This is a genomic window from Aeribacillus sp. FSL K6-8394 (genome assembly GCF_038008865.1).
GTDB lineage: Bacteria > Bacillota > Bacilli > Bacillales > Aeribacillaceae > Aeribacillus > Aeribacillus composti.
The window spans coordinates 346,028-576,713 of record NZ_JBBPAA010000001.1 but is presented as its reverse complement, the minus strand read 5'-3'; the positions used below and the strand labels follow the sequence as shown (position 1 = coordinate 576,713).

The window sequence follows — 230,686 nt, the reverse complement described above, 5'->3', positions numbered from 1 at the left end:
GTTTCATCTTCTTTCAAGCTCCATGGCGACGGGGAATGGTCGGATGCGACAAAGTCAATCTGATCTTTTAAAAACAAATCAACCAATTTTTTTTGGTCGCTTAATTCGCGCAATGGGGGAGCGCATTTTGCAACCGCTCCAAGCTTTTTCGTATGTTCATGGTCAAACAAAAGATAATGCGGGCACGTTTCCAATGTGACATCAAGTCCTCTTTTCTTCGCTTGCTGGATTTCTTCAACGGCTTCTGCACTGCTGATATGAACGAAATGCAAAGAACAGCCGGTCTGTTCCGCAAATGTAATGGCTTTTCTGACAGCTAGCCATTCCGCAGCAATCGGTCTTGATTGTAAATAATCGTCCGGACCGAATTTTTCTTGCCGCTCTTTTTCTCTCTGCAAAAATTGCACCATTGCACCGTCTTCTGCATGAAGAGCCAAAATTTTACGCAAGCCGGCGATCGTTTTCATTCCATTCAAGAGCGTATTATCATCAACCGCTGCGAATTCTTTATTGCCGCTCGGAGACATGAAAGCTTTAAATCCGACAACTCCTTTTTCCGCAAGAGGCGCTAAATCATTTTTATTGCCCGGAACAAGCCCGCCCCACAATCCAAAGTCAACGAATGACTTTTCCTCGCCTATTTTTCCTTTTTGTTGAAGAGCTTCAAGATCAGTTGTAGAAGGGACACCGTTCAGCGGCATATCAAAAAACGTTGTACAGCCGCCCGCTGCAAGCATAGATGAACCTGTTGAAAAGCCTTCCCAATCCTCTCTGCCCGGTTCATTGAAATGAACATGGACATCAATCAATCCGGGAAAAACGTATTGGCCTTCCGCATCCCAAACGACATCGGCTTCCCCGTCAATGTCATCGCCAATTTCAACAACAATGCCGTCTTTAACAGCTAAATTTGTTTTTTTCACTTCGTCAAGAAACACAACGCTGCCGTTTTTGATAAGAGAATCATATTTCACTCGAACCATCTCCATTTCTTATCATTAAAAAAATGGCATCAGCTGAATTTTATATAGATCAATGGACTGAACGCTTTCTCTTCCGTCTGAATGAATTTATCAATTTCTCAACCGATCGCAAAAATGAATGATGATCAAAATTTTGCGCCATTGACACAATTTATCGATGAACTACACTAGAAAAAGCTGACTCCTTTCTTTGTTTTCCATACATACTCAGCGCTGCTTGTGCTCCTTCACCTCTGTTTATGCGAACACCGTGATAGATGAGAACTGCCTCCAATGCTGTCAGCAGCTTGAGAATATTTTCTTTGCGGCAGCTGTAGCCCATTGTACCGATCCTCCAGATTTTTCCGTGGAGCGGGCCAAACGAGCTGGCAATTTCAATCCCGAATTCATCCAGCAGCATGCGGCGCACGGATTCTCCATCGACGCCCTGCGGTATGTTGACGCATGTAACGGTCGGCAGTTTAAAGCGTTTATCGCCGAACAATGTGAGTCCCATTGCTTTCAGCCCGGCCATTAATGCCCGTTCATGGAGACGGTGGCGTGCAAATCGATTATCCAATCCTTCCTCCATAATAAGCCTCAAGCCTTCACGCAATGCGTAAAGCATTGATGTAGCTTCCGTATGATGATTTAATCGCCGCGGGCTCCAATAATCTTGAAGCTGGCTTAAATCAAAATAGTTGCTAATAATTGTTTGACCTGAGGCCATTTGCTGATCCAATTCCGTCCTAATTCCTCTTTCTACCTTTTTACGCGACAAAACGATTTTTTCAATTCTGTCATTATATGTGATGGGAGCCATCCCTGATGGAACCGATAAGCACTTTTGCGTCCCGCCGATCACGCCGTCAAGCTGCCATTCGTCGACATTCACGTCCGTTCCTCCAATTGTCGCAACCGCATCGACTACAAGAATTACATCCATCTCCCGGCAAGCTTTCCCGATCTCCTCAAGCGGCTGCATGCACCCCGTTGAGGTTTCCCCATGGACGATCGCGACTATTTTCGGCTGAACCTTCTTTATTTCTCTAATTACATCCTCCGGGTCAAACACCGTTCCCCATTCACGCTCAATTGTAGTGACATCAGCCCCGTAACGTTCGCATATTTCGGTTAATAAATAGCCGAACCGGCCATATATTGGGATCAGCACTTTGTCGCCCTGTTCGATAATGCTCGCCAGCATCGCTTCAATGCCCGATCTGGAGGTTCCATCGATAGGGAACGCCCATTTGTTGTCCGTACGAAATAAATAGCGAAGCATTTCCATTACTTCATTCATGATCGAAGTAAATGCAGGATCAAATTGGCCTAAAATCGGCGTACTCATCGCCTGCAAAACTCTCGGATCGACTTCAACAGGCCCCGGTGTCATGATCGTTCTATTAGGTGTCTGTAGAGGCAGAAATTTCATTTCGTCCACAATCCTTTCTTTTAATATGCCAATCTATATAAATAATGGATTAAAAACTTAACGCCGCTTTCTAAATGAGCAGCTGCGGTATATTCCTTCGGCGAGTGGCTGATTCCGTTATGACTCGGGACAAAAAAAAGCGCAGTCGGACAATAGGTTCCGAACATTTGCGAATCATGTCCCGCTCCGCTAACCAAGATTTCATGAGACAGATTTTGCTCTTCTGCAATTTCTTTTGACAGCCTCAGCAATTGTTGATCCATTTTGACCGGCTTGACGTTCAGCCATTCATTTATCAAAATATCGACATTGTATTGTGCGCTCACATTTTTAAAATGACGTGAAAATGTTGCACAAAATTTCTCCAGCAGTTCTTCCTCGTGATGACGGATATCGATCGTAAAAACGACTTCACCTGCAATCACATTCGGAACGTTAGGTTCAACCTTTATTTTGCCGACGGTCACTCTTAGTTGGTCGCACACCTGTTTGGCTTGTTTCATTAAATAGGTAATCAGTTCAGAGGCAATGGCCACCGCATCTTTCCGGCAGGGCATCGGGGTTGTTCCTGCATGGTTGCTTTCACCGACAACCTTTACTTGATAGCGGCGCTGTCCAACAATGTCGCTGACAATGCCCAACGATTTTTTCTTTTTTTCTAACACAGAGCCCTGTTCGATGTGCAGCTCAATAAAGCATTGAATATCGTTTCGAAATGGCTGGCGAAATCTTTCCTGTCCAAAACCGCATTCATTCATTGCTTGCACAAACGAAATCCCTTTAGAATCAACAATTTTTTGTATATGTTTAAAAGAGCGCCTCCCCGTTACAGAGCCTGACCCCCAAAATGTAAGCGGAAACCGGCTGCCTTCCTCTTCACATAAGGATACGACCTCAATCGTTTTTTTTGGTGTTCCAAAACGCTTTAATAAATAATGAGTCGCCAACAAGCCGGCAATAATGCCGTATGCGCCGTCATATTTTCCTCCTTCAATAACCGTATCGATATGCGAACCAGTTAAGATTGTTTTGGAGGATGGAGATGATCCTTCTGCTCGGCCGAACAAGTTGCCGACGTCATCAAAATATGGAGCTAATCCGCATTCCTCCATTTTCTCCTTCAACGCTTCCTGCGCTGACAGCCATTGTTCGCTATATAACAGCCGGGTAACTCCGCCTTTTTCCGTTTTACCGAATGTTGCAAGCCATTCGATCAGCCTTTCAACTTCCTCTTCAAGCTGAATGGGCCCAAGTAAATGAACTGTCATGTCTCTTCCCTCTTTTCTATTCAAAATAAGCAAATATCTTTGTTACATTTTGTTCCATAAAATGTGAATTTACTTTATTTTATCGTTATTCTTTTTCATATACATTGGCAATTTTGATATAAATTTCACCATCTTTTGTGCATGTTCACTAAAATTTGAAGACAAAGGGGCTGAAAAAATGAAAATTTCCGAAATATTAAAAATTCCCGTTATGAAAAATGCCAAGCTCATCGCCGGCCATAACGGAAAAGATCGAGAAGTTTTCAGCGTCAATATGATGGATGCACCGGATATCATCGATTTCCTGAAACCGAATGAACTGCTTGTAACAACTGCCTTTCATTTAAAAGACAATCCGAATGATCTGCTCGCACTCATCAAAAATATGGCGGATCAGCAATGTGCAGGGTTGGCAATTAAAATGAAGCGATTTTTGGAAGAAATTCCGGAGGCTTGCCTGAAGTATGCAAATGAAAAAAATTTCCCAATTATTGAATTGCCGATTGAGGTTACGTTAGGAGAGGTTGTGAACCAGACATTAAGCTATATATTGGACAAACGGACAAACGAATTGCTCAATGCGATTGAAATCCATCAGCAATTTACAAACCATATTTTAAGAGGAAAAGGGCTCGTCTCATTACTGGAAAATTTGGCAAACTTGATCGGCTGTCCAATTTTACTGTTGGATCAGCACTTTCAAATGATTGCTTCTTCATCTTCCGTTTCATCGAGTCTGCCGGAAATCGAGGAAATGTACACAGACGGATTTCGCTTTTTCTTACAGCCAAGCTCTTACACTTGTTTTTCCATTATTTCTAGTAAACGAACTGTTTCCGTTTTTCCCATTTACACTCATGAAAGCAACAGCGGATGTTTAATTGTTTTTGATGCCATTCCTTTTCACAGTCCTTCGCTTGTGTTGACGATCGAACAAGCGACAAATGTCATTTCATTTGAATTGATGAAAAAAAATGCTCTTAAACAACATAAACGAAAAGTTCAAAATGAATTTTTTATCAATTTTACAGATGGCGCCTTTCAATCAAAAGAAGAGATTGTCATTAAAGCAAAAGAATTTAAAATTCGCAATGATCAATCGTATTTTTGTGCAGCAGGAAAATTGGATGAAAGAAAAAAATCATTAACGTTTACACAATTCCATAAAGAAAATGAACGGATTTTTGAATTTATGGAAAAAGAAGCTGATGCGTTCCCAAATCCTGTTCATTTTTTTGTGAAGGGGAACGTAGGCATTTTGCTCTTCCCGATTCAAAAATCATGGCTGGAGCTTCATTCTTCCATCATGCCGTTTTTAAAGGAATTGCAAGCGAAAATTAGAAGCAGGTTCCAACGGACTGTCTCATTCGGCATCGGCAGTCTTTGCCAACAATTTTTAGATGTAAAAAAAGGCTATAAAGAAGCGTTGGAAGTGCTGGAAGAAGAACAGTATTCCGGAAATCAAGAATTCATTCAAATTCATAAGAAAAAAGATATTTATACGTTATTGAAAATGATTCCAAAAGAAGAGTTGATTGATTTTTACGAACAGATTTTGACAAACCTTTCAGACCCGGCAGACACTGAAAAACAGGCTCTGCTGCAAACGTTGTTTTTATTTTTGGAAAATCATTGTCAAATTTCTGAAACAGCCAAAAAGCTTTTCGTTCATCGCAATACGGTGATCTATCGATTAGAAAAATGCGAGGAGCTCATCGGAAAAAGCTTAAAGGATCCAGAAGCCACTATTAGCCTCCGCTTGGCATTCCGCATAAAAAATTTGCTTCAATTATAAAAAAATTGAGGCAAGAGCTTTAGTAAATGAAAATGTAATTTGTCTATAAAGCTTTAGATACATTAACTAAATTTTGCAAAAACGATTATGTAATTCAACCAATGACTTCACTACATCGTTCTTTTATTATGAAAAACAAATAACATCTAATGTTAGATTTTTTTACATAAGAGGAGGAGAGGTCACTTGACAAATAAAAATGGAGGAATTTATCTTTTTTCACTTGGTTTGCAGCATGTACTGGCGATGTATGCAGGCGCCATTGTTGTTCCTCTTGTTGTCGGAGGAGCGTTAAACCTTTCGACGCAGGAGCTGTCATATCTAGTTGCGATTGATTTATTGACATGCGGAATCGCCACCCTGCTGCAGGCGTTCAAAACAAAATATTTCGGCATTGGTTTACCTGCCATATTAGGTGCTTCATTTGTTGCTGTTACACCGATGATCGGGATCGGAAAAGAGTACGGCATCAATGCAATCTATGGATCGATCATTGCCGCAGGAATATTCATTATTCTTTTTGCTCCGCTCTTTGGCAAAATAACAAGATTATTGTTCCCGCCGGTCGTGACAGGTACAGTTGTCACCCTTATAGGACTGTCCTTAATACCGGTCGGGATTAAAAACATGGCGGGCGGTGCAGGAAGTCCGAAATTTGGCGATCCGGAAAATTTGCTCCTTTCATTTGGGGTTTTTCTTTTGATTTTGTTTATGAATCGATTTTTCACAGGCTTTTTTCGGGCAATCTCTGTGCTTATCGGGATTATCGCGGGTACGATCGCCGCGGCTTTTATGGGAGAGGTTGATGTGAAAGAAGTAATGCAAGCTTCATGGATTCATTCTCCGAAATTTTTGTATTTCGGTCCACCTACTTTTGAGCTTGTGCCGATCTTAACAATGACATTAGTGGGCATTGTCATCATGATTGAATCGACTGGCGCTTTTTTAGCCCTAAGCAAAATTTGCGGAAAAGATCTTAGCGACCAAGATCTTGCGCGCGGATATCGTGCCGAAGGATTGGCTTTCATCATCGGCGGTTTTTTGAACGCTTTCCCGTACAACACGTTCGCTCAAAACGTCGGACTTGTGCAGCTGACAAATATAAAAACGAGAAGCGTTGCGATCGTTGCCGGCTTTATACTTGTCACCCTTGGATTTATTCCGAAAATTGCTGCTTTTGCTACGATGATCCCAACATCTGTATTAGGGGGAGCAATGGTGATCATGTTTGGCATGGTCGTTTCTTCAGGCATTAAAATGTTAAGCACTGTTGATTTTCAACAGCAAAGCAATTTGTTAGTAATTGCCTGCTCCATTTCCCTCGGATTGGGTTCCACAGTTGTTCCTGATTTGTTTGCACAGCTGCCGCCTATGCTGCGAATTCTTTTTAGTGATGGGATTATAACAGGCAGTCTTACAGCCATCTTTTTAAACTTATTTTTTCACCATTTCTCACTGAAAAAATCTTCTGCTGCCGAACAGTTAAAACCGACAACGATCAAATTTTAAAAACGAAAGGAGAAAGGCGAATGGACATAGAACAAGTTAACCAACTCAGTGCGGCTGAATTTATTGAGAAGCTAGGCGGGATATTTGAAGATTCAACATGGGTGGCAGAAAAAGCAGAAAAATTCCGCCCGTTTTCTTCCGTGCAATCGCTTTTTTCCAAAATGGCTGAGATCGTGGATCAAGCTGACGAACACGAAAAATTGGCGCTTATTCGCAATCACCCTGCTTTAGGCGCAAGAACAAAAATGACCCGATTTTCGCAAACAGAACAACAAAAAGCGGGACTGCAAAAACTGACAGATGAAGAATACGATCGATTGTTAAAATTGAACGAAACGTATATGGAAAAATTTCAATTCCCGTTTATTTTGGCTGTGCGCGGCAAAACAAAGCAGGAAATATTTGCATCGATTAAACAGCGAATCAAAAACAATGCGGAAGCAGAGATAGAGCAAGCAATAGCAGAAATTAAAAAAATTGCCTATTATCGACTGAAGGATATAGTGAAAGAAGAGAGAAATCTATGCTGACACGTACATTCCATTTTGATAGAACAAATTGACTTTCGTAATTTTTGATCTTTTGCACAGTACGAAGCCATATCTTTTTAAGCGCCATAAATGGCGGTACAACTGAATCTGCTGAGAAATAATAACCAAAGAAACTACACGCTGGTTATATAGTGAAAGAAAGCCGTGATTCAAATGCCATGCCCCGTCAGACAAGCGCTTCCAAAGTAACAAAACGGGCTTCCAAAATGAAAAACGAGGCAAATAAAAAGGTCAATAAGGAGATGGAATATGAAAGGATTAACAACACATATTTTAGATTTAACTCACGGTACGCCTGCACAAAACGTCAAAATCGAGCTGTTTTCTGTTACAGATCAAAACGAAACGGAAAAACAGCTGCTCAAAACCGCATTCACAAACGAAAACGGTCGGGTTGACGAACCGCTCATCACTGTGCAGCAATTAACACCGGGAACTTATGAACTTCTGTTTTACATTGGAGATTATTTTAAAAACAAAGGTTTATCCTTGAAGGAACCGCTGTTTCTTAATCACGTCGTCGTCCGCTTCGGCATTTCTGATGCAAATGCCCATTACCATGTTCCATTGCTTATTTCACCGTGGGGGTATCAAGTGTATCGGGGAAGTTAATCGGATACAAATACTTTCTTCAACAACGTCATGAAAAAACGAGGCCTCCCAAAAGTCAGTTACGCTGACTTTTTGGAGGCTCCCTTTATTTAAAAAAACAAAAAAAATCGTCTAGTTGGTAGAATGGAATCCGTCAAGGAAAGCACTTGACCGCTTCCATCTACCAACTTAGTGGTCTGCAAGCTGACGAAGGAGCTACTCTAGATTGAGTATCAATCTCGCTAACTTATTTCCGGAATTGTGTGAACATCACAGAATATGGTGATGAGACAAAGAAAATAACTTTCTTAAAGGGATTGTCCAAAAGTTGAACTGTCCCCTGTCAAGCAGACAGTGGAAATCATAAATTGCTTTAAACGGCTTGAGCTCTAAATTCTAATGGGCTTAAGCCGTTTAATTTTTCTTGATCGCGTTTGTTATTATAAAACTCTTAATCGCTTGTTGTAACGCTTTAAACGTTTCATATCGCTTCAGATCATACCTTTCACACGTTCAGGTTGCCCAAAAAGATTCCATTGGGGCGTTTTCCATGCAGCGTCCCACTCTTGACATACTATGTGTTCGCTTTACTTCGATTATTCGCTTCTCAAGCCCATGAGATGTACTATAAATCAAAAGTTGTTTATGTTCTTTTAAACTTGTGATAGATTAAGTCCTGAATGTTGTGTAAAAAAAGCAGCGGTGATTTGCCAGGAATCTAGGGCAGGGTTGGACTTGACCCTTGCGATAGCGTGATCAACTGTTTGAAACACAAGTTGATGATTGTTCGAATGCCCTAATACATATCTATACAGATCTAGAATTGCACTCAAATACGCATTTTTACCGTTTCCTATCTTGAATTCCGTGACATCCGTCAGCCATTTTTCATTTTGCTTACTTGCTAAAAAATTTGCGATTTAATACATTCTCAGCCACATGCACCGCTGATGATGAAACGTAACGGTTCTTTTTACAACGAATCACAGATTGAATACCGGTTGTTTTCATCAGGCATATATTCGTTTATGGGTCACTTATTTTCGATGTATGACGAATTTCATTCGGCGATAGCCATAAATTTTTAACGCTGCAGACAAGGAAACAAGCCGAAAAACGCTAAAATCTATAATTTCTTTCAACTGATCATGTTAAAAAAAATCGCCGAACTGCTCCGCCTTCTTAACATTTGCTGTCTAAGCGAGAAGTTTCTTTTTCAGCAAGCTTTTGAACTGCTCTAATAATACCGGAGTAGCCTGTGCATCGGCAAAGATTTCCTGATAAACCGTCAACTATTTGCTGACTAGTTGGATTCGGATATTGATCCAAAATCGCTTTGACAGCCATAATCATTCCTGGGGTGCAATATCCGCATTGGAAACCTCCCTCTTCCAAAAACGCCTGCTGAATCGGATGAAGCCCTTTTTCCGCAAGTCCTTCAATTGTAACAATTTCTTTTTCATTTGCTTGATAAGCTCTAACTAAGCAGGCATTCACTAGCCTGCCGTTCATGATGACAGAGCAGGCGCCGCAGCGGCCAATTCCGCAGGAAATCTTTGTGCCAGTCAGATGCAGCTGCTCTCTTAAAATGTCAACTAGCCGAGCGGCCGGATGAATCTCAAGCTCTTTCTTTTTGCCATTCACAAAAATCGACATGCGCATTCGTTCTTCAGACGGTAATTTTATGCTTGCGCTCATTTGCTTGTCAGCCATTTGCTCATCTCCGTTTCCATCATCTTATTGACGATTTCTTCCCTTGATACCGGCAGCCTATTCACCCAGATGCCAGTCGCATCATAAATGGCCATTGCGATGGCAGGGGCAACAGCAACCGTGCCAATTTCCCCGACGCCTCTTGGCCCATATTCATCCTCTTCGCACAACTCCTCGATTGCGGTGATGTCAATCGAAAGGGGGACATCTTTTATCGTCGGAATTAAATACGTATCAAAATTTTCCGTTACATATGTTCCGTTTTCTATCAGCGCTTCTTCCGTTAATGTATAGCCTAACGCCATCACGGATCCGCCTTCAATTTGTCCCAAATATCCTTGCGGGAAAATAACAGGACCAGCGGCAACGGCTTGCTCTAATTGTTTTACACGAACAAATCCAGTTGCCAGATCCACTTCCACCTTAACGGCACAAGCTGCAAACGAATATAAAAAATGTCCGCCTGGTATGGAGCAAGGGGTTGCAGGAAAGTCAAATCGAGTTTCAATGATCAGCGGCTTGTCTATCGTTTGTTTTGCCAGTTCTTTGTATGAAATCAGCAGCTCATCTTGGTGCCAAACACCTTTTTCGCCTATTTTTAATTGACTGACGGGCACATCCGTACATTGTGAGGCTCTTTCCAACAGGTTGTTTTGAAACGGAGCTTTCATCCGTTGAATGGCTTGCCAAACCATGCTCGTACCCCTTGAAGCAGTTGATGAGCCTGAACGCGGGACTTTGTCCGTATCGCCGATGACAATGTGTAAATCCTCTCGGGAGCAGCCTATTGCTTGAATGGCAATTTGTTCAATCACTGCGAGCAAGCCTTGGCCAAATTCTTCAAACCCAAAAGCAATTTCGATTTTTCCTTCCTCGTTCAATGAAATTCTCCCGCCAGCCGGATCTAAACGTCCATAGCCCAGCCCTCCGCCGTGCATGGTGATTGCCACCCCCACGCCTGTCTTAATCAAGCCGTTATGATCTTGTTTTCGGCAGCTGTTTAATAGTTTCGATTGGCTGATCTGTTTTAAAACTTGTTGAGCGCCGTCAGTTGGGGCGATTTTTTGCCCGACAGGACCGGGATCATGTGCCTGGCGCAGATTTTTTTGCCTGAGTTCAAGCGGACTCATTCCAAGCTTGACCGCCAAGCGATCGATTTGCCCTTCCAATGCGAAGGTTACTTGGTTTCCACCAAAGCCTCTAAATTCACCGGCAACGCCGTTATTCGTAAAAACCGAATAGCCTTCAACTTGAATATTCGGGATCATGTATGGGCCTGTCGCATGTTCAACCGCAAAATCCAATACTGCAGGACCTAACGTTGCATATGCGCCGGTATCCGCTATAATTCGCACTTGATGGGCGATGATTTTGCCGTTTTTTTTCGCACCTGTTTTCATTTTAATTTTCATCGGATGCCTTTTGATTCCTGACCGCACCGATTCCCTTCTCGTTTGATGAATTTTTACAGGAAATCCCGTTTTCAGCGCCAATAAGGCTCCGTACGGCTGGATGTTTAATTCGTCTTTTCCTCCAAAAGAGCCGCCAAGCGGGCTTGAGACGACGCGGATGTCTTCTTCCGGCATATTTAAAATGCGGGCTAATTGATATCGGTCTTTATATCCATGCTGAGTGCCGGCATACACCGTCAAAGTGCCGTCTTTTTCCGGAACAAACAACCCGCCCTCTGTTTCCATGTACGCATGCATTTGCCTTGGAAGTTGATACGTTTCCTCTACAATACAGTCGCATGATTGAAATGATTCTTCCACATTGCCGCTTTGATAAGATGCTTGGTGTAGGATATTCCCGTTCGGATGGAGCTGCGGAGAAGAAGGGAGCATAGCCTGTTCCGGATCATCAACAACCGGCAGCGGCTCATATTCCACTTCGATCAGCTGAAGCGCCGCTTCGGCGATTTCCTCTGTTTCCGCAGCAACAGCCGCGACAGCATCGCCGACAAAACGAACTTTATCTTTGCATAAAACAGGCTGATCAGGAAAGATTAAGCCAAACCCGTTTAAACCTAAAACATCCTTGCTTGTAATGACAGCCCGAACTCCCGGCAATTCCTCCGCTTTTTCCGTTGAGATCGAAACGATATTGGCATGCGGATATTCGCTTCGCAAAATTTTTGCAAACAGCATATTCGGAAACGAAAGATCTGTTAAAAACTTTAAATGTCCAGTTACTTTTTCTACTCCGTCCGGTCTGATGCACACTTGTTTCAATCTCAATCCCTTCCCTTCTTCATAATCCAAATTGAAAAGCTCGTATTTGAATATATTAATCTTTCTCCTCTAATTTTTTTAGCTCTGCTATGACTATGTTGGCGGCGACCCGCCTGCGGTAATCCGCTGAAAAAAATGCATCGCCTGCAGGTTGAAATTCAGAAAAGACCGCCTCATGTACCTTTTTTAGCAAAGCGGACTCAACCTTGCGTCCGGCCAGCAATTGCTCCGTTATTCTTAATCGCCTTGGACGATTCTCGCCTCCGCCTGCTGCCAACCGCGCAAAGTCAATTGTTCCGTTGTCATTTTGGCCGATTATCCCTGCAATGGTGACGACAGAGCCTGAAAACGCCTCTCTCCTCCCAATTTTTTGATAAAAATGGACAGGTGATGGCGGACCTGAAATTTCCGGCACCACTATTTCCGTTATAAGATCATCCTTGAATTCTTCATTCAACCAATGATCTAAATCGATTTTTTTTATGTCGTCCCCATCAAAACAACCGATTTTCGCTTCCATCACTAACAGGGCGGGGATGGCATCACCAATTGTTGAAGCGACGTTTCCGCCGATCGTTCCAAGATTGCGCACGGCTGGTGCAGCAATGGTCTTGACAGCTTTGGTCAATAAAGGCCATTTCGCTTTTATAATGGGATAGCGGAGGCAGTCAGCCAATCGGATAAGCGCCCCCAAGTGAAGAAAGTTTTGGCCGCCATCTTCTTTTTCATATATCGCTTCTAAAATTTTTATGTTCTCAAGGCTGATTAAATGAGATGGCTGCGGTGCTCCTTTTTCCCATTTTGTTTGCCATAATGTTCCGCCGGCTATAAAGTGTGATTCTAATTGCAATAGCTGCCGCAATCGCCATGCTTCTCTTAAATCTGTTGGCATCCATATTTTTGAGGACAATGTTTTCAACTTCATCCCCCTTCCTTTGATAGTAAAATAACGTGCTTTTGCAACCATATTGCGATAAGAAACGGAAATGCCTTGTGGACGTCCGCATTTGACCGATTGTGCACCATTATCGCCTGTCCGCTTCCTTAAATGGGGATAACAAAATCGGCGGACTCGGCAAGCGATCCAGCTTGGCAGCATCCTCATCAAACAACTTATTGCTGCGTATCAAGTTTCGTATTGAAAAATGAGATCGTTGATGATTTCCAGTTGAATAAACGGCTGTTTGGTGCAATTGCACCGCTTGCTCTGCTATCGACTTTTCCAAACCGCCTTTAAAAGAACTCTAAAAAGGGGCTTGACAAGTTTAGATACAGCGTCGGTACATAACCATCGGTTCGTCTATTGGTCAAGTGACTTTGGCATTCCGATTAGCGCCTGGCTTTTTGTGAAATGTGATTGCGGCTTCATTATGCACGCACCTTCTGAGGAGATCGAAGCTTTGTCAATTGAATTAATTCTGCTAAAATGCTGATCGCGATTTCTTCAGGGCCTTCTGCCCCAATAGACAAGCCGACAGGTGAATGAACGTTTCGGGGAATTTCCTGATCTCCCAGCAAGCGTTTTGTCCGTTCTTTTGAACCGATGACCCCGATATATCGCAGGTTTTGCTGCAACAACAGCTTTAAAAGCTCTTGATCCTGTTGAAATTGGTGTGTCAGCAGCACAACAAAATCGCGGGGGGAAAAAGATATTTTCGTTGCCGCTTCCCGCGGGAAAGCGATGATAAGCTGATCGGCATCAGGAAAACGCCATCTATTGCACAACGCTTCTCTCCAATCACTAACGATAACCGAAAAACCGGTCCGCGAAGCGAAATGCGACAGTGGTACAGCATCCGAACCGGCACCGAAAATAATCAATCTCGGTTTAGGCTCAAATCGCTGAACATATACATATGAGGACAGTTCATTGACCCAAACTAATCCGCTTTTCTCTTGCGCAGCTATGGCATCGATTTGTTTCGGTACCGCACCAGCCCATTCCCCGAACGTTTCCGTGTCTTCTGTAAAAAATAAATAATTGCTTACGGAAAAATTTTTGCCGAGTTGTTTTAGGATGAAAACGTCCTTGCCGTTTTGAAGCAAATCATGCAGCCGGGATAAATGCTTTCGCAAACGGTCATCGATGCACTCCAACAGGATGCGTATGACGCCGTTGCAGCCGGCGCCTTTTCCCCACGACAAGTCATCTTCGCTTTTCAAGTCATATACGATACATTGCGACTCGCCCTCAAGCAAAAGCTTCGCCCTTTCTTGCAGGTCATTTTCAAGGCAACCGCCGCTTATTACGCCGATTGTTTCCCCATCCTCCTGAATCAGCATTGCTGCTCCTTCTTTTCGGTAAGCGGAGCCTTCCACATCAATAATAGTGGCAAGCACAGCCTTTTTTGGCTCAGTTGTTGCAATCTTTAAAATTTCATGGATATCGTCCATAACAATTCCCCTCTTATGAAAGAAAAGTAATGAGAATGATTGTTTTGTTCAAACGCAATCATCAACTGTTTCTTTCTCTTTGCATACACAATGCGTTGGCAATATACGCCACGTTTCTCCCCAGGCGACCGGCCATTTTTAATTCTTCATCAGACGGCTTTCGCGAACCATCAGGGCCGGCTAAAACTGTTGGTCCATACGGAGTTCCGCCAATGGGGGCGTCCGTTAAATATTCCGGATTTTGAGTATAAGGTAATCCGATAATGATCATTCCGAAATGGAGAAGCGGTACGATGGATGTTAAGATGGCCGCTTCATGCCCGGAATGAATGGAACCAGCGCTTGTAAAGATGCCCGCGGGCTTTCCCTCCAGTACGCCTTCCACACAAAGGTCGCCGATAGTTTCTAAAAAATATTTAACTTGGGACGGCATCGATCCAAAATACGTCGGAAATCCCCATATCACTCCATCTGCCCAGTGGAAATCTTCTATTTCCGCTGTTTTAAATATTTTCTGCTTTTCGCTTTCACGCTCATAATTTTCTTTTCTTTTTCCAATTTGAAATGTTGCGGAAATTCCTTTTTTATCAATCATCAACGGATTTTCTCTAATAGCCGGAATTAAATGATCAGTAAATTCGGGAATTTTTACACATCGTACATCTGTTTTCTCAATCGCCTTTGCTCCTTCGCAAACTGATTGCGCCATTTGTCTTATATGTCCGAAAGCACTATAAAAAACAACTAAAATATTTGCCATAAAGCTTTCTGCTCCTAACCTTTTAAAATTACAAATAAAAACCGATTTGAATATTTCTATATCAGTATTGGGACAGAATCAAAGCCTTTTAAATTACATATAAAAAACGGTTTCCATCGGATTGGTGTGAAGCAAAACTCTGCCCTTCTTTATCACATAGCGGCAATGGGGCTGAAGGCGAATCAAATCTATAGCATGATCAACCGGGAACGTAATGATATTTGCTTCATTTCCTACCTTTATTCCGTAATCGTTGATTTGCAGAGCTTTAGCTCCGTTTATCGATATCATGTTAATCAATTCCTCCAATTCCTTCATTCCCGTTAAATGACCTGCATGAGCAGCCATATGTGCAGCCTGCAATATATTCCCGTTACCTAACGGATAAAACGGGGTCATGATATCGTCATGGGCGATGCAAACATTGATATTTTTTTGCAGCATCTCTTTTATTCTCGTAATCCCTCGCCCTTTAGGATAGGAATCATATCTTCCTTGCATTGCCGTGTTGATCAGAGGACAAGCTACAATATGAATTTTGGAACTCGCAATCAAATCTAATAATTTGGCAGCATAATTATCCGGATAATAGGCCATTGCACACGCATGACTTGCAGTCACTTTGTCCTCCAGTCCTGATGAAATCGCCAATGATGCAACTGTTTCAATAAACCTCGATTGCGGATCATCGATTTCGTCACAAAAGAAATGAAGAAATAGGCCGTATTTTTCAGCCAAAGAAAAGCAGAATCGAATGGATTCGATCCCTTCCTCCCTCGTTCGCTCCAAGTGAGGAACAGCACTGACCCCGTCAGCGCCCAGCTTGATTGCTTCAAGCATCCGTTCCTGATTTTCCGGACATGAGAATAAACCATTTTGAGGAAAAGCAATGATTTGCAAATGGATGATATCCTGCAAGTCTGATTTCAGCTTCAGCAATGTTTTTAAAGCAACGAGACGTTCATCGGAAATATCTGCGATCGCTCTTACATATAAAACACCGAATTTCATCAATTGATTCAGCGCCTTCCTGGCTCGCTCGTAGACATCTTCCATCGTCAAAGTTTGCTTCCGTTCGTTCCATAATAAAATTCCTTCTAATATCGAGCCGCTTTGATTCCAGCTCGGCTCTCCGGCAGTAAATGCCGTATCAAGATGAATATGTGTTTCGACAAATGGCGGCATGGCTAAATCTCCACAGCCGTCTATCACTGCTTTTCCTTGCAGGGGATAAGGGGAAATTTCAGCAATGATCCCGTTTTGAATCCCGATAAAATGATGCCTTTCTTGATTGGGCAGTCTGATATTTTCTAATACAAGGTCATACATATTGTAAATTCCTTTCAAATTTTGCATATTGGCTTTCCGTCTCATGCTGATACATCAACAACTGGCGATCGTTCCAATGTTCAGCTTTTTTAGATTGATAGAGCAGTTTTCCGTTTCGGAACACACATCTTTCAACAGGCAGATTCGTAAAGATTTCTTCTACTGATCTAGCTTTTAATAGAACGAAGCTTGCCTTCGCTCCGCATCTTACACCGTAATTATTTAAATTTAATAATTTGGCCGGATATTCGGTAATCATCCGAATAATTTGTTTCAGTCCTTCACCGCTTCCTAAATGGGCAACATATGCAGTTAGCAAACCGATTTGCAGCAAATCCGCCTTCCCGAATGGATGAAATGGATCATGAACATTATCGGAAGCAGCCGCAAGCGTCGCCCCGCTTTGCAAAATTTCATGAATTCTTGTGACGCCACGGCGGACAATCCCTTGATCAAATCGACCTTGCAAGTACATATTGGCACCCGGCAGCGTCACCGCTCCAATTTGTGCCGCCGCCATCCGTTCAATTAAAGAAAGAGCTTTTTCTTGTTCCATTGGCGCCAAAGAGCAAAGGTGGCCGGCTACAACTCGATTGTGAAATTGCCGCTCCATTGTTTTTTGGATAATATATTCCAGTGTGCATACGTTCGGATCATCACTTTCATCTACATGCAAATCAATCGGTTTGTCGTACTTTTCCGCCAACGAAAACAAACCGTCAATTTGCTTCTCATGGTTTTCAGCTAAATGAGGAGCTCCGCCAATTCCATCAGCCCCCATTTTGATCGCTTGTTCTATCCATTCCATTTCTCGTTTCGAATCGTCGTCAGGCAGTAAAAACATTGGAATGACTTGAATCGTAATGTATTGTTTTAATTTTTCTTTTACGTTTAAAACAGCTGTCAACGCCCGGAACACGACGTCTTCCCCTAAAGGCAATTCAAAATTGACATGTGTGCGAATGGCTGTTGTACCATGGCTTAGTGCATTCAGTGCAGTTTTCATCGCCCGATACTCAATTTCTTCCACCGTGAAATGGGGAGATTGCTTCCGGTAATTTATTACTGCTTCTTGAAGCGTCCCGCTTGCGTTCGGAACTTTACTGAGAGAATAGGCTTTATCTAAATGCATATGAGCATCAACAAAGCCGGGCAGCAACACATATCCTTGACAATCAATGAATGAATCGGAAGATGAGTTAAGGGCCTCTAAAGTTTTAAAGTCTTCACGCTGAAGATAAGAAGGCTGCTTTGTGATTTTTTCATATCGATCATCGTTAATGATGATTTCAAAGAGAGAACCAGGATCTTCAAGCGGCAGACAAACATTCAGCAAATGCAGTTGACTCATAGCTTTCTCCCCTTTTTGTCCAACTTGCTCCGAGGTGCATTTTTAATTTTTCGCCAAAAATTTGTTCGTGTAGGCATTGGCGATATCTTCTTTCTTTTTAATTAAACCTAGTTCATAGAGTTGATTTTGCAAGGTGTTCCACCGTTCTTGAGACATATAACCGAAGCCGTGGTCTTTCGCATCGTGCCCGAAAATTAAGTTCAGCTGCTGTTCGGCCCCATATTCGAGCGCCTCCATTGATAAATCAGGATTATATTCATGTATAAAAGGATTTACTTCATCCGAATGATCTTTATAATACTCCCACCCTTTCGTTGTCGCTTCCATAAACCGTTTGACGAGTTCAGGTTTTTCTTTGACCATTTTTTCGGTTGTAAATATTACATTGCCATAAGGCTGGTAGCCGGAATCGTGAATCAGTAAATATTTCGTTTCGATTCCTTGCTGCTTTAAGGCGAAAGGCTCCGCCGTAATGTAGCATTGGGTAACTGACTCTTTATTCTCTATAAATGGTGTCAACTGTCCGCTATATGCCATTTCTTTCGCATTGTCGAGCTGATAGGCCTTTTTTATATATGCCCAGTACCCTGTTCCAGGTGCCGTGTACACCGTTCGCCCATTCAAATCGGAAAAATCTTTAATATTTTGATCAGCATGGTACAACAACGCCTGCGGATTCACTTGAAAAATGGCTCCGATCGCCACAATGGGTATTCCTTTATCGCGAGCTAATAAAATATCGTCAGCTTGAGTGATTCCAAAATCGGCTTCCCCAGATGCCACTATTTGAATGGGGGAAACTTGCGGCCCGCCTGGCTCTATTGTCATATCAATGCCTGCTTCTTTATAAAAGCCTTTCATCAAAGCTGCATAGTTGCCTCCATGTTCCGGTTCGGCAAACCAGTTCGTGACTTGCTTCACTTTTTCCAATTTTTCTGAGTCCTCTTTGACTTCTTCGTTATTAGTTGAAGCTGATTGGCTGCCGCATCCAGCTAAAAGAACGAGTAGAAATAAAATGAAGATTTTTGTATATCCCTTCCCTTTTGCCTGCATACGAATCCTCCTACTATTTTTGATATTTTTCTAGTTACATTTCTGCTTCATGCCAAGAACCTAGTGCCGATAATAAGAACTTTTTTCGGTATATTTCAGCCGTTTCAATTCATTTTCCCATCGTTACACTTGTGCATAAGAGGTGACGTCCGCTATTTTTCCTGGATTCAGCAAATGAAACGGATCATTTTTTTGCTTGATTTTTATGATTTCATCCATTCGTAAACTCCAACCGCCGAATCCCAACAAATAAGTATGCGGATCATGCACTTTAGCTCCTATATTCAGGAAAAATTGTATGATTTCATACAGCCGTTTCTCGCTTGTAAAGCGAACGACCGGCAAGGCCGTTGGAATAATTGCTCCGTTTCTTTTTATAAATTCAAAATGAAGAAGGACTTCTCCGCCAAATTCCTTTTTTAACAAATGGACTTGATGATAAAGGTGTTGAATATCAAACTCAACTTGCAAGTAAGTAATATTGTCTTCATTTTTGCAGGCCCACAGCGTGGAGTGGTTCCAAGTAAAATCCGAAAGGCGGACCCCTTTTCGATACTGCTTGGCAGGAATGGTATGTGCCAATATTCCTTTATGTTCGGCAACGAGTTCGACAAATTCACTTTTTGCTTTTTCATCGACCTCAATCATCGTTAACGTTTTTTCAGGCAAAATATATTGTTTTAAAGGAGCGAAATGCTTTGTCAAAGCTCCTTCACATACTGATAAGAGCCTTTTTTTCATAGTTTCTATGCCCGAAAATTGATGGGCGAAATTTATCGCTTCATCTAAATGGTCATGAAAAACCATTGCTTGCATCCAATCTGTTTTCTCCTCGATCGGCAATTGCAGCTCTGTCATGACACCTAAAGTTCCGTAATTGTGAATATATTGCTCGAGTTTATCGCCTGAAACAACAATTTTTCTCGGCTTTTCCTCAATTGTGTAAACCGAAGCGCTGTGCACATTGCCATCCCACAAATTGCCCCATGTAATGGAGCCGATTCCTCCCGATCCTCCCGCCACAAAACCGCCAATCGTTGCTTGAATATATGTGCTCGGCATAATTCGCAGCTCTTTTCCGCTTCGCTCTAATATCCGTTCAAGCTTGCCGATTCTTATTCCCGCTTGTACCGTTACAGCGTTTTCGCCGATTTCAAGTACTTGATGAAACCTCGTCATGTCGATCACAATACCGCCTTGAAGAGGTACGGCCTGACCATAATTTCCTGTTCCAGCACCTCTGACCGTAATCGGAATTTTTCTTTTTACGGCGAATGATATTAACGAAACTAATTCCTCTTCTGACTCCGGAAAGGCGATGCAATCGGCCAGTTTATCCTTTAGCTTTTGTGTGAGAATGGGTGAATACCAATAATAATCTTTAGAAAATTTTCCTCTTGAAGCTGCATCGAACAGAACTTTTTCCTTCCCTAAAAGCTGCTGTATTTCTTTTTTCCAAGCCATACTTCCACACCTCCAAAGTTTTCTTTATGTTTGAAACAATTGATCATCCTTTCTATGTCAAAGGACTGTACTGCTTTTCGGTAGAAATGTTGATGAGATCATCCATTTCGAATTCCGCCATTTCCCGCAAAACAACCGCCAGCTTTTCACCCAAACGGTTGGCGATGATTTCTCCCGTTTCTTTTGAAGCTTTTTTTGCATTTCCTAAAACCCCGGATTTCGAAATATCTTCCATCCTCCAGGCAACATAATGGCTGCCTTTTAATTGAAGATGCTTTGCGCTTTCCGGAAACTGGATGAACTCATCGGGACAAAGCTCTTTTTTCACCCAATCGGTTTTGAAGGAAAGAATGAAGGATGTTTCGATTTCTCCCCCGTGGATTCCGTATGCAGCCTCTTTTTCCTCAATGAGATCCTCTGAGACATTGAAGTCATAGCTGTTCAACCGGAAAGTCATCAAACCTGTTTCAATGCGGATATCGCGGGCAACGGAATTGAGTAAATCATGGTTTCCTCCATGTGAATTAAATAAGACGAATTTTCTAAATCCGCTTTTTTTCAGACTTGCGGCAATATCCTTGATCATTGCCTCTAAAGTGCTCCCAGATAATGAGATGGTTCCTGCATATCCGAGATGTTCGATGCTTTTGCTGTACGCAATTGGAGGCAAAATCCAAATATTATCTTCTTTTTTTAAATGTTTGCAAGCTGAATGCAAAATCCCCTCCGCTATTAAAGAATCAGTAAATACCGGTAAATGAGGCCCATGTTGTTCAACTGCGCCAACCGGCAAAATGATTAAAGCATTTTGCTTTGGCAATTCAGCAATTTCCTTACTCGTTAGTCTTGCAAAAAATTTCTGTTCAAATGCTTCTCCCTGGTAGCGAAATTCCATGCCGTTTCCCCTCCGAACAAATGATTACTTTTGTGAAAAAAGAAAAGCCGCAGGAAAAGAAAAACAATAAGTTTTTTCTTTCCTACGGCTTGTTTCTATCCCGTAAACAGGATCAAAACAATACCGAATGATCTATGGATAGCCTAAAGGACGGAAAACGTCCTTCAAGCTAACTCATTTTTTTTAAGAATAATTGTCATGCATGCTGAGCCAGTGGAAGGATCATAATCTTTTAAAACCGAAAAAACGTTTAGTCCGACAATTGTTTCCATTTTATATTTAAATCGCTTTTTAAATTCATCAATTAATAACGAATCTGCCCACATTGTCAAAGCTTCATCTACTTTTTCAAGAATTTGCAAAGCAGGATCCCGTTTATGCAACCCGAAAATTAAAATTTTTTCATCCGTTACTTCAACTCGCAGTTGAATCACACCTGTTTGAAAAATTTCTTTATTTACTTCGTTGTAAATTCTCGCAATATCTTTTTTTAATGATTGCCTCTGTTCTGTCAAAAGGCTTTTGTCTTTCAAAAAACCACCTCTTTTCTTAAAAATGATTTTACAATTTTTCAAAATGTTTGATTATTTCTTTGTTAAGTTTTTTTCCACGTTTTTTTATTTTTGTCATAAATTCTTACACTTTTATTGAATTTACCTGCATACATTCTTAGAATGAATTTCAATACTTATAGCAAGGAGAAAGGAATATGAAGAGCCTGTTGATCAAAAACGCACAAATTATTACGATGAATCATGCGGATGAAATTTTCACGGGAGATATTTTCATCGAAAATGGCATCATAAGCAACATAGGGAAAAATCTTGCATGTGACGCCGATCAAATCATCAATGCAGAAAATCGGACCGTCATTCCGGGCTTCATTCAAACCCATGTTCACCTATGTCAGACACTTTTCCGCTCACGGGCGGATGACTTAGAATTGTTAGATTGGCTGAAAAAACGAATTTGGCCATTGGAAGCAGCACATGATGAGGAATCGATCTATTACTCTGCATTGCTCGGCATTGGAGAATTGATTGAAAGCGGGACCACAACGATTGTCGATATGGAAACCGTTCACCATACAGAAGCAGCGTTTCAAGCGATTGCAGGAAGCGGAATCAGAGCTTTATCAGGCAAGGTGATGATGGATCGTGGCGACGATGTGCCAATGGAGCTTCGCGAAAAAACAGCTGATTCTCTCCAAGAAAGCGTCGATTTGCTTGAAAAATGGCATATGTTTGCAAACGGAAGAATTCAATATGCCTTTTCTCCCCGATTTGTCCTTTCATGTACAGAAGAACTGTTAAAAGAAGTTCAACGGCTTTCTGAAATATATCAAGTAAAAGTTCATACTCATGCAGCGGAAAATCAGGAAGAAATCATGCTGGTTGAACAGCAGACAGGGATGCGAAATATCGAATATCTTGACTATCTTGGACTTGCCAATAAACGATTGATTTTGGCGCACTGCATCTGGCTGGATGAAAAAGAAAAGAAAATCATTAAAGACAGAGGAGTAAATGTTAGCCATTGCCCCGGGTCTAATTTAAAATTAGCTTCAGGAATTGCGGATATTCCCGGGCTGATGGAAATGGGAGTTTCGTTAAGCTTAGGCGCAGACGGAGCGCCTTGCAACAATAATTTAAATATGTTTCAGGAAATGAAGCTTGCTGCCCTCATCCAAAAGCCGAAACACGGCCCTTCCGCAATGAAAGCAAAAGAGGTATTTAAAATGGCGACCATCGGCGGGGCAAAAGCGGTCGGATTGGAAAAAGAGATTGGCAGTATTGAAATCGGCAAAAAGGCAGATTTAGTGATTCTAAATTTACATCATTTTCATACTTTCCCTTCCTTTGAGGCTGATCCGATTTCGCGGATCGTTTATTCTGCTTCAAGGGATAATGTAGAAACAACCATTATAAATGGGGAGATTATAATGGAAAACAAAAAAATAAAAACACTCGACAAAGAAATTGTTTTAAGAGAAGCAGACCGCTCGATCAAAAGAATGCTCAAAAAAGAAAAAGCAGTTTTCCACTGAAATCCGAAAAAGGGGGTGTCTTAGAAAGTCAATATCCATTGAAAACGAAACATCATAAACATTGATATATCAACATTTCTAAAACATTAACGGGGCGTCTATAAGCCGGAAAATCGACTTATTAGACAGCCCCACTCTCCCTATGACAATCTATTATGATTGTTTTGCAAAAGCTTCGCATAATATCGGCCATGAAAATTTTCCACCTCGATGCCTGCTTCAAAAAAGTCTGACAATCGTTCACTTGAAAGCAGCTCTTCTGTTCTTCCCTCAGCAAAAACCTTTCCTTCTTTTAATAACAGGGAATTGGTGAAGCAAGGCAAAATTTCTTCAACATGATGCGTCACGTACAGGATCGTTGGCGCATTGGGCCTTTTGGCAATTGTTTCAATCAGCCCTAAAAGCTCTTCTCTCGCCAATAGATCAAGACCATTGCACGGCTCATCTAAAATAAGGAGCTTCGGCTGAGGCATAAGCGCCCGCAAAATCAGCACTTTTTGCTTTTCCCCTTGAGAAAGGCTGTCATATGTACGCCCGCTTAGTTTTTCCACCCCGAATAGCGTCATCAAAGACCGCATCTCTTCTAAATCGTGTTCATCCGGTGTTTCATATAAGCCGATTGACGCGAATTTTCCGCTCAAAATAACTTCTTCAACAAGATCATGTCCGTAAATTTTTTCTTGGAGCGATGAGCTGACAAGACCGATTTTTTTCCGAACCTCGCGAAAATCTGCCTTGCCAAAAGTAAATCCAATGACGGAAACCGTTCCTTTTGAAGGAAACAAATAGCCGTTTAACAAATTGAGCAATGCTGTTTTCCCCGCTCCATTTCTTCCTAAAATACACCAATGCTCGCCTTCATCAACATTCCAATTTATATTCTCCAAAATATATTTTTTGTTGCGAATGAGCGAAACATTTTCAAGTGCAATCACCATACGCTTGCTCCTCTCCATACGTTACATTATAATTATTATTCCAAAAATTTCTGTTGAAGGAAAGAGAGGATCATTGAAAAATCTGATTTTTCCATCAAAAGTGTTTCCTTCTTTCTTCAGATTGGTTTAGTTCCATTAGGTATTTATGCGAGTGAAACATTTGTAAGATAAAACCGTAGAAATAATCAAAATGTTTTGTAAAGCGTAAGGGGGAAGCATTGTGTCAACAGATACGATCGTTTTTTTAATCACTATGGGGTTCACACTTATCATACACGGGGGCCTGACGTATTTAGTCGTAAAGAAGCAGGATTACAGCTTAATATCGGGCTTCTACAACAGACCGGAAGAAGAACAGCAGCGATTAATTGAAAACGGTTATCCGCAGGCAATTGGTAGATTGCTGCTTTATACGTTCATCATTTTGTTCATTTCGGTCATTTTAGCACTTTTTCAAATCCCATATGGATTTGAAATAGGCATGCTGCTGTTTCTCATCGTACTGCTCGGCGGTTCGATCTATGTACAAAAATATGAACTAAAGCATAAACGGAAAAAATATTATTGGATTACCGGAATTATTGCGGCTATTGTGATCACATTCGTTATCGTTTTAGGCTATTTGGGACTTGAGGAGCATGATGTGATCATAAATGACCGTCAGTTAAAGGTAACGGGTTTATATGGGGTGGAATGGCCGATTGATGAGATTGACCGTGTGAAGCTGTTGGATGAACTTCCCGATGTCGTTGCCAAAAGTAATGGCTTTGCGGCTTTTGATCGTTTGAAAGGATCTTTTCGGCTAAAAGAGCCGTACGGTGGAGGAGGAAAATTGTTTGTTTACAAAGGGCGTGCACCGTATGTATATATCGAAAAAGATGATGATTATATCATTTTGAATCAAAAAGACGGGAGCGAAACGCAAAAGTTGTATGACCAATTACTGGAAAAGATAAACGAATGATAATTGTGCACATGGAATCCTGATCTACAAATATATAACTGGAAACTTTACAGCAATTCTCTTTTTCATGCCCGATATCCGAATATTCATTAACATTGCATTGGAAAATCGAGTAGGAGGGAGCGATTAACTCCCGTCCTCTCACACCACCGTACGTACGGTTCCGTATACGGCGGTTCAATTAAGTATGACGTAGTGCTTGATATCTTTCGAATAGACTTCTTAACCCTCGACGCTTCCAATAGGAGTTGTCGAGGGTTTTGTGTAGAATGGGACTGCAGGCAATCCGCCAATATTTCTTGCGTGTATTGCCCCATTCGAATGCTTTATGGCTTGGAACCCCTAATCCTCTGAGTTTCCGAATTCTTGTTTTCGGGGTTTTCCATTCTTTCCACAAACACATCCGAAGCCTTCGTCTAATCCATTCATCAAATTCTTTGAACTTACTTGGTGTTTCTGCCAAGGCAAAATATCCGCACCATCCCATTAAATACTTGTTCAGTTTCTCAATCCTTTTCTCCATTGGATACGGTTTCGACCTTGATGTAATTTCACGGATCTTGTTCTTCAAACGTTTCACACTTTCGTTCGCAATCCGTACCTTTGGAGTCTTATTGAGTGTGAAGCTGAAACCGAGAAACTTCCGTTTCCAAGGACGGTCTACCGCCGATTTCTCTTTATTTACCTTGAGCTTTAACTCCTTCTCTATAAAGTTCGTAATGGAGTTCATGACACGAATTCCTGCTTTCTTTGTTTTCACATAGATGTTACAGTCATCCGCATACCGAACAAACTTATGTCCACGTTTCTCAAGCTCCTTATCCAATTCATGAAGCATGATGTTTGATAAAAGTGGACTGAGCGGGCCACCTTGAGGCGTTCCCATGTCCGTTTCCATTACTACTCCATTGATCATCACGCCTGATTGAAGATACCGACGGATTACCTTCAGTAGAATTCGATCTTTGATCGTTTTCGCCAAGATCCCCATCAGTTTGTCGTGATTCACCTTGTCAAAGAATTTCTCTAGGTCTATATCGACTACCCAACGATATCCTTCTTTGATATAACCCTTTGCTTCCCTAACCGCATCATGTCCCCTTCTACCTGGGCGGAAACCATAGCTATGGTTCGAGAAGGTCGGATCAAAGATTTTCGTCAACACTTGGGCAATCGCTTGTTGGATGAAACGATCCGTCACGGTAGGGATCCCTAGAAGCCTTACTCCACCGTTCGGTTTCGGGATTTCGACTCGACGGACGGGTAAGGGCTTGTAGGTTCCTTCTCTCAACGACTGTCGAATGGAGTCCCAATTTTCGTAGAGGTGTCTTCGTAGGTCTTTTACGGACATGCCATCTACTCCGTGACTTCCTTTGTTCTGTAAAACTCTTTTAAATGCCGCTATGAGATTTTCCCGTGACAAAATCAGTTCCATCAACATTAGATATCCTCTCCACGTGAACGAATCCTTCTATTTGTGCCATCTTCTGCTCCACCCTCTTGAAGTCCCCCGTGGGATTCACCACTTCCTCCTTCAAGTAAGTCCTATCGGATTGTCTGCTTCAACACAGAAGATGAACGCCTAGCGATTCGTTCTCCTTAATTGTTCAGTCCTTCCTCTTCCATCTCGAGCTTGAAAGAGTACTATGACCTCTGCTGACTTCTGACTGTTCAGCTATCTATCACTAGATAGGTTACCAAGGTTACTTGGCGTGCCAGCCAGACCTCCCCGGGTAAGAGTGTAATCTTTCCTTCCATCCATCTGCTTCATTTACTCTGTATCACCTTCGGCAGAAAGGGCTTTGTTTTGTCATGCAAACTCACCCAGTGATACCTAGCCTCATATGAAGTTCGTGTTCCTCAGACCGGAAGTTTGCCGCTCGCTTCCTTCAGATTCCGCGTCACCACGGACACCCTTGCGTTAAGCTAACTGCTACTTCTGCCTTCGCAGCTCGGGACTTTCACCCTATAGATTACACCCATGCCGGGCGCACATGTATTTAGAGGCTCCCCATTCAGGCAGCCTCTTAAATTTTCAATCATTGCTCAATCCGATCGGAAAACCTATTAATCTACTACTTTCAAAACAATTTGACCATCTTCTACTACCGCGACTTTTCTTTTCACTTCCAATCTTCCGTCATCACCGATTGATGGAATCTCGTATACGCGTTTGTCTTTTGGCAGATTATCCAGTCCATCTTGCATATGTTTGCGAATAGCTTCCGCATCGTCAACAGTTTTTGCCGCTTTCATCGCTTCAACGAAAATATACGTAGCGATATAGTTGAGCCCTGATTCAGAGCTAGGTTCATCTTTAAACTTTGCTCGATAGTTTTCGGCAAATGCCGGCGCTCCCGGATCATTAGATTTTACGAGCGGCAGCACTCCAACAGAACCTTCTAATACGTCATAGGAACCTGTTATTTTTTCCATAAAATCCAGTTTTGCCTGATCCATGATAATGAATCCGCCTTTAAATCCTAGCTCTCTAGCTTGCTTTGCCACTTTTGCGGTAGGTTCTGAAGCTCCGCCTATAAATAGAACATCCGGTTTTTCTTTAAGAGCATTTGTGACAATGGTGAAAAAGTCGGTTTCCTTTGAAAAATCAATGGATGAATGATATACAACCTTTCCGCCCTTCTTTTCCCATTGTGGAAGCAAAGTTTTTGCCCAGTCTTTCCCATATTGTGTAGACGGCGGAAGAGCGGCTAATTTTTTGCCAAACCGTTTCATAGCATAATCTGTAAAAGGTTCCACGTAGCCGTCATAACGCGGCGGTATGCCGATCGTAAGGGAGTTCCCGGCATCAGTTACATCCGGTTCACTCGTATAGGCACCAATCAAAAACTTTTCAGTCTCATTAAATACTTGAAGCGCCATCACTCCACCGCTGTGCGGCGTAAAAATAATAGGTGTTTTCACTAGCATTGCAGTAATTAAATCTGATGATTCAAAATACTAAGAATGTTCAATTTTTTATTGATTTCGAAACAAAAAAATCCTTTACAATGGAAGTACAGGTGGTTCCTGTCCAAATCCAATCGTAAAGGATAACTATTATGGACAAGAATACACTAATTTCATCATTTGGTAAATGGGTTTCACCCATAAATATTCAAAAACTTAGCGAACAAGTCAAAGAATTGAAACAGGACTATTACACAAAAAAGCTGACAACAGAAGCCTATATTAAACTTTTATTGGTAGCCCAACTGCTCGAATTTAAGAGCTTAGAGGAAATGAGTGATGCACTTGTAGACGAAGATCTTCAAAAAGCACTCGGATTTGAATCGATAAGTGCCTCTCAGCTATCCCGAAAAAACCATCAGATCAACCCACTAATTCTTGCAAATTTGTTCTTGGATCTTGTTTGGAAAATTCAACGGCACCATTATCAAAACGGAAAGAATATGCCACTGAAAATCATTGATTCAAGTACACTCCCGTTGAATTTGACCCATTATAAATGGGCAAAATTCCGTAAAACAAAAGCTGGTGTAAAGCTACACTTACGGCTCGTTTTCATGGATAAAGACACCGTCTATCCTGAAAAAGCAGTGATTACGACAGCAAAAGAACATGACCGAAATCAACTCGAAGTCCTAGTGGATGATCAAGAAGCCATGTATGTGTTTGACCGCGGTTATGTGGACTATGAACGTTTTGATCGGATGACAGATGATGGCTATTTCTTCGTTTCAAGACTGAAGAAAAACGCAGTCATTCGTGAAGTCTATACATTTTCACTTCCTGATGATTGTCACGTTCTATCCGATCAAATGGTCTACATTGGTACCACACAAAATCGCACTGAAAATGTCTTTCGTCTACTAGAAGTTACGGACACAAAAGGGAACTTACTTCGTTTCATCACCAACCGATTTGATTTAAAACCAGAAGAGATAAGTGATATTTACCGATCTCGCTGGGCTATTGAGCTCTTTTTCAAATGGCTCAAGCAACACGTGGAAATTAAGCACTTTTATGGAATGAGTGAAACAGCTATTCAAAATCAAATTTTCTTAGCCCTTATCACGTATTGCTTACATGTTCTCATTCAATTGGAGATGAAAAGTAAGAAATCCCTACTTCGAATTACTCGTTGGTTAAAGAGAGCTCTGTGGAAACCAGCTTATGTTTGGTTGCGAAAATTTGATGGGCGAGCCAGTCCATAATCTCCCTTTTGTCGTTGTCGCTCTGGTTTAACTGTATATATTTACCAAATGGGCAGTGCCACCTTTCTTTAGGTTTTGTCTTTTTGGCACAAATTCACAAAAAATAATTAACAGAAAATTCTAACTATATTTATGCAATGCTAATGATAATACTTTAATAATTTTGTAAATAATCCCAATATACATGAAAAAACCCCATTTGGATGGAGTGATCCAAACGAGGTTTTAAGCAATTAATCGATTTATATAAACAATCCGTCTTTAAAGCCGATTTCATAAATATAAAAGGTGCCGTATAATATACTAATTGCTCCGGCAAGCGAGCAAATGAACGGAACATATTTTTTCACTTTGCTTCCGAGAATAAACGGCAGGCCGAGAATGGTTGTAAAACAAAACATGCCGACGATCGTCCCGACTCCGAAAATGCAGATGTATAAAAACGCTTGAAAATAGCTTTCAACAGTTGTCATCGTTAACAGCACCATTGCCGCGCTTCCTGCCAAACCGTGAATAAAACCGATGATCAATGATTTAATATTTGTATATTCCGTTTCATCGTTTCGCGCCAGTTTGTGCCTGCCATCGCGAAGACTTAAAATTCCTAAAATCACTAACATAATCCCGACGAATAATTCCAATGTCAATGAAACCTTCTCCGGAATAGCTGTTTTTAATCCGATCACGATCATCCCGATCAACAAAAGGGTAGCGGTGTGTCCAATTCCCCAATATACTCCTGTTAAACTGGATTTCTTTAAAGTTTTTGTCCTGCTGGCAATTGTGGACACAGCAATCACATGATCCGGTTCAGTTGCATGTTTCATCCCGAGAATCAATCCGAAAAAAAGCACGGATAAAAAATTGACTGACACATTTTTCACCTCTTCTATTTATCTCTTTAATATTTTCGTAATAGGATTGGAGGTTCTTTTAATAGATAAGCTCTCGCCAATCGGTGAACTTCCAAAAACAGCCCCTCAATGTGATCGGTATGGTTTCCTAAAATTCTAATCATAAAGGCAGATGGCAAAAATCTTGAAATGCCGATCCGTCCATCAAACGGTCCTCCCTGCAACTGGCATGAAATCTTTTCCATTAATTTATCATCCACTTCGTCAGAAATAACGAGGAACGAACCGTAATGTGTATAGCCTTCCATATTCAATAATTGATCAATTCCCCGATCCCCTTGTTGATAAAAATGATCGAACAAAATCAATCGATTTTCCTTATAAACTTTTAATTTTAGCCGAATTGCATCGAAACAGAACGGCTGCCCGGTTTCAGACCAGCCCGGCGTAATAATTTCTTTGTACAAAAAGGCTGCACCCTTTTCCATATGGACGATGGTTTCCTGCTCAAAGCGGGCCTGTTCATAAACGATCAACGGATCTGACAAACATTCCAGCACGCTGTCTTTTTGCAATGTAAACAAGGATTTCTGCTTGACAGGTTTTTTCGGTGTTTTATAAATTTTCGTTGAAGATTGTGACGTCACCGCAAGCCTTGCCTTTTCACCTAAGGAAATTTCTTGTGCGTATTCATCCCCGTCTACACATCCGCCGCCGACATGAATCACATAAACGATCGGTATCGACGATTCCGTATAGACCGGCTTTGTCATTTTCAAAGCTCCCTGAAAAAAGTGATCCGTAATTACGGTCCGCTCCCCTTTTTGCTCCGCGCGAATCTGCAAAATTCCTTCCATTTCTACAACCCTGCCAGCAGCGCATTTCGTTTAATCCAATTGATCACATTATCTAAACCAATTTCTTCCTTTAAATTAGTAAAAAAGAACGGTCGCTCCCCCCGCATCATTTTCGTATCTTGTTCCATGATTTCAAGACTTGCACCGACATAAGGAGCGAGGTCGATTTTATTGATGATAAACAAATCAGACTTAATCATCCCTTGTCCCCCTTTTCTTGGGATTTTTTCCCCTTGGGCAACATCAATAATATAAATGGAGAAATCGACTAATTCCGGGCTGAAGGTTGCCGCTAAGTTATCTCCGCCGCTTTCAACAAAAATCATATCTAAATCCTCGTGTCTTTCTTTTAACTCATCAATTGCCGCAAAATTCATCGATGCATCCTCACGAATGGCCGTATGGGGACAGCCGCCTGTTTCGACGCCGATAATCCGATCCTCCGGAAGAACGCTGTTTTTTATTAAAAATAAGGCATCCTCTTTTGTATAAATATCATTAGTGACAACAGCAACACTGAATTCCTTTGACAAATAGCGAGTCAATTTTTCCACTAGCAGCGTTTTGCCGGCTCCTACTGGCCCTCCAATTCCGATTCGTATAGGTTCCATTTTGACTGATTCGGGATTAGCCCCAAATCTTTCCCCCCTTATCTTTTGATCAAGCTTTGCAGTTTTTTTTGAAAAGAAGCAAGATCGCTTCTTTCGCTTCAGCCAAGCATGCAGAGAGTTTGTAAAAATAATGAAACTCTGAAAACAGTCTGTTAAGACATAAAAAGTCTTACATGCAATTGCTCATGCCTCATTTGTGCAATTTCAAGGCCAGGTGATTGCGCACCTAAATCGTCGATCGATAGTTTGCCAATTTTTAAAACAGCTCTCCTCACATCCTCCTGCAAATCTTTTAATAGCAGCTGCCCTTCTTTTTGACCGATCGGAATGCCGCGGACTCCGTTTTGTACAAGCGTTTGAATAGTGGAATACAAATACGTTACAAGCGTTGTTTTTTCATCCGCTCCTATTTTTATCCCGACAATGGCAAAAACGAGAGCCGCATGTCCGTAAAGCTCCTTCGCTTTTATTTTTTGAGCATATTGTTGCAGTGTTGGATGAGGGTAAATATTTAAACAAAGCTTCAGCATTTGCTCACCAATTCTTCGGTTCCCTTCTTTCGTTTCTTTAGCCATTGAGCTGGCGTAAAGAATCTCATCCAGCTTCCAAAGCTCCTCTTGTTTCCCTTCTTTTTCAAATTGATATGCAAGCCGGCAAGCCAGTCCGTCCGTATAGACGAGCTGCTTGTCAATGTACGTTTTTAAAAAACTTTTAAATGTACTTGCATCTTTTATTTTCTGCTCAACAATATATGTTTCGAATCCGAACGAGTGGGAGAAGGCTCCGGAAGGAAAGTTTGAATCGCTTATCTGCAATAAAGGCAGCCAATCAATCATGGTGATGATGTCCGACATATCGAAAAGGTTGTTTTATTTTTCGTTTCTCCCGTTTGCAAGGAATGTTCAGCTCGTTTGCAAGTTGTTCTACAAGATGATCGTATTGCACGATCATTTCATTTCCTTCAAACTGAGCCGGCAAATGTCTGTTGCCGATTTGATGTGCAATTTCTCCCATCTCTTTCAGCGTAGCCGGACAAATGACAAGGACATCTTCAGGCAAGACAGAAATAATGATCATATTGTTTTCATCTTCATATAAAATGTCACCATCTGCCAGCTTCTTTTCCTCCTTTAAACGAATCCCTATTTCGTTCCCGTGGTCTGTTTTCACTCGTTGAATTCTTTTGAGCAGATCATCGCTTCTTAAATAGACGCGCTCCACATGTTTTTCCTTTACTGCTTTTGCATAAATATTTCCAAGTGTTTCTTTAATAATCATCCGTCTTCACCTCAAAACAGAAAATATCTTTGCGCCATCGGAACAACTTCAACCGGCTCACAATTGATCAATTCACCGTCCACCTTTACCTCATACGTTTGTGGATCGACTTCGATAGAAGGAGTTTCACCATTAAAAACCATGTCCTTTTTCGTCAATGTACGAACTCCTTTGACGGGTTTCACGATTTTTTGCAACTTTAACTTTTCGGGAATGCCGGCTTTTATTGCTGCTTTTGACAAAAATGTGATCGATGTTTGTGAGACAGCTTTGCCAAATGATCCGAACATCGGACGGTAATAAACAGGCTGCGGAGTTGGAATGGATGCATTTGGGTCTCCCATCAAACTATAGGCAATCATTCCGCCCTTGATGATCATTTCCGGCTTCACCCCAAAAAAGGCCGGATTCCAAACAACTAAATCCGCCAATTTGCCGACTTCTACAGAGCCGACATATTCAGATATTCCGTGGGCGATCGCAGGATTGATCGTATATTTTGCCACATATCTTTTCACTCTGAAATTGTCATGATCTTGGCCGTCTCCCTTTAAGGAGCCCCGCTGCTTTTTCATTTTATCTGCGGTTTGCCATGTCCGCGTAATCACTTCGCCGACCCTTCCCATCGCTTGCGAGTCGGAACTAATGATGCTGAAAACGCCAAGGTCATGAAGAATATCTTCCGCCGCAATCGTTTCTTTGCGAATGCGGGAATCGGCGAAGGCGATATCTTCAGGAATAGCCGGATCCAAATGATGGCAAACCATCAGCATATCTAAATGTTCCTCGAGCGTGTTGACTGTAAACGGTCTTGTCGGATTTGTCGAAGAAGGCAAAACGTTTGGCAGACTGGCCATTTTCATAATGTCCGGGGCGTGTCCCCCGCCTGCGCCTTCCGTATGGTATGTATGAATGACCCGTTCTTTAATCGCTGCAATGGTGTCTTCTACAAAACCGGCTTCATTTAACGTATCTGTATGGATGGCAACTTGCACATCATACTCGTCAGCTACGGATAAACACTGATCGATCGCCGCCGGTGTTGAACCCCAGTCCTCATGCAGTTTTAAACCAACTGCACCTGCTTTGATTTGCTCCTCTAACGCTTTTTTTCCGGATGAATTTCCTTTCCCTAAAAAGCCGAAATTCATAGGAAAATGTTCAACTGACTCCAGCATTCTATAAATATTCCATTCACCCGGTGTACAAGTCGTTGCATTTGTCCCTGTTGCAGGCCCCGTTCCTCCTCCTATCATTGTTGTAATTCCAGATGTCAAAGCTGTTTCAATTTGCTGAGGGCATATAAAATGAATATGGGTATCGATTCCGCCTGCCGTAACAATCATTCCTTCTGCCGCAACGATTTCGGTTGAAGCTCCGATTACCATTGTGACGCCATCCATCAATAATGGATTTCCCGCCTTTCCGATCGCGGCAATTTTCCCATCCTTTATGCCGATATCCGCTTTATAAATACCTGTATAATCAATAATAATGGCGTTTGTGAGAACAAGATCCATCACGTCTTTCCTTTCGGCAAATGGATGCTGTCCCATTCCGTCGCGAATCACTTTCCCACCGCCGAATTTTACTTCATCTCCGTATACGGTAAAATCTTTTTCGATTTGAATGAAGAGTTCCGTATCAGCCAATCTAATGCTGTCTCCAGTTGTCGGGCCGAACATATCGGCATATTGTTTGCGCGGCATTTGAAAACTCATTTGTCCGCCTCCTTTGTCAACGGTCCGTTCGTCAAATTATTTAGACCGTACACTTCTTTTTTTCCCGAAAATTCAACGAGCTCTACGATTTTCGCATCGCCCGGCTCAAACCTTACCGCCGTTCCGGACGGAATGTTTAAATGCCTGCCGAACGCCAGCTGCCGGTCAAATTCGAGCGCCCTGTTTACTTCAAAAAAATGAAAATGCGAACCGACTTGTACTGGACGGTCCCCTCTATTGACAACATTGAGCTTGATCGCCTCTTTCCCTTTATTGCAAACAATCGGAGCTGATTTTAATCGATATTCCCCTGGAATCATTTTTTCACCTCTTTTACCGGATCGGATCATGGACGGTTACAAGCTTCGTTCCGTCTGGAAATGTTGCCTCCACCTGGATATTTTCGATCATTTCCGGAACGCCTTCCATCACATCATCTCTAGTTAAAATTTTTGTGCCATATTGCATCAACTCCGAAACCGTCCGTCCTTCCCTTGCGCCCTCCATAATCTCATATGTGATGATGGCCACTGCTTCCGCATAGTTCAGCTTCAAGCCTTTTCTCTGCCTTCTGCGCGCTAAATCTGCAGCAACAACGACCATCAATTTTTCCTGCTCTCGGGCTGTCAGCTTCATAACACCCTTCCTTTCTAACAGACAATCAAAAATAACACGATTTTCTTACATTCCATTTCCCTCAATGGGTTGAAGATAAAAGGCGTTTTTATGTTATTTTTTATTACAAATATAATTCACACTATGTGAAACACCAAGTGTTATGTTATATTTTTTAACATGGAAAATTTAAAAAAATTTTTCTAGGGGAGGAGGAAGTTTTAAATTAAACTACTAAATATTGTTGAATGTCTTCAATATTTGTGTTTTTTACTACACCCTTTGATACAACAGTTCTTTTGTCCAAAATATAGTATTCATCAGAACAGGCAAATGCTGAATCTATGCTGTGCTCAACTAAAACGACGCCAATTCCTTTTTTGGACGCAATGTTTACAATGACCTCCTGTATTTGCTCTACTATAGATGGTTGAATCCCTTCCATCGGTTCGTCCAGCAATAATAGCTCGGGCTTCCCGGCAAGAGCCCTCGCAATGGCCAATTGCTGCTGCTGCCCGCCGCTTAAATCTCCTCCTTTTCTCTTCAACATTTCCTTTAAAACAGGAAAAAGCTCGAAAATTTCCTCTAAAACACGCGCTTTTTCTATCTTTTTCGAAACAGCTTCAAAGCCTAAAATGAGATTTTCTTCCACAGTCAGTGAAGAGAAAATCTCCCTGCCTTGGGGAACATATCCGATTCCTTTTTTTGCCCTCCTTTCCGGAAGCTCATGTGTAATTTCCTGATCATTCCAGTAAATAGTCCCGTCCATCGGCTTTAACAATCCAATAATCGTTTTGATCAATGTTGTTTTTCCCGCCCCGTTTCTTCCCAGAATGGAAACGACCTTTCCTTTTTCAACTTCAAGATGGACATTATTCAACACCATCGTTTCATCATATCCTGCTTTCAAACTAGATATTTTTAGCACACCTTTGCCTCCCTTCCTAAATAAACCTCTGCTACAAGCTCATTTTGCTGCACTTCCTCCATGGAACCTTCACACAAAATTTTCCCTTCATGCATAACTGTTACTTGTTCAGCAAAATTCCGAACAAAATCCATATCATGTTCAACAATCAGCACTGCGCATTTCTCAGCTATTTCTTGAATAAACAAGCCGGTTTTTTCCCTTTCCGCCCCAGTCATGCCGGCAATCGGTTCATCAAGAAGTAAAACTGCCGGTTTTTGCAGCAGCTGCATGCCGATTTCAAGCCATTGTTTCTGGCCGTGGGACAGCAAGCCTGCTGGGTCATAAGCTCGATCTAAAAGATCGGTTCTCTCAAGCATTGCCGTAATTTCGTCTTTTTCTTCCGCGGTTAATTTCGCCTTCATAACGGAAACAAGATTTCTATTTTGTTTGATCGATAATTCCATGTTTTCAAATACGGTTAATTCAGTAAAAACGGACGGATTTTGAAATTTTCTAGCGATTCCATGCCGAACGATTTCGTGCTCTCTCCGCTTTGTCAAATCTACTCCTTGAAACATCACTTTTCCATCTGCTGCTTTTGTTTTGCCGCAGATGACATCAAGAAGAGTCGTTTTGCCCGCACCATTCGGACCAATTAAAAAACGAATTTCTCCGTGATGAACATCTAAATTGACACCTTGAAGCGCTTTAAAGCCGTCAAAATCAACAATAATATCATGACACGACAGAATCGGATTCACCTTTTTTCACACCTTTTTCAAAAAATTTCGCAATACGCTTTGGAAAAGCTTCGAACAACCCGGCAATTCCTTTCGGGAAAAAAACAACGATCAAAATGAATAGAATGCCTAAGCAGAAAAGCCAAACATCCGGATATGTTTCACTGAAAAAGCTTTTGGCTCCGTTTGTTAAAATCGCTCCGATTATGGCGCCGAATAACGAATGACGGCCGCCGATGGCTACCCATAAAACCATTTCAATTGAAGGGATAATATCCATCATCGAAGGAGAAATGAGACCGACCTGCAAAACAAACAACGCGCCAGCTATTCCGGCAAACGAAGCCGATAAACTGTAAATAAACACTTTAAAAACAGCCGGATCAAATCCTAAAAACCGAAGGCGGTTTTCGCCGTCCCGAATGGCAATTAATACATGGCCAAGTCTGCTTTTGGTAATCCAAACAGATAACATAAAAATGGCAAACAAAGCGAAAACGGTAATAGCATATAAAACAATTTGTACCATTGGTGAGGATAAAGAAAACCCAAAAACGGTGCTAAAATTGGTTAATCCGTTTGTACCGCCTGTCAAATCCTGTTTGGCAATTAAAAGTGTGACGACGACAACAACGACTGCCTGTGACAAAAGAGAAAAATAGACGCCTTTGATCCGGTTTTTAAACGTAAGCATGCCCAAAACCGCTGCCAGCATAGCTGGTATGAAAATTGCTGCCATTATGGAAAAGAAAGGATTAAAGAAGGGCTTCCAAAACCACGGGAGCTCCTGCACTCCGTTCCATTCCATAAAATCCGGCAACGCTCCTTTTGAAGCCTCCAATTTTAAATACATCGCCATGCAATAAGCTCCAATCCCAAAATACACGCCGTGACCTAAGCTTAATATCCCGGTGTACCCCCAAATAAGACAGATTCCTACTGCAATGATCGCATAGCAAAGAAATTTTCCGAGCAACGCTAAGCGGAATTCGGTTAAATAAAACGGGGCCAGAAGTAAAATCAGGAAAAATAACAGATAAATCATTTGTTTTCTGCGCATAATCCGTCCTCCTAATCCAATGCCCTTGTGCGATAAGAGAAAATACCTAACGGTTTCCACTGCAAAAATAAAATGATCACTGCAAATACAATGACTTTTGCCATCGTGGCGCCGAAGGAATATTCAACAACAGTGCTAAGCATTCCAATGCCAAATGCGCCGATAATCGTCCCTTTCAATCCGCCAATTCCTCCTAAAATGACAACCATAAACGCATCGACAATATAGTACGTTCCAATTGTAGGGCCGATCGGTCCTAATAAAGTTAAGCTACAGCCAGCGATTCCGGCTAATCCAGCTCCGAGAGCAAAGCCTAGAGAATCTATTTTTCTTGTAAAAATCCCTAAACAGGAGGCCATATTTCTATTCATCGTGACCGCTCTTATTCTCAAACCGGTAGACGTTTTGTTTAAATAATAATAAAGTAAAGCAACACAAACGATTGACAGAGATAAAATCAACAACCTTTTATAAGGCAATGTAATGCCAAATATTTGCCAGCCTCCATCCATCCAAGCAGGTGCAACAACCGCAACATTCGGAGCGCCAAATATGGATCTGGCAATCTGCTGCAAAATCAAACTAATTCCCCAAGTGGCCAAAAGACTGTCTGTTGGTCGATTATATAGAAAACGAATGATTCCTTTTTCAAGCAGATAACCGATAAACGAAGCAACGAGAAATGAAATCGGTATAGCAATAAAGTAGTAATAATTAAACAAGCTTTCCGGCAAATATTTAGAAAAAATGAGCTGCATTACATAGGTTGCATACGCACCGACCATAATTAATTCACCGTGGGCCATGTTGATGACATTCATTAAGCCAAACGTTATAGCTAAGCCAAGGGCGATCAATAACATGATCGACCCAAGGCTCAACCCGTTAAACAGTTGACTGATGAAAATTGACAAGCTGTTCACTCCTATCAATTTAGATTATTCATTATTTTTAGATAATTTTTCAGCCCAAGAATAGCTTTTTAAATACGGATCCGGCTTCACCGGCTCACCAGAATTCCAAATTTCTTTAAATTGGCCGTCCGGTTGAATTTCGCCGATTCTTACTGTTTTCCACAGATGCTGATTCTCGCCTTCTATTTTTACCGTGCCGCCCGGAGCTTTGTACTCGATTCCCTTCGCAGCTTCCTTGACCTTTTCAACCTCAAAAGATCCCGCTTTTTTTACTGCTTCTGCCCATAAATGAACAGCTATGTAAGCCGCCTCAATCGGATCATCCGTTACACGCTCTTCACCATAAGCTTCTTTATATTTTTCAACAAACGCTTTGTTTTCTGGTGTATCCGTTGTCTGGAAATAATTCCATACCGCTAAGTGGCCTGCTAATACTTCCCCGCCGATTCCTCGAATTTCTTCTTCAGCAATGCTGACCGACATCACAGTAACATCCTTCGTTGTGATTCCGGCATCCTTCAATTGTTTGAAAAAGGCGACATTGCTGTCTCCATTTAATGTATTAAAGACTACGTCAGGTTTCACTTTTTTCATTTTATTGATGACCGTGCTGTAATCAGTATGTCCTAAAGGTGTATATTCTTCGACAACTACCTCTCCGCCTTCAGCTTTTAATTGTGCTTTAATAATACTGTTTGCCGTGCGCGGAAACACATAATCCGAGCCAATTAAAAAAAACTTCTTCCCTTTATTGTTTAACAGCCAGCTGACAGCAGGCACAATTTGTTGATTGGTGGTCGCCCCCGTATAAAAAATGTTCGGAGAAGATTCCATTCCTTCATATTGAACGGGGTACCAAAGCAAGCCTTTATTTTGTTCGACTACCGGCAGCATGGCCTTTCTGCTTGCGGAAGTCCAGCCGCCAAAAATCGTCGCTACCTTATCCTGTTGCAGTAATTTCTTTGCTTTCTCAGAAAAAGTCGGCCAGTCAGATGCGCCGTCTTCAATAACCGGTTCAATTTTCTTCCCTAAAAGCCCGCCTGAGTTGTTAATTTCTTCAATCGCCATTAATTCCGCGTCCTTTAAAGAAACTTCACTGATCGCCATCGTGCCGCTTAATGAATGGAGAATACCGACTTTCACAACATCCTTTTCATTTTGTTCGCTATTCTGTCCATCGCTTGATTCCTTTTCCTCTAAAGCAGAAGACATGGCACATCCACTTGCGAAAATTACAGAGAAAATCGTTAGAAATAAAAAAATTTTTTTCATCATTGTCCCCCTTTTTAACAATTTATGTAATTTTATATAACAAAAATACCGATTCCCTTTCCTGTATACAACAAATATGGAAAAAATGTTAACATGATTTTTCAAAAAAAATACCTCTAGGTGTTTCCCCTAGAGGCTCTTTTTAATCAAACAAACTCATTCACTTTTTGCTTCAAAATGGTTTACTTCTTGTTCCTTTTCAGAAAAAAATTGTTTGACACTGTCCATCGTTTCGTAAGTTGGGACAATCACTTTACTTGGATGCTTTCGGGACTATTCAATCATTTAAATCTACCATGCAGCGATTATGAAAAAGCATTTTGCAGCCGGCTGCCATTTATTCAATATATCTTACATCTGTAACCGGGAAAAACGGAAGCATCTTAGCTGCATAGTAGCTTAACAAAATAGCGATTATAAAATAAAGGACAAAGCAAAGATCGTATTTGGAAAACCCGATTTCGTAGTAAAACGTTCTTTTTGTGTCATTCGAAAATCTTTTCGCCTCCATCGCTACAGCAATTCTGTGCGCTCTGCGAATGCTTTGTGATAGCAGCGGAATCGAGTATGCTTTCAATTTATGAAAAAAATTCGCTAAGCCTTTTCTTTGTTCAACACCTCTTACAATCATCGCTTGCCGTATTGTTTGAAACTCTTCGATCATAATAGGGATTAAACGAATGCCTGCCATAAAGCTGTAAGCATATTTAGGCTTCAACTTTAATTGCTGCATTAACGAATAAAATAAAAAAACCGGTCTTGTCGTTAACGAAAACATTAACCCAAGCAGAGCGAAGATAAGGGCACGAAATCCTAAATGAAGACCGCGATAAAAGCTTTCTTCTGTAATATGGATCAGCCCCCATTTCCACCATGTTGTCTCACCTTTTCCAAAAAAGATCATGGAGGTAGCAGTCGACACAAAAATAAGCACGAATGGAATCAGCAATAAAAGTATGCGCTTCATCGGATGACCGGTAAAAAAAGCAAATAAAAGAAAGGCGGAAACTGTGTAGTTGATTAAAAAATTAATGTTGTGAATAAACAGAACACTAATAAATAAAACGATCAGAAACAATAGCTTTAAGCTCGGGTTGATTTTATGCAGCCATGTTTCTTTTATGTCAAAATCCATTGTAGATCCTCCTATATCTGAACATACATCTGCTCATCCTCACAAGAATGAATTTCATCCTCTACGAGCTTCCCGCCTTCGATCCGCCAAACTCTTGTCGCCATATGCTTTGCTATTTGTTCATCATGTGTCACCATCAAAATGGTAGACCCTTGTTTGCGATAATGTTCTAAAAGCTCCAAGAGCTGAAACGTATTGGATGAGTCTTGCCCAAAAGTCGGTTCATCTAAAAGCATGATCGGCTGTTTTTTAATGATTGAAGCGGCAACACTCAATCTTCTTTTTTGTCCCATTGAAAGCTGATAAGGGTGTTGATGGCGGTGCTTCTGTAAATGAAATAATTCGAGCATTTCTTCTACTTTTGTTCGAATTTCTTCTTCTTTCATCCGTTCAATCCTCAACGAATAAGCAATTTCATCGTAAACTGAATTGGTGACAAATTGAAATTCCGGATTTTGAAAAACGAACGACAGCATGTTGGAAAGCTTTTTTATTTTCTTTGCTTCTTTTTCTAACAGCAAATAAGTGCCGGTCGTTTGTATAAACTGCATCAATGAATGTAACAAAGTGCTCTTTCCGGCGCCGTTTTTCCCCACTATCGCAATCCATTCACCTGCATGAACCTTTCCATATGGTACATCGATTTTGACTTCCTTCTTTCGATATCCTTTAAATTGCTCAAGCTCAATCACGACCTGTTCTTTTAATGGGGTCTTTTTGTAATACCCCTGCTTATCACGAAGATAATCCTCCCATACACCGGGATACCAAATGCCGTCTTCGCGAATTTCTTTCCGATACCGAGAAAAAATTTGTTCTTTCGGACCGTCTGCGACGATTTGTCCTTTTTGATTAAATAAAAGTATGCGGTCGACAAAGTCAAGAACATGATCAATTTTATGTTCAACGATGATAACTGTTTTATCTTGAGCTGCTTGTTTCATCGTGTCCCATACCGCTTTTGTCCCTTCCGGATCCAGCATTGCAGTCGGCTCGTCCAAAAATAACACGTCTGGATGCAATGCTAAAACAGTGGCGATCGCCAGCCGTTGCTTCATGCCGCCTGATAATGATTGAATACTGATATGAAGATCATCAAAATGAAGGCCGACCATTTCCAGGTAAACTCGCATTTTTTCATGCATTTGTTCTCTTTTCACTTGCAAATTTTCCAAAACAAAAGCCATTTCTTCATCTACATACGGCATGCAAAATTGCGTGTCAGGATCTTGAAACACATATCCCCAAGATGACGGAGTCAAGATTTTTTCTGCTTTCATCGGCACTTCAATAGATTTTGGAATTAAACCGCTTAGCACCTGCAAAAACGTCGATTTCCCACAGCCGGAAGGACCAAGAAGCAAGACTTTTTCTCCCTTATAGAAAGAAGAGGATACATCCTTAAAAAGCAAGGATTCCTCTCCAGGATATTTTAATCGTAAATTTTTCACTTCGCATACTAGATCCATGTTTGCCACCTCTAGTTCAGTGCGTCATAATCTTCATGCGACGCAGGTCTTACTAAATTAGTCACTCCTGTTGCTTCCAAAGATTTCACTAGATAATAGGCAAACGCGCCGGCAATAATGATTGAGCCAATCAATCGAGCTCCAATGAATAATAGCAAGTTCCAAAATACTAAGTCATCTATATAGCCTTTATAAAGATCCATAATTAGCGAACCAGCTGCTGAAGCGGCTGCAGCCAGCATGACAACACCGATATTAAACTTTTTATATCGAAAAATCGCAAAAATGATCTCTGCAAATAGTCCTTGGACGATTCCGTAAAGAAGAACCTCTATGCCGAATTCAGAGCCGGTTATAAATTCTGCAGATGCCGCAGCTGTTTCCGCTATCAGCGCTACTCCAGGCTTGCGAATAATAAGAAAAGCGACCGTCGCAGCAATAAACCACATACCGTATATGAGCTGGTCGACATGCAGCCCGATCGGCTTGACCGCATAGTAAAGCGGTCCCCATAGTTTATAAACAATTCCAAAAACGATCGAAATAACAATTGTTACTAGAATGTCTGTCAGTTTTAATCCTTTCATTATGATCAAACTCCTTTATTGACTGATTTTTGGTTCCACTTCCCATTTTTCTAAACGGTAAGCCATTTCCCAAAACGCTAATTCATATTGACTGCTGATGATAAAATGCTCTTCCATTCTTTTTAGATCGGCTTCTATCGTTTGTTGTGCGATTTCATCCAGCCTGTCAATTTGTTCTTCGACAAGCTGCTTAAACCAATCGCCCCCATAAGCCGCAATCCATTGTTGATAAATCGGTTCTTTCGGCTTCGCATCTTTTAATTTTTCGCCAATTTCGTAATATAGCCAATAGCACGGAAGTATTGCAGCAATAATATCGCCTAAGTGACCGTTGATCGCCGCGCGATATAAATGGGAAGTATAGGCGTACGCCGTTGGGGCCGGCTTAAAATTCGCCTTCTCCTCCTCTGTGATTCCCAGCTGTTTGGCAAATGTTTCATGAAGAGATAATTCCGCTTCAAATGTTCCTTGTGCATGCTGAGCCATTCGCGATGTCGTATATAAATCGTTTGCTTTTGCCGCTCCATACGATTGCACTTTTGCAAAATGGCTTAAATAATACGAATCTTGCAAAACGTAATAACGAAAACATTCAAGCGGCAAACTCCCATCAGCAATACCTTTTACAAATGGATGATCGAAGCTGGCCTGCCATATCGGATCTGCTTTTGTTCGAATTTTTTCAGTAAATTTCATGTTCATTCTCTCCTCGTATACTAAGTTTCAGAAAGTTTTTTTATCGAATTTCCAGTCCGATACGCTCCTTGACAATCGCATATCTTGGGTGGTTACCTTTGTGGGAGGGGCGCGCCCCTCCCACAAAGGGTTCAGCGTACCGGGGTTGGACTTTTCGCAATGTTCCTGGATAATGGTCTTAGGATCATCGGGGATACTCTTCTCACTCCTGTAGCTTCGACTACTTGTAAAGTCTGTCTCCCCGGCCCCTGTTTGGACGTCTAACCCGCAGGCTGTTCCCGTTGGTTTTCCCCATGCTGGAAGGAGCAGCTTCCAGGGCAGCCCATGGTCCAACGTGAGTTCTCATATGCGAGGGTGACTGGTCAACAGGCGCGATCCGGGGGCATCCCGAAGAGTCCAACCCCTCGATCCTACAACAATAGGAGGTGATCTCATGAAACTCTACGTCGGGATCGACGTGAGCTCACGCGACTTAGCCACCTGCATTATGGATCATGAAGGAAATACGTGCGCACGCTTCAAAGTGGATAATCATCTTCTGGGCGCCACCTTCCTTCGGGATCAAATCCTCCTGTGGGCTAACAAGCGAAAGCCAACCGAAATTCTGATCGGGATGGAAGCCACCTCGGTCTACAGTTGGCATCCAGCTATGTTTTTCCACCAGCAGGAGACCTTGCAGGCTTGGAACGTCAAGGTGTTTACGATCAATCCAAAGCTCATTCGCAAGTTTAAAGAAGCCTATGTCGACTTGGAGAAAACGGATGACATCGATGCTTGGATCATTGCGGATCGGCTTCGCTTCGGCCGTCTGAAGATGACGGCTGTCCTCAAGGAGCAGTTTCTCGCGCTTCAGCGACTGACACGCATGCGATATCATCTCGTCCACCAGTTAACCCGTGAGAAACAGTATTTTCTCCAGCACTTGTTTTACAAATGCAGTTCCTTTACCCAAGAGGTGGACAGTTCGATCTTCGGACATGCCATTCTCGAACTGCTGCTTGAGTCGTGGAGCCTCGATGACATCTGCCAAATGGATGTCAAGCAGTTGGCCGACTTCCTGCGCCAAAAAGGGCGCAATCGCTTTGCCGATCCGGAATGCATCGCCAAGTCGATTCAAAAGGCGGCCCGTTCGTCGTATCGGTTGTCCAAGTGTGTCGAGGATTCCATCGACTTGCTGTTAGGGCTGTCGATTCAATCAATCCGCAGCCTGCAATCGCAGCTCAAAGAGCTCGATAAAGCCATTACCCGCCATCTTGAAGGCATTCCGAACACACTGCAAACCATCCCAGGCATCGGACCGGTTTATACCGCAGGCATCCTGGCCGAAATCGGGCAAATCGAGCGGTTTCACAATCAGGCCGCCTTGGCAAAATATGCCGGCTTGACATGGTCCAAGCACCAATCGGGCCGTTTTCAAGCCGAGGACACCTCCCTCATTCGTTCCGGCAATCGCTATCTCCGTTACTACCTAGTGGAGGCTGCCAACTCGGTACAACGGCATGATGCGACGTTTCGTGCGTACTACCGGAAGAAGTATGAGGAAGTGCCCAAACACCAACATAAACGAGCCCTCGTCCTCACCGCTAGAAAACTCGTGCGTGTGATCGATGCGCTGCTACGCAACGGTCAAATCTACACGCCAAGAAAGGGGGAAGATCGATAAGAGGATCGATCTGGTATACCAATATCAACCTTTAGACCCAGTTTATTACATGTACTAATACTGGGTTTCTTCAGTATTGCCTTTTTTCGGATCATCGGACAAGGGAATTTCCAATTTCTATGATTTTTCACCTTGACATATTACCGCAGGACTATATTAAGAATTGATTTCGATTGGCCACATTTCTTTTCGTTCAGACATTTCCCAAAACATATATTCGTATTTGCTCGTTGTGACAAAAATATCTTCCAGCCATTTCAATTCTTCTTCCCGTTTTCCTTCTGCAAGCTCATTCATTAAATCTTTCAGCCATTTTGCCAATTCACCGAATTCTGTTGATGCGTACATTTTTACCCACTCGCCGTAAAACTCATGTTCACTAGCACCAGGAATCTCATGTAAGCGAGTGCCGATTTCATAATAGCTCCATGTACATGGAAGGACTGCGGCAACCAGTTCTGCCAATGATCCTCGCTGCGACACATTTAACATATAGCTCGTATATGCAACGGTTGTAGCAGCAGGCTGAACTTGTTCTAATTTTTCCTTCTCTATTCCTATTCTTTTTGCGTATTGACGATGCAAATCCATTTCCACTTTTAACGTCGAATGTAGAAGATCAGCAAAAACTGTCATTGTTTGAAGATTGTGAGCTTTTAAGCTTCCAAGGGCAAACAGGCGGCAGTAATCGATTAAATAAAGATAATCCTGCTCCATAAAAAAGCGAAATTTGTCGATATCCAGCGTCCCATTGCCGATTCCTTGAACAAACGGATGATGGTAACTCGCTTCCCAAATCGGTTTTGCAGTTTTGTACAATCGGTCTGTAAACATTTGAATTACCCCTTTCGCAGCTTTTGTAATTGTCATCGTTTTTTCTGATACCAATCAAATAAAAACGCGATCAGCGATTTTGTAAATGTTTTTAATTGGGGGATGGACAGCTTTTCATTCACCGAGTGTGCATCTTCAAGCGTGCCCGGTCCATATAAAACGACGGGAATTCCCGCTTCACTCAGCCAGCCGCCGTCTGTCACAGTAGGGGACATCGTCAGCTTTGCTTCCTCATTAAATGCCAGTTTATGTGCTTTTTGTAATGTTTTCACTCCGAGTGAATGTTCGTCATATGAAAAAGCTGGGAAAATTTCTCCTCGATCTTCAATCATCGATGTGCCGCCCCATTTAAATTTCGGAGGATATTTCCGAAGCCATGGATCAGCCATTGCAACATGATGGATATGTTCTTCAATTTCCCGGATCACCTCTACATAATGCTCTTCCGGGTAATAGTGAACGGTAATCCAAAGGGAACATTTATCGGCCACAAAAGCGGCGTGCCTTCCACCTTCAATCACTGCAGGATTAATTGTGGCAGAACCAGGCGGAAAGCCTTTGCTCGTTTTCATCACTGCCCAATGCTGTTCAAGCTCTCGCAGTCCTTCAATAATTTTCATCATTTTTTCAATCGCGCTTGCCCCAAAAAGCTTCCCGCCGGCATGAATCATTTGTCTTCTCGTGCCATCGTGAAATGTCTCGGGGCTTTCAATCGTAATCCAGCCCGTGATCACCCCGCCTTGCCCTTGTATTTCACAGTTGCTTGAATCGACAACGATGGCAAAATCAGCTCGATATCCCCGGTCGCAGCACGATTTTGTTCCTGCTTCGCCTACTTCTTCTCCGACGACGGACTGAAAAATGATATCCCCTCCCGGCTCAATGCCGTTTTCTTGCAGCAGCTTTAATGCAAACAGACTGGTAGCCATTCCCCCTTTCATATCCGCTACACCGCGTCCGTATATGTAATCCCCTTTAACCGTTGCCTCAAAAGGAGGCGTTAGCCATTCTTCTCCCTCTTCGATTGAAGCGACATCAATATGCCCGTTAATAATTAAACTGTGGTAATATTCTGGATCTTTTCCTTTTTTCGTTCCTACTACGACTGGATCTTGTTCATATAAATCCCATTGATCAATGGAAAAGCCGATGTCTTCCAAATATGAGGCGACATACTTTTGAGCCTCTTTTGCATTTCTTGCCGGAGGGCTCGGCGTTTCAAACGATACGAGTGTTTTTAGAAGATTCAGAAGTTCTTCTTCCCTTTCATCAATTTGCTGAAATAGCGTTTGTAACACGTTGTCTCCCCTTTCTTAACATTTTGTTTTGAAAAATGGTTTGCCAACCAGTCTTGTAATCGAGTAGGAGGGAGCGATTAACTCCCGTCCTCTCACACCACCGTACGTACGGTTCCGTATACGGCGGTTCAATTAAGTATGACGTAGTGCTTGATATCTTTCGAATAGACTTCTTAACCCTCGACGCTTCCAATAGGAGTTGTCGAGGGTTTTGTGTAGAATGGGACTGCAGGCAATCCGCCAATATTTCTTGCGTGTATTGCCCCATTCGAATGCTTTATGGCTTGGAACTTCTAATCCTCTGAGTTTCCGAATTCTTGTTTTCGGGGTTTTCCATTCTTTCCACAAACACATCCGAAGCCTTCGTCTAATCCATTCATCAAATTCTTTGAACTTACTTGGTGTTTCTGCCAAGGCAAAATATCCGCACCATCCCATTAAATACTTATTCAGTTTCTCAATCCTTTTCTCCATTGGATACGGTTTCGACCTTGATGTAATTTCACGGATCTTGTTCTTCAAACGTTTCACACTTTCGTTCGCAATCCGTACCTTTGGAGTCTTATTGAGTGTGAAGCTGAAACCGAGAAACTTCCGTTTCCAAGGACGGTCTACCGCCGATTTCTCTTTATTTACCTTGAGCTTTAACTCCTTCTCTATAAAGTTCGTAATGGAGTTCATGACACGAATTCCTGCTTTCTTTGTTTTCACATAGATGTTACAGTCATCCGCATACCGAACAAACTTATGTCCACGTTTCTCAAGCTCTTTATCCAATTCATGAAGCATGATGTTTGATAAAAGTGGACTAAGCGGGCCGCCTTGAGGCGTTCCCATGTCCGTTTCCATTACCACTCCATTGATCATCACGCCTGATTGAAGATACCGGCGAATTACCTTCAGTAGAATTCGATCTTTGATCGTTTTCGCCAAGATCCCCATCAGTTTGTCGTGATTCACCTTGTCAAAGAATTTCTCTAGGTCTATATCGACTACCCAACGATATCCTTCTTTGATATAACCCTTTGCTTCCCTAACCGCATCATGTCCCCTTCTACCTGGGCGGAAACCATAGCTATGGTTCGAGAAGGTCGGATCAAAGATTTTCGTCAACACTTGGGCAATCGCTTGTTGGATGAAACGATCCGTCACGGTAGGGATCCCTAGAAGCCTTACTCCACCGTTCGGTTTCGGGATTTCGACTCGACGGACGGGTAAGGGCTTGTAGGTTCCTTCTCTCAACGACTGTCGAATGGAGTCCCAATTTTCGTAGAGGTGTCTTCGTAGGTCTTTTACGGACATGCCATCTACTCCGTGACTTCCTTTGTTCTGTAAAACTCTTTTAAATGCCGCTATGAGATTTTCCCGTGACAAAATCAGTTCCATCAACATTAGATATCCTCTCCACGTGAACGAATCCTTCTATTTGTGCCATCTTCTGCTCCACCCTCTTGAAGTCCCCCGTGGGATTCACCACTTCCTCCTTCAAGTAAGTCCTATCGGATTGTCTGCTTCAACACAGAAGATGAACGCCTAGCGATTCGTTCTCCTTAATTGTTCAGTCCTTCCTCTTCCATCTCGAGCTTGAAAGAGTACTATGACCTCTGCTGACTTCTGACTGTTCAGCTATCTATCACTAGATAGGTTACCAAGGTTACTTGGCGTGCCAGCCAGACCTCCCCGGGTAAGAGTGTAATCTTTCCTTCCATCCATCTGCTTCATTTACTCTGTATCACCTTCGGCAGAAAGGGCTTTGTTTTGTCATGCAAACTCACCCAGTGATACCTAGCCTCATATGAAGTTCGTGTTCCTCAGACCGGAAGTTTGCCGCTCGCTTCCTTCAGATTCCGCGTCACCACGGACACCCTTGCGTTAAGCTAACTGCTACTTCTGCCTTCGCAGCTCGGGACTTTCACCCTATAGATTACACCCATGCCGGGCGCACATGCAAAAAGCCCGTTCCCAATATAAGGGAACGGGCAAGTATATACAAAACCCATAGACAGGTTTCGATATTACTGCACCACTTCCCTACGCTAGTATGATCTAGATCAGGTTCAAAGGGTCAAGGCACACGCCTTTCTCAGCCTTTCGGCTCCCCTAGTGGTATGTTAATATTATGAAATTTTCATTTAATTTCATTAAATCATAAAATATAGAAAAATACAAGCTAACGGTTAATTGATCCTTTTTGCTGTCTTTAATAATTCACGATAACCAATTCGAGTAAATTGCAAATGTTGATCAATATAATTAGCCTTTTTCAAATGCTCGATGGATTGTCCAGAAAAACTGCCGCTAATTTCCTGAAACCTTTGATTAATTTCCACTAACGAATGATTTAATATAAAATCTGCATCAAGCAGCAGGACAATCCGCTCGATCTCAGGATCTCTTTTTAAAATCAAGTTGGCAATCCGGCCTTTCATGAATGCCAGCTCTTGTTGAAGCTTTGAAGCTTCATCCTCTTTTTCTCTAATTTTGGCTCGGTACTTTTGTTTTTCTTCCTCTTCGATACCGGCTTTTGTTAATAGCTCCTCCAACAATTGCGTTTTATCAAGCTCCAGTTTATTTAATTGCTGTTCTTTTCGCGCCATTTCTGTTTCATCAGGCAGCTTTTCGGTTTGAATAGGCTCTTTTCGTTCTTCTTTCATCTTTATCATATAGTCTATTTTCCGATAGACAAGGAAGGCGAGAACAACTAAACATCCATTTAATAGCAGAGATATAAAACGCACGACGACGTCGTTAAACGCAAGCAAATAAAATAGGAAAAGGATAACGATGACAGCCAAAAGCACCTTTAATAGATTCATAATGGAAAAAGTTTGTGATTGTTTTGCCATCCACCTATGCTCCTTTTTGTTCAAACTAGCATCATTTATTATAGCATGTTGTGATTTGGAATGTGAATCATTTCTTTAGGATTGAGAGCTGGAAAAAGGATGTCAGATGAATGGAAAATGGAGATGCTTATCTTTTGAAAGCTTCGAAGCAATAAAAACAAGTCCTTTCAAAGCCGGAAAGGTATTTCTAAAATCGAGTAGGAGGGAGCGATTAACTCCCGTCCTCTCACACCACCGTACGTACGGTTCCGTATACGGCGGTTCAATTAAGTATGACGTAGTGCTTGATATCTTTCGAATAGACTTCTTAACCCTCGACGCTTCCAATAGGAGTTGTCGAGGGTTTTGTGTAGAATGGGACTGCAGGCAATCCGCCAATATTTCTTGCGTGTATTGCCCCATTCGAATGCTTTATGGCTTGGAACTTCTAATCCTCTGAGTTTCCGAATTCTTGTTTTCGGGGTTTTCCATTCTTTCCACAAACACATCCGAAGCCTTCGTCTAATCCATTCATCAAATTCTTTGAACTTACTTGGTGTTTCTGCCAAGGCAAAATATCCGCACCATCCCATTAAATACTTATTCAGTTTCTCAATCCTTTTCTCCATTGGATACGGTTTCGACCTTGATGTAATTTCACGGATCTTGTTCTTCAAACGTTTCACACTTTCGTTCGCAATCCGTACCTTTGGAGTCTTATTGAGTGTGAAGCTGAAACCGAGAAACTTCCGTTTCCAAGGACGGTCTACCGCCGATTTCTCTTTATTTACCTTGAGCTTTAACTCCTTCTCTATAAAGTTCGTAATGGAGTTCATGACACGAATTCCTGCTTTCTTTGTTTTCACATAGATGTTACAGTCATCCGCATACCGAACAAACTTATGTCCACGTTTCTCAAGCTCTTTATCCAATTCATGAAGCATGATGTTTGATAAAAGTGGACTAAGCGGGCCGCCTTGAGGCGTTCCCATGTCCGTTTCCATTACCACTCCATTGATCATCACGCCTGATTGAAGATACCGGCGAATTACCTTCAGTAGAATTCGATCTTTGATCGTTTTCGCCAAGATCCCCATCAGTTTGTCGTGATTCACCTTGTCAAAGAATTTCTCTAGGTCTATATCGACTACCCAACGATATCCTTCTTTGATATAACCCTTTGCTTCCCTAACCGCATCATGTCCCCTTCTACCTGGGCGGAAACCATAGCTATGGTTCGAGAAGGTCGGATCAAAGATTTTCGTCAACACTTGGGCAATCGCTTGTTGGATGAAACGATCCGTCACGGTAGGGATCCCTAGAAGCCTTACTCCACCGTTCGGTTTCGGGATTTCGACTCGACGGACGGGTAAGGGCTTGTAGGTTCCTTCTCTCAACGACTGTCGAATGGAGTCCCAATTTTCGTAGAGGTGTCTTCGTAGGTCTTTTACGGACATGCCATCTACTCCGTGACTTCCTTTGTTCTGTAAAACTCTTTTAAATGCCGCTATGAGATTTTCCCGTGACAAAATCAGTTCCATCAACATTAGATATCCTCTCCACGTGAACGAATCCTTCTATTTGTGCCATCTTCTGCTCCACCCTCTTGAAGTCCCCCGTGGGATTCACCACTTCCTCCTTCAAGTAAGTCCTATCGGATTGTCTGCTTCAACACAGAAGATGAACGCCTAGCGATTCGTTCTCCTTAATTGTTCAGTCCTTCCTCTTCCATCTCGAGCTTGAAAGAGTACTATGACCTCTGCTGACTTCTGACTGTTCAGCTATCTATCACTAGATAGGTTACCAAGGTTACTTGGCGTGCCAGCCAGACCTCCCCGGGTAAGAGTGTAATCTTTCCTTCCATCCATCTGCTTCATTTACTCTGTATCACCTTCGGCAGAAAGGGCTTTGTTTTGTCATGCAAACTCACCCAGTGATACCTAGCCTCATATGAAGTTCGTGTTCCTCAGACCGGAAGTTTGCCGCTCGCTTCCTTCAGATTCCGCGTCACCACGGACACCCTTGCGTTAAGCTAACTGCTACTTCTGCCTTCGCAGCTCGGGACTTTCACCCTATAGATTACACCCATGCCGGGCGCACATGAAAAACCACCTGCAATGTTTTGCAGATGGTTGAATCATTCAGCGTTTTCTGTTTCCGCTAACACCCGATTAACACGTTTTTCCAGCATTTTCATTCCGCTTCCTCCTGCTTGGAAGTGGCGAAGAATGCCGTTTTTATCAAAAACATAATATGCAGGTACATATTGATTTTCAAAAGCATCGGTTAATTTATGTTCGTTGTCAACAAAGATCGGTTGCGTAATCCCGTGTTCTTCCGCTACTTTTTTAATATCATCAATATCTAAATCCTTTTCGGAGCGAGGCATATGAACAGCTACTACGTTCAGTTTATCTTTATATTGATCGCGGAACTCATTTACTTTCGGCATTGCTTCTTTACACAAATGGCAGCTGATTGACCAAAAATGGATTAATGTTGGTTTTTCACCGATTAATTGCTCTTTCGTTACTTCGCCATTCAGCCAAGTTGTTGCTCCGACTAATTCAGGCATTGGCTCACGTAATTTCATTTCCGTTTCCTCCTTGAAGAATGAATATCAAAAAAATAATCGTTTGAAAAAAGGCCTAACGTACTGCTAGGCCCTTTGAATGAAAAGCTTCATTATGCTTTAAGCGTTTCTTGACCAGGCTTCCAGTTTGCTGGGCAAAGTCCGCCAGTTTGAAGCGCTTGAAGTACACGCAATGTTTCATCAACATCGCGGCCAATGTTGTTATGGAATACTGTTTGATATTGAAGTTCGCCTTCTGGATTGATGATGAACAATCCGCGAAGAGCAACTCCTTCTTCTTCGATTAAAACGCCGTAGTCTCTTGATACTTGATGATTTGTATCTGCTGCAAGCGGATATTTAATATCGCCTAAACCGTTCTCTTCGCGAGGAGTTTTAATCCAAGCTAAGTGTGTGTGAATTGTGTCAGTTGATACACCAATTACTTCTGCATCAAGATCTTCAAATTCTTCATAACGGTCAGAAATAGCTGTGATTTCAGTTGGACAAACGAAAGTGAAGTCCATTGGATAAAAGAAAAGAACTGTCCATTTTCCTTGTTTCATGATTTCTTCCAAGCTTACTTTACCAAACTCTTTGTTTGGCAAAACGGCATCCATTTCAAAACGTGGAGCTTGTTTACCAACCAAACGCTCTGCCATTATGTAACCCTCCATTTTAAAATTTTATTTTAAAGGAAACTTTTTGATCGTTTCCTTCAAAAACAAATGAGAATGAATTGAGTATTTTCTCAATATCCTTCCTCCGATTACTATTATATATAACAACAAAATTTTAGTCAATTTTAAGTAATAATTAATTTAAATAATCTGTTTTACATTTTCATTGCGGTGAAGAGAACAATAATACTATTTCCAATTTTCGCCGCTATCATTAAAAAAATGTAACAATCATTGAAAATTCCTTTTTCTATGTTAAACTTTCAACTGTACATTCAGTTTAACATGATCCCGTCAAATAACCAAATGATTGGCTTGAAAAGAAAGGGGAAATGGTTTTGAACTTTTTTGAATCTATTGATTGGGCTGATCTGGCTTTAAAAACAGGAGAAGTTTTGGCCAAGCTTATTGGAATTTACATTGCATATATTATCGTCAAATCAATCGGCAATAAAATTATTTACAAAATGTTTGAGGGGCTTGAGAATCGGAAGGAAATTTCCATCACGCGGGCTAAAACGCTGCAAACATTAGTTTTGAATTTCTTTCATTATGCCCTGTTTTTCATTTTTATTGTTACTGTTTTTCAAGTGTTTGGCTACAATGTCACAGCGCTTTTAGCCGGGGCTGGGGTTGTTGGTCTTGCGATCGGCTTTGGAGCTCAAGGGCTCGTCAGCGATGTTGTGACAGGATTTTTCCTTCTCCTAGAAAAACAACTTGATGTTGGAGATTATGTCACTACAGGCAATTATTCAGGCATTGTGGAAGCTGTTGGTTTACGAACGACGCAAATCCGAGGCTTTGACGGCACATTGCATTATGTTCCAAACAGGCAGATTGTCGGCCTTTCCAATCATTCTAGAGGAAATATGCAAGCCCTTGTTGATATCAGCATATCGTATAATGAAGACTTAAATCGGGTCATGTCCATTCTTCAAGAAGCTTGCGACCAATTTGCAAAAGAAACTGAAGAGGTTGTGGAAGGTCCGGACGTTTTAGGCGTGCAAAATTTCGGCACGTCTGATGTGATTATCCGCATCATCGCCAAAACGAAAAACATGGAGCAGTGGGCTGTTGAAAGAAAGCTCCGGAAACGGCTGAAAGAAGTGCTTGATGAAAACGGCATCGAAATTCCGTTCCCTCATCAAGTGATGATTCATAAGAACGAGCAGCAAAAGGAAAGAGGATGATCTCTCATCCCCTTTCCTTTTTAATTATGACTTCGTGTTTGTATAGAACGTATTTCTAATTTTTTCTCTTGCTTTATGCAGGAGGCTATGAATCTTCTATTTATTGCCTTTCCATTCAAAATATTGACAAATAAGATCGACCGCTTTAAAGATTGCTTGTTCATTTGGTGAAAGCTTCGCATGATGAAGGCCGTAAGGAGAATCAACTCCAAGCCAAAACATAAATCCTGGAATTTTCGCCAGCATATAGCCGAAATCTTCCCCAGTCATCGCTTCTTTGCATACGTGGAGTCGAATTTCTGTTTCATTCTGGACAAACTCCATAAATTCTTTTGATAACGCTTCATCATTCCACACTTGATAATACATCGAACCCCAGTCAATTTCTGCTTTGCATTGGTAGCCGATTTCTATACCTTTGACCATGTCTTCAATCCGCTTTTTCACTTTTTCCATCGATTCGACAGAAAATGTGCGAATCGTTCCTTCCAATCTGGCGTGATCCGCAATTATATTTTGTATCGTGCCGCTTGCAATTTTTCCAATGGTAATTACAGCACTATCCAAAGGATCTATATTGCGGCTAACGATGGATTGCAGCTGGGTGACAAGGGCGCAAGCAGCGACGACCATATCATGTGTCGTGTGCGGAAAAGCGGCATGGCCTCCCTTCCCGGTTAAATCGATAAACAACTCGGACGTATTAGCAAAAAGTAGTCCAGGCTTCATTCCGATAGTTCCAACCGGAAGCTCTGGAGCAATATGAAGCGCAGTGATCATATCCGGCATCCATTGTTGCATAATCTCGCTGTTTAGCATCGGCTCTGCACCGCCGGGCCCTTCTTCTGCCGGCTGAAAGATGAATAGCAGATCATCTTGAATCGGATGATAGGCGAAATGAGTTAAAACCCCCAAAGCGATCGTCATATGAAAGTCGTGACCGCAAGCATGCATCAAGCCTGGATGTTCTGATTGAAATGAAAGCCCCGTTTTTTCTTCAATCGGCAATCCGTCAATATCTGTCCGGTAGGCTATCATTTTTCGAGGATTTGTTCCATGGACCTTCACGAAAATACCTGTTCTCCATGTTTTCACTTCAAGCCTTTCGTTCGGCAGCGAATGAATATAATCTAATAAATATTTTTGTGTTTTATGTTCTTGAAATCCGAGTTCAGGTATTTTATGCAAATCACGGCGAATGGCAATAAGCGCATCCTTATTCATATGAGTCCCCTCCTAAAGGATAAGCGTGGACGCTGTCCACGCTTCGAATTTAGAGCTGCCGCAATTCTTGCTTAATTTCAATTTTCGCTTTCGTTTTTTCGTCAATATCTTTAATTTTTTTCGCAGGAACACCTGCAACAACTGTGTACGGTTCAACATCTTCCACTACAACAGCACCAGCTGCAACAACCGCGCCTTTTCCTACTCTTACACCTTCTAAAATGACGGCGTTTGCTCCGATCAAAACATCATCTTCGATTACGACAGGTTTTGCAGAAGGCGGCTCAATTACACCAGCTAAAACCGCTCCGGCACCAATGTGGCAGTTTTTACCAACCGTTGCACGGCCGCCCAATGTTGCATTCATGTCAATCATCGTTCCTTCACCAATGACAGCGCCGATATTGATCACTGCCCCCATCATGATGACCGCATTATCGCCGATTTCCACTTGATCACGGATGATTGCACCTGGTTCAATTCTTGCTTTTACGCCTTTTAAATCAAGAAGCGGGATCGCTGAGTTCCGGCGGTCATTTTCAACAACATAGTCTTCAATTTTATCTTTGTTTTCTGCTAGTGCTTGTTCAATTTCAGACCATTCTCCAAAGATGATGCCTGTGTTTCCAGTAATAAATGTTTTGGACTGTTCTCCAAAGTTGATTCCTTCTAATTGACCTTTTACATAAACTTTTACAGGAGTCGTTTTTTTACTGTTTTGTATAAATGAAATAATTTCGTTTGCATCCATCATTTTCATCGCAATACTCCTCTCTGTTTTTCTGTACCCCCATTACTGTATCAAAGAAAAGAATCAATTGACAAGCAAATTTATCATTCATTAATAAATTGATGGACGATTTCCATAAACGCCTGCACTTGTTTAAGCTTTAACGATGATTCATGCCCGATCAACCAAGTATCCCTTTTAATCGGCTTTCCTTCATGATCAATGAGCGGCAGTCGAAAGATCGAACCATCCTTTTCATCAATGCTGACAGAAGGCAAAATCGCAAAGCCGATACCATGATACGCCATTTGCTTGCACGTCTCGATCTGATCAACGACAATTGTCCTTTTTGGCGGGTTTTTAAATTGCCTGTGCCACCATTCTTGTATTTCTTGATAGTATGTAGAATCACTTTTAAATTGAATAAAAGGCCGCTCTGTGTGTACTAAATCATCGATGCTTTGAATTTCTGTGTCAACTAAATACAAAGTATCTTCCAGCAAATGCTGTTTAAACCCTTTCCAATCAGGGTTTCCGCGTATGATTCCGATATGAATATCATCTTCATATAAACATTTTAATATTTCGCTTGACCACCCGGTTATAAGTGAAATTTCCGCCTGAGGGTATTTTTGTACATATTTTTTCAAAACTTTTGGAAGCCAGTGCTGGCCGATTATAGATGCCACTGCAAGCTTTAACGTCCCGTACACTTCTCCTTCCAAAACAGAGATTTCCTCTCTTACCTTCTCTTCCTTTTCAATCATTTCTTTTGCAAACTGGACAACTTTTTCTCCTGCCGGTGTAAGAGTCAATCCCTTTTGTGAGCGCAAAAAAATTTTAAATCCCCATGCTTTTTCGATCGACTGAAGACGCTGCGACAAAGCAGGCTGGGAAACAAAAAGTCGGTCAGCCGCTTTTCTCATATTTTTTTCTTCAGACAAAGTCACAAGGATTTGCAATTCCGAAATTTGCATCGCTAAACCCTTTCCTTAGTGGATTCAATAGTTCAAAAACATTATAAAATATTTTTGCTTTTCCGTCATAACAAGTTTAGCAAAAAACATTCATTTTAATTCTCTCTTCGGAAGAAAGAAAATAAAAAGAACGCTCAAAATTGCTAATAAAAAGACGACGAAATAAACATGGTGAAGAGCAATGCTCAAACCAGACTCAAGAACCTCTTTTATAGGATCGGAAAGATCTGATTCTGGATTCAATAGGTTGTTGGCCGAATCAATGTTTAAGTTTTTTCCAGCACTATGCTCCTCCAAATATGTTTGCAGCTTGCTGTTTAAAATCCCGCCGAGCAAAGCGGCGCCGACGGTGTTGCCGAGATTTCGCATAAACATATTGGTGGCGGTGGCAATTCCGCGTTCTTTCCAATCAACTGCCGATTGAATCGATACAATGAACGAGGTCGATGTCAGCCCCATTCCGACGCCGAGTAAAAAAGAGCCGATCATAGCATGAACAGGTCCGTCATCTGCTGAAAGCATAACAAAGACAAGACTGCCGGCCAATAAAAAAATGCCTCCTAAAATTGATGTGGCACGAAAGCCGGCTTTTAAATAAATCCTCCCCGCTACTGTTGAAGCAATCGGCCATCCGATTGACATCGTTGTCAGCGTGAATCCAGCCACCATTGCCGATTTTCCCATAACACCTTGCACAAATGTCGGCAAAAAGGTGGAAATGCCCATAAGCATCATCCCGGTCGTCAAGGACGTTACATTCGCAAGCAAAATGGAGCGATTTTTCCAAAGCGAAAGCGGCATCATCGGATCATCGGCCCGATTTTCCTGAAAAATAAACAATATAAAGAAGCAGCATGCAACAGCTAATAACACCGCAACCTCCCAGGAAGTCCAAGACCAGCGGACTCCTCCTTCGACAAGGACGATCATCAACAAGCTGATCGCAATAAGCATGAACATGGCGCCTGCATAATCAATGCTCGACTTTTTCTTATCAATGCGTTCATTCAAAAACAGACCGATTCCTGCCATTGATAAAATGCCTAAAGGAACATTCACCCAAAATACAAACTTCCAGCTTATGTACTCAACGAACAAGCCACCTAAAACGGGACCGATTATTGCAGAAATTCCCCATACACTGGACAAATATCCTTGTATTTTGGCCCTTTCTTCTACTGTATAAATATCGCCGACAATTGTTGTGGCGACTGGCATCACAGCTCCGGCTCCAATCCCTTGTATAAAACGGTATATAATTAAAGTTTCCATCGAATCGGCGAGACCGCAAAGCACAGAGCCAATTAAAAAAATAATGATGCCAAAAGCAAAAATCGGTTTTCTTCCAAACAAATCCGCCAATTTACCATATATTAAAATCGTTACGGAATTCATTAATAAATAGGAAGAAAAAATCCAGCTATATTTTGAAAAACCGCCAATTTCTGCGACAATGGCAGGCATTGCTGTGGAAACGATCGTTGCCTCAACTGCAGCCATAAACATTGCCAGCATGACGGCAGCTAAAACGAACGGACGCTTTGTTTCTTTATGGTCTAGTTTCCCCCTATCTTTTTCAATAAGCGCCTCTTTCATCACGATCACCTCATTTGAAAATCACTTTCAATCGTTTGTAAGCATGAATTCATTTTGCCATAGCATTCGCATTCGTTCAATTACTTTCCCAAAAAAACAATATCTATATTTTCATTATTTGAAGGTTGGATGGATTCGAAACTATTGAGCCAATATGAAATAAAAACGCCGGCAAGGGCGTTTTTATTTGGGAAACCTGGAATTTAATATCATTAGTTGTTTATGGAGCTTTTTTAAGATGACCCTTCTTGTAAAAATCCCCTCTAAAACACCGTCCTCATTCGTTATACATACAAACGTATGATTAATAACGAGCTTCAGCGCCTTCATCCAATCATCCGATACATTCAATCTGGAAACATCTTTGTTCATTACTTCTTCTACTTTCATATTTTGCAAACGCTCAAATTCGATTCGTTCCAATCCTAAAATTGAATCCATGATCAAATTCGTCGTAATCAGCCCGTGCAAGCGATATTGAGCATCCAAAACCGGAACAGCTGTATAGCCTGTTTTCGTCAACACTAATAATGCATGCTCTAAGTTATTTCCCATTTGGACATGAGCCACTTTGTCTGCAGGTATCATCAAATCTTTAATCGAAATATTTGTAAATTCTTCAGAAAAAACTTTTGTCATTCGTTTCTTCCTCTCACTTTGACATTTCATTTTAATCATAACATATGATCTGGAAAATGTGTTCCATTTACCAAAAAGAAACTTCCTATTTTATGATATCATTATGTAAGCGTTTTATCACGCGATAAACTTACATTTCTGCGAAAAGCGATGCTCTTGCAAAGAGCATCGTTCAGATGCCTCTCACACTCAAAAACTGGTCCTCACAAGGATACAGGTTACGTATGCGAACGGATTTTGTCATAAAGCTCCACTAATTTTTTGTATGTACATAAATCAAACTCTTTTTTTCCGCATTCAATATCATTGATTTCGCTCACAACCAATTCAATCGCAAAATGGTTGCGAAACAAAATTGCGACAAGCAATTGCTTTTCTTCTAGAGACAATACCGGTTGAACAGCTCGCATCGTTATTCATCCTCCAGTGCCTTCATTTTAAAAAACATCCTAACCATAACATATAATGAGCAGCTTTAAAATTATGTCGAAATTTGCTTACATCATGAAAAATAATATTCCTTTTTTCGCAGCTTTCAATTACAAGAAGCTGGAAATCGAATCAGAAGCCCGAAGCTGGAGCATGTGCAGATTGTTTTTTGTTTAATTAACCAAGTCGATTAAATGACATCACCGTTCGAACCGCTGCATTCAGTTCCTCTGGCTCCGGCAATTGTGTTTATTTACACTGATTGTGAACTACTCGTAATTGAAATGACGAGCTTCCTGTTCTACGCAACGAACTGTTGTCCGTTAAACGTATACACAGTCGGCGTGTCCAACACCACTACTGATTGAGATAAAGCCTTAATCTCTTTCAGATACTTTTTGCTGATATTGATAGCACCATTCACATCCGCATTGATGGTTGTATGACAGTCGTTACATACATATAACCCTCGATGAATCCGATTACTCGGCTTTGCGTTTTCTTCACAAGGGAACATTTGGCATACTGAACATGCTTGAGAGGTGTATTCTTCGGTTAATAAACGAACATCTATTCCTTGCTCCTGCGCTTTATACCGTATCATTTGAATGATTTTCGCATACGGAAAACCATGCAATTTTTGATTCGTTTTCTTGTTGAATTTCGCTTGTTCTCGTATACCTGTAATGTCACCAATCACAATCGTTTCGACTCCTTGTTGCAGAGCAATATCAATCACTTTTCTTGTCATACAATGCAACATGTGATGCACTTGTTTTCTTTTCTTTTGATAAAGTTGTAACACACGTCTGGAAGGTTTCGGGTATTGTATTCCTTTAGCACATTGTTGAGCGAAACCAATCGCTTGAAAATGGGCGATTTGTTTATGAAAGTAGCGTTCAACGGATAGCCATTGCCTTCCTGAAATGATGTGTGCTTTTCCTTGATAATCATAACAAGTCATCGCATTGGCAATCCCTAAGTCAATCGATAAAAATTTCGTGCTATTCTTTTGTTTCAATGGTACATCTTTGTATTCTTGAATCAGATAAATCGTATATTCTTTTCGACTGATGGGTTTCACTTCAATCAGTTTTATCTTTTCGATTTCGATATGTTTCGGAATCGGGATATAAAGATAACTTTCTTCCAATCCATACGTTTCTTTTAAAAAGGCTTTTTGAGCCTTTGGAATGGGTAAACGAATTTTGGTATTGTTCTCCACCAATTTGAAACTGTTATTTAGAAAACGGACATTAAAGTTTTGATGTTTGAATCGTGGTGGTTGTGGATTATCTATTCCATTGCTTTCCTTTAGTTTGAAAAAAGACACCCACGCTTCTTGCAAGACTTTTAAGACCTCTTGTGCTGATTGAGCAGGTAATTGTTTATACCAAAAATGTGTTTTTAATCGTTTTTTCTGTTCATACCAATTCGGGAACGGTACACCTTGTTCTTTCGACCAATTCCGTTTTTCATAGTTCCCCACATTCCATAACTTACGACTGGCATAACACAAGTGATATAAGATGATTTGATTGGTTCGATTCGCTTTATAGGTGAAATACGATACCTTTTTCATTTAGTCACCACCTTTCTTTTGGTTAGCAATATAGCGTTTTATGACATCCTCACTAATAGAGCCAACGGTTTCAATATAATAACTAGAGTTCCATAATACTCCTTTCCATAATTTTTGTTTGATTTCAGGAAATTGCAGAAAAATTTTTCTCCCTGAAATCCCTTTTAACATTTTGACAATATAAGAAGGTGCTATTTTTGGATGAGCTGATACAAATACATGAATATGATCTTGTTCACCCACCTCTACCATCTGCAACAGAAAACCTTTTTCTTCTGCAATCTCTTTAAAAATTTTCTTGAGATATAACTCAACCTCTTGTGTCAAAACCTTCTTTCGATATTTCACAGACCATACAATATGATAATTAACATTATAAACACAAGTTCTTGCGTGAATTAAATTTGTTTTCTTCATACATATAGTATATCAAAAATATACAAAAAAACCAATTATTTCAATCTTTAATAAACCACATATAGTCTTTATAAAATATAAAAAAAGCGATTCATCTCCCCTTTAAAAAGGGGAAGATTCTCGCTTGTCTATTCTAAATTACTATCAGTGCCTCGATCATGATGATTTTTTCAATAAAATATCAGTAGCGTTGCATAAAAAAATTTAATGTTTGTCAAGCTCAATAAAAATTCCAGTTATTTCATGTAACTGAATATTCAGACATACAATCTTTCTAAGCAAGCTTAAAAGGACAATGACGTCTTAATCGGCAGTCCATTTCCACAATTTGGTAATATATTACAGAAACATTGGATCATAAACTAAATCGTCTAGGTGTTCCACCTCCCCTTCTTCAAATTGGTACACGATGGTTTCAAAATCTTTTTCCCAATGGTATTTTTTCCGACCGTTGGACGTTCGAATTGGCTTTTTAAAAAGGGAGCGAACAAAACAGTCAAAACCTTTAAAAAGCAGATTCTGTAAAGTTCGCTTGATCTCTAATAAAGGACCATCGTGATTCACTTTTAATTGGAGCATGGCCTGTAAGCAATAGGTGATTAGGGCGATCCAAATTTGATTGTAAACGGCATTTTGACTTTTTCCATAAAATCTTTTTATCTTAAGGTGCTGTTTCATCCATTTAAAGAAGGTCTCTATCTTCCAGCGATATCGGTATAAATCTGCAATCTCTTCCGCAGAAAGATCAAAGCAATTGGTTATGATGATCACGGGATTCCCTTCGCTGTCGACCGTTTCGATCAATCGGAGAGGATGAGTCATTTTGGTATGATTACGGTCATTTCCTAAAATGACAATCTGATCCCTATAAATCAAACGTTCTGGATTGGGAATCCGTTCCGATAAAACTTCAATCTCTGCGTTCTTTTTAAGCCGGGTAATGAATCGCACCCCTTCTCGGCATAAGCGGTCGAACTGTTTGTAATCGACATACCCTCGATCAAACAAGTAAATCGCATTTGGATCGATTTCAATGAGTTCGTCCATCTGTGTGCGATCGGCATGTTTCGCGGGTAAGATAATCCCTTGATCCGGAACAGTGATATCCTTCGTTACAACAACCTTTAAATGGAGTCGAACACCAGCCTTTGTCTTACGAAAAGTTGCCCATGGATATTGGCTCAAACTCATGCTCATCGTGGTAGAATCAATGACCAGAAGACGACCAATGTTTCGGATGATCGGGGCATTTTTCATTTGCCCTTGGATCTTTAAGACCAGATATTTAAATACTTTTTCAAACAGTTGAGGGGATAATTGGCCTAATTTGCGAGAAAGTTGCGAAGTACTAATTGCATCAAATTCCAGATATGTCTGCAACTCTTCCTTGTCTTTCAAATGTTTGGCCAATTTTGTTAAGCTTTCCAATTCATTTATCTGAGCGATGATACAAAGTTGTAAAAACTTATACACCGTTAATTTTTTAATGTATTTGTCAACGTCAATCACATTAATTAGTTTTGAAAAAGTTATTGGATCGATCTCTTTAAATAGTTCATTTATTGTGGATTCTGTGGTATTCTTATCCATAATGGTTTCTCCTTATTCTTAGGATTTGGATAGGACTGCCAATCCTAATTATAAGGAGTTTTTTTATATCCAAAAAGATGAAATTTAACATAAAATTAGGCTTGACAAATTAAAATTAACTTAATGCAATGCTACTGATAAAATATAGATAAAGTAGGGCGCCCCGATTAAAGCTGTCATAATGCCCGCTGGGACACCATCCGGAAGTGCGATGTTTCGCCCGATTGTATCGGCTAGTAGTAGAAGCCACCCTCCCAACAAAATCGCAATCGGAAGATAAAGTTGATTGCGGGGACCAATCATTGACCGTGCTAAATGGGGTGCCAAAAGACCGATAAACGCTACACCTCCCGTTACAGAAACCGCAGCTGCGGCAAGCCCGACAGCAGCCAATAAAAGCGTAATTCGCTCCCTCTCAATGTTCAAGCCAACCCCGACTGCAGAAGGATCGTTTAAACTTAATAAATTTAATTGTTGAGCTCTGAAAGCAATAAACGAAATCAAAATGACAATCCAAGGTAAAATTGCCAAAATAAACGGCCAATCTGCCCCCCAAACGTTCCCTGCCAGCCATTTGGCGATAAAATCAACTTTTTGCCGTTCTGCAGAAGAAATAATGACGATCATGGTTCCTGATAAAGCCATGGCGAAGCCGACACCGATAAGGACTAATCGAACGGGGTTTAAACCGGCATTTCGATCATAAGAAAAAACGTAAATAGCCCCTGCCGTTAAAAGAGCGCCGATAAAAGCTGCGACTGGCAGTAAATACACAAATGAGCCGACATCAATTGGAAAAAATAAAAAGAACACTGCAATAGCTACTCCTGCTCCGGCATTAATCCCAATGATCCCCGGCTCAGCCAAATCGTTTCTAGTAATATCTTGAAAGATCGCCCCGGAAACCGCCAAAGCCATTCCTGCCAATAAGGTCACAATGATCCGCGGCAAGCGGACGGAAAATAAAACGAACTCCTCTTTAAACGTCCCGTGGCCGAGAATAGTTGGAAGCAAGCGATTCATCGAGACGGAGGAGGTGCCTAATCCCATTCCGATGATGGCCGTTGCAGCAATTAAAAGAATCAGAACAAGTATGATCAGCCGCTGCTTTTTAACAATTGCCGGATGTATGATCATGTGATAGCTTTCCCCCTTTTTTGCACAATGAACAGGAAGAAAGGCAAACCTAAAAAGGAAACAATGGCCGCCACTGGTGTTTCGTAAGGAGCATTAATCGTTCTGGCAAGCGTATCAGCGATTAATAAAAAGCAGGCGCCGAATATCGCAGACATTGGGAGAATATAACGATAATCGGCCCCTACGACCGAACGGACGATATGCGGAACCATTAAACCGATAAATGCCATATTCCCAACAAGGGCTACAGATGCACCAGTAAGCAATATAATGATGATAAACAGCACCATTTTTATTTGTGCCGTTTTTTGTCCTAACCCGATTGCCACTTCTTCATTTAAACTTACAATGGTCAGCTGCCTTGAGAAAAAAAGAGAAATGGTGATCCCAACGAGAGCAATCGGTATGAGGATCTTGAGCTGTTTCCATGTTGCACCGACAAGTCCTCCAGCTGTCCACATCGAAACATTTTTGTAAATATTAAAATATAAGCTGATTCCTTCCGCGACGGCAAAAAGAAAAGCAGACACAGCAGCCCCCGCTAAAACGATTTGAAAAGGAGAAATCCTTCCTTTTTTTACCGCACCGATTCCAAAAACTAAAAAGGCGCCAGCTGCTGCTCCAATAAAGCACGCAATGGTCATACTAAAGTAATTTGCGTTTGGAAAAAGGGCAATTGTCAAAGCGAGTGCAGCATTTGCTCCGGCTGTCAGCCCTAATAATCCTGGATCTGCTAATGGATTGCGAGTCAATCCTTGCATGATTGCTCCGGCTACTGATAAAGAAGCGCCGACAAAAATAGCACCGACTTCGCGCGGAAGACGAATTTCCCGAATCATATCAATCGTCTTACCAGCCGCATCTGTCGTTAGCGCCAGCCAAACATCTTTTACACTAGTGTCTGCCGCTCCAAACACCATCGCTAAAAAAAACGAACCAATCAGCAAAATGACTGCGAATATGAATTTAAAGAAAAATGAAGCGGAATCGTTTTTTAGCATACATCTCATCTCTTCTATTTTTCTATTTTATAGATGGAAAGAAGAGAAATTCATGCCTGCTGAATTTCTCTTCTTCTTATTACTTATTTTTTTCCAAGAAATTTTTCTCGAAAGAATTCAAGCTGATATTCCAATGTCAGTCGATCATTGAAATAAAATTCATTAGCATTTACTTCAAACACGCGATTGTTTTTGACAGCCGGTATGTTTTTATAAGTATCTGTTTCTTGGAAAGAGTTATCAGCATCCGAATACTTACTGACGATTAAATAATCCCCTGCAAATTCTGGAAGCACTTCAGTCGATAAAGCATAATAACCTTGTTTTAAAGCTTTTTCTTCCACTTTTTTAGGCATTTTTAGCTTCATGGCTTGGTATAAAATTTCTGTTCCTCTTCCCCAGTTGTTCCCAAACACATATAATTGCTTATCAAAACTTTCAATGACTGAAACAGTTGCATCTTCTCCAATTTTCGCGCGAATTTCTTCTCCTGTTTCTTCAGCTCTTTTTTTGAAATCCTCGACCCACTCTCTTGCTTCTTTTTCCTTATTTAAAAGCTTGCCAATTTCTATATGCTGTGTTAAATAATCGACTTTTCCATAAGTAAACGTAACAGTAGGCGCTATCTTTTTCAGTTTATCTACATTTTTAATCGTCGATAATCCGATGATTAAATCCGGATTTAGTTCAATGATTTTTTCTAAATCTTCATCAGATACTTCTGCAACATCTTTCAATTTGTCTTTCCAGCGCGGATTCATTTTTGACCAAGAATCAACACCAACGAGATTTACTCCTAAAGACATCACATCTCCGGCAAATGACGAGAGAACAACGACTCTTTTAGGATTAGCCGGGACTTCAACAGGACCGTTTTCCGATTGATATGTAATCGTTTCAGGTTTTTCTTCTTTCTTTTCAGCGCTGTCTTCCTTTTTATTACCACAAGCGCTAACTATGAGAACCAACAAGAACAGAATTGGAATAAGACGTTTTTTCATGATTTTCTTCTCCTTTTATTAGATTGTACGTGATGCATATTGGTTTATCTGTTCGGGGATCCCGTCCTATTACAGCATCAATTTGAAATACTTCTTTCAGCACGTTGCAGTCGATTACTTCGTCACTCGTCCCGGCTTTGATAATTTGTCCGTCTTTCAATGCTATAATATAATCGGCAAAACGAGCTGCTTGATTGATATCATGAAGCACCATGACGATTGTCCGCCCCTGCTCTTTGTTTAACTGCTGTAGAAGCTCTAGTACTTCAAGCTGATGCGCCATATCTAAATAAGTGGTCGGTTCATCCAAAAAGATGATGTCCGTTTCTTGAGCAAGCGCCATCGCTATCCAGACACGCTGTCTTTGACCGCCTGACAGCGCATTGACTGGCTGGTGTTTAAAATCGGCCGTTTTCGTAACTTCTAAAGCCCAGTTTATGACCTCAAGATCTTTTTTTGTTAATCTGCCGAAGCCTTTTTGATATGGGTAGCGGCCGTAAGATACAAGCTCTCCAACGGTAAGGCCGGCTGGACTTTCTGGTGATTGAGGAAGTATGGCCATTTTTTTCGCCAGTTCTTTCGTATCCTGCTTTAAAATACTCTCGCCATCAAGAATAATTCGACCGGATTGGTGCGGAATAATCCGAGTTATCGCTTTCAACAAAGTGGATTTTCCACAGCCGTTGGAACCGATTATCGTTGTAATTTTTTTATCTGGAATTTCAATTTTCATATCTTTCACAATCAGTCGATTGCCATAGGAAATTTGTAAACGATCTGTGTATAGGCGGATCATGGAAAACCTCCAATTTATTCTAAATTGATAATGATTATCATTTTCTTATACAAATATAATATAATACCATCCTTTCTCCTTGTCAATTATCATTTTTTTTAAGAGAATCGAGTAGGAGGGAGCGATTAACTCCCGTCCTCTCACACCACCGTACGTACGGTTCCGTATACGGCGGTTCAATTAAGATAATTGACGCAAGTCTTTATAACTTCCGTGAATAGCTGTTCTCTTTATGCCAGTGGTCACTCCACCCTCCAAGAGATCTCCCACGGGATTCACCGCTTCCTCCCTCAAGTGAGGTACTACGTTTTCTGTGTTCATCATGACTCACTGAATGCCAAGGGCTATTCTCTCTTAATTGTTCGGTCCTTCTTAGTTGTTCTAGACCAACTAATACTATGACCTCTGCTGACTTCTGACTGTTCAGCTATCTATCACTAGATAGGTTACCAAGGTTACTTGGCGTGCCAGCCAGACCTCCCCGGGTAAGAGTGTAATCTTTCCTTCCATCCATCTGCTTCATTTACTCTGTATCACCTTCGGCAGAAAGGGCTTTGTTTTGTCTTGCAAACTCACCCAGTGATACCTAGCCTCATATGAAGTTCGTGTTCCGAGAGACCTTAAAGTTTGCCGCTCGCTTCCTTCAGATTCCGCGTCACCACGGACACCCTTGCGTTAAGCTAACTGCTACTTCTGCCTTCGCAGCTCGGGACTTTCACCCTATAGATTACACCCATGCCGGGCGCACAAGAAGAAACCCGGCCTCCAAAGCCGGGTTTCTCGTCCGAATGTGTAACAAAGGGGGAGCGGGGGTTTAGCCGCGATGTTTCACTTCAAGACGTCTGTGAACTACTTCGTCTTACATTTATAATGATAATGATTATCAATATCGATGTCAACACTTTTTATAAAAAAATTTTTCAAAACAAAATTTCCTTTAATAGAAAAAACCATAACGCGAAGTTATGGCTACCAAGTAGTTGAAAAGCTAATATAAAAAATATAAAAAAGCGCAAATGCAATCAGCACGATATAAGCAATAAAAATCGGATTTCGAATATACGGGCGCTTTTCAACTTTTTCGCTTACTTCTGTATCATACTCGCTTTGCCTTTTTTCCATCTGGCTGCCCACTTGTAACGTATAAAACAGGCCAACAAGCAAAACTAACAAAAAAACACCGCCGAAGATCAAATTCGTAAATTGCATAAAAACCCCCCTTTTTCTCTATTATTTGAGAAAAAAGGGGGGTTTATTCAAAGGAGACCGTCTTGTTCATATAAATAAGAATATGGAATATCGATAAACAAATAATGATCGTCATCAAGCGGATAGGAAAACGTGCGGATCGTCTCCCCTGTTTCGATATCACTATACAAATCACTTAAAAACCCTTTTTTGTTGACGCGCATGCGAATAATATTTTCTAAAAAGTACGGGCGCCAGCTCCAATTTTTCATATAATATTCTTTTTGAAAAATCCATCGGTCTTCTTTTCGGAAAATATTTCCTGACTTTTGAAACCCGTTTTCATCACAAATATAAATACGAAAGCTCATGTCGCCAAGCTCTTCTGCTAAATGGGTAATTAATTCGTCAAATTGGCTGACAGCTTTTTTATATTTGTTCACTAGTTGTGACACCCGCTGATGAAACTGGTCGGAATATGAATAAAGTGTTTCAAGCTTTTTCTTTTCAAATTGAATGAAATGGTTGAATTCCTGCTGCAGTCTTTCTTTTAGAACACATCGATCAATAAATTCTCTTTCCGGATAATGAAGATAATATCCTTGATAATATCTTCCGCCATTTTTCCACGCATATTGCAATTGAAAGTTTGCCTCGATGTCTTCATATAAAAGCGTCGCACCGATTTTGCGCGCAAGTAGTGAAATCGAAAACAAAACATCGAAATACGATTGGCTGGGTGAAGCTAATTTTAATGGCTGCAAATCGATTTTCAAAATATCAGGAGATAATAACCCAATGCGGTCCAAATTGCTCGATTCTTTCCCAATATTGTCAATCGCAATTTTGATTCCGTAAGTCCGGTAATAAGTGAGCAAATGATGGAGCTGTTCGATATCTCCTAAATAATTGTGTTCCGTAATTTCCAGAACAATCCGGTTTAAATCAAGCCCTTTCTCTTTTTCTTCCAGCAGCAAATTTAAAAAGCTTTCGCCGTGATCGATCATAAGCAGATTTGGATCCCTGTTTATAAAAATGAAAAGATCATCATCCAGTTCTTTCATTTCCTCCAATGCTTTTTTGACGACTGTATCATCTACTTCCATTCGGTATTCTTCAGGGATCGAATCATCATGGAAAAAAAAGCCTAAGCTTTTGTATTCCCCTTCCATATGAATTCTGCCTAAAATTTCGTAGCCAATCACCTTTTGTTCATCTGCGCTAAAAATCGCCTGATAATAAGGCACAATTTTTTCGGTATTAGTTATGACATCTAGTGGGTCCATGGGCATCTCTCCGCTTCTTGTACTCTCATATGATACATGATTATAACATTATTTGGAACATTAGAAAATGTTGAAGAACCTTTTTTGCGCATTTGCTACATTCCCATTTTTACATAATTGGAATGAGGCCCATCCTGGATGCAACGGTTGGCCTCTCAATTGATTTTATGTTTTGCGCCCGCTTCCACAATCAACAAAGTAGTTTGTTTTTTCAATGACCATACAAGCAGAAAACCGAGCAATAAAAGAACAGACCGTTTGCAAATGAAAAATAGCCGAAAATCATCGGACCGAAGGAAAACAAAGAAATTAGAGTGTTCTGGCTAAAATACCGATAGAGATATACAGGAATGAACGAAAAACAATTAACGGCATTAATCTCAACAATTTACAATCTGTTTGAACGAGTTTCATCAAGGCTTCAGCACTGCTGCTTTTGATCTACGACTTTGCAAATGAAGTGATTGCTTCCATAAGTATGACGGGTCCAGATAAAACTATTCATCAAAATGACTTTTTTCTACACGGAGAAAATCGTCTAAGCAGAAAATATATTTAAAAGGATGGAGTTTTTCACTTGCTGATTCGAATAGGGGATTTTGAGGTGTCCTCTAAAATTATTTGAATTAGTTATTCAACATAAACGAATTTACTTTTTCTTTTTATCAATTTCAAAACTAGACTGTTGATTTTTATTGGTTTTAAATGAATCAGTATCATCATTTCATTAATAATCATTGACTCATTATTATTTTTTTCCATATCTTTTCATTCAATAGGTTTTATGAAGATATTTGTCATTACCAATACCTTCTCTTTGCAAATTTTTTATTTTATTTTTTGCTCTATCTTTCAAATGCCTGTTATTAATTTTTGCTTTATTAATAAATCTTCTTGCATCATTTCCTCTTACAATAGGTTTTTCCCTTAAAGTGACACCATTTTAATCCTCCTTCCTTAATAGCATTTTACTAGAAATTTAAATCATTACATAGCTGCCCTTTATGTTTTATGAAAATTACACCATTCATTTCTCAATTCCTAAAGACTTTCTCGCTCCAGCAGAAGAGTTAAACCTTTTTCATCATATTCTCCAAATGATTGTTTTAATGTTGTCCATAGATGATAACAAAATAGTTAATCAGAAAAAACGTGCATGTGAAGATTTGTCAAAAAACATTAAACAAGATGTTGAAAGTTTTATGTTATAATTTTTTCGATTGCTATAAAAACTGAAATGGTTGGTAAGAATGAATAAGTTGACAAGAAGACAATTTTTAAAGCATTTTTTCTGGACGGCTGCGTGCAGTTTATTCGCGAGCAGCGGTTTATACATCTACTCAAGATATATTGAACCGAGAAGACTAGAAATAAAAAAAATAAATGTTTCTCATCCAAAAATACCAAAAGGTTTTGATGGTTTGAAAATTGTTCAATTCAGCGACACACATCTAAATAACGACTTTACAATTGCAAATCTGGAACGGATCGTCAATCAAATCAATCGTCTAAACCCGGATATAATTGTTTTTACTGGTGATTTAATCGATGAGCCGAACAGTTATCCCGCTGTGCATCAGATTGCCCCGATTTTAAAACGCCTCCGTGCCGACTTTGGAAAATATGCAATTTATGGAAATCACGATCACGGCGGATACGGCACTGATATTTATCGCAATATATTACAAAATGCAGAGTTTCATTTACTGCAAAATGAAAAAAAAGAGATACAGCTGATTGACGGAAGCAAATTGATTGTCGCCGGCCTTGATGATGTCATGCTTGGAAGACCTGATTTTCAACAAACAATGGGCAATATTGACAAAAACTCTTTTACTATTCTTTTAGTCCATGAACCTGATACAGTGCTTCAAGCAAAAAATTACAATGTTGATCTCCAATTATCTGGACACAGCCATGGAGGACAAGTAAAAATCCCTTTTATAGGTCCGCTTTACACGCCTCCTTATGCAAAATCCTTTTCGGAGGGCTTTTATACTGTTGATCATACGAAGCTTTATGTCAATCGCGGGTTGGGCACAACTAGACTGCCCTTTCGTTTTTTGGCAGTTCCAGAAATCACCTTGTTTACATTATATTCCAAATAATCCTCTCTTTTAACCGGCTTAAAAGTACTTGGCTTTCATTTCTCTAACCAAAATATGAAAAAAAGATGTTCATATTGAATTAGGTAAATTATAATAGCTACTGTAAGTGTCAGTTAAAGGGGAGTCGCAATGGATATTTTTAAAAACCGCAATTTTGTCAAATTGTTTTTTGCAGCGCTTGCTTCACAAATGGGTTCAACAGTTGGCAATATGGCGTTTGCTTTTTATTTGTTGGAGCATTTTAGCAGCAAACCTTATTACGCAACTATTGCTGAGCTGATGTATTCTTTGCCGACTGTATTTGTTTTTGTCATTGTCGGTGTAGTAGCAGACCGCTTCGATCGAAAAAAGGTGGCAGAGAACTGCGACTGGATTCGTGCAATTATGACTGCATGTTTGTTTTTCGCCTTATTTACAAATTCGATTCCGCTCATTTTTTTCATCTTGTTTTTGCGGAGTGCTGTCACGAAATTTTTTTATCCAGCCGAATCTAGTTTAGTACAAGCTATTTTGCGAAAAGATCAATATGCGCAAGCTTCAGGTTTGAATCAAGTACTTTTCAGCATTTTTTTAGTGTTTGGCGTTGGATTAGGGGCATTGGCTTATCGAACAGTTGGAATTCATGGGGCCGTATTAGTTGATTTAATAAGCTTCGTTCTTTCCGCCTTGCTCATTCGCTCGTGTAAAATCCCTAAATCAGCAAGGCTACCAAACGGTCGAGTGTCATGGAAAGGTTTACATATATCATCCGCTGTTTCCGACTTTTTGGAAGGTATTCGGTACATTTTACATAATCGGCTTTTATCGCTCATTATTTTTGGTTTTTTCATTTTCGGCTTTGTTCAAGGAAGTTTTGCCGTTCTTCCGTTATTTACAATGAAATATGAGTTGGCACCGAATTCTTATGAAATGTATTCATCTTTATTTGCCATTTTTCTCGGTGCGGGCCTTTTAGTCGGCAGTACAGTTTCAACATTTTTTGCTAAAAAAATAAAACCGTTTCCAATGTTTGTTACACCGATATTTTTGACAAGCATTTTTGTTTTTCTCCTTGGTTTTGTGGATGAAGTAGAATTTTACTTGTTGATTATTTTTTTGATCGGCATGTGCATCGGTCCTGTGAACGTAGCAATTGGCGGTTGGATTCCGAATATCGTTCATCCAAAGCTAATGGGACGTGTCAGCGGATGGATCGACCCGTTAATGATGTTTGCGCAGTCTGCTACGCTTTTATGTATTGCACTATTGTTTCCAAACATCATTCGAAACATCGATTTACTTTATTACGGTATGGCTCTTATCATTCTTTTCGTCTTTTTCTTTTATATGATCTTGATGCCGAAATATTTAAACGAAAAACGGCATCGGCTAGGTAAAAACACAATCAAATCGGTTTTATAACAAAAATGTGTTTGACAGTCAGACTTATACTCCCAATCATGTGGATCATAGTGGATGAGAATTCACCCTACAACCGCATTGATTGGGAGTTTTTTGTGATAATTCATTTGAAGGAAAGTGATAATAAACTTTACCGAAAAAATTCATCATTAGTTTTTGCTTCTACCCTCAAGAAAACTTCTACTAAACGTATAACAAGCAAAAAAGGGGGTTCTAATAAGTCGTTTTTACGGCTTATTGACGCCCCCATTAATGTTTTAGAAACGTTGATATATCGGTGTTTATGATTTTTTGTTTTCAATGGCGATTTGACTTTCTGGACACCCCCTCCCTATCATGCTCCGAAAGAAATTCGAATCTTTTACAGAATGTCACTAGCATTGCAGTAATTAAATCTGATGATTCAAAATACTAAGAATGTTCAATTTTTTATTGATTTCGAAACAAAAAAATCCTTTACAATGGAAGTACAGGTGGTTCCTGTCCAAATCCAATCGTAAAGGATAACTGTTATGGACAAGAATACACTAATTTCATCATTTGGTAAATGGGTTTCACCCATAAATATTCAAAAACTTAGCGAACAAGTCAAAGAATTGAAACAGGACTATTACACAAAAAAGCTGACAACAGAAGCCTATATTAAACTTTTATTGGTAGCCCAACTGCTCGAATTTAAGAGCTTAGAGGAAATGAGTGATGCACTTGTAGACGAAGATCTTCAAAAAGCACTCGGATTTGAATCGATAAGTGCCTCTCAGCTATCCCGAAAAAACAATCAGATCAACCCACTAATTCTTGCAAATTTGTTCTTGGATCTTGTTTGGAAAATTCAACGGTACCATTATAAAAACGGAAAGAATATGCCACTGAAAATCATTGATTCGAGTACACTCCCGTTGAATTTGACCAATTATAAATGGGCAAAATTCCGTAAAACAAAAGCTGGTGTAAAGCTACACTTACGGCTCGTTTTCATGGATAAAGACACCGTCTATCCTGAAAAAGCAGTGATTACGACAGCAAAAGAACATGACCGAAATCAACTCGAAGTCCTAGTGGATGATAAAGAAGCCATGTATGTGTTTGACCGCGGTTATGTGGACTATGAACGTTTTGACCGGATGACAGATGATGGCTATTTCTTCGTTTCAAGACTGAAGAAAAACGCAGTCATTCGTGAAGTCTATACATTTTCACTTCCTGATGATTGTCACGTTCTATCCGATAAAATGGTCTACATTGGTACCACACAAAATCGTACTGAAAATGTCTATCGTCTACTAGAAGTTATGGACACAAAAGGGAACTTACTTCGTTTAATTACCAACCGATTTGATTTAAAAGCAGAAGAGATAAGTGATATTTACCGATCTCGCTGGGCTATTGAACTCTTTTTCAAATGGCTTAAGCAACACGTAGAAATTAAGCACTTTTATGGAATGAGTGAAACAGCTATTCAAAATCAAATTTTCTTAGCCCTTATCACGTATTGCTTACATGTTCTCATTCAATTGGAGATGAAAAGTAAGAAATCCCTACTTCGAATTACTCGTTGGTTAAAGAGAGCTCTGTGGAAACCAGCTTATGTTTGGTTGCGAAAATTTGATGGGCGAGCCAGTCCATAATCTCCCTTTTGTCGTTGTCGCTCTGATTTAACTGTATATATTTACCAAATGGGCAGTGCCACCTTTCTTTAGGTTTTGTCTTTTTGGCACAAATTCACAAAAAATAATTAACAGAAAATTCTAACTATATTTATGCAATGCTAATGACAGAATGTGAAATAAATAAATAATAAATGAATGAAATCAGCCCCGCTGCCAATAAATTATAAAAGATGATCCCGGCTCCATACCGAGATCATCTCTTAACCGTTTAGTCCCCTGATCAAACTGCCCACTCGACTCCCATTTTAATTATGCCGAGCATGGTCAATGGTTTGCTCTAGTATTTTTTTTACATGCTCATCATCATGTGAATAGTAAACTGTCGTTCCTTCCCTTCTAAATTTGACTAAACGCAAATTTTTGAGAAACCTCAATTGATGGGACACGGTTGATTGCAAAAGCTCAAGCTCGGCAGCTATTTCATTCACAGAACATTCTTGTTTTTCCGCAAGTAAATGTAAAATCCGAATTCTAGTCGGATCCGATAACGCTTTAAACGTTTGCGACACGATAAAAAGCGTTTCTTCGTCTATATCTAGAAATTCCTCTTTTCCGCTCATGACCCACCCTGCTTTCTAAAATATTTCATAATAACTATTATAGGCATAATTAATAGACTGTAAAAACTGGTTGCATTTTCTATTCATGAAAGTATAATGAAAATAAAGATTACGGAAAATAATGAAAAAGGAGAGACATCATGGACGATATCAGTCATTATAAGCTACGGGATGAGACGCCGGAAAATATAGCACGAGCCATCTATGTTGTCAATCGGCATGCAAAAACAGCACCAAATCCTAAATATTTATATTATTTAAAAAAGAAGGCGCTGCAAAAACTGATCGCTGAAGGAAAAGCAACAAAGAAAGGACTGCATTATTCAAAAAATCCAAAATTAAGCAAACAGCAGTCAGATGTTCTGGTGTCGGCAGGAAATTATTATTTTCATATGCCTCCTACAAAAGAAGACTTCCAAAACCTTCCTCACTTAGGTTCCTTAAATAATTCATACCGAAACCCGAAAACAAATCTATCATTGTCAAAGGCAAAAAATTTATTGGAGTATTATATCGGTATGGATAAAGCGAATCGACCGCTTTCTTCTCCCAAACGGTTCCATCGTCATACATATCAAAAACCGGTGTTTAAACGATTAGGCGAACGGTATGATTGAGTAAAAAGAGAGGCTTATTCAGCCTCGTCTTTTAATTCATCATCTTCTTCATTTTTAAATAACAATTCATCGATTCGCTCAATCAAGTGATGGACCTCAGGTTTGCTAATTTGGGCATTTGCACCTACCTGTTGTCCTTTATGTTTTAAATCATTCGTAATCAATGAGGAAAAAATCACAACCGGAATATGATCCAGCTCTGGATTTTCCTTAATTCGCTTCGTCAAATGCAATCCGTCAAGCTGCGGCATTTCGATGTCCGTAATGACTAAATCAACACGCTCCTTAACCGGTTCGCCTTCATTTACAATATTCTCTAAATAGTCCAGTGCATCCTTGCCGTTTTCAAAAAACTCAATCTGTTGAAATCCCGCCTCCGTCAATGTGTCGTTCAACAATCTGCGCAACAGCGGAGAATCCTCGGCAACGACAATTTTTTTATCAGATCTGTCCCTCTTTTCCAGTTTTTTCGCTTTTTCCTGCTGGATTCCGGACTCAGGATTAATTTCAACAACGATTTTTTCAAAATCAAGCATTAAAATCATTTCGTCTCCCATTTTAACAACGCCGGTAATTTGAGTTTCCAATCCTTGATACATTTCAGAAGGCTTTTCAATTTGCGACCAAGACACACGATGAATTTGGGTTACTTGATGGACGCGAAACACAACTTTTTGTTGGTTAAATTCCGTTACAATCAGCTTATCTTTTTCGCTGGGCTCGCAATTCGGATCGCCGATCGCCTTCGGTACGTTAACTACCGGGAGCACTTCTCCTCTTAATTCAATAATTCCTTCAACGTATGGATGGACGTGAGGCACGCTCGTTACAGGAAGAGGCTGAATGATTTCTTTTACTTTCATCACATTTATACCGAATTTATTCGAGCCGACGAGAAACTCTACAAATTCCAACTCGTTCGTACCGGTTTCAAGCAAAATTCCCTTTTCGTTCATATCTTTCTTCCTTCCGTCTAATATTTGCGAACGTTTCTTCTTCACTTTTTTATATCGGTTTTATTCTTTGTTCATTTAATACTTCTTTCGCTACAAATCGGTGGGAAATAAGTCTGAACAGCGTTACTCACAAAAATGTAAATGATACATTTCATTTCGACAAAGACGACTTGATTTCCTTTTTTTATAAAAAACTTTTATGTAGGTCAAACACCTTAAAAGTGAAGTTGCATATGTTATGGTGAACAACTGAAAAGTGAAAGGAGCATGAACGTGTATCCATTCTATCGACAAATCCTCCCGGGAGTTCAACAGCCAGAATTTTTTCCGGGCTTTCCAGGGATGGGTGGAGGATTTCCTTCGTTTCCTCCTACGGGGACTGGTCCCGGTTTCCCTCCATTCGGCCCTCCTGGAATCGGCGGAAGTCCAAGTGACGGTTTTGGACAGCAGCAAGGACCGCCTTCAGGACCGCCTCCAAGTTTTATTCCTCAAGAATCACCCGGAGTCGGAACATTTGCAGTTGATCCCGGAGGCATTAGAAGATGTTTACATCGTTTTACATTTATCCGATTAACAAACGGCAGAAGCTTCTGGTATTTCCCTGTGTTTGTAGGACAAAGGTCCATTGCCGGGTGGCGCTGGAGACCTCGTCAAAATCGATGGGAATATTTCGGCATTGATTTAAACAGAATCTCTTCCTTCTCTTGTTTTTAAGGAATTGACACTCGGGGCTGTCTAATAAGTCGTTTTTGGCTTATGGACTCCCCTTTACTTTTTTAGAAACGTTGATATATTGTTTTCAACGGATTTGACTTTTTAAACATCCGCATGCTAGTCACCTATTAAACCGGTATTTTTATCGGGATCAACAGGGTTGTAAATGGATTGAAAAGCAAGATCTACAGCTGATTTAGCCGTTTTAGCGAACTGAATTTCGACTGTTCTCCGCTCATCTAAATAACAGCCTTCAAAGGCGATTTGCTTCACGGTGTTCGACCATCCTCCTGAATTTTCAACGATGATGACACGTTTTTTGTTCATATATGCGGTAGACAATTCTCCAAGCGTTCCATTTCCTCCTCCAATCATAATGATGGCATCTGCGGAATGAACAAGCAAAACGCTTCTGTAATCAAAACCTAATCCAGTATTAATCGGAATATCAATAAATTCGTTTGCTGCCTGTTTGTCGTCTCCAGCCAAAATACCTACGACAAGGCCGTTTGCTTGTTTGGCCCCTCGTGAAACTGCCTCCATCACTCCGCTTCCGCCGCCTGTCAAAAGAACAGCTCCTCTTTTAGCAATTTCTGAACCGATTTCTTCAGCCAGGAGGCGGACATGCTCCGGAATCAAGCCGGATTGACCAATTACTGCAATTCTCTCCATCATAAGCCTCCATTTCAAATTTTTTGCTGTTTTATATTATACAACGAAGCTTGTGAACAGCTTGTATTGCTGTCACTGTTTAGCCTTTTATAAAAAGAGTTCTTTTTGATTGTTTACCTTACAAAAGAATTTGAGGGGGCGCATACTGAATTTTTTCTTACTCTCGCCTTTGTTTTCCTTTTTAGCTTCTATGTATGCTTGTCAAGTCTTTCAAAGCCGCTGTATCGATAAATTGAAAGAGCAATTTTCCGCCTTTCATTGTTAAATTTTGCACTCTTCAAGTTTCTTTTTTATAATGTGCAAAAACTTACCCATCCTATTTTTTACGAAGTAGTCCGCATTTTTTGCCCGCTACAATTTTGGACCTTTATGAAACCGGAACCAACCCATTTTATAAAAAATATAAAGCATTCCTGTTCCGATGAAAGCCATGACTCCTAATACAATATAATAGCCATACTTCATTTTCAGCTCGGGCATATATTCAAAATTCATTCCATAAATTCCTGCGATAAACGTAAGAGGCATAAAAATAGACGAAATAACCGTCAATGTCATCATAATCGTATTCATCCGATTTGAGTTGTAAGATAAATAGCTGTCCCTTATATCAGCCGCAAGCTCCCGATTTGCCTCCGTCATCTCGACAAGCTTGAGTAAATGGTCATAAACATCATAAAAATACAAATCTTCCTCCTTCATTTCGTTCAACCTGTTGGACGAGATGATCCGGTACATCAAATCCCGCATCGGAATGATTGTTCTTCTTATTTTTGATAATTGAGACCTGATGGAAAAAAGCTCTTTCATTAACTCATTGATCGATTTATTTTTATTGTTTTCCTCAATTTGATTTAATAAATCTTCCAAATGGTACACGGGCGGAAAAAAATCATCAACGAGCTTATCAGTCAATTTATGCATGATTTTCATAGGCCCTTTTTTTAAAGAATCGTCTTTTTTGATTCTCAGCCAAATGTTGTTTAGATCTCGAATGGCATTTTTGTGAAATGTGACGATTCCTTTTTCGTTTACAAATAAGTCAAGCTCTTCCGGTTCAAGCGTCTGTTGATGAATTCCGTGCAACACAACAAACATATAAGAGTCATAAAAATCTATTTTCGGCCGTTCAACATTTTCGACACAGTCCTCAATGGACAAAGGATGAAAATGAAAAAATTTCCCCAGCAATCTAATTTCATCTTCCGTCGCCTTGTAAAAATCGACCCAGTACCAAAGAACTTCCTTTTTTCGAATCTCTTTTAATGCCACATCATATTTAGCTTCCAAATCAGTTGTAATGACTAATGTTCGTATCATAGACATCACACTTTCTAAATTTTTTTGGACATAAATTTAGTTTACCAATAAAAAGCTTGGGACAAACATGATAAAATATAAGACGACACTTATTAAAGCAGGTGATTTGTATGGAACATTTGATTAACCAAAATGTAAAAAACATTGCGATTTCCGGCATTCGAGCTTTTTTTAACATCGTTTCCAACTATGACGATGTCGTTTCGCTAACGATTGGTCAGCCTGACTTCCCAACGCCTTCACATATAAAAGAAGCGGCAAAACAGGCAATTGATGACAACTATACAACGTATACGCATAATGCAGGATTGATCGATGTAAGAGAAGCAGCATGCCAATTTGTACATAAAAAATATCATCTCTCCTATGATCCTGGTTCGGAAGTGATTGTTACAATCGGGGCCAGCCAGGCAATTGATATAGCGCTTCGAACGATTTTGGAGCCCGGGACGGAGGTAATGCTGCCAGGTCCTGTTTATCCGGGGTATGAGCCAATTATTCAATTGTGCGGAGCAATACCCGTTTATGTTGATACGACAAAAAACAAATTTAAATTAACTGCAGATTTGATTAAACAAAATATAACAGAAAAAACCCGATGCATAATTTTGCCTTACCCGTCCAATCCGACAGGCGTTACATTCACTGCAGAGGAGCTGATAGAGATTGCCGATGCCGTTCGCGGGAAGGATATTTTTATTTTAGCGGATGAAATTTACAGTGAATTAACGTATGATGCACCTCATACCTCGATCGCTTCTTTTTTGCGGGAGCAGACGATCGTCGTCAATGGACTGTCCAAATCGCATAGCATGACTGGATGGCGAATCGGATTTCTTTTTGCGCCGAAAGATATCACAAAACATATGTTAAAAGTGCATCAATATAATGTTTCATGCGCTTCGTCGATCTCTCAAAAAGCTGCTTACAACGCTTTAACGGAAGGGTTTCATGATGGTCAAATAATGAAAAAAGAATATGAAAAACGATTGGAGTACGTATACGGTCGTCTCGTTGAAATGGGATTTGAGGTTGTTAAACCAAGCGGAGCCTTTTATTTGTTTCCTTCGATTCAATCATTTGGACAAAGCTCTTTTGATTTTGCTTTGGAGCTGGTTGAGAAGGCTGGTGTTGCGGTCGTCCCGGGGAGCGCTTTTTCCAAATTTGGAGAAGGGTTTATCCGCATCTCTTACGCTTACTCGACAAAAGAGCTGGAAAAAGCTTTGGACAGGCTTGAGCATTTTGTGCAACTGAAAAGAAAATAGAAAAACAGTGCGCTTTTAAAGCACTGTTTTTTGTTTTGGCAACTTGATTGTGAAAACGGTGCCTTTTTCGCTGCTCGACACATCGATCGTGCCTTTATGATTTTCAACAATTTTATATGTGATCATTAATCCTAGACCTGTTCCTTTTTCTTTTGTCGTTAAAAAAGGCTCCCCTAATCTTTCTAGCAGCTCTTTCGGTATCCCCTCTCCTTCATCTTTAATTTCAATTACAATGGAAAATTTTTCGGATTTAGTAGAAATTGTCACTGTTCCTCCATTTGGCATTGCTTCAATTGCATTCTTAATGAGATTGATAAAAACTTGCTTCAATTGGTTTTTATCGCAAACAACTTCTTGAATCTCATCAGAAAATTTTTTCTCAATCACAATATTTCTTAATATTGCTTCCGTTTCCAGCAGTGTAACAACTTCGCGTAAAATCGTTTTGACATTTGCTTTTTCAAAAACCGTTTCTTGCGGTTTCGCAAGCATCAGCAATTCACTCAAAATCATTTCAATTCGATTCAGCTCTGAAAAAATGATTTCAAAATATTGATTATCTTTTTCGATTTCACCATGCATCAGCTGTAAAAAACCTTTTATTGCTGTTAACGGATTGCGTATTTCGTGGGCGATACCTGCTGCCAGCTGCCCTGAAACAGAAAGCTTTGCAGAGCGAATCATTAATTCCTCCGCTTGTTTATGTTCCGACAAATCCCGTAAAATGATTTGTACCGCAGGTTCGCCAAAATATGTTGTCGGAATGCAAACCATTTCGGTATGGACAATTTTATTCGAATATGTATACCAGCTTTGCTTGGTCACGATTGTTTCCGTTCTTCCGTTCGTTATGTCATCAAATTGATCTTTGACATGCTGATGATATTCCGGGTGTAAAAAATGATAGATGCTTTTGCCCAATACGTCCGGATAATCTTGCGCACCGAAAAGTCTGATCCCCGACTCATTCATAAAAACCCATTTATCATTATGAATCACTGCGATTGTATCGATGGAATTTTGAATCAGCCTTTGATACTTTTCCCTGCTTTGCTGCAAAATGCTTTGGTATATTTTTTTGGATGAAATATCGGTAATGACAAGCAGTTCTGCTTGTTCGCCTTTATATGATATAAGCACGCTCTTCAACTCAACATAGATCTTGTTCCCGTCCAAAGATGTCCAAATTTGTTCTAAAATTCCGCTATCAATTCCTTTGTGAAGATTTTCAATCGTTTCATGGACAGATTCGTGAAACATTTTGTCAATAAATTGGAAAACCATTTTTCCAACAATATCTTCACTGCTAGTCGCCACAAGCAGCTTAACAGCAGCCGTATTAGCATATTGAACTTTCCCTTTTTTTGAAATTATAAGCGGGCACGGAAGCTCGTGCACAAAATCAAGAGCACCGTCAGCACGTATCGGATTTACTTCTTTGGGAACTTCATCTATCTTGTCATCCGCCGAAGTGACAGCAAACTTTAAGACAAATTCTCTTTGATCCTTGTTCAAATGATTGTATATAACATCAACTGACGTTTTCATCCAAATATAGGATCCATTTTTCTGCAAAAAACGGAAGGAACAAGGAAAGATATCATCTCCATGATATAAAAAGCTTTCAAATATATTTATATCTTCTACATGCAAGTATTCTGAAAGATTGGAACCGATTAGTTCTTTTTGTTTATATCCGAGCACTTTCAAACAATTTGAGGAGATGTATTCAAAATAGCCTTCATTAGAAATAACCGAATAAATGATTTCTGTTTGATTGTGCACACCCTTTTGTATTTGTTGACTCATCCCTGGCCCCCCTATTACTACCCTTTCCAGAAAGAAAAAGTCTATCTTGTTCATTGACCTGCTACTTTTTGTCCACCTAAAATTTTAATATAGTTTTACAAAATAAACATCTAAAAATGTGTCAATCTTACTATTTAAAATGTTTTTTCGACTTTTTCCACTGCATTTCCTTCCCTATAAAAAATATGTATGTATCAACATTTTAAAAAATACTGGCCAAAAAAGGGCTAGTTTTTTTTGTCTTATGCGGATTTTTCGGTTATTTTGCGGCTTTTGCGCTTCCCTCAGGTTTCACAACGCACCGGAGGTATGCAAGAGGTGGTATGAGCTTTACCGATTTTGCGGCCATGTGCGGTTTTTGCGCTTTCTTCGGGTTTCACACCATTCGGAGACATGCAGATAGGGCAAAAGTTTGCGGTTTTTGCGGTATGTGCGAATTTCGAACCGTTTATCGAAAAATCTTTATGCGAATGCGGCATCGTTCAATTTATATGAATGGTTTTCGATAACTAATAGAAAAGCCATCGCTCGTTAAAAAGCGACGGCCCTTCTATATAATTTATTTTTTATTGCTCGTCATCATTTGATTTTGCATTGGAATTTCCGGCGTATTCTTTCTGTAAATCGATGTATGCTTTTACAATATCTCTCGCTATACGTTTATTCACATCTTCGCTTCCGGTTCTTTTTGTCCAAGGGACGACAACACTGAAAGCAACCTGCGGATCTTTAGCAGGATAATAGCCGATAAATGTTAAATTATAAACGTCTGTCCCCCAGTATTGGCGCTTCGTACCATAATAAGTCGTTTCCGCTGTTCCGGTTTTGCCCGCAACATTTAATCCATGTAACTGAGCGTAAGCTGTTCCGCGTCGAGTATTCGTCACTAGATAAAAGCCTTGTTGGACGCGTTGAATATCCTCTTCCGTATTGTTTATTCGGTTTAACACTTTTACCGGCATTTCTTGAGCAATCGGTCCGAGCCCGTCGTCAGTCGGTTCAAGAATTTCTGTTACAAGCCGCGGCTTGACACGGTATCCGCCATTTGCAATCGTTGAAACATATTGGGCCATTTGCAGCGGTGTGTACGTATCAAACTGACCAATGGCAAGGTCAAGCAATTTCCCTCTGTCAATTCCAGGATCAGATTGCTGCCCTGCGGACTCCTGCGGGAGATCAATCCCTGTCGGAACCCCTAAACCAAATTGGGCATAGTAATTCCGCATCTTTTGAAAATCTTCGTCTTTAGCTGGAAAACTTCTTCCCGGATAATATTGTATACCAGCAATTTTCATAGCGATATGGAACATATAAACGTTTGAACTTCTTTGCAACGCTGTTAGGTCAGATACAGCCCCCATATTTTGATAAGAAGATTTTTCCGGAGTCCCTTTTAAACGAATTGGTGCGTCATAAAAGACGGTTCCGTGTCTCAGACCAAATTGATATCCTGCTAAAACTGTCGCACCTTTAACGGTAGAACCCATTTCATATTGCGTCCCAAATGCACCGTAATCAAAGTTCAACATCTCTCCTGAATCGTACATTCGTCCGACCATCGCCAAAACGTCTCCTTTATATGGATCCATCATGACAACGAAAGCGCGGTCAACTAAATAATTTCCGCGTCCTCTTGCTGCTTTGATCTGCTGATCAACAATTTTTTCAATTCTTTTTTGCAGTTCGATATCGATGGAAAGTTTTAAATCGAATCCTCTTCTGCCGTCATCAATTTCCTTTTGTGAAATCGTATTTCCATCTTTATCAGATATATATTGAACTTTTGCTTTTCTTGGGTTTAAATAATCCTCATATTGCTGCTCCAAATAGCTTTTTCCAACTCGTTCATTTCGGGCATAGCCTCGAGCTACAAAAAATGATTTATTGTCTTCTGGTATCCCTTCTTTTGGAGATGAGATTTTCCCTAAAATCGTTTTAAATACGTCATCATAAGGGTACACCCTTTCCCAATCTGTGATGACATCGACACCCGGAAGATTTTCCAGCTGTTCCGCAACCCTTGAAACTTCTTCTTGGCTTAAGTTCGTTGCGACAATCTGCGGCTCATACGCATATCCGGATGAAAATTTCGTATATAGAGCGGCAAGCTCCAATTCTTTTGGATCCTTCTCGATTTTTTTAATTTCTTCTTCCGGAACCCGTTCAACCTGAAGTGGATATGTTTCCTTAGGTTCTAATTTTTTCTCTTTTTCCGTCAATAAGTTTTCTGCCTTTTTTGGATTTTTGGCTATCCAATAATCCCGCAAATCTCTTTCTCTTAGAAAAGATGTGTCGAGATCAATCAGCTGTGCTAATTTTTTTGCTGTTTCCAGCTTGTCTTTCGTTTTGGTCGTTTTTTCCACCGTATAGGTCACAGCAGGCACATTTTTGTTGTCTACAACGATTCTTCCGTTTCGGTCAAACATTTTTCCTCTTGGTGCAGGATATTGCGCAACATTCACTTCTGTCCGGCTGACTTCTTTCGCATATTCTTCACCCTGAACAATTTGAACGATGCCAAGGCGGACGACAAGTGCGGCAAATAAAAGAAAAACGATAAAAAAGAAAAAATTGATGCGAAAAATTCTCGCTTTCCTTTGCCGTTTTGTCTCAGAAGGAGTTGTTTCCGCTTCTTTTTTCACGAAGGAATCTTCCTTTCTTTTCTAATATACATCATGTTTCAGTCGACTCATGAACTTGTAAATATATTGTAACATACATTACAAAGTTTTGTTTTCTATACAGATTGTCAACCCCTAATTCTTATCAATTTATAGACATTTTGCTTAATTTTGTCACTTCTTGAAGGAAGTATATCATATATTCGCTCGGTTGGACCCCTATAATTTCAACAATTACATGATAATGTTTATAAACTTAAAATCTATTATTTGTCAATGGAAGGAATAGACAAAAATATGACAAAAAACGCATGTTATGATAGTTTCGTAAATTACATGAACAAATTTCAAGGAGGTAAAAAACGCATGAAGAAATCTATTATTGCTTCTATTGCAGCAGCTGCCGCCATTTTCACTGCAGGCGCCGGCACAAATGCCAATGCAGCTGAAATTCAAAACCAACCAGTTCAAATCAAAAGCTACGTACAAGCTTTCGGACCTTATCATATAAACGAAGATCAATTGAAACAGCTCATTCAATCAGCTGATTCAAAAGAATTGCAAAATCTATTAAACAACTGCTTACAAAATCCAAGCATAGAAGCAAATAATGCTATAAAAGAAGCAATTAAAAGAAACACAAACCAGCCTGCGAACAAGCAAGCTGCGAAAAAACCAGCCCAAACTACTCAAAAAACAACTCAGCCAGCACCATCTGCCAATGACAAAGCAACCAACAACCAAACGCCAATACAATCACAAACTGCTTCATCCGTAAATGCATTTGAGAAAAAAGTAGTTGAACTAACAAATGCTGAGCGGCAAAAACAAGGTTTAAAGCCTCTTGTTTTAGATGAAGCTTTAAGCAAGGTAGCTCGTGAAAAATCTTTAGATATGCAAAGAAACAAATATTTTTCCCACACAAGCCCGACTTACGGATCTCCGTTTGACATGATGAAAAAGTTCGGCATTTCCTTCAGAACAGCAGGGGAAAATATTGCAATGGGGCAACGTACTCCTGAAGAAGTTGTTAATGCTTGGATGAACAGCTCTGGCCACAGACAAAACATTTTAAATCCTAACTTTACTCATATCGGCGTTGGTTACGTAGAAAATGGAAATTACTGGACACAAATGTTTATTGGAAAATAATAGATCGGACAGTTCACTCATTTCAACTGTTCAAAAGGTGTGGGGATATGCCCCATACCCGTCAAGTTAGCGGTATAAAATTTTTTAGGATGATACGCATGTTCGAAAAATCAATCAAAGGATGAAGAGAAAACCAAATGCTGGGCATGCCAAATAACCCTCAAGAAGAGGGTTATTTGGCATTTATATCCATAACCCACACTACCATATCCCCAATTTCTTTAAAAGATCCGATACCGTTTCCTCTCCTTTCCTTCGGTCTTTCCTCGCGTGTTTCCTTAACAGAGACAGGAGAGATGGAAGGGCGGTTTCCATCGCTTGGGGATGCAAAAGAAACCGATGCCAATACGATTGGAGGATATTAAGCGCTTTCCATTCACTGATCTCGATTCCCTCCCGTTGATGCCAATACCTTCGGGCTTGGAACAGAAGAGTCTGCGTGACTAAAATGGCAATCAATGTCCCATATAAGTGGCATTCGAATCGTTCCTTCTTCATCTTTTTGACACGGTCAAGATCAAATAAGGATTTCCAGCCCTTAAATAACAGCTCCACTTGCCAGCGCAGCGAATACAGCTCATAAACTTGTTGCGCATCAAACGATTCTTGTGGTAAATTGGTCAGTAAGATGTGATATTTCTTTTGTTCAAGGGTTTGGCGTGACAGCGCCTTCCCTTTCTTTTTTCCTTTTTCCGCACGTACGCCAGCCGTTTTTCCCATTCTTCCGCCGTGAGACGGCGAAAAATCAGACGCGGAACATACAGGCGTTGGTGTCCGATATACACGTGTTCCACTTCCACGGCTTCCCCCTCGCCCAATCGATTTCCTATCGATTCCCAATCCCATTCGTGCCACTCCCCGTCCTGCTTGATATAGACTTTGATATCGGAACGCAACCGGGTAATATAATAAGCACCTCGAGCATCGATCTCCGCCAGCGTGGCGAGTGAAAAAAACCCCAGATCCCGAATGCAAAGGTCATTCGGTAAAATCGTGTGCTGGGTATGATAAGCAAAACGGGCATCGGAATCATTGGCCTGTTGGACGCACAGCTGAAGACAGGTTCCCGATAACAGCTCATACTCAAATTGGATTTTGGCGCCAGATGAAACCGAACCTTGATAGTCCTCACCATAGTCGGTCGGAAGTAAAAAACTGGTAGAGTCTAAGATCCGCAGACGGGTGAAACAAGCGCGATACGTTTCGGTGATGGAAGAGAGTGCCGGACGTTGATGCATCAGGAGAGTAAAAAAGACCTCTTTTAAAAACGCCACGGCACGAGGCGTAAACCGCTGATTCAGTCCTTCATTCGAGAGAGAGCAATCATGCCAGAGCGCCAAATCGGCACACAACCGCTGAAGCGACTGACAGGCGAGCGATCCGTCTCCCCAAGCACATAGCGTCAGAAAGGCTTCCGCTGTTAATGAACGCTGCCGCTGAATGAATCCGACTTTCCGTGCCAGACGGGTCAGTTCTTCATAGGAGAAGAGTTGACGAATCGTTTTTATCCATGCCTTCATCTTTTTTGCCATCAAAAAAAATCCTTTCCAACGATGATTTTCGTTAGAAAGGATACCATGTTTTTGGCGCTGAAAAAAGATCAAATTCTTAACTTGATGGCTATGGGGATATGCCCCCACACTTTTTTTGAAAATAAATTGGCTGAGAAAAAGAAGAAGCTGACTAAAATTGTGTGACTTAAAAGAATGATGTGCGTTTTTATTTTTTCCACAGCTTATATAATGCATGTATTCCGCTATTTTCTTCTCCCATTTCAGCCAGTTTTTCATACAAGCTTCTCGCAAGCTCAAGCCCTGGTACGTCTAATTCCATTCTTCTTGCTTCCTCTAAAGCAATGTCCATATCTTTTATAAAGTGCTTGACATAAAATCCAGGCTCAAATTGATTCGAAAGCATTCTCGGCGCATAGTTCGACAAAGACCAGCTTCCAGCAGCTCCAGAGGAAATGCTTTTCAACACCTTATCTGGATCCAGCCCCGCCCGAACAGCGTAGGCAAGCGATTCACAAACACTAATGATGCCGGCAGCAATCGCAATTTGGTTGCACATTTTTGTATGCTGCCCCGCACCGGCTTTTCCTTGATAAACAATATTTTTTCCCATTTTCTCAAAAATTTCAAAACATTCATCGAACGTCTCTTGATCTCCTCCGACCATAATCGATAGCGTTCCATTTTTTGCGCCGACATCTCCTCCTGAAACAGGTGCATCTAAAAATGAAATGCCTTTTTCCTTTGATTTTTCGTATATTTTTTCGGCAAGCGATGGTTTTGTCGTTGTCATGTCAATACATATAGCTCCTGGATAGGCATTGGCTAAAATTCCATTTTCACTAAAATAAACTTCTTCAACATCTTTCGGGAAACCAACCATCGTGATAATAACATTCGCATCTTTTGCGAGATCTTTGATCGATTCTTTCCAAGCAGCACCTTGATTGATCAAATCTTCGGCCTTTTCTTTTGTCCGGGTATAAACCGTAAGCGGATAACCCGCTTCAAGCAAATGACGTGCCATGCTTTTTCCCATTACTCCAAGCCCAATAAAACCGATTGTTTTTTTTGACATATTGTTCACCCTTTCCCCATTTCAGTGTATACGGCTTAGTAATGAAACTGTTCTGCTATGAAACGCTTGCATTTCAGCTTTCAGTGCACACCCGATTAAATGGACTTTACTAAACCGCCGTCAATCAAAAAGGTTTGTCCAGTCATATATGTATTCAAGTCAGACAGAAGAAACAGCACATAGTTCGCAAATTCATTCGGTTCTCCGTAGCGATTGAGAGGAATCGCTTCCAAATACTTTTTCTTGATCTCTTCTTTCGGAATACCGAGCTTCGCTGCATTCCATTCTTCCAATTGATCAATCCGTTCTGTTGCAATTCTGCCGGGTGACGCCGTGTTAATTAAAATATCGTACTTTGCAAATTCTGTTGCTAACGTTTTCGTCAGCCCCACAATTCCTAAGCGAAACGTGTTGGATAAAATTAAACCCGGGATCGGCTCCTTCACGGAAGAAGAAGCAATATTTACGATTTTCCCTCCTCTTTGTTTCATATGCGGAAGAATCTCGCGAATGGTACGGATATAGCTGAGCAAGTTTAATTCAAAAGCATTTTGCCAATCTTCATCAGTCATTTGCTCAAATCCTCCTGCAGGGGGACCGCCAGCGTTGTTAACGAGTAAATCAATTTTGCCAAACTCTTTTATTGTCTGATTAACTAGCCTGCTAATTTCCTCTTTTGAAGTAATGTCTGTTTTAATAAAGGCTGCTTTTCCTTTTCCAAGCGCATTTAATTGATTTGCCACGTCTATTAGCTTTTCTTCATTTCGGCTTGTGATCATCACGTCGGCTCCTTCTTCCACAAGCCTTGTTGCAATCGCTTTACCTAATCCTTGACTTGATGCCAAAACAAGTGCTGTTTTACCTTTGAAACCGAAATCCATTGACATTCCATCCTTTCTCCTTTTCTTTCATCTTATCATGATCTTATCAAAATGTGGGAACTTTCGTTTTACTCCCCCTTCTGAATTTATAAACGGCATAGAGCTTCTTTTGTTTGCTCAACACTGTCAAAGGCGGCTTGCGAAGGTGCGTTTAAGCTTGTCTTCTTTCACGCAGTAGTATGTCCAAAATTCAAATCTCAAAGGAGCTTTAAACCCATGCTTTTTCTTGACATCAACTGTTATGGTTTTCTTACCTGCCTGCTCATCTAGGTGAATTGCATTCAAATCAATAATGAAGAAGGAGCTGTCTTAGAAAGTCAAATCCTTATTGAAAAACAAAAAATCATAAACACCGATATATCAACGTTTCTAAAACATTCATGGGGGCGTCCATAAGCCGTAAAAACGACTTATTAGACACCCCCTGCATATTTTTTATAACTTAAAGCGTTCTACTAAGCCTTTTAAGCGGTTGCTTTCTTCGCTTAACGATTCCGCTTTTTCCGCAACCATTGAGAATGCTTTGACCTGCTCGTTCGTTGTTGCACTGACTTCTTCCGCAGAGGCAGCTAGCTGCTGGGTTACTGCAGAAATATTTTCAATCGATTCGACGACTGTTTCTTTTTGCTCATTCATCCGATCGATCGCATTTAATGTTGATTTAATGCCATTAAGCAAATCTTCCATTTTAATTGCAATTTCATGAAACGCATTGCCCGTCACTTGAACAGCTTTGTTTTGTTCTTCATGAATTTTCTTTGAACGACTCATTGCATCGTAAGCATTTTTCGTTTCAATTTGGATTCCTTCAATCATATTTTTAATGTTTTCTGTCGCTTTTGCCGATTGTTCAGCAAGGTTTCTTACTTCCTCAGCGACAACTGCAAATCCTTTACCTGATTCACCTGCTCTTGCTGCTTCAATACTTGCATTTAAAGCGAGCAAGTTCGTCTGATCTGAAATTTTGGAAATGGTCGACACGATATCAGAAATTTTTTCAACTCGATCTACAAGATTTTGTAGTACGGATTGGACCATCTCAGATTCTTTGTCAGCCTCATTTGATTTTATTTGAAGCTCATTTAGCTTTTCTAAACCATTATAGCTGGCATTTTGTGATTCGTAAGATAAATTTTCGACATTTTTTACATCATTGTTTACTTGTTGAATACAATCTTCTAATTGTTTGATTTGTCCGTTTATAATTTCCGTACTGTTTGCCTGCTCACCTGAGCCTTTTGCAATTTCCTCAATTGCAACGGAAATTTCCTCACTTGACGCAGTAGCTTCTTCCGAAACCACGTTTAATGTTTGAGCAGATTGCTGCAGCTCCTTCACGGATCCGTCCAGATCGAGGAGAATTTGTCGGATGTTATCGGTCATCTTCGTAAAGCTATTAGCCAATTTCCCGATTTCATCTTTATTTTTCACTGTTAATGTTCCGGATAAATCCCCTTCAGCCATTTTGTCGGCGTTTTTAGCCAAAAGCAAAATCGGCTTTGAAATGCTTCTCGAAACAAAACTAGTGATGAAAAATGCCACAATCAATGCAGCAATAATAATGAAAATGTTAATGCTCCGGATTGTGCGGGCTGTTTGCTCCAGATTTGCATCAGAATAGACTACACCGATTTTCCAATTTAGTTCCGTGATCGTTTCAAAAATAATGGTTGAATCTTTTCCATTTTCTTTTATAGAAGCTATACCACGTTTTTGGTTTTTAATCGCTGCCATAAGACCGTTGTTTTTATATAAATTTTTTCCGGTCATTTTCGGATGAGCGATGGCAACTCCATTTCTATCAAGCAGGAATGTATACCCTCCAAAGCCAGCTTCCACTTGCTTAACAAATTCATTAAACGTTGTTAAATTAATATCAATTCCAATAACGCCAAGCAACACCCCATCCTTTGTAATGGCCTTTGAGGCGGTAACAACATAATCTCCTTTTTCCACATCATGATAAGGCTCTGACCACGAAACAAAGTTTGGACTTGTTACAGCGCTTTTATACCAAGGTCGTGAATTGATTATCAAATCTTCCTTTAAGTTTAACTCAGGTTCTATAGCAACAAGAGTCTTAGTGTTGGCTACATAGACAGACCGGACCAATTGATTAGCGCTTAAAAACGATTGAAACGTTTCCTTTACGGACTGTAAAGATTGATCGTCATTTTTTTCAAGCAGCTGTACGATTTCCGGTTCATTGCTGAAAAGCAGCAAAATTTTTTCATATTCCTGCATCTGTAAAAGCAGGTTCTTTTTCGCTTGCTTAACAATCGATTGCCCCGTATGAAACGCATCTGATTTAATGTTCTTTTGAACAAAATAATCAGACGTGAAAAAAACAACCAAAAGTGAAAAAATTAACAATATGGTGATGAGCGCTGTCAATTTCCACTGAAGCTTTTTAAACATTTGTTCCATCTCCTACATAAATCTTTATTTAATAAAAATAATTAAGAAAACTTATACGTTTTCTAATGTATATATCGGCAATCTGATTTATCTTTTTACAAAATGAAACTAATTATCTTTTTCTTATTTCCAATTGGCTTTGTTTTTGGGAGCGATCTTGCATAAAAAAAAGCATAGGCTGCATGTGTTTCTTCTTAAAAAAAAAGATACCGCCGTAGCGGTGCCGGCTGTGAAAAAGAAAAAAAGTTTTAGCAAATTGGAGGAAAGTAACAAGAAGAGATTCGGATATCGAGGGCTTCAAATTTTTGCATTTGCAAACTTATCCTAATTTATATCGTGATACCCCGTCGTTTTAGTTGCTCAAACTACAAAAAGCTTTTTATGAACTGCAGCTGCTGTGTTTTGCTTTCTATCGTTTGCATCAAATTAGCTATACGCTCGCTGCAAATCATTTTTATATTTTGATGGACTTTATCGGGATAATAAAGCGGATGTAAAAATAAAAAAATGCTGATCTCAGCGTTTTTCATATTCCATTTTACTTAGAGCCGAAATTCTTTTATATTCACCTTCCGTAAATAAATCGGTTCTTGCATCAAAAAAAGAAGCCGATTCAGATTAAACTGATCGGCTCCTTATCTTTTATATTTGGAACGTTTTTTTAACAAAAGAAACGACTTCTTCCGTTGTTTGCATAGAAAGAACTTTTTCTTTAAAGCTTTCTGCTTCCTGTTTTGAAAGCTTTTTAATTTGTGAACGCGCAGGCAAAATAGATGTTGCGCTCATGGAAAATTCATCTAATCCAAGTCCAAGCAGAAGCGGTATAGCAATCGGGTCTCCTGCCATTTCTCCGCACATTCCAACCCATTTTCCTTCTTTATGAGCTGCATCGATCACAATGGAAATTAATCGGAGGATGGCCGGATTATACGGTTGATACAAATATGAAACCCGTTCATTCATCCGGTCTGCTGCCATTGTATATTGAATTAAATCATTTGTTCCAATGCTGAAGAAATCAACCACTTTGGCAAATTGATCCGCCATAACAGCAGTTGATGGAATTTCAACCATTATTCCAACTTCGATATCATCAGCTACTTCAATACCTGCTTGAACAAGTTTTTCTTTTTCTTCGAGCAGAATAGCTTTCGCTTGATGGAATTCATCGATTGTCGCAATCATTGGAAACATGATTTTTAAGTTTCCATATTTGCTTGCGCGAAGCAGCGCTTTAAGCTGTGTCCGAAAAATATCTTGCTTTTCTAAACAAAGGCGGATGGCGCGGAATCCAAGAAAAGGATTCAGCTCCTTTGGAAGATTCAAGTAAGGAAGCTCTTTGTCCCCGCCGATATCCAATGTACGGACAACAACAGGTTTTCCTTCCATTCTCTCAAGAACTGTCTTATATGCTTCAAATTGTTCTTCTTCTGTAGGCATTTGGTCTCGTCCCATGTATAAAAATTCCGTACGGTAGAGACCTATTCCTTCACCGCCGTTGTCAAGAACACCTTGTACGTCATTAGGCGTGCCAATATTAGCGGCAAGCTCGACACGATGTCCATCCTTCGACAACGTCGGCTCGTCTTTTAATTTAGCCCATTCCGCTTTTTGCTCTTCATATTTTTCTCTTTTCTTTTCATATTCGGCAATACAATCTTCACTTGGATTTATGATTACTTGTCCTTCAATCCCATCAACAATGACTAAAGCACCGTTTTCAATTTTGGCGGTAGCTTCCTTTGTTCCGACAACAGCAGGGATTTCCATAGAACGAGCCATGATCGCAGAATGGGATGTTCTTCCTCCAATATCAGTTGTAAATGCTTTAACAAAATTTTTGTTTAATTGCGCAGTATCAGAGGGTGTTAAATCTTCTGCAACAATAATGACTTCTTCATTAATTAAACTTGGATTTGGGATTTGAACGCCTAATAAATGGGCTATAACCCTTTTCGTGACATCCCGAATATCCGCTGCTCGCTCGCGCATATACTCATTTTCCATCGCTTCGAACATCGCAATAAATTGATCAGCTGTTTCCCTCATCGCAAATTCAGCGTTTACAGCTTCGTTTTCGATTTTCTCTTTGACTGGATTTAACAGCTCAGGATCGTTCAAAACGAGCAAATGCGCTTCAAAAATCGCTGCTTTATCCGCACCAAGCCTTTCTTCTGTGCTGTTTTTAATTACCTCGAGCTCTGCTTTGGCGCTTTCGACAGATTGTTCAAAACGCTCAATTTCTGCTCGAATATTTTGTATTTCTTTTTTTGATACGGTTAAATCCGGCTCTTCTAGACGGTATGCCTTCGCAATAGCGATACCGTTTGATGCTGCAATCCCAGATAGCTGTATCATTATTCGCCTAACCCTTCTTTTTTGATTGTCTCTTCAATCGCTTGAAGTGCATCATTTTCATCAGCACCTGATGCTGTAACTTTAATGGTTGCTCCTTTTGGAATACCTAATGACATAACTCCCATAATAGATTTTAAGTTTACTGTTTTTCCATTGTATTCCAAATTAATGTCAGCTTCAAATTTGCTTGCCGTTTGCACTAATATAGTCGCAGGTCTTGCGTGAATTCCTGTGTCAGCGGTAATGTTGAATGTTTTTTCAGCCATTTGCATCAATTCCTTTCTGCTATTTTCTTTAAAAATTTTATCAGTGCATGTCGAATTGTGCAAGCTTATAATCAATTATTTGTGAAACCAGCCTTGTCCGATTTAAACAAGGCCGGTTTACTAACTGCTACCGAATGGCAATAATGTTTTCTTCGCCCTTGTTTACTTTGCCTACTTTTTTCAATTCAATTGCTTCACCTTCTTTTAAATTAGTGAAGACAATCGGCGTCATAATAGAAGGAGAATGATTTTTAACATATTCAAGATCCACTTCAAGAAGTTTGTCACCCAATTTTACAGTATCGCCTTCTGAAACGAAAATGTCAAATCCTTTTCCTTTCAATTTTACTGTATCAATACCAAAATGGATCAATATTTCATGGCCAGAATCAGACTGCAAGCTAATAGCATGTTTCGTTGGAAATACATTTAACACTTTACCGTTAACAGGAGAGACGACGATACCTTCTTCAGGTACAATAGCAATCCCATCTCCCATCATTTTTCCAGAGAACACTTGATCCGGTACTTCTGTAATCGGATGAAGAGTACCTGTCATAGGCGATGAAAATGTTAAGCTTTCGCTTTGTAATTCTTCCGGCATAACATTTTCCACTTGTTCTTTAACTTCCTGCTCTGGAGAATGAACTTTTTCTGCTCTTGGAGTTCTTCCATTCATGATGTCTTGTATTTGAGTTTTTAAATTGTCCGATTTAGGGCCAAAAATTGCCTGGATGTTGTTGCCCACTTCTAAAACACCTGAAGCGCCGAGCTTTTTCAAGCGTTCTTTATCAACTTTCTTTTGATCATGAACAGATACGCGCAGCCTTGTGATACATGCATCAAGGTGCTGAATATTTTCATTTCCGCCAAGCGCCTCTAAAATGTTATATGGAAGATCTCCGGCTTTTTCGCTCTCCTGCTCATCATCAGACGTTTCAACACTTGCATCTTCCCGTCCAGGAGTTTTCAGGTTGAATTTTCGGATGGCAAATCGGAAACCGAAATAGTAAATGACCGCAAATACAAGCCCAACTGGGATAACGAGCCACCAAGCCGTTCGATTCGGAAGGACGCCAAATAATATAAAGTCGATCACTCCGCCTGAAAAAGTCATTCCAATTTTAACATGTAAAATATGCATGACCATAAAGGATAGTCCTGCAAATATCGCATGAATCGCAAACAAAAGCGGTGCTACAAACAAAAAGCTGAATTCAATCGGTTCTGTAATTCCTGTTAAAAACGATGTTAACGCGGCAGAACCCATAATCCCTGCGACCACTTTTTTATTCTCGGGTTTGGCTTCGTGATAAATAGCGAGTGCTGCGGCAGGGAGACCGAACATCATAAACGGAAATTTACCTGTCATAAACGTTCCAGCTGTCAATTCCACACCGTCTTTGATTTGGGCAAAGAAAATGGCCTGATCGCCGCGAACAACGTGCCCTGCTTCGTTTACATAAGAACCAAATTCATACCAAAAAGGAGCATAGAAAATATGATGTAATCCAAACGGAATCAATGAACGTTCAATCACACCGAAAATAAAAGCGGCGATCGTTTTGTTCGTCTCAAGTATTCCTTGAGAAAACTGGTTTAATGCCCCTTGGATCGGCGGCCAAATAAAGTACATCGCAATCCCTAATAGAACAGCGGACGCAGCTGTCACAATTGGAACAAACCGCTTTCCAGCAAAAAATCCTAAATATTGCGGAAGCTCAATTTTATAATATTTGTTGTACATATAAGCAGCTATGATACCTACTATGATCCCGCCAAACACACCTGTTTGCAAAGTCTCAATTCCGAGAACGTTTGCAAACGCTGGATCAGAACTAATATCTTTAGGCATTTGACCCAAACCTGTTAAAATACCGCTCATTGTAACATTCATAATTAAGTAGCCGATGACTGCTGCAATCCCTGCAACTCCATCGCCGTTTGCAAGACCGATCGCAACGCCGACTGCAAATAACAACGGCAGGTTGGAGAATACAATTTGCCCAGCTTGCTCCATGACGCTTGCGATAAGCACGATCCAGTCGTTCGTTAAAGCAGGAATTCTGTCTGTTAAATCCGGATTTTGCATAGCATTACCAAATGCAAGCAAAATACCTGCTGCAGGAAGAAGTGCTACCGGCAGCATAAGCGCGCGTCCTATTTTTTGTAAAACACCGAAAATTGATTTAAACATAACATGACCTCCTTATAATTATCATTTGACAAATGCAGCAAGAATAATCGATGTATTAGAAAAAACAAAAAAGACATGGTGAAACAAGGCGTCAACTGTACGAAAACAAATCACTATACAGTACACCTTGCTCACTCATGCCTGATCGAATCAGTAACACGTGCGCAAAATTTATTCTTTTTTTGCTATTCGATATAAATGCATCGTTAAATAAACAGCTTCTGCTTCATCAATTTGTTTTTTCAATACTTGCTGCATCATTTTAATCATTTTCCATGCAACATTATAGCATAGAGGATATTTTTTTTCAACAATAAAGCTAATTCTTCTGGTTCTTCCGTTTTTTCCTCTTTGAGAACCCTTTCAATTGTTGCCTGAAGATGCCTTACAAGCCGCAAATAATTAAAGCTTTCTTTATCAAGCTGGATGTTTAAGGAATCTTCTGCAACTTCGATTAACTGAGCAATAAGCTGAGAATGGCGGTTCACTTCAGAAATTGATTTATGCGTTATGGCGCTGTGAATGTGGAGAGCGATGAAACCGATCTCACCTTTGGGCAGCTTGATTTTCAGCTTATCTTCAATAATGGACACCACTTCACTAGCAATATTATATTCTTTCGGATAAAGCACTTCAGTCTCTGACAAAAAGGGTTTTTGATGTCCATCCCCTGCTCGATCCTCTTAATTGCGAACGTAATATGGTCTGTTAAAGCTATATGAATATGTTCATTCAGAGGAAGTCCGACTTTCTTTGAAATGTGGGCAATACAGTCTGATACAACTTCTATCATCTTCTCGTTTGTATAAGGAAGAAGTTTTTTATATTGTTCCTGTTCTTGTTCGTTTTTCAGCACAAATATCTTTTCAACTGTTTCGTTGGAAATCAGCTCCCCCCTTTTTTTTCCGAAACCGATTCCTTTTCCAATCAAGACGACTTCCTGAAAGGTGTCGTGGCCAGCTATTAATACATTATTATTCAACACCTTTTTTACTTTAAAGGACCCCATGTTTAAAAAGACGCTCCTTTACCAGAAATCTATATAATCGTACAAAAAAAGAACGGGGAGGTCAATGCATTTTGCACTCAGCAAAAGCAAGAAAAAATTTACAATCGAACACCTAAGACTGGGGGTGAGGCATCTTAAATGGAAATAGAAAATTTAGTTTTTTCATCATTCTCGGCAGTTCATACTTTCCTTTCCAAAAAGGAAGAGTCCGTTTTTTTCAACTGTCGCCTTTTAAAGGTTCTATATGCACATGTACGTTCGTAATATTAAATTCTTCCGTCAGCCTTCTTTCCACTTCATCACAAATCGCATGGCTTTCAACGACATTTAAATTAGAATGAACTTTAATGACAACATCAACATATACGGTGCTTCCGACATATCTGGCTTTAATATCTTCAAGCGATTGAACTCCGGGTATATTGTTAATCGTTTCTTTATATTTGTCTAACTCCTTCTCGGAAAATCCGTCCGTTAAGGAATGAACCGCTTCTTTGAAGATATCCCAAGCAGTTTTGCAAATAAGCACTCCGATGATCATCGCAACAACTGTGTCCATCCATGCGATATGAAATTGCGCCGCCAAAATCCCAAGGAATGTTCCGACACTGACATATGCATCGGATCGATTGTCCATAGCTGCTGCCATGAGCGCTTGACTTTTTATTTTTTTCGCAAGTCTTACATTAAATAAATAAACGGAAAACATGACGATTGCAGAGCCGATAGCCGTCCATGCCGCGATCAAATCAGGTGATTCTGTTTTCGGGTTTATGATTGATTTTGCTCCTTCAGTAAGAACTTCAAAACCAACCATGACCATAATCAATGAGGCAATTAAAGACGCAATGGTTTCTGCCCGAAAATGTCCATAGTGATGATCTTGGTCAGGAGGACGCTGCGATATTTTTAATCCGACTAAAACCGCGATCGAAGCAATTACATCAGTCCCGTTGTTCAGTCCGTCAGCCATTAAAGCTTCCGAATGAAAAAAATATCCGACCGCTATCTTTACAACGGTCAACAAAATATAGGCTGCAATGCTAATCCATGCTCCCCGTTCACCCTTTTTTAAATTTTGATAAACTTCCACCTTCCACTAACTCCATTCGTTTAGTCTGCCATTTATACTATCAAAAAAACATGTAAAGGTCTATACATACAGATTATTTCCTTGTTACAAAAGGTTTAATATCAAAAGGTTTTTCTGAAATCAAAGCGATCATTCCAATATGGAGATTAGTAAAATAAGGAAAAATATAAAATTATTTCATTTTTTACATTACATTAAAAAAATATAGCAACCAAACTTTTTACAGTTTGATTGCTATCAATCGAGAGAGATTAATTTTCTTTTTGTGTCAAATAAACCGGGATCATTTGAATCGAATGGTTTAGGTCATCAAGCTTGCCTTCAATCCGGTGAAGCAAATAGAGCGTCACAACAATAGGAAAACCAACATCGCTGATAAACGACAGCCAATCGTGCAAACCAATCCCTCCCTTTATGGCATCTGAAATCCGGCCTGTTCCCGAACCGGAAACAGGCCGCTTCCGTCAGCTCATCGTATATTCTGTCACCGTTTGCTCAATAATTCTGGCTCCTTTTTTTGAAACGAGCGAACCCCCAGAAGAAGTAAAAACATTTGATTGAATGATTGTTTCCATAGCTTGACCAATTTGCTCTGCTGTTAATGAATCCTTAGGTTCATCAACATTGATTCTGACTGTCTTTCCTTCCGTATTGGCAAAAAGAAGATCGAGCGATTTAGACATTTTTTCACCCCCAGATTACTTATGCATTAATTTGATGCGTATCGTTTCGTTCCACTTTGGCAAGCGGCATTTTTTGAAGACTGGCAATTGCTTGGGCTGCTCTAAGCAAATCATCTGCACTAGCTGACGTTTTAATATTGCTGTAATTTTTATAGCGATACAGCGGCTTGCCGGAATGATCAAAACCTTCTTCAAAAACAAGACGCAATTGTGATTTGACCGGTTGAACCTCAGCCATTTGCTCGCACCTCCTTTCACCTTCTTTATATAAAGAAATGAAAAAAAAGGGGCAGCAAATATGTAAAAAAGTGAAAAAAGAAATGAAAACGGAGCCCTGTCGTTGCAGACAACGGCTGTTGATGCCGTTTTGATCATTTCCAATAAACGGAATCTCTTTGGTTTCGTCAATATTTTATTTGGATAAAACTAAATGTTAGGGCAATGAATTTCATCAAAATTAAAAAAGCATTTACGAAGTGCTCTCTTTTATTATGAAAGTGGTCAAACCCCATTAAAAAAGGAGACTTCGTAAATGCACTATTGTGTATCACAAAACGGAACGGATGAAAAAATAAAAGAGCGGTGTCCGCTCTTTTTAAATAGAAAGCTGTTTTGACAACGTATATAATTCTCCGATTGGTTCGCTCTTTTCTTTCAATATCTCTTCAATATCATGATCAACGATTTGGTTTTTCTGTATTCCGACTGCTCTTCCGCCTTTTCCTTCTAACAGAAGCTCAACTGCTCTCGCTCCCATTCTGGAAGCAAGAACTCTATCAAATCCAGTTGGAGAGCCGCCGCGCTGAATATGCCCTAATACCGATACTCGCGTCTCAATGCCGTATTTTTCCTTTAAAATATCGGCAAGTTTTGATGCGCTCATAACTCCTTCAGCTAACGCAATAATGGAATGTTTTTTCCCGCGTTCAACACCATGCTCCAACCGCTTCACAATATCATCTAAGTCAAACGATCTTTCAGGGATTAAGATCGTTTCAGCGCCTCCAGCTACTCCTGCCCAAAGCGCTATATCACCAGCATGCCGCCCCATCACTTCGATTATAAAAATCCGCTCATGGGATTGCGCTGTATCCCTAATTTGATCCATTGCCCTTACAACCGTATTCAGAGCTGTATCAAATCCGATCGTGAAATCTGTTCCTGGAATATCGTTATCGATCGTTCCAGGCAATCCAATGCAAGGGAAGCCTTTTTCCGTCAGCTTCAAAGCCCCTCGGTATGATCCGTCTCCGCCAATTACAACAAGACCTTCAATTTCAAATGATTTTAATTGTTGAATCGCAAGAAGCTGTCCTTCTTCTGTTTTAAATTGTTCAGAGCGCGACGATTGGAGAATCGTGCCGCCGCGGTGAATAATGTCCCCTACAGAGCCAAGCTCTAATTTTTTTATGTCACCGTTAATTAATCCTTGATACCCATGGTATACTCCATAAACTTCCAGCCCATGAAATATCCCTTTTCTTACAACTGCACGTATTGCAGCATTCATCCCCGGAGAATCTCCGCCAGACGTTAATACAGCTATTCGTTTCATTCCATCACCTCATTATGCAGTTCAATAATTGCTGCCATCTCATGTTTTATAAAATGTATTATATCAAAAAATTTTCCCGCTTAAATGATTTTCTCGTTATTCAGCTTTTCGAAATCCGGCTTCTTTTGCTTCCTCCTCTGTACAAAACATCATTTCTGGTTTTGTTATATAATAGTGCCTGCTGCCAGGCATATGGTATATTTTTTCACCTTTTGAATTAATGTTTCCTTTTATGTCGCAGCCCTCTTTTTTGTCGTCTTGTCCAATCTTATCATTAAATCCATCGTTTGTAACATAGTTTTCTATACTCCAGATTCCGATTTCTTTGTGCTGGGCTTTTTTTTGAACATCTAAAAAACGGTCTACATATTTTGTATTTGGCTGATGAACGTATGCGACGCGGGCTAGCCCGTTTTCAAGCAGCATTTCATTAAACATTTGTCCGTTTATATATAAATAAACAAGTAATCTTCCATACTTGTCACGTTCTCTAACGCCAAGCTCTAATTCAACTTTTTTGTCTGACAGCATTTCTTTTGCAAAATTGCTTGCTTCGATTGCAAATGGCTGCACAGGCTTCGTTGGGTGTACAGATTCAGGAGTATCGACAAGAAGAAGTCGGATTGTTTCTTTTTTATTGTTGACGATGACTTTCATCGTATCACCATCGACGACATCAATTACTTTGGCTTCCAACCTATTGTTTACGGCTGAATCATCTTTTTGCCAAAGCTCCCATCCGAAAAATAATGCAAGCAAACCAAAAAATAAAACAATCCATTTTCTCCACATGATGTTCTTCCTCTCTATTGTGTCCATTCAATGAAATATCATTTTAAGCGAAAAGAACATTCATATCAATAAGAAATGTGGAGGATTTTTCACCTTCAAAGTTATTTTAAATGTTGTTTACATTTTTCTCGGAATATTTTATAAATAAAACCATTCTAGTATAATAATAATGGTAAAGCAATCGGGGGAGTTAAGGAGTGTATTTTTTGTGACATTTATCAAAAGAAATATCGTCCCGATCCTCTGCTTGGCGGCATTTTCGTCACCCATAATCGGCATGATGTTAATTGATGTGTATTATTACAGTTCGGTAATCGGGTGGGTGGTTGGATTCATTTTTATTGTAGCTGCATACATAATTGTAACGAAACGACCCGATGACTCTGAACCAAATGACTTTTTAAAAGAAAATAAAAGGCGGATCATATAGCTTAATCCGCCTTGTTATTCTTCTTATTTATGATCTTAATAGCCGCAATCCATTTAAAATGACAAGTATGGTGCTTCCTTCGTGGCCAATGACTCCGAACGGCAAGTCAATGACTTGAAGGAAATTAGCACATATGAGAAGGGCGATGACCGATAGAGAAAAGGCAATATTTTGTTTCACAATTTTGTTCATTTTTTGCGACAATTCGATCGCTTTGATCAATTTCGTTAAATCGTTTTTCATTAATACAACATCTGCTGTTTCCAAAGCAACATCCGTTCCCTCCCCCATTGCTATACCGACAGATGCTGTTTTTAAAGCTGGTGCGTCATTGATACCGTCGCCGATCATCGCCGTTACGCCGAATTGTTTATTCAACTGCTTTATTCGGTCAACTTTGCTTTCAGGCAGACATTCACCGTGAAATTCATCAACGGATGCCTCTTTAGCAATGGCTTCAGCTGACGCTTTCGTATCGCCCGTCAGCATCACCGTATAGATGCCTTTGCTTTTCAATTCATCCATCAAATTTTTCATATCAGGTCTAAGTACATCTTTTAAAGCGATGCTTGCGGCAATTCCTTTTTCGTCTTTAACATAAACAACCGTTTTCCCTTGTTTGTATAATTTCTTGGAAACAGAGTTTTGAAATTGTTCAGCCTCTTCTTTTCCGACAAACGCAGCTTTCCCAACGAATATTTTCTGCCCGTTCCAAGAAGCAGAAACTCCAAACCCTGAATGTTCATCCACTGATACCCATTCATCTTTCAGTCCTTTTACATTTTCCTGAATATAAGCTGTAATAGCTTTGGCAAGAGGATGGGAGGATTGCCGCTCAATATTATAAACTGCTTGTAGCAGCTCTGTTTTTTCGATGTCTGGGCGTACGATTACGTCCGTGACGATCGGCTCACCTTTTGTCAAAGTTCCCGTTTTATCAAACGCGACCGCCCGGATTTTATTAAGACGCTCTAAATGTACGCCGCCTTTAAACAAAATGCCGTTTCTTGCCCCGTTAGAAATAGCGGATAACGTCGCCGGCATGATCGAGGCGACGAGCGCGCACGGGGAAGCCACTACCATAAACACCATCGATCTGTAAAAAGCTTCCTGAAAGCTCCAGCCTAATAAAAATGGAGGAGCAAACATCAAAACAGCCACTGCCATAAGCACACCTTTTACATACGTTCCTTCAAATTTTTCAATAAATTGCTGGGACGGAGATTTTTCAGATTGAGCGTTTTGCACCAGTTCAATAATTTTTTGAAAAAGCGTTTCCGATGCTTTTTTCGTTACGCGAACGGTGATCGATCCATTTACGTTTACAGTCCCTGCATACACTTCACTTCCCGGGTCTTTCTCAACCGGGATGGATTCGCCCGTTATAGCTGATTCATCCACTGTCGTATGACCATTTATGAGCTGGCCATCCACCGGAATGCGGTCCCCGGGCTTCACAATGATCAAATCTCCAATCGATAAAGTGGAAACATGCACTTTTTCTTCCCGTCCATCTACTAAAAGCAGCGCTTCTTCAGGCTGCAATTCCATCAATGAAGAGATCTCCTTGTTTGTTTTGTTCATTGTATACGTTTCTAATGCGCCGCTTAAGGCAAAAATAAAAATTAAAATCGCTCCTTCAAGCCAATGGCCGATGATTGCCGAACCGATAGCAGCAAAAACCATCAGCAGCTCTACATTCAACTTGCCTTCGCGGATCGTTTCTTCAATTCCCTCTTTAGCTTTGGCAAATCCCCCAATAACGAATGCGAAAATAAATAAAATCGTTGATATGATGTTGAAATCATCTATGCTAAGCAGCCAAGCGAAAAAAATGAGAACACCTGACACAATGGCCGCAATCATTTCAACATGCTGTTTCAACCCTTGAAATAATTCCGTATTATGAAACATCTTTGCTTCCATTCTCATTTACAACCTCCTAACTGAGAATAAAATTCAGCTTCACTTCTATTGAATTCCATATGCTATTCTTGGCGACTAGTAAAAAAAACTATTAAAATATCAACATCTATATGTATATTATATATCAACAATTATTTTTTTCAAGTAATAATTATATTAATTTTAAATTAATAATTAATATTAATAATTATTATCATTCTCAATCACGGTTTTTTACAGATCAAAAACGCAGGTTGGAAAATCGGTCGATTCATATGTTAAGCATTAAAATTCTATTTTTTAAAAAAGAAAAAGCACAGAAGCTTCGCTGTGCTTTACAAATCGGTTAAACGTTTTAATTGTTCGGTTGTTACGGGACCAATGATTTTTTTTAACACCTGTCCTTGTTCATCGATTATAAAAGTAGTGGGAATGACCATAACCTTGTATAATTTCATGACTTCGCCTTTTTCATCAAAAAGCACAGGAAAATTAAATCCGCTCTTTGATAAAAAAGACTTTACTTCTTCTTTTCCCCCTTCTTCTGAAGTAATGTTAATTCCTAAAAACGCGACGTGCTCAGAATCCGCTTGTTCATAAAAACGTTGAAGCTCAGGCAATTCTTCCTTACATGGAGGGCACCACGTCGTCCAAAAATTGATCACGACCTTTTTCCCTTTAAAATCCGAAAGTTTTACCATCTTGCCGTCAGTTGTTGGCAAAACAAAATTGTTAGCGGGCACTTTCGATTTTTCCTTCGTTATTATTTCTTTCATGGTTGTTTTGCTCGGTGCATTTTCTTGTTTCAAATCGCTCTCTTGACATCCAAAAAACACACATGATATAAGCAGAAAATGAAAAAGCAAGGCAGCTGTTTTTTTCAAAACGCTTCCCCCTTCATGAGAGCACTATTTTTTTCCATTCAATGATGGAAAAATGATGACTTTCGCTATTTCATACTTTATTGCTGCGATAGATCACAGTAGAGACAACCCGGAAAATCTTAATGAACACGTTTTTCCTTCAGCGACCAATAGCCAATGCCGATTTTTTGGCATATTGTCATATAATGCATTAACAATTGCAGCAATCCTCCTGCATTGAGCCCGATAATAACTCCTGACATTTGCCATTCTGGCTGCGATCCAAGCAAAAAGATGACGACAAACGAGATAAAATGCGCCCAAACCGTATGAAACAAAGCATCCTTTATTAAATTCAGACCGATCAAATACGCTTGCAGCGGAATGATCAAAAAGTGGGTAAAAAAGTACGGCCATAAAAGCTTTAAAAAAAGTGTTGCAGTAGTTCCGTTGACAAACAAACTTGTAAGCGGCTCAGCAAAAGCAAACATAATCACAATCGCAGGTATTCCGTAAAGCATTGTCATTCCGAGCGATTGCTGCAAAAGCTTCTTTAAAAGTTCCTGGTTTCCTTTAGCAAACGCTTCTGATACAGTTGGGATCAAAATCGTTAACAGTGCATGGGCGATAAACGCGGGAAAAAAGCCGATCGTCATCGCAACTCCAGAAAGCAGACCGAACTGTTCTGTCGCTCCAACCTCCGAAACACCTGCTGCCATTAATGCATATTTGATTAAAAACGGCTGAATCGCATGTGTCATAGAATGAAAAATGCGCAAAATTGTCGTCGGAACAGAGACACGAAATAAACTCCGCCGGATCAAAGCTGTTTTGGATGAAGCGAGCGTGCTTTTTTTTAGTTCTTGCGCCTGATAGACATAAACGGTAAGCAAATAAAGAACAATAACGGCTTCGCTTGCAATAAATGAGCTTAACCCTGCAATGACAGACATTTCAGGAGAAAATTCAAACAGGTTGAACAGCAAAATGAGCAGAATAAGCTGAACAAGCTTGCGAAACCCATTTGCAAATGCAATTTTCCCCATTTGCTGCGTGCCCATTAAATAGCCTCTAGCAATAGAGGAAAAAGAAATCATCGGAACAAGCAGTACAAATAAAACCGTAACGGAAGGATGATAGCTTTTTAGCGGCGGAAGAGCAGGAAACAGCAAAAAAACAATTAAGCTGAAGCAAATGCTGATCCACAAAGTTAGGCGAAAAGCATATTTCAACATTGGCCAATGGTACGGCTTTTCAGTTTCCGCCACATATTTTGAAATAGATATCGGCAATTCAAAGCTTGCTAACACGATAATGAAAAACATAATAGGCATGATCGACATATAGTGGCCGATGCCTTCTTCACCAAGTTCCCGCGTCAATACCATGTTAATCATAAAATCAAAGCATTCCCCTAGAAACGAAGCAACGATTAAAAGCAGAGCTCCCTTAAAAAAAGTTTTCATTTTTCCTCCCTCTTTTCTTATTTCATGCATATGAGACAAGTTCAAAAACATGACAGAGGATCGGAAGAGGGAGGAAAATTTTTAGTCAGCCTTTGTTATTTCGGTTTCTCGTTTCATTGGTAAACGAAGCAATCAAATATTTAGAATTATTGCACCACACCAGTTTCAGTAATTTTTACATCCGCATGCACATCGACTTCCATCTTTGAATAAATATCCCTCCAATTTTTCACTTTTCTTAAACCTCTCGAATGGCTTAAAATTTCTTCTCCTAATCCAACCGGATCAATGTTTTTCTCTTTAAACATATCGATCATCTCCATACTGTTCTTCACAATTTCCTTTTCAAACGCTTTTTCAGCTTTTTTTAAGATTTCCGGACGAACAGTCCCTTCCGAATATTCGCGTAGATACCCTTCAATTTCCAGCTCAATCGTTAAATGGAACGGATTTTTTTCATCGATGTTCGCTCTTCTTTTCGAACGGATGCTTTCTATAGATGCTTTATTTCCATCATCCATTGTGATCGTATGAATTCCTTTAACATATCGATCGGAAAGAAGCTTAAAATAAAAAAGCTGATCATTTTCGATTTCGCCAACCATTTTGTCCTTTTGAAACAAGGCAAGTCCAGTTATTTTGACATGGTCGTTTTTCTTTTCTAATAAAGGTAAAGAAGGGTCTTTTCCTTTCATGCGAAAGTTGCGCAAATATGTGTGTAAATTGATAATCGGCAAATTTTCCCGATGCATATTATGCTCCACTAAATTACGAAAGTACGTGGCAGTCCCCTGTTGCCCATATTTTCCTTCCAGCAAATTTTTCGCTTCACCTTTACAGACCGCTAAAATGACCTTTGAACCGACGCTTGCATCTCGTTCAAGCGAGTCGACATATTTTTCAATTCCCTGTTTTGCTACGTCTTCACTGTAAAGAGCAAATTGCAATTTTCCATAAACTAGAGGGGCTGGCGACTCCTTTTGCAAATCGGAAATCAGATCCCTGCTTAAATCTGATTCGACCGTCATCACCTTGCTGTCGACCGGCTGCTCCTTTTTATATTCAGGAGCAACAATCGTTCCTTTAATTTTATTGCCTTCGCCGACATCGTATCCAATAACCATCACTAAATTGACATCATCAATAATTTCTTTATCCAGACATCCATAAAGCATCAGCATGAACAACATAATGAAGGAGAGAATTTTCCACATGTTTATGTTCTCCTTTTCCATAAATCCCGTACAAACGTAATGAGGTATAAAACCGGAATATAGCAAAATACAATACCAAGAGCATACATATTGATGATCTTATTTAATAATTGAATATCTTCTTTATCAACAATGACATTGACTATAAAAAACATGACGACCAGAACAGAAATGATTGCCTTCTTTTCTGTTATTCCAAAAATTTCTGTTATACCTCTTTTGGCGCTCCACAACATGACGCAAATATTCGGCAAGATGACGAGAGACCAAGAAGCAATGCCGATATATTCGAATCTTTCAACAAAAGGAAGTTCAACAATTTTCCACATCGCTAGCGTCGCCCATTTATTGCGCAATATTTCTTCTTCCGCAGAATAATAAACGATCGAAACAATCATGATGATGATATATGAACAGGTTGTAAATAAATTTCCAATATGAGCCCATTTTTGGGATTTGTCAATATTTTTGACAAAGGGGTAATACAAAAAAAGAGTTTCAAAACCAATAACAGTTATGACCATCTGCATCGTTCCCATGAAAATTTCCTGAGGTGAATGATCCATGATTGGCAAGAGGTGCTGAAGATCTGCAAAACGAGTCGGGAAAATTAAAAATGTAAGAAAAATCCAAAGCGGCAGAACCACTCCAAAAAAAGCAAATCCGGTTACTACCCGAAATCCACCGTTAAAAATGTAATAAAGCAATCCCATAAAAATCGCAGTATAAATCCAAATATTTAAATCTTCAAACATCCACACCTTCAAAATTTCAATATATCCTATTAATATGGCGCAGCTTACAAGAAAAAAATAGATGATCCAAACAATGTTCAATCCATTGCCGACCCATTTTCCAAACAAATCGTGCTGCAGTGTCATTAAGCTTCCGCTTGAACGTTTTAAAATTTGATAGATCATCCAAATGTACAGATGAACAATAAGACCGATCAAAATGACTGAAATCCATGAATCATGTCCCGCATACTTGACGACATTTTTTTGAAAACCTAATACACCGATGCCGAATTGAGTGCTGTGCACTAAATAAAAAACGAGCGGTGCGGAAACTTTATGACGTTCTGCTATTTGCGCCAAGTTGGATTCCTCCTCTTCCGCTGTTATTCATCAATATCTTTATTTTCCCTCGATTTCTCTTCATCCATTCGCTTCGGCTGCTCCGTCCGCAGCTGTTTCGGACGTTCATTCATCATTGAAAACGGCATACGCAGGAATGCATCCTTTAAATCGGAAATTCTCGGAGGATAGATTGGCTCCAAAAAAGGACGTCCGAGAGAAGTTAACCGCAAAAGATGGGTCGCTAAAAAACAAAAGCATAAAACGATTCCTAAAAGACCGTACATTTCGGCAAACATGAGAAAAGGAAAACGCAAAAGCCTGATCGTATTGCCCATTTTATAGACAGGTGTTGTAAATGATGCTAATGCAGCAAGCGCTACAATGATGAGCAAAATATTGCTTGTTAAACCTGCTTCCACACTGGCTGTTCCGATTACAATCCCCCCGACGATGCCGATCGTTTGTCCAACCTTTGTCGGCAGCCGGGCGCCCGCCTCACGCAGCAATTCGATCGTTCCTTCCAAAAACAGCGCCTCTAAAAAAGGCGGAACTGGGACCTCCCTTCTGGATGTGACAAAATTGTTTAGTAAATCAGTTGGAATTAACTCATAATGATAATTTAATACAGCTACATAAATCGGTGTTGCCAATATGGAAAAGGAGACAGCAAACAGGCGGATAATACGGAAAAAGGAAGACAAAATCCAATTTAAAAAATAATCTTCAAACGATGCGAAAAATTCGACAAGAGTTGTCGGACCGATTAATACATGGGGAGAGCCGTCCACAATGACCGCTATTTTCCCTTCCGCCAAAATGGAAGCTACACGGTCCGGTCTTTCCGTATCCAACAGCTGAGGAAAGGGAGAATTATGATTGTCAGAGATCATTTCCGTAATGTACGAACTATCATTCACTTGATCAATTTGGATATTAGAAATTCTTTGCCAAACGGTAAATACATTTTCCTCATCCGCTATGCCTTCTATATAGATGATCGCTATTCTCGTTTGCGTCAGCCTGCCAATTTTTAAAGTCCGAATGCGCAGCTCTTCAATCGGCAATCGTTTTCGAATTAAATTAATATTGGATTCAATGGACTCAACAAACGCCTCTTTCGGACCGATGACCGTAAATTCCACTTCCGGGAGTGTAACTTCTCTAGCTTTGTTTAATTTTGCATTAACGAGCAAGCATGGAGATCCATATTCGCTTAGCGAAATCATAACAAAGCCTTCCAACAGCTTTTCCTTCATTAAATCCGTATCAATGGTTAAAAAAATATCTTTAACCGGTAAAATGTTTTTTAGTTCTTCTAATGACTGCCAATATTTTGAGTGAATCGGCTTTAAAATGTTTTCATTTAATATATTTACATCCACTAACGTTTCAAAATATGAAATCCAATATTTGATATGGCTTGTATTGACGTCATATTGAATAAAATCAGTAGAACTGCGGAAGACAGCAAACAATTTTTCAATTGAATCTTTTCTTTTCCAATTTTGCTTATACATTCGGCTCATTCATCCCACCTCTTTCCATTATTTTTTCAAGCCATCTTTTTATTTATTCAATTAAATTTCTTCTATAGAAATAATGAGAAAAATGGTGAAAACGGAGGAGGCTGAAACGAAATAATTGCATTTTCCTATCCCGAAAATTTAAGTCCATGAAAAAAGCACAAAAAATCCAGGGGGTGTTAACACCAGCAGATTGGTATTTGCTGGAATAAGTCATGTTTATGCACCTGATGGTTACTGTTTCGGTTAACTACGCTGTTTGATTTGACGGCTCTACCATGACCTTAAACCCTAGTGTTTCCAACTTCCGAATCGCTTGTCTGGCGACTTGATGGCGCTTGCGTTCTTCGTAGTAATGTGGACCAAGTTCGATGTAAGTCTGCTTCTTTTTGAGGAGATGGTAGACAATAGTCAGGATGCTATGAGCGACCGCAACCGCTGCACGATTGGCCCCCCGGCGTGCAGCAATACGGTGGTACTGGCTGGATAGATAGGTGTGTTTGGACCTAGCAGCGGCACGGGCGGCTTCCACCAGGGTGCTACGAAGCTTCTGGTTTCCCTTGCGGGTTTTCCCTGACTTTCGTTTTCCGGCACTTTCGTTATTCCCTGGGGCGACTCCTGCCCATGAACACAAGTGAGCTGCCGAAGGAAACTGTGTCATGTCAGGGCCAATCTCAGCCAAAATATGCTCCGCTGTGCGCCGACCAACGCCGGGGATCGTATCTAACCGCTCCAGGTCATCTTCAAAAGGGCGCATCCGCTCCTTGATTTCAGCATCCAGTTCTTCAATCAAGGCATCTAAGTGATCAATATGCTCAAGCTGGGTTTTAAGCATCAGGCGTTGATGAGGGCCGATGAGGCCCTTCAGGGCCTTTTTCAACTCCTCTTTCTTCCGTTTGAGACGGCGCTGAGCCAGTTCGGATAGCACATCGGGGTCAGTTTCACCATTAATTAAAGCCTCGATCATGGCTCGACCCGATTTGCCCAGCACATTGGTCGCCACCGAGGAGAGTTTGATGTTAGCCCCTTCCAGTACCTTCTGGATGCGGTTGATTTCGCGAGCCCGCTCTTCAATCAGGCTGCGACGATAACGGATGAGTTCCCTCAACTCCCGTTGCTGGCGGTCAGGGATGTAACTACCTTGTAGCAATCCATGGCGTAAGAGTCCAGCGATCCACTCGGCATCCTTTACATCTGTTTTGCGACCAGGCACATTTTTGATATGTTTGGCATTGACCACTAAAATCTTGATGTCTTCCATCTCCAACAGGTTATAAATTGGCTTCCAGTAGGAACCTGTACTTTCCATGGCCACGTGAGTGACGCCATGCGCCTTGATCCAGTCTACAAGCATAAGCAAGTCTTCAGTCATGGTAGAAAACGTGCGGATCTCTTGATGATCCGGAGTAATAATACAAGCGACGACGTTCTTCTTATGAACGTCTAATCCACAAACATGAGTATGGATAATGTCCATGTTCGTTCCCCCATGCCTAACATGTAATAAACACAGGCTGGCGGTGCAACGACCATACACGTCATTCTATCCCGCGTGCTTCCCCAGGGAGCAACAGTCTGTGGTGCACCAGGTCGTCGGGGTCTGTCTAATTAACGGGCTCATGGCACCAAGGTAAGACGACCTCGCTGGCCAGCCTAAGATTAAGTATACATGGACGAACTATTTTCATCATCTGCTGGTGCCGCTTTTGCGGCATGGGGGTCTATATAGAAAATTGAATTTCCCAGACAATTGGACGCGTATCATCTTAATCATGATGATTCGCTCAAATGATTTACACCGTTTACGATTGTATTACCGCGGAAAAAAAAGAGCGCGCTCTTTGAAAGGATGCGCACACGTGGAAAAGAATCAATCATTTGAGGAGATGCTAACTGCTTTTCGCCCTTTAATTTTTCACATTATGAAAACTTTAAATATTTATACAGACCAAGACGAGTTTTTTCAAATAGCAGCGATCGCCCTCTGGAAAGCAAGCATCAATTATGACGAACAGAAAGGACGGTTTGCCACTTATGCTTATGCAACGATAAAAGGCTCGCTCATGACAGAATTAAGGAAAAAACAAACATATAAAGAAAGGCATGTTCTTCATGCGAATGACATAATAGCTGCAAAATTGGAATTTTTTCCATATACAGACATTGAAGCAAGAGATTTATATGAACGGATTGCCCCCGCTTTATCAGATGCTCAACGAATTTGGTTTACCATGTACTTTTTTGAAGGAAAAACTCAGAAGGAAATTGCAGAGGAGCTAAATGTCACAGTCAACAAAGTAAAAAATTGGAGAAAAGGAGCATTAAAAAAATTGAAGAAATATGCCGTAAAGGTACGGGAAGAACAGTGAACAGTCTTTAATAGCAGTTTTTATGAGGAAGATGTGCCAAAAATTAAGAAGCTGACATCGGTCAGCTTCTTGGATCTTTTGTATATCGGTAAACAATGCTGCCACCGCGTTTTGCTGTTCCATGAAAATGTTTAAAATCTTCCCTTTCGATCAGTACTTTGCGAAACGCCATAAAATCTTCCTTTGATACACAATATTCTTCCAGTTCTCCATCACGAAGCTTGTTTAAAATGTCTTGTATCTCTTGATTTGTCAACTCGACCATCTCCTTTTCTATGAAAAACAGTCTACCGAGCAATGGAAACTTTTTACCTATTTTTTTGCGATTGTCCAAAAAAACTTTACAATTCTAAAGAAATCATGCAAAATATTTGAAAATCCATAAAAAAGGAGAGAACAAATGAAAATTGCTGAAGTTGGAGATGTTATTGAATTTAAAGACGGTCTCAAAGGAATTGTCGAAAAAGTAAATGAAAATTCCGTCATCGTCGATCTTACGTACATGGAAAACTTTCGGGAAATGGATCTGGAACAAAAAACAGTAGTTAATCATAAAAACTATAAAATTGTCGAAAAGTAAAACGGAGAATTGAATGCTCCGTTTTACTTTTTCTTATATCAAAGAGTTTAGTGCCATTTCAAGAATTTTTTACAATTAACGCAAGTTTCGGCAGGTTCTTTTATCAAAAAAACGCCTCAAGCGACTTGCTTTATCGGTTGTCCACTTTTTCCGGGTACAAATCATGGTTCATCATACGATACTCCGCCATTTTCTCGTATTTTGTTCCAGGACGTCCCCAATTGACATAAGGATCAATAGAAATACCGCCGCGCGGCGTAAATTTTCCCCATACTTCGATGTAGCGGGGCTCCATGATCTTGATTAAATCATTCATGATAATATTAACACAATCTTCATGGAAATCGCCGTGGTTGCGGAAGCTGAACAAATAAAGCTTCAGCGACTTGCTTTCCACACATTTTTTGTCTGGAATATAGCTGATATAAATGGTCGCGAAGTCCGGTTGTCCGGTGATTGGCCTCTGTTTTTCACAAACAGGTGGACTATATCATATTCTTATTCAACTGCGATATTGAATAAGAACCCTTGCGCTTCCACCAAGATAATATATGCTGTCATCTTGGTGTACTCTACTCTCTTCCTCCAACACTACTCTTACTCGCTTCATGCTGGAGTGATTTCGATAGTCTCTGCACCTTCCTCAAATTTAAGAAGAAGATTCCCTTAAATTTGAGGCTTGGCTCAGGGTTGGAAAGATAATGGGAATAAGAGACAAGAACATGTTTTTCTTTTATTCGATCACAATTGCCATTTTCGCTTTTTACTCCATTATCCTCTTCCCCTGAATTCACAAGGTTTATCCGACAGTGTCACCACTGAAGTGTGCCCTTATTGACACAAGCTGGTAAACTCCGGACAATTGAACTTCACGAAATAATCGCGGTCTGGATGTTTATTATCGAATACTTCCAACACTTCTGGGCTGTATTCAAATAAATATTTTGTATTTTTGTTGCCTAACAGCGTCAGATCTTTCAATTCATCATCTTTTCTTCCAGCCATCTTTTTTCATCCTTTCCTATTCATTTACACTCCGCGCTTGTTTCCCCAAACAAGTGCATGAAGCTGCGGCAAAACTCGAGCATCGTTCATTTCTTTTGATTGAACAGTCAATTCGATCAGCCATTCTAATTTTTCTAAAAGTTGATTTCTCAGGAGGTGATCATTTTGTTCGTTTACTTGATCATTTCCAGGCTGCAAATAAAATGAAATATTTGGATAGCGAAGGTGGACGTTTTTCGCGTAATCAAAATCTTCCTCATTAAAAACAACAACTTTTAGACTAACATTGTCTTTCCGTCCGCCATCGATCAGCCGCTTCATAATGTCATCAAGCACAGTAAAGTTCGTTTTCATCCCTGAACTAGGAGGCTTGGGAGAAAGAGTTAAATCATCGATTAGTAAAAACCAATCTTGATAACGGCTTCCCTGTGTCTCCAGTGCAGTGCGAAATCCTTGCTCCCTTAAAAGGATAATCAATTCATCCAATCCTCTAATCAATGCCGGATTTCCGCCCGAAATGGTGACGTGATTGAAGCGATCGCCGCCAAGCTCAATAAGATCGTCCAAAATTTCCGCTGCTGTCATTTGTTTAATTTCATCTTTTGCTGAACCGTTCCACGTAAAAGCTGAATCACACCAGCTGCATGAATAGTCGCAACCGGCCGTTCGGACAAACATTGTTTTTTGTCCGATCACCATTCCTTCCCCTTGAATGGTCGGTCCAAAAATCTCGATGACCGGTATTTTTTTCATTATTTCATCTCCCTTTTCGGACGGTACACAACATAGCTTGTCGGCGTTTCTCTGACAAACACCTGCAAGCATTTCGGTTTATTCGGGAGTACATTTAAATGATCCTGGACAATTTCCCAAATTTTCCGCGCAACCACTTCTGTCGTTGGAAAGTCTTCGCTGTTTTGACCATTGAATACATCCGTATGGTCATTGAGTAGCGTATGGTCAAATCGATCATGAACCCATTTTTTTAAATGCTGAAAATTCACAAGGAATCCTGAATCATCAAGCTGATCACCGCAAATAGTGAGATTGACGAAATACGTGTGGCCATGTACACGGGCGCATTTCCCCGCTTTTTCATGCGGGATGTAGTGTGCAGCAGATATTTGCATATCTTTATTCAGCTCATAACTATAATTATGAAAAACTTGCGGATAAAATTGATGAAGCATCACGTATTAGCTCCTTTTTCAGCCAAATATTGTTCCAATCCCCTTTTTCTCAATAAGCAAGCAGGGCATTCGCCGCATCCGTCGCCAATAATGCCGTTATAGCACGTCAACGTTTTTTCGCGAATGATATCGAACACCCCTAACTCATCGGCAAACTTCCACGTTTCCGCTTTATTGATCCACATAAGCGGCGTGTGAATCACAAAATCCTCTTCCATCGCTAAATTAATCGTTACATTGCAGGATTTTACGAACACGTCCCGGCAGTCAGGATAGCCGCTGAAATCCGTTTCACATACACCTGTCACAATATGTTTCGCTCCCAGTTGTTTCGCCAAAATGGCGGCAAATGTCAAAAAAACTAAATTCCTCCCCGGAACAAAAGTGTTGGGAAGCTCTCCTTCCTTTTGTTCAATTTCCATATTTGAACGCGTTAATGCATTCGGCGCCATTTGATTTAATAAGGACATGTCCAGCACATAATGAGGTATGCCGGCTTCGTTCGCAATGTTTTTCGCTGCTTCAATTTCCTGTGCATGCCGCTGATTATAATGAAACGTGACAGCGGTCACCTCATCAAATTGTTTCTTCGCCCAAAACAAACAAGTTGTACTGTCTTGTCCTCCGCTAAACACAACGACCGCTTTCTTATTATCCATTTGAAAACGCTCCTTTCTGAAAAAAGAAAGCCATTCACACTGCCTAGCTTAAACAGAAACTGATGCTTCTTTTTCTGCTACAGTGGCGGAAGCAAGCTGTTCAGAAGCCTTTCGAAATCATCATAAATCTATTCAACTTCTAAACCTTTCGCAAACATTGAAAAAACTATATCCCAAGGATATAGTTTTCCTTAGTTTTTTATAGAGGGTGTGCTAGAACCTCTCCCGTTTTTTCGAAACGGATTTTTATTCAAGTTGTATCTTATTATATCATACAGAATTGTTTATGCAAACGGCATGCTCCGACTGGAGTCACTCAAGACTTTGTGGGCAACTTTTTTAATCGCTATTTTTTGATAGCGAAATCACTTTTTTCAGGGTACCCTCTTGGTAAAAAAATCTCCTTTTTCAAAAAACAGAATTGAGCCGAGCGTTTGTGGGCAATTTTTTATCCTCTAAATGTAGTCCATGATCATTCTACCAGGAGCAGCCGCACTTTCTTATATTACTGCCACACTTTCCCTTTCATTTAATGAGCAATCAGAGTTCTCATTAAATGAAGGCGCTAATTTTTACCTACAATAATTTTACTTTTACCTCCGCATCATGCCTTTTCCAAGCCTCTGTAGCGTGAGGTCGTTAATTCCTGAATATACTCTTTTAGTTCCGGCATTTCTTTTTTTCTAGCTAATTGAATGGCAAGGTCAATATCATATGGAACACGTATGTGCTGAATCGAAAAAGGAGCCCTTTTCTCCGAGTTGAACGTGCCTTCCAAAATGCAGTAGGATGCTTCGGGCAGGTCCAGCGGATTACCGACACTGCCTGCATTAAAAAGCGTTTTACCGGATAAATGCTGTATAAAGGCATTATGAACATCACCGTATCCGACAACATCCGGCTCCTTCGTTCCCAAACCGGTTTCAACGCTGTTTTCAAACATGGACAATCTTTTTTCAATCGAATCCCAAGGCTGTACTCTTATCCAGACGCTGAAAGGGGATGCATGAAAAAGCCGCAGCCGGCGGCCGCTCATATAAAAATCAATGGAAAACGGGAGGCTACGCAAATATTCTATGTCTTCTTGCGACAACTGATTTTGATGCCAGCGAACGACATCGTTTACATCTTCCCTTGTAATCAGCTCGTCCCAGTTTCCTTTTAAAACAAAATCGCAGGAGCTGCGGACGATATCGATCGCTTCTTTTGATTCAGGTCCTTTTCCGACAAGATCTCCTAAACAAAAAATTCGATCTACATTTCGCAAGCTTATATCTTTCAATACAGACGACAACGCTAGAATATTCCCATGTATATCAGAAATGACCGCGATTTTATCCAAATAAACTCCTCCTTCATTTCCCTACTATTTTATCATGATTTGTTATCGTCTGGAATTTTTTTGAACATTAATAATATGAAAAAGGCAATGCTCATATACCCGAACAGCGGATAAAGCGTGGAAATGAGCTTTCCGTATCCTATCAGGCTGACTAAATAACATAATAATAGGATGAAAATGACACCAGCGATTTTTGCCAAAGGCTTTTCCGATGATAATTGCCGTTCCAAACCATACAGATTGCCGATCAACGATGAAAATATTTCTCCAAAAATAACAAGGATGTATATGTAATAAAAGCCTGAAAACAGCTGCTTGACAATTTCAGCCATTGGGATTTCAAAAAGCCCGGCGTCCGGCAAATGCAGAAGAGAGAAATAGCTGGAAAATAAAATGAAGCTTAATCCGAGACCGCCTACAACTCCGCCCAATTTAATGGCGCTTTCATCCTTTATTGCGTTTGCGAGCGGAACAAGTACAGCCTGAGCAAGAGAGAGATTAAAAGAAACATATAAAAAGCTTGATTTGACTGGTTGAAACACTCCATCCAACGATAAATCGATAAAATCACCCCTAATGATGGCTTCAATGGAGATGATCAGGCTAAACAAAATAAAAAGCGGAACAACCAATAGATTGACGGAAGACAGCCCTTTGACTCCAAACGAAATCACAGCAATGGAAAGCACAATCGTAAAAAAAATTCCAAATTGCTTTGAAAGCGACAGTTGCTCTTCAAAAATCGCCCCCGCCCCCGACAGCATGACCGATGTGATGCCAATCAGCATCATAAACATCAAGCCGTTGACTACATAAGCTGACAACGTCCCAAACAAAAATTGGTTCAACTGCAAATACGAAGATGCATTAATGCGTCTTCCGATCAACATCATTTTCGTTCCCAGCCAAACAAATAAAACGGCAGAACAAATAATTCCAACAATTCCTCCAGCGCCGTATTTTGAAAAAAACTCAACGATCTCTTTTCCCGTTGCAAACCCTGCACCGATGACAGTGCCGATATAGACAGAAGCTATTTGAAGTGCCAATACCCATTTATTGCTCATGTTTCACCCACCTTACTTTATCAACAATATATGGACAAGAAGGGAAAAAAAGACGAAAAAAATTTATAAAAAAGACTTGAAAGTCAAAAAAGGTCAAAGTATAATAAAGTCAGAAAAGGTCAAACAGTGAATCTAACTATTGAATGATTGAGATTGTCTCTTTGATTCCAAAAGGTCAAAGAAAGTCAAAGAAGTTTCTTCTTTTAGTCAAAGTTAATCAAAGTCAAAAAGGAGGAATGCTATATGTTGTGTGAAAATTGCCAAACAAGAAAAGCCAATGTTTTATTAAATGTACAAATCAATCACAACAAACAAGAAATGCGTCTCTGTCAAGAATGCTATCAACAATATAAACAAAAAATCCCAAGTGGTTTTTACGGATTCAGCGGTTTCGATGAATTATTTCAATCATTTATGCCAAACTCTTTTGAGAGCTTTGACCAAGCTGTTCAAGCACAACCGAAATCAGGGGGCGGAAAACAGAACGGCTTCCTCGATCAATTCGGCCGAAATTTAACGGATGCTGCAAAAGCTGGGTTGATTGATCCTGTCATCGGCCGCGATGATGAGGTAAGACGAGTGATTGAAATTTTAAATCGACGCAACAAAAATAACCCGGTTTTAATCGGAGAACCAGGCGTAGGGAAAACAGCTATTGTGGAAGGACTAGCCTTAAAAATTTCTCAAGGAGACGTTCCGCAAAAATTAAAAAATAAAGAAGTTTATTTGCTGGATGTTTCATCACTTGTCGCCAACACGGGAATTCGCGGACAATTTGAACAGCGGATGAAGCAGCTAATTCAAGAATTGCAAGCCCGGAAAAACATCATCCTGTTTATCGATGAAATTCATCTTTTAGTCGGCGCTGGTTCTGCGGAAGGTTCTATGGATGCCGGCAACATATTAAAGCCAGCTCTCGCCCGCGGTGAGCTTCAAGTTGTCGGAGCAACAACTCTAAAAGAATACCGGCAAATCGAAAAAGATGCAGCCCTTGAACGACGCTTCCAGCCGGTTATTGTGAAAGAACCTTCCATTGAAGAAGCGATCAACATTTTAAAAGGAATTCAAGAAAAATATGAACAATACCATCAAGTCAAATATTCAGAAGATGCGATTAAAGCTTGCGTCACACTATCTCATCGATATATTCAAGACCGCTTTTTGCCTGACAAAGCCATCGATTTAATGGATGAAGCTGGTTCAAGATTAAACTTAAAAGCCGAGCCGGCTAATGAAGCAGACATCCACGAGCGGCTTAAACAAATTGCCCATGAAAAAGAAAAAGCGCTAAAAGAAGAACGATACGAACTTGCAGCTAAGCTTCGCGACGAAGAAGCTGCCCTTGAAAAGCAGCTTGAACAAGGAAAGGACAAACAGCAAGCAATCGTTCAAGTAGAAGACATTCAAAAAATCATCGAAGAAAAAACCGGCATACCAGTCGGCAAGCTGCAAGAGGATGAGCAAGCAAAAATGAAACATTTAGAAGAAAACTTGGCGAAAAAAATTATCGGCCAAGAGGATGCTGTCCGGAAAGTGGCAAAAGCCATTCGCCGCAGCCGCGCTGGATTGAAAGCAAAAAACCGACCGATCGGATCCTTCCTGTTCGTCGGCCCGACTGGCGTTGGAAAAACGGAATTGTCGAAAACATTAGCTTTGGAGCTGTTCGGTTCAAAAGATGCCATGATTCGCTTGGATATGAGTGAATATATGGAAAAACATTCCGTTTCAAAATTAATCGGCTCGCCTCCAGGCTATGTCGGACATGAAGAAGCAGGACAATTAACGGAAAAGGTTCGTCGCAACCCTTACTGCATTATCCTGCTGGATGAAATTGAAAAAGCTCATCCAGATGTACAGCACATTTTCTTGCAAATATTAGAAGACGGACGCTTGACAGACAGCCAAGGCCGCACCGTCAGCTTCAAAGATACGGTCATTATTATGACCTCTAACGCTGGAGCAGGTGCAAAACAAGTTCACGTCGGTTTTAACAGCACGGTGGAAAAAGAATCAAGCATCCTTGAATCTCTCGGTTCATTCTTTAAGCCTGAATTTTTAAACCGTTTCGATGCCATTATCGAATTTAAACCGCTTGATAAAGAAGATTATTTGAAAATAGTTGATTTGATGCTTGAAGAAGTTCGGAACACGTTGAAAGAACAAAACATTTCATTGGACGTAACAGAAAAAGCAAAAGAAAAATTGGTAGAAATCGGCTATCATCCATCGTTCGGCGCTCGTCCGCTTCGCCGCGTCATTCAAGAACATATTGAAGACAAAATTGCAGACATCCTGTTAGACGGTGAAGTGCACAATCATTTAATCGCCGACGTGGAAAATGAAGAAATCGTTATTCGTTCATAACAGCTGCCCTAACAGTCCATTAGGGCAGTTTTTTTATTTGGGAACAGCATCGCCAAAATCGATTCGATGAATGTGTCGCTTATTTTTTTATCAAATATAAAATTTTCGTCTTTCTTTGTCGATATAATAATTGAATATAGAAAGAAGAAGGATTTGATGAACATGGACAAAACATCAATTATCGGCATTTTTTTAGGAATTATGGCAATTATTGTCGGCATGGTTTTAAAAGGTGTCAGTATTTCCGTTTTAATCAATCCGGCAGCTATCGTCATTATTATCATCGGAACGATTGCTGCGGTCGTTATTGCCTTTCCGACAAATGAAATTAAAAGAGTACCGAAATTATTCCGCGTCTTATTTAAAGACACACAAACTTATACGATTCAAGAGTTGATTGTCCTTTTCTCTGAATGGGCGCAAATCGCAAGGAAAGAAGGATTGTTGGCGCTGGAAGCTAAGCTTCAGGAAATAGATGACCCATTTTTAAAGACCGGTTTAAGCATGGCTGTGGACGGTCAGTCTGCCGAGTTCATCCGAGATGTTATGACAGAAGAAATCAATGCAATGGAAGAGCGGCATGAAGCAGGCGCAGCCATTTTTTCTCAGGCCGGCACGTATGCTCCGACTCTTGGCGTATTAGGAGCTGTATTAGGTTTGATTGCCGCACTAGCCAATTTGGAAAATATTGAGGAGCTCGGACATTCGATCAGCGCCGCGTTCGTTGCTACTTTGCTCGGAATTTTTACAGGATATGTTTTATGGCACCCGTTTGCGAACAAGCTGAAAAGGAAATCCCAGCAGGAGGTGCTCGTCCGACAGGTGATGATCGAAGGCATTCTTTCAATTTTAGAAGGACAGGCACCGCGGACGATTCAGCAAAAATTGGCATTTTATCTTCCTGAAAAAGAGCGGGCAAAGATTTCTGATGAAGGAAGTGTTACGTCCGATGCGTAGTAGAAAAAAAAACCGCAATGACCATCATACAGATGAAAGCTGGCTTATTCCCTATGCTGATATTTTAACCCTTTTGCTTGCGCTCTTTATCGTCCTATTTGCTCTCAGTTCGATAGATGCCCAAAAATTTGAACGTTTGGCAAGAGCTTTCAATTCCAATTTTGACGGAGGCATAAGCGTTTTAGAATATCCGAGCCCTCTACCACAACAAGAAATGGAAAACATCGAAGAAAACAAACAAAATGGAAAAGTGCAAAATGAGCCTCATGACAATGATGAATCGGGAAACAGCGATCAAGAGGAATTAGCGGAAGTTCAAAATCGGTTTAATCAATACATTGAAGAAAACAACTTGAAAAACAATATTAAAACATCACTAAACGAAGAGGGTTTGTTAATCACGATTCGGGACGATATATTGTTTGATTCGGGCAGCGCCAAAGTGAGAAAAAAAGATGAAATTTTGGCTACTGACATTGCCAAAATGCTCGCCATGGGCAGTGCCCGCAACGTGGTTATCAGCGGACATACAGACAATGTACCGATTCATAATTCAAACTTTGATTCAAACTGGCATTTAAGTGTTATGAGAGCCGTAAATGTGATGAAAATTATTTTAGAAAACAAAAATCTCGACCCAAGCAAGTTCAGTGCGAAAGGATACGGCGAATACAAACCCGTCGCTTCCAATGATACAGCAGAAGGAAGACAAAAAAACAGACGGGTGGAAATTCTAATTCTTCCAAACAATAAAAAAGCGGAGCCGAATTAAGCCGGTTCCGCTTTCATTTTTCTTTCGCATGGTACCCTACTTTTTTTAATAGATTAATCGCTGTTTCCTTCTCATCTTCTGTCAAAATATTCACGATCGAATCAATCATCTCTTGATGAGAAGGAAAGATTTCTTCAATCCATTTTCTCCCCTTTTCCGTTATTGCCGCATATGTGACACGGCGGTCTTTAGGGCATGCTTTTCGAACTAACAGCCCTTTTTGCTCTAATTTATCAATAACATACGTAATGCTGCCGCTAGCTAAAAGAATTTTTCCGCCGATTTGTTGAAGTGGCTGATCTCCTTTGTGATACAAAAGCTCTAAAACGGCAAATTCCGTTAAGTTTAATCCATATGATTGAATGTGCTTGTTAACTTGATCATTCATTGCGCGATAAGCACGTGAAAGAACGATAAAAAATTTTAGAGATTTTTCAATACTGCTGTTATCCTTAGCCAACTTTCATCATTCCTTTAGTATTTCAATGTCTTGAATTATAATAGTGAAACTTCTCATTATTGTCAATCACTGCATAGAAAATTTCAGAATAAAAAAACTTTTTTTAACCCGATCTTCTTTCAAAAGATCATGCTATAATAAAAAGGTTGATGAAAAAGAAGGAGTTTAAAGAAATGCTGGACTTAACACATCGCCATAAGGTTTTGCTTTACATTTTGATCGTAATCCTGCCCACTTTTCTGATTTCGTTTATCATATGGGAAAAACAAAAAAATATTCTCTTTTCGAAACATGAAAAAGAAGCCGTATATATGCTAGACATTCATCAAAGTCAAATTGACCGCTTAATCTCGGAAACAAAAACGAGAATGGAAACAATGGCGTTATTCATAGATCAAGAAAATAATCCAAACCAAATTCAAAGAGCTCTAAAAGAAACCCTACAACAAGAACCCCGCTTTACCGGCCTTTATATCGCAAATGCAGACGGAACAATAAAAATCGGCACTCAACCCGTTCCATTACATCATGACATCTCTTCGGAAAAATGTTTTCAATCTGCGCTCGCAACAAAAAAGACTGCTATTTCAGAAGTTCACGATAAAAAGCTTATCACGATCTGCACCCCGATTGTAAATCAGCAAAAAGATGTAAATGGCGTTTTATACGCCACATTAAGCATAAACTATATACAAAATATTATGAATGTACTGAGCCCAGATTTATATATCGTGGTGAGCGACACGAAGAACAACTTTCTTTTCAGTGCAGGCGAAAAAGAAAAGGACGCTTCCGAAAAATCTGTTCAAACTGATATTACCCAGCTTCCATGGGTGCTGAAAGCGTCGGTCGCTCCGGTCAAGCCGTTGGAAATCTCTCAAGTTGTTTTAACTTATGCCGCCATTGTATACATTTTTTTTAATATTATTTTTTTGTTGATCCAATATTATTTGCTGAAACGTAAAGCAAGATTGGAAGAAGAAAAAATTAAAGCGCAAAAGCTTGAACTGGTCGGTACTCTCGCTGCCAGCACAGCGCATGAAATCCGAAATCCTTTAACTGGAATTAGCGGGTTTATTCAACTGTTAAAGAAAAAATATCAATCAGAAGAAGATCAGCATTATTTTTCCGTCATAGAAAAAGAGATCGACCGAATCAATGAAATTGTGAGCGAATTTCTCGTTCTCGGGAAACCAACTGCTCATAAACACAAGCCTTATGACTTAAATCAAATTATCGACGAAGTCATGCCGATCATTAAATCGGAAATCAATCTCCATCGAACAAATTTTCAAGTTCATATGGATCGGCATAATCCTATTCGGATTTATTGTACAAAAAATCATATTAAACAAGTTTTGTTAAATTTAACGAAAAATGCTTTAGAAGCAATGGACATGAACGGATCATTAGAATTGATTGTCAAAAAAGAAGCAAATCTTGCAGTTATCAAAGTGATCGATACAGGGAAAGGGATTCCTGAAAAAATGATGGAAAAAATTTTTGACCCATTTTTTACGATGAAAGACAGCGGCACCGGACTTGGACTGGCAATATGCAAACGCATTGTCGATATGTATGACGGCACCATTGAGATTGAAAGCAAATTGAATGTCGGCACAACCGTGACGATAAAGCTGCCGCTATCAAATAGAAGCTGAAGCTCGATGTGATTCTGAACTAGGCGAAAAATAGCCTTCTTGTTCTAATGTAAGCCGCATCTAAAAATGCTTGATGATGCATTTGATGCAGGATTGGTAGAAACCGATGAAAGCGACGGTTTCTACCTTCTTTTATCTATTTTTGAATCAAAAACCGATTAGAGGACCTGGGCTAAAAAATGCTGAGTCGTAGCCAATCATTTTCTTATGATGAATGATATCTTGACATGCGGCTTCCGCTTTTTCCTTTTCTTCCTTTTTGAGAACGTGTTTTTCCCATTATTTTTACTGCACCTTTATAAACGATATAAATGCTCAAAAAAGCGAAGAACAGAGCGAGAAATCCCCATAGTCCTTGCACAATATCTTCAAATTCCATATTTCCTCTATTCGTTATTTTTTGTTGAATCTCAATGGCAAACACTATGACAACTAGTACGGTCATTGTATAAATAAACGATATACATAAAATGCCGAATTTTGCTATATATTTAAATACCACATGTGTAATGAAAAAGATAACCATGCCGAAAATGCCGATGATCCAAAAATGCAGCTGTTTATCTGTTAATTGAAAACCAGCCATTTCTACTAAATGGATAATATTGTCATGAAAATCATTAATCAGTTCTACAATAAACAAGAGCGCTTCTTTCATATAAAATCTCCTTCTATTGATAAAATAACAAATCTATTATAAAACATTATTATCAAAATTTATTTTTTCTGAAAAGGGGTACGATTTTATGTACGACGTATATATTGGGAGTTTTTTATCAGCAATGTCTACAGGTTTAGGGGCTGTCCCGATTCTTTTTTTGCAAAAAACGATTAAACATAGAGGAAGAGATTTATTATTAGCATTCAGCGCTGGGATTATGATGGCTGCTTCCATGAGGGGGTTGATACCTGAAGCATTAGCAAACGGAAATATAATGAAAATGTGCATCGGATTAATACTTGGAGTGCTTATATTAACAATTTTAGAGAAAAATATTCCTCACATTGAACTGGAGCATACGAAAGAAGGAATACAATTTGACGAAAAAGCATTGCTCATTATCTCGGCGATCACCTTACATAATCTCCCGGAGGGTCTATCTGTCGGAGTAAGTTATGCCTCAGAGAAACAAGATTTAGGTCATCTAATTGCTCTTGCAATCGGGCTGCAAAATGCACCAGAAGGCTTATTAGTTGCGCTTTTTTTAATCAATCAGAACATTTCCCGCATCAAAGCCTTTTTCATTGCAACGTTGACAGGAGCGATCGAGATTGTCACATCTCTAATAGGGTTTTATTTAACAACATTTGTTGAATCTTTAGTTTCTTACGGTCTTGCTTTTGCTGCAGGAGCAATGCTTTTTATCATTTATAAAGAATTGATTCCGGAAAGCCACGGCGATGGTCATGAATTGACTTCGACATATTCTTTTATTTTCGGAATTTTATTTATGATTGTGCTGACTGAACTTTTTTAAGCTTGTCAAATATGTGTTTTCTTTATTTTTCAACCGTTGCAACAAAAGGATTTGTTAATGTCCATTTCATAGGGTGGAAAATCGATTGATTTTTCTCATCGCTGCTTACCATTTGCTGGTATTTGTTTAAAAGCTTGTCCAGTTCTTGGCTCAGCTCAATCGTCTCTTTGCTGTTCATCCCGTTTACTTGAGCCATCTCAATCATTTTTTGCCTTTTTATTATGATTTCTATGAACAGCTTTTCTTTGCGCAGCTCTTCTTCCGTTGCCATTTCTCATATCCTCCTTCCAAATCTCGCGGTCTAAAGACACGCACTCGGTTATTATTACAGATTCTACTATTTTTGTAAATAGATTCGCAAATTTAGACAATATTTTTACACAAGTATTTGACAATCCTCTTTAATATTTACGTAAGGAGGATTGTCAAAACATTCATACAGTCGTAAAAAGCTTATCCAAAAGCCTTTTTAAAAGAAAAAATTCGACTTCTTTTTTACTCGCTGACAACAGACCAAAGCTTATTGCCTCAATAACCGCTGCCGTTTTATAGGTCGAAGGACAATATTTGAGCAATGATAAGATGCTTGTTTTCTATTTAAAATATTGTCGGAAATTTCTTTCCTTTCATTAAGAAAAGCTGCGCTTATTTCTATCATCACAATGACAAGCCTAAAAAACAGCGCAATTTTATCGGATTTTTACAGCTGTTCCAGTTGCTACAACCATCATCATCCCATCTCGTAATGTTTCAAAGTCAAGATCCACTCCAATCACAGCATTGGCTCCCAGATTTTTAGCTTTCGCTGTCATTTCTTCAATAGCTACTTCCCTACCTTCTGAAAGCTTGCTTTCATATGCGCCGCTCCTGCCGCCGACAATATCCGTAATGCCTGCCAAAAAATCGCGGACAATGTTTGCCCCAAGAATGGTTGTACCGCTGACAATCCCCAAGTATTCTTCAATTTCCTTTCCTTGCAAAGAATTGGTTGTTGTAATAATCATGGATTTCCCTCCATTATTTATTTTTGTACTTTATTACGTTTGAAAAAACGTTTCGTTCCATTCCGATTCACAAATCATTCTACTTTTTCTCTAAATTGTAGTAAAATTGTAGTAAAAAGCGAAACCTTGCTTTCCGTTTGTTCGTAAATTTATTAAACAATGCTGACAGGGGTAGGATCATGAAATCGATATTCTTGTTTTTCATAAGAAGTTTTATTGCTGTTTGTTCGATGTCTGTTCTTTGGTTTGCCTTGTTTTTAGGATTTGACCAAGCTTTCATTCAATCGTCTTTGTATGCTGTTGCAGGCGGTATTATCGTCTATTATATCACCAAATGGCTGCAAAAAAGAAATTGGCTGAAGCAAAACGGATTGACAGCCAGTGAATACAAATATGTACAGGAAAATTTAAAAGAAGCAAGACAAAAAATTGCCCGACTGCAGCGCACCTTATTTAGAGCCCGATCGCTCGGAACGATTCAGCAGCTTGTCGAAGCAATCAGGCTTTCCAAACGTATATATCATGTCGTTGAAAAGGAGCCGAAACGCTTCTATCAAGGCGAATCATTCTTTTTCTATCATTTAGATTCTTGCGTGGAGCTTGCAGAAAAGTATACGTTTCTTTCCGCCCAGCCGATCCGCGATCAGAACGTTAAATCATCATTGGAAGAAACGAAGCAGATGTTGAATCAAATTTGCGAATCATTGGAGAAAGATTTAATCACCGTTTTATCGAATGATATCGAACATCTTCAATTTGAATTAAATGTTGCGAAAAAACAAACAACGAAATGGAAAGATAGGTGATTACGTTGGAAGAAAAGAATGAGTTGGATCTATTAGATGATCTATTAAAGGACCCATTTGGAGAAAAAGAAGATAAGCCCGCATCACCTTTAGCAGTCGGCGAAGAAGAACAGCCGAAAAAATTTATCGACATGCTCTCACAGGAGCATAAAGCAAAGGCTGCACAGCTGGCAGCTCAAATTGATTACAAAAACCGGCATTCGATCGTCCAATTTGGGGCTTCCGCTCAGCAAAAACTCTCCAGTTTTTCCCACGAAATGCTGGACTATGTTCAAAAAAAGGATATCGGGCCTATAGGCGATATTTTAAAAGAGCTGATGAGCAAACTCGAACAAGTAAACCCGGAAGAATTAAAACCGGAAAAACAAAACTTCTTCTCTCGTCTTTTCAAGAAAATATCTAGTTCGATCAATGAAATTTTATCCAAATACCAAAAAATCGGGGCACAAATCGAACGCATTACAGTCCGGCTGGAAAATTCAAAAAAAGCGCTGATGTCCGATATTCAATTGCTCGATCGTTTATATGAGCATAATAAGGAATACTTTCACGCGCTAAACATTTACATCGCTGCTGGTGAATTAAAATTGGAGGAGCTCCATACAAAAGTAATACCGGAATTGCAAAAAAAAGCGGAAACAACTGGAGATCAAATGGCGGTTCAAGAAGTAAACGACATGCTTCAATTTGCTGATCGGTTGGAAAAACGGATCCATGATTTAAAGCTATCTAGGCAAATTACAATCCAAACGGCTCCGCAAATCCGGATGATTCAAAATATGAATCAAACATTAGCGGAAAAAATCCAATCCTCCATTTTGACGTCTATTCCTTTATGGAAAAACCAAATTGCGATCGCTCTCACCTTATATCGGCAAAAAGGAGCACTGGAGGCCCAAAAGCAAGTGACGAAAACGACGAACGAGCTGCTTTTGAAAAATGCAGAAATGCTGAAAGCAAACACAATTGAAACAGCCAGGGAAAATGAACGAGGCATCGTCGATATTGAAACGTTGAAAAAAACACAGGACGACCTAATTTCAACAATCGAAGAAACGCTCAGGATCCAACAGGAAGGACGTCTAAAAAGGCAGCAGGCTGAGCAAGAACTAATGCAGCTCGAGAAAGACTTAAAAACGAGACTATTGCAATTTAAACAAGAATAAAAAAGACAAATCGGGATGATTTTTATAGAGGAAAGATTTTACACATATACAGCTGTTGAGTGATTTCGTCCAAGCTTTTTTAAATGCTCATGCAGAACCGGCACGGCATTTACATCATATAAACAGCAAATTTTTTAAGGGGCTGTCTAATAAGTCGTTTTTTGGCTTATTGACAGCCCCCTTATGTTTTAGAAACGTTGATATATCGATGTTTATGATTTTTTGTTTTCAAAAATGGATTTGACTTTCTGGACAGCCCCTTCATTTTGAAAGGTTCTATGATGCCCAATTTTTGCATTGCTCTAATTGCAGCAAAAAAGCTTTTTTATCCGTTTGATTGCCTGCATAGCCTACAAGCGCTCCGTTTTTGCCAATCACCCGATGGCAAGGAATTATGATCGGGATAGGATTCGCTTTATTGGCTTGGCCAACTGCCCGAACAGCTTTCGGATTTCCGATCCCATCTGCAACATATTGATAGCTTCTAGCTTCACCGTATGGAATGTTCATCAACTCTTTCCATACTTTTTGCTGAAATGAAGTGCCTTTTGGAAAAATGGGAAGGGAAAATATTTTTCGTTTCCTTTGAAAATATTCCTTAAGCTGTTTCGCTGCCTCTTCCAATAGATCCGTTTTATGTTCCACAACTTTTGAAGATGCCAGAAGCTCTGTAAGCTCCTGCTCGTCCATCAATAAAGAGACAATTCGATTCTTTTCCTCTATAATCCCGATCGTTCCAATAGGGCTGTTCATTGTATGCAAAAAGCACATCCTACACACCTTCTTGACCATTGATAGGGAGCGAAATATAAAATGTCGTTCCATACCCTACTTTGCTTTTGACATCAATTTTCCCATTGTGCTCTTTAATAATTTTGTAGCTTACCATAAGACCTAGGCCTGTTCCCCGCTCTTTCGTTGTATAAAACGGCTCCCCAAGCCGCTTCAGTTTATTTTTTGGAATGCCTGGCCCTTCATCTTGAATGGAAATTTGAACCCGGTGATCATCTTCTTTTGTAATCGAAACATAAATATTGCCTCCATTTGGCATCACTTCGATTGCATTTTTTAATATGTTAATAAAAACTTGTTTTAATTGATTGGGTTCGCAAAATATATCCGGCACTTCCCCGTAGTCTAAATGAATTTGCACATTTACTAGAATAGCCTGTGCATTTAACAATTCTATCGTATCTTTCATGATTTTCACAATATTTTTTTGTTCAAATCGAACAGCTTGAGGCTTCGCCAAAATAAGAAATTCATCAATGATTGATTCAATTCGCTTCAGCTCAGAAGTAATGACATTGAAATACATGGAATAATCTTCTTTTATGCTTCCTTGCAGCAGCTGGATAAATCCTTTTAACGCTGTCATTGGATTGCGGATTTCATGGGCTATTCCGGCTGCCAATTCCCCAACAATATTGAGAGTGTCCGATTTTCTCAGCCGCTCTTCGATTTCTTTTCTTTCGGTGATATCGCGAAATATAACTAAATTCATATTTTCAATAATGTGGCGTTTAAATGAACATTCGAGAATTCTTTCCTGCTTATTTTTCACCGTAATCGCAAATTCTTTCGTCAACCCATCCATTTTCCAATCACTTTTAAAATGATTGGGAAAAAATCGGAATATGCAATCACGTCCAATTTGGTCTTGTGTTAATCCTAAAATTTGTATTGCAGCAGGATTGGCATCAACAATTACCCAATCATCATTAAACAGAAGAATGCCGTCCATCGCTCCGTTAAACACATTCCGAAATTTTTGTTCACTTTCACGCAATTCTTTTTCCATTCGTTTCCGGTCACTGATATTTCGCAATATGGTCATATGGGTTTTTTCCTTCGGGTTGTATTTTGATGTGAATTCGAGCTGCTTCTTTTGTCCGTTCGGCATGTAAAACATTAATTCTTCCCGGATGGCACCGGATTTTAAATATTTATCTTTCACCTGCAAAAACTTTGGATCATTTGCATTGATAAATCGCATTAAATTGCTTTTCAACAGTTCATCAAAGGGGAGTTCAAATATGCGACAAGCCCATTGATTCGCGCGTATAATATTTCCAAAATGATCCCAAATAAGGATGGCATCAAGAGCATTTTCAAAAATTTCTCTAAACCTTTCTTCACTCTTCAAAATTTGCTGTTCCATAAGCCTCTTCTCTGTAATATCGCGCAATATCGACATGTAAAATCCGTGTAAAATGTTTGACGTGGTCGTAAATTCAAAAATTTTTCGCGTTCCGTCTTTTAATCGGACAGGCATTTCTCCTTTCATTTTTCCTTTTTCAAACAATACTTCATAAAAATATTTTTTCATTTTCTCATCTTCGATAAAATCTGAAAATTTATAGTTTTTGAGTTCATCACTCGGAATGCAAAAGCTTGTACAAAATGATTGATTGGCATCTATAATAAATCCTTCGTAATCAAAAATGACAATGCCGTCAACAGCACGGTCAAATAAATCCGGAAACAGCTGTTCATTGATCGATCGTTCCTGTTCAAGAATTTTTTTCGAAGAAACATCCCGAAAAATAGCAAGATTGTATGTGCCGTAAATGTTCTCAATGATGCTGTATTCAACATATTTGATTCGGCCGTTTTCCAGTTTTAACATGAGTTCCGCATATTGCTGTTTTTCATGATCAGAAAAATTTTTTATAAATTCGTTTGCTGGCAAAGCTGCTACAAAATCATCTATCGACTTCTCTAGTATGACTTCTTTTTCCATTTCAAAAAGGCGGCATGCTGACTGATTTACTTGAAAAAACTTGCCGTGATGATCTAAAAGCACCATAGCATCTATTGACCGATCGAAAATTTCGTAATATTTTTTTAATTTTTCATTTTCTTGTTGCGCTTTTTTTAAACGCTTTGCCAACAAATCTTCTTCAATGGCTGCAATGTTTTGCTTCAAACTTCCCACCTCTCATTTTAACACTCTCAATATATTTACATTTTCTACAAATTACGTTAGAATCCTTCATGCACTGTCAATTTAGTCAATTCGATGTACCTTTCCGTACGACTGTTTACAAAATGTTGAATTTGTCTTATGTTTTAAATCGAAACTTTTTTTGAAGGTGATAACATGAATGAGAGGAACAGCTACTTTGATAACGCCAAGTTTATATTAATTCTTCTTGTCGTGTTCGGCCATTTTATTCGATCGATGATTGAAGACAATTACATTATGATGAACATATACAAATTTATTTACACGTTTCATATGCCTGCGTTCATTTTAATTTCCGGCTTTTTTGCCAAAGGGTTTAACAAACAGGGATACGTTAAAAAAATAGCCAAAAAACTCATTTTGCCATATTTCATTTTTCATGGCATCTATACAGTTTATTATGTTTTGATTAAAGGCGACAATCTGCTCCATTCAATTGATCCTTTGAATCCGCACTGGTCCCTCTGGTTTTTAATAAGTTTGTTTTTCTGGAACGTCATGCTGATCCCGTTTTCTAAATTGAATAAATTGGTCGCTTTAGGACTTTCGTTCTTTATCGGTATTGCAGCTGGATATTTTGATTTCATCAGCAACTATTTGAGCTTGTCACGTACACTAGTCTTTTTTCCTATTTTTTTAATAGGTTTTTATTTAAAGAAAGAACATTTTGCCATGATGACGAAGCTGCCTGCAAGATCTTTAGGGGCAAGTGCTCTGTTGCTTACATTTGTGACGTATTTCTATTTGCCTTTTGAGTATGAGTGGCTGTTCGGTTCCATGCCTTATTCAGCTTTTGGCGAAACGGATATCTTTTCAGGGCTGGTGCGGCTCGGATTTTATTTTCTTACTTTGATTACGACGTTCGGATTTTTCTCGTTAATACCGAAAAAGCGTCAATTTTTCACTGAATGGGGCACAAGAACTTTTTACGTTTATTTATTGCACGGATTTATCATTCAATCGTTCAGAGACAGCGAACTTGAAAGCTGGCTTACAGAAATAGAAAGCATCACGGTATTCGCCATTGTTTCAATTGTCGTTACATTCTTGCTGTCGAGCCGATTTGTCAAAACGATCGCACAGCCAATCATTGAACTTCGAGCGACAATGCTAAAAAAAATAGTAAAAGGCTTATAAGACCGGGGCTGACGCACACAGACAGTCACATCACATAAATAGAACGGCTTCTAATAGCTTTTCAGAAATAGGTCTTTTCTACAGTCCGAGATGCTGAAACAACAATCTAGAGTAGTTAGAGAAATAACTTCAAAGGCGTCGCAGTTCCTAAACTTTCTAACTTTAAAAACAAGTCATAAGTCAGAGGTCCTAGCGGGGTATGGAAAATTCGAACATTTGCCAAAAAAATCTGGCGAGGCCCCTCGATGGACTTCGCCAGATGTTCAATTTTTTAGTCAATCCATTCAGCAATCTTCAATAATGAGATAGGCTGTTTTAATTGGCCCATGTACGCCAACCACTAAGTTCATTTCAATATCCGCTGAATTGCTCGGTCCTGTAATAAAATTAATGCAGGAAGAAATCGTTTCGCCTTTTTCCACCATTTGATGAAATTTTCTGGCGGCCTGTGTCATTCTAGGGAGGATCGTGCTTTTCGGAATAATGGAAATATACGTTGTCGGCAAAAGGCTGACCGCCCTTCCTTTCCCTCCCCCATTCAACAAGACAACCGTTCCGGATTCAGCCAGTGTATAATCGCTGAACGTAATTCCGATATTTGCACTTTCCGCAATTTGAATATTTTCTTTTCCAAGCTCAGGATCCCATATATGCACGTCTGTTCCTTCGTTTGGCAATTCCTCCAATAAAAAAGGCATCAGCCCGAATGCTTCAAACCGATGATCGTCCCACGTCACAATCGGACCGCCTCCATAAAAAGCAATCGCCTCTTTCAGCGTATTTTTCAATGATTTGGAAGTCGTTCTGTATACATCGACATGAACATTTTTACATTGTTTTATAAATGCATCAACCAGTTCGTCGGAAGAATAACCAGCAAGTGTTTTTTCTTGAGGGTGAAATGACCAGCTGGGCCGTTCCACCCCTTCCTTCCGGGGATTTCGTCCTAACCTTTGAGCTATCATCTGCAAAAACGAATCTCGATTTTGAATCGTTCCGTTCATGAACGATCACCACTTTCTTTTTTACGATTGTGAAACCATTCGCGAAAGCTGTTTTTTTCCGGTGCCGGGAAATCACGTATGGACGTCCAATTTTTCAAAGGACCTGGTCCATTGGAAATTTTCCCGTCTTTCGAAAACGGTTTGAGGGCTGCTGGCGCCAGTTTTGTTCCCCACTGATACAGTTTTTGATTCGATGCTCCTATTCCAAATGCCTTCATCGCCAGCTTCTCGCTTATTGGCGCTCGTCCTTCCTGCTCGACAATTACTTGCCGATGCTTATGGAGAAGTTCATGAAGCGGAATTTTTACGGGGCATGCTTCCGTACAAGCGGCACATAGTGTGGAAGCATAAGGCAATTCTTTAAAATCATCATAACCGCCAAAAAGCGGCGTCAATACAGCGCCAATCGGACCTGGGTAAATCGATCCGTACGAGTGGCCGCCTATATGCCGATATACAGGACAGACGTTAATGCACGCTGCACAACGAATGCATTGAAGAACAGGCTGGAATTCAGTTCCTAAAATTTTGCTTCGTCCGTTATCAACAATCACCAAATGGAATTCTTCCGGTCCGTCAACGTCCTCTTTTTGTTTCGGACCAGTTAAAACCGTTATATAGCTCGTTAATTTTTGACCGACTGCACTCCTTGTCAAAAGACTGACAAGCACATCAAGTTCTTCGAATGTTGGAACTATTCTTTCCATCCCCATGACAGTTATTTGTGTTTTCGGAATGGTCGTCACCATGCGGGCATTTCCCTCATTTGTCACTAAACAAAACGATCCGGACTCGGCAATGGCAAAATTGCATCCTGTGATGCCGACATCAGCTGTTAAAAATTCCTCCCTAAGCATTTTTCTCGCATGGAGTGCAAGCTCCTCAGGCTTTTCTGTTTTCTCATACCCAAGTTTTCGCTGAAACACATCTCGAATTTGCTCCTTATTTTTATGCAGGGCTGGGGCTACAATGTGCGAAGGCGGATCATGATCATCAATCTGCAATATATATTCGCCTAGATCCGTTTCAATAACTTCACAGCCCGCTTCCTCCAAACATTGATTCATATGAATTTCTTCCGTCACCATCGATTTCGATTTGACAATTTTGCGAGCCTTTTTTTTCTTGATAACGCTTTGGATGTAATCGTTCGCTTCCTCCGCTGTTTGAGCAAAAAAAACATGTCCGCCCCTTTTTGCAACATTTTCGCTTAACTGGTGTAAATAATAGTCCAAATTTTCCAATGTATGCTTTCTGATTTGTTCACCGAGCGATCTCCATTCTTCCCAATTGCCAAGCTCTTCAGCAGCTTCCAGACGTCTTTTTCTCAGCCTTTCTTGAGCATCTTGGACTGCATTTCTCATAAAATCGTTTTCAATATTTTTTTGCACCCTTTGATCAAATGGCTGATCCGAAATTTTCATTGCCATCCTGCTTTCCCCCCTCCATTATTCGATACTGTTTAACACCTCAGCAATGTGCATGACCTTCACTTGTTTATTTTTCCTGCTTATTCTCCCCCCGATATTCATTAAGCAGCCGCAGTCTGCCCCGATTAAATAGTCGGCATCGGTTTCCTCAATATTCCGAACTTTTTCATCAACCATTTGTTCAGATATTTGTTCCATTTTGACGGAAAACGTTCCGCCAAAGCCGCAGCAATCATATGCATTTGGAAGCGGAACCAATTCAAGCCCCTTCACGTTTGCCAGCAATTTAAATGGTGCCTTCTGAACTCCAAGAAGACGGGTCATATGACATGATGTATGATAGGTTGCTTTTCCTTTTAATGTTGCGCCCACATCTTCCAAATTTAAAACATCTACAATAAACTGTGTTAATTCATACGTCTTATTTGCAAGCTTTTGCGCCTTTTCTTTCCAAACCGGATCTTCATCAAAAATGTGCGGATATTCCTTAAACATCGTGGCACATGATCCGGAAGGTGTGACAACATAATCGGCATGTTCAAAGGTGAGAATCATATTTTTCATCGCTTCTTTTGCCGCTTGAACATATCCGCTGTTATAGGCAGGCTGTCCGCAGCAAATTTGGCTTTCCGGAAATTCTACTTCGCATCCAAGTCTTTCTAAAAGCTCAACTGTTGCTTTGCCTACTGAACCGTTAAATACATCCACTAAACATGTGACAAATAATGAAACTTTCAATTTTCTCCCCCCGCCTTGTGAAACAGTTTCAACTAAGATGTAACCCTTTTCTTTTCACTTTATCGCTTTTTTTATCTTTAGTCAACAGGTCATCTGATGACTAGGAAGGAATATGCTTGCTTTATTCATAAAAAAAGCCGCCGTGTCGATCCATTGTTTGAAGATATCATACTTACTATTGGGATCCATGAGACGGTTTAACACCATGGCAAAAACGGCTTCGTCATACTGAGAAGCAGCCTCGGAATCATCCATGATTTTACATAATAGCCGACCAAGCCCTAACTTTTCCCATACCTTTCGGAACAGATAAACCGGCCCAAACTCTTTTGTCCAAAGCACGGAGACAGAAGAGGAAGAGCCTTGCCCGTGAATTCGGTCAAAGTAACGCTCTGAAAATTTGATTAATCCCTCGATTTATTTATCGACAGAGCCATTCTCTAATAAATGCTCTAACCCCCCTAGATTATAAAGCGTTTGTTGCCGAACTTTATTGTCTACACGAAATGTACGACATATTTGTAGATATTGACGAACAGAACCATTTTTATTTTTTGCTTATTAATTCGAATATACATATGTGGGTTTATTTGGCATGTATTTTTTTGAAAATGGCATTGAAAACTCCAAAGTATCCTCTTGTCAAATTCCGCTTCCCCCCCCCAAAAGACCCGAAATTAGTAATTAAATTTCCTAGTCTCTATTTTTATATAACAAATTATACCATTTTCCCATATTATATATTGTGTTATTTTCGATAGAATATAAGTGTAATGATTAAAGGAGGTAATATTATGGAGAGCCCTAATGAAAGATTGGATTTAGATGATATTTTAGCTATAATTGAAAAACTTTCTGAAGAAGATGCAAAATCATTTCTAAAAATAATTTATGGGAATCTTGTAAATTTTAAATATTCTACAGAAGACATTACAAAAGAAAATATAATCAATGACATTGAAACAATTTTTAGCGAGAAAATACCTAAACTTTTGCAAATAAGAGAAGAACAAAAAAATAAATCTACATAATCTTTATGTAGATTTTTTCTTTTAAACTGTAGATGAGTAAATTCCATTACATTTATTACCATTTTAAAAAAGCAAACAAAGTTACCCTTATGCCACTCGTAACTGGTTTTTAATGGAATCTAGTGGCACTCCTCGTTGGGCTTCGTAATAAATAAACTCAGTGAGATTGTGAATTTTTCTCGATCTTACACTCGCAAGACCGGTTGAAAAATCACTTGAATGTTCTGTCATGCAATAGATATACGTAAATTGTACGATGGTCCAATATCGTTTAATGGCTCGCTCATGTCGGGGCTGTCTAATAATCGATTTTCCGGCTTATAGACGCCCTTTAATGTTTTAGAAATTTGATATATCAATGCTTATGATGTTCCGTTTTCAATGGATTTTGACTTTCTGGACAGCCCCTAATGTTTCTTTCGTTTGCCGAAAGTAGCTTTCGATCGACCAGCGTTTCGCATAGTATTCAAGAATAGCCTGATCACTCAGTTTTTGTGTCTGTACTTAAAAAACAACGCAAATGCTCGCTCGTCATCGGTTGATCGGTTTTCCAACAAAACAATACCACCGCATTTGGAATTTCGTTCAATGCCCCTTCGTAGCGATACACTCGATACGTTTCCCCTCCCACGGTCACGAGGTGGGTATCGGAAACATCGATGTAACGGGCAAATTCTTTGACGGATTGACGAATTCCTTGTGGATACAGGATGCGGTTGGTTTTCAGTGCTGCCCAAACGGGTTTCTCCCGAAAAATTTTTTATTGCCGCAAAAAACAATAGTTCTTTTGTCAGTTCAAGTCAGAGACGGCATGTGTAAAAACGCTTGCATCATATGTCAATTCCTAGTTAAAAAGACTCTGTTTTAGCCCCTGTTTTTATATGGGCTTTATGATGTTTTTTCAAAACCTTTTCAACATTTGTCAGGTGTGCGAGCATTAAATGCTGTGCTTCTTCCGCGTTTTGTTGTTCAATTGCTGTAAAGATGGCTTTATGCTCTTGAAAAATTCGTTCTGCGGTTACTTGCTCTGAATAAAGCCAAATTTTTCGTGTTTCCCGCATCGTTTCAACAATCATGTCGGCTACATTGTTCATTAAGCTTAATAAAATGGGGTTTTGCGTAGCGGCTGCGATCGCTTTATGAAACTTCCAATCCGCTTTTTCTCCTAATTCTTCATCGTTTATATGGATAAGCATTTCGTCAAGCGCAGCTTTCATATCATGGAGATTTTGCTCCGTCCGCTTTGCTGCAGCAGTAAATGCAGCACCGACTTCTAATATTTTTCTAACCTCTAATAAATGTTCAATATCTTTCATATTCATTAACGCCGCTGTCGAAAGAGAAAACGTGAATGACATGGGATCAAACTCTTTTACAAACGTTCCTTCCCCTTGTTTCATTTCAACAATCCCCATTGCTCGTAATGCGCTTAATGCTTCACGAATCGCTGCACGGCCGACTTGAAAATTTTCAGCAAGCTGATGAACGGATTCCAATTTTTCTCCTGGTTTTATTTCTCCTTTTTTAATCATATCTAAAAGGGCTTCCGCCACTTCTTCATAAAGCTTTCTCGGTTTGATTTGTTTATATTCCATTTGCTTCACCCCAAAGTTCAACTAAACAAAATGAAGTCCAAAATATCGGTACATTTATTTTACTGGAAAAGACTTATAAAAATCAAAGTGTTGGCGAAAAAATAACAGCGTCTAACCATAAACTTTTTCTTTTTTGACAACTTTTTTGGAAGGAATCATAGACCTGTGTCTCCGAAATCGCGCAAATGACTGAATGAAACTTCATCATAAAAAAAGAGAAATTTGTCTAAACTCTTAAACAATGCTTCATCCGTTACGAACGTCTAATATGTAACTCACTTTTACTGTACCAGTTAAAATGACAAAAACACTCGACGAATATGCTTTATAGCTGTAGACTTGATAGAAACGGAAAAGAACGCGTACGAAAAACTTATCAAAAGGGTGAATCCCTGCTTCTTCTTATTTGAAAAGAATATGTTACAATAATGTAGAAAATCGCTACTTCTCAATATCCATTATGAAAAAGGTGTGGAAATATGAACATCATTGTCAGTTCATTAAATGCCAAATACATTCATATGAACTTGGCTATACGTTATTTAAAAGCATATGCCGAGCCAGAATTTCAAGTTCAAATGGCAGAATATACGATAAAAGATCCCGCGATGAACATTGTAACAGATTTGTTTCGAAAAAAACCGGACATAATCGGTTTTAGCTGTTACATATGGAACATTGCAGAAACAATCAAAGTGGCGAAAATACTGAAAAAAATAAAGCCGGAAACCATCATTGTCTTTGGTGGGCCTGAAGTATCATATGATACGAAAGAATGGCTTGAAAAAATCCCAGAGATTGATTTTATTATCGTAGGAGAAGGGGAAGAAACGTTTAAGCAGTTTTTGCGGGAAGCACATGGAAACCAAGAATGGGAAAACGTGAGCGGTTTAGCTTTTCGAAAAGACGGAGCAGTCATTGTAAATCCGCAGAGAAACAAAATTGATCTGCGAATGATGCCGTCGCCTTTTCGATTTGAAGAAGATGTGCCACATCTTAGCAAACGGATTGTTTATATTGAAACGAGCCGCGGCTGCCCCTTCAACTGCCAATTTTGCTTATCTTCCATTGAGGTTGGGGTTCGTTATTTTGATCGGGAGAAAATCAAGGAAGATATTCGCTATTTAATGAAAAACGGTGCGAAAACAATTAAATTTGTCGACCGAACGTTTAACATCAGCCGGAAATATGCGATGGACATGTTTCAATTTTTAATTGATGAACATGTTCCGGGCGTCGTGTTCCAGTTCGAAATAACTGGCGACATTATGCGCCCGGAAGTGATTCAGTTTTTAAATGACAACGCACCGAAAGGACTTTTCCGATTCGAGATCGGCGTTCAATCAACAAACGATTTCACAAACGAATTAGTGAAACGGAAGCAAAACTTCGCAAAACTGTCCAGAACGGTGACGATGATCAAACAAGGCGGAAAAATAGATCAGCACCTTGATTTAATTGCCGGACTTCCTGAAGAAGACTACAACTCTTTTCGAAAAACTTTTAACGATGTGTTTGCATTAAGACCTGAAGAACTGCAGCTTGGTTTTTTAAAAATGCTCAGAGGGACTGGTCTTCGAATTGGAGCTAAACATTTTGGCTACGTGTATATGGATGAACCGCCATACGAAATTTTAAGCAACAACGTTCTCTCTTTTGAAGATATTCTCAAAATTAAACAGGTGGAAGATGTTCTTGAGAAATTTTGGAACGACCATCGAATGGACGCGACAGTAGAATATTTAGTAGAAGAAGTGTTTGAGACGCCTTTTGATTTCTTTCAAGAATTTGGCGCCTACTGGGATGAACGCGGATGGGCAAGAATTGGTCATCAGCTCGAAGATTTGTTTCGAAGATTATTTTCGTTTATTCAAGAACGCAAACGAGAACATTTGCCAATTGTTGAAGGGTTTCTGAAATACGATTATTTGCGCAATCAGAAGCAAAAGCCGCGAAAGCCATGGTGGGATGAAAAGCTTAAAAAACAGGAGCAATCAGCAATCTATCAATTTATCCTGTCCAACCCTGAAATGCTTGGAAAAACCTTTTTAAATCTGTCTCTTTCGGAAAAAGATTTATATAAGCATACGGTTTTAGAAATTCTTCCATTTCATCCTGAGCTGTATTTGCAAAAAAAGATATTAGTAAAAGAGCCGGCAATTTTGTTAGTTTATTACAACTATAGCGATCACCAGCCGCATATGTTTTCTTTTCCGTATACTGCGCTGAAAAAGGTGAGGGAAGCTTAACATCCCTCACCTTTTGTTTTTGTTTTTCTTTTGTTTTCTTCTAAAATATCGTAAATTTTCGCAGCATTAAAATCTCCCAGTTCATTGCCAAATTCCAAATCTTGTTTCACATCTTTTTTGTTCTTTACGTTTTTATTATGTTCCATGTGCTTTCCCCTTTTTTGAATTTCGGTTAGCCCCTTTCATCGGGTCTTCATCTGTATAGGATGCTGAAAATTCTTTTTCAGGAAGGCTTTCTGTCGGTGTTTTGCTCGTTTTTTCTGCCTGATTATATGCTTGTTTCCTCTTCAATCTGCATCCTCCCTCTATAAATGTTGATATATCAACGGTTGTAGCCGTTTCAGGGGTGTCAAAAAAATATTTTTCGACAAAGTTCCTAACATTATTTCTTAAATATGTGTATATCTTACATTGACTGGGTACGCTTCGCGGCCACTACTGGTTAAATTTGGTTGTAGTGGGGGAAGCGTATGGGATGCACCGTGGATCTCTGCATCGCTGATGATGACGAACCCTCCCATGTCTCTTGGCATCCTTGCGCCTACATTCCTTCGTTCGGTCTAGTCATCAGGCAGAGGCCGGCTAAGCTCCTTTAGGGACTCAAGGTCGAATGGATGATATCGCGCCAGCTTCTCCGTGTCATCCTTGTTGTCTAGAGAATCGAGACTATAGGCATCAAGCAGCCGTTTCGAGGCCAAAGATGTCCTGCATCATTCGCTTCGCATCGAACGCTTGGTGCTTCGTACATACAGCGTGCAATACCTTCAATAATTTTCCGCATAACACCACAATCGATTGCTTCTTCCGCAACGGATTATCAGGACGTGTCGTGTAATAGTCGTGCAGCTGCCGAAACGCTTCGTTGTGGCGGATCATCGGCATCATCACGCGGAAGAGGAGGGCGCGCAACCGCCTTCTTCCACGCTTGGAGATCCGTTTTTGCCCTTTGTGTTGGCCGGAGGAATGTTCCCGCAGCGTCAGGCCCGCTAATTTGATAAGCTGCCGCGGATCCTGATAATGGGAGAAACTCCCGATCTCTGATAACAGTTCTACGATGGTCGCATCGCCTAAGCCCGGAACGGTCTTCAGCCATTCGTATTCGACGGAGGTTTGAACTAGTTCAATCAGCTGTTCTGTCAATGCCTCGATCTCTTTTTCCAGCTGGCGATATCGGCGGACAAGCGTGGCAATTTCGATACGGGCCATCTGTTGTCCTTCCGTTACGCCAATGGAGTGTTGGGCCAATTCCATCAACTTCTTCGCTTTCGGTTTTTGTGGCGATTGTAATCCCTCACTTTGCCGGTAAAGGGCCAGCACCTCTTCCAGCTCTTTTCCTGCCAGATCACTCGGAAATGGCGTATATTCCAGCACCGCGAGCGCCATTTTCCCAAATGACGGGAAGACTTGGGAAAACTCTGGAAAATATCGATCAAGCCAGCGAATCATTTGATTTCGAATCGCTCCCTGTTCTTCCACCAATTTGGAGCGAAATGTCGCTCCAACGCGCAGTTCGGCCTCCATCCCTTTCAGAATGCGCGGATAGCTGAATCGGCCGTCTTTCACTAACCGGGCAATGACGAGCGCGTCTTTCGCATCATGCTTGGTTGGAAGATTGTCGTCCAGCTCTTTGGAGCGCTTCACGTGCATCGGGTTTGTCATGACGAGAGGAATGCCCTTCTCGTCAAGAAAGTAAGCGAGATTGAGCCAATAATGTCCCGTTGGCTCGATGCCAACGATCACTTCCGTTTTTTCAAATTCCTCCATCGCTTTCACGATGCACTGGTACAACCATTCCAACCCTTCTCTGGATTGCGGAACGGGAAACGATTTTTTCAGCACCCTCCCTCGCTCATCCACAAAGCAGGCGTAATGCTTCTTTTTCGCGATATCCATGCCAACGACGAGCGTTTGATCGGTGACTTGATTAATCTTCTTGTTTGAGATAGAATTCATGTATAGTCCTCCTTGGTATCCAAATTAGGGGTCAATTCGTGCGATTGACACCCCCGAATCATACCAAGAGGGCTTTTTTTATTCAAGTCCCCGAAAAAACTTCTAACAGGAATGCTCCTTTCTTTTTTATCTTTTTCAGAAACAAACCATTTATTCAGCTGTTTCTATAAAAGATGGAAAAAGGGATGTGCTTCCATATGGATGCCCAATCGTCAATGTTTTAGAAGTTTTTTCGATTACTCCGCAAGGGTATTTTGTGCTTCTTTTATAACGGGTTATGCGGCAATTTTGATGTTTTATACTTCAAGCTATTCGGCAATTTTGGACCGTTTTCTGTTTTGCAGCTAAAAAAAGTGATGATTTAGCACTTTGTTTGCATAAAAAAAGAACCGCTCTTATTTGGCGTAATTTCGAAAAACTGCCAAACAATGAAAGAAGCGATTCATGACATCACTGAAATTCGTTTATTCTATTCATCTTCGCAATGGATGGTTGACCTTTTTTACTTTCTAGCTTTGAAAATATTTTTTACTTTCGAAACCACGTAATGGCTTCCTCCGCGATTTTCAACACGTTCAATCATCATCGTTATTAAAAGATCTTTTTTATCCGCATCAACAGCAACAAACCAACCGTTTTCCTGACCTTTTTCTCCTTTTGCCGCTTTCAGCTCTGCCGTTCCTGTTTTTCCAGCCAGCTTCAATCCTGGAGTTCGAGGTTTATACGCTGTTCCGTTCGGATCCTCCACCACTTGAATCAAATCTTGAAAAATCAAATTCGCATGTTCCTTTGAAACAACATGGCTTTTCCAATTGGATGGTGTCTTCCCTTCTTCTTTTATTAATACGGGCTTAATCATGTTTCCGCCATTGATAAATACTGTAAAGGTGTATGATAAATGAAAAGGAGTGATTTGAATTTGTCCCTGTCCATATCCAGAATCGGCTAAAAGCACTTCATTATCCATACCGTTATTTGCAATTTTCGATGTTTCAACAGGAAACGGAAAATCAATTTTTTCATGAAATGCAAAGGACTCTAGTCCTTTTATAAATTTTTCGGCTCCAATATTTAAAGCAGCCTGAGCGAAGTAAATATTATCTGAATAGGCAAGAGCAGCGCGCAAATCAACTTGTGTTGCAGGGGATGGAACCCGCTTAATATAATAATTGCCCCAGCTCCCGTCTTTTTGCCAAGTATCTTTTGGAATGGAAATCTTTTTATTCGGATCAATCGTTCCGGTATTGAGCCCAATCGCTGCTGTGAGCGGCTTTAAAACAGAACCAGGTGTATACAAATTTTTGAACTTAGCCATAAACGGTTTATTCGGATCATCTTTTTTCTTCTTGTATTCCGTCAAAAAATCGTTCGGATCATAGGACGGCGCACTGACCATAGCCAGAGTTTCTCCGGTTTTTGGATTGATTGCGACACTTGCACCGGAATCAGTTGATAATTCTTTGTAAATATTTTGCTGAAGATCAGCATCAATTGTAAGGTAAATATCGTTTCCGTTCTCAGCTTCTTTTTTGGCGATCACTTCATCTGTTCCTTTTACTTTGATGATCCAGCCTGTCGTTCCGTGCAGCTCATCTTCAAAAACTTGCTCCAATCCAGCTGCGCCAATTTGCTCAGAAGAGCTGTACCCTTTTTCCTCATATTTCTCAAGCTCTTCTTTATACATTGACCGCAAATAGCCAGTCAAGTGGGCAGCGCTCTCGCCAAAAGGATACATTCTTCCCGTTACATTTTTTTTCTTAACGGAAGGAATGGCTAAAAGTTTGTTGACAAGCTCTGTGTCAGCCGGATTTACGATTTTCAGCGGGACGAATGAGTCCTCCTTCACCCAGCCTTGGGATAATTTTCTCTCAATTTCCTCCTTGGAAACTTCAAGAAGCTTCGCTGTTTGTTCCAAAATGGTTTCTTTTTGCTCCTTCATTTCTCCCGGTACTACACCGATTTCAAACAACAGGCCATTGATGGCAAGTCCTTTTCCATTTCGGTCAAAAATCTCCCCTCTTTCCGGCGCGATCGGCTGGATGGAAATTTCTTCTCCTTCATCAAGCTGAGGAAAAATATAGGAAGGATTCCATTCAATTCGCCAATCGTTTCCATTATCTGTTTCTTCTTTTTTTAAAACGGCTTTGTTTTCAAAGCTTATTTTCCCCGCTAATGTTTCCATTGAAACAGCAAATGGGAATGTAATATTTCCGTTTTTATCAGGCTTTATTTCTTCTTTCGGTTTCTTAAAGTCGATTTTCAGCTGTTTCACACCTGAATCTTGATAAATTTTTTCATAGCGGGAAACAAATTCGTCTTTTTTGATATTTTTTTTCACATTGGCAGTCAATTGGTCATACATTTCCGAAAAATTTTGGTCTCTCCAATTGGCAACAAAGTCTGCAAAACGATCCTCTGGCTCTGGATCTTTAGAACATCCCGAAAAAAGCACCAGCACGACAAAAACACTAAAAAAAAGCTTTCGAATCCGCACAAAAATTCCCCCTCTCCCCTATGATTTTATCACAATTCTTTTTTATCCAATAATTACCCGCTCTTTCGGATAATGATAATTGGCTTCCTTCCTTTGTTTTCCAATTAAAAAAATAAACGATAAAATGCCGATCCGACCAATAAACATCATGATCATGATTATGATTTTTCCGATCGGACTAAGTTCAGGTGTAATGCCAAGTGAAAGCCCTGTTGTTCCAAAGGCTGAACAAACTTCAAAGATAATTTCCATTAACGTAAACCGTTCTGTTGCAGATAATATGACAATCGAAGTTAAGCACAAAATAACAGAAACTGTCATAACGGCAATTGATTTTTTTATATCATCTGGGTGTATTTCCCGTTTAAATACTTTCACCGTGCTGGAGCCTTTCGCAAAATGAAAGGCAACTAGCAAAATGACTGCAACGGTAGTCGTTCTGACACCGCCACCCACAGAGCTTGGCGAAGCACCTATAAACATAAATATGGACATAATCAGCAAAGTCGTCTCGCTGAACATGCTGACATCCATTGTATAAAGCCCTGTGCTCCTTGTGGTAGCTGATTGAAACAGAGCATAGAAGAAAGATTCGAGAAAACTTTTATCAGATAAATAATTTCCTGATTCTATTAGATAGATCAGGATTGTTCCAATAACGACCAATGCGAAAAATGTCACAGTTGTCAATTTTGTGTACAAAGAAAACCGGTATGTCCTTTTTGTTCCAATTGTCAAAATAAAGTTTTTTGTCTCAATCAAAACTGGAAATCCGATAGCTCCCAGCGTCATTAAAATAATATGAACCATTTGGACAAAATAATCATGTGCAAAAGGTACGAGCGACGAACCGCTTATATCAAAGCCGGCATTCGTTGTGGCGCTGATGGCAGAAAACATGCCATGCAAATAAGCTTCCTTCCATTCCGGAAAATATTTTAAATAATATGTGCCTAATATGATGGTGCCGATCAGTTCAATAATCAAAATCATCAACATAATTTGCCTCATTAAATTTACAATGCCGGACAAATTCAATTGATTTTGATCAACCATAATCAACTGACGTTCCCTTAAGCCTATTTTTTTGCCTAAAACGAACCAAAACAATGTGCCCAACGTCATGATGCCGATGCCGCCAATTTGGAGAACAATCATTAAAATAAAAATCCCCGGAACGGTAAACGTATCAATGATTGAAACAGTTGTCAGCCCTGTTACACTTACTGCACTAACAGCAGTAAACAATGCATCCAAAAACGTCCATTCGGCATCCGGTTTGTGAACAAACGGCAAACTGAGCAAAATGACCGCAACTGTGATAGCTAAAAAATAAAAAATAGCAAGCATCTGAGCTGGTGATAGTGAAACTAATCGATTACGAATATTTACTAGCATCCTTGTTCAATCCTTTTTTTTACTGTTCATACTATCATAAAGAAAGTACAAGTTTTTTTAAAGAGGTTTTTCCAATTTTGATTATCGAAACTGAAAAATTTGTTATTGTGTCAATTTCTACAAATTCATACTCAAGAAACATTTATCTAAACTTATTAATTCCATATAAAATGCTTGTTTTTTTATATCTTTTTATTAAAAATAAAGGTAGGCTGTTTAATAAAGGGGGATGTTATGGGAAAAATTCAATTACGTCGTTCCGTTATGGTTCAATTATTACTATCTTTAAAAGGAATACACGAATTATCCCCTGAAGAAGTGATGAAACAACAATTGCCCTCTGATCAAACAAACCAAATACCTGGCTTCATCAAAAAATTGAGCAAACAAAGAGACAAAGGAGAGCATGGACTGTCAACGAATGAAATCGTCATCTTAGGAAATTTTTGCGAACTAACTTCCTTGAAATCAACTTCCGTTCAAAATTGGGTCAAGCGTGATATAAAAGAAATCATCGGTCCTCCTGAACTTGGAAAAAAATATTCGGTCGAACAAGCTGCTTTATTGTTAATTGTAAAAGATTTAAAAACCATATTCGACTTTGAAACTGTCCGTTCCTTATTGATGAAAGTTTTTAATACGATTTCCGACCGGAATGATGATTTAATCAGTCCGTTAATGTTTTATAAATTATATACAGATGTGTTGGAACAAGTAAAAAATGTCGAGATCGACAACAACCGGCAGTTTGAAAAAAAACTTTTCGTACAAACAAAAAGGCTTCTTCAAAAACAAACTTCTTTATCGGAAGCTCAAATCGACAGCATTTGCCATGTGACGGTTGCTGCGGTATTGGCTGTTTTAACGTATCATTTTCAAACAAGGGCAAAAGCGTTCATCGATAAAGAAAGCGAATCGACAAAAAATAGATAATAACTAACTTTTAGATCGGGAATTGCGGTTGTGCAATTCCCGAAGTTATTTTCGGGCTTGACTACTTTTAGCCGAACCTTTTATGTAAAATTCGAGAGCCCTCATGTCTTCAAGCAATTCCTTTTTCATTCGTTCAAAAGCTGTATAACGTTCGTATGTAAAATCCATTTTTTCTTCCATCATCTTGACCATTTCATGAAAATGGTTTGAAATTCTTTGTAAGCTATTTTCCATCATGTTAAGATAAACATCATTTTTTTGATGATTCAAATAAGTCCCCTCCTTATAGCAGCCAATACCTATATAATAACAAAGAAACGGCAAAGGGCAACATTTTTAAGGGAGCGTGAAATCACATAGAAAAGTTAAGAAATGTGGCGAGAAAGACAAGAAAAGAGGGATTTCTCATTTTACAATTGCAGTTGTCGCAGCACAAGATAGAAATGGCAATATGATTGCTCGAAAAACAGGAACAGGGCGTGTGAAAGCCGAAGAAATTGAACTGTGGTAGGTGAGTTTATTCATCCTTCAGCTTTGCTATGCACTGATACAGCAACGAATTATAAGAAGCTTGCCAAATTGAAGGGGGTGTTGGTCAATGAACGCCAAAAGCAACGTGTTAAGGAAGGAATTTATCTTATTCAACACGTTAACAATTTCCACAATCGCTTGAAAGGTTGGGTGGAAAGGTTCTAAAGGGTTGGAACTCGTTATTTGGATCACTGCCTTTATTAGTTCCGTTGATTAATAAAGAAAGGATTTAACATTTGATAAACGTGTTAGAGCAAATGCTTATTTAAGCTTGTCAAAAATCAAATGATACAACTGTGGAATTGTTAAGAAGTGCATAATAAAAGACCTCAAAGCACTCTCCTTACTTTAAGAATATTGATGCGGCTATAAAACCTATTATGATCGCAAGAATAAGTATTCCAGTACCCTTCCAACCTAAACTACCTACTAAATCAGCAAGGTTTCCAGTTTCAGCTCTATTAAACGCATCGTTTATATTTCCAGTTGGGTTTCGTATTAATTCTTCTCGTCTTAGTCTTTCTCTTCTTCTTCCAGGTGTTTCTTTGTCTTCGCTCATTATCACACCCCCATTTTTGTAATACTAACATATGTTCTTCATACTCTTTACATAAATCTTACCTTAAGGTTTATAACATAATTTTAACACATTATGGTAATTTAACAAATTTTCATATAAAAAATCTTTTAGAGAACAGCCTTTACTAAAAATAAACAATGAAATGATCAAAACTAAAGACGCTCCGGACCATGTAAAAATGATAAAAAGCTGATGCAACGTTGCATCAGCCTCTTAAAATAGATCATTCCACACCTTTTGTCCATTCTGCCACTTTACCTTGATTTGCTTCGACCCAATCTTCTGCTGCTTTAGCAGGATCACTGCCTTCTGAAATTTCCAACATGACTTGTTCAATATCTTCAGCAGTCCATGAGAATTGATCCAAAATTTTATATGCTTTCGGCATATCTTCTTTTAATCCCTTTCGAACGATTGTGGATATATGTTCTTCTTTCCCAAAGGAGCCTTTCGGATCTTCCAAAAATTTTAAGTCATATGCAGCAAATTTCCAATGCGGGGACCAGCCTGTAACGACAATTGGTTCTTTATTTTTATAAGCTTCCCCTAAAGCCGTTGCCATAGCTCCGCTTGAAGATGTTTGGACTTGCCAGCCTTTTAGGCTTTCATATGTTTTAACAGCGTTTTCCGCTGATTTTACAACGCCCGCTCCAGGTTCAATGCCTGTAATCGTTTTGTTTAATTTGCCAGCATATTGATCGAGCTCTTCAATTGATTGAATGTCCATATATTTCGGAACGACGAGCCCGATTTTCGCACCTTCCAAGTTTGGACCTAAATCCTCCAGCTGATCTTTATATTCTTCATATAAATCTCCGTGAGTAGCCGGCAGCCAGGCGGCAACCATGCCGTCTGCCTCACCTTTTGCAACAGATTCCCACATAACAGCATTATCAACAGGTGTAATGTCCACATCGAATCCTTGATCCTCTAAAACTTTTTTGATGACATGGGCGGAGGCGACTTCCGTATCCCATTCCACGTAAACCAATTTTATTTTTCCTTCATCTGCCGCCCCGCCTTCAGATCCCCCGTTTGATCCGCAGCCAGCCACTAAAAGCGACAAGGAAATTCCGGCAACAAGTCCTAGGCGTTTCCAAATTCGTTTAAACATAAATATCAAAACTCCTTTTTAATTTTTCAATTCGAAAAGAGACCAACTTGCTATACTTGCTCATGCTTTTTGTTCATGCTTTGAGTGAAGCGGTCGATAATGATGGCTAATATGACAATACCGATACCTGCAACAAATCCGGGACCAATTTGAGCGCGCTGCAAAGCGGATAACACGTTTCTTCCAAGACCCGGCGCTCCAATCATCGAGGCAATGACAACCATTGATAATGCCAGCATGACGGTTTGATTGATTCCGGCCATAATTGTGGCTCTCGCCATCGGCAGTTCTACTTTAAATAGTTTTTGAACTGCTGTGCTACCGAATGCATCAGAAGCTTCAATCAATTCTTTCGGCACCTGGCGAATTCCTAAATTCGTAAAACGAACGGTAGGAGGTGTCGCGAAAATTAATGATGCAAACACTCCCGGCACCATGCCGATGCCAAAAAAAGCAACGGCAGGTATTAAGTAGACAAATGCAGGCATCGTTTGCATAAAATCCAAGATAGGAGTAATCATTGCTTCCGCTGTTCTGCTTTTAGACATTAAAATACCTATTGGAATACCGATGATGACGGATAATAAACTTGCGATCAAAACTAAAGTAAATGTACTTATTAAATGATCCCAAAGCTCTTGGTTGTAAATAAACCAAAGGCCGACGATGGAAAATGCCGGCAGGCCAAACTTTTTTCCACTTATAAAAAAGGCAATAATGGCAACGATCAATATGACTAAAACAGGCGGCACAGCCCCCAACAAATCCGCCACATATTCCATTAAATCCTCAAAATATTTTTTTAACGGATCAAACAAAAACGAAAAAGAATTTGTCACCCAGTCCGTAAATTGTTTGATCTTTTCCGCAACTGGAATTTTCGGAACAAAATCCAACACATTATTCAGCACTGTTTGTGCTCACCTCGCTTTCACCTGCAAGAGCCGCGATGACTGACCCGCGAACGATGATCCCTATTAATTTTTCCTTTTCGACCACTGCTACTGGTATCGGCGAGTCGTGGATGACCGTAAAAATATCATACATTGGTGTGTCCTTTTCAACCTTCGGAACATTTGTCCGCAATATTTCTTCAATATCACGAACATCTTTTTTTCTTGCTTCTGATGCATCATCAGCTGTTACATAACCTTTTAGATTCCGTTTGCTGTCAACAACGAAAATGGTGGATATCCCTTCTTCTCTCATTCTTTCCAATGCAACACGCGGTCCATGCTTTTCAATATTGATCGTTTCGGGCCGTTTCATAATATGCTGCGCCGTCAATATTTTCGATCTGTCTACATCTTCAACGAATTTTTCAACATAGTCGTTTGCCGGATTCATTAAAATCTCTTCGGGCGTACCGATTTGCACAATCGATCCGTCTTTCATTAAGGCAATCCGGTCTCCAAGCCGCAAAGCCTCATCTAAATCATGTGTAATAAATATAATGGTTTTCTTCATCGTCCCTTGAAGATCGAGCAATTCATCCTGCATTTCTTTTCGGATAAGCGGATCCAAGGCTGAAAAGGCCTCATCCATCAACAGCACTTCAGGATCATTTGCCAATGCTCTCGCAAGTCCTACGCGCTGCTGCATTCCGCCTGACAGCTGATTAGGCTTTTGCTCCAAATATTGTCCTAATCCGACCATTTCAAGCGCTTTGATTGCCTTCTCCCTTCGTTCTTCTTTTGGGACCTTTTGAATTTCAAGTCCGAATTCTGCATTTTCTAAAACCGTTCGGTGCGGAAATAGGGCAAATCGTTGAAAAACCATGCTGATTTTTTTTCTCCGCACCTCTCGCAATGATTTTTTATCCATTTTTGACAAATTGTCCCCATCGATAAAAATGCTTCCTTTAGTCGGTTCAATCAACCGGTTGAGCAATCTTATCAATGTGGATTTGCCGCTTCCAGACAACCCCATAATGACGAAAATTTCTCCAGCCTCAACGGAAAAGGAAGCGCGATTCACTCCCACTGTATGTCCGGTTTTTTGTAAAATTTCATGCTTTGAAAATCCTTCATCTAATAGCTTCAATGCTTGAGCGGGGTTTTTACCAAAAATTTTTGTTAAATTTTTTACCTCAATGATCGGCATTTTTCCACCCCTTTTTATAAAATTCAATATTTTCAAAATAATACGCCGATAAAATTGTCATACTAAGCTTTAATAGCTCATAATAAAAATATGTAAACCCGAACGATTCGTTGCTTTATAAGTATAACTAATTTTTCTTGATGGATACAAACGCGGTATATAGCGGATATCTCTTATATTTAATGGTCAGCTTGTACTGAATAGTTTTTTTATATAGTTTTCTTACATTTCCTTTTATATGCTGGTAAATTCATACCAATATCAACATTTTACGGTCAACTACACCGTTTATTTTTAACCAACAAGTTCCACACATCAGATCACTTCTTTTTTGCAAACTATGCGTAAACAGGCAAAAAGGAGTTGAATTCGAATGGCAAGGCGAAATCAATTAATTGTTCCAGGAGTTGAACAAGCTCTTGAACAATTTAAAATGGAAATCGCGCAAGAGTTTGGTGTCCACCTTGGTTCAAATACTACCTCACGCGCAAACGGATCTGTTGGAGGAGAAATGACAAAGCGTTTAATTGCACAAGCTCAGGCTGATTTTAGCGGAAAACAGCCTTAAAATAGACTTTTGTAAATAATACAAACATTTTATCCTTTCCCATGTTCGTCCAAATGCTTCATTTTTCATATTGTTTAGGGTAAAATGATGTTGGATGATGTTTCATAAGTTTTATTTGTTCATGTTCCGATTGCATAACGGCATGAAATGGAACATTTTTTAGGAGGAATAGAACATGGGAATTGGTTGGACAGAATTTATTTTAATCATTTTCGTTGCACTTTTGCTTTTTGGACCGAGCAAGCTTCCGGAGCTTGGAAAAGCAGCAGGAAAAACGCTGCGGGAATTCAAGCTGGCTACAAAAGGAATTCTTGACGAAGAAGAAAAAAATGAAAAAAAATAATTGGTTCAACCGTAAAATCGGCAAATTACCGATTTTTTCTTTTTTCGGAATTTGTATGAACCGTTTTTCGAGTATGTAACTTACATTTTTTAACACAAATCATTCTGATCCTTTCGCAAAAAATAAAGAGAAAGAAAAGGTAACTTACGGAAAGGCGGAATGAATATGCATACAATGTGGAAAGGTTCCATATCCTTCGGGCTCGTCAACATCCCGGTCAAACTGTTTTCTGCTACAGAAGACAAGGATATGAAATTTCGTCAGCTTCACAAAAAATGCCATACCCCAATTCAATACGCAAAACGTTGTCCAAACTGCGACGAAGAAGTTGGCAACGATGACATTGTGAAAGGGTTCGAATATGTACAAGGCAAATTCATTATTTTAACAGATGAGGAATTAGCAGCTCTGAAGGAAGAAAATGAAGACAAAACGGTTGAAATCGTCGATTTCGTGAATTTGCCGGAAATTGATCCGATTTATTTTAACCGGTCATATTATATCGGTCCAGGCGAAAACGGACAAAAAGTGTATGCATTGCTTCGTGAAGCATTGAAACAATCAGGGAAGATTGGAATTGGAAAGATTTCAATGCGCTCTAAACAACAATTGGCTGTCATCCGGACATATGAGGACGTCATTTTAATGGAAACGATTCATTATCCAGATGAAGTGCGAAACGCCCGTGACGTTCCCGGGGTTCCTCAAAATACCAATATTGAAAAAAAAGAGCTGGACGCTGCCATGCTGCTTATCGATCAGCTGACAACAACGTTCAAACCGGAGAAATATCAAGATGAATACCGTTTGCGGATTCAAGAAAAAATTGAACAAAAAGTACAGCAAAACGAAACAAAAACGGCTGAACCGTCTCCAAAAAAGAACGTAGTCGATTTAATGAGTGCGCTTGAGGCAAGCATCGAACGCTCAAAATCATTAAATAAAAAGGGAGAAGAAAAAAGCGGTGCAGCAGGCAAAAAAACGAAAACGACCCGCAAAAAAGCTTAGCTTTGCCCGACAATAAAGCGGGCGGCCGACAGCAAATCCGGAAAATGAAAATCAGCTATTTTTTCTTGATGGCGGCTGCCTACTAATATCGTTTTAGCTCCTGCAGCCTTTCCGGCAGCGATATCCACTTCACGATCGCCAATCATATAACTGTTCTCTATATTGATGTTATATTTCTTTGCCAAATCAACAATCATCTTCGGCTCTGGCTTACGGCAGGCGCAGCCTTCTTTAGGTGCGTGGGGACAATAGGCAACCTCTTTAATCGTTCCGCCTTTTTTTTCAATTTCACGAACCATTTTTTCATGGATTTTGTGGAGCATTTTTTCTGACATGTATCCTAATCCGACTCCGCCCTGATTTGTGACAACGAAAACATCAAAATTGGATCTGTTCAAAAGCGCAACAGCTTCAGCTGCTCCTTTTAACAAATAAAAATCTTCAGGCTTATTTACGAAACGGACACGATTGGTCATCACTTCATTTACAACGCCGTCTCTGTCTAAAAAAACTGCATTTTTCACAAATCTATCCTCCAATCTTTAAGGGTGAACACTATGCAACCGATGATGCCGACATTATCTTTCCATATTCCGGAAGGGGAGCAATGGCTATATGAGCCAAAATATGATGGTTTTCGCGCGATATTGCAAGCGGACGAAGACCGTATTTCTCTCATGAGCCGAAATGGAAACGATTTATCCCCATCGTTCCCGGAAATTAAACATTTTATCGAAAGACATATAGAAAAATGGCGTCCTTTTTTTCCGCTTGTTTTGGACGGAGAGCTTGTTATGCTCAAAACAGCTTTTTCCGCTGATATTGCCTCTTTAAAAAGAAAATGGAAAAGAAAAAGCGATGAAACGACCGAAGCATATCAGCTTCTCGTTTTCGATATACTTTTGCTGCAAGGAGAGGATATAACAAAAAAACCCCTTTCCAGCCGAAAAGAACTACTATCCTCCTTATTTCAACAACTCGGTTTACCGCTGCATGTTAGTCCAGAGAATCCGGTCCCGATCCAAATGATTCAAGCATATCATCAGTTTTCCCAATTATGGAAAAAAATTGTCGAGCATGATGGAGAAGGCGTTGTTTGCAAACATATGTTAAGCACATATGAGAACAAGAAAAGAACATCACAATGGCTGAAAATCAAAAACTTTAAAGAAGCGCTCTTTATTGTCACTGGATTTGATTCAAACAACGGCTACATGCATATTTCTGTTCATCATAAAGGAACAATTGTGCAAGCCGGCGTTTTTTCTCACGGTATGCCTGACAACCAAAAACAAGCGTTGTTGGAGATTATAAAAAAGAAAGGAAAAAAGGAAAACCACCTATATACTATAGAGCCGGCCATTTGCATGAAAGTACGGTTTCTTTCCATTGACAGCGGCAGTTTAAGAGAACCTTCTTTCCATTCCTTTGCATTGGAACATGATTGGACAGACTGCACTTTTTTGCAGCTGAAAATGGCTGCAGCCAATGTCAAAGATGTGGCTGTCACACATATTGAAAAACCTCTTTGGCCGAAATATGATATACAAAAACAAGATTTTTTGCTTTATTTATTGGAAATTTCCGATTACATGCTTCCATTTTTAAAAGACCGCCCCTTAACGGTGATCCGCTATCCGCACGGTTTGTTGGGAGAAGCATTTTTTCAAAAAAATTGTCCTGATTATGCCCCGGAATTTATTCAGACAAAAACAATCGACGGGATTCATTATATCATTTGCAATGACAAAAAAACGCTTATGTGGCTTGGCAACCAGCTCGCAATTGAATTTCATATCCCCTTTAATACGTGGAAGGAGAAACAGCCGGCAGAAATTGTATTTGATTTAGATCCGCCGTCGAAAAACGAATTTCATTTGGCTGTTTATGCTGCAAACAAGCTGAAGGAATGTTTAGATCGGTTTGAGATTGCCTCCTTTCCAAAGCTTTCCGGAAACAAAGGAATTCAAGTTCATATTCCGATCGGCACCAACATTTTCTCATATGAGGAAACGAGGCGGTTTACGTCTTTTTTCGCTAATTATTTAGCCGAACAGCATCCGAACGAATTTACGATTGAACGCTTGAAGAAAAACCGGGGCAGCCGGCTTTATATTGACTTTTTACAGCATGCAGAGGGAAAAACGATCATTTCTCCTTATTCCGTCAGAGGAGTCGAAAATGGAACGGTTGCCGCTCCGCTTCATTGGAATGAAGTCAATGAACAGCTTGATGCTGAATCTTTTACAATGGACTTCTGCATAAACCGGGTAAAATCAAGCATTTGCCCAATGAAACATTATTTTTCCATCGATCAGCATGAAAAAATTAAGGCCATCGTCGAGCATTTATTATGAAATCCGCCTATACAACTTAAGCTTCTTCAGCATAGTTTATAACTGTAATAAAACATTTTACAGGAGGTTATTATATGGCTGGAGTAGGTGAAGGATACGGCGCAGGCTTTGCGTTAATTGTCGTTCTGTTTATTCTTCTCATTATTGTCGGTGCATCTTGGTTGGGATGGTAAACATTACATTCCGCCTTTTTCAAAGAAGCCCGAGCTCATTCGTTCGTTGAAACCGGCAAAATTGCCGGTTTCACCTGTTAAAAGCAGAATATTTTTTTAAGAGTAATCAATCTAAATCCGACGATCAAGATTTTCAAATGAACAATTGATTTTTCTTTTCAGGCCAATTTTGCAAAAGTTGGAATGCTTCATCAGATGAAACAGGCTTGCTGAAATAAAAACCTTGCATTTGAAAACAATGGTGGCGATTCAGAAAAAATACTTGTTCTTTTTTTTCGACGCCTTCCGCTACAATGGAAAGCTTCAAATTTTGCGCTAGAGCAATGATCGTTTTTACAACGACATTGTGGTCGTGCTCTAAATAAATGTTTTGAATAAAAGAACGGTCAATTTTAATTTTATCCAGCTTCAGCTTCGTTAAATAGCTGAGCGAACTATAGCCTGTTCCGAAATCATCGATGCTCAGACCTATATTTAGTTTCTTTAACTTGCGGATGATTTCCAAAAACCATTCAAAATTGTACATTGGGACGGTTTCGGTAAATTCAAGCTCAAAGCATTCAGGCGGAATTTCATACATCGTCAAGTAATCCGTAATCATTTTCACAACATCATGCTGGTAAAATTGTTTAATAGATAAATTGACACTGATTTTCAAGTCACGGAAGCCCTTATCTCTCCATTCCTTTAATTGCTGGCAAGCTTTTTCCATGCTCCATTTGCCGATTTCTACGATAAGCCCTGTATCTTCCGCAATCGGTATAAATTCTGAAGGGGGAATCATCCCAAGCTCTTTATGTTTCCATCTGAGCAGCATTTCAAAGCCGGTAATTTTTTTTTCTTTTGTATCGACGATCGGTTGATAATATAAACATAATTCTCTTTTTTTCACAGCTTTGTAAAGCTCATTTTCTATAAAAATTCTTCGTTCGATCGATTTGCTGTTATGATTATTAAATTGGGCAATGCGCTCGTTTTTTTCTTTCCCCATTTTGATAGCAATTTCACTATTTTTAATTAAAGTTTTCGGCGTTCTTCCATGAACCGGGTAAAACACGATGCCAATGCTGTAGTCGTAATAAATTTCCAAATCGTTGATGACAAGTATATCTTCCAGCTTATTGATACGATGCACAATATCACGAATCATCTCATCTTTATTTACAACATTGTAAACAATAACTAAAAACTCGTCATTTGACAGACGACCTATAAAGTATGTATCGGGAAAAATATTTCTCAACTGCCTTGCAAATGACTTAATCACTTCATTACTAATATCTTTCCCAAAAATTTCGTTTATGTATTTATAGCGGTTAATTTGAAACTTCACAACTGCAGCAGGATTTTTTTCTGTTTGGCATAAATACTCTAAACGGTTGAAAGTAGCTTGTTCATTTGGCAGCTTTGTCAAATCGTCAAATTGCGTTAAATATTGAATCTTTTCATCCGCTTCCTTTACTTTTGAAATATCTCTTATAATCAGCGCATAACCATAAAAAAAATTATTGCTATATAAAGGAAGGCATAAGATGGACGAAGGCGTTTCCTCAACAACTGCCTCAAAAGTTGCAGGTTCGCCGGTTATCCTCACCTGTTCAAAAAGATGCTGAATCTCTTTTCTGGATGAAGAATGAAAAAAATGATAAATCGAACCTTTCTTTTGCAAAAAATGCGCAGCCATTCTGTTGCCTTCCTTGACCAATCCGCTTGGATCACAAAAAACGATCATATCAGGGTGAAATTGAAAAATGAGGTCATAAAATTGTTGAAAAAGGCGATCCATTATTTTAACACTTCCTCAACTATGGGTTCTCATTTTTTATATCGGTATAAACATAGCTTTATTCAATAATTACATAGAATTTCATTCATAAAAATTATCGAAACAGCACACTATTGCTGGAGTCTGCAGCTTTTTTTAACAGTTCAATCAATTGCACTTGTTCTTCTTCGGATAGGCCGGAAAAAACTCTCGCCATCCTTAAGGCGCGGATCGGATATATTTCATCAAAATATTGGCGCCCCTTCTCCGATAAATTTGCATAAACTGACCGTTTATCTTTCGGATTTTTTTCCCGATAAATCCACCCGTTTTTTTCAAGCTTGTCAATAACATAAGTTACATTACCGCTGACAAGCAATAGTTTTGACCCGATTTGCTGAAGTTTTTGCGGACCCTTTATGTACAGAAGCTCCAATACAGCATATTCGGTTGGATTCAAACCATGCTCCTTGCTGTCTCGATTGGCGTGATCCGAAACGTTTTTATACGCTTTTGCAAGCGTATGAAACAAGTTTAAAGCCCTCTCCATTTCTTCTTGAGTATAGGAAAAAAACATTTCCAATCCCCTTTTCCTTTTTTATTTTATAATGCTCATTTTAATGAAAAAAACAGTTTATGTAAACGCTGTCATTTCAAAAGTGCGCAGTCAGTCAAAATCTTTTCTTATCGAAAAAAATAAAAGCGTGCAGCAAGATGCTTGCACGCTTTACAGTCCATTCATCCTTTTATTTTGTCATACGGTTCGTAAAAATTGATTATTGAACTTGAAACCTTTTCACTAAAGATTGCAAATCTCCAGCTAGATTTGACATGGATTCGGCATGTGAAGCAATGGTTGCCGCAGATTCATTTGCCGTTGCTGCTGAAGCTGATGTTTGTTCAATACCTGCAGCCGCCTCTTCCGATATCGATGCGATGTTGGAAATCGAATCATTAATCGATTCGCTCGTTGATAACATGTCAGTTAAATCATTTTGAGCATTGTTGATTCTTTCGGAAATTTCTTTAATCGTTTCTTTAATTTGTTGAAATGCGGCACTCGTTTCGTTCATTGATCCCATTCCCGATTCTACTTGTTGAAATCCTAATTCAAAGCTTTTCGTCACTTTATTCGTCTCGCCATGGACTTCTTCCACGATTTTTTGAATATCCACAACGGAATTGGAAACTTGTTCAGCCAATTTTCTGACCTCATCTGCTACTACTGCAAATCCTTTTCCATGTTCCCCCGCTCGAGCCGCTTCAATCGCTGCATTTAAGGCGAGCAAATTGGTTTGATCAGCTATGGATTGAATAACTTCAACGAGTTTGGAAATTTGTTTTGAGCGTTCATCAAGTTTTTTAATTTTTTTCATATTGCTTTGCATGCCTGTAAACATATAATCAAAAAGTTTTTTCGATTGATTCATCAGCTTGCTGCCATTGTCCGTCAACTCCAGCACTTCTCTCGATTTATCAAACATTTCTTTTCCATTCCTATGTATTTGATAAATCTTTTCCATGTACATCCCCATTGCTTCAGAAAGCTCTGATGCAGAATTAGCTTGTGATTCGGCACCAACCGACAGCTCTTGCATCGTCGCAGCGATTTGGTTGCTTCCTTCTTTTAGCTCTTTAGAGGAAGAAAGCAAATCGCTGCTTTGTTTTGACATAGTATCTGAAGCATGATATATGTCTTGCACGATCTTTCGAAGCTGATTCCCCATTTCGTTGACAGATTCCATCAATTCGCCGATTTCATCCTTCGACTTTATTGATAACGGTTCCAACATTAGATTTCCCTTTGATATTTGCTCCATTTGGCCGGCGATTTTGATCAAAGGATTCGTAATGGAACGAGCCATTTTAAAGGACATGATGAAACCGATTAAAAGTATGGAGGCCAAAACGGCTAATATGATGATGATAGATAGATTGCTAAGCTGAATCATATTATTTCCGCTTTTGATTACATCGTTTTGCCGATCTGACATCACTTTTTCAAATTCTTGAATAATCGTTTCCCCAAGCGGTTGTACACTTTCTTTCATTTGCTTTAAAGCATCATTCTTTTTCCCCATATCATAGTCAAATAAAACCTCGTGTCGGACAAGCAATTCCCATTGGTGGCATTTCGCAACTAAATCCTTCATTTGCTGTGAAGAATTCAATTCCAATAACTGCTTTTGAATCTCGCTGCTCTGTTTTGCCAATTCTTCGTATTTTTGACGAATGTCTCGATCTCCGTATAGAAGAAACTGGTTGATTAATGAAATGCGTTCTGCGATATTGTATCGCATTTTCTCGTTTTGGATCAGTCCTTCTACATCTTCCTTCATGATGCTTTCCGTATGATTTGTTAAATTTTTTAATACCCCAAAATTAATAACGGCCATTAAACATGTTAGCAGCATTAATATTCCAAAGCTTCTGAGCAGCCTTCTTCTCAATCCGCCTTGCTTTTTGGAAGTAGTGATCCTTGTCACTGTTTTATTCTTTTTCATATGATCTACGATCCCCTTCCCAAACCCCTTTTTTATTTATATCGGTGCAAAATTCATCATTTTTAAAGAATAGTAAAATCGACCTAGTTTCATCATCAATGCTTCAGACGACTAGCTTTTTAAGAGGCATACGACCGTTTAAGAATGTCAACCATAACTTTTTCTGCAAAATCTTTTTTAATCCGCTTGAAACCGCATATGTAAAGCCGCCATATGTTTTTCAATAAATAGACTGCCCTTTTAGAAAGCAAAAAGTAAAATCGCTCGTTTTTGCAATGGAGAATGAACTTGCTATTTTCAAAGAAAAAGCCACTCATTCATCAGAAAAAAAGTCCCGGATCTCCATAAATGTCTTACCTGTTCCAACAAAAAAACAGCCTGCAGACAGAAAATACATTTTGTCTGCAGGCGTGGACAATTTTGATTAAGTTATTTAGTCCCAAAAAACTCTTCATATAACGCTTTTACAGCTTTCTTTTCATCCGTTCCTTTTACGCCAAACATCATGCTCACTTCTGATGACCCTTGATTGATCATTTCAAGGTTCACACCGCTGTTTGCAAGCGCTGTTGCAGCTCTGGCCATCGTTCCGACATTTTTCCGCATTCCTTCGCCAACAATCATGATTACCGCTAAATCATAAGCAACTTCTATATTATCGACTTCCAGTTCCTTTTTGATCCGCTCTACAACTTTCCGTTCTGTTTCCGAATCAAACTGATCCTGGCGCAAAATGACAGAAATGTCATCAATTCCAGAAGGTGTATGTTCATATGACAGCCCAAAATCTTCTAAAATTTGCAACAATCTTCGGCCAAAACCGATTTCTCTGTTCATTAAATATTTATTGACATAAATGCTGCAAAAACCGGTATCACTAGCGATACCTACGACAGGACCGTTAGAATCTGTTCGTTCATGCACAATTTTTGTACCAGGAGCCGATGGATTATTGGTGTTTTTAATATTTACCGGGATTCCTGCACGGAATGCCGGAATAAGTGCTTCGTCATGAAATACTGCAAAGCCAGCGTAAGATAACTCACGCATTTCTTTATATGTAAGCTCCCGAATTTCTTTTGGATTTTCAACAAAATTTGGATTTACAGAATAGACCGCATCTACGTCCGTAAAGTTTTCATATATTTCCGCTCCGACCCCGTTGGCCAAAATAGAACCGGTTATATCGGAACCGCCACGTGAAAAGGTGACGAGCTTTCCGTCTTTTGAATAGCCGAAAAATCCAGGAAAAATCAGAATTCCTGAGCGATCACGAAGCTTTTTTAAATTTTCATAGGCTTCCGGAAGCACTTGTGCATTGCCTGGTTCATCGCTCACAATAAGCCCTGCTTCTTTAGGATTCACATAATGGGCTTCAACTCCGCGCGATTGAAAATACGCAGTGATCAGTTTTGCATTATTATCTTCACCGCTGGCCTTCACCGCATCCATAAAACGGGCAGGATTTGATTTGTCCCCATGTAAAATTTCTTGCAAATCAGCAGAAATTCGATCAATAATATCATTAGATAATCCTAATTCTTTAGCAATTTCAACATATCTGTTCACAACAGCTTCATATGTTTCCTTTACGCTGCCATTGTTCAAATATTCTTCCCCGCACTTTATTAATAAGTCGGTCACTTTCACATCTTCTTTAAATCTTTTGCCAGGAGCCGAAACAACGACAATTTTTCTTTTCGGATCAGATGTGACGATGTCGAACACTTTTTTAATTTGTTGTCCTGATGCAACGGACGTTCCACCAAATTTTACAACTTTCATATTTACTACAACCCCTACCAATAATTTTAGCAATATTTTATAAAATTCCATATAAATCTTATTATCTCTTTTCATGCTGATTGTTGCAATAGTTTTTTCAGTGCCTAAATGTTCATTACAGCTAAACTCTCGTTCTTAATTAGTTGCGTTCACGGTGCGTTTCCTCATCAACAACCTTCTTCTATGGGGCTGTCTTAGAAAGTCAAATCCCCATTGAAAACAAAAATTCATAAACACCGATATATCAACGTTTCTAAAACATTCATGGGGGCGTCAATAAGCCGTAAAAATCACTTATTAGACACCCCCTTTCATATCTTCTAGTATATCACCCAAGAAGAAAAATTAGATCATGTTTCAATCGTTTCACCAGATCCTTTATGGTTGAAATACGCTGTTTTAGCGCTCAAAGAATACATCTCGCCGTACAGCTTTGTTTGGTTGGAACATTTTCCGATATTTTTTAGCAGCGAAAACCTGAATCTTTGTCAATGATAAAACGCTGAACAGGTTACATCTCGGATGTTGAAAATTGTTATCGTTCGATGGTTAATGGCTACTGCTTTTTTCGACAACTGGGGACGCGCTCCCTTTTACTCTCTAGAAACCTTAAAAGATGAGTGATGAGTTTCATGAGATATACTCAAATGTCACCCGACTGGGCCTCGGGTAAACGGTGTTCTTATCCATATGCTTTACAATCTCTTTTGGATTCCAAAATTGATGATGGAATTGCCATTTCAAAATGATTGATTCAAACAAAGAATGATTTTTTTCTAGCAGCCAAAGCCGATAATGATTATAATAATGATTATTGATCAAAAAAGGGAATACGAATCGTATCAGTCGTTTTATCATTTTCGAACTTTAATTCCTTGTCATGTACCTGTTAGAGAGGTGAAACATCATGAATCAATCGAAAGGCAGTATCGAGGCTGAAATCAGCAAAGCATTAACAAAATGGGAAAAAGATTTTCTTGGACGCGGATCTGTGTCCGTCAAAACGGATATTTTGCGGGATATGATTATTGTATCGCTGCAAGGTATTCTAACCCCAGCGGAATATGCCCTCTGTGAGTCTAAAGAAGGGATGTTGTCTGTGAAACAAATCCGCTCCAGTTTAGTCGAATCCGGGGTTGATGAGCTGAAAGAGATGATTTTTCAAATTACAGAAGAGCAAGTAAAAAGTTTCCATACGGACCTTAGTACTCAAACCGGGGAGCGAATTATGGTGTTTAAATTGTTTCAAAATTTGGAAAAGAAACTCCTTAAATAAACGTAAACGCTTTTTCTATAATCTCTAAAAAAATACGTGCAATCTTGAAAACGATGATGTATAATGAAAACAACTTTTTTTGAAAAAATACGAGAGAATTGCCAAAGTCGGCAGACCTTCAAAAAACCTACGGAATCTATTAGTAGGTTCGTTGAAGGTAAACCGACAATGTGAAAACTGAAACGGGAGATCTAAGCCAATCGAAATTGGTTTAAGGTAAACCGGCTATCGTCATTTTTAGGCAAAAGACAGTCATTTTCTTAAAAAAGGCTGTTTTGCTTAGAATGACATAGCCGGTTTTTTCTTTCAAAAAGGTTACACAAGAGGAGGAACGAAATTTGCAAGAAATGTTGTTTTTTGGATGGCTGGCAGCATTGATGATCGTGCTCATAAGCGCATTGATTTATCTGCATCCTCGTGTGCCCGACTGGTATGTACATGTTCACGTTTGCCTGCTTCTTTTGCCGATTGCTTCGGCATTCTTCGGGTGGATTTATTCTGGTGCGGAAATAAAAGCCGGACCATGGCGGCTCGACACGATTAGCTGGATGATGGCGATCTATATTTCAACACTCGGCTTTATCATCCAGCGGTTTTCCATTCGATATTTGCATGGGGATCGAGTCTACCGGCTATATTTTCTATTCTTGACATGGACAACCGGCTCTGCCGCCAGCACTTGGATGACTGATGATCTACGCCTGTTTAGCATTTGCTGGGCTATGCCTCTTTTCGGTCTTGTCTTTTTGACGGCTTTAAAAAAAGAATGGCGGCCGGCAAAAGCTGAAGCGGTGCAAATGGGAACAATGTTTTTTGTTTCTTCCCTTGCGGTATGTGCAGTGTCTGTCTTGCTGTTTCATGCGACTGGGGAGTGGAAGTTATCGGGCGCTTTATCAACGGATAAGTTGTCTCATCTTAAATGGTGGGAGACAGCCGGAATAAGCTTACTGCTTATTTTGGCGGCCATCATTCCTGCCGGGCAATGGCCTTTCCACCGTTGGCTGCTTGAATCTGCGGTAACACCGACGCCGGTTTCGGCTGTGATGCACGCCGGTCTTGTCAATGCCGGAGGACTTTTGCTTTGGCATTTCTCACCGTTGTTTACGGATGCAGTCACACACTTTCTCCTTCTTCTAATCGCGTTTATTTCCGTTATGATCGGTACCGGCGTCAGTTTCGTTCAAGTGGATTATAAACGGCAACTAGTCGCCTCAACGATGGCACAAATGGGTATGATGCTTATTCAATGTGCATTAGGCGCTTACGAGGCAGCAGTCATTCATCTTATTTTGCACGGCTTATTTAAAGCGACTTTATTTTTACAGTCCGGATCGGCTGTTCCCCGTCCGGGACATTCGGCACAAACATTGGTGCGCAAAAAAGGACATAGGTTTGTCGGCACGATACTTGGCTTGGCACTTGGATTCGGCTTCTGGGCCGTTTCGCCGGAAGAGCCGGCGCGCCTATTGAGCGCTTTGCTTCTTGGTTCGTCCATGACGATTGCATGGAGCAGATTTGCGCTTTTCCGAGAAGGCCGATGGCTTGGGTTGGCACTAGCAGCGATACTGGCATTTATTTCAGAAGAAGTGCGCAGCGGACTAATGGCCATGCTGCATAAAGTAGAGGCTTCTCACTTTGCGCCTCCGCTTGCCCTTGAATGGTTTGCTTTCATTCTGTTTATTGTTTTCTCATTGGCGTTAACACAGTTCTATAAACACCGTTCTTCCGGTGTTGCTGCCCGATTTTATATGCGGCTTGTCCATTTTAGTGAGCCTAGTCTGCCTGCAGTTGAACGGCACCCCTATTACTTACATGCATATTTGAAGGAGGAGAAGACTCATGAGTAAAACAGTGATTTCACTTGAACGTCCTGAAGAGCAAAGTAAACGAAATAAGAAAGATGTGTCCCGCTCTATTCTTCAGCTCGTGGAACAGGCATGCGATGCAATTGCTCCTCTTTGGCCGATTTCAACATTCATTGCACGGCATCCGTGGATGGAACTTGAACATATGCCGTTTACCGAAGTAGCCGAGCATTTTCAACAAAACCTGCATGTTCACCTGTATCCGACAATGCCGGTTGTACGCAAAGCTCTCTCTAGAGGCGAAATCGATTCCTCCTTCGTTGAAAAACAGCTGGAGAACTGGCTTTCCGAGCAGTCTCTGCCCGTTCATCGCCACAAAGCGGAACAGTTGTGCCGTGCACTTTTGTGGAACGAAACCGTACCGCATCAATGGTTAGATTCACCAGAACTGAACGAGCTGGCGGCGGAAATAGCCGAGTGGATCGGTTCCACAAATGCAGCGGTGGTGAAACCGATTAGCGCCCGTATGAAAAAGCTAGACGAACGGCTTGATCAACAAATGATCAAATGGTGCAAACTATATTTGGATGAAAATCAGGCTGCATGGGCAATGCCATTCCGGGAACAGGGATTCTATCCTGCTTGGCACAAACTTATCCAAAACGATCCGGCTCTTTCAAAAAATGAGCGAAAACGCCTTGCTGACTGGCCGGAAGATGCGGAAACAGCACTGTTGTTTTCGCTGTCGCTGCTTGATATAGACGATGAAAAGGCGAAAGACTATTTAGAATCTCATCTTCTTGCATTGCCGGGATGGGCCGGCATGTTAAAGTGGCGTTCTCAGCAAAGTGGAGAAGGCCTCCAACTGTTAGTTGATTATTTAGCCATTCGTCTTTCGTTAGAATGGGCATTTGCCGCCCCTTACTTGCCGCTGGAACAGGAGAAAAAGGCTGACGTTTCAAGTTTACTTCCCCTTTTGGCCGCCTGGATCCATTGGGGAGGAATATCTGTGGATGAGTGGAGGGAATTGTCGAAAGATGAAATGACATCCTATTTATTGTTTGCCGACCGGTTTTGGCGGATCAATCGTTATCACCTTTGGCTCGAGGCGTGGGAAGAGACGTACGAATCCCGGGTGCAAGAAAAAATTGCATCCCGACCATACATTGAACAAAAAGAGCAGGCCGCCGTCCAGCTTCTTTTCTGCATTGATGTCCGTTCCGAGCCTTTTCGCCGTCATTTAGAGGAATCCGGTCCATTTGAAACGTACGGTTGCGCAGGATTTTTCGGTTTGCCGATCCGAACACGTGAACTTGACAGCGACCATACCCATCCTTCTTGTCCTGCGATCATTGAGCCGCAGCATGAAATTTACGAATCAGCACAAGATGATGCTGCAAAATACCGTCGTCGGCTGAATGTATTTCAGTTCATCGGGGGCACCTTTAAAAAAATGAAAAAACATGCATTAGCGAGTTTATTGCTTCCAGAAATGAGCGGCCCATGGCTTGGTTTGCATACAATCGCCAGAAGCATTGCCCCTAGATGGGCAGGCCATTTTCTCCAGCAAGCTGAAAAAACTGCTGAACGGAAGCCACCAACAAACTTGTCATTGCATTATGAAAAATCTTGTTCATCATCCGGTTTACCCATCGGGTTTACAACGGAAGAACAAGTTCAGTACGTAAAACAATTGTTAACAAATATCGGGTTAACATCGTCTTTTGCCCCCCTTGTCGTTATCTGCGGTCACGAAAGTATGACAACGAATAACCCGTATGCCTCCTCCCTTGATTGCGGGGCGTGCGGCGGAACAGCCGGAGCTTTTAATGCCCGCGTGTTTGCAAGCCTTTGTAACTTGCAGGAAGTTAGAGAAGGCCTGATGAAGGAAGGGATCTTCATTCCAGATGAGACCGTATTTGTGGCAGCGGAACATATCACAACAGTCGACGAACTCTGCTTTCTCGATTTGCCAACCTTATCGAAAAAGGCAGAGCAGTCACTCCATTTACTAAAAGGAAAGCTAGAAGAAGTGAGACAGAAAGCAAACGCCGAACGGCTGGCGAATCTCCCTTGCACTGGCAAGTCGAAAAATCCGGTAACAGAGGCGAGCCGCCGTTCCGTCGATTGGAGCGAAATCCGTCCTGAATGGGGATTAGCTGGAAACGCAGCCTTTATTATCGGCCGCAGGACGCTGACAAAACATTGCCATTTAGACGGGAAAGTGTTTTTACACAGCTATGACTGGCGAAAAGACCAATCCGGCGAAGCACTTGAAAATATCATCTCCGGTCCTGCTACGGTCGGGCAATGGATCAATTTGCAATATTACGCATCAACCGTTGCACCGCATTATTACGGAAGCGGCAGCAAAACGACGCAGACGGTTACAGGTGGATTCGGGGTGATGCAAGGGAATGGGAGCGACTTGCTTTCCGGTCTTCCGTGGCAGTCGGTTGCTTCTTCCGACGGGGAGTTGTTCCATTCCCCCCTTCGTTTACTCTTGATCATTGAAGCACCGCGTTTTTATATCGAGCGGCTGCTTCGGGACAATCCCTTTTTCCGTCAAAAAGTGAAAAACGGATGGCTCCGTCTTTCTTCCATTGAACCTGAAACAGGGGCTTGGTTAAAATGGAAGTTTGATAGGATTCATGGCGAGTTTTATACCGAGCAAATTTAAAAAGTGACCCTTGTGGAGTAGCAAGAATAAAAAGCTATTGAAGCAGTATTAAACCGTTGATTGTTGTCAAGTGGACATATTTATCGTACAGGAACCCTGATCGAAAAAAGTACAGATTGGAACACTCTTCCTTAAATTCTCCGGAGAAGTTTTCTATATTTTTCTAAAACAATCTTGGGTTCATTTTGGAGTTATATTGACTTGATGAACCCGTGATCACTATGTAAAAGGAAGCCGTCTACTCTCCATTCTTTTTTGTAAATGTCAAAGCAAAACATGACGTTTTCAAAAAGTTGTGAAGTGAAAATCAGGGGCTGTCCAAAAAGTCAGGGTAACTGACTTTTTGGACAGCCCCCTTTGCACACAATTATAAAATAAAATTTCAGTTTTAAATTATAATGCTGTCAAGCCGCCGTCAATCGGATACACAGCTCCATTAATAATCTCCGCATCATCTCCAAGCAGGAAAACGACAAGATTTGCGACTTCTTTTGGTGTGCCGTAGCGCTTGGCAGGAATCCCCTCTTTAATGGCAGCTTCTGCTTCTTTTGATCCTTTTGTAAACCGTTCCATCATATTCGTAGCGGTCGGTCCAGGCGCAATAGCATTAATCCGAATATTTTTATCCGCATATTCGCCGGTCGCCGTTTTTGTCAGCCCAATCACTCCGTGTTTTGTAGCAGCATAAGGGCCGACCCCTGGACTTCCTACAAGTCCTGCGTTGGACGCTGTATTAACGATGGAACCTCCACCATTTTCAAGCATAGCTTGAATAACATATTTCAAGCCATAAAAAGCTCCTTTTAAATTGATATTGATTACTTTCTCAAAAGCATCATCCGGATACTCAGCTATAGGCGCAACTGCTCCCTCAACACCGGCGTTGTTAAAGAACATATCGATTTTTCCGAATGCTTTTTTTGTTTCCTCTATGTATCGTTTCACATCCTCAACTTTGCTGACATCCGCTTGAACAAAGATAGCTTTTCCACCTTTTTCTTCAATCTGGCGAACCGTTTCCATGCCGCCTTCTTCTGACAAATCGACTACAGATACAAAAGCCCCCTTGCTGGCCAACAATAAACAAACTTCACGCCCAATTCCGCTGCCGCCGCCAGTGACAATCGCAGATTTGCCTTCAAATTTTGCCATTTTTATATACCTCCCTTTATCAAATTTCAAAAAATTGTTTACATGCATAAAGTATACACCATATTTGACGTCATCAAAAGATTACTTATTTAAAAATTAAAATAAAAATATATCAGCCGATAATAAAAATGTGAATAAAAAAGACCATGTTCAAGCATACAAGGAGGTACACGATTTGGATATCGTCCAAGCAATTATTCAATCCATTCCAATTTTTAAACAAGTTTTGCGAGAGGATATTATGATCACAGTCTTTGATCATGAAAAATATTTATTTTATTCTCCCAGCAAAGATTTAGACTTTGGTCATCAACCCGGTGATCCATTGCCGCCGAAGTATTTGAACTTTCAGATGGTTGACAGGGAAAAGCCGGTTGTCGTCAAAGTCCCCGAAGAAGAATTTGGCATACCGTTTGATAGCATATCCGTGCCTATAAAAGATGAAAACGGCAATGTTATTGCTGCAATAAATGCGGCCATCAGCACTAAAAAGCAGCATTATTTAAAAACCATTATTGATGAAATAGAAAGCTTTTCCCACTCATTATTAGATAAAATACAGCAAATTGTGGCTCATTCTGAAGAACTGTCAGCAACTGCTGATGAAATAACGCAAATTGTGAAAAAAGCAACTGAACATTCCAACAAAGTCGGCAACATAACGAAAATCATAAAAGAGATTAGTGATCAAACAAATCTTTTAGGCTTAAACGCAGCGATAGAAGCTGCTCGCGTTGGCGCTGCCGGTGCTGGATTTGGCGTAGTGGCAAATGAAATACGCAAATTGTCAACAAATACGAAGGAAGAAACAGTAAATATTGAACAAACATTAGACAGCATTCAAGAATACATGAAGCGAATGGAAAATGATTTTAACGAAATATCCCAATCTACACAAGAAGAAGCACAACTAATCACGGAACTAATGGCAGATTTAGAAAATTTAAATCGAGTTTCCAATAAATTAAAAGACTTCATGAAAACCATTTTGGGATACGATAAAGAAGATATAGAAATCAAACAATAATGAGTGGTTCGTTTTCTCAATCGAGTAGGAGGGAGCGATTAACTCCCGTCCTCTCACACCACCGTACGTACGGTTCCGTATACGGCGGTTCAATTAAGATAATTGACGCAAGTTTTCATAACTTCCGTGAATAGCTGTTCTCTTTATGCCAGTGGTCACTCCACCCTCCAAGAGGTCTCCCACGGGATTCACCGCTTCCTCCCTCAAGTGAGGTACTACGTTTTCTGTGTTCATCATGACTCACTGAATGCCAAGGGCTATTCTCTCTTAATTGTTCGGTCCTTCTCAGTTGTTCTAGATCAACTAATACTATGACCTCTGCTGACTTCTGACGGTTCAGCTACTTATCACTAAGTAGGTTATGAAGCGTACTTCACATATCCACCAGACCTCCCCGGGTAAGTACATGCACTTTCACACCATCTATCCGCCTCATTTACTCGATATGACCTTCGACAGAAAGAGCTTTGTTTTGTTTTGCAAACTCACCCAGTGATACCTAGCCTCATATGAAGTTCGTGTTCCGAGAGACCTTAAAGTTTGCCGCTCGCTTCCTTCAGATTCCGCGTCGCCACGGACACCATTGCTCTTGGCTAACCTCTACTTCTGTCTTCGGGGTTCGGGACTTACACCCTATAGTTCATATACATGCCGGGCGCACACATACTGAAAGTAGCCGGCATCCGCCAGCTTTCAGATAAAAATCGAAAAAATATAAAAGCAAGTGGAGAGAAACGAATTGTTTTTCTCCACTTGCTTCATTTTAGGGACTTATCGGACAGCCTTTACTGTTGTTTGGAATCTTTATTCATTCGCCGCTTAAGTTGAAGTTGATAACCATGTTAATGACGAATAAAGAACAAATGGCTTGTATGGAAGAGCTTGTTTCTGAAAATCTCTTCTGCAAAAACAAGATTTTCTTTTATATATAAAAGAATAGTAAAGAATCTCTGCCGCAATGATAGCGGTGGATCTTAATTTGATCTTATTGTTTTTTTATTGTCCTTCAAAAAAGAAAATCTTTAGTACATCTTCGTTATTTCATGATTCTCTTTCAGCAATTTCAACCGTTTTAACATGAAACCCGTCCATGTCTAAAATTTTAAACGAATATTGGTCATAATCAATTTCATCTCCGACTTTCGCATCCATCTTTTGGGTTAAAATCCATCCGCCGATAGTATCAACATCGGACTCTTTAATCTGGAGGCCAAAAATATCATTGACTTCTTCTATCAAAACTTTTCCATCGACAACCGTTTTCGAATCAGTAATTTTCTTAATTTGCGGCGTTTCATCCGCATCGAATTCATCGCGAATTTCCCCGACAATTTCCTCCAAAATATCTTCGACTGTCACTAGACCAGCCGTCCCGCCGTATTCGTCAATTAAAATGGCCATATGAATGCGTTCCATTTGCATTTTAACCAATAGGTCATGGATCGGAATGGTTTCAATGACATGTATGACTGGCCGCACATATTCGCCCACCGTTTTTTCTCCTTGGATACCTTTGACATAGTCGGTGAGCACTTCCTTCATGTTTACGATTCCGATCATATTATCTTTATCGCCGTTAAATACAGGATAGCGCGTATAATGCTCCTCCATGACAATCTCAATGCAGTCTTTTAATTTCATGTCTTTGTCAAAAGCAACAATTTCTGTTCTTGGAACCATGATTTCTTTTGCAATGCGGTTGTCAAACTCAAAAATGTTGTTGACATATTTATATTCAGATTGGTTTATTTCACCGCTCTTATAGCTTTCGGACAAAATAATGCGAAGCTCCTCCTCTGAGTGGGCAATGTCATGCTCCTTAGCTGGTTGTAATCCAAATAATCCTGTCAGCAATCGAGCGGATCCATTTAACGTTTTGATAAACGGTTTCATGATTTTGTCAAAAAGAATGAGCGGGCGGGCAAACCTTAATGTAATTTTTTCCGCCATTTGAATCGCGAAAGTTTTTGGCGCTAATTCCCCAACAACTACATGCAAAAATGTAACTACTGAAAACGCTACAACAAAGGATAATAAGGCTGTTACCGATTCAGGCAGGTTGAAGTATTCAAAAACTGGATGCAATAAATGTTCGACCGTCGGTTCGCCAATCCAGCCTAATCCTAATGCAGTAATCGTAATCCCTAGCTGACAAGCTGATAAATATTCATCTAAATTAGCGATCACCTTTTTAGCTGCAATCGCTTTTTTATTTCCTTCCATCACCAGCTGATCAATTCTAGAAGTACGGACTTTCACGATTGCGAATTCAGAAGCAACAAAAAATGCTGTAAGAGCAATTAAAAGCGCCACAAGCACTAAATTCAATATTTCCAAATATTCTCCTTACTGGTTAAAATCAGTAAGGAATACACCTCCTGTAATCTTTCTTTTATTTAGTATTTTCTTAAAAGAGAATATGATTATGATTAATAAAAAATTACCAGCAACGCCTTCACCAAATTGGCGCTTTGCTTAGACAATTTTTCCATTATGATGGTGCGCTGTTCCCTGTTCATATGATCCATCAGTTGCTGCATGTCTTTTATTTCTTTTTCAAGATTTTGCATAAGTTGGGCAATATGGTCGACATGCATTTCCAAACTTTTATTTGATAGTTTTTTTGATTGCAACATATCAATGATATCTTTAATTTCATAAAGCGGACAGTTCATCTTTTTATACCGCTTCACCATTTCAATCGCTTCAACCGCCTCTTCATCATACAGGCGATAATTGGAATCAGAGCGCCGCGGGTGCAATAAGCCGATCTTTGTATAATAATCGATCGTTCGCTTTGATACGTTCGTTCTCTCGGCTAACTCTCCAATTCTAAAATACTTCCCAATACATTCACCCCTGCTGATAGAATTATTTTTAATTTACAAAAAATTAACCGTACAGTCAACGTTTTAGTTTTGGAAAACAAACAAAAAACTTTTCATTTATGTCTAACTTACTTTCGCAGTTTGATTTTTAGTTCAAGGCCTATTTAGGAACTGTTTCAAAAATAAATTTCATTTTGTAAAAAAATTGGTTAGCAAAATGAAAGTCACTTTCTCCTTTTGGCAAAATACAGGAAACAAGTTAATAGTTTGGGCTCATGATTTTCGAACCCTCATTTTGTATTAAGTTGGAAAAAATGCCCTCCTGCCGCTTTGGCAATGTCTTCGGTTCGGTCTGGATGAAACGAGATTAAAAAACATGTGGCAGGTCCGGCCGATTTTGTTATATCAATTTCTGTTGAAGTGATTTGGCAATAATCTAACTTGTTTTCTTCACAAAGCTTTTTCCATTCATATTGAACTCCTTTTGAGCCGATCGGAACGATTTCAAACACATACGGCAATTCCAATAGTTTTTTTATGATTGGCAGAGGCCCGATTTCATGTTTTTTTTCGATTACTTCGCCTCCGCACAGCGGTTTTCCGATGCAGGCAAATTTCGCATGGCTTGGCGTTTTCCGAACCTTGATGTCTGCTCTTCTCACCTTCCCGATGACCATGATCGCAAAAGCGGACTGAACCATCTTGAAATTGCTTTCTGTGCTTCCGGTTATGGGAATCGGTTCGCACTTAAGTTCCGAGAAAAGGGTTTGACAGCCTTTTTGCAAATGAGACCATTCTTCTTCACCGATGAGGTTTTGCATGACGATAGCAAGAGGCTTTGCCCCTACTGTTAAACATTCGGATAAAGCTACTCTTAAACCATAATAAGCGACCGTTTCATAATCAACTTTGACGTAATCGAACAATTTTTGTCCCACACCGCCGGAATTGTCAGCGGCAATCACAAGATCTTCATCATTTGATATCGGAATCATGATAACGTCTCTCATGGCGGTGAACCCCTTTTTGTTTTTCTAAAATAGGAACAAGTTTTATGGTTACGATATGACCAATCATTAAATTGATGGCTGTACCGATGACCAATCCCGGCAGCAACCCGAAATAAAAGCCTTTCCCGATCAGAAAGGAAAAAGGAACTGCAGCTAAAAAACCATTGGCGATAAAAAAGAAAACGGCTGCTGCGTATTTGTTTTTTCTGTAAATCACCCCAAATGCCCAAACAAGCAAAAACATTTCGACTGCAATCATTGCATGAAGCGCTCCTAACGGAAAACCAGCGAGATAGCTTGACATGATATGGCCAAAGAAAGCCGCAACAGCTCCCGCAACCGGTCCTAATAGAACAGCGGCCACTAGGGCTGGAAATGAATCAAGCGCAACACTTGAAATATATGCGGGAATTTTTATAAATGCCCCGACAACGGAAAGGGCAATAAACATTATCAAATACGCATATTGTTTCATTCTGTTCCCTCTTTCTTTTTAATTGCGCAATCTTCCCATTAATATAACGAATGAAAGAATTTTAACCGTACTTTTATTTTAATCTTTCACTGATTCCATACCAAATCATATCGACGCGTCCTGCTTTCGCAATCAATTGTTGGAGGCAGCTCCCGCATGCATCCCGCCACTTGCGTTCCAATGGGTCAATTGGAACAACGCCTTTTGTCATATCATTGGCAATAATAATGACTATTCCTCTCTTTTTTACTTCCCACTCACGCCAGTTGAAAATCATCTTTTCCCACTTTTTTTGCCAGTCCGACGATTGATCGATCAGATGAAAAATATATTGTTCAATTCCTTCAATGACCGTTATTTTTTGAAAATGCTCCGTCTCATAAATTTCAGATATTTTGGCATTATTCACGTAGCCGCAAAACCATTTGCAAGCGCCGGATTGCAGCCGGTAATGCTCTTTCACCCATTTTCTTTTTCCGTTGAACGCTCCGCCGACAACAACATGCACCGCTTTCCCCTCCTTACATCTGTCCGCTTTCCTGTCAATGAACAATACGCTCCATGATCCAAGCGCCATTGCCAATATGATGATCCTTCGGGTCCATACCGATAAAGGATCTCGCGAATGACGCCGCCATGAGTGATCATTGCAATGTGGGAAATGGTTTCATCAAAAAAATAGGTGACCGTCTTTTCCCAGCCTCTTTTGACCCTTTCTGAAAAGGTTGGATACGATTCTCCGTTTGGCACTTCAAGATGCAGCATATCGCGAAGCCAGCTTTGATAGCGGGCATCTCCTTTCAGTTCGGAATAGGTTTTCTGTTCCCAATCGCCGAAATTCATTTCCCTGAGTTCTTTTAAGGCAACGAATTTTTGTTTTGGGTAAATGATGCCGGCCGTTTCTGCGGCGCGTTGCAAATCGCTTGCTATTACCAGATCAGGAGCTTTTGGATAATGGCTTTTTTCCAAAGCTTTTTTTCCTTCTTCACACAGCGCTTCATCCGTCCAGCCGATATAGCGTTTTTGTCTATTTGCTTCTGTCAACCCATGACGTATAAGAGTAACAACCACGTTACCATCCATAAAACTGTCTCACTCCCTTCAATCACTGCTCCAAAGGAATCTCCTGTTAAGCCGCCGAACGATTGAAGGAAAAACCGGCGGGCGTACATATAAAGAAAAATAGACGATAAGGCCATCAAAAGATAAACGGCTGGTAAACCCGGGATCATGGGGACGGCGATGAAAAAACATAACAAATAACCGATCAGAACGGCGAAATCTTTTTTGGCAAGCGTTTTAGCAAACAAGTACCCAAGCCCTTCCCGTTTCGCCATTCCCGGACCATCAATCATTAGAGCGCAAACGATGAGACGGGAAAAAAACGGAATGAACACAGCAAACCAAAAATTGTCGATTGCGCCGATGATTTCCGCCATAAACAAAAAGCGAAAAGCTAACAAAAACAGCAGCGCCAACACCCCAAACGTTCCCACTCTGGGATCCTCCATAATCTTCAGCCTTTTTTCCTTGTCGCGATAAGAAAAATAGGCATCCGCTGTATCTGTAAAACCGTCAAGATGAATGCCGCCCGTTATCGCCACAAAATAGAATAAAAGAAAAAGAGCGCAAGCCCAATTGGACAATGGTGTCCAAAATTTTGCCATATACATGATCAAACTGCCTGTCAAACCGATGAAAGCCCCGATCATCGGCATACTTAACACCGCAAATTTGAGCCGTTTCTCATCTATTGCAAACTCCTTTTGAACCGGAATGATTGTGAAAAACTGAAGCGCAAGAAAAAAACCCTCCATTATTTGTCTGGCTGTTCTCATCTCATTTCCCCCACGATTGAATGATGTTGAGCAAATCATCCATATGAATATGGTTTTGAACATGTCGGGCAATCTGTTCATACTTTTTTGTTTTTTCCTTTTTCAACCATTTTACTTGCTTTTTTTCAAGTCCTTTCCGTTCTCGAATCCTGTTGAGCCATTCCGTGCGGAATTCGTCATTGAAAAAAATATGGTGGAAATATGTTCCAATCACCCTTCTAGAGTCAATTACCGCGCCATCCGTCCCGTCCGAAAGCTTCATAAAAGGCACAGCTTGTGGTCCAATCAGTTCGGTTACGCCTAAATGAATTTCATACCCTTCCACGAAAAACTGGGGAAAACCTGATTGCGGATGAATAATTCCTTTGTTCCGCACCGTTTTTTTCTCATGATAAAAAGTTGTGCCCACTGGGAGGATGTTGAATCCTTCTTCATAACGTCCTTTCACCCCTGTATCCGATCCGGCTTTATCATACAAGTATCTTGAAAGCATTTGATAACCGCCGCAAATGCCGATGATCGTTCCGCCCGTTTCGTTGTATGCTTTAATCTTTTGAGCCAAGCCGCTATTTTTCAATTGTTGCAGATCGTGAATCGTGCTTCTCGTTCCCGGAATCACGAGGGCATCCGGTTCGCCGAATTCATCTGGGCCGGACACAAGTCGGATGGAAACATCTTCTTCAAATAAAAACGGCTCAACGTCCGTATAATTGGATATATAGGGGAGCTTTACCACCGCAATGTCGATTACTCTCCTGTTTTGGTTGGCAAATCGTTTGGCAAGCGACAAAGAATCTTCGCCTTCGATCATATGTCCGGAAACATAAGGGACCACCCCTAATACTTTGATGCCCGTCCGTTCCTCCAGCCATTGCACACCGGGTTGAAACAAGCTGAGATCTCCTCGGAATTTGTTGATGATAATCCCCTTTACCCGGCTACGTTCTTCTTCGGAAAAAAGTTCAAGCGTCCCGATAATGCTGGCAAACACGCCGCCCCGATCGCGATATCTGCCACCAGTATCACCGGAACGTCGGCCAGTTCGGCCACTTTCATGTTGACAAGTTCCCTGTCTTTCAAGTTGATTTCAACAGGACTTCCTGCCCCTTCCATCACGAGAAAATCATATTGTTCCGACAGCTTTTCCAGTGAAAGCTGAATCGCTTCCAGCCCTTTTAGATAAAATTTTTCACGGTAAGCTTGACCGCCTAATGTTTCATAGCTTTTGCCAAGTAAGACGATTTCTGAAGTGCAATCGCTTTTCGGTTTCAAGAAAATCAGGTTCATATAGACGGAGGCCGCCGTGCCGGCGGCTTCTGCCTGAATTCCTTGAGCCCTGCCGATCTCCCTTCCATCCAATGTGACATATGAGTTGTTTGACATATTTTGTGATTTAAACGGAGCAACCTTGTAGCCAAGTTGGTGAAAAATAGCACAAAATGCCGTGGCAATGAAACTTTTGCCAACATCAGAAGCCGTTCCCTGAATCATGATCCCTTTCATTGTAGTTCTCCCTTCATAGCAACTGGAATGCCGAATTCCATTCTGACCGCCAAATCCGCACGTTCAACGATTTGTTGATGGAGATGGCCGAGAAGGCGAACATATTGGAACACTGCATTTGACCGCGCTGGAAATTCCCAGTTGACCTCATTGGAGACGATGCAAAATAGCTCGCAGCTTTTTTGCAGCTCAGAAAGATCACGGATGATTTTTTCCAACACATATTGGCGAAAAGAAGCGGCCTGCCATCGTTCACCATGTTGTTCATGAAAAAAAAGTTCGTTCGTCAACAACGTTGTTAAACAGTCTAGCAGCACAAAATCATTTTTTTGCAGTTTTTCGGACAACTTGCCTACATCATTCGTCTGTTCAATTGCCAGCCATTTTTCTTTGCCTTGGGCTCTTTTTAGCTGGTGTTGCAATATTCGTTTTGTCATTTCTTCGTCTGATGGAAAAGAGGTTGCAATATAAACAAGGCGGTTGGCCTGATTCTTTTTAGCCGTCAAATAATGTTCTGCCCACGAACTTTTCCCGCTTCTCACCCCGCCGGTCACAAAGATCAACACTTGTCCTTCCACTCCTTAAGCGCTGAAAGAAGCCGGTCGTTTTCTTCTTTTCTCTTAACCGCCAAACGAATGTATTTGCCGGACAGCCCGTTGAAATTGTATGTATGTCTAGGCACTATACCTCTTTCCAATAAAAAGCGGATCAAAGGCAGCATATCTTTTTTTGGCTGCTCTCTTAACAAATAAAAATTGACAGAGCTGTCCGCCACCACAAAACCAAGTTCATGGAGATGTTCAAACATTCGCTTCCGTTCTTGAGAGATCATTCTTTTTGTTTTTTTAACATAGTCTTCGTCCTTTAATGCTTCTATTCCCGCCCTCTGTCCAATGGCGTTGACGCTCCAATGCACCTGAAATTTTTTTAGTCTCTGGATGACCGTTTCATCGGCAAACAAAAAGCCGAGTCTTAAACCTGCAATGGCATACATTTTGGTCAAAGAACGCAAAATGATTACATTGGAAAAAGATGATAAACAATTCAGAATTGATACGTTTTCCAAGGCGAAATCATAGAATGCTTCGTCCAGAACGACAAACGCATGCTTCTTTTTGGCATCTTGAATAATTTCCAATAATGCTTCCCGGTTAAATACTTTGCCTGTCGGATTGTTGGGGTGGCAGAGGAAAACCGCTTTTTTCCCGGAAAGAGCCGTTTTTAGCTCCTCAACGTTCAACTCCCAATTCTCTTCCTCTTTTAAAACATAGAATGAAATCCTCTTTGAGAACGGTTCGCATGCTTTTCGGTATTCTGAAAATGCCGGTTCCACGATCAAAACGTCTTCATTTTGCAGCAAGGCGGCTGCAATGATAAAAATAAGTTCAGCGGCACCGTTTCCGATTAATATATTTTCAGGCGAAACATTTTCCTTTCCGGCAATTACCGCTCGCAATTCCGCCATATCAGGATCTGGATAATCGGCAACAAACGGAAAAAAGCGATCCCAGTTTTTGCGGATGCATTCAGGCGGGCCGAAAGGATTGATGTTGACGCTGAAATCGATGATGTTTTCCGGCATCCGGATGTTCAATGATTTATAAAGATAAGATGGATTGGCTCCATGTGATGGCAGCATCGAAGCATACACCTCCGATCATGAAAAATAGCAAGAAAAACCTGTCTGTTTTTTTCATAATATCAATAGCATCGTGAATATGTTTTGCTTCTAGCGAATAAACCCCGTCTCCCAATTTAGGGCGATTAGAAATTTTCCCTTGATAACGGTTGATTCCCCCTAATGATACACCCAGCAAAGCAGCCATGGCGCTTTCAAGAAATCCGCTGTTGGGGCTGGGGTGTTTGCGCGCATCCCTTTTCAGAATGGAAAAGCATTCCCGTTTTTGAATCCCTTTTGCCGGATGATTGACAAGTACCATGATGAAAGCTGTCAGACGGCTCGGAAGGTAATTCAACAAATCGTCCAGCTTGGCGGAAGCAAACCCGAATTCAGCGAACTTCTCGTTTTGATAGCCTACCATCGAATCCGCAGTATTGACGACCCTGTACAAAACCGCAAAAGGAGCTCCGCCGAACAGCGCCCAAAAAAGCGGAGCGGTAATGCCATCGCTCGTATTTTCCGCTACCGTTTCCACCGTTCCCCGAACGATTTCCGATTCTGGCAAATCTGCCGTATCGCGGCCGACAATCCATGACAGCTTTTCTCTTGCCGAAACGAGATTTTTTTGGCAAAGCGGTTCATAAACTGCCAAAGCTGCTTCCCGCAAACTTTTTTCCGCTATCATAAAAGAAATGATCACCGCTTCCGCAAAAATGCCCGCTGCTGGGTGAAGCCTAGAGAAAAATGACACAATTGAAAAAGCGGCCAGCATAAAAAATAAACCGACCAGCATGATCATCGCCATACCTTTTTCTTTCTTAAAGCGCCCTTTGTTGAGGCGCCGTTCGCAAAACGCAATAGACCAGCCAAACAAGCGGACGGGATGGGGGGCATTTTTCGGATCACCGATGATTTGATCGATCACAAACGCCAGCATGATCGCAATTACATGTTCTGTCATGTCCTTCCCCTTCTTTTTTGATTTAGCTGAATCGCTTGAATTGTACTCTCATATACCCCCCTGCCGATCAATCTTCCAAGTGTTGTGATCGTGCCAGCGTGCTGATGAAAAATGCCCTTTTGCGTGGCCGCCACCAATATGCTGTCTGTGGAAGTGCCTGTTGCAATCGTATTGGAGACAGGATCCAACACTTTTTCATCAGCCAGCGCCTTCGTTTTGGCTTCTGTTGCCGTCATCACACTTTCAATAAATGCTTGATCAGATAACCGTCCGTTTATCAAAATCCATGTATTGATCGTCCCTGAAGCTATGCCATTCCGTTTTATACTATTTGCTGCATCCACTGCATTGGAAAGTCCTGCTGTCACAACAATGACAACGGAGACTCCTTCTGCTTCAAGCTCGCTGACTACTCCATCTTCCAAACAAGCCGCTGTCATCATGGCGACTGTTGCATGTTGATCAAACCCGTTTTTCTGCAGAAAATCGGCCATTTCCGAACGGCTGTCTTGACAATTGTAGCTTTTATCGACATGACGGTTGACAAAAGTGCTGTGCCAGCCAAATCCTCCGCCAATAATGGCAGATGAAAGGGTTTTGAGCGGTGATGCCGCTTTTAAATAGATCAGTTCCTTCGTCTGAACAATGTCCCTTTTTGTCACTTTATATGTTTCTTCCTGTTTCTGTTCGGGTATAATCAGCATTTGCGGGCGGGCAAGCTCCGGATGTGATTGTTTGACAATCGAAACACCATACACCTGTTCAATCGTTTTTTCGTTCATCACGACAGATGAATTATCAACGGCAACCGCTTTTCCATCTTTTAATAACAGCAGTTTGTCACAATAAAGGCTTGCTAAATTCAAATCATGAAAAATTGAGACAACCGTTAATCCATTTGATTGTGTCCAATTTTTCAACTGATCAAGCATGATTTTTTGATGGGAAATATCAAGATGGTTCGTGGGTTCATCTAATAAAAGCAAAACGGGGTTTTGTGCAAGAGCCTGCGCTAAAAAAACCCTCTGTTTTTCCCCGCCGCTTAATTCATTGATCGCTTTATTTTTTAAGTGGGAAATATTCGTCTGCTCCATGGTCTTTTGGATGATTTGTTCATCTTCTCCCGTCAACCGCTTGAAGAAACCCGTTTGAAAAGGATAACGGCCGAGCGCCACTGTCTCCAAAACGGTATAATCAAACATTTGCGTTGGGATTTGCGGCAATGAAGCGATGTTTTGCGCCAATTTTTTCGGAGAATAAGCAGAAAGAGGTTTGCCGGCAAGCTCGATCGTCCCGCTTTTAACCGGAAGAATCCCGCTGATCATTTTTAATAGTGTCGTCTTTCCGCTCCCGTTCGGCCCCAAAATGCCAAATATTTCCCCTTTTTTTACTGAGAAGGAAAGGTTTTCGATAATCTTTCGTTCTTGATAGCCTCCCGAAATGTTCTTGACTTGCAGCATGTTACCCTCTTCTTTCCATTCTTTGTTTCATTAAAATAAAGGCAAAGCTGGGAGCGCCGATCAAAGCCGTGATCACACCGATCGGAAGTTCTGTCGGCGACACGATCGTTCTTGAAACGAGATCCGCCAAAATTAAAAAAGCGGCGCCAAAAATGGCGGACAGAGGGAGAAGATGGCGATAATCACTTCCCCAAAGCAGCCTGTTTACATGTGGGATGACAAGACCGACAAACCCAATCGTTCCGCTGATGGCAACGGCCGCACCGGCTAAACAAGAGGATGATGCCAAAATAAACAGCTTTCTCCTTTTTACATGGACCCCAAGTTGCTTCGCCTTTTCTTCGCCAAAGGACAGAGCGTTTAATTCTGTTCCGTTTACAAAAATCAAAATGGACCCGATTAAAAAAAACGGCAAAAGCATCAATACGTATCCCCAGCCGCGCATCGCAACGCTTCCTAACAGCCAGTTGACAATTTGTCGCAATTCTTCTCCTGTCAGGGCAATCATCAGCGAAATGAAAGCACTTAAAAAGGAACTTAAAATAATTCCGGTCAGCACAATCGTTTCAATCCTCATCGTTTTTTCAATGAAATTGGCGAACAAAATCACAGCCAAAATCGTTAAAAAACCCATAAAAATGCTGACAACCGGCAAAGTGAATGAGCCGAAAAAAGGAATTTGAATGCCGAAAAAAAGAACAAGTACAGCACCTAAAGAAGAACCTGATGAAACACCGAGCGTATAAGGATCTGCCAAAGGGTTTTGCAAAAGCCCTTGATAACAAGCCCCCGCCATTGCAAGCGAGGCTCCGACAAGTCCGGCTAAAACGACACGAGGAAGTCGAATATCAAGCACAATGCTTTTCATGCTTTCATCAATGTCCGGCGCCAAACCGGTATGAAACAGTTGATTGAAAATTATTTGGAAAATATCCTTAAACGTGATGTGAAACGTTCCGATAGAAATTCCTAAAAAGACGGAAAAAATAAGAAAACAAGCGGTCGCCGTATAGGCGACCACATGTTTATTTTTTGTAGACATCCGGATAAATTGCTTTCGCAAGTTCTTCTACTCCTTCAACCAATCTTGGGCCTGGGCGGCTCACCAAGTCGGAATGCACATCGTAAACCCGTTTATTTTTCACCGCTGATACATTTTCCCATCCTTTGCGTGCCAACACCTGGTCAACAGCTTTATCGACGTAATAGCCGTATGTCGTCACAATGACGTCTGGGTTCAGTTTTACAACGGCTTCTTCCGTCATTTGCGGCCAGCCTTCTTGATCGCCCGCTGCATTTTTTGCTCCAATGATCGTTAGCATTTCATCCATAAACGTTCCTTTTCCCGTCGTATAGATTTGTGGTGCGGGATTCACTTCGACAAAAACAGACACTTTTTGATCATCCGGAATCGTTTTTCCTTTTTCTTGAATATCCGCCAGTTTCGTTTTCATCTCAGCCACAATATCTTCGGCTTTGTCACTTGTCCCTGTAATTTTGCCGATTGTTTGGATGGAGTCATACACTTTATCAAATGATTGGGCATCTTCGACTACAAAAACATTTATTCCTGCATCTTTCAGCTGCTTCAGCCCTTCCTGCGAGTTATGGGCGCTGGAAGCATGCGCTAAAACAAGATCCGGTTTTAAAGAAATAATTTTTTCAACATTAAATTCCATCCCGCCAACCTTTTCTTTGTTTTGAACATCTTCCGGATAGTTGTCATTATCACTTACACCGACAATTTGTTCACCCAACCCTAAAGCATAGGCAATTTCAGTATTGCTTGGAATTAGCGAAACAATCCGCTCCGGTTTTTCGCTTATCGTCACCTCATTTCCTAAACCGTCCTTGACCTTCACCGGAAATTGTGAAGCCGTCTCTTCCGTCTTTTGATTGCTTTTGTTTTCAGACGGCTCTGATGTATTTTGTTGGCCGCATCCAGCCGTAATTCCAAATAGAAGTAATAAGGCTAAAAATAGTGCAGATAATTTTTTCATCATTTTCCTCCTCCAATAAAAAACATCTTCTTTTTTTGATAAGAAGATGTCTGAAAACAAGCATATCGCTTTGTTCTGTTTTCAAACACCTCCCTATCCTCGTAGGGTTTTTAGGCGTGTTCAAACAGGCAGGTCTCCTGGCTCATGGTCATCGCTCCCTGAACCTTCCCGTAGACACAGTGGCATTTTCAGGTTGCTCCCATTCACAGTGGCGGGACCGCGTTGGATTTTCACCAAACTTCCCTTTTAAGCTGGCAGCTATGTGCCGGCACCTGTTTGCTTTTCGGTATAATGTTATGACGAAATGTATTATACATGATTTGATTGAATTCTGGTAGGAAGAAAATGCAAAAAATCGACAAATTAACCTAAATGTTTTGGATTTCGATACAGTTTTCGCTAAAAATAAAATTTTTTTGAACTTCCTTTCCATTACTTGAATAAAATATTTGCAGACAAGCGAATTGGATGTTTGAAAACGAAGGAGGATATTGCAGTGACAACCGTTCTTTTAGACCCTGGCCACGGAGGAAGCGATCCCGGCGCAACCTATAGAAATTATGAGGAAGAAGATTTTACGTTGACTATTGCCCTCTTGGCAAGACAACATTTACTTGAACATTACCAAGTCAACGTGCTCATGACGCGCACAGACGATCGAACAGTCGGTTTGTCAGAAAGATCATCCATGGCTAACCGAGAGAATGTTGATTTTTTCTGTTCCATTCATATTAATGCCGGCGGAGGAACAGGTTTTGAAAGCTATGTTTATAACGGAGGGGCCTCTCCAAGAACGATCCAATACCGTTCCATCATTCATAATCATATTATGAGCGTAATCGGTCCGAAATATAGCGTAAAGGATCGGGGCAAAAAAAGCGCCAATTTTCACGTGTTAAGAGAAACAAAAATGCCTGCGGTTCTTTTGGAAACATTGTTTATTGACCATTCGAATGACATCAAACTTTTAACATCGTCTGACTTTATGAGCGACTATGCAGCAAGCTTAGCCGATGGAATCGGAAAAGCGCTTAATTTGCCCAAAAAGTCGACACGCACCACCCCAACTCCGCAGCCATCGCCAGCTGCAGGTAGCAGGATGTACAAAGTCATTGCCGGTTCCTTTAAAAACCGAGAAAATGCAGAAAAGCTGATAAATGAACTGAAAGGAAAAAATGTTGATAGTTTCCTTTCCGCTGCGATGGTGGACGGAACAAGTTATTTCCGCGTTCAAACAGGGGCATTTAAAAATTTGCAAAATGCAAAAGACCAGTTGGCAAGGCTTGTTCAATTAGGATACAAGGATGCATTTATATTAACCCCTGCAGAACAAGGAACGGCACAATCAGGCCAAAAGACAGATTCATCTCGTTCATCAACACTTCAACCGAAAACCCCTTCTCCCGATTCAAGGGATATCCCTATTTTAGGAGAAACGCTCGTATCGGGAACAATCTTGGATTTATATGTAGGAAAAACAAATCCTAGCGCACCTCAGCTGGGCGATTTGTATGAACAATTAAGCAAATCCTACGGAATTCGCGGCGACATCGCATTTGCACAAGCAATTCATGAAACGAACTATTTCCGTTTTACGGGAGTAGTCAATCGCAATCAAAACAATTTTGCCGGAATCGGAGCTACCGGTCCAAATGTTACAGGAGCAAGCTTTTCTACTCCGAGAGAAGGGGTTCTTGCCCATCTTCAACATTTATATGCATACGCCACAACGAAGCCTCTTCCAGCCGGGTTCCCCCTCGTCGATCCCAGATTTATTTATGTGGAACGAGGTTCTGCCCCGACCTGGAAAGATTTAAATGGGAAGTGGGCCGTTCCCGGCAGCCGTTACGGAGAAATGATTTTATCCATTTACCTATCCATTTTGCAGTTTGCAATTCAACAATTGAACGCTGCTCAATCAGCCATAAGCAAACAAATATAATCTGAATTCCAAAAAGATGTTGTATAAAAATGAAAAGATTATCAAAAATACAAAGAGAGCCAACTTCCGGCTCTCTATTTTATTAAAATGTTTCTGGTTCAAACGTCTTGCAATCAGTTTCCTTTTGATTTTTTGCCGTTTTTCCTGAATGACTTACGACATAAATGGCATCAGCTGCACATTTATTCCCTTCCGCCCAATATTTGCAGTTATTTACCTCACACAAAACGTCCTGCGCCATGTTTGTCACCTCCCAGTTATATATTTTCCTTTGGAAAGTGATTTGATACTTGTTGGTTGTGAAATGTCCATGGCAATATTTCGAACCGCAAAGACAATCGTTTTTGCATGTTTTGTTGGCTGTTTAATGAATTCATGATTATCATGTCATTTTAAGCCAAAATTCGATTTATTTTGTCGATGGACAAGCAAGGTGATCTGCTCCATACCAAAAGGTGCCTCAGAAAAAGAAAATGCAAACATTTGTAACGCCTCAGTCCTCCATTCGCCATGCAATTTCATTCATCCGCAACATTCATTTAGTGATTTGGAATGACAAAAGCCGCCATTTGCGGCGGCTTTCTTTTATTTTGCAAAAATGTGATTACCGATCACTACATGTTGTTTTTGCCGGAAAACGATTCCATTTGGCAAGATCCATAAAGCTTTATTATCTTTTCGACAATCCGTCTTCTGTCCATCATGCAGCAGAAAGCTCTATTTTTCAAGAAAATCGAGGCAAAAAACAGGTTTCATCAATTTGGCAATTGTGCCGCCTCCGCTTTTGCTGCAAGCATTCGGGCTCCCTTTTCAGTACACAATTTCCTTATTTTTGCTGCTTTCTTCGCTGGTTGGCTGTTGTATCCATTTGTTTGTTCTTTTGTTGAGAAAGAAGAATCGCTTTGGTAGGTAAGTTCGCTTTTGCAATGAAATAAAAAAGGACATAGTCGCTTGATGCCTTGTCCTCATTCCTTTTTATTCATTTTTTCAAAACATCATGGTCGACGTAACGCTCGCCGTTCAGCTCACTAATAACATTGATCGCAACTTTGGCGCCGTCGCCGGCAGTGATGATCGTATGTACGCTGACACCTGCAGCTGTACCCGCAGCCCAAATTTCCGTAAACGTTTGTCTTTCCTAGTGCATCGACATCAAATATTGTTTTAATGCGGGGTTCAGTCCCGTCTTTTGTCTTTAATCCGACTTTGTCGGCCAAATCTGTCAGAACTCCTGTAGCTAATATGACGTGTTTTGTTTCATAGGATCCTTTATCCGTCTTGAATACAAGCCCTTCCGCTTGTTTTTCAATTGTCTCCACATTTTCTGCCACAATCTCCGCGCCGAATTTTTCCGCTTGTTTTTCCCTGTTTCAATTAAATCAGACCCAGAAATTTCCATAACCCATATGGTTTTCAATCCAAGCTCGTTTCGTCACGGATTTATCGTTGTCCAACACAAGCGTTTTTTTACCGGCTTTTGCCGTGAACAAAGCGGCGCTTGCACCCGCCGGACCAGCCCCGACAATGACTACATCATACATGTTGCAATTCCCCCTTTTAGGAAAACTATTGTACTTCCATCGTAAGCGCAATTAAAACGAATTGTAAAGATCTTCATCTGCCTTTTCCTTGCAAGGGGAACCGCTTTTGTAGGAATCGTCCTCTCAACATTTTATTATTTCCGCAAGCAGTTTGAAAAGAGGACGGGATAAAATCTCATGAAAATCAATAAAACGGAAGGAATATCGGCATAATAACATAGAGGTGATTGATCATGAAGCCGTTTATTCCACAACTCGTATACATTGAACCAAGAGCCCTTGAATACCCGCTTGGAGTGGAATGGAAAGAAAAATTCGAAAAAATGGGAATCGACATTCGCTATACAACTTCCCACAATCAAGTGCGTAATATCCCCGGAGAAACACCTCTCCAGAAATACCGCAATGCGAAGTCGACTTTAGTCATCGGGGTTCGAAAAACATTGAAATTTGATACGAGCAAGCCTTCTGCCGAATACGCCATTCCACTGGCAACCGGTTGCATGGGGCATTGCCATTACTGCTATTTGCAAACAACGTTAGGAAGCAAACCCTACATTCGCGTTTATGTAAATTTAGAGGAAATTTTTCAGCAAGCTAAACAGTATATAGAAGAGAGAGTTCCAGAAATAACCAGATTTGAAGCTTCGTGTACGTCTGACATCGTCGGGATAGATCATTTAACACATTCACTCAAAAAAGCGATCGAATTTATTGGAGAAACAAAGCTGGGGAGATTGCGGTTTACAACGAAATATCATTACGTAGACCATTTATTGGATGCCAAACATAACGGCAACACCCGCTTCCGATTCAGCATCAACAGCGATTGGGTCATTCGTCATCTGGAGCCGGGAACATCAAGATTGGATGAAAGAATCAGCGCCGCTTTGAAAGTCGCAAAAGCAGGATATCCTATCGGTTTTGTTGTTGCTCCGCTATATCGGCATGATGGATGGAAAGAAGGATATAGAAAATTATTCAAAAAACTGGGTGACGTAATCGAAGACGATAACTTAACATTTGAATTGATTCAACACAGATTCACGAAACCTGCCAAAAAAGTTATCGAAGCAAGGTATCCAAAAACGAAACTGGAAATGGATGAGAAAAAAAGAAAATACAAGTGGGGGCGGTATGGAATTGGCAAATATGTTTATCAAACAGAAGAGGAAAGGGAGCTGAAAGAGACGATGGAACAATATATTCACTATTATTTTCCTAACGCCATCATCGAATACTTTACGTAAAACTGTAAGGAATACAAACCTTTTCAAAATCGACGGTCAGAAATGGTTAATTCAACAAAAACATTTTCTTTTGCTAGCTCACCTTTTCTTGAACCAACATATGATAAAACAAACAGTTTACGGTAAAGGTGATACAAAAATGAAGGAAAATCACACAATCGATGTTCCCTTTTTATATGATTGGGTCCGTTCCGCCTCCCGCCTCCATATGAATGTTCGGCTTCATACGAAACGGAAACCTTTAAAAGCTGAAACATTTTACTATTATGCTTTAGCTGATGGAAAAAAGACGATCTATACGGACGCCGATCAAATCAAAGAATTTACGAATAAAGGGATCTTGGATCCAAAAGATGTATCCTATATCCGGCTTTTCATTAACGGTGTTTTACAACCGCCGAACATTTATGAAGTGAAAAAAGGAATGTTAAGATTAAAATCAAGCGATGTCCCGCAAAAAGGTGTTCCTATTATTTTGGAATTTATTTCCATATATTTATAATTGAGGAAATAGGTGATGCCTGCACGGGATAAAAAAATCAGGATCCAAAAGAAGGACTTTCGGATCCTGATTTTGTTAAGCTGACACAACAGTTGTCGATTGAGGTGAATAATTGACCACTTCCAGTACAATTGGCGTGTCAGCTAAAATTGGATCTCCACCTGCAGGCACATTGATCGCAAGCGAACCGACCGTCGTTGCTCCCGGCGTATACGTACTTAGTCCGCCCATTTGAAGCACTCCGTTGACATAAACATTATAATAACTGTTGTTAGCTGCCAGTGCAGGCAATTCTGTAACAGCTGAACCATCATCTTGAAAAAAGCTGGCTGCATCAATGGTGAGCGTACTTCCCGGAGCAGTCTCTGCAGTCGTGACGTAGAAAAATCTTTGATCTTGAGGAACGACATTCGTTGTTGTGGACGCAGTGACAACCAATTTCATTAATTGCAGAGCCAATCAAACCCCTCCCTTCATACGATCTATTTCATCGTATGTAAAAATGCGGCGGAAGCTATAGACAAATACATAAATTCTATGTATAGCCGATTCCCTATTTTTAAGGGCTCCAATGGAAAATTCAAGGGCTTTTTTATTAATTGCTCTTGCTTCAGCGAATGGCAATAGTGATTATAAAGCAGCAAAATATTTCAGTTTTAGATTCGTCAAAACATTGTCACTTTTTCCGAACTTTTCTTCATATAAAATAAAACGCCAGGAGATTCTCCCGTGACAAAATCATGTCCATCAACATAGATATCCTCTCCACGTGAACGAATTCTTCTATTTGTGCCATTTTCTGCTCCCCCCTCTTGAAGTCCCCCGTGGGACTCACCACTTCCTCCTTCAAGTAAGTCCTGTCGGATTGTCTGCTTCCACACAGAAGATGAACGCCTAGTGTTTCGTTCTCCCTAATTGTTCAGTCCTTCCTCTTTCGTCTCGAGTTCGAAAGAGTACTATGACCTCTGCTGACTTCTGACTGTTCAGCTATCGATTACTCGATAGGTTACCAAGGTTACTTGGCGTGCCAGCCAGACCTCCCCGGGTAAGAGTGTAATCTTTCCTTCCATCTATCTGCTTCATGTACTCTGTATCACCTTCGGCAGAAAGCACTTCGTTTTGTTGTGCAAACTCACCCAGTGATACCTAGCCTCATATGAAGTTCGTGTTCCGAGAGACCCAAAGTTTGCCGCTCGCTTCCTTCAGATTCCGCGTCACCACGGACACCCTTGCTCTTGGCTAACCTCTACTTCTGCCTTCGTGGCTCGGGACTTTCACCCTAGAGATTACACCCATGCCGGGCGCACATAATCGAGTAGGAGGGAGCGATTAACTCCCGTCCTCTCACACCACCGTACGTACGGTTCCGTATACGGCGGTTCAATTAAGATAATTGACGCAAGTTTTCATAACTTCCGTGAATAGCTGTTCTCTTTATGCCAGTGGTCACTCCACCCTCCAAGAGGTCTCCCACGGGATTCACCGCTTCCTCCCTCAAGTGAGGTACTACGTTTTCTGTGTTCATCATGACTCACTGAATGCCAAGGGCTATTCTCTCTTAATTGTTCGGTCCTTCTTAGTTGTTCTAGACCAACTAATACTATGACCTCTGCTGACTTCTGACGGTTCAGCTACTTATCACTAAGTAGGTTATGAAGCGTACTTCACATATCCACCAGACCTCCCCGGGTAAGTACATGCACTTTCACACCATCTATCCGCCTCATTTACTCGATATGACCTTCGACAGAAAGAGCTTTGTTTTGTTTTGCAAACTCACTCAATCATACCTAGCCTTATATGAGGTTCGTGTTCCTCGGACCGGTGTTTTGCCTCCAGCTTCCTTCAGATTCCGCGTCACCACGGACACCCTTGCTCTTGGCTAACCTCTACTTCTGTCTTCGGGGTTCGGGACTTACACCCTATAGTTCATATACATGCCGGGCGCACAAAAATAAGGAAGCTGCTGATAAGCAGCAGCTTCCTTATTTCGCAAAAACGTGATCGCCTATCACAATTGTTGTGTTTTTAGTTCGAACCCATTGGTCGTCCGTCTTTTTCGGATTATAAAAATACAGGGAGCCTTGACCTAAACCGTGGAATGCCAAAGCTTCATTTACTGCTCTTTTGGATTCCTCACTTGCAGGCTTGTTAATCTCTCCATTTGCTACAGGAGTAAATTGGCGATCTTGATAAATAACCTCTGTAATTGTATCAGGATATAAAGGGCTGTCTACGCGATTTAATACAACAGTGGCAACCGCAACTTTTCCTTCGTATGGTTCTCCTTTTGCTTCTGCTTCTACTAATCTAGCCAATAAATCTTTTTCACTTGCTGAGATAGTTGGCGGAATAGTCAACTCTTCTCCAACATATAGTTCATCAGTTGTTTTATTGTTAACGGATTTTAGTTTTTGAACTGAAACCCCGTATTTTAGACCAATTTTCCAGAGTGTATCTCCTTCTTTCACCGAATAGGCAGCGCTTGCCTCACTTCCTTGTCCGGTGAAAACAATGGCAGCAAGAGCAATAAATGAGGAGAAGATGAATTTTTTTATTTTCTTCATAAATCCTACCTCCTTTTTTTCGCTCTCTATTACCCTAACATCTTCTAATCTAGAATTCATTAAAAAATCTTTTCATATTATTCATAAATATTCCAGCAAAGGTTCGGCGTTTACATATGTCTTTTGGAAACATTTTGCTGAATACACTGTACTTTGTTCTTTTAGAAACTCCCTGCACAAGAGATATTTTTCCATAACAATTTCCCATTGGTATAAAGTTTTACATATTTTGGACTTACACCTATATTCGAGTTTTAAATCATAAAAAAAGACAAGACAAATGAATGTCCTGTCTTTTTTGAAATTAATTTTTCAATATATCATGATCGACGTACCGTTCGCCATTCAGCTCGCTGATGACATTGATGGCCACTTTTGCACCGTCACCTGCGGTAATGATTGTATGTACACTTACGCCAGCAGCTGTACCTGCTGCCCAAATTCCGTCAATATTTGTTTTTCCATTTGAATCCACATCGAATATTGTTTTGATGCGAGGCTCTGTTCCGTCTTTTGTTTTTAATCCAATTTTCTCGGCTAAATCCGTCAATACTCCTGTCGCTAAAATGACATGCTTCGCTTCATACGAACCGCCATCGGTTTTGACGACGTGTCCATCCTGTTTTGTTTCAATTGTTTCCACTTGCTCGTTTTTTATTTCTGCTCCAAACTTTTCCGCCTGTTTTTTCCCAATATCGATTAAATCAGGACCTGTAATTTCTAAAACACCATAGTGGTTTTCGATCCATGCCCTTTTCGTCATTGATTTATCGTGATCTAAAACTAATGTTTTCTTTCCAGCCTTCGCCGTAAACAACGCAGCACTTGCCCCCGCAGGACCGGCACCAACAATAATCACATCGTACATCTTAACTCCTCCTTTGCAAAAAATGTTTATAATTTCATTGTAAGCGCAATCGAAAAAAAATGTAAAGAAACTTGCTTACCAATTCTGAAAATTAAAAAATTCATATATAATCTCCCTTCTCCAGCTGAACATAAAACCTTTTGTAGGCTGGAGTCCCGAAGTAAAAACCGCTTATCCCCAACTGATCTATTTTCAGAATACAGTAAAAAACGCTATTAAAATTCGCTATGCGGCTTCCGACACCCCAATGTGCAATGTTCCACAAAACTGCTACATAAGTCCGCCGGAGGAAGAAAGTCTGAAATATCTCTTACGGGCGACCACTGAAATAGAGGGCATAGTAAAATAAGCCATCGATCGATGACCTTGATGGAAATATTTGGATATAAAGGTTAGGTTGCAACAGTAATTATACGAAACCCTTGGGATTTAGCTAATAAAAGAGCTTGTTCTACCGTGATTTCACGGTTTACTGGAAGAACATCAGCTTTTTTATATAAATTCGGATTATATGGTTCTTTCTTTTTGAGAATGTTGTAGATAGCTGTTAAAAGCATACGTGCAATGGCAATAATTGCTCGTTTGTGACCCCTGCGCTTTTTGAGTTTCAAATAGCGGTTTCGAATTTCGGGATGTTTTTCACTTTTGACTACAGCGGTGGCACACTGTACCAAAAGAGGCTTGATGTAGCAGCCTGCTCTCGAAATTCTTACTGACTTTTTCTTGCCGGCACTCTCGTTATTTGTGGGTGTAAGTCCTGCCCAGGAACATAAATGCTTAGCTGTCGGAAACACGTCCATATTGACACCTATTTCTGAAACCACGGCAATGGCGGAAAAGATGTTCTTAAAGGACGGAACAGTTAAGATCAAGTTCATTTCCTCTGTGTAGGACGCGGCAAGGGAAAGAATGATTTTTTCAAGGTCAGCTTTACGAGATTGAAGGTCTTCATAGTGCTGTTTCATCACCTTTAATTTTTCAGCCTGCTCCGGTGTAATAAATCCGTCAATGGCTAACTCCAATTCAGGCAGTTTACTCTTCATGGAGCCGTGGATTAAAGGTTCAATATCAAAAGAAGTGTCTAAAGGGTTCTTAAGGAGCTTTTCAATGATGTTCATAGAGCTTTTGCCGAAGGTATCTGAAACAACATTTCCAAGCTGGATGTTAGACACGGTTAAACTGTTTTGAAGACGGTTCTTCTCACTTGACATAAAATTAGTCAGTTTAAAACGATAGCGCATAAGGTCACGCAGCTGTCTAATCTCAAGTGGTGGCATAAAGCTTCCAGCCACAAGGTCATGCTTAAATAAATCAGCAATCCATTTGGCGTCTTTTTTATCTGTTTTCTTGCCACGGATCGCCTTGACGTACTTAGGGTGTGCAAGAGTGATGTTGCAGGAAGCTTCAAGTACATTAAACACAGGAATCCAGTATTTCCCGGTAGATTCCATACAGACATCCTTACAGTTATTTTCACAAAGCCATTGTGACAGCTCATTCAATCCTTTTGTATAGGTAGAAAAGCGATGGCGTTTGTAAGTTGTAACTCCTTTGATTGTTGAGGCAATACAGGCAACAACAAAGGTTTTGTGGACATCGATTCCACAACAGATAGGGTATACAATTTTTAAGGCCATAGGGAATGATCCTTTCAGAGAATTATAGGGATAGACAGCATTGACTGATTGCCCAGCAATAAACGAGTAGTTGTTTATACAAAGATAAGTCTGCGTGCTCGAAGTCACACTTATTTGTGCTTGGAAAGGCAATCTACACATATAAACATGCGGTCACCCTGCAACCAGAGTGGCCCACTCACCTCCGCGTGATTTGTAGTTGACTGTTATCCCTATGACTTTAGAATAATAAAAATAACGCCGGTGGCACAATTGTTTCATTACGTTTTGTGCCTTGAGCGAAGCGAAAGGAATGGATATAAACATGAAAGTCAGTATATGACACTCCTTTGGCGATTGACATTACAAACGATATTATGCAAATTCAGGTGAATTTTTTCAGCAGACTGAACCATATATTAAAGAAAGAGCGTCTAAATATATTAGTTGGAAACTTCTAGAATGGAATAAATCATCATTTACTTGAAAAAAATAGGGAAGCTTTCGTTTAGCAACAAATAATTTATTTATGAAATGAACATTACAACGGCTCTGCTAGCAGCAACTCGACCATTCAACATCTTGAATATTTGATAAATATTTTACGCATTCTCTCGGCTTCTTTATTCACCGCTAGATCGTCACGAAACAGGTTGAGATAAAGGTTTCGAACGACAACTAACATTTAAAATAGATCCATACCTCTTTACGAAGCTTTCAAAAAAAGATTGGTGAAGCGCATATCCAAACCGAAGCAAGAATGAAATGACAAGAAGATAAAGAATCATCAAGTACATGAATCAAGCTCAAGAAAACGGACTGAAACAATATATTTATGATGATATTTCGAATTTCACAAGGATCGTAGAAATGGATGGATATAAAAGCCAATTTTAAAAAAATTTATTAAAAATGGAAAACGGCTTTGACATCTTTTCATCCTGATAGTACTCTATATTCGTTGACATTTTACATACGGCATTTATTTAAAGAAGGCAGTGAACATTAGTGAAATCGTTTGTATGGAAAATAAGCGGCATCGTTTTCATTTCGATCATTTTCATTTTTTTAATGTCTTTTTATTACAAAACATTAAGGGTACAGTCTGTCCCAGCAAATGGAAGCAAACAAATAGAAAAATCGCAATATGATGGAGTTGACTTAATTTCAGATATTGAGGATAAAAAAGAATTCCATTCCGCCATACACTATCCGAGATTTCAAAGCAGCAAACTGAATGCATCCATCCAGTCTTACGTCAAAGAAGAGAAAAGACGGTTTCACGAACAAATTCAATCCCAAAAATGGCGCTTGTTTAAAGATCCGTCGAATTTTTCTCTGACTTTTCGCCTCTATCCGGTCACAGACAGCGTCTATTCTTTTGTTTTTACTTCAGAAAGCCATTCAGATGGGGAAAAAGAAAGTAAAGACTTTAAAATCTTCATAGTCGATTTGGCAGCAGAACGTTTTATAAACAGCCAAGACATTCTTGAAATCGATGAAAAAACAAAAGAAAAGCTGCATGTTCAATTGACGGACCAGTTTCTTCAATCAAAAAAATATAAAAAAAGCTTTAGCAAAAAGAAGCTTAACAAGTGGCTCAATCACCCATATAACGATTTTTCCAATATTTATTTGACAAACAAATTCATTGTTTTCAAGTTTCATAGCAATGAAGTAACAGAAGGTGCTGAAAGTCCTGAAATTTCCATTCCTTTAACGAAAGGAAAAGAGTTATTGACAGAGGAGTGGCGGAAGCGATTATGGATGGAAGAAAACAAACCAAAAAAAGCAGAACCATTGCCGAAAAAACCTCCCATCCAAAAAGACGAGCCGATCAAAAGTAAAAAAATAGTTGCTCTAACATTTGATGACGGCCCTCACCCAAAATATACAACAGAAATTTTGGATTTATTAAAATCGTATCATGCAAAAGCCACTTTTTTTGTGATTGGTCAAAGAGTTAATTTTTATCCTAATATTGTAAAAAGAATAGGTTCGGAAGGACATGAAATTTGCAACCACAGCTTTAGCCATAAAGATTTTACAACTTTAAAAAAAGAGAAAATACTTGAAGAAATAAATATGACCGATCAAGAAATTTTCAAGGCATCGGGCTTAAAAGCGAATTGCGTCCGCCCTCCATATGGGGCTGTTAATCAAAAGGTCAGATCAGCTATTGAAAAGCCTATCATTCTATGGACTGTAGATACATTAGATTGGAAAACGGATGACCCAAAAAAAGTACTTAAAATCGTTCAAGCCAAGACAAAAAACGGTTCCATCATTTTAATGCACGATATTCATTCATCCACAGTAGAGGCAATGAAGCTTATCTTGCCATATTTAAAACAACAAGGTTATGAGTTTGTAACTGTATCAGAGATATCAAAAAAATGAAATCCTCTGCACATGCAGTTGGCGACCGAAATATGAAATGCATACAATGCCTATTCTTATAGTGTTGAATGCGATCCGCTTCCCAAATCTATGGAAACGTTCAACAGAAATTTTGAAAGCTGAAACGTTTGATGCCTATTTTAATGAAAAAAATGATCTGTCCTGCTAAAGAAGCTTTGCAGCGGAAATGTGTGAAAAGGAAAAGGGATTTTAAAGCGATTCCCATAAAAAGATGTTCCAGTATTTTAACGTTTGCACTCATTTTTGGCCATAAAAGCAGGGATCCAAAAAGGTCAGCATTTTGGGTCCCTTTCTTTTATCAAGTCGTAACAGCTGGTGCCGATTGATGTACACAATAGAGCAATTGATTTGCTTTTCCTTGCAGAAAGTTGATTGCTTATAAACCAGACGTCGTTGCTCTACGTTTTTCATTTAATGCACAAATACGTTTATATGGCTATTATTCATGGGCAGTGCATGCCGCAAACCGCCTTTCTTGCCACAGCAATTGTAAAGTATTCCCAAAACAGCTTCTGCTGTAATTTAAGGCATATTGTTATTCTCTGCAGTGCCCATCCCCTCTTCATTTCATCCTATCCAGTAATGATCAAAAGCTTTGAACAATTTCTCCCTTTCACTTTATAGCAAACAAAAAAAGCCCATTTTAGCTCGTATGTAAACTAAAATGGACAAATTTCTTATTTTTATTTAATGATTAAGACTGGACAGTGAGCCTCTTGAGCTACTTTTCGGCTGACGCTTCCCAACAACGTTGCTTTAAGCGCGCCTTTTCCTGCACTCCCCATTACAATGATGGAATAGTCATGTTCTTTTGCATAATCCGTAATAATTGTTGCTGGCTCTCCTTGGAAAATATGTGTTTCATGCGGGACGTTGCTTTCAGTAAGGAATTCAATCGCTGGTTTTAAAATCGCTTCGTTCTCTTCATCAATTAATTTGGAAATATCAACAAAATAATACTGCTCTGTAAATCTTAAATTATTGACATGCAAAATCGTGATTTTTTCAGACCCAACTGTTTTGGCAAGTTTTACAGCATGCTCAAGCGCGCGTGTAGAATGGGCAGATCCATCCATAGGAACTAATATTTTTTTGTACATCCTCATCCCCTCCAAAAGAACTATTTTTTCTTTATTTCCATTTTATCAAAATTTTTCTAGAATTTAAGTAGAGATTTGTCAAAATTTCGATTTTCACCACTTTGTCACTTTTAAATCCATTTTAAAATGATAAAATATACAATGAGAAAATTTATGTTAGGAGGAAAAAAATGGACTCCATTCAAAACTATGAACAGCCTCACAACAAAAAAAATTACACCGGCATTGTTGTGACACTCTCAGTTATTATAAATGCCGTTATTTTACTGTTATTTTTCTCTCCACTCGGATATCGAGGCGAAGTCCATTTTGATTTGACGATTTTCCCAAGACTTAATGCGATTTTTAACAGCTTTACGTTCGTCTTTCTGCTCGCTGCTCTTTATGCAATTAAAAAGAAAAATATCAAAGTACACCGGAACTTTATCATCGCAGCGTTTACAACGACCACCTTATTTTGTATTTCTTATTTAACCTATCATTTTTTGCAATCTGAACCGACCCGTTATGGCGGTGAAGGATTTATGAAAACATTTTATTTATTTATTCTTACTTCCCATAGTATATTAGCAGCCGTCGTTGTTCCGCTTGCATTGTTTGCCTTTTTCTGGGGAATGTCAAGACAGGTAGAAAAACACCGGAAAATTGTTCGCTGGGCGATGCCGATTTGGCTATACGTCTCATTTACTGGTGTTCTTGTATACATCTTGATTTCTCCTTATTATTAAAAAAAGAAGGTTGACCGAGCTGTCCGGTCAACCTTCTTTTTCGTTTAGAAACTCTTTCATTAAATAATCTTTTTTTTTCGATCATCGTTTAACTTTCTTTGCCGTTCAAGCCATTCTCCTGTTTGTTGAAACAATTCGGTTGAATGACAAATAGACGAAAATGTATGGTTTCCGCCGATAATGAGTGATTTTTCAACGCTGTTAGCCCTTTTTTTGAAGCTTTTTTCATACAGGCAAGCATAAGAAGGAGAAATGACTTCATCTTCTGTTCCGTGGGCAACGAATACGTCACCTGTAAACGATTTTGCCTCTTGTAAAGGTGTGTACTGTTCAAGCGAGCGGAAAAATGTTTTCGTTAAGGAATAGCCTTCATAATCAACATATTGGCTTGATTCTGCTTCTTCTAAGCCTTCCTTTCCAACTATGGCCGCTATATCTTCAAATGGCCGACCGACCGCTCCCCAAATCGCCAAATTCTTCACGCGGTCATCCCGTACAGCTGTGAGTGTCGCCACTGCTCCTCCTAAACTATGGCCAAGCAAATATAATTCATGTTTGTCAATGAAAGGAAGCTTTTCAACAAAATCGATGACATGAATCGTTTGTTCAATAAAGCGGTCGAGGCCATAAGTTCCGTAAATACCGCTGCTTTCGCCGCAACCTTCGTAATCAAACCGCAAAACGGCAAAGCCGAGCGAAGCAAAATGGTTGGCTGCTTTGACGAACAATCGGTTGACACCTATTCGGCTTCCTACAAAACCGTGACAAATAACAACAACCGGAAATTTTTCGTTTTTAGCTGGAGCGTTCGGTATATGCAATGTGGCAGCTAACGATGCCTGTTGGCTCGGAATATAGTACATTTTTTCCATAAAATTAACCACCTTTAATCGTTCGTTTTTTTTTATTATAATGTTTATAATTCCGATAAGTCAAGTATGTTTTTAGGGATTTAAACTCAAAAAAAAGCAATCCTAACAGTTTGCTTTTGCACCTATTTCGGTAAATGATTGAGAAAATTTTGATACGCAAATCCTTTCACTTCGTCCTCATTATAATATTTCAGCAGTTCATTGATCAAGTTTTGTGTTTTTGCCGCATCTTCCAATCCTATTACTTTTTGCTCAATTCCGTCAAAATCAGAGCCAAGTCCGATTTGTTTCACTCCACCTAGCATGCAAAAATGGTCGATATGTTTGATTACATCTTTGATTGCTGCCTGATCATTAGTTGTTAAAAATTGAGGGGCGTACACGACGTGAATGGTACCGCCTTTTTGAAACATTGCCCTTGCCTGTTCATCGGTTAAATTGCGCTGATGATCACATAAGGCACGGGCGTTTGAATGGGTCGCAATCGGATAATCCGCAAGCTCGATTACATCCCAAAACGCACGCTCGCATAAATGGGAGACATCAGTGAAAACGCGATGCTCATTGTTTGCTTTTATGATTTCCTTGCCAAATGCTGTTACACCAGCGCCTCGTTCTTCAAGTGCTCCATCAGCTGCCAGATTGGCGTAATTCCATGTCAATCCAACCGATCGAACTCCCAGCTGATAAAGAAGTCGAAGTTTGTAGAGATCTCCTCCAATCGCATCAACACCTTCGAGAGTCAGCATCGCCCCAATTTCATGTTCCTCAAGCTTATAAAAATCAGACCAATCCTTTATTTGCTTCATTTCCGGATTGTTTCCAAGCACTTCTGTAAAAAACAGATCGATTTGTTCAAGCGCCGCTTGGAATTTGTATTCAGTTTTTATTTTTTGATCGATAAAGACGGCAAAGCATTGAACCTTAATTTTACCTTTGATCAATCTTTGTTTATTCGTATCCAAATACGAGGCGTTAGCAAACTTCAGCTTTCCTTTAGCATTCGCCAGCTTCATCAGCGCATCACAATGAAGATCAATAATATTCATGTTTTCCCCCTGTTTTTTATGATAAAAAAAAGCCTGGCAGGAAAGATTTCTTGCAGGCTTTTACAATCAATAAGCTCGTTATTCGTTTGCGATTTTTTCTTGGAATTTTTGATAAAGTGTTGTCGCGATCTCACCCGGTTTTCCCGTGCCAATTTTTTGCCCGTCTACGGTCACGATTGGTAAAATTTCAGAAGTTGTGCTCGTAATGAAGACTTCATCGCTTTCAAGTACATCCTCTTTCGTAAACTTTTCTTCTACTAATGTTAAACCTTCTGTTTCAATGATCGATTTTACCGCCATTCTTGTAATTCCTGACAATATATGCTTTGATAGCGGCGTCGTATAAATTGTTCCGTTTTTGACGATGAATACGTTGGAGCTCGACCCTTCCGTCACATATTCATCACGGACTAAAATCGCTTCATAGCTTCCTTTTTCATGGGCGGTTTGTTTAGCTAAAATATTCGGCAATAAGTTAAGGGATTTAATATAGCAATTGGCCCACCGCTCATCGTCATGGAATATAGCAGAAACGCCGTTCTCCCGCAAATGATGGGGCAATTGCTTTGCAGGTCTTACGGTCATCGTTGTTGAAACAGAAACATCTGGAAACAAATGATTTCGAACGGCCACTCCGCGCGTAATTTGCAAATAGACGTCGCAATCTGTTAATGCTGATTTTTCAATGGCTTCTTTTATCAGCTGTTCATATTGCTCCAATGTTTGATCGAGTTTTAATTTAATCGCTTCAGCACTTGTCTGTAACCGCTCTAAATGCTCGCGCAGCATAAACGGCTTTTTGTTATAAACGCGGATCACCTCATACACTCCGTCGCCAAACTGGTGTCCTCTTTCATCAATCGGGATCACCGGTTCATTGAGGTCAACAAAGCGACCATTTACATAACCGATTGACATTTTCATATCCCCCTAATTTCCATAATATCTACCAACCATTGTAACATAATTATATGAATGGAGGCTTGATCAAAATCAAAAAAGATGCAATGCCTGCACATTTATGATATAAATATCATAAAACATATATGGAAAGGTGGGATTTCCATGGACGGCATCCCTCGTCCTCTAGTTAGAACGAATCAATGGACAATTGTTTTGTCTGTTTTGATCACTTGGATCACAAACGAGCCGCTTTTTCTTCTTATTCCGCTTATTGCTGGCTTGATTGGACTCATTTTTGGTGTCAATCCGATTATGGCGGCCGCTAAAACGTTTTTACGAAAACCACATTCGTCCTATCATTTAGAAGACAGATCTGATCAGCAATTCAATCAAATCATTGCCTGCACATGCTTGCTGCTAGCTTTTATCGGATTTTCTTTTCATATTGATGTTTTAGGATATATTTTTTCGATTTTAGTTTTTTCAGCGGCTTTCATTGCGATTTTAGGATTTTGCATCGGCTGCTTTATCCGGTTCCAATGGAAGCAGTATCAATATCGAAAAGCGAAAAATTCATAAGCTTCTCCCCTGATTTTAAAAATCTGGGAAAAGACGTAAAAAAGGGGCAAGAGCACCCGAACTTTACATCGCATCTTTCAACGACACTTTCAGCGTGCGTCTTGCCCTGTGAAGCCTAGTTTTAACTGTTCCTTTCGAAAGCTTTAGCTGTTGAGCTAATTCCTGTTCTTTTAAATCATAATACAATTTCAATTCTAAAATTTCGCGGTATTTCGGTTTTAGTTTCCGAATTTCTTGAGAAATGGTCTCTTTCAGCCATTCATATTCTGCTGTTTGTTCCACATTGCCCCCTTGACTGATAGATAATTCATCAAGGGGGCACGGCGTTTTCTGTTCCTTCCGAAGAAGATCTATCGCAGTTCTCGCTGCTACTGTACCGAGCCAACCAGAGATTTTTTCCATATCCTCAATTTGTTCAGCCTTTTGATAAAACTTCAAAAATGTTTCCTGCAATACATCTTCTGCCAAATGTACATCTTTCGTTATGGAAAAAGCAATCCGGTACACTTTTTTATAAAACATACAATAGATGTCTTGAAAGCTCTCTTGAGCGGATATTATATCATCCATAATTCTTCAATCCTTTTTTATTTTTTTGCCTGTTTCTTGATCGATTCAGCTATTTCTGGATGAGCAAAGCTGCCAACCTCATAAGTTCCATTTTTATAAACAATGAACATAATATTTTTTCCTGAAGTCGATTCTGTTTCATCTTGCAAGCATTGCTCAATCAACTGTTTATCTACAATTTTGACCGTTTGCGGATTTTGTTCAATTTCTTTCAGCATATTTTTATAATCCAAATCGTGATTGATGTTATTCTCCGTTATGAGTACATATTGGACATCATCAGCTGTCACTCTTGCGTTTTTAACCGTTCCGTTATTCTTCATCCACTCATCGAACTCTTTAAAGCTTTTTTTCCATGGAATGAATAATTGCTTATTATTTTTTAGAATGATTTCAATTTCTCCCCAGTCTTTTCTTTCATCGGTCATATCTTCATATGTAAGATTCGCGATGTCATTTTTTAATACTTTTAATGCTTTTGCTAGTTGATCAGAATTATTGGCAATATCCACTTTTTCAACATAGTAGTTTGGATAGTTAGAATGAAATACTATTTGTTCAACATCTTGATCGTTTACGTCTAGAACTTCATAGGTTGCTTTTTTATATTCCTTCGATTCATAAATCTCCTTCAAATATCGTTCGAACGATTTCCGATCAACTTCATATTGGCGGATCGATTTGCTTCCATTTTTTAAATAATAGACGATAAACAACGGTTCAGGTTCGGAAACATCTTTGGATCTATTTTCGGCAACGATTTCTGTATGCAGCTTTTGAATTGCTTCGATTATTTTCGGTTCCTTGTAAATGAATCTATTAGTCATCTTGTCATCGAAGTACCAAAAGTTGCTGAAAAATACCGACTGTATTTCTGCAACTCTCGGAACCTTTTTCTCATATCCTCCCGCACCAGAACCGATCAAAATGAATACGAGTATCACTGCAATAGAATAAATAAACAATCCTTTTAATTTAGGCTTGATTCGCCACGTCTGCTGCAAGATCATTTCAGCTATAAAGTAACCGATAAGTGCACCTACTACATATCCGGTACAAATCCATAATAAGCTTCCTCTATAGTCAATAATGCCAAAATACATTCCGCCGAGAAGCATCGTACAAAAAGTGGCGCCATATTTAAAAACCGGTTTAAGCTTCCAGTAAATAACAGCTTGTGACACATATTCGACTGGCCGCCGTGTGTACAGAAGCAAGGAAATACAGCAAAACAAGGCTGCTAGCAATAAATAAATGGCGATCTCCCACCAAGAGAAAGGCTGGAATTCGAGGGAAATCAGCCTCGTAAGCGGTGAAAAAAATTCGATCCAAAGATTATTATTCAAATAATAGCCGCTCGGAAATCCAAACAAAATGTATTGCAAATTGTACACTATAAGTTGATAAACCCCGAAAGGAAACAATAAAATAATCAATGTCAATATGGCTTGAATCGTACTAATTCCTGTCAGCATGGCAGAGAAGGTGCCGATAGAAAACAATAATAGCGTATAGGCTAAATAAGTACAAAACCATCTAACAAGGTTCAAATCACGAAAATAGCTCGACAAATCAAACACCTGTATAAAAACGGCCAATATTAGAGAAGTAATCATGACAGGTACGATTAAAAACACAACACCCGTCAGCCAATGATGCCAAAAAAGCATTTTCCGATTCATCGGAAGACTATGAAGAAAATCGCTGGATTGCTTTACATGCAGGAACCGAAACAAAAAAATGGACATAAGCACAGGTATCACGATTAACATGAGTAATTGAAGTTCTTGTGCAATGGAAAACAAACTTTCATATATGTGCTCTTCATTATAATTCTCTCTCCCGGAAAACAACACCGCAATTTCCATCGGTACTGATAGAATTAGACCGATCAAAAACGCTAGTCCTACCCAACCGACAGAACGGAAATTTTGAATTAACAGCTCTTTTTTAAATAAGGATGTTTTCGATTGCATATCCTTTTTCCCCCATTTCATAAATAAAAATTTCCTCCAATGTAAGCGGGAGCAAATCGAATAAAAGAGGCTTAAAGCTTTTTATATAGCTGGAAAATTCCTCCGCATTTCCTTTTACAATGAATAAATGCACGCTGCCTCTTTGTTCCTGATAGACAATTTGAAGCTGCTGCAGCATTTCCGAAGGAACGCTTCCTTGAAAGGCAATTTGCACTTTGTGTATATTCGACTTTAGGTCATCCAAATTCCGTTTTATTAGCAGTTCACCTTTATGCAAAATGCCGATATGGTCGCTTATATCCTCTACTTCCTGCAAGTTGTGGGAAGAGACGATTACAGTCATTTCTCTCGCTGCCACATCTTGGATGATTATATTTTTCATTTTTTTCCTCATGACCGGATCTAAACCGTCAAACGGCTCGTCTAAAATGAGCAGTTCAGGCATTGCGGAAAAAGCGAGCCAAAATGCTACTTGACGCTGAACTCCTTTTGACAGGCGATAAATTTTTTGCTTAAGATCTAGATCAAATACATCCTGCAATGTTTGAAATCGTTCTCTGCTGAAGGATGGATATATGTTTTCATAAAAATTCGCCATCTGTTTGATCGTATAATGAGGGAAAAAATAAGGAATATCTGTAAGGAATATGAATCTTTGCTTAATGTCTTCATTTTCAAATACAGGTTTTTTATCAATTAAAATGTCTCCCCTATCTTGTTTATACAAACCTGCGATCAGCTTCAACAGCGTCGTTTTTCCAGCGCCGTTTGAACCTAGAAGCCCGAAGATGGATCCTTTTTCAATTTGTAAATCGATGTTAGATAACACAGTCGCATTTTGAAATGTTTTATATACCTTTTTGACTTCAATCATCTCTTTTTCCCCCTTGATGATCTTTGATAATTTCCTCCATGATCTGCAGGAGCTCATCAGATTGCATCCCTAAAAATAATGCTTGTTGTGCTAATTTTTGCAAATTTTCTTTAACCATTTTCAGCTCTTCCTGATTAGATGCCTCAATCTTCTCCGAAACAAAATTTCCTTTTCCCTGAATCGAGTAAATATATCCGATCCTCTCCAGCTCACGGTAAGCTTTTTGAATTGTATTTGGATTCACCGTCAATTGCTGCGCAAGCACTCTGACGGAGGGAAGTTGTTCTCCCCCTTTCAGCACTCCGCTTACAATCATCTCTTTTATTTGATCGACAAGCTGTTCATAGATCGGTTTTCGGCTTCGAAAATCTATATCAAGCATTTTCCCGCAGCCCCCACATCTGTATTAACTGTATTATAATTCTTAATACAGATAAATCATACTTTATTATGAAAAAAATGACAATACTTTCTGGAAAAATTTTTTTGTGTCAAAAAAGGCACAGCTTTTTACGCTGTGAAAGACTGTTGTCCTTTTTCAAAGTTTGATTTATATGATTGTGCTATTTAAAACAGTGAGTGCATCTCTTCTAAACTTTTTTCTGTCTGTTTGTAACTGGCAGATGTTCGAAACTTTTTTTGATCGCCAACCAATGGACAGACGATGAGAAGCGCCGCCATCAACCGAAAAATTGGATTATAGTTTTCAAGCTTTTCCCAGGAAATTTTTTCTTTTGAAACGAACTGTAAGATAATGATGAACTGAGTTTTCCGCATCTGCTATTTTTTAAACGATTCTTCCTGCCGATTTTCAAATGTTGAAACAAACGATAAGTACATCTTTTCCAAACTGTACCGACATTCCCAGAATGTTTCTTGTCCATTTTCGTCCATCCAGCCTGCTTCCCGATTGATTAAAGTACACCAGAAATGGAGTTTACTATATAAAAGAACAAATAGAAGGAGATTCAGCATGTATTTATCCTTGTTGCTCTCAAATGAGTCTTTAACAATGTGAAACCCGCAAAAAAAAAACATATTAAGATTAGTAGCACAGACCACGGTCAATGTCTGCGCTGCTATTTTTTTAGTAGAAGTGGAGAAAAGGTCGTGACAGCCTAAAGAACGATAGGTTCGCATTGAAATAACTGGCCTACTTCACGGACCTTATAAGAATCAGGTTTAATATGTTGAATCCATGAGATCGTGGATAAGAAAAGGGAATCGTTAACGCCAACGACGCATTGGAAACAATCATTTTGTAGAATATTACGACAAATTCAAAACGCAACCTTATAACAAATGTCATAAAGTTGCGTCCATCGCTTGTGTGAATAAGTTATTGAAGTGTCTCTTCCATCTTAATACACACATTTTAACGTACAATTACGAAATCGCATCAGCAACTTCGCAATTGTCCAGGAAAAATATAACATATTTGATCTAGTAAAAAAACAAAAATCGTTAGATCTATTAGGCATGCGTAAATTTATTTAGGAGGAAGGGGTACCACTGCCTCCTAAATAAATCCACTGAAACAAATAGTTACGAAAAACTCTTGACTAATTGTAAGAAGGGGCTCTCCGTTGAGTTCCTAAAATGAAGGATTTTGGAGAAATACTGCTGTGAAGGACAAAAATAATCGAATAAAATTTGTAAATGGCCTTCATAGAGGCAATGAGGTCCAACAAGAAGCAATTGTATATGCTGAAAAACTTTTGAAGAACCGAATTCAGAAAGAGAGCATAAGAAAAGTCCTTCATAAGACTTCTGAAGGATATAAACAAGATTGGAAAAATGGCCTGTCCGATAAGTTCCTAAAATGAAGGGGCTTCAAAAAGTCAGTTAACCCTGACTTTTTGGGCTGCCCCCCCTGGAGGAAACGGCTCAGCTCTCTTTTTCTAGTTTTACTTCGCGATTTGATCTTTTATTGGTTCCGCTTTAAGCAGCATTTCATTTTTCTTAACATCATACAAACCAAATGGAATAAGACGAAGACCGGGCAAGAAATCACAAGTTAAAAACAATAGTGTATATAAAATGTCATGGAATGGGAATCCTCTTTGCTGCACGGTTGCTAACAGCTCATCATGATATCGAACAGCTTGATCAAATGATGAATCGTCCGTCATCATGCCGGTAAATGGAAGAGGTATTTCAACCACAATGTCCTCGCCATCAACAATGACGATTCCTCCTCCTAGTTCATGCACTCTTTTAGCCGCCTGGGCCATCGCTTTTGGATTTCTTCCGATCACAAGCAATTCTGTTGTAGTATTGTAAGTTGACGCCATCCCATCTAGATGAACGGCAAATCGTTCTAATATCGCTTTCGACACCCACTTTCCGTTCCGGTCAATTAACGATGCATACAATAAGCCTTCTTCACCAGAAATATCTGCGAATCCCTCTGCTTCTGGAAGCTTAACATCTTTTCGCTGTGTAATGACATTGCTTTTAAAATAAGCGACCGGAACAGTTTGTTCAGTACTTGAATATGGGTAACGGTACAAGTTTAAATCGTCCAAAAGTTGCTTCGAAAACGCAAATGGCTCCCGGACAACATATTGATTCCAATTTAGTTTTGGTGTCGACACAAGCAAATTTCCTTGCTCGGCTACGACTTCACCTCTTGAAATGACGATATCCGGCCGAAAATATTTCAAATCTGGAAGAAGTAAAATGTCTGCCAATTTTCCTGGAGCAATCCCGCCGATATAATCATCTAAGCGCAAATAAACGGCTGCATTGATCGTAGCCATTTGCAACGCGTTTATGACCGGCACTCCTAATTCTACAGCTCTTCTGATCAATCCATCGACAAAGCCTTCTTTTTCGATAAACCCAGGGTGCGGACCGTCGGTTGTCATCGTAATTCGATGTGTACTGACTTTCCCTTCTGTAATCATTTTTATAACTTCAGGGAAATCAGGGCGAAGCGAGCTGTTGCGTAAAGTCGTCCACATTCCCAACCTGAGCCTGTCCAGCGCCTCTTTTGCCGTTATTGCTTCATGACAAGCGCTGACTCCGCTCGCAGCAATGGAAATCAATTTTTCATATGAACAGCCTGCTGTATGACCGTCCACGACTTTCCCTTTCTGTTTTGCCACTTCAATTGTATCAAGCAAAAAGGAATCAGCCTGATATAAAAGCGGCCATCTTGTGACCTCCGCTGTTCCGACAACTTCTTCTAATTCTAAAAGCTCTTGGACATCCTTTTGATTAAACCATTCCCTTTCTCCTTTGAAATCTGCTTGCGAGACAAGCCGGACAAGCCAAAGAAAATTGCCCGGAAGGTCTTTCAAGTCTTTGACCATTTTTTTAAATCCAGCAGCTCCCATATGCAAATAAAAAAACAAATTGTCATTTACCGTTGTCGTTGTTCCAAGGGGAAGAACTTTCCTAGTCATACTAACAGGATTGTAGATGACCCAAGGATGTGCATGCGGTTCAATAAAACCTGGTGAAACATACATCCCTTCTGCATCAATAATTTTTGTATGTTCATCGGAAAGGACATCCCGTTCGCCGACATATGCAATGGAGTCTTGATAAACAGCGACATTTTGCTTCAACAATTCTCCTGAATAGACGTTGATCACCGTACCATTTTTGATAATTAAATCTGCGGGCCTCCGTCCTTGAGCCACTTCAATTAATTCCGATCTTGACGCTTTTTGTCTCAACAGTTTCACTCCTACTCTTTTAAAAAATGTTATGAAGAAGCCGTAGGTCATCAATCGGATGTCAAATTTTTCAGAAGGTTGATTAACTTTATGATGAAGGAAGATCAAACATATGTCTACCGTTTGATCTTCCTTGCATGAAATTATCGCAATTCTGTTTGCAAATCTTCTTTTAATTTTTGCTGAAGTTCTACTTTTTTAATTTTTCCGCTCGGCGTCATTGGCAGCTCATCGACAAAAACAACTTTATCCGGTATTTTGTAGTCAGCAATTTTTCCTTTTAAATAATTTTTCATCGATTCTTCCGTTTCCAAAGCTCCGTCTTTTAATTTTACCGCCGCACATGAAATCTCTCCTAAAACAGTGTCAGGCAGCCCGATAATGGCTACTTCTACTACATTCGGATGTTTATAAAGAATTTCTTCAACTTCTCGAGGATAAATGTTGTAGCCGCCGCGGATGATCATTTCCTTCTTCCGTCCAACGATGCGGACATAACCTTTTTCATCAAGCGTCACTAAGTCACCTGTATAAAGCCAGCCATCTTGATCAATGGCTTCTTTCGTTTTTTCGGGCATGTTAAAGTAGCCTTTCATGACATTTAACCCGCGCACAGCAAGTTCGCCAATTTCTCCAGTCGGTAAAGTTTGGCGATTCACATCAACAACTTTAATTTCAACTCCTGGAATCGTTCTGCCGACCGTTTCTGAACGAATGATGTCACTGTCTGTAAAGCTTGTAATTGTCACAACTGGAGATGTTTCCGTTTGACCATAGGAAATAGTTATATTGCATCCCATCTCATTTCTAATTTTTTTCACGACTTCGACAGGGCATGGTGCTGCCGCAATAATACCTGTTCTTAACGAAGATAAGTCATAGGATTTGAATTGAGGGTGATTTAATTCCAATATAAACATTGTCGGAACTCCATGGTGTATCGTAATCTTTTCTTGTTCAATCATTTTTAATACAGCTTCCGCTTTAAATTGCTCCATAAACACCATTTTGGCACAGGCAGTCACAGCTGCCAGTATGCTTGGAACCATGCCAAACACGTGAAAGACAGGAACGACCACTAAAAATACGTCATTTTCGTCGCATTGAAGCGCCTCCACTGTACATGCGGCATTATGGACAAAATTTAAATGCGTGAGCATGGCACCTTTCGGAAGTCCTGTTGTTCCTGAAGTATATAAAATGGAAAACACATCTTCTTTCGGATCGATGGACACTTCCGGCGTCAGCTTCGACTCTCCTATTTTCAGCAAATCTTCAAAGGAATGATGACCATCTTCTTGAAACCGCACCGTAAACACCATTTCTAAAGCGCTTTCATTACTTTCCATTAAAGATTTTACCGTATGGAAATGCCCATGCTCTTCTACCACAAAAATTGCTTTTGCACCAGAATTGGCCACTATATAAGACAATTCTTCAACACGATATCGCGTATTGCATGGAACTAATATGGCGCCTATTTTTGCAATTGCAAAATATATGGCAAGAAACTCATGCCAGTTCGGCAGGCATACAATGATGCGGTCTCCTTTCCCTATACCGAGCTGGTGGAAAGCGGAGGCGATGGAATCGGACATTTGTTTGATATCTTTGTAAGTTAAACGTTTATAGCCATCGTAAATGAATTCTTTATCAGGATAGCGCTTATATGCTTTTTCAAACACATCATGAATGGATACGTTAAGATCCACGCTACTCTCCTCCATTACATTTTTTCAATGTTCATTTATGCGCTGAGCCATGGATTGATCTGAGCCTGTTCACCAAACCCGTCTTCTTGAAGCAATTTTTTCACCTCTTCAGGTATAGGCACTGCAAATTTTTTTCCGTTTTCTTCTTTCACCCACCCCCTGAGCTCATATCCGTGCCCGGTTCTTGTATCTTCACGATATACTTCATGCTTCAGTTTTATTGTTTTCCGGTACACTTCCATTACTTCTGTTTTAATTGTGATAATGTCGTCATAATATAACGGCTGCTCAAACGTACAGCGGACATCAAGCAGCGGAAGAATGATGCTGTATTCTTTGATGAGTTTAGCCGGAGCAAGGCCGATACTTCTAAAAAATTGATGCCCTGCAATATCAAACCATTTAAAATAATTCGGATAGTATACAATGCCGGCTGCATCCGTATCTCCAAAGTTCACCCTGAGCTGAAATTCGTTTCTTTTCAAATGTACGTACTCCTTTCAATGCTATGTCTTAAACTATTGAGCTGAATTCGATTTTAATAATTCCCGAAGTTTAAAACGCTGAATTTTTCCTGTTGCTGTTTTCGGAAGTTCGTCAATAAATTCTATAATTCGTGGGTATTTGTAGTGGGCCAGCTGCTGCTTCACGAAGTTTTTTAATTCATCTTCCATTTCTTTGGAAGGCGTTCTATCTTTTAACACAACATATGCTTTTGGAATGACAAGATTATTTTCATTTTGCACGCTGACAACTGCAGCTTCCAGTACATTTTCATGTTGAAGAAGGCAATTTTCGACTTCTACAGGCGATACCCAAATCCCGCCAACCTTCAGCATATCGTCGGAGCGCCCGCAATACCAAAAATATCCTTCTTCGTCTTTATAATATTTGTCACCTGTATGAAGCCATTCTCCGACAAATTTTTTCTTGTTTTGCTCATGAAGGTTCCAATATCCATGTGCGATGCTGTCTCCGCGAATCAACAAATCTCCCATTTCATTTGGAGGCAATTCCCTGCCCATTTCGTCGACAATTTTTGCTTCATAACCAGGAACGACTTTTCCAGAGCTTCCTGCCTTTACATCTCCAATCCGATTGGATAAAAATATGTGGAGAGCCTCTGTTGAACCAATTCCGTCTAAAATATCGACATTGTACATTTCTTTCCATTTGCGGTAAAATGCTTTCGGAAGCGCTTCTCCAGCTGATACACAAACTCTGAGCGAGCTCAAATCGAATTGTTTTCCCGTTCGCGACACATAATCAATCATCGCTCCATATAAAGTTGGAACCCCAAAGAAAATGGTCGGTTTGTACGTTTCAATCGCCTGAAACATTGCTTCCGGAGTTGCGCGTTCTTTCACTAATACAGTTGAAGCTCCTGCTCCTAAAGGAAAGTACATTCCTCCGCCAAGGCCATAGGCGAAAAACAGTTTAGATGCGGACAAGCATCGGTCTTCTTCACTTATATGCAATATTTTTTTCGCATATGTGCTGAAAGCATATTCCATATCATGCTGCAAATGGATGACGCCCTTTGGATTACCGGTGCTTCCGGAGCTGAACAGCCAAAAGGCCTGATCGTCCTTGTTCGTCATGGCTGCATCAAGCTTTTTGCTTGCCCTATTCATCAGTTGGAGGAAATTTAAATGTGTGCCTGATTGTTCGCTTTCACTGTCCGGAATGATAATGATATCCTTCAAAAAGCAAAACCGTTCTTTGTAAACTTCAATCTTTTCCCAAATATCTTCATGGATGATTAAGCCCTTTGCCCGGCTGTTGTTTAAAAAATATTCATAATCGGATGGCTTCATCATGGTGTTGACCGGAATGGGGACAGCACCAATTTTTATGGCGCCAAAAAATGAATAAATAAATTCGGGTGTATCGTGGCAAACCATTAAAAGGCGGTCTTCCAATTTATAACCGAGCTCACGGAGCATGTTGCCTGTTTGATTGACTTTCTCCTGCAATTCATTATAGTGTATGAGCTCATCGCGATAACAAATGGCTATTTTATCGCCAAAACCTTTCTCTACACTTTCATCAATGAACCGCACTGCCGCATTGTAAAGCAAACCTAATCCGCGGAGATCCATTTTTTCACCATCCTATATATCAATTTTTTGAATAGATGAAGCGGCATTGAAGCCGCCTGAAGAAGATATATATTCAGGAGGCTTCACAATATATATGAAAAGCTAACGTTTATATCCCTTTCCAATTTGGTTTTCTCTTTTCTAAAAATGCACTTAATCCTTCTTTTGCATCCTCGGAGCGGAACAACAAGTTTTGCAGCTCGCCTTCGTAGCGGATGGCTACGTTCAATGGCATTTCCTTTCCGTTCATGATCGACAGCTTGATGTTGGAAACCGCATAGCCTGCACTTTCAGCTATCTTTCTCGCATACTCGAGCGTCCGCTCTCTCGTTTCCGCCTGCGGGAATACTTTGTTGACGAGACCAATGTCCAGCGCTTCCTGCGGTGTCAGCGTTTCCCCTGTAATATTCATATCCAGCGCTCTCGAATACCCGATCAACCGAGCCAACCGCTGCGTTCCTCCCGTTCCGGCCAGCACCCCAAGCGATACTTCCGGCAAGCCGATTTTTCCTGCTTCATCTCCCATGAATCGCAGATCGCAGCCTAGCGCCATTTCTAATCCTCCGCCGACTGTATGCCCTTCCAAACAGGCGATATATACTTGCGGCGAACGGGCGATTTTATCCAGTGTTTCATTACAGAACAGGCAAAACTGTGTTTTATAGCGCGGATCCGCTGCTTTTAAGAAATTGATATCCGCTCCTGCCGAGAAAAATTTCGGCACATCGCTCATCAGCACGACCACTTTTATGTTTGGATCGAAGCGAAGCTCATCGATCGCTGCGTTAAATTCTTGATAAAATTCCAATCCATAGGCATTCGTTTTATTGATGTGAAGATGGATTTCCGCCACTCCGCTGTTTTTGACCACCGTTAAATTTTTGTTAGCAGTTGTTTCAACTGTCATCATTATTCTCCTTCCATTGTTCATTTATCATTTGAAAAATCAGGTTTGCGTTTTTCTTGAAAAGCCGCCAATCCTTCTAAACGATCCGGATGATAAATCGTTTTTTGATAACAATCCCATTCCGCAATCAGACCCTTTTCCATTAGTTCTCGAGCAAAACTGTCGACAGCCTGCTTCGCTAAACGGACAGAATGAATTGAATTTTCCGAAATTTTTTCTGCTATGTTAAGCGCTTTCAATTCTGCCTCGCCAGCTTCACAAATATATTCGACAAGTCCTATTTCATACGCTTTTTCACCTTTTATTTTTTCAGCTGTAAAAATAAGCTGTTTGGCCCTGCCGATTCCTACTAATTGCGCCAGCCGTTGAGTGCCGCCGGCTCCCGGGATTATTCCCCAAGAAACTTCCGTCAACCCGATGAGCGCCCCTTTTTCCATGACACGAATGTCACAGGCAAGAGCAAGTTCACATCCTCCTCCAAGAGCCAATCCTTTTACAGCCGCAATCGTCGGAATTGGCAAAGATGAGATATTTGTAAATGTTTTCCTGAGCAATGCGACATATTCTTCCACTTCTCGTTCGCTCATGGACTGCCTTTCTTTTAAATCCGCCCCTGCACAAAACGCTTTGCTTTCACCTCCCGTAAAAATAACTGCGCTTACATTCGAATGATCTTTTATCGTGTTTATCGCATAAGAAAGATCTTTTACTAAAAATTTGCTTAATGCGTTGGCACGTTTTGCGTTATTTAATTGAATGATAGCCACTTTGTTTTGAAATTCTAAAAGAACGCCTGATTCTGACATGAGCATCACTCACTTTGCTTGAACAAGCTGTTCCGCATTTAATTGCTGCAGCCGTTTTTCAAATTTTTCCGTGAACGAAGGAGTTTCCGGGAAATAACCTTCCTTTTTCAATTCTTCACTTTTTTCAACTTTTGCAAGCCAAGCCTTTGCTTCCTCGGCAGCCTCCCTTAAAGCTTCTTGAAATCTGTAGGGGACAGCTCCTTGATCAAGAAGAAGTTGTTTTGCCCAATTTTCTGCATAGATGATATGATCGTGTTGTTCGCGGACAAGCTTTTGAATCCGTGAAGCAACCTTGGAATGACTTGTTTTTAACACCGTTTGAAAGACGATATCGATTGCGGCATTGATTGCATATAGCGAAGCAATGAGAGAAATCCAGTTTTGAACGTTTACAGCTGTTTGAAAAGCTTTTCCTGTTTGTGCTTGAATGTCAGGCTTCTTGCCTTTTACCCCTTTTAAATCAAAACACCAATTGTACAAAAGTCTTGCATGCCCCAGTTCTCCTTGAGCCATAGCTATAGCAGACAAGGTCGCTTCCAAATTCGGACCGCTTACACCAACTTCCACTAAACGGTCGCCAAGCACATATTTGTTATCCGCTATTGTCTCCAGCAATTCAATCAAAGAATGCGTTCCTTGTTCCATTACGCTCACAATGCTTCAGCTCCTTTCTCTGAAAATAGCCAATCAGGTTTTTTCACCCAATTCAGCTTGTTTCGTTCCACGACAACCATTTCGGTCCAATCCTCTTCGTCGTACGTAAACGTTGCATACACTTTTGCCAGCTCGCTGTTTTCTGCTTCTACCGTGCCGATATGCATTAAGTTGTCTCCCCGATTAATGCGGGCAAAAATATCATAGGTTATTTTTTCTGCGATCATTTTGCACTTACACCCCAATACTTTAATTTTTCCCTTCCCTCTGGGCTAAGACGGTCGACCGTCCATGGAGGATCCCATACGACATTTATGTGTACTTCCTTTACTTCCTCTTCTGCAAGAAGCCGATTTTTTATATCGCTTTCAATCCATTCCATGCAGGCGCAGGAAACGGCTGTGTATGTCATCGTCACATGCACTTCCCCGTCATTCATTTGAATATCGTAAATGAGCCCCATATCGACAACGCTTATTGGGAATTCAGGATCCATCACCTCTTTCAGCGCCTCCCAATATTTTTTCGGATCCACAGCTTGTTTTTGCATCATACCACCTCTTTTCTCAGCTGTTCTAATTCTTTTGCCCCTTTTTGAATTCTTCCTACAAACCGTTCATTTTGCGGCCCTCTTTGTTTAAATCGTTTAATGACGTTTTCCCATGTGTCCGGCTGGTCGAACAGCCATTTTTTATTGATTGGATCAAATTTACAAGGGAATGGGACATCGAGCACATATTTTCCTTGTTCTTCATCATAATGAGCTGGAACTTTTACTCCAATTGATTCACAGAATGGAACTGCTGTTGACAGCCATTTTTGACGGAGCTCATCGTTTGTTCTTCCTTTTAAGCGGTATTCAAGCTGTGCGGATCTGGATTTTAAACGGTCTTCTACACCAAAAAATTCAAGCGCCATTAAAAACATCCAATCAACCGCTTTTTGAACTTCCTCTTGCAAATTCGGATCATTCATGGCTGTTCTCATAATGATTTCACCATTTCTAAGATGGAACAATTCTTCTTTATCAACCTTCACTAATGCGCGTTTCCATGGCCCGTAAGATGTATGCTCAAACGCATCCCCAAGCAGTGTGTAGCCGGCGCGGTCAAAGAACGCATTAAACACTCCAAGCTCAATCCAATTTGACAGTTCAAAGTCAAAGGCATAAGGGTTTTTCCATTTATTTGGGGCTCGATTGTACAATAATTCGTCTGTATCTTCACCCAAATCTTTCAGTAGCCTGAAAGCAATATGTGCATGACCGATTTCATCCTGCATAATGGCGAGTGCTGTAATTTTGTTATTTAAAGTGGGCGCTTGATCATAAACAGTAAGGAGCGGCGGCACACTTAACAATTCTGTATCTCCGACAATAATCAACGTCTGTTTTAATGCCTTTAAATATTCCTCATTCATGTCACCGACGCCTTCAACAATAAAACCGTTTTGAATTTTTTCTTTTAAAAGGGCTGCCTGATCCATTTTTTCACCTCTTTTATATTACGTTTTTATTTATTTCGTCTGTTTAACATAATATTATTTTACAATCGCCTCTTTTGTCAAGAAAAAATTGAAAAATCAAATTTTTTTGTTAATTTAAAAAATAAAAGGTTTTTCTTCTTCCTTTCGTTCTTGCCGTTTTTACGACCGCAAAAAAAGCGCATAGCTTTTTGCTATGCACTTATCCATTATTATTTATTTTGTTTATAAAAGACAATATCGTTACGATTCTCTTTTTTAATTTGCCCTGTGAAAACTAAATACTCCAAGTGCGACAAAGTTTCTGCGATCGCAAACCGCCATTGATGCGAATTCAAGCTTTTGTGCTGAAATAAATCTTGGGCAATGTCATAGGCGGTACGGCCATCCTTCGCAAGTCGAAATATTTGATCCAAGCGCTTTTGATGATGCTGGATGATTTCTGATATTCTGTCGTCAACTCGTTCGATCAATGCCCCATGGGCAGGAAGCGCCAGGTCTACCTGCAATTGCTGTATTTTTTCAAGCGAAGATATGTAGTTTCCAAGCGGATTTTTGCTTGAACCGGGCCATATGCTAATGTTCGGAGTAATTTTATCCAAAATATGATCAGCTGCAAGCAGCAATCTTTCTTCTCTTTGATAAAAGCAAATGTGTCCATCGCTGTGACCAGGTGTCGGTATAACTTCCCATTTTCTTTCGCCTAGAATGACCTCGCCATCCTCTAGAATCGTCAATTCCGGAAACGTTACATGCTTTGCCAAACTTCTCATACTTTCTTCAATTTCATCCGCAAGATCTTCCGGTGTACCGTTTTTTCTGCACATTTCACCAATTTGCTCCGCCTGGCTGCTGTTTTTTCCCCAAACACGCTGCGCCATGGCAAAATCTTCTTTGCTTATATAAGCTTTTGCTCCTGTTCTTTCCTGCATCCACCCTGCCAACCCGAAGTGATCAGGATGGAAATGAGTGAAATAAATCGAATGAATCTGTTCATAACGAACATTCATTTGTTTCAATACTTGCTCCCAAGCTTCAATCGCTTCGGTATTATGAAATCCTGCATCAACAAGGCTCCATCCGTCTGCATCGCGCACCATATAACAATAGATGTATTTCATCGGAAAAGGGATTGGAACCGGAATGCGATATATATTTTTCCCGATCTGTTCAATATTGACCACCATTATGCACCTACTTGCTTTTATTTTAAACAATGTCCATAAATGGGTTGATCGCTCTGTCCCGATTCGCTTCCAATTCACAATCGGGAGCTTTTTCAAATAAAGTTTCAAAATATCGAATAGCAGGTACAGACAAAAGCTGATGTACATTGAAAAATAGCTCTCTAGCTTTTAAGCCGCTCCAGTCAGCAGGCAGCAGGTCGTTCGGAAACCCCGGGTCGATAAAGAAAAAGCTGCGATATTCATGAACAAGCTTCGTTCTCTCAATAAAACATTCTTGATCTGATAATTCATTATTCCAAATGCGTTCCTTAAAATCATCATACTTTTGCCGATATTGATCAATGAATGATTCATACTCTTTGGCAATTTCGTCAAAATTCCATCCTCTATGAATCAACTCATGATTATCATGGGATACTACTGAACTGGAAGTAAATAAAATCACATACGGCTCGAGATGGTAATCTTTTATAAACTCCATCACCCGATCTTCAATAGGGTTTGGACTTGCCCACGTACCGTGAGAAATCAAGCCGAATCCCATTAGGCTCAGCTCTTTTCGAATTTGATTGCGAAGCTCCCTTTTTTCTTCCGGGACCGAATAGGTCAAAATTCTCCAATTCCCATCCCATTTGTAATTTCTCATTGAATAAACGCGGGCAAACCCGTCCATCATCGTTCTCTTCCCTTTATTTGTAAGAGAATAATAGCTTTTATTGCCAATTTTGCGAACTTTAAAAAAGCCTTGCTGAACCATTCTTAACGTGGCTCCCCGTATCGAAGATTCAGAAATGCCGAAATGGGACATCATTTGAATTAAGCTGCCAATCCAAACTTCTGTGCTGTAATGCTGAATGTATTCACCGAATAATGTGAACATTAATGATCTTGGCTTCATTTTCTTACACCCGTCTTTTTCCTGAATTTTGCTTTTATTCTTATTATGCTGGATGGAATTCCATTTTTACAAGTTTTTTCTTCTAGATAGGGAGCCTTTTGATCTATTTTTTTATAAGTCTGAAGCTGTTTAAATCAACTCTGCCGATCAGAAAAAAACTGCCTCCTCCTTGAGGAAGGCATATGACTTGTCTTTAAATTTCCGCATGATTTTCTGGATGAAAAAATACCGGCCGTTTATGGCCGATATGCTTCGTCCTTCTTTTTTATATCCCTTTCCAATTTGGTTTTCTCTTTTCTAAAAATGCGCTTAATCCTTCTTTTGCATCCTCGGAGCGGAACAACAAGTTTTGCAGCTCGCCTTCGTAGCGGATGGCCACGTTCAATGGCATTTCCTTTCCGTTCATGATCGACAGCTTGATGTTGGAAACCGCATAGCTTGCGCTTTCAGCTATCCTTCTCGCATACTCGAGCGTCCGCTCTCTCGTTTCCGCCTGCGGGAATACTTTGTTGACGAGACCAATGTCCAGCGCTTCCTGCGGTGTCAGCGTTTCCCCTGTAATATTCATATCCAGCGCTCTCGAATACCCGATCAACCGCGCGAGCCGCTGCGTTCCTCCCGTTCCGGCCAGCACCCCAAGCGATACTTCCGGCAAGCCGATTTTTCCTGCTTCATCTCCCATGAATCGCAGATCGCAGCCTAGCGCCATTTCCAATCCTCCGCCGACTGTATGCCCTTCCAAACAGGCGATATATACTTGCGGCGAACGGGCGATTTTATCCAGCGTTTCATTACAGAACAGGCAAAACTGTGTTTTATAGCGCGGATCCGCTGCTTTTAAGAAGTTGATATCCGCTCCTGCCGAGAAAAATTTCGGCACATCGCTCATCAGCACGACCACTTTTATGTTTGGATCGAAGCGAAGCTCATCGATCGCTGCGTTGAATTCTTGGTAAAACTCCAGCCCATAGGCATTCGTTTTATTGATGTGAAGATGGATTTCCGCCACTCCGCTGTTTTTGACCACCGTTAAATTTTTCTTTTCTATTGCTACTGTATCTGACATTGCAATTCCTCCTTTATTTATACGTTTAATATTTTATCGTTTCATAAACATAATATACTAAATATTCTAATAATTCAATAGAAATTATATTTTTTTTAAACGATCTTTTTTTATACATATAATTAGAGTCCAAAGAGATTTAATGGTTTGCTGCCGATATAAGAAACGACGCTTTTCGTTTCCGTGTACAAATTCAATGTTTCCAATGCCAGCTCCCGGCCAAATCCCGATTGCTTATAGCCTCCAAAAGGTGTTCCAGGAAATGCAGAAATTGGCGAATTCACCATAACAATTCCTGCCTTTATTTGTGCCGCAACACGGTGTGCCTTTCCATGATCGTTCGTCCATATAGCCGAACCTAATCCAAAAATGGAATCATTTGCTTGTCGGATCACATCTTGCTCGTCGCTGAATTTCATAACAACTACGACAGGCCCAAAAATTTCCTCTTGTGCAACTCTCATATCATTTGTGACATCCCCGATAACCGTCGGCAAATACCAATACCCTTTTTCATACTCTCCGCCTTCCGGTATTTTGCCGCCGTATAAAATTTTTCCGCCCTCTTCCACCGCTAATTTCACGTAATGATCAATTGTTTGCTGATGACTTTTGGAAATGACGGCCCCCATATGCACGCCTTCATCAAACGGATTTCCTACTCGTATACGGGAAGCTTTTTCGAGAAATTTTTCCATAAATTCATCATAAATGTTTTCATGAACAAACAAGCGGGATCTTGCTTCACAAGATTGTCCTGTGTTGTAAAAAATTCCATAAAGCGAACCGTTGACGGCTCCTTCCAGATCACAATCGTCAAAAACGATGTTCGGCGATTTTCCTCCTAATTCCAAAGTTACCCGTTTTAACGTTTCAGAAGCGCGCTTCATAATGTCCTTTCCGGTTTCCGTTTCGCCTGTAAACGCAACTTTGTCGATTCCAGGATGCTCAGTCATATATGGTCCGATTTCAGACCCGCTGCCTGTAATAACGTTCAGGACTCCTGCCGGAACACCTGCTTCATGGCATATTTCCGCAAGCATATAGGCTGTAATTGGAGTGTAGCTAGCAGGCTTCAAGACAACAGTGCAGCCGGCAGCCAATGCAGGCGCCACTTTCCAAGCGGCCATCATGAGCGGATAATTCCAAGGAATAATTTGACCGCATACCCCGACCGGCTCTTTAAGAGTATAGTTAAAAAAGCCGTTTGGAACTTGATTGACATCACCTTGGAGAGTTAAGCATGCAGCGGCATAAAATTCAAAATCTTCAATCGCCTGCATAATTTGACCCTTGGCAGCAGCAACGGTCTTTCCGCTGTTTAATACTTCAACGCGAACCAATTCTTCAAATTGTTCTCTCATCATTTCCGCTATACGGTTTAACAGGCGAGCTCTTTTCGCTGCCGTCATTCTCGGCCATTTGCCCGACTCAAATGCAGCACGGGCTGCCTCCACCGCTTTGTCAACGTCCTTCTTTGTTGCTTTGGCTACCGTTGCTATGACTTCGCCGGTTGCAGGATTATGCGTTTCGAATACTTCTCCGTTTGAACTGTCTACATATTGTCCATTAATAAAAAGCTGATAGTGTTTTTTCATATTTTTTCATTCCTTTCTATATCTTTTCGACAATCGTGGCGATTCCTTGCCCGACGCCTATGCACATCGTCGCGAGTCCATATCTAACGTCTCTCCTTTTCATTTCATGAACGAGAGTGGTAACAATTCTCGCCCCGCTGCAGCCGAGAGGATGACCTAAAGCAATTGCTCCACCGTTGACATTCACCTTTTCCATATCAAATCCCAGCTCCTTAATGCAGGCAATGGATTGGGATGCGAATGCTTCATTAATCTCGATTAAATCCAGTTGGCTGATAGATAAACCAGTTCTTTGCAGCACTTTTTTCGTTGCTGGAATCGGTCCAACCCCCATATAGGATGGATTCACCCCAGCGACAGCGGAGCCGACAATCCGTGCCAGCGGCTTAAAGCCAAGTCTTTCTGCTATCGATCTCTCCATGATTAAAAGTGCGGAAGCGCCGTCATTGATTCCAGAGGAATTTCCAGCGGTCACTGTTCCGTCTTGAACAAAAGCAGGCTTTAATTTATTCAGCTTTTCCAAAGTCGTATCAGGCCTCGGATGCTCATCTCTATCTACTATCGTTTCTTCCCCTTTTTTCCCTGTTATTGTCACCGGAACAATTTCATCTTGAAAACGCCCTTCTTGTATAGCTTTTCCGGCTTTTTTATGGCTTTCCAACGCAAATTCATCTTGCTCCTGCCTCGAAATTTGATAGCGCGCAGCTACATTTTCAGCCGTCTCGCCAAGACTGATCGGCGGATACATTTCCGCTAATTTATCATTGACAAGCCGCCAGCCGAGAGTTGTATCATAAAAAGTTGGCGTGTCCCTCATTCCAGAAAGCTGCGGCTTCATCATGACATATGGAGCTCTTGTCATGCTTTCGGTTCCGCCTGCAATATAGACGTCTCCCAATCCGCCTTGAATCGCCAGCGCTGCTTGATTAATTGCTTCCAGACCCGATCCGCATAAACGGTTGACGGTCACGCCTGGAACTGTTTCAGGCAAACCCGCAAGAAGCACGGCCATTCTTGCCACATTGCGATTATCTTCTCCGGCTTGATTCGCGCAGCCAAAAATTACATCCTCCACATCGGAAGGATCAATCGGATTTCGCTTGAGCACCTCTCTTACGACGTGAGCTGCCAAATCGTCCGGGCGGACCTCTCTTAATGCCCCGTTGAACCTGCCGATCGGGGTTCGGACAGCATCAACAATCACAGCTTCTTTCATTTTCTTACCCCCATTTTGACCGTTTTTTCAGGCATTTTGATTCATTTTGAACCTTTCCCGAAGCTACCATCATCAACTGGAATTTTTAATCATATTGATAAAAGCCTCTTCCCGTTTTCTTTCCGAACCATTTGGCATACACCATCTTTTTGATAAATGGAGCAGGCCGGTAGCGGTCCTCCCCTGTTTCTTTAAACAGTCCGGCTAAAACAGCATAAACATCATCAATACCGATATGATCCGCCCAGCGAAGGGGGCCCATCGGGTAATTCGTTCCTTTCATCATTGCTTTGTCTATGTCCTCTGCACTTGCAACACCTTCTGTTAAAGCAAAAGCAGCTTCATTAATAATTAATGATAAAATTCTAGGAAATACTAATCCTACACCGTCTTCCACTACTTCGACCTCTTTTCCAACTTCTTCAAAAAACTGCTTAGCTTTCTCAACATTTTCTTTTTCGGTTTGCAAAGCCGGTGCAAGTTCGACAAGTTCACAATCTTCCCAAGGGAAAAATGCGGCAAATCCGACTAATCGTTCAGGATGTTGGAGCCAAGAAGCGGTTTCTGTTGCTGTTACACCAAGACATGTAGACAAAATGACCGTTTCCTTTGGCAATGTTTTTTCGATTTCGACCAATAGTTTTTTCTTTTGGTCGATGTCGAGATTTGTCGTTTCGATCACAATATCAAAATTTGAATGAACAGCCGATTGATCTTCGAGCTGATGGCCTGTTTCGCGCAATTGCGCTATGATCGAATCGGCTAAAGAGCCTTCTCCAGCTACTTTTACAGTGAATGATTTAGTTTTCATAGCGATAATATCCTTCACCGGCCTTTCTGCCAAGCTTACCTGACTGAACCATGCGCTGCTGCAAATAATGCGGACGAAATCTTTCCTCTCCGAAAAAACTATTGTAGACGATTTCCGTTGTGGAAAAATTCACATCAATACCAATTAAATCTTGCAGTTCAAAAGGACCCATCTTAAAACGTCCAGCCTTTTTCATGATCCTGTCAATCTGTTCGGGCTTCGCCAAACGTTCACCTGCAATTTTCAATGCTTCATTGTAAAAAGGACGGGCAATTCTGTTGACAATAAATCCCGGTGTATCTTCGCAAACAACCGGATCTTTATGAAGAGAAGAGACAAATTGTGCAAGCTTTTTCAACGTATCCTCAGATGTTTTCACCCCTCTTACGACTTCTACTAAAGGCATTAGCGGAACCGGATTAAAAAAATGAAGACCTGCCACTCTTTCCCCTGTTTTGGTAACGCTTGCAATTTCAGTGACAGAAAACGATGATGTGTTGGTGGTTAAAATGGTTTGTTCTGGACAATGTTCATCCAGCGCTTGGAAAATTTCTTTTTTAATATTGATTTTTTCCGGAACTGCTTCAATCACAAGATCACACGCTTTCATCAGCGATAAATCGGTGCAAGTCTCAATTCGTGATATTGAATCTTGAAACGTTTTTTCCTCCATTTTTCCCTTTTCTACTAATCTGTTAAGGCGTTTTTTAATTTGAGTAAATGCTTTCTGAACGATCGCATCATTTAAATCATAAAGAAATACACGAAATCCATGCTGCACACACGTTTGGGCAATGCCAGAGCCCATCGTTCCGCTTCCTACAACTCCAACCGTTTGGATCGTCAAACAGACTACACCTCCTTGTTCAAATCATTTTGCCATCTTATAAATTCAAAAACGCTTTTACATTGGTTGCAGTAATATTGAGAAACGAGCTGAGCAGTGCCGAAAACAGCTATTTTCTTAACATTTGTAGAATCGCAAAAGGAACAATGCACCACATATTTGTCGGACACCGGTGTCACCTCTCTGTTATATTACGTTTTTTTTACTATCGTTTATTTAACAAAATATTAATAAAAACAACAGGTTCTGTCAACGAAAAAATTAAAATGTTATTTATTTTCTGGAAATTAAAATAAAAACCCGGTTTCTCCTTAGAGATTACCGGCTATAATCAACATATGTAACATTTATTCATTTTTACCTATAAATGAAACGAGAGAATTTTACAGCGAGGGGGGTTTTGACGACAGCTAAGTCGCGGCACGTTCATGTATTTCTTTATACTGCAATGAGGTATTGATTGTAAGAAATGGAACATGCAGAGGATGTCCATAAGTCCATAAAATCGAGTAGGAGGGAGCGATTAACTCCCGTCCTCTCACACCACCGTACGTACGGTTCCGTATACGGCGGTTCAATTAAGATAATTGACGCAAGTCTTTATAACTTCCGTGAATAGCTGTTCTCTTTATGCCAGTGGTCACTCCACCCTCCAAGAGATCTCCCACGGGATTCACCGCTTCCTCCCTCAAGTGAGGTACTACGTTTTCTGTGTTCATCATGACTCACTGAATGCCAAGGGCTATTCTCTCTTAATTGTTCGGTCCTTCTTAGTAGTTCTAAACCAACTAATACTATGACCTCTGCTGACTTCTGACGGTTCAGCTACTTATCACTAAGTAGGTTATGAAGAGTACTTCACATATCCGCCAGACCTCCCCGGGTAAGTACATGCACTTTCACACCATCTATCCGCCTCATTTACTCGATATGACCTTCGACAGAAAGAGCTTTGTTTTGTTATGCAAACTCACTCAATCATACCTAGCCTTATATGAGGTTCGTGTTCCTCGGACCGGTGTTTTGCCTCCAGCTTCCTTCAGATTCCGCGTCACCACGGACACCCTTGCTCTTGGCTAACCTCTACTTCTGTCTTCGGGGTTCGGGACTTACACCCTATAGTTCATGTACATGCCGGGCGCACAAATCGAGTAGGAGGGAGCGATTAACTCCCGTCCTCTCACACCACCGTACGTACGGTTCCGTATACGGCGGTTCAATTAAGATAATTGACGCAAGTCTTTATAACTTCCGTGAATAGCTGTTCTCTTTATGCCAGTGGTCACTCCACCCTCCAAGAGATCTCCCACGGGATTCACCGCTTCCTCCCTCAAGTGAGGTACTACGTTTTCTGTGTTCATCATGACTCACTGAATGCCAAGGGCTATTCTCTCTTAATTGTTCGGTCCTTCTTAGTTGTTCTAGACCAACTAATACTATGACCTCTGCTGACTTCTGACGGTTCAGCTACTTATCACTAAGTAGGTTATGAAGAGTACTTCACATATCCGCCAGACCTCCCCGGGTAAGTACATGCACTTTCACACCATCTATCCGCCTCATTTACTCGATATGACCTTCGACAGAAAGAGCTTTGTTTTGTTATGCAAACTCACTCAATCATACCTAGCCTTATATGAGGTTCGTGTTCCTCGGACCGGTGTTTTGCCTCCAGCTTCCTTCAGATTCCGCGTCACCACGGACACCCTTGCTCTTGGCTAACCTCTACTTCTGTCTTCGGGGTTCGGGACTTACACCCTATAGTTCATGTACATGCCGGGCGCACATAAAAGTAGAGAAAAACAGTCGTTTTCCTCTACTTCTTTCGATATGAAAGCAGCTGAAGGTTGCCTGCTGCTTTTCAGTGTGAAGTGGGCTTATGCCGCAATCCCTGCAAAATTTTTAACTGGCGATACGATCTTAAGCTTGGCTTGCTCGAATCGCTTGTTCCAGATCGTAAATAATGTCATCAACCGATTCCGTACCGACTGATAGCCGGACAAGACCAGGTGTAACACCTGTTGCCAGCTGCTCTTCGCTCGTTAATTGCTGATGAGTCGTGCTGGCAGGATGAATAATCAACGATTTCGAATCGCCGATGTTGGCAAGGTTTGAAAATAATTGAACCGAATCGATCAGTTTTCTTCCTGCATCAACGCCGCCTTTAATTTCGAATGTCAGAATGGCTCCCTGACCTTTCGGCAAATATTTTTGTGCAAGTTCGAATGAAGGGTGATTTTTCAAACCTGGATAGCTGACAGATTCGACCGCTTCATGCTCAAGTAAATAATTCGCAACTGCAAGCGCATTTTCACTATGGCGCTGCATTCGCAAATGAAGCGTTTCAAGCCCTTGCAAGAATAAAAATGAATTGAATGGAGAAAGTGAAGCTCCAAGGTCTCTCAACAGCTGAATGCGCGCTTTCGTAATATAAGCAGCTTCACCAATGTCATCAGCATAAACGAGACCATGATAGCTTGGGTCCGGCTCGGTGAACTCAGGGAATTTGCCGCTTCCTTTCCAATCAAACTTGCCGCTGTCGACAATGACGCCTCCGATTGAATTTCCGTGTCCTCCAATAAATTTCGTAGCCGAATGAACAACTATATCTGCGCCGAATTCAATCGGACGGAGCAAGTAAGGGCTTGGAATTGTATTGTCAACGATAAGCGGAATTGAATGTTTATGAGCGATTGCTGCCACCGCTTCAATATCAAGCACATCCCCTCTTGGGTTTCCGATCGTCTCGGCAAATATTGCTTTTGTTTTTTCAGTAATCGCTGCTTCAAGATTTTGCGGATCCGTTGTATCGGCAAATTTTACCGTGATGCCAAACTTCGGCAAAGTATGTGTGAACAAATTATAGGTTCCGCCATATAAGCTAAATGAAGAAACAATTTCATCGCCGCTTCCAGCAATATTCAAAATCGAATAAAAAACAGCAGCTTGTCCAGATGAAAGCGCCAGCGCCCCAATTCCGCCTTCAAGCGCAGCTACACGCTTTTCAAATACATCAGTCGTTGGATTCATGATCCTTGTGTAAATATTTCCTTCTTTCTTTAAACTGAATAAATCTGCCCCATGCTGACTGTCTTCAAATACATACGAAGTCGTTTGGTAGATCGGAACAGCTCTCGACAAAGTCGTCGGATCAGGCACCTGTCCTGCATGTACAGCTAGCGTTTCGGGCTGAAGTTTTCTTTCGTTTGACATAGTTTATTTCTCCCTTCAATTCTAAACTTATATATCCGCAAAATTAAACCTACTAAAATAATAGGTTTAATTATATATAAATAAAATGTACTGCTTGTTCAGCCGGATATCAATTACTTATCAAAACTTTCAAAAATTTTTTAGACTTCTTCAGTATAGCATAAAATCTCAATTGGAAGATAAACTTTTTGGATATCATTTCATGTAATGGAATGCTTTATAAGTAACCTTTCCTCGTATTTTCATTTGATAATACCCGTGGTGCTAGTTGAGCGTTAGAACTCAACTAGCCCTAGTGTGACCAGCGAATAGGCTAACAATATGCCGTCGAGCGCTACTTCAAATCCGATCATGGAATTCGCTCGAATCTCTGTGATCCGGTATTGGTCAACCAGAACCGAGAACACCGTCTCGATCACTTTGCGTTTTTGTTGGATCCACTTCTCCCATGCCTCGGACGGGCGATGTTTCTGGTTTTTTCGAGACGGAGTCCAAAGCGCCATTTGGTATTCTTCGTACAGCCTTTTTTGCAAGTCACGGCTAATGAACCCTTTGTCCCCGAGGTTATAGGGATGAGGAATTTGGGTCATCACGCTTTCGGCTGCGATTCGATCGTGGCAGGATGCTTCCGTCACCACATATCCCATTGGCAAACCTTGATCGGTCACTTGAAGGTGCAGTTTCAACCCGTAGTACCATTGCTTTTTTGAAGCGCAATACCCGATGTCGGCGATCCCTTGAAACCGTTTGACACGATGCATTCTCGCAGCATGGCACAACTCTAACGGCAAGCTATCGACCACGGCATAGGCATGATGTTGGCCGCGTTTCGCCAGTTCATGGCGAATCCATTTCATCGCCCAGCGCAGCGCCCGGCA

At 40.3% G+C, this 230,686-nt stretch carries 209 protein-coding genes, 11 pseudogenes and 3 riboswitches (2 of these 223 cut by a window edge); of the genes and pseudogenes, 48 read left to right on the top strand and 172 right to left on the bottom strand.

Annotated features, from left to right (window positions below; genetic code table 11):
• From NSR00_RS02630 to allC, 3 genes are all read right to left on the bottom strand, one after another.
• Positions 1–974, bottom strand: partial view of an allantoinase gene (locus NSR00_RS02630; RefSeq protein WP_340786792.1) — the 5' portion only. Its footprint begins 376 nt before the window's first position; 974 of the gene's 1,350 nt are visible here — the first part of the coding sequence; it begins with the start codon at positions 972–974; its stop codon lies beyond the left edge, outside the window.
• Between the two features lie 160 nt (positions 975–1,134).
• Positions 1,135–2,397 (bottom strand): pyridoxal-phosphate-dependent aminotransferase family protein, encoded by a 1,263-nt coding sequence (locus NSR00_RS02625; protein ID WP_340786790.1) that lies wholly within the window; start codon positions 2,395–2,397, stop codon positions 1,135–1,137.
• Positions 2,398–2,417: 20 nt separating this feature from the next.
• Positions 2,418–3,665 (bottom strand): allantoate deiminase, encoded by a 1,248-nt coding sequence (gene allC, locus NSR00_RS02620; RefSeq protein WP_327848055.1) that lies wholly within the window; start codon positions 3,663–3,665, stop codon positions 2,418–2,420.
• A 178-nt stretch (positions 3,666–3,843) separates the two neighbouring features.
• On the opposite strand from allC, the gene NSR00_RS02615 reads away from it, so the two are divergent.
• From NSR00_RS02615 to uraH, 4 genes are all read left to right on the top strand, one after another.
• Positions 3,844–5,460 carry a PucR family transcriptional regulator gene (locus tag NSR00_RS02615; RefSeq protein WP_327863883.1) on the top strand — a complete coding sequence of 539 codons (1,617 nt, stop codon included), beginning with the start codon at positions 3,844–3,846 and terminating at the stop codon, positions 5,458–5,460.
• Between the two features lie 186 nt (positions 5,461–5,646).
• Positions 5,647–6,969, top strand: a complete 1,323-nt coding sequence (locus NSR00_RS02610) for a nucleobase:cation symporter-2 family protein (RefSeq protein WP_340786785.1) — start codon at positions 5,647–5,649, stop codon at positions 6,967–6,969.
• Positions 6,970–6,989: 20 nt separating this feature from the next.
• Positions 6,990–7,499 carry a 2-oxo-4-hydroxy-4-carboxy-5-ureidoimidazoline decarboxylase gene (uraD, locus tag NSR00_RS02605; protein ID WP_340786783.1) on the top strand — a complete coding sequence of 170 codons (510 nt, stop codon included), beginning with the start codon at positions 6,990–6,992 and terminating at the stop codon, positions 7,497–7,499.
• 270 nt (positions 7,500–7,769) lie between these two features.
• Positions 7,770–8,132, top strand: a complete 363-nt coding sequence (gene uraH / locus NSR00_RS02600) for a hydroxyisourate hydrolase (RefSeq protein WP_340786780.1) — start codon at positions 7,770–7,772, stop codon at positions 8,130–8,132.
• A gap of 352 nt (positions 8,133–8,484) precedes the next feature.
• On the opposite strand, the pseudogene NSR00_RS18005 reads toward uraH, so the two are convergent.
• The 13 genes and pseudogenes from NSR00_RS18005 to NSR00_RS02540 form a co-directional block, all read right to left on the bottom strand.
• Positions 8,485–8,556 (bottom strand): annotated as a pseudogene (locus tag NSR00_RS18005) (IS3 family transposase); the annotation flags it as partial.
• 737 nt (positions 8,557–9,293) lie between these two features.
• Complete coding sequence (locus tag NSR00_RS02595; RefSeq protein ID WP_082829479.1) at positions 9,294–9,824, bottom strand: (2Fe-2S)-binding protein; 531 nt, start codon at positions 9,822–9,824, stop codon at positions 9,294–9,296.
• The gene (gene pucD / locus NSR00_RS02590) at positions 9,806–12,061 is read right to left on the bottom strand and encodes a xanthine dehydrogenase subunit D (protein WP_340786778.1); all 2,256 of its coding nucleotides are present in this window, start codon (positions 12,059–12,061) and stop codon (positions 9,806–9,808) included. Before pucD ends, NSR00_RS02595 begins: the two co-directional genes overlap by 19 nt.
• Positions 12,062–12,110: 49 nt before the next feature.
• Positions 12,111–12,980 (bottom strand): FAD binding domain-containing protein, encoded by an 870-nt coding sequence (locus NSR00_RS02585; RefSeq protein ID WP_340786776.1) that lies wholly within the window; start codon positions 12,978–12,980, stop codon positions 12,111–12,113.
• A gap of 100 nt (positions 12,981–13,080) precedes the next feature.
• Positions 13,081–13,281, bottom strand: a complete 201-nt coding sequence (locus NSR00_RS02580) for a hypothetical protein (protein ID WP_340786774.1) — start codon at positions 13,279–13,281, stop codon at positions 13,081–13,083.
• 142 nt (positions 13,282–13,423) lie between these two features.
• On the bottom strand, positions 13,424–14,449 hold the full coding sequence (locus NSR00_RS02575) for an XdhC family protein (RefSeq protein ID WP_340786772.1): 1,026 nt from the start codon (positions 14,447–14,449) through the stop codon (positions 13,424–13,426).
• Between the two features lie 61 nt (positions 14,450–14,510).
• Complete coding sequence (wrbA, locus tag NSR00_RS02570; protein WP_340786770.1) at positions 14,511–15,209, bottom strand: NAD(P)H:quinone oxidoreductase; 699 nt, start codon at positions 15,207–15,209, stop codon at positions 14,511–14,513.
• Between the two features lie 93 nt (positions 15,210–15,302).
• A complete protein-coding gene (locus NSR00_RS02565; protein ID WP_340786768.1) occupies positions 15,303–16,565 on the bottom strand; it encodes an amidohydrolase family protein in 1,263 nt (420 codons plus the stop codon).
• Entirely contained in the window at positions 16,531–17,889 is a 1,359-nt protein-coding gene (locus tag NSR00_RS02560; protein WP_340786766.1) for an amidohydrolase family protein, read from the bottom strand. The genes NSR00_RS02565 and NSR00_RS02560 overlap by 35 nt, the downstream gene beginning before the upstream one ends.
• Before the next feature lie 42 nt (positions 17,890–17,931).
• Positions 17,932–18,942 carry an ABC transporter substrate-binding protein gene (locus NSR00_RS02555; protein WP_340786764.1) on the bottom strand — a complete coding sequence of 337 codons (1,011 nt, stop codon included), beginning with the start codon at positions 18,940–18,942 and terminating at the stop codon, positions 17,932–17,934.
• A 123-nt stretch (positions 18,943–19,065) separates the two neighbouring features.
• Positions 19,066–20,406, bottom strand: a complete 1,341-nt coding sequence (locus NSR00_RS02550) for an FAD-binding oxidoreductase (RefSeq protein WP_340786762.1) — start codon at positions 20,404–20,406, stop codon at positions 19,066–19,068.
• A 52-nt stretch (positions 20,407–20,458) separates the two neighbouring features.
• Positions 20,459–21,301 (bottom strand): creatininase family protein, encoded by an 843-nt coding sequence (locus tag NSR00_RS02545; RefSeq protein WP_340786760.1) that lies wholly within the window; start codon positions 21,299–21,301, stop codon positions 20,459–20,461.
• 164 nt (positions 21,302–21,465) lie between these two features.
• Complete coding sequence (locus tag NSR00_RS02540; protein ID WP_340786758.1) at positions 21,466–21,834, bottom strand: Na-translocating system protein MpsC family protein; 369 nt, start codon at positions 21,832–21,834, stop codon at positions 21,466–21,468.
• 176 nt (positions 21,835–22,010) lie between these two features.
• On the opposite strand from NSR00_RS02540, the gene NSR00_RS02535 reads away from it, so the two are divergent.
• Positions 22,011–23,348: a 5'-deoxyadenosine deaminase gene (locus tag NSR00_RS02535; protein WP_063386887.1), complete on the top strand. Its 1,338-nt coding sequence runs from the start codon at positions 22,011–22,013 to the stop codon at positions 23,346–23,348.
• 140 nt (positions 23,349–23,488) lie between these two features.
• Here the strand turns inward: NSR00_RS02535 and NSR00_RS02530 are convergent, their stop codons facing one another.
• Positions 23,489–24,286 (bottom strand): ABC transporter ATP-binding protein, encoded by a 798-nt coding sequence (locus NSR00_RS02530; protein WP_066248677.1) that lies wholly within the window; start codon positions 24,284–24,286, stop codon positions 23,489–23,491.
• Between the two features lie 220 nt (positions 24,287–24,506).
• Here NSR00_RS02530 and NSR00_RS02525 point away from each other — a divergent pair, with 220 nt between their 5' ends.
• A complete protein-coding gene (locus tag NSR00_RS02525; RefSeq protein WP_340786755.1) occupies positions 24,507–25,250 on the top strand; it encodes a DUF3784 domain-containing protein in 744 nt (247 codons plus the stop codon).
• 181 nt (positions 25,251–25,431) lie between these two features.
• Here NSR00_RS02525 and ltrA (NSR00_RS02520) read toward each other — a convergent pair whose 3' ends face one another.
• Positions 25,432–26,691, bottom strand: coding sequence for a group II intron reverse transcriptase/maturase (gene ltrA / locus NSR00_RS02520; protein ID WP_340786753.1), 1,260 nt, complete (start codon positions 26,689–26,691; stop codon positions 25,432–25,434).
• Positions 26,692–27,317: 626 nt separating this feature from the next.
• Positions 27,318–28,169: pseudogene (locus NSR00_RS02515) on the bottom strand (ABC transporter substrate-binding protein); the annotation flags it as partial.
• 143 nt (positions 28,170–28,312) lie between these two features.
• On the opposite strand from NSR00_RS02515, the gene NSR00_RS02510 reads away from it, so the two are divergent.
• Positions 28,313–29,428 carry an IS4 family transposase gene (locus NSR00_RS02510; RefSeq protein WP_340786751.1) on the top strand — a complete coding sequence of 372 codons (1,116 nt, stop codon included), beginning with the start codon at positions 28,313–28,315 and terminating at the stop codon, positions 29,426–29,428.
• Between the two features lie 242 nt (positions 29,429–29,670).
• On the opposite strand, the gene NSR00_RS02505 is transcribed toward NSR00_RS02510, so the two are convergent.
• The 17 genes from NSR00_RS02505 to tenA (NSR00_RS02425) form a co-directional block, all read right to left on the bottom strand.
• Complete coding sequence (locus NSR00_RS02505) at positions 29,671–30,303, bottom strand: HoxN/HupN/NixA family nickel/cobalt transporter (protein ID WP_340786749.1); 633 nt, start codon at positions 30,301–30,303, stop codon at positions 29,671–29,673.
• 26 nt (positions 30,304–30,329) lie between these two features.
• Positions 30,330–31,139: an urease accessory protein UreD gene (locus NSR00_RS02500; protein ID WP_340786746.1), complete on the bottom strand. Its 810-nt coding sequence runs from the start codon at positions 31,137–31,139 to the stop codon at positions 30,330–30,332.
• 2 nt (positions 31,140–31,141) lie between these two features.
• Entirely contained in the window at positions 31,142–31,750 is a 609-nt protein-coding gene (gene ureG, locus NSR00_RS02495) for an urease accessory protein UreG (RefSeq protein ID WP_063386865.1), read from the bottom strand.
• 152 nt (positions 31,751–31,902) lie between these two features.
• A complete protein-coding gene (locus NSR00_RS02490) occupies positions 31,903–32,586 on the bottom strand; it encodes an urease accessory protein UreF (RefSeq protein ID WP_339195099.1) in 684 nt (227 codons plus the stop codon).
• Positions 32,579–33,028, bottom strand: coding sequence for an urease accessory protein UreE (ureE, locus tag NSR00_RS02485; RefSeq protein ID WP_063386864.1), 450 nt, complete (start codon positions 33,026–33,028; stop codon positions 32,579–32,581). Before ureE ends, NSR00_RS02490 begins: the two co-directional genes overlap by 8 nt.
• Positions 33,029–33,039: 11 nt before the next feature.
• The gene (gene ureC / locus NSR00_RS02480) at positions 33,040–34,749 is read right to left on the bottom strand and encodes an urease subunit alpha (RefSeq protein ID WP_340786743.1); all 1,710 of its coding nucleotides are present in this window, start codon (positions 34,747–34,749) and stop codon (positions 33,040–33,042) included.
• The gene (locus NSR00_RS02475) at positions 34,746–35,069 is read right to left on the bottom strand and encodes an urease subunit beta (RefSeq protein ID WP_063386862.1); all 324 of its coding nucleotides are present in this window, start codon (positions 35,067–35,069) and stop codon (positions 34,746–34,748) included. The genes ureC and NSR00_RS02475 overlap by 4 nt, the downstream gene beginning before the upstream one ends.
• A 13-nt stretch (positions 35,070–35,082) precedes the next feature.
• Positions 35,083–35,385: an urease subunit gamma gene (locus NSR00_RS02470; protein WP_063386861.1), complete on the bottom strand. Its 303-nt coding sequence runs from the start codon at positions 35,383–35,385 to the stop codon at positions 35,083–35,085.
• Positions 35,386–35,590: 205 nt separating this feature from the next.
• A complete protein-coding gene (urtE, locus tag NSR00_RS02465; protein ID WP_340786741.1) occupies positions 35,591–36,292 on the bottom strand; it encodes an urea ABC transporter ATP-binding subunit UrtE in 702 nt (233 codons plus the stop codon).
• A complete protein-coding gene (urtD, locus tag NSR00_RS02460; protein WP_340786738.1) occupies positions 36,286–37,035 on the bottom strand; it encodes an urea ABC transporter ATP-binding protein UrtD in 750 nt (249 codons plus the stop codon). Before urtD ends, urtE begins: the two co-directional genes overlap by 7 nt.
• Positions 37,010–38,074, bottom strand: coding sequence for an urea ABC transporter permease subunit UrtC (urtC, locus tag NSR00_RS02455; RefSeq protein WP_063386858.1), 1,065 nt, complete (start codon positions 38,072–38,074; stop codon positions 37,010–37,012). Before urtC ends, urtD begins: the two co-directional genes overlap by 26 nt.
• An 11-nt stretch (positions 38,075–38,085) precedes the next feature.
• Positions 38,086–38,988 carry an urea ABC transporter permease subunit UrtB gene (gene urtB / locus NSR00_RS02450; RefSeq protein ID WP_340786736.1) on the bottom strand — a complete coding sequence of 301 codons (903 nt, stop codon included), beginning with the start codon at positions 38,986–38,988 and terminating at the stop codon, positions 38,086–38,088.
• 24 nt (positions 38,989–39,012) lie between these two features.
• Complete coding sequence (urtA, locus tag NSR00_RS02445; RefSeq protein ID WP_340786734.1) at positions 39,013–40,260, bottom strand: urea ABC transporter substrate-binding protein; 1,248 nt, start codon at positions 40,258–40,260, stop codon at positions 39,013–39,015.
• Between the two features lie 337 nt (positions 40,261–40,597).
• Positions 40,598–41,395 carry an energy-coupling factor transporter transmembrane component T family protein gene (locus NSR00_RS02440; protein ID WP_066248752.1) on the bottom strand — a complete coding sequence of 266 codons (798 nt, stop codon included), beginning with the start codon at positions 41,393–41,395 and terminating at the stop codon, positions 40,598–40,600.
• An 11-nt stretch (positions 41,396–41,406) separates the two neighbouring features.
• Positions 41,407–42,864, bottom strand: a complete 1,458-nt coding sequence (locus tag NSR00_RS02435; protein WP_339199645.1) for an ABC transporter ATP-binding protein — start codon at positions 42,862–42,864, stop codon at positions 41,407–41,409.
• 11 nt (positions 42,865–42,875) lie between these two features.
• Positions 42,876–43,451, bottom strand: a complete 576-nt coding sequence (locus NSR00_RS02430) for an ECF transporter S component (RefSeq protein ID WP_063386853.1) — start codon at positions 43,449–43,451, stop codon at positions 42,876–42,878.
• A 15-nt stretch (positions 43,452–43,466) separates the two neighbouring features.
• Complete coding sequence (gene tenA, locus NSR00_RS02425) at positions 43,467–44,147, bottom strand: thiaminase II (RefSeq protein ID WP_063386852.1); 681 nt, start codon at positions 44,145–44,147, stop codon at positions 43,467–43,469.
• Positions 44,148–44,580: 433 nt separating this feature from the next.
• On the opposite strand from tenA (NSR00_RS02425), the gene NSR00_RS02420 reads away from it, so the two are divergent.
• Positions 44,581–45,810, top strand: a complete 1,230-nt coding sequence (locus NSR00_RS02420) for an IS110 family transposase (RefSeq protein WP_094244838.1) — start codon at positions 44,581–44,583, stop codon at positions 45,808–45,810.
• Positions 45,811–45,966: 156 nt separating this feature from the next.
• Here NSR00_RS02420 and tenA (NSR00_RS02415) read toward each other — a convergent pair whose 3' ends face one another.
• The 7 genes from tenA (NSR00_RS02415) to NSR00_RS02385 all read right to left on the bottom strand — a co-directional run bounded on the left by tenA (NSR00_RS02415) (position 45,967) and on the right by NSR00_RS02385 (position 54,001).
• Positions 45,967–46,644 carry a thiaminase II gene (tenA, locus tag NSR00_RS02415; RefSeq protein ID WP_340786730.1) on the bottom strand — a complete coding sequence of 226 codons (678 nt, stop codon included), beginning with the start codon at positions 46,642–46,644 and terminating at the stop codon, positions 45,967–45,969.
• A gap of 32 nt (positions 46,645–46,676) precedes the next feature.
• On the bottom strand, positions 46,677–47,942 hold the full coding sequence (locus NSR00_RS02410) for an acetylornithine deacetylase (protein WP_340786728.1): 1,266 nt from the start codon (positions 47,940–47,942) through the stop codon (positions 46,677–46,679).
• A gap of 132 nt (positions 47,943–48,074) precedes the next feature.
• Positions 48,075–49,334, bottom strand: a complete 1,260-nt coding sequence (gene ltrA / locus NSR00_RS02405; protein ID WP_340786724.1) for a group II intron reverse transcriptase/maturase — start codon at positions 49,332–49,334, stop codon at positions 48,075–48,077.
• A gap of 619 nt (positions 49,335–49,953) precedes the next feature.
• A riboswitch (TPP riboswitch) is annotated at positions 49,954–50,054 on the bottom strand.
• A 65-nt stretch (positions 50,055–50,119) separates the two neighbouring features.
• A complete protein-coding gene (locus NSR00_RS02400) occupies positions 50,120–50,788 on the bottom strand; it encodes a hypothetical protein (RefSeq protein WP_340786726.1) in 669 nt (222 codons plus the stop codon).
• 266 nt (positions 50,789–51,054) lie between these two features.
• Complete coding sequence (ltrA, locus tag NSR00_RS02395; protein WP_340786724.1) at positions 51,055–52,314, bottom strand: group II intron reverse transcriptase/maturase; 1,260 nt, start codon at positions 52,312–52,314, stop codon at positions 51,055–51,057.
• Positions 52,315–52,904: 590 nt separating this feature from the next.
• The gene (locus NSR00_RS02390) at positions 52,905–53,360 is read right to left on the bottom strand and encodes a TlpA family protein disulfide reductase (RefSeq protein WP_063386849.1); all 456 of its coding nucleotides are present in this window, start codon (positions 53,358–53,360) and stop codon (positions 52,905–52,907) included.
• A gap of 92 nt (positions 53,361–53,452) precedes the next feature.
• The gene (locus tag NSR00_RS02385; protein WP_340786722.1) at positions 53,453–54,001 is read right to left on the bottom strand and encodes a peroxiredoxin; all 549 of its coding nucleotides are present in this window, start codon (positions 53,999–54,001) and stop codon (positions 53,453–53,455) included.
• Between the two features lie 350 nt (positions 54,002–54,351).
• On the opposite strand from NSR00_RS02385, the gene NSR00_RS02380 reads away from it, so the two are divergent.
• Entirely contained in the window at positions 54,352–55,209 is an 858-nt protein-coding gene (locus tag NSR00_RS02380; protein ID WP_340786720.1) for a mechanosensitive ion channel family protein, read from the top strand.
• A 96-nt stretch (positions 55,210–55,305) separates the two neighbouring features.
• On the opposite strand, the gene NSR00_RS02375 is transcribed toward NSR00_RS02380, so the two are convergent.
• From NSR00_RS02375 to NSR00_RS02305, 15 genes are all read right to left on the bottom strand, one after another.
• The gene (locus tag NSR00_RS02375; RefSeq protein ID WP_340786719.1) at positions 55,306–56,433 is read right to left on the bottom strand and encodes an N-acetyldiaminopimelate deacetylase; all 1,128 of its coding nucleotides are present in this window, start codon (positions 56,431–56,433) and stop codon (positions 55,306–55,308) included.
• Positions 56,434–56,482: 49 nt separating this feature from the next.
• Positions 56,483–57,193: a 2,3,4,5-tetrahydropyridine-2,6-dicarboxylate N-acetyltransferase gene (dapD, locus tag NSR00_RS02370; RefSeq protein ID WP_063386845.1), complete on the bottom strand. Its 711-nt coding sequence runs from the start codon at positions 57,191–57,193 to the stop codon at positions 56,483–56,485.
• Positions 57,194–57,267: 74 nt separating this feature from the next.
• The gene (locus NSR00_RS02365; protein ID WP_063386844.1) at positions 57,268–58,140 is read right to left on the bottom strand and encodes a LysR family transcriptional regulator; all 873 of its coding nucleotides are present in this window, start codon (positions 58,138–58,140) and stop codon (positions 57,268–57,270) included.
• Positions 58,141–58,230: 90 nt separating this feature from the next.
• Positions 58,231–59,736: an MDR family MFS transporter gene (locus NSR00_RS02360; protein WP_340786717.1), complete on the bottom strand. Its 1,506-nt coding sequence runs from the start codon at positions 59,734–59,736 to the stop codon at positions 58,231–58,233.
• Positions 59,737–59,919: 183 nt separating this feature from the next.
• On the bottom strand, positions 59,920–60,375 hold the full coding sequence (cbpB, locus tag NSR00_RS02355) for a cyclic-di-AMP-binding protein CbpB (RefSeq protein WP_063386842.1): 456 nt from the start codon (positions 60,373–60,375) through the stop codon (positions 59,920–59,922).
• 218 nt (positions 60,376–60,593) lie between these two features.
• On the bottom strand, positions 60,594–60,785 hold the full coding sequence (abbA, locus tag NSR00_RS02350) for an antirepressor AbbA (protein WP_066247994.1): 192 nt from the start codon (positions 60,783–60,785) through the stop codon (positions 60,594–60,596).
• Positions 60,786–61,105: 320 nt separating this feature from the next.
• Entirely contained in the window at positions 61,106–62,386 is a 1,281-nt protein-coding gene (locus tag NSR00_RS02345) for an RNA-guided endonuclease InsQ/TnpB family protein (protein ID WP_094246128.1), read from the bottom strand.
• Positions 62,387–62,803, bottom strand: a complete 417-nt coding sequence (tnpA, locus tag NSR00_RS02340) for an IS200/IS605 family transposase (RefSeq protein ID WP_094246129.1) — start codon at positions 62,801–62,803, stop codon at positions 62,387–62,389.
• Between the two features lie 339 nt (positions 62,804–63,142).
• Entirely contained in the window at positions 63,143–64,393 is a 1,251-nt protein-coding gene (locus tag NSR00_RS02335; RefSeq protein WP_340786714.1) for an IS4 family transposase, read from the bottom strand.
• A 120-nt stretch (positions 64,394–64,513) separates the two neighbouring features.
• Positions 64,514–65,527: a FecCD family ABC transporter permease gene (locus tag NSR00_RS02330; RefSeq protein ID WP_340789117.1), complete on the bottom strand. Its 1,014-nt coding sequence runs from the start codon at positions 65,525–65,527 to the stop codon at positions 64,514–64,516.
• Complete coding sequence (locus tag NSR00_RS02325; RefSeq protein WP_340786712.1) at positions 65,527–66,531, bottom strand: FecCD family ABC transporter permease; 1,005 nt, start codon at positions 66,529–66,531, stop codon at positions 65,527–65,529. The genes NSR00_RS02330 and NSR00_RS02325 overlap by 1 nt, the downstream gene beginning before the upstream one ends.
• 83 nt (positions 66,532–66,614) lie before the next feature.
• Positions 66,615–67,532: an iron-hydroxamate ABC transporter substrate-binding protein gene (locus tag NSR00_RS02320; protein ID WP_144598347.1), complete on the bottom strand. Its 918-nt coding sequence runs from the start codon at positions 67,530–67,532 to the stop codon at positions 66,615–66,617.
• Positions 67,483–68,328, bottom strand: a complete 846-nt coding sequence (locus NSR00_RS02315; RefSeq protein ID WP_340786710.1) for an ABC transporter ATP-binding protein — start codon at positions 68,326–68,328, stop codon at positions 67,483–67,485. The genes NSR00_RS02320 and NSR00_RS02315 overlap by 50 nt, the downstream gene beginning before the upstream one ends.
• 969 nt (positions 68,329–69,297) lie before the next feature.
• Positions 69,298–69,537 (bottom strand): hypothetical protein, encoded by a 240-nt coding sequence (locus NSR00_RS02310; RefSeq protein WP_094245557.1) that lies wholly within the window; start codon positions 69,535–69,537, stop codon positions 69,298–69,300.
• 47 nt (positions 69,538–69,584) lie between these two features.
• Positions 69,585–70,802, bottom strand: a complete 1,218-nt coding sequence (locus tag NSR00_RS02305; protein ID WP_445659495.1) for an EAL-associated domain-containing protein — start codon at positions 70,800–70,802, stop codon at positions 69,585–69,587.
• Positions 70,803–72,052: 1,250 nt separating this feature from the next.
• Between NSR00_RS02305 and NSR00_RS02300 the strand changes: the two genes are divergently transcribed.
• From NSR00_RS02300 to NSR00_RS02290, 3 genes are all read left to right on the top strand, one after another.
• On the top strand, positions 72,053–72,910 hold the full coding sequence (locus NSR00_RS02300; RefSeq protein WP_340786707.1) for a metallophosphoesterase: 858 nt from the start codon (positions 72,053–72,055) through the stop codon (positions 72,908–72,910).
• A 129-nt stretch (positions 72,911–73,039) separates the two neighbouring features.
• Positions 73,040–74,311, top strand: a complete 1,272-nt coding sequence (locus tag NSR00_RS02295; protein ID WP_340786705.1) for an MFS transporter — start codon at positions 73,040–73,042, stop codon at positions 74,309–74,311.
• A gap of 512 nt (positions 74,312–74,823) precedes the next feature.
• Entirely contained in the window at positions 74,824–75,939 is a 1,116-nt protein-coding gene (locus NSR00_RS02290; RefSeq protein ID WP_340786703.1) for an IS4 family transposase, read from the top strand.
• Between the two features lie 287 nt (positions 75,940–76,226).
• Here the strand turns inward: NSR00_RS02290 and NSR00_RS02285 are convergent, their stop codons facing one another.
• A complete protein-coding gene (locus NSR00_RS02285; protein ID WP_063389325.1) occupies positions 76,227–76,541 on the bottom strand; it encodes an ArsR/SmtB family transcription factor in 315 nt (104 codons plus the stop codon).
• A 140-nt stretch (positions 76,542–76,681) separates the two neighbouring features.
• Here NSR00_RS02285 and NSR00_RS02280 point away from each other — a divergent pair, with 140 nt between their 5' ends.
• A complete protein-coding gene (locus NSR00_RS02280; RefSeq protein ID WP_066247978.1) occupies positions 76,682–77,158 on the top strand; it encodes a YkyB family protein in 477 nt (158 codons plus the stop codon).
• Between the two features lie 14 nt (positions 77,159–77,172).
• On the opposite strand, the gene NSR00_RS02275 is transcribed toward NSR00_RS02280, so the two are convergent.
• A complete protein-coding gene (locus NSR00_RS02275; RefSeq protein WP_340786701.1) occupies positions 77,173–78,114 on the bottom strand; it encodes a chemotaxis protein in 942 nt (313 codons plus the stop codon).
• A gap of 342 nt (positions 78,115–78,456) precedes the next feature.
• On the opposite strand from NSR00_RS02275, the gene NSR00_RS02270 reads away from it, so the two are divergent.
• Positions 78,457–78,828: a hypothetical protein gene (locus NSR00_RS02270; RefSeq protein WP_063389454.1), complete on the top strand. Its 372-nt coding sequence runs from the start codon at positions 78,457–78,459 to the stop codon at positions 78,826–78,828.
• Positions 78,829–78,945: 117 nt separating this feature from the next.
• Here NSR00_RS02270 and NSR00_RS02265 read toward each other — a convergent pair whose 3' ends face one another.
• A complete protein-coding gene (locus NSR00_RS02265; protein WP_340786699.1) occupies positions 78,946–79,500 on the bottom strand; it encodes a TIGR00725 family protein in 555 nt (184 codons plus the stop codon).
• A 351-nt stretch (positions 79,501–79,851) separates the two neighbouring features.
• Positions 79,852–80,820 carry a magnesium/cobalt transporter CorA gene (corA, locus tag NSR00_RS02260; protein ID WP_340786698.1) on the bottom strand — a complete coding sequence of 323 codons (969 nt, stop codon included), beginning with the start codon at positions 80,818–80,820 and terminating at the stop codon, positions 79,852–79,854.
• A gap of 110 nt (positions 80,821–80,930) precedes the next feature.
• Here corA and NSR00_RS02255 point away from each other — a divergent pair, with 110 nt between their 5' ends.
• Positions 80,931–82,085: an aminotransferase A gene (locus tag NSR00_RS02255; protein WP_144598127.1), complete on the top strand. Its 1,155-nt coding sequence runs from the start codon at positions 80,931–80,933 to the stop codon at positions 82,083–82,085.
• A gap of 15 nt (positions 82,086–82,100) precedes the next feature.
• On the opposite strand, the gene NSR00_RS02250 is transcribed toward NSR00_RS02255, so the two are convergent.
• Both NSR00_RS02250 and NSR00_RS02245 read right to left on the bottom strand, forming a co-directional pair.
• Positions 82,101–83,894, bottom strand: a complete 1,794-nt coding sequence (locus tag NSR00_RS02250) for a PAS domain S-box protein (protein WP_340786695.1) — start codon at positions 83,892–83,894, stop codon at positions 82,101–82,103.
• A gap of 566 nt (positions 83,895–84,460) precedes the next feature.
• Positions 84,461–86,536, bottom strand: a complete 2,076-nt coding sequence (locus NSR00_RS02245) for a peptidoglycan D,D-transpeptidase FtsI family protein (protein ID WP_063389332.1) — start codon at positions 86,534–86,536, stop codon at positions 84,461–84,463.
• A 345-nt stretch (positions 86,537–86,881) separates the two neighbouring features.
• Between NSR00_RS02245 and NSR00_RS02240 the strand changes: the two genes are divergently transcribed.
• Both NSR00_RS02240 and NSR00_RS02235 read left to right on the top strand, forming a co-directional pair.
• Complete coding sequence (locus NSR00_RS02240) at positions 86,882–87,667, top strand: CAP domain-containing protein (RefSeq protein WP_340786694.1); 786 nt, start codon at positions 86,882–86,884, stop codon at positions 87,665–87,667.
• Positions 87,668–87,804: 137 nt separating this feature from the next.
• Positions 87,805–88,032 (top strand): hypothetical protein, encoded by a 228-nt coding sequence (locus NSR00_RS02235; RefSeq protein WP_211278792.1) that lies wholly within the window; start codon positions 87,805–87,807, stop codon positions 88,030–88,032.
• A 139-nt stretch (positions 88,033–88,171) separates the two neighbouring features.
• On the opposite strand, the pseudogene NSR00_RS02230 reads toward NSR00_RS02235, so the two are convergent.
• The 15 genes and pseudogenes from NSR00_RS02230 to NSR00_RS02160 form a co-directional block, all read right to left on the bottom strand.
• Positions 88,172–88,387, bottom strand: a pseudogene (locus NSR00_RS02230) (transposase); the annotation flags it as partial.
• Complete coding sequence (locus NSR00_RS02225) at positions 88,288–89,457, bottom strand: IS4 family transposase (protein ID WP_340786686.1); 1,170 nt, start codon at positions 89,455–89,457, stop codon at positions 88,288–88,290. The gene NSR00_RS02225 and the pseudogene NSR00_RS02230, both read right to left, overlap by 100 nt.
• The gene (locus NSR00_RS02220) at positions 89,387–90,256 is read right to left on the bottom strand and encodes an NAD(P)-dependent oxidoreductase (protein WP_340786684.1); all 870 of its coding nucleotides are present in this window, start codon (positions 90,254–90,256) and stop codon (positions 89,387–89,389) included. The genes NSR00_RS02225 and NSR00_RS02220 overlap by 71 nt, the downstream gene beginning before the upstream one ends.
• Before the next feature lie 95 nt (positions 90,257–90,351).
• Positions 90,352–91,137: an SDR family oxidoreductase gene (locus NSR00_RS02215; RefSeq protein ID WP_094245546.1), complete on the bottom strand. Its 786-nt coding sequence runs from the start codon at positions 91,135–91,137 to the stop codon at positions 90,352–90,354.
• Between the two features lie 435 nt (positions 91,138–91,572).
• Complete coding sequence (locus NSR00_RS02210; RefSeq protein ID WP_340786682.1) at positions 91,573–93,555, bottom strand: methyl-accepting chemotaxis protein; 1,983 nt, start codon at positions 93,553–93,555, stop codon at positions 91,573–91,575.
• 642 nt (positions 93,556–94,197) lie between these two features.
• Complete coding sequence (gene ptsP / locus NSR00_RS02205) at positions 94,198–95,913, bottom strand: phosphoenolpyruvate--protein phosphotransferase (protein ID WP_066247962.1); 1,716 nt, start codon at positions 95,911–95,913, stop codon at positions 94,198–94,200.
• Positions 95,913–96,179: a phosphocarrier protein HPr gene (locus NSR00_RS02200; RefSeq protein ID WP_063389338.1), complete on the bottom strand. Its 267-nt coding sequence runs from the start codon at positions 96,177–96,179 to the stop codon at positions 95,913–95,915. The genes ptsP and NSR00_RS02200 overlap by 1 nt, the downstream gene beginning before the upstream one ends.
• A gap of 127 nt (positions 96,180–96,306) precedes the next feature.
• Complete coding sequence (gene ptsG, locus NSR00_RS02195; RefSeq protein WP_340786679.1) at positions 96,307–98,376, bottom strand: glucose-specific PTS transporter subunit IIBC; 2,070 nt, start codon at positions 98,374–98,376, stop codon at positions 96,307–96,309.
• 171 nt (positions 98,377–98,547) lie between these two features.
• Positions 98,548–99,385, bottom strand: a pseudogene (gene glcT / locus NSR00_RS02190) (glucose PTS transporter transcription antiterminator GlcT).
• A 217-nt stretch (positions 99,386–99,602) separates the two neighbouring features.
• Positions 99,603–100,478, bottom strand: coding sequence for a cation diffusion facilitator family transporter (locus NSR00_RS02185; RefSeq protein ID WP_063389341.1), 876 nt, complete (start codon positions 100,476–100,478; stop codon positions 99,603–99,605).
• A 251-nt stretch (positions 100,479–100,729) separates the two neighbouring features.
• Complete coding sequence (locus NSR00_RS02180) at positions 100,730–100,876, bottom strand: YvrJ family protein (protein ID WP_063389342.1); 147 nt, start codon at positions 100,874–100,876, stop codon at positions 100,730–100,732.
• Positions 100,877–100,942: 66 nt separating this feature from the next.
• Entirely contained in the window at positions 100,943–101,161 is a 219-nt protein-coding gene (locus NSR00_RS02175; protein WP_063389343.1) for a DUF2922 domain-containing protein, read from the bottom strand.
• Between the two features lie 19 nt (positions 101,162–101,180).
• A complete protein-coding gene (locus NSR00_RS02170) occupies positions 101,181–101,399 on the bottom strand; it encodes a DUF1659 domain-containing protein (RefSeq protein WP_063389344.1) in 219 nt (72 codons plus the stop codon).
• A 357-nt stretch (positions 101,400–101,756) separates the two neighbouring features.
• On the bottom strand, positions 101,757–102,716 hold the full coding sequence (gene pfkA / locus NSR00_RS02165) for a 6-phosphofructokinase (RefSeq protein WP_327863580.1): 960 nt from the start codon (positions 102,714–102,716) through the stop codon (positions 101,757–101,759).
• A gap of 96 nt (positions 102,717–102,812) precedes the next feature.
• Positions 102,813–103,508, bottom strand: coding sequence for a thermonuclease family protein (locus NSR00_RS02160; protein ID WP_063389346.1), 696 nt, complete (start codon positions 103,506–103,508; stop codon positions 102,813–102,815).
• Positions 103,509–103,716: 208 nt separating this feature from the next.
• On the opposite strand from NSR00_RS02160, the gene NSR00_RS02155 reads away from it, so the two are divergent.
• On the top strand, positions 103,717–103,938 hold the full coding sequence (locus NSR00_RS02155; RefSeq protein WP_082829436.1) for a hypothetical protein: 222 nt from the start codon (positions 103,717–103,719) through the stop codon (positions 103,936–103,938).
• Positions 103,939–103,965: 27 nt separating this feature from the next.
• Here NSR00_RS02155 and NSR00_RS02150 read toward each other — a convergent pair whose 3' ends face one another.
• The 7 genes from NSR00_RS02150 to NSR00_RS02120 all read right to left on the bottom strand — a co-directional run bounded on the left by NSR00_RS02150 (position 103,966) and on the right by NSR00_RS02120 (position 113,465).
• Positions 103,966–105,870, bottom strand: a complete 1,905-nt coding sequence (locus NSR00_RS02150; protein ID WP_340786678.1) for a heavy metal translocating P-type ATPase — start codon at positions 105,868–105,870, stop codon at positions 103,966–103,968.
• Between the two features lie 308 nt (positions 105,871–106,178).
• Positions 106,179–106,727, bottom strand: coding sequence for a TlpA disulfide reductase family protein (locus NSR00_RS02145; protein WP_340786676.1), 549 nt, complete (start codon positions 106,725–106,727; stop codon positions 106,179–106,181).
• Between the two features lie 119 nt (positions 106,728–106,846).
• Complete coding sequence (locus tag NSR00_RS02140) at positions 106,847–108,172, bottom strand: oligosaccharide flippase family protein (RefSeq protein ID WP_066247952.1); 1,326 nt, start codon at positions 108,170–108,172, stop codon at positions 106,847–106,849.
• 146 nt (positions 108,173–108,318) lie between these two features.
• Positions 108,319–109,386 (bottom strand): Ger(x)C family spore germination protein, encoded by a 1,068-nt coding sequence (locus tag NSR00_RS02135; protein ID WP_066247951.1) that lies wholly within the window; start codon positions 109,384–109,386, stop codon positions 108,319–108,321.
• 2 nt (positions 109,387–109,388) lie between these two features.
• Complete coding sequence (locus tag NSR00_RS02130; RefSeq protein ID WP_340786675.1) at positions 109,389–110,483, bottom strand: GerAB/ArcD/ProY family transporter; 1,095 nt, start codon at positions 110,481–110,483, stop codon at positions 109,389–109,391.
• A 23-nt stretch (positions 110,484–110,506) separates the two neighbouring features.
• Positions 110,507–111,991 carry a spore germination protein gene (locus NSR00_RS02125; RefSeq protein ID WP_445659548.1) on the bottom strand — a complete coding sequence of 495 codons (1,485 nt, stop codon included), beginning with the start codon at positions 111,989–111,991 and terminating at the stop codon, positions 110,507–110,509.
• Positions 111,992–112,238: 247 nt separating this feature from the next.
• Positions 112,239–113,465: an IS110 family transposase gene (locus tag NSR00_RS02120; protein ID WP_044897903.1), complete on the bottom strand. Its 1,227-nt coding sequence runs from the start codon at positions 113,463–113,465 to the stop codon at positions 112,239–112,241.
• Between the two features lie 382 nt (positions 113,466–113,847).
• Between NSR00_RS02120 and NSR00_RS02115 the strand changes: the two genes are divergently transcribed.
• Positions 113,848–114,357, top strand: a complete 510-nt coding sequence (locus tag NSR00_RS02115) for a sigma-70 family RNA polymerase sigma factor (RefSeq protein ID WP_066247948.1) — start codon at positions 113,848–113,850, stop codon at positions 114,355–114,357.
• Between the two features lie 61 nt (positions 114,358–114,418).
• Here the strand turns inward: NSR00_RS02115 and NSR00_RS02110 are convergent, their stop codons facing one another.
• Positions 114,419–114,622 carry a hypothetical protein gene (locus NSR00_RS02110; RefSeq protein WP_063389456.1) on the bottom strand — a complete coding sequence of 68 codons (204 nt, stop codon included), beginning with the start codon at positions 114,620–114,622 and terminating at the stop codon, positions 114,419–114,421.
• Between the two features lie 135 nt (positions 114,623–114,757).
• On the opposite strand from NSR00_RS02110, the gene NSR00_RS02105 reads away from it, so the two are divergent.
• Positions 114,758–114,937, top strand: coding sequence for a YkvS family protein (locus NSR00_RS02105; protein ID WP_340786674.1), 180 nt, complete (start codon positions 114,758–114,760; stop codon positions 114,935–114,937).
• A gap of 130 nt (positions 114,938–115,067) precedes the next feature.
• Here the strand turns inward: NSR00_RS02105 and queF are convergent.
• The 7 genes and pseudogenes from queF to NSR00_RS02070 form a co-directional block, all read right to left on the bottom strand.
• A pseudogene (queF, locus tag NSR00_RS02100) lies at positions 115,068–115,397 on the bottom strand (preQ(1) synthase); the annotation flags it as partial.
• Positions 115,398–115,768: 371 nt separating this feature from the next.
• The gene (locus tag NSR00_RS02095; RefSeq protein WP_375338788.1) at positions 115,769–115,942 is read right to left on the bottom strand and encodes a hypothetical protein; all 174 of its coding nucleotides are present in this window, start codon (positions 115,940–115,942) and stop codon (positions 115,769–115,771) included.
• A gap of 24 nt (positions 115,943–115,966) precedes the next feature.
• A complete protein-coding gene (gene queE / locus NSR00_RS02090; RefSeq protein ID WP_066247946.1) occupies positions 115,967–116,695 on the bottom strand; it encodes a 7-carboxy-7-deazaguanine synthase QueE in 729 nt (242 codons plus the stop codon).
• Positions 116,695–117,132 (bottom strand): 6-carboxytetrahydropterin synthase QueD, encoded by a 438-nt coding sequence (queD, locus tag NSR00_RS02085; RefSeq protein ID WP_066247944.1) that lies wholly within the window; start codon positions 117,130–117,132, stop codon positions 116,695–116,697. The genes queE and queD overlap by 1 nt, the downstream gene beginning before the upstream one ends.
• Positions 117,132–117,830: pseudogene (gene queC / locus NSR00_RS02080) on the bottom strand (7-cyano-7-deazaguanine synthase QueC); the annotation flags it as partial. The pseudogene queC and the gene queD, both read right to left, overlap by 1 nt.
• A 146-nt stretch (positions 117,831–117,976) precedes the next feature.
• Positions 117,977–118,020, bottom strand: a riboswitch (PreQ1 riboswitch).
• A gap of 375 nt (positions 118,021–118,395) precedes the next feature.
• Positions 118,396–119,133 (bottom strand): metallophosphoesterase family protein, encoded by a 738-nt coding sequence (locus tag NSR00_RS02075; protein ID WP_340786672.1) that lies wholly within the window; start codon positions 119,131–119,133, stop codon positions 118,396–118,398.
• Between the two features lie 32 nt (positions 119,134–119,165).
• The gene (locus NSR00_RS02070; protein ID WP_327848614.1) at positions 119,166–120,200 is read right to left on the bottom strand and encodes a YkvI family membrane protein; all 1,035 of its coding nucleotides are present in this window, start codon (positions 120,198–120,200) and stop codon (positions 119,166–119,168) included.
• 243 nt (positions 120,201–120,443) lie between these two features.
• On the opposite strand from NSR00_RS02070, the gene NSR00_RS02065 reads away from it, so the two are divergent.
• The 3 genes from NSR00_RS02065 to motB all read left to right on the top strand — a co-directional run bounded on the left by NSR00_RS02065 (position 120,444) and on the right by motB (position 124,293).
• A complete protein-coding gene (locus NSR00_RS02065) occupies positions 120,444–122,564 on the top strand; it encodes an ATP-dependent Clp protease ATP-binding subunit (RefSeq protein WP_340786669.1) in 2,121 nt (706 codons plus the stop codon).
• Between the two features lie 162 nt (positions 122,565–122,726).
• Positions 122,727–123,521: a flagellar motor stator protein MotA gene (motA, locus tag NSR00_RS02060; RefSeq protein WP_340786667.1), complete on the top strand. Its 795-nt coding sequence runs from the start codon at positions 122,727–122,729 to the stop codon at positions 123,519–123,521.
• The gene (motB, locus tag NSR00_RS02055) at positions 123,514–124,293 is read left to right on the top strand and encodes a flagellar motor protein MotB (RefSeq protein WP_063389361.1); all 780 of its coding nucleotides are present in this window, start codon (positions 123,514–123,516) and stop codon (positions 124,291–124,293) included. Before motA ends, motB begins: the two co-directional genes overlap by 8 nt.
• Positions 124,294–124,306: 13 nt before the next feature.
• On the opposite strand, the gene NSR00_RS02050 is transcribed toward motB, so the two are convergent.
• The gene (locus NSR00_RS02050) at positions 124,307–124,753 is read right to left on the bottom strand and encodes a MarR family winged helix-turn-helix transcriptional regulator (protein ID WP_340786665.1); all 447 of its coding nucleotides are present in this window, start codon (positions 124,751–124,753) and stop codon (positions 124,307–124,309) included.
• A gap of 173 nt (positions 124,754–124,926) precedes the next feature.
• Here NSR00_RS02050 and NSR00_RS02045 point away from each other — a divergent pair, with 173 nt between their 5' ends.
• Positions 124,927–126,414, top strand: coding sequence for an ATP-binding protein (locus NSR00_RS02045; protein ID WP_340786663.1), 1,488 nt, complete (start codon positions 124,927–124,929; stop codon positions 126,412–126,414).
• Between the two features lie 205 nt (positions 126,415–126,619).
• Here the strand turns inward: NSR00_RS02045 and NSR00_RS02040 are convergent, their stop codons facing one another.
• Positions 126,620–127,072 (bottom strand): hypothetical protein, encoded by a 453-nt coding sequence (locus tag NSR00_RS02040; protein ID WP_094245532.1) that lies wholly within the window; start codon positions 127,070–127,072, stop codon positions 126,620–126,622.
• A gap of 88 nt (positions 127,073–127,160) precedes the next feature.
• Here NSR00_RS02040 and NSR00_RS02035 point away from each other — a divergent pair, with 88 nt between their 5' ends.
• The gene (locus NSR00_RS02035) at positions 127,161–127,892 is read left to right on the top strand and encodes a ZIP family metal transporter (RefSeq protein WP_063389365.1); all 732 of its coding nucleotides are present in this window, start codon (positions 127,161–127,163) and stop codon (positions 127,890–127,892) included.
• Positions 127,893–127,914: 22 nt separating this feature from the next.
• Here the strand turns inward: NSR00_RS02035 and NSR00_RS02030 are convergent, their stop codons facing one another.
• Together NSR00_RS02030 and NSR00_RS02025 are read right to left on the bottom strand one after the other, a co-directional pair.
• Positions 127,915–128,163, bottom strand: a complete 249-nt coding sequence (locus NSR00_RS02030) for an aspartyl-phosphate phosphatase Spo0E family protein (protein ID WP_063389366.1) — start codon at positions 128,161–128,163, stop codon at positions 127,915–127,917.
• A gap of 418 nt (positions 128,164–128,581) precedes the next feature.
• Entirely contained in the window at positions 128,582–128,896 is a 315-nt protein-coding gene (locus NSR00_RS02025; RefSeq protein ID WP_094245531.1) for a YbjQ family protein, read from the bottom strand.
• A 179-nt stretch (positions 128,897–129,075) separates the two neighbouring features.
• On the opposite strand from NSR00_RS02025, the gene NSR00_RS02020 reads away from it, so the two are divergent.
• Together NSR00_RS02020 and NSR00_RS02015 are read left to right on the top strand one after the other, a co-directional pair.
• Positions 129,076–129,702 (top strand): 5-bromo-4-chloroindolyl phosphate hydrolysis family protein, encoded by a 627-nt coding sequence (locus tag NSR00_RS02020; RefSeq protein WP_063389368.1) that lies wholly within the window; start codon positions 129,076–129,078, stop codon positions 129,700–129,702.
• 5 nt (positions 129,703–129,707) lie between these two features.
• Positions 129,708–130,868: a toxic anion resistance protein gene (locus tag NSR00_RS02015; protein ID WP_340786662.1), complete on the top strand. Its 1,161-nt coding sequence runs from the start codon at positions 129,708–129,710 to the stop codon at positions 130,866–130,868.
• 276 nt (positions 130,869–131,144) lie between these two features.
• On the opposite strand, the gene NSR00_RS02010 is transcribed toward NSR00_RS02015, so the two are convergent.
• Together NSR00_RS02010 and NSR00_RS02005 are read right to left on the bottom strand one after the other, a co-directional pair.
• Positions 131,145–131,639: a methylated-DNA--[protein]-cysteine S-methyltransferase gene (locus tag NSR00_RS02010; RefSeq protein ID WP_340786659.1), complete on the bottom strand. Its 495-nt coding sequence runs from the start codon at positions 131,637–131,639 to the stop codon at positions 131,145–131,147.
• Between the two features lies 1 nt (position 131,640).
• Positions 131,641–133,797, bottom strand: a complete 2,157-nt coding sequence (locus NSR00_RS02005) for a PAS domain S-box protein (RefSeq protein WP_340786657.1) — start codon at positions 133,795–133,797, stop codon at positions 131,641–131,643.
• 174 nt (positions 133,798–133,971) lie between these two features.
• Here NSR00_RS02005 and NSR00_RS02000 point away from each other — a divergent pair, with 174 nt between their 5' ends.
• A complete protein-coding gene (locus tag NSR00_RS02000) occupies positions 133,972–134,973 on the top strand; it encodes an acyltransferase family protein (protein WP_066247926.1) in 1,002 nt (333 codons plus the stop codon).
• 284 nt (positions 134,974–135,257) lie between these two features.
• Here NSR00_RS02000 and NSR00_RS01995 read toward each other — a convergent pair whose 3' ends face one another.
• From NSR00_RS01995 to NSR00_RS18000, 4 genes and pseudogenes are all read right to left on the bottom strand, one after another.
• Entirely contained in the window at positions 135,258–135,977 is a 720-nt protein-coding gene (locus tag NSR00_RS01995) for a LutC/YkgG family protein (protein ID WP_340786655.1), read from the bottom strand.
• Positions 135,974–137,407 (bottom strand): LutB/LldF family L-lactate oxidation iron-sulfur protein, encoded by a 1,434-nt coding sequence (locus NSR00_RS01990; protein ID WP_340786654.1) that lies wholly within the window; start codon positions 137,405–137,407, stop codon positions 135,974–135,976. Before NSR00_RS01990 ends, NSR00_RS01995 begins: the two co-directional genes overlap by 4 nt.
• A gap of 18 nt (positions 137,408–137,425) precedes the next feature.
• Positions 137,426–138,145 carry a (Fe-S)-binding protein gene (locus tag NSR00_RS01985; protein ID WP_340786652.1) on the bottom strand — a complete coding sequence of 240 codons (720 nt, stop codon included), beginning with the start codon at positions 138,143–138,145 and terminating at the stop codon, positions 137,426–137,428.
• 141 nt (positions 138,146–138,286) lie between these two features.
• Positions 138,287–138,723: pseudogene (locus tag NSR00_RS18000) on the bottom strand (IS1634 family transposase); the annotation flags it as partial.
• Between the two features lie 216 nt (positions 138,724–138,939).
• Here NSR00_RS18000 and NSR00_RS01980 point away from each other — a divergent pair.
• Positions 138,940–139,176 (top strand): hypothetical protein, encoded by a 237-nt coding sequence (locus NSR00_RS01980; RefSeq protein WP_340786650.1) that lies wholly within the window; start codon positions 138,940–138,942, stop codon positions 139,174–139,176.
• Positions 139,177–139,263: 87 nt separating this feature from the next.
• On the opposite strand, the pseudogene NSR00_RS17995 reads toward NSR00_RS01980, so the two are convergent.
• Together NSR00_RS17995 and NSR00_RS01970 are read right to left on the bottom strand one after the other, a co-directional pair.
• Positions 139,264–139,915, bottom strand: a pseudogene (locus NSR00_RS17995) (hypothetical protein); the annotation flags it as partial.
• Between the two features lie 109 nt (positions 139,916–140,024).
• A complete protein-coding gene (locus tag NSR00_RS01970; RefSeq protein WP_063389375.1) occupies positions 140,025–140,771 on the bottom strand; it encodes a FadR/GntR family transcriptional regulator in 747 nt (248 codons plus the stop codon).
• Positions 140,772–141,250: 479 nt separating this feature from the next.
• On the opposite strand from NSR00_RS01970, the gene NSR00_RS01965 reads away from it, so the two are divergent.
• A complete protein-coding gene (locus NSR00_RS01965) occupies positions 141,251–143,020 on the top strand; it encodes a B12-binding domain-containing radical SAM protein (protein WP_340786647.1) in 1,770 nt (589 codons plus the stop codon).
• On the opposite strand, the gene NSR00_RS01960 is transcribed toward NSR00_RS01965, so the two are convergent.
• From NSR00_RS01960 to NSR00_RS01940, 5 genes are all read right to left on the bottom strand, one after another.
• Positions 143,017–143,166 (bottom strand): hypothetical protein, encoded by a 150-nt coding sequence (locus NSR00_RS01960; RefSeq protein ID WP_186439327.1) that lies wholly within the window; start codon positions 143,164–143,166, stop codon positions 143,017–143,019. The two genes, NSR00_RS01965 and NSR00_RS01960, sit on opposite strands and share 4 nt — an antisense overlap.
• A complete protein-coding gene (locus tag NSR00_RS01955; RefSeq protein WP_162877044.1) occupies positions 143,156–143,311 on the bottom strand; it encodes a hypothetical protein in 156 nt (51 codons plus the stop codon). The genes NSR00_RS01960 and NSR00_RS01955 overlap by 11 nt, the downstream gene beginning before the upstream one ends.
• Positions 143,312–143,695: 384 nt before the next feature.
• Positions 143,696–144,973: an IS110 family transposase gene (locus NSR00_RS01950; RefSeq protein WP_340786644.1), complete on the bottom strand. Its 1,278-nt coding sequence runs from the start codon at positions 144,971–144,973 to the stop codon at positions 143,696–143,698.
• A 502-nt stretch (positions 144,974–145,475) separates the two neighbouring features.
• Complete coding sequence (locus NSR00_RS01945; protein WP_340786642.1) at positions 145,476–147,467, bottom strand: penicillin-binding transpeptidase domain-containing protein; 1,992 nt, start codon at positions 147,465–147,467, stop codon at positions 145,476–145,478.
• 42 nt (positions 147,468–147,509) lie between these two features.
• A complete protein-coding gene (locus NSR00_RS01940) occupies positions 147,510–148,865 on the bottom strand; it encodes a TrkH family potassium uptake protein (protein WP_340786640.1) in 1,356 nt (451 codons plus the stop codon).
• 234 nt (positions 148,866–149,099) lie between these two features.
• Here NSR00_RS01940 and NSR00_RS01935 point away from each other — a divergent pair, with 234 nt between their 5' ends.
• Positions 149,100–149,798: a DUF1836 domain-containing protein gene (locus NSR00_RS01935; protein WP_340786638.1), complete on the top strand. Its 699-nt coding sequence runs from the start codon at positions 149,100–149,102 to the stop codon at positions 149,796–149,798.
• A 45-nt stretch (positions 149,799–149,843) separates the two neighbouring features.
• On the opposite strand, the gene NSR00_RS01930 is transcribed toward NSR00_RS01935, so the two are convergent.
• Positions 149,844–150,068 carry a hypothetical protein gene (locus tag NSR00_RS01930; protein WP_063389379.1) on the bottom strand — a complete coding sequence of 75 codons (225 nt, stop codon included), beginning with the start codon at positions 150,066–150,068 and terminating at the stop codon, positions 149,844–149,846.
• Positions 150,069–150,156: 88 nt separating this feature from the next.
• Here NSR00_RS01930 and NSR00_RS01925 point away from each other — a divergent pair.
• A pseudogene (locus tag NSR00_RS01925) lies at positions 150,157–150,598 on the top strand (IS1595 family transposase); the annotation flags it as partial.
• Between the two features lie 74 nt (positions 150,599–150,672).
• On the opposite strand, the gene NSR00_RS01920 reads toward NSR00_RS01925, so the two are convergent.
• The 4 genes from NSR00_RS01920 to NSR00_RS01905 all read right to left on the bottom strand — a co-directional run bounded on the left by NSR00_RS01920 (position 150,673) and on the right by NSR00_RS01905 (position 154,126).
• A complete protein-coding gene (locus NSR00_RS01920; RefSeq protein WP_327863593.1) occupies positions 150,673–150,888 on the bottom strand; it encodes a DUF6366 family protein in 216 nt (71 codons plus the stop codon).
• 244 nt (positions 150,889–151,132) lie between these two features.
• On the bottom strand, positions 151,133–152,023 hold the full coding sequence (locus NSR00_RS01915; RefSeq protein WP_066250827.1) for a glycine betaine ABC transporter substrate-binding protein: 891 nt from the start codon (positions 152,021–152,023) through the stop codon (positions 151,133–151,135).
• Positions 152,024–152,073: 50 nt separating this feature from the next.
• Positions 152,074–152,934, bottom strand: a complete 861-nt coding sequence (locus NSR00_RS01910; RefSeq protein ID WP_340786635.1) for an ABC transporter permease — start codon at positions 152,932–152,934, stop codon at positions 152,074–152,076.
• On the bottom strand, positions 152,924–154,126 hold the full coding sequence (locus tag NSR00_RS01905) for a quaternary amine ABC transporter ATP-binding protein (RefSeq protein WP_063389382.1): 1,203 nt from the start codon (positions 154,124–154,126) through the stop codon (positions 152,924–152,926). Before NSR00_RS01905 ends, NSR00_RS01910 begins: the two co-directional genes overlap by 11 nt.
• A 373-nt stretch (positions 154,127–154,499) precedes the next feature.
• Between NSR00_RS01905 and NSR00_RS01900 the strand changes: the two genes are divergently transcribed.
• From NSR00_RS01900 to ku, 3 genes are all read left to right on the top strand, one after another.
• Positions 154,500–154,694: an alpha/beta-type small acid-soluble spore protein gene (locus tag NSR00_RS01900; protein WP_063389383.1), complete on the top strand. Its 195-nt coding sequence runs from the start codon at positions 154,500–154,502 to the stop codon at positions 154,692–154,694.
• Positions 154,695–154,869: 175 nt separating this feature from the next.
• Positions 154,870–155,037 (top strand): twin-arginine translocase TatA/TatE family subunit, encoded by a 168-nt coding sequence (locus NSR00_RS01895; RefSeq protein WP_063389384.1) that lies wholly within the window; start codon positions 154,870–154,872, stop codon positions 155,035–155,037.
• A gap of 165 nt (positions 155,038–155,202) precedes the next feature.
• Positions 155,203–156,045, top strand: a complete 843-nt coding sequence (gene ku / locus NSR00_RS01890; RefSeq protein WP_340786633.1) for a non-homologous end joining protein Ku — start codon at positions 155,203–155,205, stop codon at positions 156,043–156,045.
• Here ku and NSR00_RS01885 read toward each other — a convergent pair.
• Entirely contained in the window at positions 156,042–156,569 is a 528-nt protein-coding gene (locus NSR00_RS01885; protein WP_340786632.1) for a D-glycero-alpha-D-manno-heptose-1,7-bisphosphate 7-phosphatase, read from the bottom strand. The two genes, ku and NSR00_RS01885, sit on opposite strands and share 4 nt — an antisense overlap.
• A gap of 33 nt (positions 156,570–156,602) precedes the next feature.
• On the opposite strand from NSR00_RS01885, the gene NSR00_RS01880 reads away from it, so the two are divergent.
• Together NSR00_RS01880 and NSR00_RS01875 are read left to right on the top strand one after the other, a co-directional pair.
• Positions 156,603–158,402, top strand: a complete 1,800-nt coding sequence (locus tag NSR00_RS01880) for a DNA ligase D (RefSeq protein ID WP_340786629.1) — start codon at positions 156,603–156,605, stop codon at positions 158,400–158,402.
• 74 nt (positions 158,403–158,476) lie between these two features.
• The gene (locus NSR00_RS01875; RefSeq protein ID WP_340786628.1) at positions 158,477–158,575 is read left to right on the top strand and encodes a YjcZ family sporulation protein; all 99 of its coding nucleotides are present in this window, start codon (positions 158,477–158,479) and stop codon (positions 158,573–158,575) included.
• A 133-nt stretch (positions 158,576–158,708) separates the two neighbouring features.
• On the opposite strand, the gene NSR00_RS01870 is transcribed toward NSR00_RS01875, so the two are convergent.
• The 4 genes from NSR00_RS01870 to NSR00_RS01855 all read right to left on the bottom strand — a co-directional run bounded on the left by NSR00_RS01870 (position 158,709) and on the right by NSR00_RS01855 (position 164,629).
• Positions 158,709–160,361: a bifunctional diguanylate cyclase/phosphodiesterase gene (locus NSR00_RS01870; RefSeq protein WP_339199548.1), complete on the bottom strand. Its 1,653-nt coding sequence runs from the start codon at positions 160,359–160,361 to the stop codon at positions 158,709–158,711.
• Between the two features lie 94 nt (positions 160,362–160,455).
• The gene (locus NSR00_RS01865; RefSeq protein ID WP_063389390.1) at positions 160,456–160,917 is read right to left on the bottom strand and encodes a MarR family winged helix-turn-helix transcriptional regulator; all 462 of its coding nucleotides are present in this window, start codon (positions 160,915–160,917) and stop codon (positions 160,456–160,458) included.
• Positions 160,918–161,116: 199 nt separating this feature from the next.
• Complete coding sequence (locus NSR00_RS01860) at positions 161,117–162,844, bottom strand: methyl-accepting chemotaxis protein (RefSeq protein ID WP_340786623.1); 1,728 nt, start codon at positions 162,842–162,844, stop codon at positions 161,117–161,119.
• Between the two features lie 429 nt (positions 162,845–163,273).
• Positions 163,274–164,629: an aspartate kinase gene (locus tag NSR00_RS01855; RefSeq protein WP_066250843.1), complete on the bottom strand. Its 1,356-nt coding sequence runs from the start codon at positions 164,627–164,629 to the stop codon at positions 163,274–163,276.
• A gap of 907 nt (positions 164,630–165,536) precedes the next feature.
• On the opposite strand from NSR00_RS01855, the gene NSR00_RS01850 reads away from it, so the two are divergent.
• From NSR00_RS01850 to NSR00_RS01840, 3 genes are all read left to right on the top strand, one after another.
• Positions 165,537–165,905, top strand: coding sequence for a DUF2294 domain-containing protein (locus tag NSR00_RS01850; protein WP_311067132.1), 369 nt, complete (start codon positions 165,537–165,539; stop codon positions 165,903–165,905).
• Positions 165,906–166,252: 347 nt separating this feature from the next.
• Positions 166,253–167,752 carry an NADH dehydrogenase subunit 5 gene (locus NSR00_RS01845; protein ID WP_340789110.1) on the top strand — a complete coding sequence of 500 codons (1,500 nt, stop codon included), beginning with the start codon at positions 166,253–166,255 and terminating at the stop codon, positions 167,750–167,752.
• The gene (locus NSR00_RS01840; RefSeq protein ID WP_340786620.1) at positions 167,745–170,390 is read left to right on the top strand and encodes a DUF2309 domain-containing protein; all 2,646 of its coding nucleotides are present in this window, start codon (positions 167,745–167,747) and stop codon (positions 170,388–170,390) included. The genes NSR00_RS01845 and NSR00_RS01840 overlap by 8 nt, the downstream gene beginning before the upstream one ends.
• A 393-nt stretch (positions 170,391–170,783) precedes the next feature.
• On the opposite strand, the gene NSR00_RS01835 is transcribed toward NSR00_RS01840, so the two are convergent.
• Entirely contained in the window at positions 170,784–171,542 is a 759-nt protein-coding gene (locus NSR00_RS01835) for an SDR family NAD(P)-dependent oxidoreductase (RefSeq protein WP_311067129.1), read from the bottom strand.
• A gap of 175 nt (positions 171,543–171,717) precedes the next feature.
• On the opposite strand from NSR00_RS01835, the gene NSR00_RS01830 reads away from it, so the two are divergent.
• Positions 171,718–172,569 (top strand): methyl-accepting chemotaxis protein, encoded by an 852-nt coding sequence (locus NSR00_RS01830; protein WP_340786618.1) that lies wholly within the window; start codon positions 171,718–171,720, stop codon positions 172,567–172,569.
• Between the two features lie 1,041 nt (positions 172,570–173,610).
• Here NSR00_RS01830 and NSR00_RS01825 read toward each other — a convergent pair.
• The 15 genes from NSR00_RS01825 to NSR00_RS01755 all read right to left on the bottom strand — a co-directional run bounded on the left by NSR00_RS01825 (position 173,611) and on the right by NSR00_RS01755 (position 186,265).
• Positions 173,611–174,906: a hemolysin family protein gene (locus NSR00_RS01825; protein ID WP_340786616.1), complete on the bottom strand. Its 1,296-nt coding sequence runs from the start codon at positions 174,904–174,906 to the stop codon at positions 173,611–173,613.
• A gap of 92 nt (positions 174,907–174,998) precedes the next feature.
• Positions 174,999–175,358, bottom strand: a complete 360-nt coding sequence (locus NSR00_RS01820) for a MerR family transcriptional regulator (RefSeq protein ID WP_445659571.1) — start codon at positions 175,356–175,358, stop codon at positions 174,999–175,001.
• A gap of 329 nt (positions 175,359–175,687) precedes the next feature.
• Positions 175,688–176,407 (bottom strand): AIR synthase related protein, encoded by a 720-nt coding sequence (locus NSR00_RS01815; RefSeq protein WP_063389397.1) that lies wholly within the window; start codon positions 176,405–176,407, stop codon positions 175,688–175,690.
• Complete coding sequence (locus tag NSR00_RS01810) at positions 176,373–176,882, bottom strand: ECF transporter S component (RefSeq protein ID WP_063389398.1); 510 nt, start codon at positions 176,880–176,882, stop codon at positions 176,373–176,375. The genes NSR00_RS01815 and NSR00_RS01810 overlap by 35 nt, the downstream gene beginning before the upstream one ends.
• A 73-nt stretch (positions 176,883–176,955) precedes the next feature.
• Positions 176,956–177,390 carry a bifunctional adenosylcobinamide kinase/adenosylcobinamide-phosphate guanylyltransferase gene (locus NSR00_RS01805; protein WP_340786615.1) on the bottom strand — a complete coding sequence of 145 codons (435 nt, stop codon included), beginning with the start codon at positions 177,388–177,390 and terminating at the stop codon, positions 176,956–176,958.
• Entirely contained in the window at positions 177,342–177,965 is a 624-nt protein-coding gene (locus tag NSR00_RS01800; RefSeq protein WP_339194974.1) for a histidine phosphatase family protein, read from the bottom strand. The genes NSR00_RS01805 and NSR00_RS01800 overlap by 49 nt, the downstream gene beginning before the upstream one ends.
• A complete protein-coding gene (cobS, locus tag NSR00_RS01795; protein WP_340786612.1) occupies positions 177,923–178,720 on the bottom strand; it encodes an adenosylcobinamide-GDP ribazoletransferase in 798 nt (265 codons plus the stop codon). The genes NSR00_RS01800 and cobS overlap by 43 nt, the downstream gene beginning before the upstream one ends.
• Position 178,721: 1 nt before the next feature.
• Positions 178,722–179,711, bottom strand: coding sequence for a cobyric acid synthase (locus tag NSR00_RS01790; protein ID WP_340786610.1), 990 nt, complete (start codon positions 179,709–179,711; stop codon positions 178,722–178,724).
• A complete protein-coding gene (locus NSR00_RS01785; RefSeq protein WP_340786607.1) occupies positions 179,651–180,223 on the bottom strand; it encodes a nucleotide-binding protein in 573 nt (190 codons plus the stop codon). The genes NSR00_RS01790 and NSR00_RS01785 overlap by 61 nt, the downstream gene beginning before the upstream one ends.
• The gene (locus NSR00_RS01780) at positions 180,220–180,789 is read right to left on the bottom strand and encodes a bifunctional adenosylcobinamide kinase/adenosylcobinamide-phosphate guanylyltransferase (protein ID WP_327855984.1); all 570 of its coding nucleotides are present in this window, start codon (positions 180,787–180,789) and stop codon (positions 180,220–180,222) included. The genes NSR00_RS01785 and NSR00_RS01780 overlap by 4 nt, the downstream gene beginning before the upstream one ends.
• Positions 180,783–181,862, bottom strand: a complete 1,080-nt coding sequence (gene cobD, locus NSR00_RS01775) for a threonine-phosphate decarboxylase CobD (protein ID WP_340786601.1) — start codon at positions 181,860–181,862, stop codon at positions 180,783–180,785. Before cobD ends, NSR00_RS01780 begins: the two co-directional genes overlap by 7 nt.
• On the bottom strand, positions 181,822–182,805 hold the full coding sequence (gene cbiB, locus NSR00_RS01770) for an adenosylcobinamide-phosphate synthase CbiB (RefSeq protein ID WP_340786597.1): 984 nt from the start codon (positions 182,803–182,805) through the stop codon (positions 181,822–181,824). Before cbiB ends, cobD begins: the two co-directional genes overlap by 41 nt.
• On the bottom strand, positions 182,802–184,265 hold the full coding sequence (locus NSR00_RS01765; RefSeq protein WP_340786595.1) for an adenosylcobinamide amidohydrolase: 1,464 nt from the start codon (positions 184,263–184,265) through the stop codon (positions 182,802–182,804). Before NSR00_RS01765 ends, cbiB begins: the two co-directional genes overlap by 4 nt.
• 1 nt (position 184,266) lies before the next feature.
• The gene (locus NSR00_RS01760) at positions 184,267–185,328 is read right to left on the bottom strand and encodes a FecCD family ABC transporter permease (protein WP_232515508.1); all 1,062 of its coding nucleotides are present in this window, start codon (positions 185,326–185,328) and stop codon (positions 184,267–184,269) included.
• Positions 185,291–186,265 carry an ABC transporter substrate-binding protein gene (locus NSR00_RS01755; protein WP_340786592.1) on the bottom strand — a complete coding sequence of 325 codons (975 nt, stop codon included), beginning with the start codon at positions 186,263–186,265 and terminating at the stop codon, positions 185,291–185,293. The genes NSR00_RS01760 and NSR00_RS01755 overlap by 38 nt, the downstream gene beginning before the upstream one ends.
• A 110-nt stretch (positions 186,266–186,375) precedes the next feature.
• Positions 186,376–186,556: riboswitch (cobalamin riboswitch) on the bottom strand.
• Between the two features lie 205 nt (positions 186,557–186,761).
• Between NSR00_RS01755 and NSR00_RS01750 the strand changes: the two genes are divergently transcribed.
• Positions 186,762–188,207, top strand: coding sequence for an N-acetylmuramoyl-L-alanine amidase (locus NSR00_RS01750; protein ID WP_340786589.1), 1,446 nt, complete (start codon positions 186,762–186,764; stop codon positions 188,205–188,207).
• A gap of 82 nt (positions 188,208–188,289) precedes the next feature.
• Here the strand turns inward: NSR00_RS01750 and NSR00_RS01745 are convergent, their stop codons facing one another.
• Together NSR00_RS01745 and NSR00_RS01740 are read right to left on the bottom strand one after the other, a co-directional pair.
• Positions 188,290–188,448 carry a DUF1540 domain-containing protein gene (locus NSR00_RS01745; RefSeq protein WP_339199517.1) on the bottom strand — a complete coding sequence of 53 codons (159 nt, stop codon included), beginning with the start codon at positions 188,446–188,448 and terminating at the stop codon, positions 188,290–188,292.
• Positions 188,449–189,186: 738 nt separating this feature from the next.
• Positions 189,187–189,748 (bottom strand): annotated as a pseudogene (locus NSR00_RS01740) (FAD-dependent oxidoreductase).
• Positions 189,749–189,981: 233 nt separating this feature from the next.
• Here NSR00_RS01740 and splB point away from each other — a divergent pair.
• Together splB and NSR00_RS01730 are read left to right on the top strand one after the other, a co-directional pair.
• A complete protein-coding gene (gene splB / locus NSR00_RS01735; RefSeq protein WP_339194957.1) occupies positions 189,982–190,998 on the top strand; it encodes a spore photoproduct lyase in 1,017 nt (338 codons plus the stop codon).
• Between the two features lie 139 nt (positions 190,999–191,137).
• On the top strand, positions 191,138–191,500 hold the full coding sequence (locus NSR00_RS01730; RefSeq protein ID WP_311067117.1) for a DUF4183 domain-containing protein: 363 nt from the start codon (positions 191,138–191,140) through the stop codon (positions 191,498–191,500).
• A gap of 75 nt (positions 191,501–191,575) precedes the next feature.
• On the opposite strand, the gene NSR00_RS01725 is transcribed toward NSR00_RS01730, so the two are convergent.
• The 4 genes from NSR00_RS01725 to NSR00_RS01710 all read right to left on the bottom strand — a co-directional run bounded on the left by NSR00_RS01725 (position 191,576) and on the right by NSR00_RS01710 (position 196,572).
• Positions 191,576–191,959, bottom strand: a complete 384-nt coding sequence (locus NSR00_RS01725; RefSeq protein ID WP_311067116.1) for a DUF4183 domain-containing protein — start codon at positions 191,957–191,959, stop codon at positions 191,576–191,578.
• A gap of 1,526 nt (positions 191,960–193,485) precedes the next feature.
• Positions 193,486–194,067 carry a cell wall hydrolase gene (locus tag NSR00_RS01720; RefSeq protein WP_063389409.1) on the bottom strand — a complete coding sequence of 194 codons (582 nt, stop codon included), beginning with the start codon at positions 194,065–194,067 and terminating at the stop codon, positions 193,486–193,488.
• A gap of 304 nt (positions 194,068–194,371) precedes the next feature.
• A complete protein-coding gene (locus tag NSR00_RS01715) occupies positions 194,372–194,935 on the bottom strand; it encodes an FAD-dependent oxidoreductase (RefSeq protein WP_063389410.1) in 564 nt (187 codons plus the stop codon).
• Positions 194,936–195,327: 392 nt separating this feature from the next.
• Entirely contained in the window at positions 195,328–196,572 is a 1,245-nt protein-coding gene (locus NSR00_RS01710; protein WP_094244418.1) for an IS110 family transposase, read from the bottom strand.
• Between the two features lie 987 nt (positions 196,573–197,559).
• Here NSR00_RS01710 and NSR00_RS01705 point away from each other — a divergent pair.
• Positions 197,560–198,951, top strand: coding sequence for a polysaccharide deacetylase family protein (locus tag NSR00_RS01705; RefSeq protein ID WP_340786583.1), 1,392 nt, complete (start codon positions 197,560–197,562; stop codon positions 198,949–198,951).
• Positions 198,952–199,655: 704 nt separating this feature from the next.
• On the opposite strand, the gene NSR00_RS01700 is transcribed toward NSR00_RS01705, so the two are convergent.
• A complete protein-coding gene (locus NSR00_RS01700) occupies positions 199,656–200,072 on the bottom strand; it encodes a universal stress protein (RefSeq protein ID WP_063389413.1) in 417 nt (138 codons plus the stop codon).
• Between the two features lie 170 nt (positions 200,073–200,242).
• On the opposite strand from NSR00_RS01700, the gene NSR00_RS01695 reads away from it, so the two are divergent.
• Positions 200,243–200,800, top strand: coding sequence for a DUF420 domain-containing protein (locus NSR00_RS01695; RefSeq protein ID WP_094245489.1), 558 nt, complete (start codon positions 200,243–200,245; stop codon positions 200,798–200,800).
• Positions 200,801–200,859: 59 nt separating this feature from the next.
• Here NSR00_RS01695 and NSR00_RS01690 read toward each other — a convergent pair whose 3' ends face one another.
• The 3 genes from NSR00_RS01690 to dat form a co-directional block, all read right to left on the bottom strand.
• Positions 200,860–201,672 (bottom strand): alpha/beta hydrolase, encoded by an 813-nt coding sequence (locus tag NSR00_RS01690; protein WP_340786580.1) that lies wholly within the window; start codon positions 201,670–201,672, stop codon positions 200,860–200,862.
• 122 nt (positions 201,673–201,794) lie between these two features.
• Entirely contained in the window at positions 201,795–202,721 is a 927-nt protein-coding gene (locus NSR00_RS01685) for a dipeptidase (protein WP_117017213.1), read from the bottom strand.
• A 78-nt stretch (positions 202,722–202,799) separates the two neighbouring features.
• Positions 202,800–203,639 carry a D-amino-acid transaminase gene (gene dat / locus NSR00_RS01680; RefSeq protein ID WP_063389417.1) on the bottom strand — a complete coding sequence of 280 codons (840 nt, stop codon included), beginning with the start codon at positions 203,637–203,639 and terminating at the stop codon, positions 202,800–202,802.
• Positions 203,640–203,786: 147 nt separating this feature from the next.
• Between dat and NSR00_RS01675 the strand changes: the two genes are divergently transcribed.
• Positions 203,787–204,203: a DUF4395 domain-containing protein gene (locus tag NSR00_RS01675; RefSeq protein WP_063389418.1), complete on the top strand. Its 417-nt coding sequence runs from the start codon at positions 203,787–203,789 to the stop codon at positions 204,201–204,203.
• 63 nt (positions 204,204–204,266) lie between these two features.
• Here the strand turns inward: NSR00_RS01675 and NSR00_RS01670 are convergent, their stop codons facing one another.
• The 5 genes from NSR00_RS01670 to NSR00_RS01650 all read right to left on the bottom strand — a co-directional run bounded on the left by NSR00_RS01670 (position 204,267) and on the right by NSR00_RS01650 (position 208,598).
• On the bottom strand, positions 204,267–204,773 hold the full coding sequence (locus NSR00_RS01670) for an RNA polymerase sigma factor (RefSeq protein ID WP_340786574.1): 507 nt from the start codon (positions 204,771–204,773) through the stop codon (positions 204,267–204,269).
• A 17-nt stretch (positions 204,774–204,790) separates the two neighbouring features.
• Positions 204,791–206,749, bottom strand: coding sequence for a DUF6449 domain-containing protein (locus NSR00_RS01665; RefSeq protein ID WP_340786573.1), 1,959 nt, complete (start codon positions 206,747–206,749; stop codon positions 204,791–204,793).
• On the bottom strand, positions 206,724–207,623 hold the full coding sequence (locus NSR00_RS01660; RefSeq protein ID WP_340786571.1) for an ABC transporter ATP-binding protein: 900 nt from the start codon (positions 207,621–207,623) through the stop codon (positions 206,724–206,726). The genes NSR00_RS01665 and NSR00_RS01660 overlap by 26 nt, the downstream gene beginning before the upstream one ends.
• A complete protein-coding gene (locus NSR00_RS01655) occupies positions 207,616–208,005 on the bottom strand; it encodes a GntR family transcriptional regulator (RefSeq protein ID WP_063389422.1) in 390 nt (129 codons plus the stop codon). Before NSR00_RS01655 ends, NSR00_RS01660 begins: the two co-directional genes overlap by 8 nt.
• A gap of 398 nt (positions 208,006–208,403) precedes the next feature.
• On the bottom strand, positions 208,404–208,598 hold the full coding sequence (locus tag NSR00_RS01650) for a hypothetical protein (RefSeq protein ID WP_340786569.1): 195 nt from the start codon (positions 208,596–208,598) through the stop codon (positions 208,404–208,406).
• Positions 208,599–208,854: 256 nt separating this feature from the next.
• Between NSR00_RS01650 and NSR00_RS01645 the strand changes: the two are divergent.
• A pseudogene (locus tag NSR00_RS01645) lies at positions 208,855–209,070 on the top strand (hypothetical protein); the annotation flags it as partial.
• 460 nt (positions 209,071–209,530) lie between these two features.
• Here the strand turns inward: NSR00_RS01645 and NSR00_RS01640 are convergent.
• From NSR00_RS01640 to NSR00_RS01550, 20 genes are all read right to left on the bottom strand, one after another.
• Positions 209,531–211,309: an adenine deaminase C-terminal domain-containing protein gene (locus tag NSR00_RS01640; protein WP_340786567.1), complete on the bottom strand. Its 1,779-nt coding sequence runs from the start codon at positions 211,307–211,309 to the stop codon at positions 209,531–209,533.
• Between the two features lie 143 nt (positions 211,310–211,452).
• Complete coding sequence (locus NSR00_RS01635) at positions 211,453–213,021, bottom strand: long-chain-fatty-acid--CoA ligase (protein ID WP_340786565.1); 1,569 nt, start codon at positions 213,019–213,021, stop codon at positions 211,453–211,455.
• Between the two features lie 35 nt (positions 213,022–213,056).
• Positions 213,057–213,506, bottom strand: a complete 450-nt coding sequence (locus NSR00_RS01630; protein WP_340786563.1) for an acyl-CoA thioesterase — start codon at positions 213,504–213,506, stop codon at positions 213,057–213,059.
• A gap of 33 nt (positions 213,507–213,539) precedes the next feature.
• On the bottom strand, positions 213,540–215,123 hold the full coding sequence (locus NSR00_RS01625) for a benzoate-CoA ligase family protein (protein ID WP_063389427.1): 1,584 nt from the start codon (positions 215,121–215,123) through the stop codon (positions 213,540–213,542).
• Between the two features lie 109 nt (positions 215,124–215,232).
• The gene (locus tag NSR00_RS01620) at positions 215,233–216,033 is read right to left on the bottom strand and encodes an enoyl-CoA hydratase/isomerase family protein (RefSeq protein WP_340786559.1); all 801 of its coding nucleotides are present in this window, start codon (positions 216,031–216,033) and stop codon (positions 215,233–215,235) included.
• Between the two features lie 17 nt (positions 216,034–216,050).
• Positions 216,051–216,836: an enoyl-CoA hydratase-related protein gene (locus tag NSR00_RS01615; RefSeq protein WP_340786556.1), complete on the bottom strand. Its 786-nt coding sequence runs from the start codon at positions 216,834–216,836 to the stop codon at positions 216,051–216,053.
• Positions 216,837–216,845: 9 nt separating this feature from the next.
• Positions 216,846–217,490: a Phenylacetic acid catabolic protein gene (locus NSR00_RS01610; protein ID WP_395994395.1), complete on the bottom strand. Its 645-nt coding sequence runs from the start codon at positions 217,488–217,490 to the stop codon at positions 216,846–216,848.
• Positions 217,487–217,717 (bottom strand): hypothetical protein, encoded by a 231-nt coding sequence (locus NSR00_RS01605; RefSeq protein ID WP_063388948.1) that lies wholly within the window; start codon positions 217,715–217,717, stop codon positions 217,487–217,489. Before NSR00_RS01605 ends, NSR00_RS01610 begins: the two co-directional genes overlap by 4 nt.
• The gene (locus NSR00_RS01600; protein WP_340786554.1) at positions 217,714–218,040 is read right to left on the bottom strand and encodes a metal-sulfur cluster assembly factor; all 327 of its coding nucleotides are present in this window, start codon (positions 218,038–218,040) and stop codon (positions 217,714–217,716) included. Before NSR00_RS01600 ends, NSR00_RS01605 begins: the two co-directional genes overlap by 4 nt.
• A complete protein-coding gene (locus NSR00_RS01595; protein WP_340786552.1) occupies positions 218,040–218,975 on the bottom strand; it encodes a Phenylacetic acid catabolic protein in 936 nt (311 codons plus the stop codon). Before NSR00_RS01595 ends, NSR00_RS01600 begins: the two co-directional genes overlap by 1 nt.
• Positions 218,976–219,184: 209 nt before the next feature.
• Positions 219,185–220,159: an MBL fold metallo-hydrolase gene (locus NSR00_RS01590; RefSeq protein WP_340786550.1), complete on the bottom strand. Its 975-nt coding sequence runs from the start codon at positions 220,157–220,159 to the stop codon at positions 219,185–219,187.
• A 22-nt stretch (positions 220,160–220,181) separates the two neighbouring features.
• Entirely contained in the window at positions 220,182–221,057 is an 876-nt protein-coding gene (locus NSR00_RS01585; protein WP_066251023.1) for a PaaX family transcriptional regulator, read from the bottom strand.
• A 265-nt stretch (positions 221,058–221,322) separates the two neighbouring features.
• Positions 221,323–222,123 carry an enoyl-CoA hydratase/isomerase family protein gene (locus tag NSR00_RS01580; protein WP_094245474.1) on the bottom strand — a complete coding sequence of 267 codons (801 nt, stop codon included), beginning with the start codon at positions 222,121–222,123 and terminating at the stop codon, positions 221,323–221,325.
• Between the two features lie 122 nt (positions 222,124–222,245).
• Complete coding sequence (locus tag NSR00_RS01575; RefSeq protein ID WP_063389428.1) at positions 222,246–223,721, bottom strand: aldehyde dehydrogenase family protein; 1,476 nt, start codon at positions 223,719–223,721, stop codon at positions 222,246–222,248.
• A 16-nt stretch (positions 223,722–223,737) separates the two neighbouring features.
• Complete coding sequence (locus NSR00_RS01570; protein ID WP_340786546.1) at positions 223,738–224,937, bottom strand: thiolase family protein; 1,200 nt, start codon at positions 224,935–224,937, stop codon at positions 223,738–223,740.
• Between the two features lie 85 nt (positions 224,938–225,022).
• The gene (locus NSR00_RS01565) at positions 225,023–225,748 is read right to left on the bottom strand and encodes a 3-hydroxyacyl-CoA dehydrogenase family protein (RefSeq protein WP_066251107.1); all 726 of its coding nucleotides are present in this window, start codon (positions 225,746–225,748) and stop codon (positions 225,023–225,025) included.
• Positions 225,738–226,595, bottom strand: coding sequence for a 3-hydroxyacyl-CoA dehydrogenase NAD-binding domain-containing protein (locus NSR00_RS01560; protein ID WP_340786543.1), 858 nt, complete (start codon positions 226,593–226,595; stop codon positions 225,738–225,740). The genes NSR00_RS01565 and NSR00_RS01560 overlap by 11 nt, the downstream gene beginning before the upstream one ends.
• A 5-nt stretch (positions 226,596–226,600) precedes the next feature.
• The gene (locus NSR00_RS17990; RefSeq protein ID WP_430732319.1) at positions 226,601–226,765 is read right to left on the bottom strand and encodes a PaaD-like zinc ribbon domain-containing protein; all 165 of its coding nucleotides are present in this window, start codon (positions 226,763–226,765) and stop codon (positions 226,601–226,603) included.
• 1,750 nt (positions 226,766–228,515) lie between these two features.
• Complete coding sequence (locus NSR00_RS01555; RefSeq protein WP_063389432.1) at positions 228,516–229,808, bottom strand: homocysteine synthase; 1,293 nt, start codon at positions 229,806–229,808, stop codon at positions 228,516–228,518.
• Between the two features lie 275 nt (positions 229,809–230,083).
• Positions 230,084–230,686: the 3' portion of an IS982 family transposase gene (locus tag NSR00_RS01550; RefSeq protein WP_340786541.1), read on the bottom strand. Its footprint extends 276 nt past the window's final position; 603 of the gene's 879 nt are visible here — the last part of the coding sequence; its start codon lies off the right edge, out of view; its stop codon occupies positions 230,084–230,086.

Excerpts from the sequence above, each read along its gene's own strand:
- NSR00_RS02625 (WP_340786790.1), bottom strand. The coding sequence starts at position 2,397 with ATGAAATTTCTGCCTCTACAGACACCTAATAGAACGATCATGACACCG.
- allC (WP_327848055.1), bottom strand. The coding sequence starts at position 3,665 with ATGACAGTTCATTTACTTGGGCCCATTCAGCTTGAAGAGGAAGTTGAA.
- NSR00_RS02615 (WP_327863883.1), top strand. The coding sequence starts at position 3,844 with ATGAAAATTTCCGAAATATTAAAAATTCCCGTTATGAAAAATGCCAAG.
- uraD (WP_340786783.1), top strand. The coding sequence starts at position 6,990 with ATGGACATAGAACAAGTTAACCAACTCAGTGCGGCTGAATTTATTGAG.
- uraH (WP_340786780.1), top strand. The coding sequence starts at position 7,770 with ATGAAAGGATTAACAACACATATTTTAGATTTAACTCACGGTACGCCT.
- NSR00_RS02595 (WP_082829479.1), bottom strand. The coding sequence starts at position 9,824 with ATGGCTGACAAGCAAATGAGCGCAAGCATAAAATTACCGTCTGAAGAA.
- NSR00_RS02585 (WP_340786776.1), bottom strand. The coding sequence starts at position 12,980 with ATGAAGTTGAAAACATTGTCCTCAAAAATATGGATGCCAACAGATTTA.
- NSR00_RS02575 (WP_340786772.1), bottom strand. The coding sequence starts at position 14,449 with ATGGACGATATCCATGAAATTTTAAAGATTGCAACAACTGAGCCAAAA.
- wrbA (WP_340786770.1), bottom strand. The coding sequence starts at position 15,209 with ATGGCAAATATTTTAGTTGTTTTTTATAGTGCTTTCGGACATATAAGA.
- NSR00_RS02565 (WP_340786768.1), bottom strand. The coding sequence starts at position 16,565 with ATGCAAAATTTGAAAGGAATTTACAATATGTATGACCTTGTATTAGAA.
- NSR00_RS02560 (WP_340786766.1), bottom strand. The coding sequence starts at position 17,889 with ATGAGTCAACTGCATTTGCTGAATGTTTGTCTGCCGCTTGAAGATCCT.
- NSR00_RS02555 (WP_340786764.1), bottom strand. The coding sequence starts at position 18,942 with ATGCAGGCAAAAGGGAAGGGATATACAAAAATCTTCATTTTATTTCTA.
- NSR00_RS02550 (WP_340786762.1), bottom strand. The coding sequence starts at position 20,406 with ATGGCTTGGAAAAAAGAAATACAGCAGCTTTTAGGGAAGGAAAAAGTT.
- NSR00_RS02545 (WP_340786760.1), bottom strand. The coding sequence starts at position 21,301 with ATGGAATTTCGCTACCAGGGAGAAGCATTTGAACAGAAATTTTTTGCA.
- NSR00_RS02535 (WP_063386887.1), top strand. The coding sequence starts at position 22,011 with ATGAAGAGCCTGTTGATCAAAAACGCACAAATTATTACGATGAATCAT.
- NSR00_RS02530 (WP_066248677.1), bottom strand. The coding sequence starts at position 24,286 with ATGGTGATTGCACTTGAAAATGTTTCGCTCATTCGCAACAAAAAATAT.
- ltrA (WP_340786753.1), bottom strand. The coding sequence starts at position 26,691 with ATGTTGATGGAACTGATTTTGTCACGGGAAAATCTCATAGCGGCATTT.
- NSR00_RS02510 (WP_340786751.1), top strand. The coding sequence starts at position 28,313 with ATGGACAAGAATACACTAATTTCATCATTTGGTAAATGGGTTTCACCC.
- NSR00_RS02500 (WP_340786746.1), bottom strand. The coding sequence starts at position 31,139 with ATGGAAGGAATTTTGCAGATTCGCGCGGAGCAAAAAGGGGAGCGGACC.
- ureG (WP_063386865.1), bottom strand. The coding sequence starts at position 31,750 with ATGGAACCTATACGAATCGGAATTGGAGGGCCAGTAGGAGCCGGCAAA.
- NSR00_RS02490 (WP_339195099.1), bottom strand. The coding sequence starts at position 32,586 with ATGATTGATTGGCTGCCTTTATTGCAGATAAGCGATTCAAACTTTCCT.
- ureE (WP_063386864.1), bottom strand. The coding sequence starts at position 33,028 with ATGATTATTAAAGAAACACTTGGAAATATTTATGCAAAAGCAGTAAAG.
- ureC (WP_340786743.1), bottom strand. The coding sequence starts at position 34,749 with ATGAGTTTTCAAATGCCGCGCAAACAATATGCCGATATGTTCGGCCCG.
- NSR00_RS02475 (WP_063386862.1), bottom strand. The coding sequence starts at position 35,069 with ATGATTCCAGGGGAATATCGATTAAAATCAGCTCCGATTGTTTGCAAT.
- NSR00_RS02470 (WP_063386861.1), bottom strand. The coding sequence starts at position 35,385 with ATGAAGCTGACAGCCCGAGAGCAGGAAAAATTGATGGTCGTTGTTGCT.
- urtC (WP_063386858.1), bottom strand. The coding sequence starts at position 38,074 with ATGCGCAGAAAACAAATGATTTATCTGTTATTTTTCCTGATTTTACTT.
- urtA (WP_340786734.1), bottom strand. The coding sequence starts at position 40,260 with ATGAAAAAAATTTTTTTATTTCTAACGATTTTCTCTGTAATTTTCGCA.
- NSR00_RS02440 (WP_066248752.1), bottom strand. The coding sequence starts at position 41,395 with ATGGATTTTGACATAAAAGAAACATGGCTGCATAAAATCAACCCGAGC.
- NSR00_RS02435 (WP_339199645.1), bottom strand. The coding sequence starts at position 42,864 with ATGGATCTAGTATGCGAAGTGAAAAATTTACGATTAAAATATCCTGGA.
- NSR00_RS02430 (WP_063386853.1), bottom strand. The coding sequence starts at position 43,451 with ATGAAAGGATTAAAACTGACAGACATTCTAGTAACAATTGTTATTTCG.
- tenA (WP_063386852.1), bottom strand. The coding sequence starts at position 44,147 with ATGAAATTTACTGAAAAAATTCGAACAAAAGCAGATCCGATATGGCAG.
- NSR00_RS02420 (WP_094244838.1), top strand. The coding sequence starts at position 44,581 with ATGAAACTCTACGTCGGGATCGACGTGAGCTCACGCGACTTAGCCACC.
- tenA (WP_340786730.1), bottom strand. The coding sequence starts at position 46,644 with ATGTTTACAGACCGATTGTACAAAACTGCAAAACCGATTTGGGAAGCG.
- ltrA (WP_340786724.1), bottom strand. The coding sequence starts at position 49,334 with ATGTTGATGGAACTGATTTTGTCACGGGAAAATCTCATAGCGGCATTT.
- NSR00_RS02400 (WP_340786726.1), bottom strand. The coding sequence starts at position 50,788 with ATGGCAAAACAATCACAAACTTTTTCCATTATGAATCTATTAAAGGTG.
- ltrA (WP_340786724.1), bottom strand. The coding sequence starts at position 52,314 with ATGTTGATGGAACTGATTTTGTCACGGGAAAATCTCATAGCGGCATTT.
- NSR00_RS02390 (WP_063386849.1), bottom strand. The coding sequence starts at position 53,360 with ATGAAATTACGTGAGCCAATGCCTGAATTAGTCGGAGCAACAACTTGG.
- NSR00_RS02385 (WP_340786722.1), bottom strand. The coding sequence starts at position 54,001 with ATGGCAGAGCGTTTGGTTGGTAAACAAGCTCCACGTTTTGAAATGGAT.
- NSR00_RS02380 (WP_340786720.1), top strand. The coding sequence starts at position 54,352 with ATGGTTTTGAACTTTTTTGAATCTATTGATTGGGCTGATCTGGCTTTA.
- NSR00_RS02375 (WP_340786719.1), bottom strand. The coding sequence starts at position 56,433 with ATGAATAAGGATGCGCTTATTGCCATTCGCCGTGATTTGCATAAAATA.
- dapD (WP_063386845.1), bottom strand. The coding sequence starts at position 57,193 with ATGAAAATGATGGATGCAAACGAAATTATTTCATTTATACAAAACAGT.
- NSR00_RS02365 (WP_063386844.1), bottom strand. The coding sequence starts at position 58,140 with ATGCAAATTTCGGAATTGCAAATCCTTGTGACTTTGTCTGAAGAAAAA.
- NSR00_RS02360 (WP_340786717.1), bottom strand. The coding sequence starts at position 59,736 with ATGAAAGAGGCGCTTATTGAAAAAGATAGGGGGAAACTAGACCATAAA.
- cbpB (WP_063386842.1), bottom strand. The coding sequence starts at position 60,375 with ATGACAAAAGTTTTTTCTGAAGAATTTACAAATATTTCGATTAAAGAT.
- abbA (WP_066247994.1), bottom strand. The coding sequence starts at position 60,785 with ATGCGAGCTGTTCAACCGGTATTGTCTCTAGAAGAAAAGCAATTGCTT.
- NSR00_RS02345 (WP_094246128.1), bottom strand. The coding sequence starts at position 62,386 with ATGAAAAAGGTATCGTATTTCACCTATAAAGCGAATCGAACCAATCAA.
- tnpA (WP_094246129.1), bottom strand. The coding sequence starts at position 62,803 with ATGAAGAAAACAAATTTAATTCACGCAAGAACTTGTGTTTATAATGTT.
- NSR00_RS02335 (WP_340786714.1), bottom strand. The coding sequence starts at position 64,393 with ATGGATAAGAATACCACAGAATCCACAATAAATGAACTATTTAAAGAG.
- NSR00_RS02325 (WP_340786712.1), bottom strand. The coding sequence starts at position 66,531 with ATGCTAAAAAACGATTCCGCTTCATTTTTCTTTAAATTCATATTCGCA.
- NSR00_RS02320 (WP_144598347.1), bottom strand. The coding sequence starts at position 67,532 with ATGAAAAAACGTCTTATTCCAATTCTGTTCTTGTTGGTTCTCATAGTT.
- NSR00_RS02315 (WP_340786710.1), bottom strand. The coding sequence starts at position 68,328 with ATGATCCGCCTATACACAGATCGTTTACAAATTTCCTATGGCAATCGA.
- NSR00_RS02310 (WP_094245557.1), bottom strand. The coding sequence starts at position 69,537 with ATGCAATTTACGAATTTGATCTTCGGCGGTGTTTTTTTGTTAGTTTTG.
- NSR00_RS02305 (WP_445659495.1), bottom strand. The coding sequence starts at position 70,802 with ATGGACCCACTAGATGTCATAACTAATACCGAAAAAATTGTGCCTTAT.
- NSR00_RS02300 (WP_340786707.1), top strand. The coding sequence starts at position 72,053 with ATGAATAAGTTGACAAGAAGACAATTTTTAAAGCATTTTTTCTGGACG.
- NSR00_RS02295 (WP_340786705.1), top strand. The coding sequence starts at position 73,040 with ATGGATATTTTTAAAAACCGCAATTTTGTCAAATTGTTTTTTGCAGCG.
- NSR00_RS02290 (WP_340786703.1), top strand. The coding sequence starts at position 74,824 with ATGGACAAGAATACACTAATTTCATCATTTGGTAAATGGGTTTCACCC.
- NSR00_RS02285 (WP_063389325.1), bottom strand. The coding sequence starts at position 76,541 with ATGAGCGGAAAAGAGGAATTTCTAGATATAGACGAAGAAACGCTTTTT.
- NSR00_RS02280 (WP_066247978.1), top strand. The coding sequence starts at position 76,682 with ATGGACGATATCAGTCATTATAAGCTACGGGATGAGACGCCGGAAAAT.
- NSR00_RS02275 (WP_340786701.1), bottom strand. The coding sequence starts at position 78,114 with ATGAACGAAAAGGGAATTTTGCTTGAAACCGGTACGAACGAGTTGGAA.
- NSR00_RS02270 (WP_063389454.1), top strand. The coding sequence starts at position 78,457 with ATGGGTGGAGGATTTCCTTCGTTTCCTCCTACGGGGACTGGTCCCGGT.
- NSR00_RS02265 (WP_340786699.1), bottom strand. The coding sequence starts at position 79,500 with ATGGAGAGAATTGCAGTAATTGGTCAATCCGGCTTGATTCCGGAGCAT.
- corA (WP_340786698.1), bottom strand. The coding sequence starts at position 80,820 with ATGATACGAACATTAGTCATTACAACTGATTTGGAAGCTAAATATGAT.
- NSR00_RS02255 (WP_144598127.1), top strand. The coding sequence starts at position 80,931 with ATGGAACATTTGATTAACCAAAATGTAAAAAACATTGCGATTTCCGGC.
- NSR00_RS02250 (WP_340786695.1), bottom strand. The coding sequence starts at position 83,894 with ATGAGTCAACAAATACAAAAGGGTGTGCACAATCAAACAGAAATCATT.
- NSR00_RS02240 (WP_340786694.1), top strand. The coding sequence starts at position 86,882 with ATGAAGAAATCTATTATTGCTTCTATTGCAGCAGCTGCCGCCATTTTC.
- NSR00_RS02235 (WP_211278792.1), top strand. The coding sequence starts at position 87,805 with ATGCTGGGCATGCCAAATAACCCTCAAGAAGAGGGTTATTTGGCATTT.
- NSR00_RS02225 (WP_340786686.1), bottom strand. The coding sequence starts at position 89,457 with ATGAAAAACTGGCTGAAATGGGAGAAGAAAATAGCGGAATACATGCAT.
- NSR00_RS02220 (WP_340786684.1), bottom strand. The coding sequence starts at position 90,256 with ATGTCAAAAAAAACAATCGGTTTTATTGGGCTTGGAGTAATGGGAAAA.
- NSR00_RS02215 (WP_094245546.1), bottom strand. The coding sequence starts at position 91,137 with ATGGATTTCGGTTTCAAAGGTAAAACAGCACTTGTTTTGGCATCAAGT.
- NSR00_RS02210 (WP_340786682.1), bottom strand. The coding sequence starts at position 93,555 with ATGTTTAAAAAGCTTCAGTGGAAATTGACAGCGCTCATCACCATATTG.
- ptsP (WP_066247962.1), bottom strand. The coding sequence starts at position 95,913 with ATGATACAGCTATCTGGGATTGCAGCATCAAACGGTATCGCTATTGCG.
- NSR00_RS02200 (WP_063389338.1), bottom strand. The coding sequence starts at position 96,179 with ATGGCTGAAAAAACATTCAACATTACCGCTGACACAGGAATTCACGCA.
- ptsG (WP_340786679.1), bottom strand. The coding sequence starts at position 98,376 with ATGTTTAAATCAATTTTCGGTGTTTTACAAAAAATAGGACGCGCGCTT.
- NSR00_RS02175 (WP_063389343.1), bottom strand. The coding sequence starts at position 101,161 with ATGTCTAAATCGCTCGATCTTCTTTTTGCCAATACGGAAGGAAAGACA.
- NSR00_RS02170 (WP_063389344.1), bottom strand. The coding sequence starts at position 101,399 with ATGGCTGAGGTTCAACCGGTCAAATCACAATTGCGTCTTGTTTTTGAA.
- pfkA (WP_327863580.1), bottom strand. The coding sequence starts at position 102,716 with ATGAAACGAATAGCTGTATTAACGTCTGGCGGAGATTCTCCGGGGATG.
- NSR00_RS02160 (WP_063389346.1), bottom strand. The coding sequence starts at position 103,508 with ATGTGGAGAAAATGGATTGTTTTATTTTTTGGTTTGCTTGCATTATTT.
- NSR00_RS02150 (WP_340786678.1), bottom strand. The coding sequence starts at position 105,870 with ATGAGAATGGAAGCAAAGATGTTTCATAATACGGAATTATTTCAAGGG.
- NSR00_RS02140 (WP_066247952.1), bottom strand. The coding sequence starts at position 108,172 with ATGAAAACTTTTTTTAAGGGAGCTCTGCTTTTAATCGTTGCTTCGTTT.
- NSR00_RS02135 (WP_066247951.1), bottom strand. The coding sequence starts at position 109,386 with ATGTGGAAAATTCTCTCCTTCATTATGTTGTTCATGCTGATGCTTTAT.
- NSR00_RS02125 (WP_445659548.1), bottom strand. The coding sequence starts at position 111,991 with ATGAGCCGAATGTATAAGCAAAATTGGAAAAGAAAAGATTCAATTGAA.
- NSR00_RS02120 (WP_044897903.1), bottom strand. The coding sequence starts at position 113,465 with ATGGACATTATCCATACTCATGTTTGTGGATTAGACGTTCATAAGAAG.
- NSR00_RS02110 (WP_063389456.1), bottom strand. The coding sequence starts at position 114,622 with ATGGTCGAGTTGACAAATCAAGAGATACAAGACATTTTAAACAAGCTT.
- NSR00_RS02105 (WP_340786674.1), top strand. The coding sequence starts at position 114,758 with ATGAAAATTGCTGAAGTTGGAGATGTTATTGAATTTAAAGACGGTCTC.
- NSR00_RS02095 (WP_375338788.1), bottom strand. The coding sequence starts at position 115,942 with ATGGCTGGAAGAAAAGATGATGAATTGAAAGATCTGACGCTGTTAGGC.
- queE (WP_066247946.1), bottom strand. The coding sequence starts at position 116,695 with ATGAAAAAAATACCGGTCATCGAGATTTTTGGACCGACCATTCAAGGG.
- queD (WP_066247944.1), bottom strand. The coding sequence starts at position 117,132 with ATGCTTCATCAATTTTATCCGCAAGTTTTTCATAATTATAGTTATGAG.
- NSR00_RS02070 (WP_327848614.1), bottom strand. The coding sequence starts at position 120,200 with ATGAGCAATAAATGGGTATTGGCACTTCAAATAGCTTCTGTCTATATC.
- NSR00_RS02065 (WP_340786669.1), top strand. The coding sequence starts at position 120,444 with ATGTTGTGTGAAAATTGCCAAACAAGAAAAGCCAATGTTTTATTAAAT.
- motA (WP_340786667.1), top strand. The coding sequence starts at position 122,727 with ATGGACAAAACATCAATTATCGGCATTTTTTTAGGAATTATGGCAATT.
- motB (WP_063389361.1), top strand. The coding sequence starts at position 123,514 with ATGCGTAGTAGAAAAAAAAACCGCAATGACCATCATACAGATGAAAGC.
- NSR00_RS02045 (WP_340786663.1), top strand. The coding sequence starts at position 124,927 with ATGCTGGACTTAACACATCGCCATAAGGTTTTGCTTTACATTTTGATC.
- NSR00_RS02040 (WP_094245532.1), bottom strand. The coding sequence starts at position 127,072 with ATGAAAGAAGCGCTCTTGTTTATTGTAGAACTGATTAATGATTTTCAT.
- NSR00_RS02035 (WP_063389365.1), top strand. The coding sequence starts at position 127,161 with ATGTACGACGTATATATTGGGAGTTTTTTATCAGCAATGTCTACAGGT.
- NSR00_RS02030 (WP_063389366.1), bottom strand. The coding sequence starts at position 128,163 with ATGGCAACGGAAGAAGAGCTGCGCAAAGAAAAGCTGTTCATAGAAATC.
- NSR00_RS02025 (WP_094245531.1), bottom strand. The coding sequence starts at position 128,896 with ATGATTATTACAACAACCAATTCTTTGCAAGGAAAGGAAATTGAAGAA.
- NSR00_RS02020 (WP_063389368.1), top strand. The coding sequence starts at position 129,076 with ATGAAATCGATATTCTTGTTTTTCATAAGAAGTTTTATTGCTGTTTGT.
- NSR00_RS02010 (WP_340786659.1), bottom strand. The coding sequence starts at position 131,639 with ATGTGCTTTTTGCATACAATGAACAGCCCTATTGGAACGATCGGGATT.
- NSR00_RS02000 (WP_066247926.1), top strand. The coding sequence starts at position 133,972 with ATGAATGAGAGGAACAGCTACTTTGATAACGCCAAGTTTATATTAATT.
- NSR00_RS01995 (WP_340786655.1), bottom strand. The coding sequence starts at position 135,977 with ATGAACGGAACGATTCAAAATCGAGATTCGTTTTTGCAGATGATAGCT.
- NSR00_RS01990 (WP_340786654.1), bottom strand. The coding sequence starts at position 137,407 with ATGGCAATGAAAATTTCGGATCAGCCATTTGATCAAAGGGTGCAAAAA.
- NSR00_RS01980 (WP_340786650.1), top strand. The coding sequence starts at position 138,940 with ATGGAGAGCCCTAATGAAAGATTGGATTTAGATGATATTTTAGCTATA.
- NSR00_RS01970 (WP_063389375.1), bottom strand. The coding sequence starts at position 140,771 with ATGGAATATAAACAAATCAAACCGAGAAAGCTTTATGAAGAAGTGGCG.
- NSR00_RS01965 (WP_340786647.1), top strand. The coding sequence starts at position 141,251 with ATGAACATCATTGTCAGTTCATTAAATGCCAAATACATTCATATGAAC.
- NSR00_RS01960 (WP_186439327.1), bottom strand. The coding sequence starts at position 143,166 with ATGGAACATAATAAAAACGTAAAGAACAAAAAAGATGTGAAACAAGAT.
- NSR00_RS01950 (WP_340786644.1), bottom strand. The coding sequence starts at position 144,973 with ATGAATTCTATCTCAAACAAGAAGATTAATCAAGTCACCGATCAAACG.
- NSR00_RS01940 (WP_340786640.1), bottom strand. The coding sequence starts at position 148,865 with ATGCTAGTAAATATTCGTAATCGATTAGTTTCACTATCACCAGCTCAG.
- NSR00_RS01935 (WP_340786638.1), top strand. The coding sequence starts at position 149,100 with ATGGGAAAAATTCAATTACGTCGTTCCGTTATGGTTCAATTATTACTA.
- NSR00_RS01920 (WP_327863593.1), bottom strand. The coding sequence starts at position 150,888 with ATGAGCGAAGACAAAGAAACACCTGGAAGAAGAAGAGAAAGACTAAGA.
- NSR00_RS01915 (WP_066250827.1), bottom strand. The coding sequence starts at position 152,023 with ATGTTTAAACGAATTTGGAAACGCCTAGGACTTGTTGCCGGAATTTCC.
- NSR00_RS01905 (WP_063389382.1), bottom strand. The coding sequence starts at position 154,126 with ATGCCGATCATTGAGGTAAAAAATTTAACAAAAATTTTTGGTAAAAAC.
- NSR00_RS01900 (WP_063389383.1), top strand. The coding sequence starts at position 154,500 with ATGGCAAGGCGAAATCAATTAATTGTTCCAGGAGTTGAACAAGCTCTT.
- NSR00_RS01895 (WP_063389384.1), top strand. The coding sequence starts at position 154,870 with ATGGGAATTGGTTGGACAGAATTTATTTTAATCATTTTCGTTGCACTT.
- ku (WP_340786633.1), top strand. The coding sequence starts at position 155,203 with ATGCATACAATGTGGAAAGGTTCCATATCCTTCGGGCTCGTCAACATC.
- NSR00_RS01880 (WP_340786629.1), top strand. The coding sequence starts at position 156,603 with ATGCAACCGATGATGCCGACATTATCTTTCCATATTCCGGAAGGGGAG.
- NSR00_RS01875 (WP_340786628.1), top strand. The coding sequence starts at position 158,477 with ATGGCTGGAGTAGGTGAAGGATACGGCGCAGGCTTTGCGTTAATTGTC.
- NSR00_RS01870 (WP_339199548.1), bottom strand. The coding sequence starts at position 160,361 with ATGGATCGCCTTTTTCAACAATTTTATGACCTCATTTTTCAATTTCAC.
- NSR00_RS01865 (WP_063389390.1), bottom strand. The coding sequence starts at position 160,917 with ATGTTTTTTTCCTATACTCAAGAAGAAATGGAGAGGGCTTTAAACTTG.
- NSR00_RS01860 (WP_340786623.1), bottom strand. The coding sequence starts at position 162,844 with ATGAAAAAGAATAAAACAGTGACAAGGATCACTACTTCCAAAAAGCAA.
- NSR00_RS01855 (WP_066250843.1), bottom strand. The coding sequence starts at position 164,629 with ATGAAAGTTGTAAAATTTGGTGGAACGTCCGTTGCATCAGGACAACAA.
- NSR00_RS01850 (WP_311067132.1), top strand. The coding sequence starts at position 165,537 with ATGAATCAATCGAAAGGCAGTATCGAGGCTGAAATCAGCAAAGCATTA.
- NSR00_RS01845 (WP_340789110.1), top strand. The coding sequence starts at position 166,253 with ATGTTGTTTTTTGGATGGCTGGCAGCATTGATGATCGTGCTCATAAGC.
- NSR00_RS01840 (WP_340786620.1), top strand. The coding sequence starts at position 167,745 with ATGAGTAAAACAGTGATTTCACTTGAACGTCCTGAAGAGCAAAGTAAA.
- NSR00_RS01835 (WP_311067129.1), bottom strand. The coding sequence starts at position 171,542 with ATGGCAAAATTTGAAGGCAAATCTGCGATTGTCACTGGCGGCGGCAGC.
- NSR00_RS01815 (WP_063389397.1), bottom strand. The coding sequence starts at position 176,407 with ATGAGAGACGTTATCATGATTCCGATATCAAATGATGAAGATCTTGTG.
- NSR00_RS01810 (WP_063389398.1), bottom strand. The coding sequence starts at position 176,882 with ATGAAACAATATGCGTATTTGATAATGTTTATTGCCCTTTCCGTTGTC.
- NSR00_RS01800 (WP_339194974.1), bottom strand. The coding sequence starts at position 177,965 with ATGGATGGTAACGTGGTTGTTACTCTTATACGTCATGGGTTGACAGAA.
- cobS (WP_340786612.1), bottom strand. The coding sequence starts at position 178,720 with ATGAGAACAGCCAGACAAATAATGGAGGGTTTTTTTCTTGCGCTTCAG.
- NSR00_RS01785 (WP_340786607.1), bottom strand. The coding sequence starts at position 180,223 with ATGAAAGGGATCATGATTCAGGGAACGGCTTCTGATGTTGGCAAAAGT.
- cobD (WP_340786601.1), bottom strand. The coding sequence starts at position 181,862 with ATGCTGCCATCACATGGAGCCAATCCATCTTATCTTTATAAATCATTG.
- cbiB (WP_340786597.1), bottom strand. The coding sequence starts at position 182,805 with ATGACAGAACATGTAATTGCGATCATGCTGGCGTTTGTGATCGATCAA.
- NSR00_RS01765 (WP_340786595.1), bottom strand. The coding sequence starts at position 184,265 with ATGCTGCAAGTCAAGAACATTTCGGGAGGCTATCAAGAACGAAAGATT.
- NSR00_RS01755 (WP_340786592.1), bottom strand. The coding sequence starts at position 186,265 with ATGAAAAAATTATCTGCACTATTTTTAGCCTTATTACTTCTATTTGGA.
- NSR00_RS01745 (WP_339199517.1), bottom strand. The coding sequence starts at position 188,448 with ATGGCGCAGGACGTTTTGTGTGAGGTAAATAACTGCAAATATTGGGCG.
- splB (WP_339194957.1), top strand. The coding sequence starts at position 189,982 with ATGAAGCCGTTTATTCCACAACTCGTATACATTGAACCAAGAGCCCTT.
- NSR00_RS01730 (WP_311067117.1), top strand. The coding sequence starts at position 191,138 with ATGAAGGAAAATCACACAATCGATGTTCCCTTTTTATATGATTGGGTC.
- NSR00_RS01720 (WP_063389409.1), bottom strand. The coding sequence starts at position 194,067 with ATGAAGAAAATAAAAAAATTCATCTTCTCCTCATTTATTGCTCTTGCT.
- NSR00_RS01715 (WP_063389410.1), bottom strand. The coding sequence starts at position 194,935 with ATGTACGATGTGATTATTGTTGGTGCCGGTCCTGCGGGGGCAAGTGCT.
- NSR00_RS01710 (WP_094244418.1), bottom strand. The coding sequence starts at position 196,572 with ATGGCCTTAAAAATTGTATACCCTATCTGTTGTGGAATCGATGTCCAC.
- NSR00_RS01700 (WP_063389413.1), bottom strand. The coding sequence starts at position 200,072 with ATGTACAAAAAAATATTAGTTCCTATGGATGGATCTGCCCATTCTACA.
- NSR00_RS01695 (WP_094245489.1), top strand. The coding sequence starts at position 200,243 with ATGGACTCCATTCAAAACTATGAACAGCCTCACAACAAAAAAAATTAC.
- NSR00_RS01690 (WP_340786580.1), bottom strand. The coding sequence starts at position 201,672 with ATGGAAAAAATGTACTATATTCCGAGCCAACAGGCATCGTTAGCTGCC.
- NSR00_RS01685 (WP_117017213.1), bottom strand. The coding sequence starts at position 202,721 with ATGAATATTATTGATCTTCATTGTGATGCGCTGATGAAGCTGGCGAAT.
- dat (WP_063389417.1), bottom strand. The coding sequence starts at position 203,639 with ATGTCAATCGGTTATGTAAATGGTCGCTTTGTTGACCTCAATGAACCG.
- NSR00_RS01675 (WP_063389418.1), top strand. The coding sequence starts at position 203,787 with ATGGACGGCATCCCTCGTCCTCTAGTTAGAACGAATCAATGGACAATT.
- NSR00_RS01670 (WP_340786574.1), bottom strand. The coding sequence starts at position 204,773 with ATGGATGATATAATATCCGCTCAAGAGAGCTTTCAAGACATCTATTGT.
- NSR00_RS01665 (WP_340786573.1), bottom strand. The coding sequence starts at position 206,749 with ATGCAATCGAAAACATCCTTATTTAAAAAAGAGCTGTTAATTCAAAAT.
- NSR00_RS01660 (WP_340786571.1), bottom strand. The coding sequence starts at position 207,623 with ATGATTGAAGTCAAAAAGGTATATAAAACATTTCAAAATGCGACTGTG.
- NSR00_RS01655 (WP_063389422.1), bottom strand. The coding sequence starts at position 208,005 with ATGCTTGATATAGATTTTCGAAGCCGAAAACCGATCTATGAACAGCTT.
- NSR00_RS01650 (WP_340786569.1), bottom strand. The coding sequence starts at position 208,598 with ATGCTGAATCTCCTTCTATTTGTTCTTTTATATAGTAAACTCCATTTC.
- NSR00_RS01625 (WP_063389427.1), bottom strand. The coding sequence starts at position 215,123 with ATGGATCTCCGCGGATTAGGTTTGCTTTACAATGCGGCAGTGCGGTTC.
- NSR00_RS01620 (WP_340786559.1), bottom strand. The coding sequence starts at position 216,033 with ATGATGACAGTTGAAACAACTGCTAACAAAAATTTAACGGTGGTCAAA.
- NSR00_RS01615 (WP_340786556.1), bottom strand. The coding sequence starts at position 216,836 with ATGTCAGAATCAGGCGTTCTTTTAGAATTTCAAAACAAAGTGGCTATC.
- NSR00_RS01605 (WP_063388948.1), bottom strand. The coding sequence starts at position 217,717 with ATGATCGCAGAAAAAATAACCTATGATATTTTTGCCCGCATTAATCGG.
- NSR00_RS01600 (WP_340786554.1), bottom strand. The coding sequence starts at position 218,040 with ATGCAAAAACAAGCTGTGGATCCGAAAAAATATTGGGAGGCGCTGAAA.
- NSR00_RS01595 (WP_340786552.1), bottom strand. The coding sequence starts at position 218,975 with ATGGATCAGGCAGCCCTTTTAAAAGAAAAAATTCAAAACGGTTTTATT.
- NSR00_RS01590 (WP_340786550.1), bottom strand. The coding sequence starts at position 220,159 with ATGGTGGTCAATATTGAACAGATCGGGAAAAATATATATCGCATTCCG.
- NSR00_RS01585 (WP_066251023.1), bottom strand. The coding sequence starts at position 221,057 with ATGAAGCCAAGATCATTAATGTTCACATTATTCGGTGAATACATTCAG.
- NSR00_RS01580 (WP_094245474.1), bottom strand. The coding sequence starts at position 222,123 with ATGTCAGATACAGTAGCAATAGAAAAGAAAAATTTAACGGTGGTCAAA.
- NSR00_RS01575 (WP_063389428.1), bottom strand. The coding sequence starts at position 223,721 with ATGAAAAAACACTATCAGCTTTTTATTAATGGACAATATGTAGACAGT.
- NSR00_RS01570 (WP_340786546.1), bottom strand. The coding sequence starts at position 224,937 with ATGAAAGAAGCTGTGATTGTTGATGCTGTCCGAACCCCGATCGGCAGG.
- NSR00_RS01565 (WP_066251107.1), bottom strand. The coding sequence starts at position 225,748 with ATGAAAACTAAATCATTCACTGTAAAAGTAGCTGGAGAAGGCTCTTTA.
- NSR00_RS01555 (WP_063389432.1), bottom strand. The coding sequence starts at position 229,808 with ATGTCAAACGAAAGAAAACTTCAGCCCGAAACGCTAGCTGTACATGCA.